Below are 230,686 nucleotides of genomic sequence, written 5' to 3'. Positions count from 1 at the left end.
CCACCCCCACAACAGATTGCTCAACAGCAGGCCCAGCAGGGAACTGGTCACCAGCCACGGCCACAGCCCACTGCCGTAGCAAATCGCAAAACCCTGCCAGCGCCGGCCGGTGCGGCTGGCCCACCAGGCCAGGTACGCACCCGCCAGCAACCCAAGGGAAGCCAGTTCATGCTTGTAGAAGGCTACCTCGCTGATATCCCCCAATACCCAGCGCAGCCAGGCGATTGGCTCGGGTAAGCCTGCCACCATATCGCCGTAGCCGGGCCAGGAACCCTGATGTGTGAGGGCCGTCCAGAGGATCAGCAAGGCACTGATGAACACCAATGCGATGATCGCCTTATCGACTTGAGATCGCGCGGTCCCGGGCTTGATGAATAGATTTTCCATGACCCACCCTCCCTTCAGCGTGGCAGGGCAGGGTGATGGGAATAGCCGAGCATCTGATCGTACAGATCATGGCGCCGGTCACGGTGCAGGTCGTTGAGGCTGTTCCAGATCGGCGCACTGCGGGCGCTGGTCAGGTCGATATCGGCGAACAGGATTTCCTGGCGGTTGGCCGACGCCACCTTGCCGATAGGCCAGCCATTGGTCCCGGCGATCAGCGAACACCCCAGGTAGCGCGCATCGCGCTCCTCACCGATACGGCTGGCAGCGGCGATAAACACGTTATTGACATGGGCGGCGGTCATGGTCAGGTACGACGCCATGCATTTGCCGGCCTCGTCGAACAGCGGCGGCGGCGTCCACACCCAATTGTTGAGGCTGCAAATGATGTCGGCGCCTTGCTGGCTAAGGATCCGTGGCACTTCCGGGAACCAGATATCCCAGCAGATCAACAGGCCAATGCGCCCGATAGGCGTTTCAAATACCGGAAAACCCAGGTTGCCGGGGGTGAACCACAACTTTTCCAGGTTCCACAAATGGGCCTTGCGATACTTACCGATCAACCCATCCGGGCCCAGCAGTACTGCGGTATTGAACAACTGCCGGCCATCGATCTCATTCAGGCCCGCCACCAGATACACCTGATGGGTGGCGGCAAACGCCATCCAGGCCTGCACACTGCTCCCGCCGGGAATGGCCTCGGCATGCTCGAATGCGTCCTGGCGGCTGCGGAAGAAGTAACCGCAGTTCGACAACTCCGGCAGCACGATCAGATTAGCCCCACCACCGACCGCCTCCGCGGCCAAGGCCAGGCTGCGCTGAAGATTGTCTTCGCGGTTGTCCAGACCGACCTGGGGATCGAACTGCACCACAGCGACACGGACGGGGCTTGTTGATTCGTTCATTGGGGGTGACCTCTTATTGTTATGCAACCGGGGTGGTTGGTTTTTTATAAGAGGGGAAAAAATGGACAGGGTTAAGTCAGGCGCTTCTGGCTGGGGTGTAGTCTGGATCCTTTAGAGGGCACTTGCCAAAGACGCTGGATTCTGGGAAAAAGCCCGTCAGTGTGAACCCAACGAGACCCCCATGAGCACCGAAGAACTGCAAATCACCGACATCCGCCAAGGCGACGGCAAAACCGTGGTCAAGGGTGCGCTGATCACCACCCAATACACCGGCACCCTGGAAGACGGCACGGTGTTTGATTCGTCCTGGGAGCGGGGCAAACCGTTTCAGTGTGTGATCGGTAGCGGTCGAGTTATTAAAGGCTGGGACCAGGGCCTTATGGGGATGAAGGTCGGTGGCGTGCGCAAGCTGTTTGTGCCGGCGCATCTGGCTTATGGCGAGCGGACGATGGGCGCGCACATAAAGCCCCATAGCAATCTGCATTTCGAGATTGAGTTGCTGGAAGTGCTGACGCGCGACGATTGACGGCCTGACACCACGCAACCGTAGGAGCCGGCTTGCTTGCTCCTACGGTGATTTGTTCTACCGTTCGCCTGTCTCCCCTTGAATGGCGGGTGCTGCTCCTGATACTGTACAAAAACACAGTATTGGGTGGCCCGCCATGCAGTTGATCGAAAAACTCAGCATCCTCGCCGATGCCGCCAAGTACGACGCGTCCTGCGCCAGCAGCGGGGCGCCCAAGCGCACCTCCGAGGGCAAGGCCGGGCTGGGGTCGAGCGATGGCATGGGCATCTGCCACAGCTACACGCCCGACGGGCGCTGTGTGTCGTTGCTCAAGGTGCTGCTGACCAATTTCTGCCTCTACGACTGCCAATACTGTGTCAACCGCCGCTCCAGCGACGTGCCCCGTGCACGGTTCAGCCCGGAGGAGGTGGTGAGCCTGACCCTGGACTTCTACCGGCGCAATTGCGTCAGCGGGCTGTTTCTCAGCTCGGGGATCATCCGTTCGGCGGACTACACCATGGAGCAATTGGTGCGGGTCGCCAAGTTGCTGCGTGAGGAGCATGACTTTCGCGGTTATATCCACCTCAAGACCATCCCCGAAGCCGATCCTGCGTTGATTGCCGAGGCCGGGCGGTATGCCGATCGCTTGAGCGTGAACATCGAATTGCCCACTGATAAAAGCCTGCAGATCCTCGCGCCGGAGAAGCAGATCGGTTCGATCAAGCAGGCGATGCAGACGATTTTCACCGGTGAGCAAACCGTGCTCAACGAGCCACGGGCACCGCGTTTCGCCCCGGCCGGGCAAAGCACCCAGATGATTGTCGGCGCCGATGACACGGACGACAGCACCATCCTCCACGGGGCCGAGGCGTTGTATGGCAACTTCAAGCTGCGCCGGGTGTATTACTCGGCCTTCAGCCCGATTCCCAATAGCCCGAAAAGCGTGCCTCTGGCGGCGCCGCCATTGATGCGCGAGCACCGGTTGTACCAGGCGGATTTCCTGCTGCGCAGTTATGGGTTTCGCGCCAATGAGTTGTTCGCGGGGCCGGGGGATCTGGCGCTGGACATCGATCCCAAGCTGGCCTGGGCCCTGGAACATCGCGAGGTGTTCCCGCTGGACCTGAACCGCGCCGAGGCGACGTTGATCGCACGTATCCCGGGGATTGGCCTGCGCACCACCGAGCGCCTGGTGGAGCTGCGCCGGCAACGCAAGATCCGTTTTGAAGACCTGGCACGCATGCGCTGTGTGTTGAGCAAGGCCAAGCCGTTTTTCATCACCAGCGACTACCACCCCCAGCAAGCAGAAAGCACCAGCGTGCTGCTGCGCGAGCAACTGCGCGACCGCCCGCAACCGCAACAGATGGGGTTGTGGGGATGATCAGCCTGGAATGCGACAACCTGTTCAGCACCTGGCGCGAGCAGGCGCGCTGGCTGCTCAGTCATCAGATCGACCCCAGCCATGTGTGTTGGGGCGAAGCGGAAGTGGCGGACCTGTTCGCCACCGATGAGCACTACCCCCCGCACAATGGCCCGTTCCAGGCGCGCATTCCCAAGGCCCTGCTGGAGCTGCTGGAAAGCGCCGCCTGTTACCACGGCGAACAGCGCTGGAGCCTGTTGTATGAAGTGCTGTGGCGCGTCAGCCATGGTGACCGCACGGCGATGATGGCGGGGGATCAACTGGGCAGCGAGCTGCAGCGACGGATCAAGCAGGTACGGCGTGAGGCCCATCACCTGCATGCGTTTGTACGTTTTATTGCCCTGCCGCAAGCCGCGGGACCGCAACTGCCGGAGTATGTGGCGTGGCACGAGCCGGCCCACGACATTCTGCACAGTGCCAGCCAGCACTTTGTCGGGCGCATGGGCCGCCATCGCTGGATGATCGCGACGCCCCTGGATGGGGTGTATTACGACGGTGAGCAGTTGATCCATCAACGCCAGTGCCCGGAGCAATGGCAGCAGTTGGCGCAGAATGTCGAAGACCCGCACAGTGCCATGTGGCTGACCTATTACAGCCATATCTTCAACCCGGCGCGGTTGAATCCCAAGGTCATGGAAGGGCACCTGCCGAGCCGGTTCTGGAAAAATTTGCCGGAAGGCAAGTTGATACCGGGGTTGATCAGCGAGGCGCGGACGGGCAAGCAGCGGGATGGGCAGGCGAAGCTGATTGGTGAGCGCCCTGGCAAGCGGATTTCAAGCAGGCAGGGTTAAAACGTGTGGGAAACATATGGGAAGCATATGGCGGGCTGGCTTGTGTGGGAGCTGGCTTGCCTGCGATAGCATCACCTCGGTATAGCTGATAGACCGAGGCGTCTGCATCGCAGGCAAGCCAGCTCCCACACAGGCCAGCTCCCAGGCAAGCCAGCTCCCACACAGGCCAGCTCCCAGGCAAGCCAGCTCCCACACAGGCCAGCTCCCAGGCAAGCCAGCTCCCACACAGGCCAGCTCCCACACAGGCCAGCCCCCACACCAGCCCACCCCCCACATCTGATCTGCATCGTGTGAGGCGATGGGGTTCAGGCCAGCTCAGTCGCGGTGTTTTTCACCACCGCCAGCTCTGGATGGGCCACCAGTTTGTCGATGTGCAGCTCGTCGTTGTTCAACCAGGTTTCCGTCAGCACGCGGTAGTGCTCCATGTCCCGGCAGCGCATGCGCAGGCTGTAGTCGAAGGGGCCGCTGATCAGTTGGCATTCGAACACCTGCGGGCAGGCCTTGACGCAAGCTTCGAAGGCTTTTTGCGCCGAGCGCCCGCTCTGGTTCGACAAGGCCACCAGCACCAGCAACGACAATCCCGGCGAGACCATCTGCACATCGATGATCGCGCCATAGCCGCGGATCACCCCGCGCCGTTCCAGCTTGCGCACCCGTTCCAGGCAGGGCCTGGGCGTCAGGTGCACCAGCGAAGACAGCTTCTCGTAGGTGATTCGCCCCTGATGGCGCAGTACATCGATGATGGCTTCATCGATGCGATCCAGCGCAGGGGAGGAATGGGGTCCGTTGGCCTTGGTATCCATGGTCGATTCTGTGTTCACTTCAAGCGGTTGGAGAGAAATTGCTGCAAGCGTTCGCTGTTGGGATGGTCGAGGATCTCGGCGCTGCCTTGTTCTTCGACGCGGCCCTGATGCAGGAACAGCACCTGGCTGGACACTTGCCGGGCAAAGCCCATTTCGTGGGTGACCATGAGCATGGTACGACCTTCCTCTGCCAACGTCTGTATGACTTTTAGGACTTCCCCTACAAGCTCTGGGTCGAGTGCCGAGGTCGGTTCGTCGAACAGGATAATCTCCGGCTCCATGGCCAGGGCCCGGGCGATGGCCACGCGCTGTTGCTGGCCACCGGAGAGAAATGCCGGGTATTGGTCGGCGACCCGGCCCGGCAGGCCCACTTTATCCAGGTACATCCGCGCGCGTTTTTCTGCCTCGGCGGCACTCACGCCCAACACCCGGCGCGGCGCCATGCAGATGTTTTCCAGCACGGTCATGTGGCTCCACAGGTTGAAGTGCTGGAACACCATGGCCAGGCGCGTGCGCAGGTTCTGCAGTTGCGCCTGGTGCGGCGCCTGCACGCCTGCGCGGCCCGGGCGCATTTCAATGCTGATGCCGTCCAGGGTGATCACCCCGGCGTCGGGTTGTTCGAGGAAGTTGATGCAGCGCAGCATGGTGCTTTTGCCGGAGCCGCTGGCGCCGATCAGGCTGATCACATCGCCCTTGCTGGCGTTGAGCGAAACACCCTTGAGCACTTCATGGTCGCCATAGCTTTTATGCAGGTCTTCGACCTTGAGTTTGACGTTGGCGCCGGCCGCCACCACGCTCGGGCGGGGCGCGGCAACGTGGGTGGGATGAGCGGCCAGGGCCTGTGCGGACTGATTCATGGGTTAGCCTCGGGTCGGGACAAGAAAGCGCATCCAGCGTCGTTCGGCCAGTCGGAACAGGCCCACCAATGCAAAGGACAGCAGCATGTACAGCAGCGCGGCAATGCCGAAGGCCTGGAACGTGAGGAACGTTTCGGCGTTGGCGTCGCGGGCTACCTTGAGGATGTCGGCGATGGTTGCGGTAAACGCCAGGGACGTGGCGTGCAGCATCAGGATCATTTCGTTGCTGTAGGCCGGCAACGCGCGGCGCAGCGCGGCGGGAATCACCACGAACAGGTTCATCCGCCAGCCGTGCAAGCCGTAGGCCCGTGCTGCTTCAATCTCGCCGTGGGGAATATTGCGAATGGCCCCGGCGAAGATCTCCACGGTGTAGGCGCAGGTGTTGAGCACAAATGCCAGCAGGGTGCAGTTCAACGCATTGCGGAAAAACTGGTTGAGCAGGGCGTTGTCCTGCACCACCTCCAGGCTGTACAGGCCGGTGTAGCAAATCAGCAACTGGATATACAACGGCGTGCCGCGAAACAGGTAGGTGTAGACCTCCACCGGCCAGCGTAGCCAGAAGTGCTCGCTGACGCGGGCAATTGCCAACGGGATCGACAGGAAAAACCCGAGGATCACCGACACAATAAACAGCCACAAGGTCATGGCCACCCCGGAAAACCCCGAGCCATCGGTCCACAGATACGCCAGGCCATATTGCTGGATCAGTTCAATCATCGCGCGACCCCCTTGATGCCAACGTTGTAGCGCCGTTCCAGGCGCTTGAAGATGCGGTTGGAAAGGGTGGTGATCACCAGATACACCAGGCCCGCGAGGATCAGGAAGTACAACGGGTCATTGGTGGTCTTGCCGGCGTTCTGCGCGGCCTTGACCAGGTCTGCCAGGCCGATGATCGACACCAGCGCCGTGGACTTGAGCAGCACCAGCCAGTTATTGCCCAGCCCCGGCAACGCAAACCGCATCAACTGCGGGAACATTACCAGCCGAAAGCGCTGCCAGCGGCTCAAGCCGTAGGCGGTTGCCGCCTCCAGTTGGCCCACCGGCACACTGAGCATGGCGCCGCGAAAATTCTCGGTGAAATACGCACCGTAGATAAAGCCCAGGGTGATCACACCGGCGGTGAAGGGATCGATTTCGAAGTAATTCCAGCCGATCATCTCGGTCAGGTCATTGAGCCACAGTTGCAGGCTGTAGAAGATCAGCAGGATCAGCACCAGGTCCGGCACGCTGCGGATCAAGGTGGTGTAGAGCGTGGCCGGGATGCGCAACAGCTTGTGGCTGGACAGCTTGGCACCTGCGGCGATCAAGCCCAGGGTCAGGCTCAGGACCAGCGCGAGGAACGCCAGCTTGATGGTCATCCAGGCACCCTGGGCCAACAGCGGGCCGAAGCCTTGCAGGTTGAGGAGTTCATTCATGAAGGGAGATCTCGATGGGCACGGTTTCCCTTTGTAGGAGCAAGGTTGCTCGCGAAAATCGTCAACGATGACCGGGTAAAACGGGTACCCGGTGGCGATCTTGAGTTTTTCGCGAGCAAGCTCGCTCCTACAGGGGGAGAGGCTATCTGCTGACGTTATTCGTGATAGATATCTTCGTCACCGAAGTATTTCTTCTGGATCAGCGAGTAAGTGCCATCAGCCTGGATGGCCGCGATGCCCTTGTTGATCAGTGCCAGCAACTCCTGGTCGTTCTTGCGCAGGCCCATGGCGATGTCCAGCGGCAAGGTCGGGTCCTTGAAGGCCGGGCCGGACTGGTAGTCGGCGCCTTCAGGCTTGGACAAGAAGTTGAGCTGGGCTTCGAGCTTGTCGGTCAGCGTCGCGTCGAGGCGGCCGTTTTGCAGGTCGGCGTAGTTCTGGTCCTGGGACTGATACGCCTTGACCTGGGCACCGAGCTTGGCCAGGTGAGCACGGGCGTAGGCTTCTTGCAGCGAGCCCTGGAGCACACCCACCTGTTTGCCCTTGAGGGATTCTGGGGTGTCGCCGAAGCCTGCGCCCTTGCGGGTGATCACTGAGGTGGGGCTGAGGAACAGACGGTCACTGAAGTCGATCTGTTTTTGCCGGGCCGGGGTCACGGCCATCGAGGACATAATGGCGTCGAACTTGCGCGCACGCAGTGCCGGGATCATGCCGTCGAATTCGTTGGGGACCCAGGTGCATTTGACTTCAAGCTTGGCGCAGATGGCGTTGCCCAACTCAATGTCGAAACCTTGCAGGCTGCCGTCGGCGGCCACGGATTCAAAGGGTGGGTACTCGGGGAACACGCCGAAACGGATTTCTTTCCATTCCTGGGCCTGGACGGCGGTGGCGCACAAAGGCAGGAGCAGCGCGGCGACGAGTGATCGGAGCGGAGTCATGGTGTTTTCCCTATATTTTGTAATTGATGTCAGGGCAGTAGAAAGGGTGCGGCATGCATTCATTTGCTGACTCTTTGGTCGCGCTCAGAATGCTTCATGATGGTGCGTTTTTTGTGTCGTTTACCTAGGCGTTGGCACGCGGAATACGCTGTTAAAACACCGGTTGCAGCAGAATCGGCTGCAACACCCTGTATATCGGCTTTTCAAATCAGGATTTACGGCCCGCCGCTCGCGCAAAGCGGCAGGCCAGAGCGGTTTCAGGCGCGTTTTTTGTGCTGTGCGACCGGTTGCTGGGCCAGGCGTGCGAACAGGTCCTTGGGGTCGGCCAGGTCCGGCACCAGTTCCAGCTCGCTGCCCACGTCCAGGGCCTTGGCCACATCCAGCACATAACGCAGGGCCGAGTAGTCTTCGAGGGCAAAACCCACCGAGTCGAACAGGGTGACCTGGCGCGCGTTTTCCCGGCCCGGCTTCTGGCCGTTGATCACTTGCCACAGCTCGGTGACCGGCGAGTCCTCGGGCATATGCTGGATTTCGCCTTCGATACGGCTTTGTGGTTCGTACTCGACGATCACCCGCGCGCGCTCGACAATGCGCCGGTCCAGCTCGGTCTTGCCGGGGCAGTCGCCGCCGACGGCATTGAGGTGCATGCCGGGCTCGATCATGCCGTCGGTAAGGATGGTGGCGTAGGCCTTGTCGGCAGTGACGGTGGTGACGATATCGGCACCTTTCACCGCCTCGGCAACGCTTGCGGCCAGGGTCACTTTGATCGCCGGGAAAGCCTTGAGGTTGTTCGCCAGCTTGTGCATGGCCTTGGAATCGATATCGAACAGGCGGATCTCATTGATGCCCAGCAAGGCATGGAACGCCAGGGCCTGGAATTCACTTTGCGAGCCATTGCCGATCAACGCCATGCTGCGGCTGTTGTCCCGTGCCAGGTAGCGCGCGACCAGGGCCGAAGTGGCGGCAGTGCGGATCGCGGTAGTCAGGGTCATCTCGCTGAGCAGCACCGGCTTGCCGGTGTCCACATCTCCCAGGGCGCCGAACGCCATGACCGTGAGCATGCCGCTCTGGGTATTTTTCGGGTGGCCGTTGACGTATTTGAAGGCATACAGCGAAGCATCCGAGACCGGCATCAGCTCGATCACGCCCTCGGGCGAGTGGTTGGCCAGGCGCGCGCATTTTTCGAAGTCATTCCAGCGCAGGTAGTCGGCGCGGATGTACTCGGCCATCTCCGTGATGCAGGTTTGCAGGCCTTTTTGCGATACCAGGTAGCTGAGGTCGTTGACGTCGATATAACGGGTCATGGAAAAACTCCTTATTGGAATGAGGCGCGGGCCGGAAGATGCACTTCGGCCAACATGCAGCGGGCACTGCCGCCGCCGATGCGTTCGATGTTGTCGATGTTCACCACGACTGGGTGGGTGTGGCGCTCCACATGCTGGCGCTGCGCCGGCTTGAGCGAGCGCCAGGCGCTGGCGGACATCACCAGCAGCGGCTGACCGTCGCGGTCGTGGAGTTCCAGCATGTTGCCGGCGAAGGCTTCCAACTGGTCGAAGTCCAGGGCCAGGATGTCTTTGCCGGTGTCGCGCAGGGAGCGTTCCAGGCCTTGGCGTTCGTGGGCTTCGGGCAGTGCGTCCAGGCACGCCACCGACAGGTCGCGGCCGACGCTCATCATCACGTTGCTGTGGTAGATCGGTGCGTGATGGCGGTCGACGGCGTGGAAGGCGCAGACCTGATAGTCCAGGCGCTCGGCGAACTGGCGCAGCGCATCGCGATGGGTGCGCCCGGAGTGACAGGCGTAGCTGATGCGGTGCTGGCGGTCGAGGACCATGCTGCCGGTGCCTTCGAGGAACATGTTCTGTTGTTCCAGGTGGCTGAAATCGATGGTGTGCTTGATCGCGAAGCGCTGCTCCAGTACTTGCAGCACACCTTTGTTGCGTTCCAGGCGACGGTTCTGGCCTTCCATCGGGTACAGCACCAGGCTGCCGTCGGCGTGGCTGCTCCACCAGTTGTTGGGGAAGATCGAATCCGGGGTATGGGGTGCGGGCGTGTCCTGCACCACCAACACTTCCACGCCATGCTCGCGCAGGGTGGCGACGTAACCGTCGAACTCTTGCAGCGCTTTGTGCTGTGCGGCCACCGGGTCGACGGGCGCGCGCTGGAAGCGGTTGTTGATCGCGGTGTCCGGGTTAAAGGCAAAGTGCGCCGGGCGGATCATCAGGACGGTATTGGTGGTTTGCATGGGGGCACGGGTCCATGGGGTTGGGCATTGCGGCTATTTTGTGCGCTCTGGCCGCAGAATCCCGGCTGAAACAGGGGAGCGGCCCAGCCGGGAAAGCTGAAAAGAGGGGTGTGGCAGCCGAATCGGCTGTCAGGGGCGCTCAAACCTGTAGGAGCCGGCTTTTGTGGGAGCTGGCTTGCCTGCGATAGCATCACCGCGGTGTGGCGGACACACCGAGGTGCCTGCATCGCGGGCAAGCCCGGCTCCCACACAAGCCCACACATGGGTATTGTGGTGGCTGTCATAACGCTGCCCGTCAGGAGGAGTCATGTCTACCGCCGTCCGCCTCGCCCAACCCACCGATGCCGAAGGCATCAGCCAAGTCATCCTGGCGGCCCTGCACAGCAGCAACGCCGGCGACTACCCGGCGGACGTGATTGCGCGGGTGGCGAGCAACTTCACGCCACAGGCGGTGCTGCAATTGCTCACGCGGCGTACCGTGCTGGTTGCCCTCCAGGATCAGGCAATCGTCGCTACCGCCGCCTTGGACGCCAATGTGGTGCGTTCGGTGTTCGTCAACCCGGCGCTGCAAGGGCAGGGCATCGGCCGCCAACTGATGGTCGATATCGAACAGCGGGCCCGTGAGGCTGGGGTCACGGTATTGAGCGTACCGTCGTCCCTCACCGCCGAGCCGTTTTATACCAAGCTGGGTTTCCAGACCGTGCGCGATGTGTACCACGGCAACGAGCGCACCCTGGTGATGGAGAAGGTATTGTCGTCCCGCCACCCCATCGGGGTTTACCGCGACCGCCTGCATCGTGCCCAGGTAGCGGCGCTTTGGCAGTTGGCGTTTGGCTACGACACCCCGCATAACCGGCCGGAACTGGCGATTGATAGAAAGCTTGCGGTGGAGGACGGGCTATTTTTTGTCGCCACCCACGGCAAGACCGTGATCGGCACCTTGATGGCAGGCTACGACGGGCATCGTGGTTGGTTGTATTCGGTGGCCGTGCATCCGGACTATCGCCGGCAAGGCCTGGGCGCGTCGCTGGTGCGCCATGGGGAACAGGCGTTGATCGCCCTGGGCTGCCTGAAGATCAACCTGCAGATCAATCTGGGCAACGAGACAGTGGTGGGGTTCTACGAGGCGCTGGGGTATGGCGTGGAGCCGAGGATCAGCATGGGCAAGAAGATTGCGCAGAACCTGCCAAAATCCTGAAACCACCGCAAAACAAATGTGGGAGCTGGCTTGCCTGCGATAGCGATATGTCAGTCACCAATGCGTTGACTGACAGTCCGCTATCGCAGGCAAGCCAGCTCCCACACAAGCCAGCGCCTACAATCAGGGTCGGCTTAGACCTTGACGATCCAGCCGGCCGGCGCTTCAACGTCGCCGGACTGCACGCCAGTCAGCTCTTTGTAGAGCTTCTGGGTCACCGGGCCGACGTCTTTTTCGCTGTAGAACACGTGCAGCTTGTCTTTGTACTCGATCCCGCCGATCGGCGTGATCACCGCTGCGGTACCGCAGGCGCCGGCTTCCTTGAAGTCTGCCAGTTTGTCGATTAGCACGTCGCCTTCGACCACTTCCAGGCCCAGGCGGGTCTTGGCCAGTTCGATCAGCGACAGGCGGGTGATGCCCGGCAGCACCGATGGCGAGTTCGGGGTGACGAACTTGTTGTCGTGGGTGATCCCGAAGAAGTTGGCCGAACCGACTTCTTCGATTTTCGAGTGGGTGGCCGGGTCCAGGTAGATGCAGTCGGCAAAGTTGGCTTTTTTCGCCAGGGAGCCGGGCATCAGGCTGGCCGCGTAGTTGCCACCGACCTTGGCGGCACCGGTGCCGTTCGGCGCGGCGCGGTCATAGCCGGAGATCAGGAAGTTGTGCGGGGTCAGGCCGCCCTTGAAGTAGGCGCCGACCGGGATGCAGAAGATCGAGAAGATGAACTCGGGCGCGGTACGCACGCCGATGTTGTCACCGGTGCCGATCACGAACGGGCGCAGGTACAGCGCGCCGCCGGTGCCGTACGGCGGGATGAAACGCTCGTTGGCGCGGACCACTTCCTTGCACGCCTCGATGAAGGCTTCGGTCGGCACTTGCGGCATCAGCAGGCGGGCGCAGCTGCGTTGCATGCGGGCGGCGTTCTGGTCCGGGCGGAACAGGTTGATCGAACCGTCCTTGCAGCGATAGGCCTTCAGGCCCTCAAAACACTGCTGGCCATAGTGCAGGGCGGTGGAGCCCTCGCTGATGTGCAGCACGTTGTCTTCGGTCAGGGTGCCTTCTTGCCAGGCGCCGTCTTTCCAGGTCTGGAGGAAACGCTTGTCGGTCTTGATGTAGTCAAAACCCAATTTGTCCCAATTGATGCTTTCGTTACCCATGACACCCTCTATCTTTTTTCAACCGCCTGGTCGAAGGCAGGCTTTCGGTTTATTTCTGGATGGGCGCAACAATACTTCATTCTTGGCCTGTGTGGGAGCGGGTGGGGGGACCATTGAGCATCTGTTTTGGCTGATCCACCGCTATCGCCGGCAAGCCGGCTCCTACATTTGGTCGGCGTAACGCGCTCGATTGTAGGAGCCGGCTTGCCGGCGATAGCATCACCACGGTTTTACAGGTGCAGGGCATGCCCCAACGCCCGCAGCGCCGCTTCCTGCACCGCTTCACCCAGGGTCGGATGGGCATGAATGGTGCCCGCCACATCCTCCAGGCGTGCACCCATTTCCAGGCTCAGGCCAAAGGCCGTGGACAGCTCGGACACGCCAACCCCCACCGCCTGCCAGCCGACAATCAGGTGATTGTCGCGACGTGCTACCACCCGCACGAAGCCGGTCTTGGACTCCAGGGTCATGGCCCGGCCATTGGCCGCAAACGGAAAGCTCGAGACGATGCAGTCCAGGCCTGCGGCCTTGGCTTCGTCCGGGGTCTTGCCGACCACCACCAGTTCCGGGTCGGTAAAGCACACCGCCGGGATCGCCGCCGGGTTGAATTCGCGGGATTTACCGCTGATCAGCTCGGCCACCATCTCGCCCTGGGCCATGGCCCGGTGTGCCAGCATCGGCTCGCCGCTCAGGTCGCCGATGGCCCACACATTGCGCATGCTGGTCTGGCAGCGGCTGTCGATCTTGATCGCCGCGCCATTCATCGCCAGGTTCAAGGCTTCCAGGTTCCAGCCCTGGGTGTTAGGTTTGCGACCAACGGCGACCAGTACCTGATCGGTCTCCAGGGCCAGGGTGCCGCCCTCCGGATCGCGTACTTGCAGGCTGCCGCCTTCAAAGCCAGTCACGCTGTGCTTGAGGTACAACTTGACCCCCAATTGCTTGAGGGATTCGGCCACAGGTTGCGTCAGCTCGGCGTCGTAGGCTGGCAGGATGCGGTCCTGGGCTTCGACCACGCTGACCTCGGCACCGAGCTTGCGATAGGCAATCCCCAGTTCCAGGCCGATGTAACCGCCACCGACCACGATCAAGCGTTTTGGCACACGGCTCGGCGCCAAGGCTTCGGTGGACGAGATGATCGGCCCGCCAATCGGCAGCATCGGCAGGTTGACGCTTTTCGAGCCAGTGGCCAGCAGCAGGTGCTCGCACTGGATACGTTGGTCACCCACGTCCACGGTCTTGCCGTCGACGATCTTGGCCCAGCCGTGGATCACCTGCACTTTGTGCTTTTTCAGCAGTGCGGCAACCCCGGTGGTCAGGCGGTCGACGATCCCGTCTTTCCACTCGACGCTCTTGCGGATGTCCAGGGTTGGCACATCCACGTCGATACCCAGGGCCGAACCCTGGCTCAGGTGCACGGTTTGCTGGAACTGTTCGGCGACGTGGATCAGCGCCTTGGACGGAATGCAGCCGATATTCAGGCAGGTGCCGCCCAACGCCTGGCCTTCTACCAGGATGGTCGGGATGCCCAGTTGGCCGGCGCGAATCGCCGCCACATAACCGCCGGGGCCGCCGCCGATAATCAGCAGGGTGGTCTGTAATGTCTGAGTCATGCCCTTACTCCAGGAACAGGCTGGCGGGTTGTTCGAGCAGGCCACGGATGGCCTGGATGAATTGCGCCGCGTCCATGCCATCGACCACCCGGTGATCGAAGGAGCTGGAGAGGTTCATCATCTTGCGGATCACGATCTGCCCCTTGATCACCATTGGCCGCTCGACGATGCGGTTGACACCCACAATCGCCACTTCCGGCAGGTTCAGCACCGGAGTGCTGACAATCCCGCCCAACGCGCCGAGGCTGGTCAGGGTGATGGTCGAGCCCGAGAGCTCGTCACGACTGGCCTTGCCATTGCGCGCGGCAGTGGCCAGGCGAGTGATTTCTTCGGCGGTGCCCCACAGGCTGCGGGCCTCGGCGTGACGCACCACCGGCACCATCAGGCCGATATCGCTCTGGGTGGCAACGCCCACATGCACCGCGCCAAGGCGGGTGATGACTTGGGCTTCGTCGTCATAACGCGCGTTGATCTGCGGGAAATCGCGCAAGGCCACGACCATCGCGCGCACCAGGAACGGCAACAACGTCAGCTTGCCGCGGCTGGCGCCATGTTTTTCATTGAGGTGTACGCGCAAGTCGTCCAGGGCCGTCACGTCGATCTCTTCGACGTAGCTGAAATGCGCAGCGCGGCGCGTGGCATCCTGCATGCGCTGGGCGATCTTGCGGCGCATGCCGATCACCGGGATCTGCTCTTCGTCGTTGCGCTCGGCATACGGGTTGGCGCCGACCGAGGCGCGGGTGTTGCCCTGTTGCAGATAGGCATCGAGGTCTTCATGCAGAATGCGCCCGGCCGGGCCCGAGCCCTGCACCAGACGCAGCTGGATCCCGGCGTCCAGCGCGTGCTTGCGCACGGCGGGGGAGGCCAGCGGGCGCTCATTGGCGTCCCGGGCCACCGGAGCCTGGGCCGCTACCACCGGCTTGGCGGCCGGTTTGCTTTCAGCCACCGGCGCCTTGATTTCGGCTTTCGGGGCCGGCGCGGCTTCTTCAACCACGGCCGACAACGCCGACTTCCGGGTATTGCCCGCGCCTTCGACTTCAATGCTGATCAGGATACTGCCCACCGCCATGACTTCACCCGGCTCACCGCCCAGTGATATCACCTTGCCGTGGACCGGCGAGGGAATATCCACCATCGCCTTGTCGGTCATCACATCCGCCAGCACCTGGTCTTCCACGACCATGTCGCCGACCTTGACGTGCCAGACCGACAATTCCACTTCTGCGATGCCTTCGCCAATGTCCGGCATCTTGATAACGTGCGTGCCCATTCAGACCTCCATGACCCGTTGCAAAGCCGCGCCCACACGGGTCGGGCCAGGGAAATACGCCCACTCTTGTGCGTGGGGGTAGGGGGTGTCCCAACCGGTCACACGCTCGATAGGCGCTTCCAGGTAATGGAAGCAGTGCTCTTGCACCAAAGACACCAACTCGGCACCAAAACCGCAGGTACGGGTGGCTTCATGCACCACCACGCAACGGCCGGTTTTTTTCACCGACTTGACGATGGTTTCCAGGTCCAGCGGCCACAGGCTGCGCAGGTCGATGACTTCGGCATCGATCCCGGTTTCTTCGGCGGCCACTTGTGACACATAAACAGTGGTGCCGTAGGTCAGCACCGTGACGGCCGAGCCTGGGCGCACGATGGCGGCTACATCCAGCGGTACGGTGTAGTAACCGTCCGGCACCTGGGCTTGCGGGTGCTTGGACCACGGGGTCACCGGGCGGTCGTGGTGGCCGTCGAACGGGCCGTTATACAGGCGCTTGGGCTCGAGGAAGATCACCGGGTCATCGTTTTCGATGGAGGCGATCAGCAGGCCCTTGGCGTCATAGGGGTTGGACGGCATCACCGTGCGCAGGCCGCAGACCTGGGTGAACACCGCTTCGATACTCTGGCTGTGAGTCTGCCCACCGTAGATGCCGCCGCCGCAAGGCATGCGCATGGTCAACGGCGCGGTGAACTGGCCAGCCGAGCGGTAACGCAGGCGCGCCGCTTCCGAGATGATCTGGTCGGTGGCCGGGTACACGTAGTCGGCGAACTGAATCTCGGCCACCGGGCGCAGGCCATAGGCGCCCATGCCCACGGCCACGCCGACGATGCCGCTTTCGGAGATCGGTGCGTCAAACACCCGCGAGGTGCCGTACTTGGTCTGCAAGCCTTCGGTGCAACGGAACACGCCGCCGAAGTAACCGACGTCCTGGCCGAACACCACCACATTGTCGTCGCGCTCAAGCATCACATCCATGGCCGAGCGCAGGGCCTGGATCATGGTCATGGTGGTCGTGGTCATGGCGGTTTCCAGCTCGATTTTATTGTTGTGATCGTTCATGTCAGATCCCCAACTCTTGACGCTGGCGCTTCAAGTGCTCCGGCATCTCTTTATAAACGTCTTCGAACATGCTCGCGGCGCTTGGAATCTGGCCACCGGCCAGGGTGCCGTACTGTTCGGCTTCTTTCTGCGCGCTGAGCACTTCGGCCTCCAGCTGTGCACTGACCGTGGCGTGTTCCTCTTCGGACCACTGGCCAATCTTGATCAGGTGCTGCTTGAGGCGGGCAATCGGGTCGCCCAGGGGGAAGTGGCTCCAGTCATCGGCAGGCCGGTATTTGGACGGGTCATCGGAGGTGGAGTGCGGGCCGGCGCGGTAGGTGACCCATTCGATCAGGGTCGGGCCGAGGTTGCGGCGGGCGCGTTCGGCAGCCCAGGCAGAGGCGGCGTACACCGCGATGAAGTCGTTGCCGTCGACCCGCAGGGAGGCGATGCCGCAGCCCACGCCGCGTCCGGCGAAGGTGGTGGCTTCACCACCGGCGATGGCCTGGAAGGTGGAGATCGCCCACTGGTTGTTGACCACGTTGAGGATCACCGGCGCGCGGTACACGTGGGCGAAGGTCAGGGCGGTGTGGAAGTCTGATTCAGCGGTGGCGCCATCGCCAATCCACGCCGAGGCGATCTTGGTATCGCCCTTGATCGCCGAGGCCATGCCCCAGCCCACGCCCTGTACGAATTGGGTGGCGAGGTTGCCGGAAATGGTGAAGAAGCCATAGTCCTTGACCGAATACATGATCGGCAACTGGCGGCCCTTGAGCGGGTCGCGCTCGTTGGACAGCAGTTGGCAGATCAGGTCGACCAGCGGCACTTCGCGGGCCATCAGGATGCTTTGCTGGCGGTAGGTGGGGAAGCACATGTCGTCGATGTTCAAGGCCAGGGCCTGGGCGCTGCCGATGGCTTCTTCGCCAAGGCTTTGCATGTAGAACGACATCTTTTTCTGACGCTGGGCGACCACCATGCGGTTGTCGAAGATCCGCGTCTTGAGCATGGCACGCATGCCACGGCGCAAAATCTCTACCGGCACACCTTCAGCCCACGGGCCCAGGGCCTGGCCCTGGTCGTCGAGCACGCGGATCAGGCCCTTGGCCAGGTCGGCGGTGTCGGCGGGTTCTACGTCTACGGCGGGTTTGCGCACCGTACCGGCGTCGGTCAGGCGCAGGTAGGTAAAGTCGGTCTTGCAACCAGGACGGCCCGAGGGTTCGGGAACGTGCAGGCGCAGCGGTTCGTAATGCTGGGTCATGGCTTTCTACGCTCGATCTTGTGAATTTCTTGTAGTGGGCGCGCTTAGCTGACAGTCATTCCCCGGGTAGGAGAAATCTTGTCCTACAACAATCATAGGCCGGGCCGCGGAGAATATTTATCTCTGTTTGGTTGCGCCTGAGATCATTTGAGGATAAAAAATCTGCATAAACATAATAAACAGGTGGTTTTGTCTCATGCGCAAGCTGGACCGTATCGATATCGGGATTCTCAACAGCCTCCAGGAGAACGCCCGCATCACCAACGCCGACCTCGCACGCTCGGTCAACCTGTCGCCTACGCCGTGTTTCAACCGGGTCAAGGCGATGGAGGAATTGGGCTTGATCCGTGACCAGGTCACGCTGCTGGATGCCGATTTGCTGGGGCTGCACGTCAACGTGTTTATCCACGTCAGCCTCGAGAAACAGAACGAGGAAGCCCTGCAGCAGTTCGAGGGCGCGATTTCCGACCGGCCGGAGGTGATGGAGTGCTACCTGATGGCCGGCGACCCGGACTACCTGATCCGGGTGCTGGTGCCGACCATCCAGTCGCTGGAGCGCTTTATGATGGATTTCCTGACCAAGGTGCCGGGGGTGGCGAACATTCGCTCCAGCTTTGCGCTCAAGCAGGTGCGCTACAAGACCGCGCTGCCTCTGCCGGCCAACGGCATCAACCTGGGCTCCTGACGCAAACCGTTGTAGGAGCCGGCTTGCCGGCGATGACGGTGGATCAGGCAGGCCACCATCGCCGGCAAGCCAGCTCCTGCATCAAAGCTGGTTGAGGGGGATCTTCAGGTAGGTCACGCCATTGTCTTCCGCCGGCGGCATATTGCCCGCCCGCACATTCACCTGGATCGCCGGCAGCAACAGGGTCGGCATTCCAAGCCCGGCGTCTCGCTGGGTGCGCATCTGCACAAACGCCGCCTCGTCCACCCCGTCATGCACATGAATATTGCCCGCGCGCTGTTCGGCCACGGTGGTCAGGCATTTGGCCGCGCGGCCTTCAGGCGGATAGTCGTGGCACACATACAGGCGCGTCTCGCCGGGAAAGGCCAGCAACGTGCGCATCGAGGCATATAACTGGCGTGCATCGCCGCCGGGGAAGTCGCAGCGGGCGGTGCCGACGTCGGGCATGAACAGGGTGTCGCCTACCAGGATCAACTGGTCGTCGATCAGGTAGGCCATGTCTGCCGGGGTGTGGCCGGGCACGTGGAGGGCCTGGGCCTTGAGGTTGCCGATGTGGAACACCTCGTCGGGGGCGAACAGGTGGTCGAACTGTGAACCGTCGGCACGAAACGCCGGCTCCAGGTTGAACAGGTTCTTAAATACCCCCTGCACCTGGCTGATGGACTGGCCGATGGCGATTTTTCCGCCCAGGGTACGGCGCAGGTACGGCGCGGCGGACAGATGGTCGGCGTGGGCGTGGGTCTCCAGCAGCCATTGCACCTGCAGGCGGTGCTCACGGACGAAGGCGATCACCTGGTCGGCCTGGGTCGTGTCGGTACGCCCCGAGGCCGGGTCGTAGTTGAGCACTGAATCGACGATGGCACAGGGGCTGCCGGGCGTTTCATAGACGACGTAGGTGTAGGTTGACGATGCCTCGTCCAGAAAGGATTGAATCAACGCGGGCATGACGGTGTCCTGGGTAGCTGATAGCAGCTTACATTCGAGGTGATTTCCACATAGGCTTGCGAGCTTAGTGAAACAAACGACCCGAAGCAAAGGATCGATTCTGAACGGGGCGTGACGCCAAACGGCAACGACCCTTGTGTGCATTGTTGAAATAAGAAAGGCCAGGACTATGAACGACCAACACTGGGGACCGACCATCAGTGGCGACATCGTGGTCATCGGCGGCGGCTCGGCAGGCATCGGCCTGCTGGCCAGCCTGCTCAAGCGCGACCCGCAACTCAATATCATCCTGATCGAACCCAGCGCCGAACATTACTACCAGCCCGCCTGGACCCTGGTGGGCGGCGGCGCCCATGACATCCGCAAGACCATGCGCCCCATGGCCCGGGTATTGCCCGATGGCGTGACCTGGGTGCAGGCGGCGGTCAGCCAGTTGCTGCCCGACGAACAGGCCCTGGTGCTCGACAGCGGCCAGCGCGTGACGTGGAATAACCTCATCGTCTGCCCCGGCCTGCGCCTGGCCTGGGAGAAAATCGAAGGCCTGGAGCAGACCCTGGGCCAGAACGGCGTCACCTCCAACTACAGCTACCAGCACGCGCCCTACACCTGGCAACTGGTGCAGCAGCTCAAGGGTGGCAAGGCGATCTTTACCCAGCCGGCCATGCCGATCAAATGCGCCGGCGCGCCGCAAAAGGCCATGTACCTGTCTTGCGATCATTGGCTCAAGCAGGGTGATCTGAACAACATCGACGTCGAATTCAACCTGGCCGGTGCCGCGCTGTTTGGTGTGGCGACCTTTGTGCCGCCGTTGATGAACTATGTCGAGAAATACGGCGCGCAGTTGGCCTTCAACTCCAACCTGATCAAGGTTGATGGCCCGGCGCGCAAGGCCTGGTTCGAGGTCAAGGACGCCGAGGGCAATCTCAGCATCGAAGAAAAGTCCTTCGACATGCTGCACGTCGTACCGCCACAAGTGGCCCCGGATTTTATCCGCCACAGCCCACTGGCCGACGCCGCTGGCTGGTGCGAGGTCGACCCCCACAGCCTGCAACAGGTGCGTTACCCGCACATCTTCGCCCTGGGCGACGTGTGCTCCACCAGCAATGCCAAGACGGCCGCCGCGGTGCGCAAGCAAATCGTGGTGGTGGCCGAGAACCTGCTGGCCCTGCGCAAACAGGCGCCGTTGCCGCTCAAGTACGACGGTTATGGCTCCTGCCCACTGACGGTGGAGAAGGGCAAGGTGGTGCTGGCCGAGTTCGGTTATGGCGGCCGATTGCTGCCGACCTTTGCCCTCGACCCGACGGTGGCGCGGCGTTCGGCGTGGTTCTTGAAGGCGACGCTGCTGCCGTGGTTCTACTGGAACGGCATGCTCAAGGGCCGCGAATGGCTGACCCGTCTGGCCAAGGTGGAGTGAGAGGACCCTATGCTGCTGGCAAGTTTTTTGGGTGTGTTGATGGGCCTGGTCATGGGGTTGACCGGGGCCGGGGGCGGGATTCTCGGTGTGCCGGCGTTGGTCCTGGGGCTGGGCTTGACCATGACCGAAGCGGCGCCGGTGTCGTTGTTTGCGGTCGGCGCGGCAGCGGCAGTTGGAGCGCTTGATGGCTTGCGCCATGGCCTGGTGCGTTACCGCGCGGCGCTGTTGATCGCGTTGCTCGGCGCGCTGTTTTCGCCGTTGGGGGTGTTTTTTGCCCATCAGTTGCCGGACAAGATCCTGATGGGCCTGTTCAGCGCGCTGATGGTGCTGGTGGCATGGCGCATGCTGCGGCGCGAGAAAGTCGAGGCCGGCCCCAGCGACCATGGCGCCGCGTCCTGGGGGCAAAAAAACTGCATGCTCGATCAGCAGACCGGGCGTTTTTCCTGGACCGCCAAATGCACCGCGACCCTGGCCGCCCTGGGCGCTGTAACCGGCGCAGTATCGGGCCTGCTGGGCGTAGGCGGCGGTTTTCTGATCGTGCCGGCGTTCAAGCAACTGACCGACGTGCAGATGCGCGGGATTGTCGCCACCTCGTTGATGGTGATCAGCCTGATCTCGCTGATTGGCGTGGTCGGTGCGTTCCATGCCGGGGTGGTGATCGACACCCTCGGCTGGGTATTTATTGGCGCCAGCATCGTCGGCATGCTTGCTGGCCGGCGCCTGGGCTCGCGGGTCCCGGCGCGGGCCCTGCAAATCGGCTTTGCCAGCCTGTGTGTCGTGGTGGCAGGCGGGATGTTGTTCAACGCCCTTTGACCCCAATCCCGCGCCTACTGGTGTAAGCCTTAAGTGGCGGGCCCTCGGCGCCCTCCAAAGCACCGCGCATCCCCCTCCAAGGCAGCGTTTAACCGCGCTGCCCGGCTTTCGATAATCGCCTCCGACACCCAGACCCCCGTCGCCGGAGCGCGCCATGCATAACAATAAGAACTTCCCCCGTCGTTTGTTGCCAGCCTTTATCGCCAGCCTCGGCTTGAGCTCGCTGGCCCAGGCCGAAATCGTGCTGTACGACAAGGACGAGACCACCTTCTCCACCGATGGCTATATCAACGCCTTCTACGTCAACAGCGACGTGGACCGTGCCGGCGAGCAGTACGACCGGCGCCAGTCGCGGGTGAAGATGGGCTTTTTGCCCAATTACCTGGGCTTCAACATGGGCAAGCAGGTCGATGACCTCAAGCTCGGCGCCCGCGCTTCGTTCTGGGTGACCATCAACGACAGTGAAACCAACGGCACCGACACCGCCATCGACGTGCGCCAGTTCTACGGCACCGTGGCCAACCCCGAGTGGGGCGAAGTGCTGATCGGCAAGGACTTCGGTCTGTTCGCCCGCTCCAACATCCTGCTCGACGAACTGCTCGCAGGTTACGGCCAGGTCAGCGATAGCCTGGGCCTGGTGGACGGCGGCGGGGTGTCGTTCGGCAACATCGGTAGCGGCTACCCGTACCCGTTCCCCACCTCGCAGATCACCTACCGCACCCCGGTAATGGAAGGCCTGCGGGTGGCCGTGGGCATCATGGACCCGGTCGACACCAACGACAGCAGCGCGCTGGGCAAGGCCTACCAGAAGAACCCGCGCACCGAGAGCGAGATCACCTACCAGTTCGACGTGGGCGGGGCGAAGATCTACAGCTGGCTCAACGGCAGCTACCAGACCTCGGACAACACCGACTCCAGCGTCGAGTCGGTGACCTCCAAGGGCCTGGGCTATGGCGTGCAGGCGAAGATGGGCGGCTTGTCGCTCACCGGTTCCGGCTTCCAGGCCAAGGGCATCAACCCCTTCTTTACCAACAACGCCGGGGAAGCCACCTTGCGCAATGTCGACAGCAACGGCTACCTGTTGCAGGGCTCCTACAAACTGGGCAAGAACCGCCTTGCGCTGTCCTACGGCAAGACCAAGGACGACGGCAACGGCGTGGTCGGCAGCGGTGCCGACTACCAAACCCGTGGCATTGCCCTGTTCCATGACATCAACGACAACCTGAAGCTGGTGGCCGAGTACAACCAGTTCGAAATCACCGGCCACGACACCAGTGCGCAGAATGAAGACACCGATACCTTTGCGGTGGGGGCGGTGCTGACCTGGTAATGACCTGGAACACGGTCAAACGTGTGGGAGCTGGCTTATGTGGGAGCTGGCTTGCCTGCGATGCTTGCGACTCGGTGGATCAGTTACACCGCGGTGATGCAATCGCAGGCAAGCCAGCTCCCACACAAAGCCTGTTCCCACAGAGATTCATCTGTTGCTCGGTGGCTCTCATCCCATCGAAGCCCCGACCCAGTACCCAAGTAGCATAGGTCGCCACCCCGCGCGTTCGTACACTTGAGCTTCAACGGGGAGATGACCATGCAGCAGGTGCACAGCGAAGGCGTAGTCACAGCCATGTCCCAGGCCAGCGAGGCGCGGCAGGTGGCCGATGAGCTGGCGCGCCAGTTGTTGCACCCGTACCTGGGTTTCGTGCTGTTCTTCTGCTCTGCCACCTACGACCTGCAGGCCCTCGGCCAGGCCCTGCAACACAGTTTCGGTGGTGTTCGTGTGGTGGGTTGCACCAGTGCCGGCGAGATCACACCCCAGGGGTACGGGCGCAATTGCGTGACGGCGGTGGGGTTTGACCACGCGCACTTTTCCATCGCCACCGAGCTGATCGACCAGGTCGAGCACTTCAGCCTGATCGACGCGCAACAAATGGTCGAACGCCTGGTGGGCGGCTGTCGCAGCAACACCCTGGCGCCGATCAAGGGCAACAGCTTTGCCTTGACCCTGCTCGATGGCCTGTCCAGCCGTGAAGAAATGGTCCTCGCCGCCCTGAGCGCGGCGCTTGGTGATATCCCCCATTTCGGCGGTTCGGCCGGCGATGACAACCACCTGACCCACACCCACGTGTATTTCGACGGCGCCTTTCACAGCGGCGCGGCGGTGGTGGTACTGGTCAATACCTGGCTGGATTTCGAGGTGTTCACCACCCACCACATCCTGCCCTTGGCACAGAAGCTGGTGGTGACAGGGGCGGACAGCGCCTCGCGACGGGTCTTTGAATTGAACGCCGAACCTGCCGCCGAGGAATACGCGCGGCATATCGGCGTGGCCGTGGCGCAACTTGATCACCGGATCTTCGCCGCCCACCCGTTGGCGGTGCGCGTCAATGATCAGTACTACGTGCGGGCGATCCAGCAGGTCCACGACGACTTGAGCTTGAGTTTCTACTGCGCGGTGGAAAACGGCATCGTCCTCACCGCCATGACCCCGGGGCCGATCCTGCCCAACCTGCAGACCCTGTTCGACGGCCTGCAAGCGCGCCTTGGCGACTTGCTGCTGACCATTGGCTGCGACTGTTTCCTGCGGCGCCTGGAGCTCGAAGAGCACGGCGCCCTGGAGCCGATCGGCGCCTTTTTGCGCGAGCAACGGGTGATGGGGTTCAACACCTACGGAGAACAGTTCAATGGCATGCACATCAACCAGACCTTTACCGGGGTCGCCATTGCCCGTGGTCGAACCCCTGGACAGCGCTGAACTGCACGCGCAGATCCGCGCCCTGCAGCAGGACAATCGCAAGCTGGCGCGGATCAACGCCGCGCTGATCGAGCGCGTCGAGTCCGGCGCGACCCGTGGCAACGACCCCTATGCGGCGTTCCAGCATTCGGTGGTGCTGGCCGAGCAGGTGCGCGAACGTACCGATGCGCTCAACCAGGCGATGGCCGAACTCAAGGCCAGCAACCATCTGCTGCGCGAGGCGCGGCTGCGGGCGGAAACCGCGCACCAGCATTTGATCGATGCCATCGAGAGCATTTCCGATGCCTTTGTGCTGTTCGACCAACACCAGCACATCGTGTTGTTCAACAGCCGCTTCCAGGGATTTTGGAGCAATAGCCCGGTGCAGATTGTCGCGGGCATGGGCCTGCGCGAGGTCAAGCGGTTGATGACGGTCAACGGCCTGTTCACCGAAGAAGCCCATGGGCATGCCGATGAAACCCTGTTCTACCGCCTGGATAACGGCCGTTGGTTGCAAGTCAGCGAAAGGCCGACCCAGGACGGCGGGCGGGTGATTCTGTTTACCGACATCACCGACGTCAAACTGGCGGAAACCCTGCGCCGTGAACAGGCCGTCGCGCAGAAATCCCAGGAAAGCGAACGCTGGATCCGCCTGATCACCGACCATGTGCCGGCGTTGATTGCCTACCTCAATGCCGACCTGGTCTACGAGTTCACCAACAAGGTCTACGAGCAATGGTATTGCTGGGCGCAGGGCGCGATGCTCGGCAAAAGCCTGCGCCAGGCCCACAGCGAACAGCATTACCAGCGCCTGGAAGCCTACGTGGCGCAGGCGCTGGCGGGGGAGAGCGTGACCTTTGAGTTCGCCGAAACCAACATCAACCACCAGGAGCGCTACATGCTGCGCTCCTATGTGCCCAATCGCCTGGCCAGTGGCGAGGTGGTGGGGATCTTTGTGCTGATCCGCGACATCACCGAACGCCGGCGCACCGCCGAGGCCCTGCACCAGGCGTATCAGAACCTGGAGCTGCGAGTGCGCGAGCGCACGGCCGAACTGACCTCGCTCAACGACCAGCTGTTGCAGGAAATCCACGAGCGCCGCCGCGTGGAGTCGCGCCTGCGTGAAGCCAAGCTGGAGGCCGAGCAGGCCAACCTGTCGAAAACCAAGTTTCTGGCGGCGGTCAGCCATGACCTGCTGCAACCGCTGAATGCCGCCCGCCTGTTTACCGGGGCCTTGCTGGAGCGCCGTGACCCGGTGGCCAACGAAACGTTGGTGCGCAACGTCAGCAATTCCCTGGAAGATGTGGAAAACCTGCTGGGCACCCTGGTGGATATTTCCAAGCTCGATGCCGGGGTGATCAAGGCCGATATCGCGCCATTTGCCTTGAGCGAACTGCTGGACAACCTCGCCGCCGAATACACCCAAGTGGCGCGCAGCGAAGGCTTGCAGCTGCACTTTATTGGCTGCTCGGCCCTGGTGCGCAGCGATATCCAGTTGCTTGCGCGGATCTTGCGCAACCTGTTGAGCAATGCCATTCGCTACACCTACGGTGGGCGCGTGGTGCTGGGTTGCCGGCGCGAGCATCAGCGCTTGTCGATCCAGGTCTGGGATACCGGTATGGGCATCGCCGAGGAGCGTCTGGAGGAGATTTTCCAGGAGTTCAAGCGCGGCGATGTGCAACGTCCCGACCAGGATCGCGGGCTGGGCCTGGGCCTGGCGATTGTGGAGAAAATCGCCAGGATTCTCGGGCACCGGATCAGCGTGCGCTCATGGCCGGGCCGGGGTTCGATGTTCAGTGTGGAGGTGCCGTTGAGCAGCACCGCACCCAGGGTCTTGCCTATGCCGGTGATGAGCGAGCCGATGCTCGAGCGCTTGCAGGGTGCGCGGGTGTGGGTGCTGGATAACGACGCGGCGATCTGCGCCGGCATGCGCACTTTGCTGGAGGGTTGGGGCTGCCAGGTGGTGACGGCCTTGTCCGAGCAGGACCTGGCACGCCAGGTGGACAACTACCATGCCCAGGCGGATCTGCTGATTGCCGACTATCACCTGGATGACGAACAGAACGGCGTGGACGCGGTGGCCAGGATCAATGCGCGGCGGGCCAGTGCGATTCCGGCGATGATGATCACCGCCAACTACAGCAACGAGCTGAAACTGCAGATCCGCGAGCTGGGGCACACCTTGATGCACAAGCCGGTGCGGCCGATGAAACTCAAGACTGCCATGAGCCACCTCTTGGGCCGCCCCTGACACAATCTCGATCAAAAATGTGGGAGCGGGCTTGCCCTAATGTCAGTCAGTTAAGCGCAGATCCCCTGTGGGAGCGGGCTTGCTCGCGAATGCGGTGGGTCAGTCAATACATTCATTACTGACCCACCGCATTCGCGAGCAAGCCCGCTCCCACATTTTGATCGCAGTCGTCAGGAAAATCAGCGCCGCAGGTAGGAGCCGAAGTCGATATCTCCAGCGCTCAAGATCGCCTGCACCCGATTGTGTACATTCAACTTGCGCAGAATCGCCGACACATGGGCCTTCACCGTGGTCTCGGCAATTTCCAGGGTGTAGGCAATCTGCTTGTTCGACTCGCCCTTGGTCATGCGTTCCAGCACCAGCAGTTGTTTGCGCGTGAGGGCCTGGAGCAGTTCCGGGGCGAAGGCCGGGTTGTCGTGCATGCGCCGCTGGCCGGGGTTTTTCTGGGTGCGGATGATGTCCGGCGGCAGGTACACGTTGCCATTGAGGATCTGCTGGATCGCCTCGGTCATCTGCGCCCGTGGCGAGGACTTGGTGATAAAGCCGACCGCCCCGTAGGTAATGGCCTGCAGCACGATCTGCTTGTCCTGCTCGGCCGAGACGATCACCACTGGAATCGTCGGTGCTTCGTTGCGCAGGTTGATCAGGCCGTTGAGGCCGTGCATGCCGGGCATGTTCAGGTCCAGCAGGATCAGGTCGAGGTCGTCATGCTCCTGGGTCAGGGCCAGGGCGCTGTCCAGGTCGGCGGTTTCCATCACTTCGCTACCGGCAAAACCGTCGCTGATGACGTTATGGATCGCTTCGCGAAACAGCGGGTGATCGTCGGCAATCAGAATTTTATACATGGCCGTTCACCTTTTTATTGTGGTTTTTCAGGGGGCAAGCTCAAAGGGCTCAGGGTGTGCTGCGGCGACTGGCAGCTTGGCTGCCTCCCACGCGTCCAGGCCATCGCGATACCAATACACAGCGCTATAGCCCAAGGCATTGGCCCGTTTTACCGCGTTCCAACTCAACCAGCAATCTGAGCGGCAGTAGAACACCAACGGGTGTGCAAGGTTACCGCCGCTGTAGGTATACAGGTGGCGGGCAAAGTAGCTTTGCCATTCTGGCGTCAGCTCCCCATCGCCGGTATTGGCCAGCCAATGGCTGCCGGGCAGGTTGGCGTGGGGCTGGTCTTCGATGAACTGGCCGTGCAGCCATTGTCGGCGGTAGACGTCGATCAGCACCGGGCGCGGTTGTTGCGCCAGCAGCGCTTGCAGGGCAGGGGTGTCGACGATGGTCGCGCCCGGCAGGTGCGCAGGCGTCGGGCTGCGATAGAGGTTGATGCGGTAGCCATCGCTGGAAAACAGCGCAGTGGGCGGCTGGGCAGCCGCCAGCAGCGGGGTCAGCGACAGCACGGCAACCAGGGTCAGTCGGGCGGGCAGCATGGCAGGTACGATCCTTATAGTTATGCGCCCATTACATGCCAGTCGCGCTGCCTTGGGAATGCGACGATAGACAGCAAAACCAGTACCAAAGTAGTAATTCACCGCGTGCCCGGGGGCTCTAGCATGCAAGGCAACGATCATCCCCGGGAGTTGTACGATCATGCGAATCCTCAAGGCGCTGCTCTTGCCGTTTTTGCTGATTGTCAGCCTGATCGGCGTGGACAAGCTCCACGGCCCGCGACCGGCGCCAGTTTTGGTGATGCCGGCGCATGCCTCATGAATGTCCTGTTGGTCGACAAACACGCCGTGGTGCGCCTGGGCTACAGCAGCCTGTTGCGGGCGCTGCTACCGGGCGTGGAAGTGCGCGAGGCGGGCAGTGGCGAAGAGGCGCTGGCGCGGGTGCAGGAGGCGGTGCCGAACCTGGTGATCACCGGTTTTGGCCTGCCGGGCATCAGTGGCCTGGAGACCACCCGCCGCCTGCGCCAGCGCCTGCCGCAATTGCGCGTGCTGTTTTTCAGCCAGCATCAGGAACTGCCCCTGGTACGCCAGGCCCTGGAGGTCGGCGCTGCGGGTTATATCACCAAGGGCGCGACGCCTGCGGTGATGAACGAGGCGGTGCAGCGCATTCTCGACGGCCACACTTACATCGAACAGGCCCTGGCCACCGAGCTGGCCTATCACCCGGTCGATCACCGCCTGCAGGGCATGACCGCCCGCGAGTTGGAGATTTTCCTGATGCTCGCCAAGGGCACGCCCACCCGGGCCATTGCTGATCAACTGAGCATCAGCAGCAAGACCGTGTCCAATCACCTGACCTTGCTCAAGAGCAAATTGCAGGTCAGCTCCCATGCGGAGTTAGTGCATGTGGGGATTGATATGGGCGTGGTGCGGGCGGCGGGATAAATCGCACCTCTGTAGGCGCCGACAAGCCGGCGCCTACAGAGGTTAACGGTCCCAAGTGGTGGGGCAGTCCTTGCAGCCCTCCATATTCGCATCCTGGAAGTTTGCATAGTGCTGGCGGGTGCCGGTGAGGGTGGCCTGTTCCAGATTGCTTTCACCGAACTTGGCTTCTTGCAGGTTGGCATCGCTGAGGTCGGCGCCTTTGAGGTCGGCCTTGCTCAACCAGGTCATTTCCAGGTCCGCGGCACGCAGGTTGGCCTTGTGCAGCTTGGCCCCCGACAGCCGCGCGAATTGCAGGTAGGCGGCGCTGAGGTTGGCGTTTTCGAACTGTGCACCCTGGGCGAACATGCCCCAGCCTTGCACGGCCATCAGGGTGGCACCGCTGAAATCCGCCAGGCGCAGGTTGGCTTGTTGCAGGCTGGCGCGGGTCAGGTTGGCGCCTTGCAGTTGGGCTTTTTCCAGGTTGGCCAGGTCGAGGTTGGCGTGGCGCAGATCGGCCTCGCGCAGGTCGGCACCGGCCAGGTTCATTTTGCTCAAATCCTCGTTACGCAAGTTGGCGCCCTTGAGGTTGGCGCCGGGGCATTGGCTGTGGGGGGCAATGGTGCAGCCGTTGATGACCAGGGGTTGGTCGTCGCCATCGTCGGCGTAGGCCAGGGGGAGGGACAGCAGAAGTAAGAGGGGCAGGTAGTTCATGGCGGGGATCTCGTGGTGGCCGTTGGGGCGCGGAGCACCCTGGGAAGCGTTCCCACGCAGAGCGTGGGAACGATCATCAACGGGGGTTATTTTTGCGCGGTCTTGTTATCCCAGCTCGGGATCTTGAACACCCAGAATGACCCGCCTTGCGCCACCGGCTTGGTCAGCTCGGCCATGTCGCCGCCCCACAACGGCACCGCGCCGCCGTAGCCAACCGTCACGCCGATGTACTGCTCGCCGTCCTGTTCCCAGGTGATCGGCGGGGAGACGATGCCGCTGCCAGTCTGGAACTTCCACAGCTCCTTGCCGGTTTTCGCGTCGAAGGCCTTGAAGAAGCCATCGCCAGTGCCGGTGAACACCAGGTTACCCTTGGTCGCCAGCACGCCGGCCCACAATGGCAGGGCTTCCTTGTGTTCCCATACCACCTTGCCGGTGGTCGGGTTCATCGCGCGCAGGGTGCCGACGTGGTCGTCATACATGCGCTTGATGCGGAAACCCATGCCCAGGTACGCCGAGCCCTTCTTGTAGTTGACCTCTTCGGTCCAGTATTCCTCTTTCCACTGGTTGCCCGGAATGTAGAACAGGCCGGTGTCCTGGCTGTAGGCCATGGGGTTCCAGTTCTTGCCACCGAGGAACGGCGGCGAGACTTCCACCGATTTGCCCTTGGTTTCACCCGGCAGCGGCTTGGCCGGACGCTGGCCTTCGTTTTCCACGGGGCGGCCGGTCTTCAGGTCGATATGGCTGGCCCAGGTGATGTTGTCGACAAACGGGAAGGCGTTCTGCAGCTTGCCGTTGTTGCGGTCGACCACGTAGAAGAAGCCGTTGCGGTCGGCGTGGCCGGTGGCCTTGACCACTTTGCCGTCCTTGTCCTTGTAGTCGAACAGCACCAGCTCGTTGTTGCCGGAGAAGTCCCAGGCATCGTTTGGCGTGTGCTGGTAGAACCACTTCACTTCGCCGGTGCTTGGGTCGACACCCACTTGGCCGGAGGTGTAGAGGCTGTCGAAGTCGTGGGGGTTGCCGTCCTTGGAGGTGCGCGCCCAGGTGTTCCACGGCCCTGGGTTGCCAGCGCCGACGATGATGGTGTTGGTTTCGGCATCGAAACTGGCGCTCTGCCAAGGGGCGCCGCCGCCGTGGCTCCAGGCCTCGACCTTGCCGGTTTCGGTGGTTGGATCGTCCGGCCAGGACGGTGCTTTCACATCGCCGGTGGTGGTGCTGTCCTTGCCATTGAGGCGGCCCATGTGGCCTTCGACAAACGGGCGCATCCACACTTCTTCGCCGGTGTCCGGGTCGCGGGCAAACAGCTGGCCGACCACGCCGAATTCATCACCGGAGCTGCCGTGGATCAGCAGGACCTTGCCGGTGACCTTGTCTTTGATCAGCACCGGGGCGCCGGTCATGGTGTAGCCGGCGGCGTGGTCGCCGAATTTCTTGTTCCACACCACTTTGCCGGTGTTTTTATCGAGGGCGATCAGGCGTGCATCGAGGGTGCCGAAGTAGATCTTGTCGCCAAAGATCGCCGCCCCGCGGTTGACCACGTCACAGCACGGGCGAATGTTGTCGGGCAGGCGGTGGTTGTAGGTCCACAGGCGCTTGCCGGTCTTGGCGTCGAGGGCGAATACCCGGGAGTAGGAGCCGGTGACATACACCACGCCGTCGTTGACGATGGCCTGGGATTCCTGGCCGCGTTGCTTCTCGTCACCGAACGAGTAGGACCAGGCCGGTGTGAGCTTGAAAACGTTCTTGTCGTTGACCTGGGCCAGGGGGCTCCAGCGCTGGGCGTTGGTGCCCATGCCGTATTGCAGCACGTCCTTGGTGGTCAGGTGGTCGTTGGCAATGTCTTCCCAGGTGACGTTGCGCGTCTGCTTGGCAGGTTCGGCAGCGGCGAAGCTCGCCGCACTCAAGGACAGGCTGCCGACCAGCAGGAAAGCCTGCACGGCAAGGCTCAGCGGCGAGAGGGCGGGTAGCGATCTTATTGTCATGGTTGCAGTTCCCAGTGGAGGTTTTGGCCTGCACAGGTTGCTGGCTGGATGGGGCACAGGGATACGGAAAATATCCCGGTGTAGCCGGGACAATTTCCCGAACCGCATCTGATTTAGCAGGGGCCCGCAAGCCTTACTACGAAGGGAGTAGAACCCGGCCACCAAAGCAGCATACGGGCCCTGGCGAGGCGTTCCTATGATGGTTGCCATAGCCTCTGTAGAGAGGTTTTGCGTGCAATCCTGAGGGGACAATAATGACAACAAAACGCAACGCCTTGCTGGTTGCCGGCCTGTTGGCCGGGGTGATCGGCGCAGGCTCCGCCTGGGCCCATGGCAACGTCACACCCACTGCCGTGGAAACCAAGGGACTGACGCCGGTCAAGGATGCCGGCGTGACGCTGGATGCGGACGGCTGGGCGGCGGTGAACCCATATCGCCAGTCGCCGGAACATGACAAGGCCGTGGAAGTCGGCGCCTCGGCCTATAACCAGAACTGCGCCGCGTGCCATGGCCTGGAAGCCAAGTCCGGCGGGATCGCGCCGGACCTGCGCATGCTCGATGAGGGCGATGCCGGGGACGAGTGGTTCGTCGAACGGGTGCGCCACGGTGCCGTGCGCGATGGCCGGGTGTACATGCCTAAAATGGCCGACTACCTGAGCCAGGAAGCCTTATGGGCGGTACGCACTTATCTTGATAGCGTGCACGTCGAGGAGTAAGCCATGGGCTGGCGCGCACGTTGGCTGTTGGCTTGTTGGTTGCCAGTGGCCGCCTACGGGATGGACCCCGGCAAAGACCCGGTGCCATCGGTGATGTGGAGCTATTTTCACCAGCAGTTGCTCGGCAATGCGCCGTTTGTCTTTGATGAGCGGGTCCAACTGCTGGCGCCGCCCTTTGCCGAAGATGCGCGGCAGGTGCCGCTGGAAATCGATGCCCGCGCCTTCAAGGGCGAGGTAGTGAAGATCATCGCCTGGGCCGAACTCAATCCACTGCCGAAAATCGTCGACTTCCAGCCGGGCGAGGGCGTGCTGCCCTGGCTGGCGATTCGTATCCGCATCGAACAGGCCACGCCGTTGCGCGCGGCCGTGTTGACCAAAGATGGCCTGTGGCATGTGGGCTCGACCCTGATCGACGCCGCCGGCGGTGGCTGCACCGCGCCCAGCGTGGTGCGCAGCCAGCCGGGTTGGGAAGAGCACCTGGGAGAAGTGTTGGGCGGTCGCTACCCCCGCGCGGATTTCAGCCGGCTGCGCCTGCAAGTGGCGCACCCGATGGACAATGGCATGGTCAGCGGCATCCCTGAGTTCTACATCAACCACGCCGAGCTGCGCGACGCCCAGGACCGGGTGTTGGCGCGCCTGGAGCTGTTCGCGGCGGTCAGCGAGAACCCCGACCTGGCGTTTGACCTGCAAGGAGCGGGGCCGGTGCGCCTACTGTTGCGCGACACCAGCGGCAGCGAATTTTCCGGAGCCATCCCATGAAGTGGCTATGGCTGCTGTTGTTCGGCCTGAGCCTGCCCGCGCTGGCCGACCTCGACTACGCCCTCAACCCCCGGCAGATCGCTGCCGACACCTGGCTGCTGGAAGGCAGCACCGACAATTTCGCCAGGGCCAACGGCGGCAATATCGTCAATACCGCCTTTATCGTGACCCAGGCCGGGGTAGTGGTTATCGACACCGGGCCGTCCCGGCGCTACGGCGAGGCGATGCGCCAGGCAATTGCCACGGTCACCGACAAACCGGTGATCCAGGTCTTGCTGACCCATCACCACCCCGACCATGTACTGGGCAACCAGGCGTTCAAGGATGTGCCCATCGGCGCGCTGGCAGGCACCACCACGCTGCTGCGCGAGCAGGGCGATGGCATGGCGGAAAATATGTACCGCATGGTCGGCGACTGGATGCGTGGCACTGAAGTGTTGCTGCCCAGCCAGACGCTGAGCCCCGGCGTGCAGACCTTTGGCGGGCACTCCTTGCGCCTGCTGAGCCTGAGCGGCCATACCGGCGCCGACCTGGCGATTTTCGACGAGACCAGCGGCGTCCTGTTTGCCGGCGACCTGGTGTTTTACCAGCGCGCCCTGACCACCCCCAATACCCCCGGCCTTGCAGTATGGCTGGCGGATATCGCCACCCTGCAAGGCCTGCCCTGCAAGCTCATCGTGCCCGGCCACGGCCCCGTGGCCAGCGACGCCCAGCCCTTTGCACAAATGCGCGACTACCTGGGCTGGCTCGACCAGCTCATGGCTACCGGTGCCGCCAACGGCAGTGCCATGGGCGAGATGATCCGCAGCCCCATCCCCGAACGTTTTGCGGCCATCAGCCTGAGCCGCTTCGAACTGATCCGCAGTGTCAGCCACCTGTATCCGCGCTATGAACGCGCCCAGATGCAACGGATAGATCAATAACAACATCCCCCCGAAAGAGGCCTCATCATGATCTACGCACAACCTGGCACCCCCGGCGCCATCGTCACCTTCAAGCCGCGCTACGGCAACTTTATCGGTGGCGAGTTTGTGGCCCCGGTCAACGGTGAATACTTCACCAACACCTCGCCGGTCACCGGTGAAGTGATTGCCCAGTTCCCGCGCTCCAGCGCCGCCGATATCGACAAGGCGCTGGACGCCGCGCATGCCGCCGCCGATGCCTGGGGCAAGACCTCGGCCCAGGATCGTTCCCTGGTGCTGCTGAAAATTGCCGACCGCATCGAGCAGCACCTGGAAGTGTTGGCCGTGACCGAGACCTGGGACAACGGCAAGGCCGTGCGCGAGACCCTGAATGCCGACGTGCCATTGGCCGCCGACCACTTCCGTTACTTCGCCGGCTGTATCCGCGCCCAGGAGGGCGGCGCTGCCGAGATCAACGAACTGACCACCGCTTATCACTTCCACGAACCCCTGGGCGTGGTCGGGCAGATCATCCCGTGGAACTTCCCGTTGTTGATGGCCGCCTGGAAACTCGCACCGGCCCTGGCCGCTGGCAACTGCATCGTGCTCAAGCCGGCCGAGCAGACGCCGCTGTCGATCATGGTGTTTGCCGAGCTGATCGCCGACCTGTTGCCGGCCGGCGTGCTGAACATCGTCCAGGGTTTTGGCCGCGAAGCCGGCGAGGCCCTGGCCACCAGCAAGCGCATCGCCAAGATCGCCTTTACCGGCTCCACCCCGGTGGGCGCGCACATCATGCATGCGGCGGCCGAGAACATTATTCCGTCTACCGTCGAGCTGGGCGGCAAGTCGCCCAATATCTTCTTTGAAGACATCATGCAGGCGGAACCGGCCTTTATCGAGAAAGCCGCCGAGGGCCTGGTGCTGGCGTTCTTCAACCAGGGCGAAGTGTGCACCTGCCCGTCGCGGGCGCTGGTGCAGGAGTCGATCTACGAGCCGTTCATGGCCGAGGTCATGAAAAAGATCGTCAAGATCAAGCGCGGCAACCCGCTGGACACCGAAACCATGGTCGGCGCCCAGGCGTCCGAGCAGCAGTACGACAAGATCCTCTCGTACCTGACCATTGCCCAGGAAGAGGGCGCCGAACTGCTGGCCGGTGGCGCCGCCGAACACCTGGAGGGCGACCTGTCCAGCGGCTATTACATCCAGCCGACCCTGCTCAAGGGCCACAATAAAATGCGCGTGTTCCAGGAAGAAATCTTCGGCCCGGTGGTGGGCGTGACCACCTTCAAGGACGAAGCCGAAGCCCTGGCGATTGCCAACGACAGCGAATTTGGCCTCGGTGCCGGGCTGTGGACCCGCGACATCAACCGCGCCTACCGCATGGGCCGGGCGATCAAGGCCGGGCGCGTGTGGACCAACTGCTACCACCTGTACCCGGCGCATGCCGCGTTTGGCGGCTACAAAAAGTCCGGCGTGGGCCGTGAGAACCACAAGATGATGCTCGACCATTACCAGCAGACCAAGAACCTGCTGGTGAGCTATGACATCAACCCGTTGGGGTTCTTCTGATCGCCTGATTGAACTGCCAGTTTCCACCCTTTGATGGGCAGACATCAGCCTCCCTGCTTGAAATGCAATCAAGTGTGGGAGCTGGCTTGTCGGATCGCTGCGATAGCGGTGTATCAGTCGATAAATGTATTGGCTGATACACCGCTATCGCAGGCAAGCTAGCTCCTACAGGGGAATGCAGCTTCGCGCTCTGGCTTTGCTTTTGATCTGGCTTTTGATCTTAGGCGCCCCGTTAAACCACGCTGGCCGCAGGCAGGTATTGCGCAGTGGGCACCCCGGCATGGATGCCGGGGTAGCCGCGACACGGCCATGGATGGCCGATCGCGGCGGGCCCACGGAGCAATGCCTGACTGCGGGCATGCCGAGCCTAGGCGAGGCACCGAGTGGTGGGGCAGGAGCCCTTTTGGTTACTTTTGGGGCTCTTTTCCAAAAGTGACCCGCCGTAAGGGCGGAACCCTAAGTGGCCGTGACCGCAGCAACGGATATGTACACAAACCTAAGAGCCACGAAAGAGATATGTAGTTACCCATGGCCATCGCAGGCAAGCCAACTCCCCAGTTTGATCGATGTCCATCCGAGACTAACGTCTGCGACCGGTTCGTTCGAAAGTAGCATTCGCCCGCCAGCCCACCCATGCATTAATGCCTGTACCGGACTTTCCCGGCATAACAAGAGGAACGCCCCATGTGGACCAAACCCGCCTACACCGACCTGCGTATCGGCTTTGAAGTGACGATGTATTTCGCCAATCGCTGAAATTTCAACGGGGATGTGGGCCACCCATTGGTCTGATTGCATTCGCCAGCGGATGCGTTAGTGTGGCCCGTATCTTCCAAAAACAATAAAAACAGGCTTACCAATGAGCCAGAGTCTCAGCCAACTGCGTAAATTCGTTTCCCCAGAAATCATCTTCGGCGCCGGTTCCCGGCACAATGTCGGCAATTACGCCAAGACCTTTGGTGCGCGCAAGGTCCTGGTGGTCAGCGACCCCGGCGTAGTGGCTGCCGGTTGGGTCGCAGATGTGGAGGCCAGCCTGCAGGCCCTGGGTATCGAGTACTGCCTGTACACCGCCGTGTCACCCAACCCGCGTGTGGAAGAAGTGATGCAGGGCGCCGAGGTCTACCGCGAGCACCATTGCGATGTGATCGTCGCCGTCGGCGGCGGCAGCCCGATGGATTGCGGCAAGGCCATTGGCATTGTGGTTGCCCATGGGCGCAGCATCCTTGAGTTCGAAGGGGTGGACACCATCCGCGTGCCCAGCCCGCCGCTGATCCTGATCCCGACCACCGCCGGCACCTCCGCCGACGTGTCGCAGTTCGTGATCATTTCCAATCAGCAGGAACGCATGAAGTTTTCCATCGTCAGCAAGGCGGTGGTGCCGGATGTGTCGCTGATCGATCCGGAAACCACCGCCAGCATGGACCCGTTTCTCTCGGCCTGTACCGGGATCGACGCGCTGGTGCATGCCATCGAGGCCTTTGTGTCTACCGGCCACGGCCCGCTGACCGACCCCCATGCGCTGGAGGCTATGCGCCTGATCAATGGCAACCTGGTGCAGATGATCGCCAACCCCAGCGATATCGCCCTGCGCGAGAAAATCATGCTCGGCAGCATGCAGGCGGGCCTGGCGTTTTCCAATGCGATCCTGGGTGCGGTGCATGCCATGTCCCACAGCCTGGGCGGTTTTCTCGATTTGCCCCATGGCCTGTGCAACGCGGTGCTGGTCGAGCATGTGGTGGCGTTCAACTACAACTCGGCGCCGGAGCGTTTCAAGGTGATTGCCGAGACTTTTGGCATCGACTGCCGGGGGCTCAACCACCGGCAGATCTGCGGGCGGTTGGTGGAGCACCTGATTGCGCTCAAGCATGCCATTGGCTTCCATGAAACCCTGGGCCTGCACGGGGTGCGGGTGGCGGATATTCCGTTCTTGTCGCAACACGCCATGCACGACCCGTGCATCCTGACCAACCCGCGCGAGTCGAGCCAGCGTGACGTCGAGGTCGTCTATGGCGAAGCTCTCTGACGATCAACAGCGGGCCCTGGCCGGGCTGCTGGGGCTGGGCGACCATTCGGCACGCAAGAGCCACTATCCCGAGCTGACGGCGCGGTTGGATGAGCTGGAGGCCGAGCGCAAACGCTATATCCGCCTCAACGATGAGCTGGAGCAAAGGGTCGCGGCACGCACCGATGAACTGCTCGACGCCAACCACAACCTGCAACAGCAGATCGCCCGGCGCGAGCGCATCGAACAGGACCTGCGCGACGCCCGCGACGCTGCCCAGGCCGCCAACCGCAGCAAGGACAAATACCTCGCGGCCGCCAGCCACGACCTGTTGCAGCCGCTCAATGCCGCGCGCTTGTTGATCTCTACCTTGCGCGAGCGAGAGCTGCCCAGCGTGGAAAAAGTCCTGGTGGAGCGTACGCACCAGGCGCTGGAAGGGGCGGAAGACCTGCTGGCGGACTTGCTGGATATTTCCCGCCTCGACCAGGCGGCGGTCAAGCCGGACATTGCCCTGTATCGCCTCGACGAACTGCTGGCGCCGCTGGTTTCGGAGTTCCAGTCGGTGGCGGCGGCGGCCGGGTTGAACCTGCGTGTGCACATGGGCCGCTATGCGCTGCGCACCGACCTGCGCCTGTTGACACGCATCCTGCGCAATTTCCTCAGCAATGCCTGCCGCTATACCGAGCAGGGTTGCATCCTGCTGGGGGCGCGGCGGCGCGGTGATCGCCTGCGCCTGGAGGTGTGGGACACCGGCCGTGGGATTGCCGCCGACAGCCTGGAGTCGATTTTCCTCGAGTTCAACCAACTGGACGTCGGCCGGGCGGCGGATCGCAAGGGCGTAGGCCTGGGCCTGGCGATTGTCGAGCGTATCGCGAAGATCCTCGGCTGCCAGGTGAGGGTGCGCTCATGGCCGGGGCGCGGCTCGATGTTCAGTATCGAGGTGCCGCTGTCCGAGGAAATACCGCTGCCCATCAGCCTCGCGCCACCCCAGGCCGGTGCCGGCAACCCATTGCCGGGGCGGCGCCTGCTGGTGCTGGATAACGAAACCAGCATCCTGGAGAGCATGCGCGCGTTGCTTGGGCAGTGGGGCTGCGAAGTGGTGACCGCCACTGATCAGGCGGGCGCGTTGGTGGCGTTGCAGGGTAGGGCGCCGGAGCTGATCCTGGCCGATTACCACCTCGATCATGGTGTGGTCGGCTGCGAGGTGGTCAAGCAGTTGCGCGAGCATTTCGACCGCAGGATCCCTGCGGTGATCATCACGGCCGACCGCACGGACCAGTGCCGGCGTTCGTTGCAGCGCCTGGAGGCGCCGTTGCTCAATAAACCGGTGAAGCCGGGCAAGCTGCGGGCGGTGTTGAGCCAGCTACTGGGTGCCGCGCCTGACACGACGGCCTGAATGTGGGAGCAGGCAAGCTGCTCCCACAGGTTTAAATCGCGTGTGCCTTGATACCTGTCAAAACCCGCCGCGACGCTTTGCCTCATGCTGCAGGCCTTGATTGTCATGGCCGACGGAGATTTCCATGAGTGCCCCCGCAACACCTGCTGTTTCTTTCAAGCTGCCCATGGGCCTGGTGATCGCCGTGCTGGTGATGATCGGCGTGCTGTTGTTGCCGTTGCCCGCCGATTTGCCGGTAGCCGGCCACCGGATGTTGGCGATCCTGGCGTTTGCCGTGGTGGTGTGGATCACCGAGGCGGTGTCCTATGAAGCCAGTGCGATCATGATCACCTCGTTGATGGCCTTTCTGCTGGGCACCGCGCCGTCCCTGCAGGACCCGACGCACCTGATCGGTTCCAGCCCCGCCATCAGCATGGCGCTTACCGGGTTTGCCAACCCGGCCCTGGCCCTGGTGGCCGGTGCGTTGTTTATCGCCGCCGCCATGACCCACACAGGCCTCGACCGGCGTATCGCCCTGGTCACCCTGACCCGGGTTGGCACCAGCACCCGCGGGATTCTGGTGGGGGCGATTGCGGTGACCATCCTGCTCAGCCTGGTAGTGCCCAGCGCCACGGCGCGCAGTGCTTGCGTAGTGCCGATCATGATGGGGGTGATCGCCGCGTTTGGCGTGGACAAACGCTCCAATATCGCCGCCGGGATCATGATCGTCGTCGCCCAGGGCACCAGCATCTGGAACGTCGGGATCCAGACCGCGGCGGCGCAGAACCTGTTGACCGTGGGCTTTATGGACAAGATGCTCGGCCAGCGCGTGTCGTGGATCGACTGGCTGATCGCCGGGGCGCCGTGGGCGTTGATCATGTCGGCGGTATTGCTGTTGCTGGTGCTCAAGTTGCTGCCTCCGGAAACCAACAGCATCCCCGGTGGCAAGGAGGCCGTGGCGCAATCTCTGGCCGATATCGGCCCGATGACCGGGCCGCAGAAGCGCCTGCTGACGGTCTCGCTATTGCTGCTGCTGGCCTGGGCCACGGAAGGGCGCCTGCACAGCTTCGATACCACCTCCACCACCTACGCCGGCCTGGTGTTCCTGCTGCTGCCGGGGATTGGGGTGATGACCTGGAAAGACGTGCAGTCGCGCATCCCCTGGGGCACGGTGATTGTGTTTGGCGTGGGCATCAGCCTCGGTACGGCGCTGCTGACCACCCAGGCCGGGCAATGGCTGGGCGCGCAGGTGGTGGGGCATACCGGCCTGGATCAACTGGGTCCGCTGGGGGTGTTTGCGATCCTTGGGGCATTCCTGATTGTGATCCACCTGGGCTTTGCCAGCGCCACTGCGTTGACCTCGGCCTTGCTGCCGATCCTGATCGCGGTGCTGCAAACCCTGCCGGGGGACTTCAGCCGGCTGGGCATGACCATGTTGCTCGGGTTTGTGGTCAGCTATGGCTTTATCCTGCCGATCAACGCCCCGCAGAACATGGTGTGCCTGGGCACCGGTACCTTTACCGCGAGGCAGTTTGCCAAGGTGGGCTTGTTGGTGACCTTGATTGGCTACCTGTTGATGCTGGTGTTCGCCGCCACCTATTGGAGCTGGCTGGGCTGGATCTAAAAGCCCCAGTGTGAGCCCGCTCCCAAAGGGGGGCTGGGCTGGGCATATAGTTTGTGTCACATCGCAAATCAAATGTGGGAGCTGGCTTGCCTGCGATGGCGGTGTGTCAGCCACTGGAAATAGCGCCTGAACTGCCGCTATCGCGGGCAAGCCCGCTCCCACAGGGGGGCTGGGCTGGGCATATAGTTTGTGCCACATCGCAAATCAAATGTGGGAGCTGGCTTGCCTGCGATGGCGGTGTGTCAGCCACTGGAAATAGCGCCTGAACCGCCGCTATCGCGGGCAAGCCCGCTCCCACAGGGGGGGCTGGGCACATAAGTTGCGTCACATCGCAAATCAAATGTGGGAGCTGGCAAGCCAGCTCCCACAAAGATGACAAGATGAACCCCGCTCAGGTCTACTACGCTCTGAGTCATGGTTTTACCGGCCTCGTGCGTCGGTCATCAAGGTCACGAATGGATAAATACACCCCGCATACCTGGCAACCCCACGAGCGTCCGAGCTTGCCGGGGTCGCCGTCGACGCCCCATCACCCCACGCTCAAACGCTGGGCCTTTGCCCTGGTTGGCGTGCTGGTGGCAATCACCGGCGGCCTGGGCAATGCACTGGTGATCGCCAACCTGCCGTATCTGCAAGGGGCATTGGGCGCGACCACCGCCGAAATGGCCTGGCTGCCCGCGGCCTATGTGATGACCAACGTGTCGATGAACCTGCTGCTGGTGAAGTTCCGCCAGCAGTTCGGCTTGCGCGCGTTTACCGAAGTGTTCCTGGTGCTCTACGCCCTGGTCACCTTTGGCCATCTGTTCGTCAATGATCTCAGCTCGGCGATTGCCGTGCGTGCGGCCCACGGCATGGTGGGTGCGGCCCTCAGTTCCCTGGGTTTGTACTACATGGTCCAGGCGTTTCCCGCAAAGTGGCGGCTCAAGGCCCTGGTCTTGGGCCTGGGCACCGCGCAACTGGCCCTGCCGATGGCACGGCTGTTTTCCGAGGACTTGCTGCAAATTGCCGAGTGGCGCGGCCTCTACCTGTTTGAACTGGGCATGGCGCTGACCTGCCTGGGCTGTGTATTCCTGCTCAAGTTGCCACCGGGCGACCGCTTCAAGACCTTTGAAAAGCTCGACTTCCTGACCTTCGCCTTGCTCGCCTCGGGGGTGGCGTTGCTCTGCGCGGTACTGTCCCTGGGGCGTATCGACTGGTGGCTGGAAGCGCCGTGGATTGGCGTCGCTTCTGCCTGTTCGCTGGTGCTGATCATGGCCGGCCTGGCCATCGAGCATAACCGCGCCAACCCGTTGCTGATGACCCGCTGGCTGGGCGGCGGGGTGATGATTCGCCTGGCCCTGGCGGTGATCCTGATCCGCATGGTGCTGTCCGAGCAGTCCACCGGCGCCGTCGGCTTTTTGCAGGCGCTGAACATGAGCAGCGAGCAGATGCGCACCTTGTACCTGGTGATGCTGCTGGGGGCGATCAGTGGCCTGGTGATCAGCGCGTTGACCATCAACCCGGCACACCTGCTGATGCCGCTGGTGATATCCCTGGCCCTGATGGCCACAGGTTCGGTGATGGACAGCTTCTCCAGCAACCTGACTCGCCCGCACAACATGTACCTGAGCCAGTTTTTGCTGGGGTTTGGCGGTACCTTCTTCCTTGGCCCGACCATGGTGCTGGGCATGCGCAATGTGCTGACCAACCCGCGCAACCTCGTGAGTTTCTCGGTGTTGTTCGGTATTTGCCAGAACCTTGGAGGGCTGATGGGGGCGGCGTTGCTCGGCACCTTCCAGATCGTGCGGGAGAAGTTCCACTCCAGCATGATTGTCGAACACCTGACATTGTTGGACCCGCGCGTAGCCGCCCGGGTGCAGAGCGGTGGCTCGGCCTATGGCTCGGTGATTGCCGACCCGGAACTGCGCAACCTGATGGGCATTCGCAGCCTGGCCACGGCGGCCACCCGTGAAGCCAATGTCATGGCCTATAACGACGTGTTCATGCTGATCGCGATCATCGCGATCCTCACCATGTCGTGGATTTTTACCCGCAGCCTGTGGCTGATGAGCACCACCAAGAAAGCTGCCGCCAGCGCAGCGCCTTCCGTTCAACCTAGCGGCGCACTTCCTTCATGAGCGAACCTACGGCTACCACCACGACCACCAATGCCATTGCTTCCACCCCGGAGGGCACCACGCCGCCCGGTGCCACGGTCACCGAACAGCGTTCGTTGGGGGTGCGTGTCATCTCGTCCCTGGGCTTTGCCGCGATTGCGATCGTCGGCGTGTTGATCGTGTTGTACGCCTGGCAATTGCCGCCTTTCAGCAGTGCCGTCGAAACCACCGAGAACGCCCTGGTGCGCGGCCAGGTAACGATCATCGGCCCGCAATTGAGCGGTTATGTGTTCGAGGTGCCGGTGCAGGATTTCCAGTACGTCAAGGCCGGGGATCTGCTGGTGCGCCTCGACGACCGCATCTACAAGCAGCGCCTGGACCAGGCCCAGGCGCAACTGGCGGTACAGCAGGCGTCCCTGGCCAACGTGGTGCAACAGCGCAACAGTGCCGAGGCGACCATCAAGTTGCGCCAGGCGGCCCTGGCCGACAGCCAGGCCCAGGCGCGCAAAAGCACCGCCGACCTGCGCCGCAACGAAGAACTGATCAGCGACGGCTCGGTATCGCGCCGCGAACTGGACGTGACCCGCGCCGCCAACGCGCAGACCATCGCCGCCGTGGCCCAGGCCCAGGCCAGCCTGGAAATCGCCCGCCAGGATCTGCAGACGGTGATCGTCAATCGCGGCTCCCTGGAAGCCGCCGTCGCCAGCGCCGAGGCCGCCGTGGAGTTGGCGCGGATCGACCTGTCGAACACCCGTGTGCTCGCACCCAGGGACGGCCAGTTGGGGCAGATCGGCGTGCGCCTGGGGGCCTACGTCAACTCCGGCGCGCAGTTGATGGCGCTGGTGCCGAACCAGCTGTGGGTGATCGCCAATATGAAAGAAACCCAGATGGACAACGTGCAGGTGGGCCAGCCGGTGACGTTCACCGTCGATGCCCTGAACCACCGCAAGTTCCACGGCACGGTGCAGCGTATCTCGCCGGCCACGGGAGCCGAGTTCAGCCTGTTGCAGGCCGATAACGCCACCGGCAACTTCGTCAAGATCGCGCAGCGGGTGCCGGTGCGGATCACGGTGGACCCGGATCAGGAACAGAGCGAACGCTTGCGGCCGGGGTTGTCGGTGGTGGTCAGTATCGACACGGCGGGGCGCTTGAAGAACAGCCCGCCCTGACCCCTGGCAGGAGCCGACTTGCCGGCTCCTGCAGAGGTTTTGTTTATGGGGTCATGAGCATCGGTGGCAGGGTGCCCAACAGCGAAACGGCCGCCACGGCCGCCGCGCCCAGCAGCCATTCCAGCAACACGCTGGCCTGCAATTGGCCCGGACGTTGCTGGCAACCCTTGATCCGTAGCCGGTTGAGCAATGCCAGGCCCAGCATGCCCGCCACCAGCAGCACCTTGATCAACAGGATCAAGGCAAACCCGCTGAACAGCGGGGTAGGCCACAATTGCCCGGTAAGCACGCGGACATTGATCAGCCCGCTGACCAGCAAACCCGCTACCAGCCCGTAACCGACACCACTGAAGCGCCGCAGGACCTCTTCCAGGTCGGTGCGCTGCGCTTGGCGCAGGATCAACACCAACAGCAGCAACCCACCGAGCCAGGCCCCGACGCAGAGCAGGTGTACCACCTGATTGAGGATCAGCAATTGGCCGTTCAGGCCACTGAGCATGGCGCCATGGCCCACCGGGGCCAGGGTTGCCAAAAGCAGCACCGTCAGTGGCAGGCGCAGGCGGCTCCAGGGCGTCAGCAAGCCCAGCACCAACAAGCCATTGAGCAGCAGGTGCGCGCTCCAGACCTGGCCGAAGAAGGTCTTGCCCAGCACCAACTGCACGGTGGCCAGGTCCAGCGCCAGCAGTTCGCTGCCGGCCATGCTGGCACTGATCAATAGCAACCACGCCACGCCGCTGCCCAGGGCCAGCCAGGCCAGTAGCGTGGTGATGTGCGCCAGTTGCCGGTCCAGTGTCGACTGGGGTTTGTTGCCCAGGAGCACGGGTCGGAACACACAAGCCCCGAACATCAGCAGCACCGCCAGAAAGTGCAGGAAACGGCACAGCACCAGGAGGGTTGCCATGGGTTATTGGCCGACCTTGAAGCTGTAGCTGCCTTCGCTCTTGTGGGTATCGACCGAGACCGCATGCCACTCCACCTTGTAAGTGCCGGCAGCCAAGGGCGCGGCAGGGGTCACCACCAGGGTTTTCTTGTCGGCGTCCGGGGTTTCCAGGCCTTTGACCGCCACTTCGGTGCCGTCCTTGCTCAGGGAAACCTTGGTGAACGTGGCTTCGACACCTTCAGAGAACACCAGGCGCAGGTCGGCGGGCGCGGCGACGGTGCTGTCGGCCGCCGGCGTGGTGTTTTTCAGGTGGGCATGGGCAAAAGCCGCCGAAGCGCCCAGCAGCGAGGCCAGCAAGGTCACCGTGGTCAGGGTTTTCTTGATCAACATCGTGCACTACCTATCAATGGGAGGAGTGGGCAGTGTACGAAGTTTCCACTCGGGCTGTCGCCCCGATCTAGAGCGGATGGTAGTCTTCAAGACATGTCGTTGTCAGGGAGCCCCTATGGGCAATCACAAGATCGGTATCCGTCGGGTCAACGTCGAAAAAATTCTGCTGGCGGCTGAGAAGGTCTTCGCCGAAAAGGGCTACGGCAGCACCGCCATGGCCGACATTGCCGAACAGGCGCAACTGCCGCGCTCCAACCTGCATTACTACTTCAGCACCAAGAGCGAGTTGTACAGCGCGGTGCTGTTCGACCTGCTGGAAGTGTGGAAGCAGGACGCCCTGTGTTTCGAGATGTTCGATGACCCGAGGGTGGTCCTCAGCAGCTACATCCGGGCGAAGATGCAGCATTCGCGCAGTCGCCCCTATGGCTCCAAAGTCTGGGCCAATGAAATCATCCACGGTGCGCCGACCCTCGGTGAAGCGTTGGATGCAAGTCTGTACGACTGGGCCAAGATGAAGGAAGCGAAAATCCGCCAGTGGGTGGAAGACAAACGCATCCTCGCGGTGGAGCCGTCGAGCCTGCTATATATGATCTGGGCCTCGACCCAGCACTATGCCGACTTTGATCATCAGGTGATGATCCTCAACGACCATCAGGCGTTGTCGGATATGCAGTTCGAACGGGCGGTGCAGACGGTGACCAGTGTGATTTTGCGGGGGATTGGCTTGGAGCCCTGAGTTTGTGGTGCGGTTGAGGGCCTCATCGCAGTCAAGCCAGCTCCCACATTTTGATTGTGTGAACCCGATCAAATGTGGGAGCTGGCTTGCCTGCCATAGCGATTTAAAAGGCTACACCGCCTCTCGGTAGGGGTTGCGTGGGTCCTGCGTCCAATTCAAAAACGGCTTGCCGGTATCCATCGGCACCATCTCGATGCAGTCCGCCACCGGGCAGGTGATCTGGCACAGGTTGCAGCCCACGCATTCGTCGTCGATCACTTGGTACACGTGGGTCCCATCGGCCTGCTTGAGGCTGGCAATGGCCTGGTGCGAGGTGTCTTCACAGGCAATATGGCAACGCCCGCAGCCAATGCAGGCGGCCTGGTCAATTTTGGCGATGACCTGGTAGTTGATGTCCAGGTATTTCCAGTCCGTGGTGTTGCCCACGGCGCGCCCGGAGAAATCCTGCAGGCTGTTGTAGCCCTGGCTGTCCATCCACCGCGACAAGCCATCCTTCATCTCGTCGACAATGCGAAAGCCATGCAGCATCGCCGCCGTGCATACCTGCACCGCGCCGCAGCCCAGGGCAATGAACTCTGCGGCATCGCGCCAGTTGCCGATGCCGCCGATCCCGCAGATCGGCAAGCCCTGGGTCTGGGGGTCACGGGCAATTTCAGCGACCATGTTCAAGGCAATCGGCTTGACCGCCGAGCCGCAGTAGCCGCCGTGGGTACTCTGGGTGCCGACGATCGGCAGGGCGACCATGCGCTCCAGATCGACGCTGGTGATGGAGTTGATGGTGTTGATCAGCGATACCGCATCGGCGCCCCCGCGATACGCGGCACGGGCGGCCACGCGAATGTCGGTGATGTTGGGCGTGAGCTTGACGATCACCGGCAGCGAACAGTAGGTCTTGCACCAGCGTGTCACCTGCTCCACATACTCCGGCACCTGGCCCACGGCCGCGCCCATGCCTCGTTCCGGCATGCCGTGGGGGCAACCGAAGTTCAGCTCGATGCCGTCGCAACCGGTGGCCTCCACCAGCGGCAGGATGTTTTTCCATGACTCTTCGACGCACGGCACCATCAGCGACACGATCAGCGCGCGGTCCGGCCAGTCCTTTTTCACCTGGGTGATTTCCCGCAGGTTGATCTCCAGGGAGCGGTCGGTAATCAGCTCGATATTGTTGATACCCAACACTTCACGGTTGGCGCCAAAGTGCGCCGAATAACGGGACGAGACGTTGACCGCCGCCGGGTCTTCGCCCAGGGTCTTCCAGACCACACCCCCCCAGCCGGCCTCGAAGGCGCGCACCACGTTGTAGGCTTTGTCGGTGGGTGGTGCGGAGGCCAGCCAGAACGGGTTGGGGGCTTTGATACCGGCGAACACAATCGATAGATCGGCCATTTACGCAGCCTCCACATTGAGCATGAGTTGAGCGTGCATGGCCTCGGCGGCCAGCTTGCCGTGTTGCACGGCCTGGACGGTGAGGTCTTGCCCGAGGCTGACGCAATCGCCACCGGCATACACGCCGGGGATGCTGGTTTGCAGCTGCGCATCGACAAAGATCCGTTCGCCCTGGCGTTGCAGTTGCTGGGCCAGTGGGTCGTGCAAGGCCTGGTCGTCGAAGCCTTGGCCGATGGCCTTGAAGATCGCATCTGCCGCCAGCTCGAAAGTTTCGCCGGTGGGGTGCAGGCGGCCGTTTTCCAGGCGCGTGCGGGCAAAGCGCATGCCGCGTACCTGGCCCTGGTCGTCCAGCAGCACAGTGTCGGGTTGGGCCCAGGTCAGCAGGCGCACCTGGTTGGCCTTGGCGATATCTTGCTCATGGCCGGTGGCGCCCATGTCGGCAAGCCCACGGCGGTAGACCAGGTTGACATCGCGCGCGCCCAGGCGGGCCATTTGCACGGCCATGTCGATGGCGGTGTTGCCGGCACCGAGCACGATGCAGCGGTCGGCCAGGGGCAGTTGGCTGAGGTCGTCGGCCTGGCGCAGTTCGCGGATGTAATCGGTGGCGGCGAGCAGGCCGGGGGCGTCCTCATGGGGCAGCCCCAGGTGTTTGCTGGCGGCCAGGCCCAGGCCGAGGAACACCGCGTCGAATTGCTGGTGCAGGTCGCTCAGGCTCAGGTTGTCACCCAGGCGCTGACCGTGGCGGATTTCGATGCCGCCGATCTGCAGGAGGAAATCCAGCTCCTTCTGGGCGAAGTCATCCACCAGTTTGTATTTGGCGATCCCGTATTCGTTGAGGCCACCGGCCTTTTCCCGGGCTTCGAAAATCACCACGTCATGCCCATGCAAGGCACTGCGATGGGCGCAGGACAAACCTGCCGGCCCGGCGCCGACCACCGCGATGCGCTTGCCGGTAGGGGCGGCGCGCTGGAACGGGTGTTGCTCGAAGTGCGCGTGGTCGATGGCATAGCGTTGCAACAGGCCGATCAGCACCGGGGCGCATTCTTCGCTGTGGTTGCGCACACAGGCCTGCTGGCAGAGGATTTCGGTCGGGCACACCCGGGCACAGCTGCCACCGAGGATGTTGGCCGAGAGAATCTTTTGCGCTGCGCCCTGGACGTTGTCGGTGTGGATGTTGCGGATGAAGGACGGAATGTCGATCTCGCTGGGGCACGCGTTGACGCACGGTGCGTCGTAGCAATACAGGCAGCGCGAGGCTTCCAGGTGCGCCTGGCGAGCGTTGAGGGGCGGTGCCAGGTCGGTGAAATGGCTGGCGAGGGTCGCCTTGTCTTCGTCGGGGTGGGGGAGGTGGTTCAGGGTCTGGATCACGGTAGTGTCCTCACGGTTTTTTTTGCCTCTGGCGGGCATTGATTTTTTTGTTGTTTGCACTGGCCTCATCGCGGGCAAGCCCGCTCCCACATTTGAACTGTGTGAACCCGATCAAGTGTGGGAGCTGGCTTGCCTGCGATCGGCGATGTCAGCGTTTCACCGCGGCTGGCTTGGAATGCTCCGCACGCTTGCGCAACTGCTCGAACACCGCCGGATACGCCGGCCGCTCGACATAGCGCCCGGCGCCGCGCTCGGCGCGCAGGTCGCCGTCGACCCAGACCAGCTTGCCCTGGCTGATGGTGTGGCTGGGCACGCCGCGTACGGTCTTGCCTTCAAAGATGTTGAAGTCCACCTGCTGATGGTGGGTCTTGGCCGAGATGGTTCGCGAGCCCTGGGGATCCCACAGCACCAGGTCGGCATCGGCGCCGACCCGGATCGCACCTTTGCGCGGGTAGAGATTGAAGATCTTCGCCGTGTTGGTGGAGGTCAGCGCGACGAACTCCTGCATCGACAGGCGCCCGGTGTTGACCCCTTCGTCCCACAGCAGCGCCATACGGTCCTCGATGCCGGCGGTACCATTGGGAATCTTGCTGAAATCGTCACGCCCGGCGGCCTTTTGTTCGGCGCAGAAGCAGCAGTGGTCGGTGGCGGTGGTGTGCAGGTTGCCCGATTGCAGGCCGCGCCACAGCGCGTCTTGGTGCCCGCGTGGGCGGAAGGGCGGGCTCATCACGTAGCCCGCAGCGGTCTGCCAGTCGGGGTGCTGGTACACGCTGTCGTCCAGCAGCAGGTGCCCGGCCAGGACTTCGCCATAGACCGCCTGTCCCTTGGCGCGGGCGTAGGTGATTTCGTCGAGGGCTTCCTGGGTCGAGACGTGTACCAGGTACAGCGGCGTGCCGATGGTTTCGGCAATGCGGATCGCGCGGCTGGCGGCTTCGCCTTCCACTTGTGAGGGGCGCGACAGCGGATGGGCCTCGGGCCCGGTGATGCCCTGTGCCATCAGCTTGCGTTGCAGGTGATACACCAGCTCGCCGTTCTCCGCATGCACGGTGGGCACCGCGCCCAGTTCCAGGCAGCGCTCGAAGCTGGCGACCAGGGTGTCGTCGGCGGCCATGATCGCGTTCTTGTAGGCCATGAAGTGCTTGAAGCTGTTGATGCCGTGATGGCTCACCAGCTCGGCCATTTCCTCGCGCACCTGTTCGCTCCACCAGGTGATCGCCACATGAAACCCGTAGTCGGCCGCCGACTTCTCGGCCCAGCCACGCCACTGGTGAAAGGCTTCCAGCAACGACTGCTGTGGGTTGGGAATCACAAAATCGATGATCGACGTGGTCCCGCCCGCCAGGCCCGCTGCCGTACCGCTGAAAAAGTCCTCGCTGGCCACGGTGCCCATGAAGGGCAGTTGCATATGGGTATGGGGGTCGATACCGCCGGGCATCAGGTATTGGCCGCTGCCATCGAGTATCTCGGTGCCGGCGGGAATATCCAGATCAGTGCCAATAGCGCGGACTAGACCGTCTGCGCACAAGACATCGGCTTTATAACTTTCATCATGGGTAACAACGGTAGCGCCACGGATCAACAGAGACATGCCGAGTTCCTCAGAAGCTTGACCGGCTTATGCCAGTTCTAAGTGTTGTAGTGCTGCACACCGTGCAAGATTTATTCTTGTCAGTGGTGACAGGAATAGAAACTAGCCCGAGTTTTTCGAATGATCAAGATTATTTTTTATAAACATATATCAAGATTAAGTTGTTGAAATATATAGATAAAAATCTGAAATCACCAAAATGTAGCGTCCATTCACCATTTTGACGCACTTGACAGGTTACCAATATGAGCAACATTTCCTATTGCAAATCAGACGCTTGAGAGTTGCCTCTTGACGGCGGGTAGTAATAAAAATAATTGTGTTGCACCAGATTGAGTCCTGATTGTTCGGACAACTTCTGCGTTATTTGGCCTGAGTAACGTTGAAAGTGCCGTGGGACTTTTCGGTAAATAAAATAAAGCTGATAAACATCAGCCAGTTATATAAGCGGTACGGATGGGGTGACGGCTTGCGGTACGGTAATTGAGTGCGCTGGCGGTTGGCCGGGTCCGTGATGTCATGTTGTCCATGCGGGACTACGGCCATCCAGCGTTGAGCGCCGGATGAGCAACAATAATTTTAAAAAAAACCGTGGAGCGGCCATGCAACAGAACAGATCGCAAGTCATAGAACGCGACGGCCTGTATGAACTCGACGCCGGCAGCGACGTCCTCGACAGCCCCCGCTACAACCACGACATGGCACCGACCAAGGTGCACGAACGAACCTGGAACAAGTGGCACATCACGGCGCTGTGGGTCGGCATGTCGATCTGCGTACCGACCTACACCCTGGGTGGGGTGCTTACCGCGTACTTCGGTTTGTCGGTGGGCGAGGCGCTGATGGCGATCCTGCTGGCCAATATCGTGGTGCTTATCCCCCTGACGCTCAACGCTTTTCCCGGGACCAAGTACGGCATTCCGTTCCCGGTGCTGTTGCGCTCATCCTTCGGCATTCTCGGCTCCAATGTGCCGTGCCTGATCCGTGCGCTGGTGGCGTGTGGCTGGTTCGGTATCCAGACGATGTTCGGCGGGCTGGCGATCCACTTGTTCCTCGGCTCGATTTTCGAGGGCTGGAAGAGCCTGGGCGGCACCGGCGAGGTGATCGGCTTCATGATCTTCTGGGTGCTGAACCTGTGGGTGGTGCTGCGTGGCGCCGAGTCGATCAAATGGCTGGAAACCCTGTCGGCGCCGCTGCTGGTGGCGGTGGGTATCGGCCTGCTGGTGTGGGCGTTGCCCAATGTGTCGCTCAGCGAGCTGATGGCGATTCCGCCCAAGCGGCCCGAAGGCGCGAGCCTGACGGGTTACTTCATGGCCGGGCTGACGGCGATGGTCGGGTTCTGGGCCACGTTGTCGTTGAATATTCCCGACTTCAGCCGCTATGCCAAAAGCCAGAAGGACCAGATCCTGGGGCAGATTTTTGGCCTGCCGCTGACCATGTTCCTGTTCGCCGCATTGGGCGTGATCATGACCGCCGCCTCGGTGAAGCTGGTGGGGATCAGCGTCTCCGACCCGGTGACCCTGATCGGCCACATCCAGAGCCCGGTGTGGGTGGCGGTGGCGATGGCGTTGATCATCATTGCCACGCTGTCGACCAACACGGCAGCGAATATTGTCTCGCCCACCAATGACTTCCAGAACATCGCGCCCAAGCTGATCAACCGCGCCACCGCCGTGGTGCTTACCGGCCTGGTGGGGCTGGCGTTGATGGCCCATGAACTGCTGAAAAAACTCGGCCTGATCGTGTCCGATGTCAGCCTGGAAACCGTGTATTCCAACTGGCTGCTGGGTTATTCGAGCCTGTTGGGGCCGATTGCCGGGATCATGGTGGTGGACTATTTCCTGATCCGCCGCCAGCAACTGGACCTGGCGGGGTTGTACCGCGATGACGTGTACCCGGCGTGGAATGTGGCGGGGTTTATCGCCTTTGGCGTGCCGGTGGTGCTGACCTTGCTGTCGCTGGGTAGCGATGCATTCAGTTGGTTCTACAGCTATGGCTGGTTCACCGGTTCGGCGTTGGGCGGGGTGTTGTATTACGGCCTGTGCAGCAAGCGCAAAACCAGCCCGGTCGCTGCCAAGACATCCCTGTAAGCGATGTGGAATGCAATCAACTGTGGGATCGGGCTTGCTCGCGAAGGCGGTGGGTCAGTGATGGATATATTGACTGATACACCGCCTTCGCGAGCAAGCCCGATCCCACAGTTGGACCGCGTCAATCATAAGAAATATTGCCCGAGGAGATCCCCATGAACGCTGCCATCGACGTTCTACAATCGACCCATCAGCACATCAACCGCGACCGCCTGTGGCAGTCGTTGATGGACCTCGCCAAGCTTGGCGCTACCCCCAAGGGCGGTGTGTGTCGACTGGCCCTGACCGACCTGGATCGCCAGGCTCGCGATCTGTTTGTGCAATGGTGCGAGGATGCGGGTTGCACCGTGACTGTCGATGGCGTGGGCAATATTTTCGCCCGTCGCCCTGGGCGCAACCCGGCGCTGGCGCCGGTGATGACCGGCAGCCATATCGACACCCAGCCGACTGGCGGCAAGTTCGACGGCTGCTTCGGTGTATTGGCGGGAGTGGAGGTGTTGCGCACGCTCAATGACCTGCAGATCGAAACCGAGGCGCCGCTGGAGGTGGTGGTGTGGACCAACGAAGAAGGCTCGCGCTTCCCGCCATGCATGATGGGCTCCGGGGTGTTTGCCGAGAAATTCACCCTGGCAGACACCCTGGCCAAAACCGATGTCGAGGGCGTCACGGTGGGCGATGCGCTGAATGCGATTGGCTATGCGGGCACCCGACCGGTCAGTGGGCACAAGGTAGGGGCTTATTTTGAAGCCCATATCGAGCAAGGCCCGATCCTTGAAGATGAGCGCAAAACCATCGGCGTGGTGCTGGGGGCGCTCGGCCAGAAATGGTTCGACCTGACCCTGCGTGGGGTCGAGGCCCACGCTGGGCCGACGCCGATGCACCTGCGCAAGGACGCCCTGGTCGGTGCTTCGGCAGTGGTGGCTGCGGTAAACGCAGCAGCCCTCGGCCATCAGCCCCATGCCTGTGGCACCGTGGGTTGCCTGCAAGCCTACCCGGGCTCGCGCAATGTGATCCCTGGCGAGGTGCGCATGACCCTGGACTTCCGACACCTGGAGCCGGCACGCCTGGACTCGATGATTGCCCAGGTGCGCCAGGTGATCGACGACACCTGCGCCAAGCACGGCTTGACCTTCGAAATGGTGCCTACCGCCGATTTTCCACCGCTGTATTTCGACAAGGGGTGTGTCGATGCTGTACGTGAGGCGGCCAATGGCCTGGGCCTGTCGAACATGGATATTGTCAGTGGCGCCGGGCACGACGCGATCTTCGTTGCCGAATTGGGGCCGGCGGGGATGATATTCGTGCCGTGTGAGGGCGAGATCAGCCATAACGAGATCGAAAACGCGGCGCCGGATGACCTGGCGGCGGGGTGCGCGGTATTGCTGCGGGCGATGGTGGCGGCTTCGGCGGCCGTGGCCAACAAGCGGGTGGCCTGATAAATAATGTAGGAGCCGGCAAGCCGGCTCCTACATTATTTATCAGGCGTGATGGGCGACAGGCTTATGGGCCTTGGCGCGTGTCGCGGCCTTGGGCTGTGGATGATGATGCCGGCGGGTCACGCGCAATACCCCCCACAACATGGCGCCGGCGACGGCCAGCCAGCCAAGCACCAGCAGGAAAATCGTGGTTGTCAGGCTCATGAGTGCCTCCTTTTGCCCTGTGCAGGGCACACACTGTCTTTGCAATGGACAGTCTAGCTGCCTCCCGGTTGCGTGCTATTGACCAATGGTCGTGTCCGTCCAACTTGTTTGCTCTATCCCGGGCTTTTTACTGCTGCCCAAGGCTATACCGGCGTCCAAGAGCGCCCTATGATCAACGCCCCAGCCCGCAGATGATCAAGAGAGTGAAGAAGTTGCGTTTACGGTCGAGTCTCAAAAAATCCTCGCTGGTGGCTGCCTGCGTCCTCGGATTGGCCGCGTGTGCCGGGCATCCCACCCCCTCGAAAATCCACGGTCTGCCCGAACGTGTAGAGCTCAACGGTGTGCCGGCGTTTCGTGGCGACACCTACCAGGGTGGCCCAGCCGCCTTGGCCAGCATGCTGTCGCAACAAGGCATTGTGATTACACCGGGCTTGCTGGATAAGCCATTGCACCTGCCGGGTGGGGAAGCGGACCTTGAGCGCAATATGCAGATACTGGCGCGTGAGTACGGGATGCTGGTGTATCCGCTGGATGCCAAGCTAACCGCGCTGTTGGCGCAGGTGGCGGCGGGGTATCCGGTGATGGTGCGCATCACCGAGGGCTCGACACTCTGGGCCGAGCCGCGTTATGCGGTACTGGTGGGCTTTAACCAGCAGAACAGTACGGTATTGCTGCGAGTCGCAAGGGACCGGCGACGCCCGGTGGCGTTCAGCGACTTCGAGTCCGCCTGGAACAGCGCCGGGCAGTGGGCGGTGCTGGTCCAGCGCCCAAGCCAGTTGCCGGCCAATCTGGATGCGGGGCGGTGGCAGCAGGCCGCTAACGCAACCGCCCAGGCCGGCCAGGAGCAGGCGGCAGCCCAGGCACTCAAGGTGATGGCCGAAAGACCGAAGCAGCCATAAAGCAAACGGCGCCCGAGGGCGCCGTTTTTTGTACCTGCCAATCGTGTATCAATGGGACTGGGCGACCCCGGTCTGGCGGGCCTTGAGATTCTTGTCGGCCTTGTATTGCAGGGCCACGTCCGGCACCGAGCCACTCTTGCCGGTTTCAATCCACTTGCGGATGCGGCTGGCATCGGCAAAGTGCGTGAACTTGCCGAAAGCATCGAGGATCACCAGCGATACCGGACGATTGCCCATGCTCGTCACCAGCACCAGGCAGTGGCCGGCCTGGTTGGTGAAGCCGGTCTTGGTCAGCTTGATATCCCAGTTGGCCCGGTTGACCAGGTGATCGGTATTGGAAAAGCCCAGGGTGTAGCTGGGCTTGCGGAACGACACGGTTTTTTCCTTGGTGGTGCTCAGTTGCGTGAGCAGCGGGTATTTGTGCGCGGCTTGCACCAGCTTGCTCAAGTCGCGGGCGGTGGACACGTTATGGATCGACAGGCCGGTGGGCTCGACATAGCGCGTGCTGTTCATGCCCAGGGCCTTGGCCTTGGCGTTCATCGCGGCAATAAATGCGGCATAACCGCCCGGATAGTGGTGGGCCAGGCTGGCAGCGGCACGGTTTTCCGAGGACATCAGGGTGATCAGCAACATCTCCTTGCGCGGCATCTCGCTGTTGAGCTTGACCCGTGAGAACACGCCTTTCATTTCCGGGGTGTCGCTGATGTTGATGGAGATGTACTCGTCCATGTTCTGCTTGGCGTCCAGCACCACCATGCCGGTCATCAATTTGGTGACGGAAGCAATCGGCACGACTACGTCGGGGTTGCTGGCGTAGATCACCTTGTTGGTTTGCAAATCCACCAGCATCGCGCTACCCGAAGCGATATGCAGCTGCGAGGTATCCCGTGGGGCCAGGGTGGTTTCACTGGCGTTGGCGACAGTGCCTGCGAATGCGAAGAACAGGCTGACGAGAGAGAGACGAATATTCACGCGGATGGACTCGCTAAAAGATAGAAAAATACCGGGTGCGACCGGCTTTATGAAAAATGATGTTACATATTATTAGTATGGGCCAGAAACTGTCGAATGTTCTTCTAAAACCAGACGAAAGCTCTTAAAAACAAAGAAAAAACGACTTTTTTTGCGGGCAATAAAAAGCCCCGCCATAAGGCAGGGCTTCTTTAGTGCGGCGGGTTATTAGCTGTGCAGCGTTTCGGCCGCGTACAGGGTGTTTTCCAGAAGGCACGCACGGGTCATCGGGCCTACGCCACCCGGCACCGGAGTAATCCAGCCGGCACGGGGCAGGGCGGTTTCATACACCACGTCGCCCACCAGCTTGCCATCTTCCTGGCGGTTGATGCCGACATCGATCACGATGGCGCCTTCCTTGATCCACTCGCCCTTGACCAGGCCCGGCTTGCCGGCGGCGACCACTACCAGGTCGGCACGGCCGACGTGGCCTGCCAGGTCCTTGGTGAAGCGGTGGGTGACGGTCACGGTGCAGCCGGCCAGCAGCAGTTCCATGGCCATCGGGCGGCCAACAATGTTGGAAGCGCCAACGACTACCGCATCCAGCCCATACAGGTCCACGCCGGTGCTTTCCAGCAGGGTCATGATGCCTTTTGGCGTGCACGGGCGTAGCAGGGGGATACGCTGTGCCAGGCGACCGACGTTATAAGGATGGAAACCGTCGACGTCTTTGTCGGGGCGGATGCGCTCCAGCAGCAGGGAGGCATCCAGATGCTCCGGCAGCGGCAATTGCAGCAGGATGCCGTCGATGTTCGGATCGTCGTTGAGGCCGTCGATCAGGTCGGTCAGCGCCTGTTGGGTGGTGTCGGAAGGCAAGTCGTAGGCCTTGGAAACAAAGCCGACCTCTTCACAGTCTTTACGCTTGTGCGAGACATAAACCTGGGAGGCAGGATCGCTGCCGACCAGGATCACCGCGAGCCCCGGCGTGCGCAGGCCAAGCTTACGACGTTCGGCGACACGTTTGGCGATCTGCTGGCGCAGGCTGGCGGCGATTGATTTGCCGTCGATAAGTTGTGCAGTCATTACGCGTGATTAACCATCGAGAGGGGGAGGAAAAGTGCGCGCATTCTCGCACGCCAGGACGTGAGGGCAAAGGCGCTTGGTCTGCAAATTCCCCTAACCCCTTAAATAAAATGAATTTTTTTCAAAAAAGATTTGACGGCCCCTGGGGGCGTCTATACTATTCGTCGCACTTGTCGGGCACAGCCTAGCACTGGTTAAGAAGGTCGAGCGCAATAGTGGTTTTATTGTGTGAGGCTGGAAGCATTTAGTTTGTAGTCCTCCAAGAGTACAGATTAATCAGGCGCCCGTAGCTCAGCTGGATAGAGCATCCGCCTTCTAAGCGGATGGTCGCAGGTTCGAGTCCTGCCGGGTGCGCCATTAGGCAGCTTTGGCACAAGTAGCGCAAGATGGTGGGCGTAGCTCAGTTGGTAGAGCACGGGATTGTGACTCCCGTTGTCGAGGGTTCGATCCCCTTCGTCCACCCCATATTTCAAAAGGCGCCAGATTTAACGGTCTGGCGCCTTTGTTTTAAAAGCTTCAAGCCGCGGATGTGGTGGAATTGGTAGACACACTGGATTTAGGTTCCAGCGCCGCGAGGCGTAAGAGTTCGAGTCTCTTCATCCGCACCAAATACAGCGTCACCCTTGCCATGGGCTGGGTTGGTGCTTAACAGAGAAGGCGATTGGCTTCTTTGTCACGCAATATGGTGGGCGTAGCTCAGTTGGTAGAGCACGGGATTGTGACTCCCGTTGTCGAGGGTTCGATCCCCTTCGTCCACCCCATATTCCGAAAGGCGCCAGATTTAACAGTCTGGCGCCTTTTTTGTTTTAGCGGTTTACGTATTCGGCGACTGCAGGTTCTGGGTCGCAGGGGTGGGCGCTTCGTCGTATTTTTGTTTCTCGATGATGCCGTACTACCCGCCGGCCTTGTGCGCAAGGTTGGCAGCCAGGGAGATGGTTGGCAGCTTCTTCTATATATAGAAGGGTTGGTACAGAGCCCTGGCGTGATTGGCTGTATTTGTCACTGGGGCGAGGAGCATTCGTGCATTCGTACCTGTAAAATGCCTGCTGTTTTTTAACCCGTTTTCAGTAGGGTGACTTCTTGAGTTTGACCCACTAGAATGCATGCCCTTGATTCTTGGGTCGGAAACGGCCGGCTAACGTCTGTGCAACGAGGAATATCCATGCAAGTTTCTGTTGAAAATACTACTGCTATCGAGCGCCGCATGAGCATCACCGTGCCGGCAGAGCGCATCGAGACTGCGGTCAACAAGCGTCTGCAGCAGACTGCCCAGAAGGCCAAGATCGCTGGTTTCCGTCCAGGCAAAGTGCCGATGAGCGAAATCAAGCGCCGCTTTGGTGCTGACGCGCGTCAAGATGCCGTAGGTGACGTGATCCAGGCTTCCTTCTACGAAGCTGTTGTCGAGCAAAAGCTGAACCCGGCTGGTTCGCCTTCCATCGAGCCTAAGTCCTTGGAAGCTGGCAAGGACCTGGAATACGTTGCCGTATTCGAAGTGTTCCCAGAGTTCACCGTCGCTGGCTTCGAAGGTATCGAAATCGAGCGCCTGAGCGCCGAAGTGGCTGATGCCGACCTGGACAACATGCTGGAAATCCTGCGCAAGCAGAACACCCGTTTTGAAGTGGCCGATCGCGCTGCCCAGAACGAAGACCAACTGAACATCGATTTCGTAGGCAAGGTTGACGGCGAAGTCTTCGCTGGCGGCTCGGCCAAAGGCACCCAGTTGGTACTGGGCTCCAATCGCATGATCCCGGGCTTTGAAGACGGTCTGGTTGGCGCTAAAGCCGGTGAAGAGCGTGTTCTGAACCTGACTTTCCCTGCTGACTACCAGAACCTGGATCTGGCTGGCAAAGCCGCCGAGTTCACCGTGACTGTCAACAGTGTTTCCGAGCCTAAGCTGCCAGAACTGAACGAAGAGTTCTTCGCCCAGTTCGGCATCAAGGAAACCGGTATCGAAGGTTTCCGCGCCGAAGTTCGCAAGAACATGGAGCGTGAGCTGCGCCAGGCCATCAAGTCCAAGGTCAAGAACCAGGTCATGGACGGTCTGCTGGCCGCCAACCCGATCGAAGTGCCTAAGGCTCTGCTGTCCAACGAAGTGGACCGCCTGCGCGTACAAGCTGTTCAGCAGTTTGGTGGCAACATCAAGCCTGACCAACTGCCGGCCGAGCTGTTCGAAGAGCAAGCCAAGCGCCGCGTCGTGCTGGGCCTGATCGTGGCTGAAGTGGTCAAGCAGTTCGACCTCAAGCCTGACGAAGACCGCGTTCGCGAAATGATCCAGGAAATGGCTTCGGCCTACCAGGAGCCTGAGCAGGTCGTGGCTTGGTACTACAAGAATGACCAGCAGTTGAACGAAGTCCGTTCGGTTGTGCTGGAAGAACAAGTTGTGGATACTGTTCTGCAGAAGGCTAAGGTGACCGACAAAGCGGTCTCTTACGAAGAAGCAGTCAAGCCGGCAGAAGCAGCACAAGCCGACTGATTGTCCAACTCGTTTGAAAATACACCCATAAGCCAGCCTCGCGCTGGCTTATGCGTATTCAAGACATGACTATTTGGGAGTAACTGCAGAGCATGTTCCGTAATTCGTATATTCAGCAGAACTCTGATATCCAGGCCGCAGGCGGCCTGGTCCCGATGGTTGTCGAGCAATCTGCTCGTGGCGAACGCGCCTACGACATCTACTCGCGCCTGCTCAAGGAGCGAGTGATCTTTCTGGTTGGTCCGGTAGAGGACTACATGGCCAACCTGATCTGTGCGCAACTGCTGTTCCTTGAAGCGGAAAACCCGGACAAGGACATCCATCTCTACATCAACTCCCCAGGCGGTTCGGTGACGGCGGGCATGTCGATCTACGACACCATGCAGTTCATCAAGCCGAACGTATCCACCACGTGCATTGGCCAGGCCTGCAGCATGGGTGCATTCCTGCTGACCGCAGGTGCTGAAGGCAAGCGTTTCTGCCTGCCTAACTCGCGCGTGATGATTCACCAGCCACTGGGCGGTTTCCAGGGCCAGGCGTCGGATATCGAAATCCACGCCAAGGAAATCCTGTTTATCCGTGAGCGTCTCAATACGCTGATGGCCAAGCACAGCGGGCACACCCTGGAAGAAATCGAGCGCGATACCAACCGCGACAACTTCATGAGTGCCGAAGCCGCGCGTGAATACGGGCTGATCGACGCCGTGATCGACAAGCGCCCCGCTTAATATAAGCCGCTCAAAATAGGGCTGGTCGGCATGTCCGACCACCGGCGGGCTTGAAAAAGCCCGCATAAGCCTTCATCTTGTGTTGCAAGCCTATCGGATTTGGATCGAACGAATGACTGACACCCGCAACGGCGAGGACAACGGCAAGCTGCTCTATTGCTCCTTCTGTGGCAAAAGCCAGCATGAAGTGCGCAAATTGATTGCCGGCCCCTCGGTCTTTATCTGCGACGAGTGCGTCGACCTGTGCAATGACATCATCCGTGAGGAGGTGCAGGAGGCACAGGCCGAAAGCAGCGCGCATAAATTGCCTTCGCCTAAAGAAATCAGCGGCATCCTTGATCAGTACGTGATTGGTCAAGAGCGTGCAAAGAAGGTTCTGGCCGTAGCGGTGTACAACCACTACAAGCGCTTGAACCAGCGTGACAAGAAAGGTGACGAGGTCGAACTCGGCAAGAGCAACATCCTGCTGATCGGTCCTACAGGCTCGGGTAAAACCCTGCTTGCAGAAACCCTCGCTCGCCTGCTGAACGTTCCGTTCACCATCGCCGACGCCACCACCCTCACCGAGGCTGGCTACGTGGGTGAAGATGTCGAGAACATCATTCAGAAACTGTTGCAGAAGTGCGATTACGACGTAGAGAAGGCCCAGATGGGTATTGTCTATATCGATGAAATCGACAAGATTTCGCGCAAGTCCGACAACCCGTCGATCACCCGGGATGTTTCCGGTGAAGGCGTGCAGCAAGCCCTGCTGAAGTTGATTGAAGGCACGGTCGCTTCCGTACCGCCCCAAGGCGGCCGCAAGCACCCGCAGCAGGAATTCCTGCAGGTTGATACGCGTAACATCCTGTTTATCTGTGGCGGTGCGTTCTCCGGCCTGGAAAAGGTTATTCAAAACCGCTCCACCCGTGGCGGCATCGGTTTCAGTGCAGAAGTGCGCAGCAAGGAAGAAGGCAAGAAGGTGGGCGAGTCCCTGCGTGAAGTCGAGCCTGACGATCTGGTCAAGTTCGGTCTGATCCCGGAATTCGTTGGCCGTCTGCCGGTCCTGGCTACGCTGGACGAGTTGGACGAGGCTGCTCTGATTCAGATCCTCACCGAGCCGAAAAACGCCCTGACCAAGCAATACGCCAAGCTGTTCGAAATGGAAGGTGTAGACCTCGAGTTCCGTGCCGATGCGCTCAAATCGGTGGCCAAGCGGGCACTGGAGCGCAAAACTGGCGCACGTGGCCTGCGCTCGATTCTCGAAGGCGTACTGCTCGACACCATGTACGAAATCCCCTCGCAGTCCGAGGTGAGTAAAGTGGTGATCGACGAAAGCGTTATAGAAGGTAAGTCCAAGCCACTGTATATCTACGAAAACAGTGAGCCGGCTGCCAAGGCTGCGCCAGACGCGTAAGCGTTTCGCAGTTTCGGTACAAACAAGGGGCCTCTAGGGGCCCCTTTGTTTTTCATAGGGATTTTTACTGTGTGTAACTGCCAGCATTGAGCTTGTTTTTTTTACACGCAGCCCCCATCTTGGTTTCAAGCTTACTTTCATCTGTCATAGAGGCGAAATCATGAAGACAACCATTGAATTGCCTCTCCTGCCATTGCGTGATGTGGTTGTGTATCCGCACATGGTTATCCCGCTGTTCGTGGGGCGCGAGAAGTCTATCGAAGCCCTCGAGGCCGCGATGACGGGCGACAAGCAGATCCTGCTGTTGGCCCAGAGAAATCCGGCTGACGACGATCCAGGCGAAGACGCCCTGTATCGCGTCGGCACCATTGCCACCGTTCTGCAATTGCTCAAGCTGCCGGATGGCACCGTCAAGGTGCTGGTCGAGGGTGAGCAGCGCGGTGCGGTCGAGCGCTTCATGGAGGTGGACGGCCACCTGCGTGCAGAAGTGGCGTTGATCGACGAAGTCGATGCGCCTGAGCGCGAATCCGAAGTGTTTGTACGCAGCCTGCTGTCCCAGTTCGAGCAATACGTGCAACTGGGCAAGAAAGTCCCGGCTGAAGTCCTGTCCTCCCTCAACAGCATTGATGAGCCAAGCCGCCTGGTCGACACCATGGCCGCGCACATGGCGCTGAAGATCGAGCAGAAGCAAGACATCCTCGAAATCATCGACCTGTCGACCCGGGTCGAGCACGTCCTGGCCCTGCTGGATGCCGAGATCGATCTGTTGCAGGTCGAGAAGCGCATTCGCGGTCGCGTCAAGAAACAAATGGAGCGCAGCCAGCGCGAGTACTACCTGAATGAGCAGATGAAGGCCATTCAGAAAGAGCTCGGCGACAGCGAGGAAGGTCACAACGAAATCGAAGAGCTGAAAAAGCGCATCGATGCCGCAGGCCTGCCAAAAGACGCGTTGACCAAAGCCACCGCCGAGTTGAACAAACTCAAGCAAATGTCGCCGATGTCGGCCGAAGCCACCGTGGTTCGTTCCTACATCGACTGGCTGGTGCAGGTGCCGTGGAAAGCCCAGACCAAGGTGCGCCTGGACCTGGCGCGTGCCGAAGATATCCTCGACGCCGATCACTACGGCCTGGAGGAGGTCAAGGAGCGCATCCTCGAATACCTCGCCGTGCAAAAGCGCGTGAAGAAGATTCGTGGCCCGGTGTTGTGCCTGGTCGGTCCTCCGGGCGTGGGTAAAACCTCGCTGGCCGAGTCGATTGCCAACGCCACCAACCGAAAATTCGTACGCATGGCCCTCGGTGGCGTGCGTGATGAAGCGGAAATCCGTGGACATCGCCGGACTTACATCGGTTCGATGCCGGGAAGATTGATTCAAAAGATGACAAAGGTTGGCGTGCGCAATCCGCTGTTCCTGCTCGATGAAATCGACAAAATGGGCAGCGACATGCGGGGCGATCCTGCATCAGCCTTGCTCGAAGTGCTCGACCCCGAGCAGAACCACAATTTCAACGACCATTACCTGGAAGTCGACTACGACCTGTCCGACGTAATGTTCCTGTGCACCTCCAACTCGATGAACATCCCGCCAGCCCTGCTGGACCGGATGGAGGTGATTCGTCTGCCGGGTTACACCGAAGACGAGAAGATCAATATCGCCGTCAAGTACCTCGCGCCCAAGCAGATTGCGGCCAACGGGTTGAAGAAGGGCGAGATCGAATTTGATGTCGAGTCGATCCGCGACATCATTCGCTACTACACCCGCGAGGCCGGCGTACGGGGCCTTGAGCGTCAATTGGCGAAGATCTGCCGTAAGGCAGTCAAAGAACATGCCCTGGAAAAACGCTTCTCCGTGAAGGTTACGGCCGATGCGCTGGAGCACTTCCTGGGTGTGCGCAAATTCCGCTATGGCCTGGCCGAGCAGCAGGATCAGGTCGGGCAGGTGACTGGTCTGGCGTGGACCCAGGTGGGCGGCGAATTGCTGACCATCGAGGCCGCGGTGATCCCGGGCAAGGGGCAACTGATCAAGACCGGTTCCCTGGGTGACGTGATGGTCGAGTCCATCACGGCCGCGCAGACCGTGGTGCGCAGCCGCGCCCGCAGCCTGGGGATCCCCCTGGACTTCCACGAGAAGCACGACACCCACATCCATATGCCGGAAGGGGCGACTCCCAAAGACGGCCCTAGCGCTGGCGTAGGCATGTGCACGGCCCTGGTATCGGCCCTGACCGGCATCCCCGTGCGCGCCGATGTGGCCATGACCGGGGAAATCACCCTGCGTGGTCAGGTACTGGCCATTGGTGGCCTGAAGGAAAAACTGCTGGCTGCACACCGTGGTGGTATCAAGACGGTGATCATTCCTGAAGAGAATGTTCGCGACTTGAAGGAAATTCCTGACAATATTAAGCAGGATCTGCAGATTAAACCGGTTAAATGGATTGACGAGGTCCTGCAAATTGCGCTGCAATACGCGCCGGAGCCCTTGCCGGATGTGGCTCCCGAGATAGTCGCGAAGGACGAAAAACGCGAGACTGACTCTAAGGAAAGAATTAGCACGCATTAATACGTTTAAGCTTGGTGGCTTCCTTGACAGCTTTTTAGAGCCCTTGTTATAAAGCGGCTCTTATAAGTGCCTGTAGGCCATTCAGCACTGGTTTTTGCTTTCACCAAAAAACTTAGAATCATACTCAATAGATATAAGGGGACTTAGAGTGAACAAGTCGGAACTGATTGATGCTATCGCCGCATCTGCTGATATCCCGAAAGCCGCTGCTGGCCGTGCGCTGGACGCAGTAATCGAATCCGTCACTGGCGCTCTCAAGGCCGGCGACTCCGTGGTACTGGTAGGTTTCGGTACTTTCTCTGTGACCGATCGTCCAGCCCGCACTGGCCGTAACCCACAGACTGGCAAAGCACTGCAAATCGCTGCTGCCAAGAAACCAGGTTTCAAAGCCGGTAAAGCCCTGAAAGAAGCCGTCAACTAAGCTTCGTTCAAGCCTTTGCCTATCCGGGCTGGACGCAGGTCTGGCCTGGCAGCGGAGCGGCAACTGACCTGAGTATCCATTGGGTCGCGACGCCGGGGGGCGGGTTCAACACCCGTCCGTTCCGCCAGTTACGAGAAGGCGCATCCTCGGATGCGCCTTTCTTCTATCCGGATTCTACCCACGCTCCACGGTTGCCTAATTTTTGAAGTTCAACCGTTTCTGGGGGACGCATGCTGCAGAATATCAGGGACAATTCACAAGGCTGGATTGCCAAGACCATTATCGGGCTCATCGTTGTATTGATGGCCTTCACCGGTATCGAGGCCATTTTCCAGGCCACGACCAACAGCCAGGACGCGGCCAAGGTCAATGGTGAAGAAATCACTCAAAACGAGCTGAGCCAGGCCGTCGACATGCAACGTCGGCAGCTTATGCAACAACTGGGCAAGGACTTCGACGCGTCCTTGCTGGATGAAAAAATGCTGCGCGAGGCGGCCCTCAAAGGCCTGATCGATCGCAAGCTGCTGCTGCAAGGCGCGGCCGATTCGAAGTTCTCCTTCTCGGAAGCTGCACTGGACCAAGTGATCCTGCAGACCCCGGAGTTTCAGGAAGACGGCAAGTTCAGCGCTGAACGCTTCGACCAGGTGATCCGTCAACTGGGCTACAGCCGTATGCAGTTCCGGCAGATGCTGACCCAGGAAATGCTGATCGGCCAACTGCGCGCAGGCATTGCCGGCAGCGGTTTTGTCACCGACCAGGAAGTGCTGAACTTTGCGCGTCTGGAAAAACAGACCCGTGATTTCGCCACCGTCAGCATCAAGGCCGACCCGGCAGCCGTGAAACTCACCGACGACGAGGTCAAGGCTTACTACGACCAACACGCCAAAGAGTTCATGACTCCGGACCAGGTCGTCATCGACTACCTGGAGCTGAAGAAGTCTTCGTTCTTTGACCAGGTAGCGGTCAAGGACGATGAGCTGCAGGCCCTGTACGAGAAAGAAACCGCCAACCTCGCTGAACAGCGTCGTGCCGCGCACATTCTGATCGAAGTCAACGACAAGGTCACCGAGGCCCAGGCCAAGGCCAAGATCGAGGAAGTCCAGGCGCGCCTGGCCAAGGGCGAAAGCTTCGAGGCCCTGGCCAAGGAGTTCTCCCAGGATCCGGGTTCGGCCAACAGCGGCGGCGACCTGGGTTTTGCAGGCCCTGGCGTCTACGATCCTGAGTTCGAAAGTGCCCTGTACGCCTTGAACAAGGACCAGGTCTCGGCACCGGTACGTTCCAGCTTCGGCTGGCACCTGATCAAGCTGCTGGGTGTTGAAGCGCCAGAAGTGCCTTCGTTCGCCAGCCTGAAAGACAAGCTGACCCGCGAGCTGAAGACCCAGCAAGTAGAACAGCGCTTCGTCGAGGCAACCAAGCAACTGGAAGATGCGGCATTCGAAGCCTCCGACCTGGCCCAGCCAGCTTCGGACCTGAAGCTGACCGTGCACACTTCGGCGCCGTTTGGCCGTGAAGGTGGCGAAGGCATCGCGGCCAACCGTGCTGTGATCCAGGCGGCTTTCAGCCCTGAAGTGCTGGATGAGGGTGCCAACAGCACCGCCATCGAGCTGGATCCGGAAACCATCGTGGTCCTGCGCGCCAAGGAGCACCGCAAGCCGGAGCAACTGCCGCTGGAAAGCGTGGCGACCGCCATCCGTGCCCAGTTGACCAAGGAGCGTGCAAGCGCTGCGGCGAAGACCCATGCTGACGAGCTGATCGCTAACCTGCGCGACGGCAAGCTGGCATTGGACCAGGCGGTTGATGGCCAGGCCTGGAAAGTCACCGAAGCTGCTACCCGTGGCCAGGAAGGCGTCGAGCCTGCCGTGCTGCAAGCGCTGTTCCGCATGGCCAAGCCGGCGGCGAAGGACAAACCGACCTTCACCGACGTGACCCTGCCGGATGGCAGCTTGATGATCCTGCGCTTGAACAACGTCAACGAAGGCGCTGCGCCAACCGATGAAGAGAAGGAGCAATATCGTCGCTTCCTCGCTTCGCGGGTCGGTCAGCAGGACTTCGCCGCGTTCCGCAAGGAGCTGGAAAGCAAGGCTGACATCAAGCGGTTCTGATGTAGTAATACCGTTTCAAAAAACACCCCGGCCTGAAACCGGGGTCTTTTTTTGCCTGTTTGTCAGGTGCGGCGAGGCTGCAGGGTGGTGATCAATGCCAGCGTAGCCAAGGCGGCAACGACCCAGGGAAACCACATGACGCCCCATCCCTGAAGCAGTATGCCGCCCAGCAGCCCACCGCCGGCAATCCCCAGGTTCCACACCGTCACCAGCATCGACTGGGCTGCATCCGCCGAGTCACCGGCCGATTTGGCCAGCGCGGTTTGCAGCAAGGCAGGCAAGCCGCCAAACGCCAGGCCCCAGATGGCGACTGACAGGTAGACGACCTCGGTAGAGGCGATCCACAGACACAGGGCCAATGCTGCAGCGGCAAACAGGGTGCAACTGCTCACCAGTAGGACCTGCAGCAGGCGGTCAATCAACAGGCTGACGATCCAGATCCCCATCAGCGCTGCCAGGCCAAATACCAGCAACACCCGGTCGATGTCGGCGGTAAGCCCGGCGGGCGCCAGGAACGGCGCGATATAGGTGTACAGAATGTTATGCGCCAGCACGTAGGTAAAGGTCACCCACAGCACCGGTCGCACCCCCGGCAAACGCAGGACCTGGCGCAAGCCCAGGCGCTGTTGCGCATGTTGCCCGGCAAAGTCCGGCACCTGCCAGCGTACCCACGCCAGTAGCAGCACTGTCAGCCCGGTCATGATCGCAAAGCTCAAGCGCCAACCCACTGCAGTGCCCAGAAACGTTCCGGCAGGCACTCCAAGGGATAACGCCAGGGGCGCGCCCAGCATTGCCACGGCAATCGCCCGGCCCTGTAGGTGCGGGGCCACCATGCGGCTGGCATATCCTGCCAGCAGTGCCCAGAGCAAACCCGCGAACACCCCGGCCAACAGCCGTGCGACCAGGGTCAGCCAATACACGCTTGATAGTGCCGTGACACTGTTGACTAGCGCGAAGCCACCAATGGCTAGCATCAGCAAGGGGCGGCGGCGCCAGCCACGGGTGGCGATGGTCAGGGGGATGGCGGCCAGCAACGAGCCGAGGGCATACAGCGTGACGAGCTGGCCGACCAGCGCCTCGCTTACCCCGAGGCCGGCGCTCATCTGGGGCAGCAGACCTGCGGGCATCGCCTCGGTGAGGATGGTGATGAAGCCGGCGGTGGCCAGCGCCAGCAAGCCCGCCATGGGCAGGCGTTCGCGCTCGCTGGGCAGGCATTGCGGTGTACTGCAGTCATTCATGTGGCTCGGCTCCGTATTCAAGGCATCAGGACATCGGGGCAGAGTAGGGGGCTGAACCGCTTGGAAAAATGGGCTAAGGTTCCGAACTTATCGGACGTTTATGTCCGTAATTCGCAGGAAGTGACAATGGACAGTCTGGGCAGTATGTCGGTGTTTGTGCAGGTCGCGGAGACCCGCAGCTTTACCCAGGCCGGTCGGCTGCTGGGGGTGTCGTCCTCGGCTGTGGGCAAAAGCATTGCGCGCATGGAGCAGCGTCTGGGGGTGCGGCTGTTCCATCGCAGTACCCGCAGTATCACGCTGACGGCCGAGGGCGCGCTGTTTCTCGAGCGTTCACGGCGGATCCTGGCCGAGGTTGAAGCGGCCGAGCAGGAGTTGACTGAAGCCGCAACCACCCCCCGTGGCAAATTACGCATCAGTTTGCCCCAGGTCAGGGGCCTGTTGATGCCGGTGCTGACCGAGTTTATGCGGTCCTATCCAGAGATTGAGCTGGACGTGGATTTTTCCGACCGCATGGTGGATGTGATCGAGGAAGGCTTCGACGCTGTGGTGCGCACCGGCAAGCCCGAGGACTCGCGGCTGTCGGCGCGGCTGCTGGGGCACTATCGGTTGGTGCTGGTGGGAGCGCCGCAGTACTTCGCCTTACACGGCGTACCGACCTGTCCTACGGATCTCAACCATCATGCCTGCCTACGTCACAAGTTTTGCGCCACCGGCAAGCTGGAGAGCTGGCCCCTGCGCCATTTACCGGGCGAACCCGAGCCGGTGCTGCGTGCACCGTTGGTCAGCACGACCATCGAGTCGCTAAAGCACGTAGTGCACGAAGGCCTTGGGATCGCCTGCCTGCCGGACTTCATGGTCCGCGAATCCGTCGAGCAGGGCCGCCTGCAGCGGGTGCTGGACGATTACCTGGAGCACAGTGGCAGCTTCTGGATGCTCTGGCCGTCGAGCCGACATGCCTCGGCCAAACTGCGGGTGTTTATCGATCATATGAGCGCCAGGCTTTTTCCTGCACCGCGCGTCGAGCCGGCTGGTGACGTTTTACCGACAGGAATCCGCGCGCGCAGCCGGTGATCTGTTGCACAATACCGCCCTGACCGTTTTCCTCAGGATGATCAATGTCAACTTCATTTCACTTGCGTGGCCTCGCGCTCGCGCTGGTGCTGGCAGGCGCCACGGGCTGCTCCTCGCCCAAGACCGCTATTTACGAACATGAGAACTTCGACGACTCCGGTACGTTTTCGCGCAATTACCCGGTCAGCGATATCGCGGCCTGCGAAGCGGCACGCCGGGCGTTGCTCAGCCAGGGCTACATCATCACCAGCAGCGACCCGAAGCTGGTGAGCGGTAACAAAAGTTTCCAGCAGACCGGTGAGACCCATCTACAGATCAGTTTCAACGTGGTGTGTGCCGAAGATGGCAGCGGCGAGCATCATGCCACCATGTTTGCTAACGCCCTGCAGGATCGCTACGCGCTGAAGAAAGTCAACAACTCCGCCAGCCTGGGGGTGGGCGTGCTCGGTTCGGTGTCGATGCCGATCGGCTCCACCGACGACTCGATGGTCAAGGTGGCCAGCGAGACGGTCACCTCGCCCAAGTTCTATGACCGCTACTTTTCCCTGGTGGATGTGTTCCTGCCCCAGGAAGTGAAAGCCGCCGAGCAGATTCCCGAAGCGCCAAAGGCCGATCTCGGCGTACCGGAACCCAAGCCCGCGCCGGCGGTGGATAAGGTAGAAGCGCCGAAAGAAGTGCCGCCGGTACCTGTCGCGCCAGCGGTCTCGGAACCGCTTGCACCGCCGGTAGAGGCCATGCCCATTACCCCGCAAACTCCAGCAGAAGTGCCGACTACGCCTGTGCTGCCGGCACCGACAGAGGTGATTCCACCGCTGCCGGCCACCGGCGAGTAATTACGCGCGGGCCGAGAGGGTCAAGTTTGATGTATTAAATCCGTTGCCCGTCGCTACGTTTAATCCTGGAGCGCAGGAATGTCATGACCCTGTCTTTTTTTCGTCACCACGGCACTTTAGGCTGGTGATGCAGGTCACTTGAACAACCTGCTTTGATGACACAAGGAGTCGACGATGGACGATTATCAAGAAGAGCTGCTGGAATACCAGGCCTTTGAACTGGACCCTTCGCACCCGGCCGACGACGCCACCGAGTTGTAGGCAGGCGTCAGGCGGAATGCCGCTGACTGCGGCGAAATTCCCCTGGGGTCTGGCTGTTCCAGCGCTTGAAGGCCCGTTGAAAGGCCTCCGCTGAGGCAAAACCGAGCAAGTAGGCAATTTCCCCAAACGCCAGTTCCGTGTCGCGAATGTAGGTCATGGCCAGGTCGCGGCGGGTGTCGTTGAGAATCGCGCGAAACTGCGTGCCTTCCTCGGCCAGTTTGCGGCGCAAGGTCCAGGTTGGCAGCTTCAGGCGCGCCGCCACTTCTTCCAGGTCGGGTTCCCGGCCGCCATTGAGCATCGGCCCCAGCAAACGAATGATGCGCTCGCGCAGGCTGCGGGTGCGGGTCAGTTGTTCCAACTCCCGTTCACACAATTGCACCAGCAAGTGCCAGGTACTTGGGCAGTGCTGCGGGTTGCGCAGGCCCAGGCTGTACTGGCTCAGCCGCAGTTGGTTGAGCTCGGCGCCGAACTGCACCGGGCACTCGCCCAGCACGCTGTAGCTGGCGCTGTAGTCCGGTGCGGCGAATTCGATTTCGATGCGCTCGGCCAGCACCGGCTGCTGGCACAAGTTCGCCATCTGATGCAGCCAGCCGGCCAGAATCGAGTCCACCACGAAGCGGTTATAAGCGTTGTACGGGCTGATGGAATAGAAGCGCAGCCAAGCGCCCTGGGCGTCTTCATGAAAGCTCGACTGGCCACGATAGTTGGCGCCGTACAATGCTTCAAAGCGCGTCAGGGTGCGTGCCGCTTCGCGCACGTTGGGCGCCTGGGCGGCGGTGACGCCGGCCAGGCCAAGTTGATTCATACGGCTCAACTGGCCCATGCGCAGGCCCAGGCCGGGGTCGCCGGTCAGTTGGATGGCCGCATGGCCCAGGCGCATATAGCGCGGGATCGACAGGCGCGCGCCGGGTTCACTCAAGCGCGCCGGGTCCAGGCCGTATTGCAACAGCAACGGCTGCGGGTCCAGGCCATGGCTGAGGATGGCGTCGGCCAGGGTGTGCACGATGCCCACCGATAAGTCCCCGAGGCGCATCGGTGCCGGCTTCATGGGTTTATAGCCACACGTTCAGCAGGCGCGCACCACGTGCGTTGCCGTCGGCGAAGACTTGGCCGTTGGCACTGAGAAAGCTCTGGCCGCTGGTGCCCTGGTCCCAGAACTGCCCGCGCATGAATACGCTCATGCCGGCACCGGCCAGGCTGATGGGGGCCTGGCTGATCAGGCTCAGGCGATGCCAGGCTTCGCCTTCACTGAGCTCTTCGGGCTTGAGGCTGACTTCCGGGGGCGTGGACACACTTTTGAAGCCGCGCCATGGCTTGTCCCAGGTGTCTCGGCCAATCACCAGTGCCGGCACGGCCACCAGTTGCGCGCCTTGTTCGTTGAGCTTGCGGTAGTTGTCGGGGTACCAACTGTCGCTGCCGATCAGGATGCCCAGGCGCCCGGCCGGGGTGTCGATCACGCTGACCGCGTTTTCGTCGCCCGGGGCGATAAAACCGCGCTCATCGAAGATCGGGTAGAGCTGGCGCTGGGGTTGGCCCAGCGGCAGGCCATCGCGGTCGAACACCAGGCTGGTGTTGTACAGCGTGCCATGGCCGACCTGCAGTTGACCCTGGCTGATACTGGGGTTGGGCAGGGCGATGGAGCCGGCAACCAGGGTCACCCCGAACTCCTTGGCCAGGCCACCAAACAGCACCTGGTAATCGCGGGCCATGGCCGGCGCCTTCATGCGCAGGTAGGCATCGTCCAGGCGGTTATCGCCCTGGGCGCTGATCAATGCGCGCAGGAACAGCAAAGGGTTGCTCGCCGACAGCCAGTTCATCGCCTCCTTGAAGTTAGTCGCCTGATACAGCTCGTTTTTTTCGCCACTGACCATCAGCCAGGTGCCGACATGTTCGGGCAGGACCACGATGGTTTTATCGTTGAGCAGGCCTAGTTCCTGGGCATTGCGCAGGTAGGCCGAGAGCTTGAGGTGCAAGCGTTCCAGGCTCTGGTAGTCAGCGGGGAACAGCTCCGGCTGGATGCCCAGCAGGTTGCCGTGATCGGCGGGAGTGCCCTCGTTTACAGCCAGGTTGATCCGCAGGTCCGACAGGTAATGCCCCACGGGGCGCTCCTGGGTCCAGACCAGATAGGCGGAAACGGCGGCGACCAGGGCCATGGTGAGGGTCAAAGCAAGTAATTTACGCATGGGGGAACAGACAACAGGCCGTGTGCAGGGTTCGCCCCTAGGGTAGGGCGCGTCGCCACGCTTGCCAAGGGGCGTTGCGCATTTGGATCAATAAGTTGTCAGTTTCAGTCATTGAGCGCTAACGGCGTGGCTCTTAGTCTGTGGAACATAAACCGATGGCCGGCCATTCGAGCCTGTCACGTCCCGTGATGATCCGTTGTGGAGCTGTACCATGACCGCTGCTGCCTACCCGCACCTGCTGGCCCCGTTGGACCTGGGTTTTACCACCTTGCGCAATCGCACCCTGATGGGTTCGATGCACACCGGCCTTGAAGAAAAACCTGGCGGCTTCGAGCGCATGGCGGCGTATTTTGCCGAGCGCGCCCGTGGCGGCGTGGGCCTGATGGTCACCGGCGGTATTGGCCCGAACGATGAAGGCGGGGTGTACTCCGGGGCCGCCAAGCTGACCACCGAAGCCGAGGCGCTCAAGCACAAGATCGTCACCCAGGCCGTGCATGAGGCCGGTGGCAAGATCTGCATGCAGATCCTCCACGCGGGGCGTTATGCCTACAGCCCCAAGCAGGTCGCCCCCAGCGCGATCCAGGCGCCGATCAATCCGTTCAAGCCCAAGGAGCTGGACGAGGAAGGCATCGAGAAGCAGATCAGCGACTTTGTCACCTGCTCGGTATTGGCCCAGGTCGCCGAGTACGACGGCGTCGAAATCATGGGGTCCGAAGGTTATTTCATTAACCAGTTCCTCGCCGCCCACACCAACCACCGCACCGACCGCTGGGGCGGCGCCTACGAGAACCGCATGCGCCTGCCGGTGGAAATCGTGCGCCGGGTGCGCGAAGCCGTGGGGCCGAATTTCATCATCATCTTCCGCCTGTCGATGCTCGACCTGGTGGAGGGCGGCAGCACCTGGGAAGAAATCGTCCAGTTGGCCAAGGCCATCGAACAGGCGGGCGCGACGATTATCAATACCGGTATCGGCTGGCACGAAGCGCGCATCCCGACCATCGCCACCAAGGTGCCGCGCGGTGCGTTCAGTAAAGTCACGGCCAAGCTGCGTGGCGCGGTGCAGATCCCGTTGATCACCACCAACCGTATCAACACCCCGGAAGTGGCCGAGCAGATCCTCGCCGAGGGCGATGCCGACATGGTGTCCATGGCCCGGCCGTTCCTCGCCGACCCGGAGTTCGTCAACAAGGCCGCCGCTGGGCGCGCCGATGAGATCAATACCTGCATCGGCTGCAACCAGGCCTGCCTGGACCACACCTTCGGCGGCAAGTTGACCACCTGCCTGGTCAACCCGCGCGCCTGCTACGAGACCGAGCTCAATTACCTGCCGGTCCAGCAGATCAAGAAAATCGCCGTAGTCGGCGCCGGCCCAGCCGGACTGGCCGCTGCCACCGTGGCGGCGGAGCGCGGGCACCAGGTGACCCTGTTCGATTCGGCCAGCGAGATCGGCGGCCAGTTCAATGTGGCCAAGCGCGTGCCGGGCAAGGAAGAGTTTTTTGAAACCCTGCGGTACTTCAAGCGCAAGCTGCAGACCACCCATGTCGAGCTGTGCCTCAACACCCGGGTCGATGTAGCGCAACTGGTGGCCGGCGGCTATGACGAGATCATCCTCGCCACCGGTATTGCGCCGCGTACCCCGGCGATTCCTGGCGTGGAAAACCCCAAGGTGCTCAGCTACCTGGACGTGCTCCTGCAGCGCAAGCCGGTGGGCAAGCGCGTTGCCGTGATCGGTGCCGGTGGTATCGGCTTTGACGTGTCGGAGTTCCTCGTGCACCAGGGCGTGTCCACCAGCCTGGACCGCGAAGCGTTCTGGAAGGAGTGGGGCATCGACACCCTGTTGCAGGCCCGCGGCGGCGTGGCCGGGATCAAACCCCAGCCCCACGCCCCGGCGCGCGAGGTTTACCTGTTGCAGCGCAAGGCTTCCAAGGTTGGTGACGGCCTGGGCAAGACCACCGGCTGGATCCACCGTACCGGCCTGAAGAACAAGCAGGTGCAGATGCTCAATAGCGTTGAATACCTGAAGATCGACGATGAGGGCCTGCATATCCGTATTGGTGCCGAGGGCGAGCCGCAGGTGCTGGCGGTGGACAACATTGTGATCTGCGCCGGCCAGGACCCGCTGCGCGAACTGCAGGACGGCCTGGTCGCCGCTGGCCAGAACGTGCACCTGATCGGCGGTGCCGACGTGGCCGCCGAGCTGGATGCCAAGCGCGCCATCAACCAGGGCTCGCGCCTGGCCGCCGAGTTGTAAGGGCCGCGCAGGGGCGGTGTTAGACTACCGCCCCTTTTTTCATGCAGACGTGCCCTGATGGGTCCTTTCGATTGGCTTCCCCACGCGCCCCTTGAACCCTTGCAGTTGGATTGGCTGAACGGGGTCGAGGTGGCCGTGCTGCGCCTGGACCGCATCGACCCGCTGATCAGCGGCAACAAGTGGTTCAAGCTCACCGGGCACCTGGCCCAGGCGCAACAGGCGGGTGCCAGCGGCATCATCAGCCTGGGCGGCGCCTACTCCAACCATCTGCATGCCCTGGCGGCGGCCGGCAAACGCTTCGGTTTTGCCACCGTCGGCCTGTTGCGCGGGCACCCGCAAGACACCCCGACGGTCCTCGACCTGCAAGCCTTCGGCATGCAACTGCACTGGCTGGGCTACGGCGGTTACCGTGCGCGTCATGCGCCGGACTTCTGGTTGCCCTGGTGCGAGCGGTATCCGCACCTGCATCCCGTACCCGAGGGCGGCGGCGCCATGACCGGGGCGTTGGGCTGTGGCGTGTTGGTCGAGCAGGTGCGCAGGCAGTTGCCGGCCCTGGGGTGGGCCGACTACGACGCCTGGTGGCTGGCAGCCGGCACCGGTACCACCCTGGCGGGTTTGGTGCTGGCGGAGGCGGGCGCGCATCCTGTGTACGGGGCCATGGCGGTGCCGGATGACCACGGTGTCGTGCAGAACGTGCGGGCCATCGTGCAGGGCGGGTATGAACTGTTGGACGCCAGTCGTGGCGGTTTTGCGAAAGTCGACCCGCCATTGCTGGCCTTCATCGACGCCACGCAGCAGGCCAGTGGCTTGCCCCTGGAGCCGCTCTATACCGGCAAGGCGCTGCTGGCGCTCAAGCAGCAGATCGAGGCCGGGCGCTTTGCCCCCGGCACTCGCCTGGTCTTTGTGCACACCGGCGGCTTGCAGGGCCGCCGGGGTTTTGTGGATTAACGCTTGGGCAACATGCGCAACACGGTGTTATCCCGCATGAAGTAGTGGTGGTACAGACCCGCCGCCGCATGCAGGCCGATCAGCCAGTAGCCGATGGTGCCGCCCAATACGTGCCAGCCTTCGATCTGCTTGGCCAGGTCCTTGTTTTCACCGATCAGCGGTGGCAACTCGATCCCGTAGAACCACACCGAATGCCCTTCGGCACTGACAATCAGCCAGCCAAAGATCGGCATGCCGATCATGAACACATACAGCGCCACGTGCATCAAGGTCGCCAGTAGCGCTTGCCATTGCGGCGGCGCGGGCAAAATCTTCGGCGCCACGCCAAGGCTGCGGGCAAACAGGCGCAGCCAGACCAGTACGAATACGGTCAGGCCGAACATGAAGTGCAGTTCCTTGATTAACGTGCGTCCGCCACTGCCTTTGGGGAAAATCCCGCGAAATTCAATGGTGACGTAGACCGCCACCAGCAGCACTAGCATCAGCCAGTGCAAGGCGATGGACATCGTACTGTAACGGGACTCGCTGTTTTTCCACGGCATCGCGTCTTTCCTCACTCATCAGGGGCAAACCTCCGTTCTTTGGCGACGGAGTCCCTAAAGCCTAAACCTGTTATGCAAGGTTTGCCCGAGTGAGGGGCGATGTATTGATCTCGATCAGGCGCTTTGCGGCATTTCACCACGTGCCAGGCGCTGATTGATGTCGGCGATCACGCCGGGCAGGTCGGTGATCGTGTCGATCAGGTAGTGCGGGCGCGAGCCGGCGAACATCGTTTCGATACGCTTGCGTTCGCTGGCCAGGGTCGCCGGGTCCAGGGCGCGGAACTGCTCGTAGGTCAGGCCCAGGGCGTTGCCCGAGCAGGTCAGCGCCACGGTCCACATCCCGGCGCGGCGGCCTTCGAGGATGCCCGGCACGGTGTCGTCGATCTTCACGCAGGCCGCCACGTCATCGATGCCCAGGGCGATCACGTTGGCCAAGGCCTGGGCCGGCCATGGGCGGCCATTGGGCACTTCGTCGGTGGCCACGACATGGTCGGCGATGTAGCCGTTGGTAGCCGCCAGTTCGACCACCTTGTCCATCACTTGCTTGGGGTAGCCGGAGCAGGAGCCGATCTTGATCCCTTGCGCACGCAGCGCGGCGATGGTCTCCAGGGCGCCGGGAATCAGCGCCGAGTGTTCGGCGATCTTCTCGATCTGCAACGGCATGAAGCGCTCGTAGATGGCGGTCACGTCATCATCGGTCGGCGTGCGGCCGAAGGCCTTGCGATAGCGCTCGGCCACTTGCGGCTGATCACACAGGGTGCGGATGTGGTCCCACTTGCCCATGCCCATCGGGCCACGGGCTTCTTCGATGGAAACCTGCACGTCGAACTCGGCAAACGCCTCGACAAAAATCTGCGTGGGGGCAAACGAGCCAAAGTCGACCACGGTACCGGCCCAATCAAGGATGGCGGCCTGCAGGGTGTTGGGGTTCTGATAGTTCATGGTTCAAATCCTGTAAATAATGTGTAGGAACCGGCTTGCCGGCGATAGCGGCCCTGAAGGCCCCATCGCCGAAGGGAGTCAGATTTCGAGCACTTCCATCTCTTGCAGCGCCTGGGCAATCGCCGCCACCGCCGCTTGCATCTCGGCCTGGTTGACGTGACCGATGCAGCCCACGCGGAAGGTTTCTACCTGGGTCAATTTGCCCGGATACAGAATGAAACCCTTGGCCTTGACCCGCTCGTAGAATTCCTTGAACTGGTAGCGCGGATCGTTTGGCGCGTGGAAGGTAACGATGATCGGCGCCTGGATCGCGGCCGGCAGGAAGCTGCACAGACCCAGGTCGGCCATGCCGTCCAGCAGCGTCTGGCAGTTGGCGGCATAGCGCTGGTGACGGGCTGGCAGGCCGCCTTCTTCGTTGTATTGCAGCAGCGCTTCATGCAGGGCGGCTACCACGTGGGTCGGCGGGGTAAAGCGCCATTGCCCGGTCTTGGCCATGTAGGCGTGCTGGTCGAACAAATCCATGGCCAGGGAATGGCTGTTGCCCTGGGCGGCGGCCAGTGCGTCTTTTTTGGCAAAGACAAAGCCCATGCCGGGCACGCCTTCCAGGCATTTGCCGGAGGCAGCGATCAGGGCGTCAAACGGCACTTGGGCGGCGTCGATGGGCAGCGCGCCAAAGGAGCTCATGGCGTCGATGATCAGGCGCTTGCCATGGCGCTGGATGACCTGGGCGATCTCCGGCAGCGGGTTGAGGATGCCAGTGCTGGTTTCGCAGTGGATCAGCGCGATATGGGTGATGCTGCTGTCAGCCTGCAACAGACGGTCGACATCGGCGGCGGTGGTGGGCTGGTCCTCAGCGGTCTCGAAGGTGCTGAACGGGCGGCCCAGCACTTCGCAGATCTTCGCCAGGCGCTTGCCGTAGGCGCCGTTGATCAGCACCAGCACTTTGCCATCGCGGGGCACCAGGGTGCCGATGGCGGCTTCGACGGCGAACGTGCCGCTGCCCTGCAAGGGCACGCAGTGATGGCTGTCGCCACCGTTGATGATCACCAGCAGTTGCTCGCAGAGGCTGTCGGTCAGTTGGTTGAAGCGGTCATCCCACGAACCCCAGTCAACCATCATCGCCTGGCGGGTGCGGGCAGAGGTGGTCAGGGGCCCAGGTGTGAGCAGGATCGGCGCGGCAGTACTCATTCTCATGTCCTCGCAAAGCAGTGGGATGACGCTACGGGACATAAATTGCAGTTTGGCTTGTCATCAATCAAATTGTTTGTTGTTATGCCAGCCATCAGTGAGGCCGATAGTTATGAATCTATTCCAACTCCGTGCATTTGACGCCGTGGCCCGGGACGGCAGTTTTACCCGTGCCGCCGCGCGCCTGTTTATCAGCCAGCCAGCCGTGACCGGGCATATCAAGGCGCTGGAAGAGCATTACCAGATCACCCTGCTGCGGCGTACCGCGCGGCGCGTGGAGTTGACGGAGGAGGGCATCAAGCTGGCGGCCATCACCCGCAGCATCTTCGGCCTGGTGGATGAAGCGCAGACCCTGCTCGAAGCCAACCGCCAATTGCTCACCGGACGCCTGGAGGTGGCGGCGGATGGCCCGCATATGGTCATGCCGATGTTGGCAAAGCTGCGTGCCCGTTACCCGGGGATCACCGTCAACCTGCGCCTGGGCAATGCCCAGGAAACCCTGGCGGCGCTGCTCTCCGAGCATGCGGATGTGGCGGTGTTGACCGAAGTCGAGCCGCGCAAGGGCGTACACCTGCAGCCGTTGAACGAGTCACGTATTTGCGCGTTGGTACCGGCTGGCCACCCGTGGCTGGCGGACCCGGCGGGTATTCGCCTGGAGCAGTTGGACCAGGTGATCATGGTGCTGCGCGAGCCCAGTTCCATCACCCGCCGCACTTTCGACGAGGCGTGTGCCAAGGCCGGCGTGCAGCCCAAGGTGTTGCTGGAACTCGATAGCCGCGAAGCGGTGGCGGAAGCGGTGGCCGCCGAATTGGGGGTGGGGGTGGTGTCCTCCATGGAAGTCAGCCGGGACCCGCGGGTGCATGCGATTGCGATCCGTGGCGATGGGCTGCTGAACCAGCACATGCTCGGCTGCATGGAACGACGCCGCGAGTTGCGCTTGATTCAGGCGTTTTTCGAGTTGGCCTCAAGCTGATTGGGACGTTGCCCCCCCCCCCCAGTTGAGCAGTCGTTTGCATTCGACTTCGAGTTGGCCCCGTACCCCTCTCGCAGGGCTGTAGGTGTCTAGTGTGCGTTAACGCAACATAACGGAGTGGTTTTTGCGCAGGAAAACCCTCGTCGCTCAAACTGCGCCATGCGCCGCCAGGTTGCGATACTGCCCTTTGAAATACAGCAATGGCTGTGCGGTGTCGGCCTTTTGCAGATCCATGGCTTTCACCTCACCAATCACTATCACGTGATCGCCTGCGACGTGCTCGGCGTGGATTTCACAGTCGAGCCAGTGCAGGCTGTCGGCAATGACGGGGTTACCTAGCGGTGATTCCTGCCATTCGATTCCATGCCACTTATCCGTGCCTCGGCGAGCGAACTGGTTGGAAATCCCAACCTGTTCACCGGACAGAATATTGACTGCGAATCGACCTGCCTCACGAATCTTCGGATAGCTGGCCGAGCTGCACATGACGCTGAACGAGACCAGTGGCGGGTTCATCGATACGCTATAAAACGACTGGCAAGTAAAGCCAATCGGCTCATCACCGGTGTGCGATGTAATCACCGTGATACCGCAAGCGTAGTGCCCGAGCGCCTGACGAAAACTCAGGGGCTCGATGGAAGTAGCAGTGGTAGTGAGTGACATCGCGGTTCCTAGTTCGACAGCTCTTTTCGAATGATCTCTGCGCCTGCGCTCAACGCATTCAACTTGCCCCTTGCCACCTGGCGAGGCAACGGAGCCATACCGCAGTTGGTGCAAGGATAGAGCTTGTCGGCATCTACGAACTGAAGTGCCTTGCGTAGGGTATTGGCGACTTCCTCGGGCGTCTCGATGGCATGGTTTGCCACATCAATGGCGCCCACCATCACTTTTTTACCCCGGATGAGCTCGATCAGATCCATCGGGACGTGAGAGTTGTGACATTCGAGCGAGACGATATCGATGCTGGATTTCTGCAACTTGGGGAACGCTTCTTCATACTGGCGCCACTCCGAACCCAGCGTTTTTTTCCAGTCGGTGTTGGCCTTGATGCCATAGCCATAGCAAATATGCACGGCGGTTTCGCATTTGAGCCCTTCGATTGCTCGCTCCAAGGTGGCCACACCCCAGTCATTCACCTCGTCAAAAAACACGTTGAATGCAGGCTCATCGAACTGGATGATATCTACCCCGGCAGCCTCCAGCTCTCTGGCCTCCTGATTGAGAATCTTCGCGAATTCCCAGGCCAGTTTTTCACGGCTTTTGTAGTGAGCATCGTAGAGGGTGTCAATCATCGTCATGGGGCCGGGCAGGGCCCATTTAATTGGCTGCTTCGTCTGCTGGCGCAAGAATTTGGCGTCTTCCACGAACACCGGCTTTTTCCGAGAAACGGCACCCACAACCGTCGGCACGCTGGCATCGTAGCGATCACGAATCCGGACGGTTTCACGATTCTCGAAATCGACCCCTTCGAGATGCTCGATGAAGGTCGTCACAAAATGCTGACGGGTCTGTTCGCCATCACTGACGATATCAATGCCGGCCAACTGCTGCTCCTGCAAGGCGAGGCGCAAAGCGTCCTGTTTACCTTCAACCAGTTCTTCATCCTGCAATTTCCAGGGCGACCAAAGCGTTTCAGGTTGTGCAAGCCAGGAAGGTTTAGGCAAGCTCCCAGCGGTCGAAGTAGGCAACAGCTTTTTCATTAAAGAAGACCTTGATTTTAAATTAATTAAAGCGCGCAGTTAACAGACCATTGATCAAGAATGACCTTGTAGGGCTTGATGAATTGCTCTTCGGCAAACTTTCCCTGTTCAGTAGCCAGTCGGCTTCGCTCTTCTCGATCATAAATAATTCGAGTCAATGAATAGTCCTGATGCTTCAAACTAGGCTGGTAGGACTTTCCAGCCACGGAGTTTGCATTGTAAATCTCAGGGCGGTAGATTTTCTGGAACGTATCCATGGTGCTAATGGTGCCAATCAACTCAAGATCGGTGTAATCACCGAGCAAATTCCCAGAAAAGTAGAAAGCCAGTGGTGCGGCACTGTTCGGCGGCATGAAATAACGAACCTTCAAGCCCATTTTCCTGAAGTACTCATCTGTCAAAGAGTAGGCATCTTGTTGGTACTCAAAGCCCAACACAGGGTGCTGGTTTTCGGTTCGCAGGTATGTCCGGGTACTGGATACGCTCAGGCAGATGACTGGTGGCTTGTCGAAGTGCTCTTTGTAAGCGCTGGAGTTGACGAAGCACTTGAATAGTTTGCCGTGCAAATCGCCAAAGTCATGTGGGGTGCTGAATTGTGACTGGTTCTTGTTGTGCTCCAGCAGCCGCACACTGAAGTCATAGTCTCGTACGTAGGATGAGAAGTTATTTCCCACTATGCCACTGATGCGTTGATTGGTTTCTCGATCAACAATCGTGGTCTTCAAAATCTCAATCAAAGGAATAGCGTGGCCGCGACCTTCAGTATCAATTTTCATTTCAGCGGAAATAATATCCAACTCGACCGTGTAACGATCACCCGTAGGATTGTCCCAGTGCGCCAACGCATTAAAGCGATTATCAATCATCTTCAACGTGTTGCGCAGATTCTCCTGACGACTCTCCCCCCTCGCTAGATTGGCAAAGTTGGTCGTGATGCGCGTAGTGTCTGAAGGAAAGTAATTCTCATCAAAACAAATGCTCTTGATAACAAATGTGAATTCGTTGTTCATCGTGACCTGCACCCGTATTTTGGACAAACCTGAAATGGCGCCTGGCCTCTTTCAGCTTTGATCATCATGCTGTTTCTTCACTCGACGGCTTGTAGATCGGCCAGCGTGAAGAGCTGCACGTATTTTAAGCAAGGAGGCTACATGAACAAAAACGAATTGATTTCAAAAGAGTATTAGTCACGCTCATGATGACGTGCAGGCTCAGGAACGAGGTTGGGTCGAGTCTGGCCAGTCATCGAGAGCCTGTGCACGGGTCAACTCAATGCAATTACTCAGCTAATCGTCGCGCAGGCTTTCCCGGACAATCTCCAGGAAAGTCGCCACTACCCGCCGCGAACTCTGCTCCTTGAGGCACACCAGCGTTTCCTTCATACGCTGGGTGCAGTCGCGGATGGGCATGGCATATACCCGTGAATCCGCGCCGAACTCCGACGCCGAGACCACCCCCACGCCAATCCCCACCACCACCGCCTCACGCGCGGCTTCGCGGCCTTCCACCTGGATCGCCGGGCGGATGCGCAGCCCGGCCTGGTGCATCTCGCGCTCCAGGGTCTGACGGGTCACCGAGCCGATTTCCCGCAGCACCAGGGGCGTGTCGTCCAGGTCCGCCAGGTCGATGGACTCGCGCCCGGCCCATGGGTGGTTACGTGCGACAAACGCCAGCATCGGGTCATCGCGCAGGGGGATCGAGAGCAGGCGCTCATCGTCGACATCGCGCCCCACCAGCGCCAGGTCAGCCTGATAGTTGTGCAGGCGATACAGCGCATCATCGGTGTTGCCGGTCTCGATCCTTACGGTGATCCCCGGATAGCGTTCGCAAAACCGCGCGATCTGCGGCAGCACATGCACCGGCGCGTCCACGGCCAGGGTCAGGCTGCCGGTCTGCAGGGCCTTGGAGTCTTGCAGCAGTTCCTCGGCTTCGGCGGCAATCACGAACAGGCGCTGGGTGATACTCAGCAGGCGCTCCCCCAGGTCGGTCAGGCGTACCGAACGCTTGTTGCGATGGAACAGCAGCACGCCAAAACGCTCTTCAAGCTTGCGCACCTGATCGGAAATGGCCGGCTGGGTGAGGAACAGCCGCTGCGCCGCCGCGGTAAAGCTGCCGTGGACGGCCACGGCATGGAAGGCTTTGAGTTGGGCATGGGAAACCGACATGGCACGACCTCTTACAAGCTGAGCTTATATTTGAAATACGATAAATCGATTTTACCTATTAGTCAGCCATTGCTTTGATAGCGCTCAGTCGCCGTAGGTTGAGTCCTACAACTTCGGCGATCATGGGCCCTTGCGTGCACCCTTGCAGGACTCATCTGACCAGTACCCAGCGCCCTGCGCCCCGGTACTGCAGTGCAAAACAATAAAAACACAGGCAATTGCTTCTCGATTCTGCCGGCACACTCACACCTGAGGTCAGAACCACCATGAATATCCCTATGGGTAGCATCAAGCGTTGGCGCATGCAGATTTTCGCCATCACCTGGCTGGCATATGCCGCCTTCTATTTCACCCGCAAAGCGTTTTCCGTGGCCAAGTTGGGGCTCGTCGACGACCCCAGTTTCCCGCTGGACAAGATGATGATGGCCAACCTGGATGGCCTGTACCTGGCGGCCTATGCCGTTGGCCAGTTCACCTGGGGCATGCTTGCCGACCGTTTCGGCCCACGGGTGGTGGTGTTGGGCGGGCTGGTGATTTCGGCGGCCGCCGCCCTGGTCATGGGTACGTTTGCCACTTTGCCGATCTTTGTCACCTGCATGTTGATCCAGGGGCTGGCGCAGTCCACCGGCTGGTCGGGGCTGTGCAAGAACCTTGGCAGTTTCTTCCCGGCGCAGCAGCGCGGGCGGGTGTTGGGGCTGTGGAGCTCGTGTTACGCGTTTGGCGGGCTGGTGGCATCGCCATTTGCCGGCTGGTGGGCCTACACCCTGATTGGCAGCTGGCACGCGGCATTTATCTCCAGTGCCGCGGTGGTGGCGGTGGTGGCGGTGCTGTTCTTTATCTTCCAGCGCAACACGCCACAGGACGTCGGCCTGCCGCAAGTGGAACCCGAGCCGGCAATGAGCGCTGAAGAGCAGGCAGCGGCGAAAAAAATCAGCATCCTTGAGCCGTTGCGCGAGATCTTGCGCAACCGCACGGTGCTGACCCTGGGCCTGGCGTACTTCCTGTTGAAACCGGCGCGCTACGCGATCCTGTTGTGGGGCCCGGTGATTGTCTATGAGCAGATGCCCTCGGTGGGCAAGGTCGGCGCGGCGATTGTGCCGACGGCGTTCGAGCTGGCGGGGTTGTTGGGGCCGATCATGATTGGCCTGGCGTCCGACAAACTGTTCGGCGCCCGGCGCATGCCGGCCTGTGTCCTCAGCCTGCTGGCGCTGACGGTGTCGCTGGCGCTGTTCATGGGGGCCTTGCATACCGGTAGCGTGCTGTTGGTGATGGCCTTGCTGTTTGTGATGGGCCTGACCCTGTACGGGCCGGACTCGATGATCAGCAGCACGGCGGCGATTGACTTCGGTACGGCCAAGGCAGGCGCCACGGCGGCGGGCTTCGTCAACGGCTGCGGTTCGGTGGGGGCGATCCTCGGTGGCCTGCTGCCGGGCTACTTCGACACGGTGACGGTGTTTATCGTGTTCGCTGGCGCCGCGTTGTTTTCGGCGCTGGTGCTGGTGCCCTATTGGAACGCGCGGCCTGCGGTTCTGGCGCAAGTGGGCGACTTTGTGCCGGATCGTTCCGTCGCGATCAAACCCCTGCGCACCTGAGGCCCCTGCAACGCTGGCCGGTTTTTTGGTGGAACGATGGGTTCTTGCCCTATAAACTCTGCGGCCAAAGCGCCGGCCAGTAGACGTCTCGGCGCCACGGATATCAAGAGAGTGAGTCATGGGCGCACAGTGGAAGGTTAAACATAAAGAAGCGGCATCCAATGCCAAGGGCAAGATTTTCGGCAAGCTGGTGAAGGAAATCACCATTGCCGCCCGTAACGGTGCGGACACCGCGACCAACGCCCACCTGCGTCTGGTGGTCGAGCAGGCCAAGAAGGCCTCGATGCCCAAGGAAACCCTGGAGCGCGCGATCAAGAAAGGCGCGGGCCTGCTGGGCGAGACCGTGCAGTACCATCGCGTGACCTACGAAGGGTTTGCCCCGCACCAGGTGCCGTTGATCGTTGAGTGCGTGACCGACAACATCAACCGCACCGTAGCGGAAATCCGCGTGGCGTTCCGCAAGGGGCAACTGGGGGCTTCGGGCTCCGTGGCCTGGGACTTCAACCACGTGGGGCTGATCGAAGCCTCGCCGGATACCCCGGACGCCGACCCGGAAATGGCCGCCATCGAAGCCGGCGCCCAGGACTTTGAAGAAGGTGAAGAAGAGGGCACGACCCTGTTCATCACCGAGACCACAGACCTGGACGCGGTGCAGAAGGCTTTGCCGGAGCAGGGTTTTACCGTGTTGTCGGCCAAGTTGGGCTACCTTGCGAAAAACCCGGTCAGCGGCTTGAGCGATGAGCAGATGGCTGAAGTCGAAGCCTTCCTCGAAGGCCTGGACAACCATGACGACGTGCAGGATATGTTCGTCGGCCTGGCGGGCTAAACCCGGCCTGGAATTATGGGCGCAGACTTGTGTGGGAGCGGGCTTGCCCGCGATAGCGGTGTATCAGATGGCACATCAGCTGGCTGACCCACTGCTATCGCGGGCAAGCCCGCTCCCACATTTACAGGGCGTTTCAGAGTGAGGACAGCAGTGCCTCGATCTCTTCGAACGCCGGACGCGCCAGCACCTGCGGCTGGCAGCAACTGTCACCCAGTGTCTCCAGCACCTGGCGCTGTTCAGCGCTCAAACCCGCGTCAATCCGCTCCAGCAACTCCCCCAGCAACACCCCGAACGCCCGCACTTCAATGCGCTGCAATGCCCTGGTCTCCAGGGTGTCGGCCGTGGCATGGAACGACGCGGCGCCAAAGTCCCCAAGCAAACAATCACCCTGGGCATTGCACAAAATATTGTGGCCATACAGGTCGCCATGGGTGATGCCGTGCCGGTGCAGGTGCGCGGCCACGGAGGCGATGCCGCGCGCCATGCGCAACGCTACCTCCACGCTGAAGCGGGTGGCGGGGTCGTAGATGTCCCGGGTGCAGGACGCCAGGCTGGGCAGGCCGGCGAGGTTGCGGTAGCTCGGGTCGATCAAGTCCATCACCAGCGTGGCCTGGTCATCGGGGTGGCCGACCACGCGGCCTTGCACTTTGATCAGGTTGGGATGCAACCCGGCGGCAATGCAGGCCTGCATTTCGTGCAGCGGCGAGCCGTCGCTGGTGATGGTGCCCTTGTAGAGTTTGACCGCGACTGGCTCGTTCGACGGTTTGCGCAGGGCCTTGCGAATCACGCCCGAGGCGCCTTCGCCCAGCACCTGGCCCAGTTCCAGTTCGGCCCAGGGAATGTTCGGCGTCGCGTCATCAGTTGCCACGTCCACCGCGCTTTCCACCGGGTTGCCGGCATAGGCCAGCCAGGTCAGGCGCGGCAGTGTCAGCAGCCAGTGGGGTAACTGAGTCAGGCGGTTGGAAGCGATGCGCAGCAGTTCGAGGTTATGGCACTGGGCCAGGCTCGCGGGCAGTTGCTCCAGACGGTTGCCGGCCAGCATGAGTTTTTGCAGCAGTGGCCGCTCACCGAGGGCGTCCGGCAACTGGCGGATGCGGTTATCGGTGAGGATCAGCCAGCGTAACTGCGGTGGTAGCGCGGCGGCGGGCACCTGCTCGATCTGGTTGGCCTTGAAGCCGACCATGCTCAACTGCGGGCACAGGCCCAGGCACGAGGGCAGCTCGGTAAAGGCGTTATCCGAGCAAAACAGCACGCGCAGGTGGGGCAGGCGGTGCAGGTCGTCCGGCAGGCTGCGCAGGGCATTGCCGCTCAGGTTGAGGATTTCCAGGGAGTCGGCCAGGTCGAAGATTTCCCGGGGGAACTGCGTCAGGCCGCAGGACAGGTCCAGGCGCTTGATGCCAGCCAGTTGGCCGGCCTTGAGTTGGGCAAGGGTATCCATGAACAGCTTAGGTCACTCGACAAGGTCAAAGGCGCTCATGATAGCGACTTGAGCGCCAGCGGGCTGACTTGTTGCAACTGCCCCAGGCGGCTGCGGGTACGCGCCAGGTCAATTGCCTGGCCTTGCAGGGCAGTATCCAGGGGTTGTTGGCCCAGCAGGGTCAGGTGCTTGTCCTGGTCGTACAGCACGTCGATCAGGTTGATAAAGCGCTGTTGCACGGCAATCGGGCATTCGCCGAGCAGCGGCAGATCGTCGATGATCCAGTGGTCGAAATCCTCGCACAGCAACAGGTAGTCCATCACAGCGGTGGGCTGTTCGCACAGGTCGTTGAAGGTCAAGGCCAGGCTGCGCGCCTGGTGCCAGCGCACTTGCAGTTGCCGCGAGCCGACCGCCAGCGCCAGGGGCGGGCCAGCGGTGGGGGGCAGCGCCAGTTCGCGGCGCTGGGCCGGGGTGCCGGGCCACACGTATTGGCCGTGGGTGAAACGCTGCTGCTGGTGGTTCTGCGCCAGGCCCCGGTAGTCCTGGGGCGCGCTGACTTGCATGACGTCCATGTGCGCGCCGATCAAGTCGATCACCGGCTTGAAACGCTGGTGATACAGCGGGTTGGGCAGCAAGCCCTGGGGCGGGTAATTGGAGGTGACCAGCACCAGGATGCCCCGTTGGAACAGGGCCTTGAACAGACGAGTGATCAACATCGCATCGCCAATGTCATGCACATGGAATTCGTCGAAACACAGCACCCGGCAGCCGTCGAGCAACTGGTCCAGGGTGGCGCCCAGGGCATCGGCCTGTTGGCGGTGGGCAAACATGCCACGGTGCAGGTGGGCGAAAAAGTCGTGGAAATGCACCCGCTGCTTGTCAGGCAATGGCAGGGCCTGGAAAAAACCGTCCAGCAGCCAGCTTTTGCCCCGGCCGACGGCGCCGTGCAGGTACAGGCTGCGGGTCGGGCGCCGGTCCAGCAGGTACGAGGACTGCCGGGCCATGGCGTCGATCACCTGTAATTGGCTGGGGCTGAGGGTGTAGCCCTGTTGCCGGGCCTTGTCCGCGAAGAACCGCTGAATGGCTGGCGCGCTGTCACTGGCGGTTGTTTTGCCGAACAGGCGTCTGAGCAAGGGCAGGCGACGCGGGCGGCTATCTCGAAAAGGCATGGCGGTGGCGTCCTAGAACCGAGTGGTTTGCTTGAGCAATGGGGTGGTCGGCTCGTCCTCTTGGCTGACCATCGCATAGTTGTAGCCGGGGCTGGACCAGTACTCGGCCTGGAGCCCCTCGGCGCTGCGGCTGCCCCTTGGCAGCAGGGTGTTTTGCGGGCCCGGCGGGCGAATGTAGAAACTGATGCGCCGGCCTTGTGGGTTCTCGTAGAGCACCATCGCCGCCGCACCCTGGTCGGTGCTGAGCAGCCGCGCGCTGACTGGGTTGAAGCCGGCCTGGCTGAGGTCTGGCAGGCGATGGGCCTGGGCGAAGTAGCGGTCGAGCCAGGCTTGCATATCGCCATTGCCCTGCACCTGGTAGTCGGCGGGCATGATCGGGTTCTGGGCAAACAGGCGATAGGCCTGCATGGCGTCGGTCATCGGCAGGCTGCTGGCGAGCAGGGTGGCCTGCCGCGCTTGCCAGCCACCCAGGCCGCCCAGGCCGATGGCGACCAGCAACATGGCGGCAGTGGCCAGGTGGCGGCGCGACTGGCGCTTGAGGCGCTGGCGAATCAGCGCCGGATCCAGCTCGGGGTTGACCGCTGGCGGCGCACCGATGGCCGCGCGCAGGTGCTGGGCATCCTGTTGCCAGGCGTGGACCTGGGCCGCGACCTCGGGGTGGGCGGCGAGCCAGATCTGCAATTGGCGGCGATCCGGCTCGCTGAGCTGGTGATCGACGTACGCGTGCAGGTCGCGTTCATTGGGGGGCAGGCTGATCATTTGAGTATCCGCAGGGTAGGGCGGGTGATATCGCCGTCGCTGAGCTGGCGCAAGGCCTGGCGGGCGCGGGACAGGCGTGACATCACGGTGCCAATGGGCACGTCGAGGATATGGGCGACTTCCTTGTAGCTCAAGCCTTCCACCGAGACCCATAGCAGCAGGGCGCGTTGCTCGCTGCTCAACTGGTCGAAGGCCTGCAGGGTCGATTGCGCGATCACCGTGCGTTCGACTGACGGTTGCGCGTCATCGCGGCCGGTAAAGAACTCCAGCATCCGCGCATAGCGCCGCGAACGCCGGTGCGCGTCGAGGAACTGCCGGTAGAGGATCGAAAACAGCCAGGCGCGCAAATCCCCGTCGACGCGCTTGTGGCGCCAGCTGACGATGGCGCGCTCCAGGCTGGCCTGCACCAGGTCGTCGGCGCTGCTGGGGTTGCGCGTCAGGGACAGGGCAAAGCGCCGCAGCCTGGGGAGGAGTTCACGCAACTGGTCGTCGAGCTCGTGCATGGAGGGCCTGCGTGTCGTGGGCGGTGTTGAGGAAGACGCCTAGGGGCAAAGGTTATTCCATCTGTGGGAAAAATAAGCGCTGTAGATAGCCTTGGTCTCTGTCTTTTGTGGGCTCTCGCAGCCCTGTAATGCCGTGAATGGTCCTCAGTCAAGGCCCCTGCCTGCCCGAACAGTGTGAGGCAGGGGCCAGTTGAGGAGTTGACCCATGATATCGACGACAGCAGCGGATAGCGGTTTTGCTTGCACCAAGGCACTGGGCCATTTGCCCATCATCCAACGTCATACCCTTCAAACCTGGGGCTGCGGGCCGGCGCGGGCGCTGCCGTACGCGTGTATCCACCAGGCATTCGAGGCGCACGCCGCGGCAACCCCCCATGGGATCGCCGCGCTCTGCTCGGGCCAGAGCATCAGCTATGAGCAGTTGAACCGCCAGGCCGATCGGCTGGCCCGGCACCTGCTCGCGCAGGGGGTGATGGCGGGCGATACGGTGGCGTTGTTTGTCGAGCGGTCGATCCCCATGCTGGTGGGGATGCTCGCGGTGTTGAAGATCGGCGCGGCCTATGTGCCGCAGGATGCCAGGATCACTCCGCCGGCGCAGTTGGCGATGATCCTTGAGGCGCTGTCGAGTGCAGTGGTGCTGACCTTGTCGGGGTTCAAGGACCAATTGCCGCTGGCAGCGGGGCATTTGTGCGTGTGCCTGGACGAGTTCCTGGCGCAACAGCCGTGGGTGGCGCAGGCCTGCGAGCTGAATGTCGCCGCGCCAGACCCCGCCAGCCTGTGTTTTGTGCTGTTCACCTCCGGCACCACAGGGCGGCCCAATGGGGTGCGGGTGACGCACCGCAATGTGTGCAACATCGTGCTGACGGCACCGGGCAACCTGGGCATCAAGCCGGGCATGAGGGTTGGGCAAATCCTCAATATCGCGTTTGACATGGCCGCCTGGGAAATCCTCGGCTGCCTGGCCCACGGGGCGACGTTGTATATCCGTCAGCAAGATATCGGCGAAACGGCCCGCCATTGCCAAGTGCTGATCGCCACCCCGTCGATTCTCGCCACCCTGGACCCACGACAGTGCGCCACGCTTGAGGTGGTCGCAGTGGCGGGCGAGCCATGCCCGCAGGCCCTGGCGGATCGCTGGGCGGCCCATTGCACCTTCTATAACGGTTGCGGACCCACGGAAACCACCATCGTCAACACCTTGCACCGGCACGTACCGGGGGCGCCGTTGACCATCGGCCAACCGACGCCCAACAACACCGTGTATGTGCTGGATGAACACGGCCAGGCCTGCGCGCCGGGGGAAGTGGGCGAGATGTGGGCCGGGGGCGACGGGGTGACGGCGGGCTATCTGCATGACCCGTTGTTGACTGCGCAGCGTTATCGGCCTGATCCGTTCCTGGGGGCGGGGCGGATGATGTTCCGTACCCGCGACCTGGGGCGCTGGACGCACGATGGGGCCCTAGAGCATCTGGGGCGGGTCGACGATCAGGTCAAGGTGCGCGGTTTTCGCGTGGAATTGGACGCGCTGGCCAGCACGCTGGAGGCCAGTGGCGCCTGTAGCCGGGCGGTGGCGTTGAAGTTCGACAGTCAGCACCTGGTGGCATTCGTCACACCGGCCACGGCGGACATTGCGGCAGCCAGGCAGTTCTGCGCGCAGCGGCTGGCCTACTACTGTGTGCCGGCGGTGATTTTTGCCCTGGAGCACTTGCCCCTGACGGCACGCGGCAAGATCGACAAGACCCTGCTGCGGCAATGGGCCTGTGACAGCGAGGAGGGTCGCCAACTCGCCCTCAAAGCAGGGGGCCGAGCATGATTGAGCGGTGGATGGCGACGGTAGTGCCCGCCTTGCCTGGCGGGTGGCGGCGGTGGCGTGGCTTGCCGATATTTTCCCATTACAACCGGCTGGTGGCGTTGGTGCTGCTGGGCAACGGGTGGTTTGCACTGTCTGGCTTGAAGCTGCCCGTGATCGACGCGCAGCAAGTGTCGATGCTGGTGATGATCAACCTGTCCCTGGCGATCCTGGTGCGCCAGCAGTACGTGATCAACGGGCTGTTTTGGCTGGCCACGCGCATCCCGCTGAGCTGGCCGCTGTACCTGCGTCGCCATGCTGCCAAGGTCTATCACCTGGGCGGGCTGCACAGCGGCGGTGCGCTGGCGGCGACGCTGTGGTTCGCGCTGCTGGTCGCCAGCCAGGGCTGGCGTTACCTGCAACAGCCGCAGAGTGTTTCTGCGCCGTGGTTGTTGGTCAGTGCGGCACTGTTGGGGGTGTTGCTGTTGATGGTGGTCATGGCGCAGCCGGGGATTCGCAGGCGTTTTCATAATGGCTTTGAGCGCGTGCACCGCTTTGCGGGGTGGGCGGCCTTGCTGTTGTTCTGGGTGCAGGCACTGCTGGCCGAGGCTCATCCGGTTGCATTCGGGATGCTGTTGGTGCTGACCTTGAGCATTGCCCTGCCTTGGTTGCGCTTGCGCAAAGTGGCAGTCAGTCATCAGCGGCCTTGCGCTCATGCGGTGATCACCACATTGCGCCACACCACGCCCTTTGCCGGCTCGTCGACGGCGATCAGCCTGCAGCCCCTGCTGGAGTGGCATTCGTTTGCCAATATCCCGACCCCGGGCCAGCCGGGCTTTCGCCTGATTATTTCCAGGGCCGGGGACTGGACGGGGCGTTTTATCGAGCACATGCCAGCCCATGTCTGGGTCAAGGGCATTACCACGGCAGGCGTGGCGAATATCGAGACGTTGTTCAAGTCGGTGGTGTATATCGCCACCGGCAGCGGGATTGGCCCGGTGATGCCGCACTTGCTGGCCGGGCAGGTGCCGATCCAGTTGGTGTGGTCCACCCGCAGCCCGGCAAAGACCTATGGTGAAGAGCTGGTCGCCGAAATCCTGCGGGCGCAACCGCACGCAGTGATTTGGGACACCGACGTGCGCGGCAAGCCTGACCTGGTGCAGTTGGCGTACGCTGCGGTGCAGGATTTTGGTGCCGAAGCGGTGATCTGTATCGCCAACCAGGCGTTGACGCTCCGGGTGGTGGCGCAAATGGAGGCGCGGGGGATCCCGGCCTATGGCGCGATCTGGGACTCCTGAATCACCCGCTGCGAAAAAGCCTACGGCCTTGGTGGAATAAGCCTGCGTGAGCGGCGTCTCATTGCACCTTCCACCTGTGGCCGTTGGCCTCGGAGCACTTCATGCCAGATCATCCATCGCCACCCCGCACGCCGTTGGGGCGCGCCAGCCTGGTGCTGCGCCTGGCCGCTATCGGCGTGGTCGTCGGCGTCGTTGCCGGGGCCTTTGCCTACGTTAACGGTACCCTCGACCCACAGCGGTTGCGCCCCAAGACCCTGGTCAATGCCCTGGAAACCAACAACGGCCTGCACCCTGGCTACCGGCGCAACCATGCCAAGGGCGTATGCGTGGCGGGTTATTTCGAAAGCAGCCCTGCGGCGCGTGCCTATTCCAGCGCGCAGGTATTCAGTGAAGCGCGCACCCCGGTGATCGGGCGTTTCGCCCTACCCAGCGGCAACCCCTATGCCCCGGACAGCAGCGTGCCGATCCGCAGCCTGGCCGTGCAGTTCAACCAGGCCAACGGCCAGCAATGGCGCAGCGGGATGAACAGCATGCCGGTGTTCCCGGTGGGCACCCCCGAGGCCTTCTACCAGATGCTCAAGGCGGGGGCTGCGGACCCTGCGACCGGCAAGCCCAACCCGGCCAGTCTGCCGGCGTTTTTTGCCAGTCATCCCGAGACCGCGCCGTTCCTGGCCTGGGTCAAGACCGCCAGGCCTTCGGCCAGCTATGCCAGCGAAACTTACAACGGCATCAATGCGTTTTACCTGATTAGCGCCAACGGGCAACGCCAGGCCGTGCGCTGGGGCGTGGTGCCGATGAGCCAGGACGCCAGTGGCGCCGTTGCGCCAGGAGGGGCGGATTTTCTCCAGGCCGACCTGGAGCAGCGGTTGGCGGCCGGACCCTTGCGCTGGCAATTGCAGATCACCCTGGCCAACCCCGCGGACCCGGTGGATGACGCCAGCAAGGCCTGGGCCGGCGCGCACACGGTGCTGAACGCCGGCACCCTGGTGCTCGAACGTAGCCAGCCGCAGTTGGATGGCGATTGCCGCGATATCAACTTTGACCCGCTGATCCTGCCCAGCGGTATCGAAGCGTCCAATGACCCGCTGCTGGCGGCACGTTCCGCTGCCTATGCCAGTTCATACCTGCGCCGTACCGGTGAAGTCAGCCAGTTGCCCAGCCCCTCTCAGGAGTCCCGGCCATGAATACTCAACCGCAGTTTTTTGCCCCGCTGGCACGCCTGCTGCACTGGCTGATGGCGCTGATGGTCATCGCCATGCTGTTTATCGGTGCTGGCATGGTGGCTTCGGTGTCCCAGCGCCATGAATGGTTGTTGCACCTGCACAAGCCGTTGGGTATTGCGATTCTGCTGTTGGTGATCGTGCGCCTGGCGGTGCGTTTTTCTACCCGTCAGCCAGCGTTGCCTGCCGATTTACCGGCGTGGCAGGTGTTGGCGGCCAAGGCGTCGCATCTGCTGCTGTACGGCTTGATGCTGGTGCTGCCGCTACTGGGCTGGGCGATGATTTCGGCGGCGGGTGACCCGGTGATGCTGTCCAGCGCGCTGCAGTTGCCTTCGTGGGTGCCGGCCAACGCGCAGTTGTTCGCGGTGCTGCGCACGGCCCATGGGTATCTCGCTTATTTGCTGTTCCTCACGGTGCTGCTGCATTTGGCGGCGGCGTTGTTCCATGGCTGGGTTCGCCGGGATGGCGTGCTGCAAAGCATGCTCGGCAAGGACTGAGGCCCCAGGGTCGCCCGCCAGTACACCAGCGCCAGCAGGTTGATGGCGGCGCCCAAGGCACACACGCCGAGCCAGCCGGCCCAGGCGTACATCAGGGTCGCGCCGAGCGAGCCCAGGGCGCTGCCCGCCGAGTAGAACAGCATGTAGCCGGCTGCCAGGCGGCTTTGGGCTTCGGGGCGTACGCTGTAGATCAGGCTTTGGCTGGTGACATGCACGGCTTGCAGGCCGAGGTCGAAGGTAATTACCCCAAGCAGCAGCGCCCACAACGAAGACTGGGTCAAGGCGATGGCCAGCCATGACAGCAGCATCAGCACCAGGGCCGCGCCGCTGGTCCACTGGGCGAGGCCGCGGTCTGCCAGGCGCCCGGCATGGGCCGCGCCCAATGCGCCGGCGGCACCGGCGAGGCCGAACAGGCCGATCTGGGTGTGGGACAACAACAGGGGCGGGGCGCTCAAGGGCAGCACCAGCGGGGTCCAGAGCACGGTACCCGCGGCAAAAATCAGAAACGCCAGCACTGCGCGGTCGCGTAGTACTTTTTCCTCACGTAACAGGCTGAACACTGAAACCAGCAACTGGCGATAGGAGCCTGACGCCCGAGGCTGCTCGGTGGTGGGCAAGACACGCCAGAGCAGCAGTGCCATCAACAGGGTCAAGCCCGCCGACAGCAGATACACCGAACGCCAGCCGGCCAGGTCCGCCATGATCCCGGACACCGTGCGCGCCAGCAGCAGGCCAACCACGATGCCACTGGTCACCAGGCCCACCACATGCCCCCGTTGCTCGGGCCGCGCCAGGTTGGCGGCGTAGGCCACCAACACCTGGGCCACCACGGCGAGCAGGCCCGTCAGCAGCAGGCCGGCCAGAAACCCGACGAGGCTGTTGGAGAGGCCGACCAGCAACACCGCACCGGTGGACAGCAGTAACTGCCCGACGATCAAATGCCGGCGATTGAGCAGATCGCCCAGCGGCACCAGCAGTAACAGGCCAACGCCATAGCCAACCTGGGTCAGGCTGATCACGATGCCGACGGTGGCGGGGTCCATGGCGAACGTCATGGCCATGGCATCGAGCAGGGGTTGGGCGTAATAGACATTCGCCACCGACAGGCCACAGGCAATGGCAAACAGCAGCACCACGGCGGCGCTTAACGATGATGGGGGCATGCTCAATTCTCAATGTGGTTGCTAAATGAAACTGGTTGTACGGTAGGTATTGCGGTTTTATATTGCAACTACATTTTTTGTCAGGCAGGCGTTACCCATGGTCAGACTCACCCGCTTTGAAACTGCCGAATGCCCGGTGGCGCGCTCACTGGAGGCGATTGGCGATGGTTGGGCGCTGCTGATCATTCGCGATGCATTCGATGGCATCCGCCGCTTTGGCGAGTTCCAGCGCAGCCTGGGCATGGCCAAGAACATACTGGCCACGCGCTTGCGCAGCCTGGTCGGCCACGGAATTTTTGAGATTGTCCCGGCCTCGGATGGCAGCGCTTATCAGGAGTACGTGTTGACGGAAAAGGGCAGGGGGCTGTTTGCGGTGATCATTGGGTTGCGGCAATGGGGCGAGGGGTTTTTCTACGCCGAAGGCGAGGCCCATTCGGTGCTGTTGGACCGTGAGCACGGTCAGCCGCTGCAGGCTTTGCAGGTGCATGCGGCGGATGGCCGGGTGCTCGGACCTCAGGACTGCCTGCGGGTGGCGGCGCAGTCCGAGGCTTAGGGTTAGCGATACTTATTGGGGCAGGGTCAGCGCAGTACGTTGACTATGTCCGCCACGGTGCTCAACACGTCCTTGCCCAGTTGCCGGGAGCGTTTGCCAGACCAGCCGGTACGCGGATCGGGCGCATCGTCGTTGTCCTTGAAGGGCATTTCGAGGGTCAGGGACAGGCAGTCGAATTTCTCGCCCACGCTGTTGCAAGCCAGGGTCATATTGGCCTGGCCAGGCAGGTCGCGGGTGTAGCCATGGGTGGTCTGGAAGTCGCGGGTCAGCTCGCTCAAGTGGCTGCGAAAGTGTTTTTCCAGGCCTTCGATACGCGGGGTGTAGCCGGGGTTGCCTTCGCACGCTGCGGCGAACACGTAGGGGATTTCCTCGTCGCCATGGATATCCAGGAACAGGTCTACGCCGTACTTCTCCATCTGCTGCTGGACGAACAGCACTTCCGGGCTCAGTTCCTGGCTTGCGCTCTGCCAGGCGCGGTTGAGGTCCTGGCCCATGGCGTTGGTGCGCAGATGGCCATGGAACGCGCCATCCGGGTTCATGTTCGGTACCAGGTACAGGTCGGCGGTGGCCAGGAGTTTTTTCAGCTCATCATCACCGTCCTGTTGCAGGCGTTCGATGATGCCTTCCATAAACCACTCGGCCATGTGCTCGCCGGGGTGCTGCTGGGCAATGATCCACACTTTGCGCTGCCCCGCGTCCCCCTTGCCACGGCGGAGCAGGGGGATATCACGGCCCTCGACACTCTTGCCGGTGGCCAGCAGTTGCGTACCGGCGCGGTTCAGCGCCTGGTCGATCAACCAGGCGTGGCGCGCGCGGCTGTAGGGCTCGAAGTAGGCGAGCCAGGCGTGTTTTTGCTCGGTTTGCAATTCGATGTGCAAGGTTTCGCCATCAAAGCGCGTCGGCACCCGGAACCAGTTGATATGGTCATAGGACGCCACGGCGTTGTAGCCGCTCCAGGCATGTTTGTAGGAAGACTGGCCAGCGTTGCTCAGGCGGAAGGTATGGGTATGACCAATGTGCATCCCTTCGGCCTTGAAGTGGAACCATTGGAAGTGCTGGCTGCGGGTATCCGGCTTGATTGCCAGCAGCAACTGATGGGCATCGCTGGTGTCGAGCACCTGGATATTGCCGCTGTCGAAGTCGCTGCTGATTTTGATGGAGGTCAAGGCCACGGTCATAGTCTGCTTGCCTGAATTTAAATGGTGTGGCGGGCAGTTTACACAGGCGCGGGGTAAAATCTGGACGCAAATTAATGCGAAAAAGAAGGGGGCGTCATCCTTGACGCTGCAGCAGCTTAGAGTCTATGAGATTGATTCTCAAGTGCTAATTTGGAAAGATCCGGGCTAGAGCGCTTTATCGGCTTTCTTTCGGCGATGGTCTTTTGCTACCATGCGCGCCATCAAGCAACACACAGTCTTCATTAGCCTGAAGCCACGCCAGAATAACTGGCAAAAAAAAGACCCGGCCAAAGAGCCGGGTCAAAAACCGTGATTAGCCTGATGAGGAGATATTCCAAGAGTCCGACCTAAGGTCCCTTGGTCTATCGACTGATCTCGCGACCAGTTGCATGCAATAATAATCATTATCATTTGCAAGTCAAATGTTTTTATCTGCCAGATAGAAATATTTTTCCTTCTGTTCCTGCACGCCTACCGGGTCAAGGGGTTTTCCCGCCGACCAGTTGCAGTGGACGCTCCAGCATGGCCTTGGCCATATCAATCAGATACACCACCGAAAACGCCAGGTCCCGGGTGCCCCCCAGCTTGTTGTTCGCCAGCTCATACGCGATGGCGGCGGCGCTGCGTAGCAGGTCCGAAGCGTGGACCAGGGCTTCTTCATGGCTGACAGTGGGGCTGGCCTCGAACCAGGCCACATCGTCCGATGTGGGCTCGGCGTCTTCTTTGAAGTAGTAGTCCAAGGCGCGCCGGGCTGCGTCGCTGCCCTGCAAGCACTTAATTTCATCGTCATCAGGTGTACCAGGCAGGTGATCCGGGGTTGTGGTCATGTGGTCGGTGCTCTGGGTGGGAAGGTGAACAGGTGGAGCTGATAATAATACGATCTGTATTTATGTCATTTGATTGATTACTACAAACTGTTTATTGTCGCCGCGAATACACCCGGTATTGTCATGCCCCATGGATAAATGGATAGCGTTGGTCAAAGCCAACATGAAGGCCCGCCAGGTCACGCAAAACCAACTGGCCACGCGCCTGGGCATGTCCCAGGGCGGTGTTGCCCATTGGCTGGGCAAGCGCCGGGTACCGAGCCTCGACGACATGAACCGGGTGCTCGAGGAACTGGGCCTGGGTTACCTGGAAGCGGCACTGGTAATCCGCGAGAAGGGCGAGGCCCCGGCCGACGAAGCCGCGCCGGCCGTTCAATACAACCCGTATTTTCGCTACCCCGTGAGGGACTGGAAGCAGCCCGGCCGGGTCCATGAATCGCGGCCGGCCTACGGCCCTGCGCGTTTTGAGGCGAGCGACTACGACGCCGATGGCGAGGCGTTCTGGCTGCAGGTGAGCGGTGATGCGATGACGGCACCGAGCGGGCCGAGCATCGCCGAAGGGATGATGATCCTGGTGGACCCGGCTCTCGCCGCCGAGCCCGGCAAATTGGTGGTAGCCCAATGGGCCGGCAGCAGCCAGGCGACCTTTCGCAAGTTGATCGAGGAAAGCGGCCAGCGTTACCTGATGCCGCTCAACCCGACCTACCCCAAGGCCCTGCTCACCGATGACTGTCAGATCATCGGCGTCGTGGTACAGGCCACGGTGAAGTTCTAGGCCAGGGCCTCCAGCTCCACCAAGGCGCTGCCTTCGCCGACCATTTCGCCTTCCTGGCAATACAGCGCCTTGACCACCCCCCCATGGGGCGCGCGGATGCTGTGCTCCATCTTCATGGCTTCGAGCACCACCAGTTGTGTGCCAGCCTCGACCGTCTGCCCGACTTCCACCAGCACCCGCACGATGCTGCCGTTCATCGGCGCAGTGAGGCCGCCCTGATGGGCCTGTCCGGCATCGACGGCGGCGATCGGATCAAACAGCGTCACGCCGCGCATCTCACCCTGCCAGCGCAGGAACAGCGTCTGCCCATGGCGCACGGCCAGGTGCGAGCGGCGGATTCCGGCATCCGCGATCACCAAGTGTTCGTCGCGCAGTTGCGGCACAGCGTGCGTTTGCAGCGTTACCAAGCGGTCCTGGCCGTCGCAGCTCAGGTGCAGTGAAGTCTCGGCGGGCAGGCCCGCACGAAAGCCCTGCGTCGCAGCCCACGGCGAGGCGGGGTCGTCGTCCCGCAGCCGAGGCAGTTGGCTTTGCATAAACGCGTGCCCAGCCGCGTGCCAGAACTCATCGCTCAAGGCGCTGGCGCCTGGCAGCAATTGCTCCTGATAGCGCGGGATGAAGCCGGTATCCAACTGCGCCGCAGCGAATGCCGGGTGGCCGATGATGCGCCGCAAAAAGCCCAGGTTGGTCTTCAAACCGCCGACCGCAAACTCGTCGAGCATGCTCAACAGGCGCAGGCGCGCCTGTTCGCGGTCCTCGCCCCAGGCAATCAGCTTGCCGAGCATCGGGTCGTAGAAGGGCGAAACGTCGTCGCCCTGCTCGACGCCACTGTCCACCCGGCGTCCCGGGCCTGGCGCTGATTCACGGTACAGCGCCAGATGCCCGGTGGCCGGCAAAAAGTCATTGGCCGGGTCTTCGGCATACAGCCGCACTTCAATGGCATGGCCGCGCAACGGCACCTGCTCCTGGGTGATTGGCAACGGCTCGCCTTGCGCCACGCGAATCTGCCAGGCCACCAGGTCCAGGCCGGTGATGGCCTCGGTCACCGGGTGTTCCACCTGCAAGCGGGTGTTCATCTCCATGAAGAAGAATTCACCGCGCGCATCCAGCAGAAACTCCACGGTGCCGGCGCCCACATAGCCAATCGCTTGGGCGGCACGCACCGCTGCCTCGCCCATGGCCTGGCGCAGGGCAGGGCTGAGGCCGGGGGCCGGTGCTTCTTCGACGACCTTTTGATGGCGACGCTGGATCGAGCAGTCGCGTTCATTGAGGTACAGGCAATGGCCGTGCTGGTCGGCGAATACCTGGATCTCCACGTGGCGCGGCTTGATCAGGTATTTCTCCACCAGCATCTGCGCGTTGCCAAACGACGACAGCGCCTCGCGCTGGGCCGAGGCCAGAGCTTCGGCCAGTTGGCTTTCGTCCTCGACCACTTTCATGCCCTTGCCGCCGCCGCCGGCCGTGGCCTTGAGCAGCACCGGGTAGCCAATGCGCGCGGCAGCCTGGCGGAAGGTTTCCAGGTCCTGGCCGGCCCCGTGGTAACCCGGCACCAGCGGCACGCCGGCGGTTTCCATCAATGCCTTGGCCGCCGACTTGCTGCCCATGGCATCAATGGCCGAGGCAGGTGGGCCGAGGAAAATCAGCCCAGCCTCTTCAATCGCCCGCGCAAAACCCGGGTTTTCGGAAAGAAAGCCATAGCCGGGATGAATCGCCTGGGCGCCGCTGGCCTTGGCCGCGGCGATCAGTTTGTCGATCTGCAGGTAACTGTCGGCGGCCTTGCTGCCGCCCAGGTCCACCCGGATATCGGCTTCGCGGCTGTGGCGCGCATCGCGGTCCGTAGCGCTGTGTACGGCAACGGTGGTCATGCCCAACGCCTTGGCCGTGCGCATGACCCGGCAGGCGATTTCGCCACGGTTGGCCACCAGTACGCAGGTAATCAACGGTGCACTCATGAGCGCGGCTCCTGGGACTGCCAACTGGGCGCACGCTTGTGCAAAAACGCGCGCAGGCCTTCCTGGCCTTCGGCGCTGACGCGGATGCGTGAGATGGCATTTTCGCAGTAACGGCGCAACGCCGGGGTGAGTGCGCCGTTACCCACTTCGCGCAGTAGATCCTTGCTGGCGCGCATGGCGGCCGGGCTGTTGAGCAACAGGTTGGCGGTCCATAGTTCGACTTGCTGATTCAGCGCCTCAAGCGGGTAGCTTTGCGCCAACAGCCCGATGGCTTGCGCCTGTTGGCCGTCGAAGCGTTCTGCGGTCAAGGCATAGCGGCGTGCCGCACGCTCGCCAATCGCCTGCACCACAAACGGGCTGATGACAGCCGGTGCGAGGCCGATGCGTACTTCTGACAGGCAGAACTGCGCATCATCGGCGCCAATGGCCATGTCGCAGCAACTGATCAGGCCCAGGGCGCCGCCATAGGCCGCGCCCTGGACCACCGCCAGTGTCGGGATCTTCAGCTTGGCCAGGTTGTACATCAACTCCGCCAGCTCGCGGGCGTCGTCGAGGTTGGTGTGGTAGTCCAGCTCGGCCGACTGCTGCATCCAGGCCAGGTCCGCGCCGGCGCTGAAATGCTTGCCGCGCCCGCGTACCAGCAGAAAGCGCAGGGAGGCATCGGCCTGCACCTGGTCCAGGGCAATGATCAGCTCGCGGATCATTTCGGCGTTGAACGCGTTGTTCTTGTGTTCCCGGCTCAACCACAGCGTGGCAAAGCCACGGGGGTCGTTGACCAGTTCAACGGTGTTGAAATCGCTCATGGGTGCAGCTCCAATTACATGCGGAACACGCCGAAGCGGCTCGGCTCGATGGGGGCATTCAGCGCGGCGGACAAGGCCAGGGCCAGCACGTCACGGGTCTGCAAGGGGTCGATGACGCCGTCATCCCACAGGCGGGCGCTGGAGTAGTAGGGGTGGCCCTGGGTTTCGTACTGGTCGAGGATCGGCTGCTTGATCTGCGCTTCGTCCTCGGCGCTGAACGCCTGGCCACCGCGTTCGGCCTGCTCGCGCTTGACCTGCACCAGCACGCCGGCGGCCTGTTCGGCGCCCATCACGCCAATGCGGGCGTTGGGCCACATCCACAAAAAGCGCGGGTCATAGGCGCGTCCGCACATCCCGTAGTTACCGGCACCAAAGCTGCCGCCGATGATCACCGTGAATTTCGGCACCTTGGCGCAGGCCACCGCCGTGACCAGCTTGGCGCCGTGCTTGGCGATGCCACCGGCTTCGTACTTCTGCCCGACCATAAAGCCGGTGATGTTCTGCAAGAACAACAGGGGAATCCCGCGCTGGCAGGCCAGTTCGATAAAGTGCGCGCCTTTTTGCGCAGCTTCAGCGAAGAGGATCCCGTTGTTGGCGAGGATCGCGATGGGGTAGCCATGCAAATGGGCAAAGCCGCAGACCAGCGTGGTGCCGAACAGCGCCTTGAACTCATCGAAGACCGAGCCGTCCACCAGTCGCGCAATCACTTCGCGCACATCAAAAGGTTGCTTGGCGTCGGCCGGGATCACCCCGTACAACTCGTCGCTGGCGTACAGCGGCGCGACCGGCGTGCGCTGTTGCAACTGCCCCTGCTTGCGCCAGTTGAGGTTGGCAACGCTGCGCCGGGCCAGGGCCAGGGCGTGTTCGTCGCTGTCGGCGTAGTGGTCGGCCACCCCGGAAATCTTGCAGTGCACGTCGGCCCCGCCAAGGTCTTCGGCGCTGACCACTTCGCCGGTGGCGGCCTTCACCAGTGGCGGGCCGGCGAGGAAGATAGTCGCCTGCTGGCGCACCATGATCGCTTCATCGGCCATCGCCGGTACATAGGCGCCGCCAGCGGTGCAGGAACCCATGACCACGGCGATCTGCGGGATGCCTTGCGCGCTCATGTTGGCCTGGTTGAAGAAGATCCGCCCAAAGTGCTCGCGGTCGGGAAACACCTCATCCTGGCGCGGCAGGTTGGCGCCGCCGGAATCCACCAGGTAGATGCACGGCAGGCGGTTCTGTTCGGCGATGGTCTGTGCGCGCAGGTGTTTTTTTACGGTCAGCGGGTAGTAGGAGCCGCCTTTTACCGTGGCATCGTTGGCGACGATCATGCATTCCACGCCTTCAACGCGGCCGATCCCGGCGATCACGCCAGCAGCCGGTACGTCTTCACCGTAGACCTGATATGCCGCCAGTTGGCTGAGCTCAAGGAACGCCGAGCCCGGGTCGAGCAGGCGGTTGATGCGCTCGCGCGGCAGCAGCTTGCCACGGGAGGTATGACGCTCCTGGGCCTTGCTGCCGCCGCCTTGCTGGACCTGGGCGAGCAGGGTGTGCAAGGCATCGACCTGTTTGAGCATCGCCGCGCTGTTGGCGGCGAATTCTGCCGAACGCGGGTTGAGTTGGGTGTGCAGGGTGGCCATGGTGCACTCCCTCAGCGGGTTTCGTTGAACAGTTCGCGACCAATCAGCATGCGCCGGATCTCACTGGTGCCCGCGCCGATTTCATACAGCTTGGCATCGCGCAGCAGGCGGCCAGCGGGGAATTCATTGATGTAGCCATTGCCGCCGAGAATCTGGATTGCATCAAGGGCCATCTGCGTTGCGCGTTCGGCGCTGTACAGGATCACCCCGGCGGCGTCCTTGCGCGTGGTTTCACCACGCTCGCAGGCCTGGGCCACCGCATAGAGGTAGGCGCGGCTGGCGTTGAGCTGGGTGTACATGTCGGCGACCTTGCCCTGGATCAGCTGGAACTCACCGATGCTCTGGCCGAACTGCTTGCGGTCGTGGATGTACGGCACGATCAGGTCCATGCAGGCCTGCATGATCCCGGTAGGGCCACCGGAGAGCACCACGCGTTCGTAGTCCAGGCCGCTCATCAGCACTTTGACCCCGCCATTGAGCGCGCCGAGGATGTTTTCTTCGGGCACTTCGACGTCATCGAAAAACAGCTCGCAGGTGTTGGAGCCGCGCATGCCCAGCTTGTCGAACTTGTTGCTGCGGCTGAACCCTTTGGCGTCGCGCTCGACGATAAACGCGGTAATGCCGTGGGCGCCTTTTTCCAGGTCGGTCTTGGCGTAGATCACATAGGTGTGGGCATCGGGGCCGTTGGTGATCCAGGTCTTGCTGCCGTTGAGCACATATACGCTGCCACGCTTGTCGGCGCGCAGCTTCATCGACACCACATCGGAACCGGCATTCGGCTCGCTCATGGCCAGGGCGCCAATGTGCTCGCCGCTGATCAGCTTGGGCAAGTACTTGAGTTTTTGCTCGTGGTTGCCGTTGCGGTTGATCTGGTTGACGCACAGGTTGGAGTGCGCGCCGTAGGACAGCGCCACCGAGGCCGAGCCACGGCTGATTTCTTCCATGGCCACCACGTGGGCCAGGTAACCCAGGCCGGCACCGCCGTATTCTTCCGGCACGGTGATGCCCAATAGGCCCATGTCACCGAACTTGCGCCACATATCCACGGGGAACAGGTTGTCGATATCAATCTGCGCTGCCCGTGGCGCCAGCTCCTTGGCCACGAAGGCCTGCACCTGGTCGCGCAGCATGTCGATGGTTTCACCGAGGGCGAAGTTCAGGGTCGGGTAACTCATGGGAGGGCACCTATAAACATTATTGTTGTGGGGCTGGCGACGCCATTGGGCGATCACCTTTACGTTAACGTAAACTTGCGTTGCATGACTGTCAATCGTAGCTTACGTTAACGTCAAGCTCGCGCCTGACCGGCGCACCGTCCACCTACAAAAAAGACAATAGGGGTCGTCATGGATCAACCGAATCAGAGCTACAGTCGTGGCCCACAGGACAAGGCCCTGTTGGCCATGACCATCGGCCAGGCATTTGACCGCACCGTGGCGCAGCACCCGGAGGGCGAGGCCCTGGTGGTGCGCCATCAGCAACTGCGCTACACCTGGCGGCAACTGGCCGAAGCCGTGGACCTGCATGCACGCGGGCTGCAGGCCCTGGGGTTACAGGCCGGGGATCGCCTGGGCATCTGGGCGCCGAACTGCGCCGAGTGGTGCATCAGCCAGGTGGCCAGCGCCAAGCTCGGGGTGATCCTGGTCAACATCAACCCGGCCTACCGCAGCAGCGAACTGGAATACGTGCTCAAGCAGTCGGGTTGCCAGTGGTTGATCTGTGCCGGCGCGTTCAAGTCCTCCGACTACCACGGGATGCTGCAGGCGCTGGTGCCGGAACTGGCGGAGCAGGGCATCGGCCAGTTGCGCTGTGACCTGTTGCCGCAACTGCGCGGGGTGATCAGCCTGGAGGCGCGACCGCCCTCGGGGTTCCTGCCCTGGTCGCAATTGTCGGCTCTGGGGACGGGTACACCCCAGGAACAATTGCACCACCGCGAGGCCAGCCTGCACTTCGATCAAGCCGTCAACATCCAGTACACCTCCGGTACCACGGGCTTCCCCAAGGGCGCCACCCTCAGTCACCACAACATCCTCAACAACGGCTACATGGTCGGCGAAAGCCTGGGCCTGACCGCGCAGGATCGCCTGGTGATCCCGGTGCCGCTCTATCATTGCTTTGGCATGGTCATGGGTAACCTGGGCTGCATCACCCATGGCACCACCATGATCTATCCCAATGATGGCTTCGACCCGCTACTGACTCTGGCCGCCGTGGCCGAAGAACGCGCTACCGGCCTGTACGGCGTACCGACGATGTTTATCGCGGTGCTCGATCATCCGCAACGCAGCACGTTCGACCTGTCGACCCTGCGCACCGGGATCATGGCCGGCTCCACCTGCCCGATCGAGGTGATGCGCCGGGTGATCAGCGACCTGCACATGAGAGAAGTGCAGATTGCCTACGGCATGACCGAGACCAGCCCGGTGTCGTTGCAGACCGGTGCGGATGATGACCTGGAGCGGCGCGTGACCACGGTCGGGCGCACCCAGCCCCAGTTGGAAAGCAAGATCATCGACGAAGCCGGCAACACCTTGCCGCGTGGGCAGATCGGTGAGTTGTGCACCCGAGGCTACAGCGTGATGCTCGGCTACTGGAACAACCCCGAGGGCACCCGCGAAGCGATCGACGACGCCGGCTGGATGCACACCGGCGACCTGGCGACCATGGATGAGCAGGGTTACGTGTGCATCGCCGGGCGTAACAAAGACATGATCATTCGCGGTGGCGAAAACGTGTACCCACGGGAGCTGGAGGAGTTCTTCTTCACCCACCCGGCGGTGGCGGATGTGCAGATCATCGGCATTCCCGACGAGCGTTACGGTGAAGAGATCGTGGCCTGGATCAAATTCCACCCGGGGCAGGTGGCCAACGAGCTGGAACTGCAGACCTGGTGCAAGGGGCGCATTGCACACTTCAAGACGCCGAAGCATTTCCGGTTTGTCGAAGAGTTTCCGATGACGGTGACGGGGAAGATCCAGAAGTTTCGCATGCGTGAGATCACGATCGAGCAACTGCGAACGCTGAAACCCTGATCGCCCCGATCTAAAGGGTGGGAGCTGGCTTGCCTGCGATTGCGGTTTATCAGTCAACAATTGAGTCGCTGACACACCGCTATCGCAGGCAAGCCAGCTCCCACATTAACGGTGGCGTGTCAGTCGGTATTGTTTTCATCCAGACAGCACAAAGGGGAGCCGAAGCTCCCCTTTAATTTGTTGTTACGTGCTCTTTTTTTATTATTGAGGGGCGGTCTGTTGTTGTTTTTGGCAACCGTGGCCCTTTACCGCTGTTTTTGGCGACCCCCATCCGGGGTCAAGAGCAAACGTATTTTTTTGAGCGCTGATCTGCTTCTTCGCACGCGATCCAACCAGTGGGTAGCTACCTTGAGGTAGTTTTATTGTTCTCTGCCCGGTTGCGAGTGGCGGCTTGCGCCGTACCCTGCGAAGCACATCTTCTCCAAAAAAATCTGTTAGCTGCGTCTCTGCCGTGTTGTTTTTGTTATGTCAGAGTCGTTACGTCTTATTTTTATTAGGTTTGGTGCTTTTTATTCTTGTTATGCCATAGAGATAGCAGGAGCCGTGCCAACTTTTAAAAGTCCTTTAAAATCAATGGCTTGATTTTTATGAGGGAAATTTACTTCAGAAAATGCGACAAGATATGTTCCCGTGTTACCCGATGTGTAGCCGCGAGGTAACACAAGCGCTACTCAACGGGCATTGCGGGCCCTGGCCACGCGTGAGCCGGTAGGGCGGCCCAGGACCGTACAGATCTGCTGGCCCGCCACAATCAACTGGTCCATGTCGATACCGGTCTCGATGCCCAGGCCATCGAGCAGGTACAGCACGTCCTCGGTGGCCACGTTACCGCTGGCGCCCTTGGCATAGGGGCAGCCGCCAAGGCCGGCGATAGAGCTGTCGAACACCTGTATACCTTCCAGCAGGCTGGCATAGACATTGGCGATGGCCTGGCCGTAGGTGTCATGGAAATGCCCGGCGAGCTTTGCCCGTGGCACGTCCTTGCCCACCACCTCGAACATGCGCCGCGTAGCCCCTGCGGTGCCGGTGCCGATGGTGTCGCCCAACGACACCTCGTAACAGCCCATGGCATACAGCTCACGGGCCACGGCGGCCACTTGCTCCGGCGCAACCCGGCCTTCGTAAGGGCAACCCAGCACACAGGACACATAGCCGCGCACACTCACACCATGCTGCTGCGCCGCCGCCATGATCGGCGCAAAGCGCTCCAGGCTCTCGCTGATGGAGCAGTTGATATTGCGCTGGGAAAACGCCTCGGACGCCGCCGCAAACACCGCGACTTCCTTGACCCCGGCCGCCAGCGCGTCCTCGAACCCACGCAGGTTCGGCGCCAGCGCGCCGTAGATCACGCCGGGCTTGCGCTGGATCTGTGCAAACACTTCGGCGGAGCCGGCCATTTGCGGCACCCACTTGGGCGAGACAAAACTGCCGACTTCGATGTAACCCAGGCCTGCCGCACTGAGGGCATCGACCAGTTGCACCTTGTCGGCCACGCTGATCGGCTGTGCTTCGTTTTGCAGGCCGTCGCGCGGGCCGACCTCGACCAGGCGCACATGAGAGGGGAGAGACATGGGATCTACCTTTTTATTGGGGTTGGCCGACCTGGCTCTGGATCGTCTGTTCCAGGGCCTGGGTGCAACGTTCTTCGGCGGTGTCCAGTTCCAGCTTCATCTGTTCGATGTCCAGCAACTGTTGTTCCAACTGCTCGCGGCGTTCGCTGATCTTCGCCAGCATGCTGTGCAATTGCTTTTGATTGCCGCTGCTGGGGTCGTAGAGCTCGATCAGTTCGCGGCATTCGGCCAGGGAAAAACCGATGCGCTTGCCACGCAGGATCAGCTTGAGGCTGACTTTGTCCCGGGGCGAATAGATACGCTCCTGGCCTCGGCGTTCAGGGCTCAAGAGGCCTTGTTCTTCATAGAAGCGAATGGCCCGGGTGGTGATGTCCAACTCGCGGGCCAGGTCGGAGATGCTGTAGGTCGTGCTCATGGTCGCGCTCAAGGAGGGTCTTGACGCTACGCTAATGGCTGCTTGACGTAAACGTCAAGCAAATCACCACCTACGCGTTATCCAACTTCTTCTCGCGCGCCGTGACCTGCTGGCACAACTCGATCATCTGCTCGCGCATCCAGCGGTTGGCCGGGTCCTGGTCGGTACTTTCATGCCAGTACAGGTGGGTTTCCACCGGCGGCACATCATTGACCGGCAGGTTGAATGAGTGCAGATCGTTACGCCGTGCAAAGCGCTCGGGCACGGTCATCACCATATCGGTCTGCTGCAGGACCTGGGAGGCCATCAGGTAATGCTGGGAACGCAGGGCGATCTTGCGCTGGATCCCCATTTTGCCCAGGGCCAGGTCGACGTGGCCCAGGCCATTGCGCCGGCTGGAAATATGGATATGGGTCAGCGCCAGGTAGTCATCGAGGCTGAATTTTTCCTTGCCCGCCATCGGGTGGCCCTTGCGCATGGCACACACGTAGCGGTCTTCCATCAGCTTGACGTGGCGCACTTGCGGGTCGGTGTTGAGCGGCGCGTCCACCGCAAAATCCAGGCGGCCGGCGGCCAGTTCCTTGGTGGTTTCCCGACGTTTGGACAAAAAGCTCTCGATGATCACCGTGGGCGCCAGGCGGCGCAGGCGCTGGAACAGCGGCGGCAGGATCACCGCTTCAGTGAGGTCGGTCATGCTGATGCGGTAGGTCTTGGCCGCCTGTAACGGGTTGAAGATCCGGCTTTCCTGCACCGACACCCGCAGCAACGACAAGGCGTTGCGCACCGGGCCAATGATGTTCTGGGCCATGGGAGTCGGCACCATGCCCTGGGCGGTGCGCACGAACAACGGGTCGTTGAAGGTCTCGCGCAGGCGTGCCAGGGCGTTGGAAACCGCCGGCTGGGTGATGCCGACGATCTGCCCGGCGCGGGTCAGGTTGGCTTCGGTGTAGATCGCGTCAAACACGATGAAAAGATTGAGGTCGACCTTGCTCAGATTCATTTCGTTGCGCTCTTCTTGTTAGGTTTTCATGCGCCGATCATATATCGGTGATGAATGTTAATACACGCCGAGAATAGGCTAGGTAAATTATCAACGCTGTTCTAGCATCGATTGCATGACCTAAACAACCTCTCCAAGAAGGGAGCTGCTCATGGATTTTGCCTATTCGCCCAAGGTTCAGGAACTGCGTGAACGCGTTACCGCGTTTATGGATGCTTACGTGTACCCCGCCGAGCCGGTGTTCGAGCGCCAGGTCAGCGAAGGTGATCGCTGGCAGCCCACCGCCATCATGGAAGAGCTCAAGGCCAAGGCCAAGGCCGAAGGCCTGTGGAACCTGTTCCTGCCGGAGTCCGAACTGGGCGCCGGCCTGACCAACCTGGAATACGCGCCGCTCGCCGAAATCATGGGCCGCTCCCTGCTGGGGCCGGAGCCGTTCAACTGCTCGGCGCCCGACACCGGCAACATGGAAGTGCTGGTGCGCTATGCCAACGAAGAGCAGAAGCAACGTTGGCTGGAGCCGCTGCTGCGCGGCGAGATCCGCTCGGCATTCGCCATGACCGAACCGGATGTGGCGTCTTCCGACGCCACCAACATGGCCGCCCGCGCCGAGCGCCAGGGTGACGAGTGGGTGATCAACGGGAAGAAGTGGTGGACCTCCGGCGCGTGCGACCCGCGTTGCAAGATCCTGATCTTCATGGGCCTGAGCAACCCGGATGCGCCGCGCCACCAGCAGCACTCGATGATCCTGGTGCCGGTGGATGCACCGGGGGTGAAAATCGTCCGGCCGCTGCCGGTGTTCGGCTACGACGACGCGCCTCACGGGCATGCCGAAGTGCTGTTCGACAACGTGCGTGTGCCGTACGAAAACGTCCTGTTGGGTGAAGGTCGCGGCTTTGAAATTGCCCAGGGGCGCCTTGGCCCGGGCCGTATCCACCACTGCATGCGCTCCATCGGCATGGCTGAGCGCGCCCTGGAATTGATGTGCAAACGCTCGGTCAGCCGCACCGCCTTCGGCAAGCCGTTGGCACGCCTGGGTGGCAATATCGACAAAATCGCCGACTCGCGGATGGAAATCGACATGGCGCGCCTGCTGACGTTGAAGGCGGCCTACATGATGGATACGGTCGGCAACAAAGTGGCGAAAAGTGAAATCGCCCAGATCAAGGTGGTGGCGCCGAATGTGGCCTTGAAGGTGATTGACCGGGCGATCCAGATCCACGGCGGTGCCGGGGTCTCCAATGACTTCCCGCTGGCCTATATGTACGCCATGCAGCGCACCCTGCGCCTGGCCGACGGCCCAGATGAAGTGCACCGGGCGGCGATTGGCAAGTTCGAGATTGGCAAGTATGTGCCTAAAGAGCTGATGCGCAGCGGCCAGTAGGACCGCGTCGCCTGCATCGCGGGCAAGCCCGCTCCCACACTGACCTCTGTGGGAGCGGGCTTGCCCGCGATTGCGGTGGGCCAATCAACACCCGTCTGCAGGCTTCAGTAAACCCAGACCTCCACCCGGCGATTCTTGATCCGCCCCTCATCCACGGTGTTGGCCGCTACCGGCATCTCGGCGCCAAAGCCGCGAATATCGCGCAACACCACGCCACTCTTGACCAACTCCCGGCGCACTGCCATCGCCCGCAGCTTGGACAGCAGGTCGGCGCGCTGCGGGTCATCCTTGGCATCACCAAACCCCACCAGTGTGACCCGCTTGTCCCGTTTGTCGTGGCTGCCTATATAAGCCACCACCCGCGCCAGATCCTGGCGTGCCTTGTTGTCCAGGCTGGCACTGCCTTCTTCGAAGCGAAAGTTCACGCTCAGGCGCTGCGCCTCGCGGGCGATGGCCTGGTAGGCCTCGGGCATCGGTGCCCGAGGCTGCACGGTGATGGCCTGGACCTGTTGGGCGATAAAACCATTGGCGGCCACGATGGCCTGGCCCTGGGCGCTTTGGGCAAAGTCCACCAGGGCCTCGGCCCAGGGGTTGCTGTTATTGGGCGGCAGGTAGAAAAACAAGCGGCGCGACAGCGGATAGTCCTCGGTGGCGATCAGGCTGCTCTGCGGCAACATGGCTTGGGAGTCACCGTCAATGATGGCTGCGGCCTTGGCCTGGCGCACGTAGGGCAGGCCGATAAAGCCGATGCCTTGCGGGTCGTGGCTGACCGCATCGGACAATTGTTCGCTGGACTCAAAGCGCTTGGCGGTGCTGTCGAGGGTTTTGCCGCGACGGCTGAGCACCAGTTCCTTGAAGGTGTCGAAGGTGCCGGATTGATCATCGCGGGCATACAGCCGGATCTTCCCGCCGCTGCCGCCCAAGGCTTCCCAGGTGCTGATTTCGCCGCTGAAAATCCTCGCCAGTTGGTCGGTGGTCAGCATCTGCAGTGGGTTGCTTGGATGCAGGATGATCGCCAGGCCATCGATGGCAATCACCTGTTCGGCGCCGGGGCTTTTCAGGTCGCCCAGGGGTTCAAGCTCGACCAGCTCGCGGTCCTTGATCGGGCGCGACGCGGCGGCCAGGTCGGCCTCGGCATTTTTCAGCGCGGCGAAGCCGGTGCTGGTGCCGTGGGCGGCGATTTCCACCAGCACTCGCTTGCCCTGGGGGCTGGTGCCGACGAGGCGCTGTTCGTTGGGACGGCTGGCCGGTTCACGGTGCACGGCCTTCAGGCCCTGTTGCTCCATCAGGCCCTTGACCAACGCCGGTCCCAGCGCCGCGCCAATGGTATTGGAACCCTGGATGCGCAAGGCCGGGCCATGTTCGGGAAAGGGTAGGGGCGTTGCAAGCGCCGCAAGAGGAAAAGCGCCGCAGAGGGCCAGCAGGTACAGAACGCGCAGCATCATGCCGCCACCTTCTCAAGCCAAAGGAAGTGCGGGCAGATTAAGTCAGTAAGGTTGCCAAAATATGACTGAGACCCAGCCTATCCAAATGTGGGAGCTGGCAAGCCAGCTCCCACATTTTATGGTGTCGGCGCAAAGATCAGCTCAGTTCCAGCCAGATCGGCGCATGGTCCGATGGTTTTTCCAGGCCGCGCAGCTCGTAGTCCACACCCGCGTCCTTGACCCGTGGCAGCAGGCCATTGGAGGCCATGATCAGGTCGATGCGCAGGCCCCGCTTGGGTTCATCTTCAAAACCGCGGCTGCGGTAATCGAACCAACTGAAGCGATCGGCCACATCCGGGTTCAGGTGCCGGAAGCTGTCCGTCAGGCCCCAGTTCTTCAGGCGTGCCATCCACTCGCGCTCTTCCGGCAGGAAGCTGCATTTGCCGGTCTTCAGCCAGCGCTTGGCGTTGTCGGCACCGATGCCGATGTCGCAATCCTCGGGGGAGATGTTCACGTCGCCCATCACCACCAGCGCCTGGTCATTGCTGAACTGGGTTTGCAGCAGGTTTTGCAGGTCTTCGTAGAAGCGCTGCTTGGCCGGGAACTTGGTTGGGTGGTCGCGGCTTTCACCCTGTGGGAAATAGCCGTTCATGATGGTGATCGGGTTGCCGTGTTCATCAGCAAAGGTGCCCCAGATAAAGCGGCGCTGGGCATCTTCTTCGTCGCTGGCAAAACCCTTGTGCAGGGCCAGTGGTTCCTGGCGCGAGAGCAGGGCGACACCGTAGTGGCCTTTCTGCCCGTGGTAGTACACGTGGTAGCCCAGGGCCTGGACTTCGGCCAGCGGGAACTGGTCGTCGTGGACCTTGGTTTCCTGCAGGCCGATCACGTCCGGTTGATGTTTGTCGATCAGGGCCGCCAGCTGATGAGGCCGGGCGCGCAGCCCGTTGATATTGAAGGAGACGATTTTCATGGTCGGCAGTCCAGTCTGGCAAAAGGGCGATGCTAGCCGACAAGTCGGACGGGGGCCAGCGTGGCGGTAGGACAGATGCACTGCTAATGTCTCTCAAGGAGCCGATGGCAGGGAACGACTCAGTTGCCCCGGGCTCGTAACAATAAGAGCGCGGCCTTTTGAGTTGCGCCCAGGGGAGATACACCGGATGCCTGATACCTCGACCGCCATTGCCCAGGTTCATATGCTCGACCGCGGCTATTCGCGCGAAGCGCGTTCGCTGCTGTACCACGCCTATCGCCATGAGCCGACCTTCGCCTATCTGTTCGAAGCCGAACGCTCCGGTTATGAGCAGCGGGTCAGGGCCACCGTGCGCGAGCTGGTCAAGCAGCATTTTCTCCAGGAACTGCCGGCGATCGGCCTGCTGGTCAATGACCGGCTGATCGGCATCGCCCTGATTGCCCCGCCACAACGGCGCCTGGGCATCACGGAAAGCTGGGCCTGGCAATTGCGTATGTGGCTGAGCACCGGTGTGCGCTGCACCCGGCGTTACCTCGAATATCATCAGGCGGTGTTGGCTTGCCTGCCGTCCGAGTCGGTGCATGTGTTGCCGCTGCTGGGGATCCACCCGCAATTCCAGGGCAAGCACTACGGTGAACAACTGCTGGAAGCCGTGCATAACTGGTGCGCGCAGGACCCGCATTCACAAGGGGTGGTGCTGGACACTGGCAATCCGCTCTACCTGGAGTTCTACAAGCGCCAGGGCTATGACGAAGTCGGAGAGGTGGCTGTAGGACCCATCTTGGAGCATGTGTTTTTTCACCCGAATCCCCAGGTGTTACAACCTGCAACGCCTTAACACAGAATTATTCAGACAATTCCCGGTTCTAAGGTGCTCCCCAGCTCGTGTAGCATCCGCGCCTATGAAGTTTTCAAATAGATTTACCAGCGGCTTGATTCTGCTGTTCACAAGCTGCGGCGCCCTGGCGCAAAGCGAGTTGGACGTGCGGGTCAAACCTTCAAACGATGCGCTGAAGGCCAATATCGAAGGCTATATCGGCGGGGTTGGCGAGCGTGACGAGGAGGCCTTGCTGCGCTTTAGCCGCGGTGCCGAGGAGCAGGCGCGCAAGGCCGCCCAGGCACTGGGCTATTATCAGCCGCAGATTGCCAGCGAGGTGAAGCCCGGCAAGAACCCGCGCCTGATCCTCAGCATCGACCCCGGCGAGCCCGTGCATTTGCGTAATGTCACGATTCGGGTGGACGGCCCGGCGGCCGAGCTCAAATCCTTTCGCGTACCTGACAGCCAAGACCTCAAGTCCGGCGCCGTGCTCAACCATGGCCATTACGAAGACGCCAAGCGCCTGATCCAGAACCAGGCCTCGCGCTTCGGCTATTTCAGTGGCCGCTTCACGCGTCAGACCCTGTCCGTCGACCCCCAGGCGGGCGTGGCCGATATCGAACTGGTCTACGACAGCGGCCCGCGCTACACCCTCGGCAAGGTCAACTTTGCTGGCGATACCCCGTTTGATGAAGAACTGTTGCAGCGCATGGTGCCGTTCCAAAGTGGCACCCCCTACGATTCCGAATTGATTGCCGAGCTGAACCAGGCCCTGCAATCGAGTGGCTATTTCGAGGGTGTGCGGGTGGATGCCGCCCCGGCCGCGGCGGCCAATGATGTGATCCCGGTGGCGGTCCAGCTGGAAACCCGCAAACCGCGAACCATGGGCCTGGGCCTGGGTTTTTCCACCGACGTCGGCCCGCGTGGCAAGGCCAATTGGACGCGGCACTGGGTCAACCCCCAGGGACACAGCTATGGCTGGGAGGCCGAGTTGTCGGCGCCCCGGCAGAACGTCGGCCTGTGGTACGACATTCCCCTCGATCCGCCGCTGACTGACAAGCTGCGTTTTGCCGGTGGCTACCAGAACGAAGAAATGGCCAACACCGACACCCTCAGCAAGTTGCTCACCCTCGGCCCGGAATGGCACAGCAAGTTGCCCAGCGGTTGGACACGGGTGATCTCGCTCAAATGGCAGCGCGAAGAATATCGCCTGGGGGACGACTCCGGCTTGAGCAATCTGCTGATGCCCGGAATCAGCTATTCCTACCTGCGCAGCGACAACCGCATCGACCCCCATAACGGCTATCGCCTGCAGTTCGATACCAAGGTGGCCAAGGAAGGGCTGGGTTCGGACACCAACTTGCTGTACGGCACGGCGATGATCAAGGGTTTGACCACGGTGTGGGACAAGCACCGCTTCCTCGGCCGTGCGCAGTTTGGCGGCAGCGCCACCAATGGCTACAAGTCGGTGCCGCCGTCCCTGCGCTTTTTTGCCGGTGGCGACCAGAGCGTGCGCGGCTACGAGTACCAGACCCTGTCCCCGGAAAACAACAAGGGCGACCGCATCGGTGGCCGCTACATGGTGGCCTTGAGCGCCGAGTATCAATATTCCATCGCCGAAAAATGGCGGATCGCGACCTTTGTCGACCAGGGCAACTCCTTTAACAGCCTGGAATTGCCGAGCCTGAAAACCGGGGTCGGGGTCGGCGTGCGCTGGGTGTCGCCGGTCGGCCCGATTCGCCTTGACCTGGCCCATGCCCTGGAAGATCCGGGCGGCATTCGTTTGCACTTTTCCATGGGGCCTGAGCTGTGAAGCGTGGTTTGAAAATAGCGGGTCTGAGTGTGGTGGCGGTTGCAGCCCTGGTGCCGCTGGCTGTCTGGAGCGTACTGGGTACGCAAGTCGGCAGTCGCTGGGCCCTCGGCCAAGTCCCGGGGTTGACCGTGGATAACTTCCAGGGCCGCCTGGGCGGGCAATGGAGCGCCGACCAGGTGCTGTGGCAACAAGACAGCAGCCGCGTGGAGCTCAACGCGCCGAAGTTCGATTGGTCACCGGCGTGCCTGTTGCGAATGACCTTGTGCATCCGGCAACTGGATGTGGAGCAGGTCAGCCTGCAATTGCCACCCAGTACCGAAGACAGCAGCGCCCCGATTACCCTGCCGGAGTTGAACCTGCCCGTGGCCATCGAACTGGGCGACGTGCGCGTCGGCAGTCTGTTGTTCAACGGCAGCGAAGAACTCCAGGGCCTGCAACTGGCCGCGCACTGGACGGCCGCGGGGATGCAGATCGACGCGGTGCACCTGCAACGCGACGGCCTGGTGCTGGACCTCAACGGCGTGCTGCAACCCACCGGTGACTGGCCGCTGACGGCGAGCGGTAACCTGAGCCTGCCCTACGCCCCGGGCGGCGCGCCGTGGGCGGTGGCGCTGAACGTCACAGGTGATTTGCTCAAGACCCTCAAGCTCGACGCCGACAGCACGGGCTACCTGCCCGGCAAACTCAGCGGCGAACTGCAACCCCTGGTCGAGAACCTGCCCGCGCAGTTGCGCATCACCGCCGATGGTTTCAAACCCGCCGCCGACCTGCCGGACACCTTGCAACTCAACCAACTGGACCTGACTGCCAAGGGCGACCTGGGCACGGGCTATCAGCTGCTGGGCAAGGCTGTATTACCCGCAGAAAAAGGCCCGGTTGACCTGTTGCTGCAAGGCCGGGTCGATGCCAAGGGCGCGCAGATCGCCGGCCTGGACCTGAACGCCGGGGACAAGCAAAGCCTCAAGCTCAGTGCCCAACTGGATTGGCAGCAGGGTTTAAGCGCAGACGCAAAAATCGACTGGCTGGACTTCCCCTGGCATCGCCTGTATCCGCTGATTGACGAGCCGCAAGTGGTGTTGCGCACCTTCAACGGCGAAGTCTCCTACAAGGACGGCAACTACCTGGGCAATCTCAAGGCCGACCTCGACGGCCCGGCCGGCAAGTTCAGCCTGGTCACGCCGTTCAGCGGCGACCTCAAGCAAGTGTTCCTGCCCGAGCTGAAATTGACCGCTGGCCAGGGCAAGGCCGAAGGCCACCTGAACCTGCAATTTGCCGAGGGCATCGCCTGGGACACGGCGCTGGACCTGTCGGCGCTGAACCCGGCGTACTGGGTCGCAGAGCTGCCGGGCACCCTGGCTGGGCCGCTGCGCAGCAAAGGTGAGTTGAAGAACGAACAACTCAAGCTCAACGCCGACCTCGACCTCAAGGGCCGCCTGCGCGGCCAGCCTGCGGTGCTGGCGGCCAAGGCCGAAGGCGCGGGGGAGCAATGGACCCTGGCCAACCTGGATATCCGCCTGGGTGACAACCGCATCAATGGCAGTGGCAGCCTGCAACAGCGCCTGGCCGGGCAGATCGACATCAAGCTCGCACGCCTGGCCCAGCTGTGGCCGCAGTTGCGTGGGCAGGTCAACGGTCGGCTCGATGTGGCCGGTACGTTGAACGCGCCCCAGGGCAAGCTCGACCTCAAGGGCCAGCAACTGGTATTTGAAGAAAACCGCCTGCAAGCCCTCAGCCTGGACGCGACGCTCGATAGCGCACAGCGGGCGAAGATCGACCTCAAGGGCAGCGGCATCCAGGCCGGGGACTCCCAGCTCGGTACCCTGACCGCCAGTGCCCAGGGCGATATCAAAAGCCAGAAAGTCCAACTGGAGCTGATGGGCCCCCTGGTCAAGCTGGCCCTGGCCCTGGACGGCAATCTTGACAAGGGTAACTGGCGCGGGCGCCTGGCCAGTGGCGATGTGCAGGCCGGTGGCCAGGACTGGAAACTGCAGGCCCCGGCAAAAATCGAGCGCATGGCCGACGGCAAGCTGACGTTCGCCGCCCACTGCTGGGTCTCCGGGCCCGCCAGCCTGTGTGGCGAAGACCAGCGGCTGATGCCTGATCCCAAGCTGCGTTACCACCTCAAGCAGTTCCCCATCGACAGCCTGGCGCAATGGCTGCCCAAGGATTTTGCCTGGCAGGGCAAGCTCAACGCCGATATCCAACTCGACCTGCCGGCCAGCGGCCCCAAAGGCCTGATCGCGGTGGATGCCAGTGGCGGCACGCTGCGGGTCAAGGACAAGGACCAATGGCTGGATTTCCCCTACGACACCCTCAAGCTGGAAACCACGCTCAACCCCACGCGCATCGATACCCAGCTGAATTTTCGCGGTGGCAAGCTGGGTGAGTTGCTGTTGCAGGCGCAGATCAACCCGGTGGCGAAAAACAAGCCGATCTCCGGCAACTTCAGCCTCACCGGCCTGGACCTGGCGGTCGCGCGGCCGTTTGTGCCGATGGTGGAAAAACTCAATGGCAAGCTCAATGGCAGCGGGCGCATCTCCGGCGGGTTGTTGGCGCCGCAGGTCAACGGCAGCATCAACCTGATCGCCGGCGAGATTTCCGGGCCCGAACTGCCCATCAGCCTTGAAGGCCTGAACGTGCAGGCCCTGATCGCCGGCGAAAGCGTGCAGCTCAACGGCGGCTGGCGCAGTGGCAAGGCCGGGCAGGGCAGCCTCAAGGGGCAGATCGACTGGGGGCGGGCGCTGGTCGTTGACCTCAGCCTGCAAGGTTCCCAGTTGCCGGTGACCGTCGAACCCTACGCCAAGCTGGAAGTGGCGCCCGACCTGAAGATCACCCTCAAGGACGACAAGTTGGCAATTGCCGGCAATGTGCACATCCCGCGCGGCGATATCACCGTGCGCGAACTGCCGCCGTCCACGGTCAAGGTTTCGGATGACACAGTGATCGTTGGCAGCCAGACCGAAGAGGGCAAGCCGCCGATGGCCATGGCCATGGATATCAACGTGGTGGTGGGCGAGGACCAGCTCAACTTTGCCGGCTTCGGCCTGACCGCCAAGGTCCAGGGCCGGGTGCACATCGGCGACAACCTGGACACCCGTGGCGAACTCTGGCTCAACGACGGCCGTTACCGCGCCTACGGCCAGAGGCTGGATGTACGGCGTGCGCGCCTGCTGTTCGCCGGGCCGCTCGACCAGCCGTACCTGGATATCGAAGCCATCCGCAAGACAGACGACGTAATCGCCGGTATCCGCCTGAGCGGCAGTGCCGAGCAACCGACCACGCAAATCTTTTCGGAACCGGCCATGAGCCAGGAGCAGGCGTTGTCTTACCTGGTGCTCGGCCGCCCGTTGAGCACTACTGGCGAAGATAACAACATGCTGGCGCAAGCGGCGCTGGGCCTGGGGTTGATGGGCAGTGCCGGGGTGACCTCGGACATTGCCAAGAACCTGGGGATCCAGGACTTTGAACTGGACACCCAGGGCAGTGGCAATAACACCGCCGTGGTGGCCAGCGGCAAGATCACCGAGAAACTCAGCCTGCGTTACGGGGTCGGGGTATTCGAACCGGCCAGTACCATCGCCTTGCGTTACCTGCTGAGCAAGCGGGTGTACCTGGAAGTGGCCAGCGGCGTAGCCAGCTCCCTGGATATCTTCTACAAACGCGATTTCTGACGTTTAGCCCACACCAACCTGTAGGAGCTGGCTTGCCAGCGATATCGGTCTGTCAGGCACTGGAAATAGTGACTGAACTACCGCTATCGCTGGCAAGCCAGCTCCTACAGTTGTGTCGTGGGGTATACCAAGCAACCTAACTATTTGTTTGACATTCGCTGCCTAGGCAGTAATATTTGGTCACATATTCACTGCCTAGGCAGTAATAAGGTGACTTTCGATGAAACACTTCACCCCGGAAAACTTCCACAACTGCCATCTCGGCCTGTTGCTGGGGCGCGCCGCGATTCTCAAAGACCGCATCATCGACACCCATATGGAACCCCACGGCATCACTGCCGCGCAGTTCAAGGTGTTGATCATCATGGCCCAGTTCGGCGTCGATACCCCGGCGGAGCTATGCCGCAACCTGTCCCTGGACAGCGGCTCGATGACCCGCATGCTCGACCGCCTGGAGCAAAAAGACCTGCTGGCGCGCAAGCGTTCCGAACAGGACCGGCGCCAGGTGCAACTGGTGCTGACCGCAGAAGGCCAGCGCCTGGCGGACATGTTGCCGCAGATCGGCGCCCAGGCCCTCAACCAGCTGGCTGGGGTGCTGGAGCCGGGGGAGTTGCAGACGCTGGAATACATCCTGAAGAAAATCCTGATCGCCGCCGGTGACCCCATCACGCTGCAGCGGGTCGGGACTCAATGAACACGCCAGTCACGCGCGCTGAATAACGCAAGGTACTTGTCATGGCTACTGCCCAAGCAAACAACACCGCTCAAACCCAACCCGACGACAGCAACCCGCGCAAACGCAAAATCATGTTGCTGGGCCTGGCGCTGGTCGTCGTGCTCTGCGTCGTGGGCGTCTGGGGCTGGTACGAACTGTATGGCCGCTGGAGCGAAAGCACCGACGATGCCTACGTCAACGGCAACGTGGTGGAAATCACCCCGTTGGTCACCGGCACTGTGGTCAGCATTGGCGCCGACGATGGCGACCTGGTCCACGAAGGCCAGGTGCTGATCAACTTCGACCCCAACGACGCAGCCGTCGGCCTGCAAAGTGCCCAGGCCAACCTGGCGCGCACGGTACGCCAGGTGCGCGGCCTGTACAGCAATGTGGATGGCATGAAAGCCCAGGTACAGGCGCAAAAAGCCCAAGTGCAGACCGCCCAGGACAACTTCAACCGCCGCCGAATCCTCGCACAGGGTGGCGCGATTTCCCTGGAAGAACTGTCCCATGCCCGCGACGCCCTGAGCGCGGCGAGCAACTCATTGGCCAACCTGCAACAGCAACTCAATACCTCCACCGCGTTGGTGGATGACACGGTGATTTCCTCCCATCCGGATGTACAGGCCGCTGCCGCGCAATTGCGCCAGGCCTACCTGGCCAATGCGCGCAGCACCCTGATCGCACCGGTTACCGGCTACGTCGCCAAGCGCACCGTGCAACTGGGGCAGCGGGTCGAGCCGGGTACCGCATTGATGGCGGTGATTCCCCTGGACCAACTGTGGATCGACGCCAACTTCAAGGAAACCCAACTGCGCCAGATGCGCATTGGCCAGCCGGTGGACATCGAGGCCGATCTCTACGGCAGCGACGTGAAGTACAGCGGCACCGTCGACAGCCTCGGCGCCGGTACCGGCAGCGCCTTTGCCTTGCTGCCGGCGCAGAACGCCACCGGCAACTGGATCAAGATCGTGCAGCGGGTGCCGGTGCGCATTCACATCAATGCCCAGGAGTTGGCCGAGCACCCATTGCGGGTGGGGCTGTCGACTCAGGTGCAAGTCAACCTGCATGACCAGAGCGGCCCGGTGCTGGCGCAACAACCGCCGCAAAAAGCTTCGTTCAGCACCACTGTGTATGACCGCCAGTTGGCCGAGGCCGACGCGATGATCACCCAGTTGATCCATGACAACAGTGTGGCCGCGCCGAAGGCTGCGCAACGCTGATGAGCAATAACGCCTCCTTCACGCCGCCCAGCTTGCTGATGGCCACCATTGGCCTGTCCCTGGCGACCTTTATGCAGGTGCTCGACACCACCATCGCCAACGTGGCGCTGCCGACCATCTCCGGCAACCTGGGGGTGAGTTCGGAGCAGGGCACCTGGGTCATCACCTCATTTGCCGTGAGCAATGCTATTGCGCTGCCGTTGACCGGCTGGTTGAGCCGGCGCTTTGGCGAGGTGAAGCTGTTTTTGTGGGCCACCATTTTGTTTGTGCTGGCCTCGTTCCTGTGTGGTATCTCCACCTCGATGCCCGAGCTGATCGGCTTCCGGGTCCTGCAGGGCTTGGTCGCGGGGCCGTTGTACCCGATGACCCAGACCCTGTTGATCGCGGTCTATCCGCCTGCCAGGCGGGGCATGGCCCTGGCATTGCTGGCGATGGTCACGGTGGTCGCGCCGATTGCCGGGCCGATTCTTGGCGGTTGGATCACCGACAGCTACAGCTGGCCGTGGATCTTCTTTATCAACGTGCCCATCGGGATTTTTGCGGTGATGGTGGTGCGTGCGCAGCTCAAGAAGCGGCCGGTGGTCACCAGCCATCAGCCGATGGATTATGTTGGCCTGTTGAGCCTGATCGTCGGGGTCGGTGCCTTGCAGATCATCCTCGACAAGGGCAATGACCTGGACTGGTTCGAGTCCAATTTCATCATCATCGGCGCGGCCATCTCGGTGATCGCCCTGGCGGTGTTCGTGATCTGGGAAATGACCGACAAACACCCGGTGGTCAACCTGCGCCTGTTTGCCCACCGCAACTTCCGCATCGGCACCATCGTGCTGGTGCTGGGCTACGCCGGGTTCTTTGGTATCAACCTGATCCTGCCGCAATGGCTACAGACGCAGATGGGCTACACCGCCACCTGGGCCGGGCTGGCCGTGGCGCCGATCGGTATCCTGCCGGTGCTGATGTCGCCCTTTGTCGGCAAGTACGCACACAAGTTCGACTTGCGGCTACTGGCCGGCCTGGCGTTCCTGGCGATTGGCCTGAGCTGCTTTATGCGCGCCGGCTTCACCAATGAAGTGGACTTCCAGCACATCGCCCTGGTGCAACTGTTCATGGGCATCGGCGTGGCGCTGTTCTTCATGCCGACCTTGAGCATCCTGATGTCCGACCTGCCGCCGCACCAGATCGCCGACGGCGCAGGCCTGGCGACCTTCCTGCGGACCCTGGGTGGCAGCTTTGCGGCATCGTTGACCACCTGGATCTGGATTCGCCGGGCTGACCAGCATCATGCCTACATGAGCGAGAGCATGAGTGTGTACGACTCGGCCACCCGCGATGCCCTGAACACCCTGGGCGGTGCGGGCCACAAGGCCTATGCGCAACTGGACCAGGTCCTCACCAGCCAGGCATACATGATGTCTACCGTGGACTACTTCACCTTGCTGGGGTGGATGTTCATGGGCTTGATCCTGCTGGTGTGGCTGGCCAAGCCGCCGTTTACCGCAAAGGCGGGGCCGGCGGCGTCGGGTCACTGATCTTGAATTGCAATGCAGTAACTGTAGGAGCTGGCTTGCCTGCGATGGCATCACCTCGGTGTGACTGATGTACCGAGGTGCCTGCGTCGCAGGCAAGCCAGCTCCTACATATTGATCGGTGTTGTGTCTGGGTTATGCGCCAGGCAACGCCAACTGCGGATTGACGAAGTCGAATGCCGCCAGCTGGAAACCTTGCTCATCCACCTGCAACGCCCAACCCTGCTTGTCCCAATCCCCCAGCACAATGCGTTTGGCCGCCTGCTCGCCAATCTGCAATTTGTGAATGGCCGGGCGGTGGGTGTGGCCGTGGACCAGGGTGCGCACGCCATGGGCCTGCATTACCCGTGGCACTTCCTCGGGCGTTACATCGACAATATCGTTGGCCTTCATGCGCGTCTGCGCGCGGCTTTCACTGCGCAGCTTGCGCGCCAGCTTATGGCGGGTGCGCAAGGGCAGCTGGCGCAGGATAAACAGCACAAGGGGGTTACGCAGGATGCGCCGCAGCTTCATATAGCCGAGGTCGCGGGTACACAGGCTGTCGCCGTGCATCAACAGCACGGGCTCGCCATACATCTGCACGACGCTGGGGTCCTTGAGCAAGGTCGCGCCTGCTGCTTTGCAGAACGCCTTGCCGATCAGGAAATCGCGGTTGCCGTGCATCAGGAATATTTGGGTGCCGCTGTCGCTCAGCTCACGTAGAGCCGCGCATATCGAACGCTGGAACGGGGTCATGCCATCGTCGCCAATCCAGGCTTCGAAAAAGTCCCCCAGGATGTACAACGCGTGCGCGCCACGGGCGCGGCCGTGGAGTAAATCCAGAAACGCCCGGGTAATGTCCGGGCGCTCCTCTTCCAGATGCAAATCTGAAATCAGCAATATCACGCAATGATCTCGGCTTTCTCGATGATCACGTCTTCTGCTGGTACGTCCTGGTGGCCGGACTTCATGGTGGTGGAAACACCCTTGATCTTGTCCACGACGTCGGTGCCTTCGGTGACTTTACCGAATACCGCGTAACCCCAACCCTGTACGGTCTTGGCGCTGTGGTTCAGGAAGCTGTTGTCGGCCACGTTGATGAAGAATTGCGCGGAGGCCGAATGCGGCTCCATGGTGCGGGCCATGGCGACGGTGTACTTGTCGTTGGAAAGACCGTTGTCCGCTTCGTTCTGGATGCTTGGACGCTTGTCTTTCTTTTCTTTCATGCCTGGCTCGAAACCGCCGCCCTGGATCATGAAGTTGCCGATGACACGGTGGAAAACAGTGTTTTCGTAGTGGCCGGCTTTAACGTATTCGATGAAGTTGGCGACGGTGGTCGGCGCTTTCTCTGCGTTCAGCTCGATGACGATGTCACCGTGGTTGGTGGTCAGTTTGACTTGAGTCATGTTCATTACTCTTTTCAGGGAATTCGTGGGTTCGGCCGCCTGGGCACCTTACCGGGTTGGCTAAATTGCGGCCAAGGCGCGCAGTTTAGCGTGCCCTGCAGGAATTTCGAGGTGGTTTTTCACCGCCCATGCAATAAATGCAGCAGTTTTTGGCCATGCCCTGTCAGGTGCTTGACAGCATCGGCTATGATAAGCCCTTTGTTTGTCTGGCCCGACCCGGCCACGTACCTGTCTGTTCAAGGATCCTATGAGCAAGCCCACTGTCGACCCTACCTCGAATTCCAAGGCCGGACCTGCCGTCCCGGTCAATTTCCTGCGCCCGATCATCCAGGCGGACCTGGATTCGGGCAAGCACACGCAGATCGTCACCCGTTTCCCGCCTGAGCCCAACGGTTACCTGCACATCGGCCACGCCAAGTCGATCTGTGTGAACTTCGGCCTGGCCCAGGAGTTCGGTGGCGTCACGCACCTGCGTTTCGACGACACCAACCCGGCCAAGGAAGACCAGGAATACATCGACGCCATCGAAAGCGACATCAAGTGGCTGGGCTTTGAATGGTCCGGTGAAGTGCGCTACGCCTCCAAGTATTTCGACCAGTTGTTCGACTGGGCCGTGGAGCTGATCAAGGCCGGCAAGGCCTACGTCGACGACCTGACCCCGGAGCAGGCCAAGGAATACCGTGGCAGCCTGACCGAGCCTGGCAAGAACAGCCCGTTTCGCGATCGTTCGGTAGAAGAGAACCTGGACTGGTTCACCCGCATGCGCGACGGCGAGTTCCCGGACGGCGCCCGTGTACTGCGGGCCAAGATCGACATGGCCTCGCCGAACATGAACCTGCGCGACCCGATCATGTACCGCATCCGTCATGCCCATCACCACCAGACTGGTGACAAGTGGTGCATCTACCCCAACTACGACTTCACCCACGGTCAGTCGGACGCCATCGAAGGCATCACCCACTCCATCTGCACTCTGGAGTTCGAAAGCCATCGCCCGCTGTACGAATGGTTCCTCGACAGCCTGCCGGTACCGGCGCACCCGCGTCAGTACGAATTCAGCCGCCTGAACCTGAACTACACCATCACCAGCAAGCGCAAGCTCAAGCAACTGGTCGATGAAAAACACGTGTTCGGCTGGGACGACCCACGCATGTCGACGCTGTCGGGTTTCCGTCGTCGCGGCTACACCCCGGCATCGATCCGCAACTTCTGCGAGATGGTCGGCACTAACCGCTCCGACGGCGTGGTTGACTACGGCATGCTTGAGTTCAGCATCCGCCAGGACCTCGACGCAAACGCCCCGCGCGCCATGTGCGTGCTGCGTCCGTTGAAAGTGGTGATCACCAACTACCCGCAAGACCAGGTCGAGAACCTCGAACTGCCGCGTCACCCGCAAAAAGAAGAACTGGGCGTGCGCAAGCTGCCGTTTGCCCGTGAAATCTACATCGACCGCGATGACTTCATGGAAGAGCCGCCCAAGGGCTACAAGCGCCTGGAGCCGAACGGTGAAGTGCGTCTGCGCGGCAGCTACGTGATTCGTGCCGATGAAGCGATCAAGGATGCCGAGGGCAACATCGTCGAACTGCGTTGCTCCTACGATCCTGAAACCCTGGGCAAGAACCCTGAAGGCCGCAAGGTCAAGGGCGTGGTGCACTGGGTGCCGGCGGCTGCCAGCGTCGAGTGCGAAGTGCGCCTGTACGATCGCCTGTTCCGCTCGCCGAACCCTGAAAAGGCCGAAGACAGCGCGAGTTTCCTCGACAACATCAACCCTGACTCCCTGCAAGTGCTTACGGGTTGTCGTGCCGAGCCATCGCTTGGCGACGCACAGCCGGAAGACCGTTTCCAGTTCGAGCGCGAAGGCTACTTCTGCGCGGATATCAAGGACTCCAAACCTGGTCATCCGGTATTCAACCGTACCGTGACCTTGCGTGATTCGTGGGGCCAGTGATGCAGCCGTGAGCGGCTTGCATAGAGAGAAAAGGAAGCATCGTGCTAACGATCTACAACACGCTGAGCAAAACCAAAGAAGTCTTCAAGCCGCTGGATGGCAACAAGGTGCGCATGTACGTGTGCGGCATGACCGTGTACGACTACTGCCACATCGGCCACGGCCGCAGCATGGTTGCCTTCGACCTGGTGACCCGCTGGTTGCGTTTCAGCGGCTACGACTTGACCTATGTGCGCAACATCACCGATATCGACGACAAGATCATCAATCGCGCCAATGAAAACGGCGAGTCGTTCGACGCGCTGACCGAGCGCATGATCGCCGCGATGCACGAGGACGAGGCGCGCCTCAACATCCTCAAGCCGGACATGGAACCGCGCGCCACGGACCATATCCCGGGCATGCACGCGATGATCCAGACCTTGATCGACAAGGGCTATGCCTACGCCCCGGGTAATGGCGACGTGTACTACCGCGTCGCCAAGTTCATGGGCTACGGCAAGCTGTCGCGCAAGAAAATCGAAGACCTGCGCATCGGCGCCCGCATCGAAGTCGACGAAGCCAAGCAAGACCCGCTGGACTTCGTGCTGTGGAAAGGCACCAAGCCCGGCGAGCCGAGCTGGGAATCGCCATGGGGCGCCGGGCGTCCGGGCTGGCACATCGAATGCTCGGTGATGTCCACCTGCTGCCTGGGCGAGACGTTCGACATTCATGGCGGCGGCAGCGATCTTGAGTTCCCGCACCACGAAAACGAAATCGCCCAAAGCGAAGCGGCCACCGGCAAGACCTACGCCAACGCGTGGATGCATTGCGGCATGATTCGCATCAATGGCGAGAAGATGTCCAAGTCCTTGAACAACTTCTTCACCATCCGCGACGTGCTGGAAAAGTACCACCCAGAGGTTGTGCGTTACCTGCTGGTATCAAGCCATTACCGCAGCGCCATCAACTACTCGGAAGACAACCTCAAGGACGCCAAGGGCGCCCTGGAGCGGTTCTACCACGCGTTGAAAGGCCTGCCGGTTGTAGCGCCGGCCGGTGGCGAGGCGTTTGTCGAGCGCTTCACCACGGTGATGAACGATGACTTCGGCACCCCCGAAGCCTGCGCCGTGCTGTTCGAGATGGTCCGCGAGATCAACCGCCTGCGTGAGAGCGATCTCAGCGCTGCGGCCGGCCTGGCGGCCCGTCTCAAGGAGCTGGCGAGCGTGCTGGGCGTGCTGCAAATGGAAGCCGACGACTTTCTGCAAGCCGGCGCCGAAGGGCGTGTGGATGCAGCCGAAGTCGACGCACTGATCCAGGCCCGCCTGAATGCCCGTGCCAACAAGGACTGGGCAGAATCCGACCGCATCCGCGACCAACTCACCGCCATGGGCGTGGTGTTGGAAGACGGCAAGGGCGGGACGACGTGGCGCTTGGCTGACTGACGGCTGATGGCTGCACGCTGAATAAAAACGCCCCGACTGGTTCGGGGCGTTTTTGTGTGTGCTGGTTTATCAGTCAACGGTGCTCAACTGCATACCGGCTCTGGACAAAGCCATTGTCCGAGGCGCAGGTATCGATGTGGCGAAGGTCATATTCACGACCGTCTTGACTGAACAAGGGAACCCCCTGGCCCAGCAGGATCGGGATGCGAGTGATGATCAACTCATTGAGCAGGCCTGCTTCAAGAAATGCCTGGATGGTCTGGCCACCATCGATATACAGATGCTTCATACCGCGCTCGGCAAGCTGTTCGACGAGTGTGCTCACATCGACGGCCAGCACTTCTACCTTGCCCTGGAGGTGCACAGGAATCTCCAAGGTCTTGTGAGAAAGCGCAATGACCGGCGTGCCCTCATAGGGCCACTCGGGAAAGGACAGTACTTTCTCCAGGGTTTTGCGTCCCATGACCAACGCGTCAACCGTTGCGATGAAGCTGTCATAGGTGATGCCGTTCAAGCCCGAGCTTTCATATTTCGGTCGGTGCAACCACTCAATATCACCGTCCGGGCGGGCAATAAAACCGTCGATACTTGCCGCGATAAAGACGGAACATTTGATCTTCATGGGTGGTAACACTCCTTTTTTACCAAGTGGAATCAGGAAGGTATCACTTTGACGCCTACAAACGGCGGCGGATGGCGCAACGACAGGGCGGTTGGCCGACTGATGGCTCACACTGAATAAAAACGCCCCGCCTGGTTCGGAGCGTTTTTGTGCGTGCTGGTTTGCAAATCAGCACCGCTCAACTGTAGGAGCTGGCTTGCCAGCGATGGCGGACCGGCGATCGCAGACTAATCTGGATGGTGAGTCGGCCTTCCTCTTTCTTGCTCTGTTCCATATTGAACGACGGCGTTGTTTACCAATAGCTCAACGCCTTCGAGCATCCGACAAATTCCTAGTGCCACACGCCGTGCAGTGCCGTCTACTTCAAAAGCCAAATGGGTTGCTAATACTTGAAGCGATGCAAGGTCTTCCGAAGCGTTAATCAACAACACCTCTGCATCTAACCCTTCGCGCACGGTGAAAAGGCGGTGATCTTCAGCAGGCCGCTTGGTTTCGGCAGGAGGGTTCAGGTAGTAGTCAATCGCTCGTTGAGCAGCCCCCTGAAGCGAGGTTGAGTCAAACGGCGGGTTTGGACTGTGTTTGATCATGGTAAAGCTCCCAGAGTTATGGAGCCGCTACCCATCGCTGCGAAACGATACCCGGGTGGCAGCTGTACGCAGGTTCGCAGACCGGGACTCTAGGAACCCGGCATACCCAAAGGTATCCCGCGCACAGCCGCCATAACATCAGGCATAAAAAAGCGCCCGTTATCTTATGGTGGACGCTGTGCGTCTAGAGTTTAACCGGGCTGCGAAACCCGGTCGCTGAATTTGCAGCGACTACCGAAGATTATTGGGGCATCTTCCGAGCAGCAACCCTAAAACGCTGTCGGATAAATCTGAGGGTAGATGCATGTTGGGGCGGTTACCGTTACGTAGCGGCGCGCAACCGCTTGTATAGCGTATTGCGGCTAACCCCCAGCTCCCGCGCCAGATGGGAGATATTGCCGCCGACCGCTGCCAGTCTTTGCTGAAGGTTTTGCCTATCGTCCAGATCGCCCATCACCACCGGCTTGCTGGGTGAGGCGTGCCCCAGGTCGACAAAAAAATCATCCGGTAGATGCTCCAGGCGGATCGGTTGGTCTTCGGCCATGGCCAGTGCCACCTGCATCACGCTGCTGACCTGGCGCAGGTTGCCCGGCCAGGGATGTTGCTCGAACAATTCCAGCACTTCGGCGCTGAGCCCGGCCCACTGCGTAGGTTCGCGGTGCTGTTGCCACAGTTGCTTGAACAGCGCCTGCTTGTCACTGCGCTCGCGCAGGGGCGGCAGCTCCAGGGTCAGGCCGCCGATGCGGTAGTACAAATCCTCACGGAAGCGTCCGATCTGCACCTGTTCGCGTAGCGAACGGTTGGTGGCCGAGATAATTCGCAGGTCCACGGGGAACAATTCGCTGCTGCCCACCGGTTGCACGCAACGCTCCTGTAAGACCCGCAGCAACCGGGCCTGGGTAGGCAGGGGCATGTCGCCGATTTCATCGAGAAACAGTGTGCCTTTGTCCGCCTTGCGGATCAGGCCGATGCTGCCTTTTTGATTGGCGCCGGTGAACGCGCCTTTTTCGTAGCCAAACAGTTCCGATTCCACCAGCTCCGCCGGAATTGCCGCACAGTTGACCGCGATAAATGCCTGCTGGCTGCGGGAACTGGCCTGGTGCAGGGCTTTGACGAAGACTTCCTTGCCTACGCCGGTTTCGCCGTGGATCAGCAGCGGGATGTCTTTTTCCAGTAGGCGCTCGGCCTGGCGCACGGCTTTTTCCACGCGGCTGTCGCCAAAGTGCAGGGTCTTGAGGCCGATGACGGTGGGGGCCGGCTCGGTAAAGACCCTGGCCTGCACCGGCACCTGCCTGGGGCGTTTGAGCAGGCATTGGAAACGGTTGCGCCCGGCGGCTTGCAGGGCAAAGGGTAGGCCTTCGGGCTGGTTGAGCAGCTCCAGCAGCGAGACTTTGAACAGGCTGTCGATCATCACCCGTGACAGGCTGATGCCCAGCAGATTGTCGGCGCGGCGGTTGGCCGACAGCACCTGGCCACTTTCATCGAAAATCAGCAGGCCGGCCCACTGGCTGTCGAGGTTGTTCAGGCCGGTATTGAACGTCAGTTGGAAGTGTTCGCCGCCAAACAGGTTGAGGATCAGGCGGTTTTCCACGGTCTGGCTCATCATCTTGACCATGCCCAGGGTGTGGGAGGGCGGCAGGTAGCTGTCGCTGGACACATCCAGTACCGCAATGATTTCGCGGTTGGCATCAAAGATCGGCGCGGCCGAACCGGTCATGAACCGGTTGGCCTTGAGGAAATGCTCGTCATGCTCGATATGCACTGCCTGGGCGCAGGCCAGCGCGGTGCCGATGGCGTTGGTGCCGGTGGCGCGCTCCATCCAACTGGCCCCGGCGCTGAAGCCACGGGCGAGCTTGGGTTCGATAAAACGCTGGGTGCCCCAGGAGGTCAGGACCTGGCCCTGATTGTCGGCGAGCATGATCAGGCAGTTGGAATTGCTGAGGATGTTCTCGTAATAGGGCAGCACTTCCTGGTGAGTAGTCTGGACTAGCGCGTGCTGGCTCTCCAGCAACTGGCTGATGCCCTCGGCGGGCAGTTGGTCGAAACTGGGGGTGCTCTGGTGATCCAGGCCAAAGGCGCGGCAGCGGCGCCAGGAGTCCTGGATGATGGTGTCGTGGGGCAAAAGCGGGGCAGGTGCGGCCATGGTGGTGACCTTCTTTTTATTGTTGTTATGAACCGTGCACCGCTCACCTTGTGGGAGCTGGCTTGCCTGCGATGGCGTCCGTGAGATCGCTATCGCAGGCAAGCCAGCTCCCACAGGTTGAACGGTTTTACTGGGCTTACTCAGTGTTGTTCAGAACTGTTCATTGTCAACCCGCTGGTTGTTCAATTGTTCAGTTGTGAATGTTCATTTCTGTTCAGCACTGAGCACTGGTTTTGCTCAAGTCGCTGGTAAATCAACACTTTTTATTATTGGCACGAAACTGGCTCTGTCCCTGGAAGAACAATTCCAATAAGAAAAAGGGCGTGTCATGTCATTGACCCTGGAACATGTGACCCGTGTCGTCGAAGGCCAGACCTGGATCGACGACGCCAACCTGCGCTTTGAAGCTGGCTCTTTCAATGTGTTGCTGGGCCGTACGCTGTCCGGCAAGACCAGCCTGATGCGCCTGATGGCCGGCCTGGACAAGCCTGATGCCGGGCGCATCCTGATGAACGGCGTCGACGTCACCCATAAGCCGGTGCGCTTGCGCAATGTGTCGATGGTGTACCAGCAGTTCATCAACTACCCGACCATGACCGTGTTCGAGAACATCGCCTCGCCGCTGCGCCAGGCCGGGGTGAGCAGCGAGCTGATCCACAGCAAAGTGCTGGAAACCGCGAAGATGCTGCGCATCGACAAGTTCCTGCAACGTCATCCCCTGGAGCTGTCCGGTGGCCAGCAACAACGCACGGCCATGGCTCGGGCGCTGGTCAAGGATGCCGAACTGATTTTGTTCGACGAGCCCCTGGTGAACCTGGACTACAAACTGCGCGAAGAGCTGCGTCAGGAAATGCGTGAGTTGTTCAAGGCCCGCAACACCATTGCCATCTATGCCACCACCGAACCCAACGAGGCACTGGCGCTGGGTGGCACCACCACCATCCTCCACGAAGGCCGGGTGATCCAGAGCGGCAAGGCCGCCGAGGTCTATCACCAACCGCAGACCGTGCTGGCCGCCGAGCTGTTTTCCGAGCCGCCGATCAACCTGATGCCGGGGCGCATCAGCGGCAACGAAGTGAGTTTCGCCAACGATGTGCACTTCCCATTGAACGTAGACCTGCGGCCGGTTGGCGAGGGCGAGTTCCGTTTTGGCGTGCGTCCCAGCCATATCAGCCTGGTGCCCAGCAACGACGATGACCTGGAACTGGCGGTCACCGTGGAAGTTGCGGAGATCAGCGGCTCGGAAACCTTCCTGCATGTGCGCAGCGAGCATTTTTTGCTGGTGTTGCACCTACCGGGGGTACACGAGTACGACGTGGATGCGCCGATCCGCATCTACATACCGACCCATAAACTGTTTGTGTTCGATGGCCAGGGTCGTTTGGTCCAGGCTCCCGGGCGCCGTGTCGCGAGGGTTGCCTGATGGCCGAGATCCATTTGCAGAACCTGGCGCATAGCTACAGCCCTACACCCACAGGGCCTGAAGACTACGCCATTCGCGAAATGAACCACGTCTGGGAGCAGGGCGGTGCCTACGCATTGCTCGGTCCTTCGGGGTGTGGCAAATCAACCCTGCTCAACATCATCTCCGGCCTGCTCAGCCCTTCGGAAGGCCAGGTGCTGTTCGACAGCAAGGTGGTGAATGACCTGACCCCGGAAAAGCGCAATATCGCCCAGGTGTTCCAGTTCCCGGTGGTCTACGACACCATGACGGTGTTCGATAACCTGGCATTCCCCCTGCGCAACCAGGGCATGGCCGAGGCGAAAGTGCACAGCAAGGTGCAGGAAATTGCCGAGGTGCTCGACCTGCAGAACCTGCTGGGTAAAAAAGCCCGCAACCTCAGTGCCGATGAAAAGCAAAAGGTCTCAATGGGCCGTGGCCTGGTGCGCGATGACGTGTCGGCGATCCTGTTCGACGAACCGCTGACGGTGATCGACCCGCACCTGAAGTGGAAACTGCGGCGCAAGCTCAAGCAGATCCATGAGCAGTTCAATATCACCATGGTCTACGTCACCCACGATCAGTTGGAGGCCTCGACCTTTGCCGACAAGATCGCGGTGATGTACGGCGGGCAGATTGTGCAGTTCGGCACCCCACGGGAGTTGTTCGAGCGTCCCAGCCATACCTTTGTCGGCTATTTCATCGGCAGCCCTGGAATGAATCTGATTGAGGTGCAGGCCGATGCCGGTGGGGTGCGGTTTGCCGGGACACATCTGGCGTTGTCCGAAGTGCAGCAACGGCAGATATCGGAAAAGGACTACAAGAAACTCCAGGTCGGCATACGTCCCGAGTTCATTCATGTGTGGGATGAGCCCAATCCCGACGCGTTGCAGGCCGAGGTCATGCATGTCGAAGACCTGGGCACCTACAAGATCCTGACCCTCAACCTCGACGGCGCGCCCTTGAAGGTGCGCCTGGCCGAAGACAAACCGGTGCCCGAAGGGCGGGCGTCGATCAGCTTCCCGGCGCAGTGGTTGATGGTGTATGCCGATGATTACCTGCTGGAGGCGCGCCCATGAACAAGGTGCAGAACAACAAGGCCTGGTGGCTGGTGTTACCGGTGTTCCTGCTGGTGGCGTTCAGTGCGGTGATCCCGATGATGACTGTGGTCAACTACTCGGTGCAGGACATTTTCGACCAGTCCAGCCGCTATTTCGTCGGGGCCGATTGGTACAAGCAGGTATTGCTGGACCCGCGCCTGCATGACTCGCTGTTGCGCCAGTTCATCTATTCCGCGTGTGTGCTGCTGATCGAGATCCCGCTGGGCATCGCCATCGCCCTGACCATGCCCACCAAGGGCCGCTGGTCGTCCCTGGTACTGATTGTGATGGCCATCCCGCTGCTGATCCCGTGGAACGTGGTCGGCACCATCTGGCAGATCTTTGGCCGTGCCGATATCGGCCTGCTGGGGTCGAGCCTGAATGCCATGGGCATCAACTACAACTATGCCGCCAACACCATGGACGCCTGGGTCACGGTGCTGGTGATGGATGTATGGCACTGGACCTCTTTGGTGGCGCTGCTGTGCTACTCGGGGCTGCGGGCCATACCGGATGTGTACTACCAGGCTGCGCGGATTGATCGGGCATCGGCCTGGGCGGTTTTCCGACATATCCAGTTGCCGAAGATGAAGAGCGTGCTGTTGATCGCGGTGATGCTGCGCTTCATGGACAGTTTCATGATCTATACCGAGCCGTTTGTCCTGACGGGAGGCGGGCCGGGTAACGCAACGACCTTCCTAAGTCAGACCCTGACCCAGATGGCGGTAGGGCAATTCGACCTGGGGCCTGCAGCCGCGTTTTCCCTGGTGTATTTCCTGATCATCCTGTTGGTGTCCTGGCTGTTCTACACCGCCATGACCCACTCCGACGCCAACCGCTGAGGCCGCCAACATGAGCAAGCGCAAGGTCATCCCGCTGCTGATCTACATCCTGTTCCTGCTGGTGCCGATCTACTGGCTGCTGAACATGTCCTTCAAGAGCAACACCGAAATCCTCGGCGGCCTGACGCTGTTTCCGCAGGACTTCACCCTGGCCAACTACAAGGTGATCTTCACCGACCCCAGTTGGTACACCGGGTATCTGAACTCGCTGTACTACGTGAGCCTGAACACCGTGATTTCCCTGACGGTGGCACTGCCGGCGGCCTACGCGTTTTCGCGTTACCGCTTCCTGGGCGACAAGCACCTGTTCTTCTGGTTGCTGACCAACCGCATGGCGCCGCCGGCGGTGTTCCTACTGCCGTTTTTCCAGCTGTATTCGTCCATCGGCCTGTTCGATACCCATATCGCCGTGGCCCTGGCCCACTGCCTGTTCAACGTGCCGCTGGCGGTGTGGATCCTGGAAGGCTTTATGTCCGGGGTGCCCAAGGAGATCGACGAAACGGCTTACATCGATGGCTATAGCTTTCCGAAGTTTTTCGTGAAGATCTTTATCCCGCTGATTGGCTCGGGGATCGGTGTCACGGCGTTTTTCTGCTTTATGTTTTCCTGGGTCGAGCTGCTGCTGGCGCGCACCCTGACGTCCGTGAATGCCAAGCCGATTGCCGCCGTGATGACCCGCACCGTGTCCGCTTCGGGGATTGACTGGGGTGTGCTGGCGGCCGCCGGGGTGCTGACCATCCTGCCGGGCATGCTGGTGATCTGGTTTGTGCGCAACCATGTGGCCAAGGGCTTTGCCCTCGGCCGGGTCTGAGGAAACGATGATGGAATGGATGGCCTGGACCACCCCGACTGCGCTGTTTTTTGCGGCGATTGCCCTGTTGCTGGCGGGCATGACCACGTGGGAATTGCGCTCGCCGAGCATCCCTCGGCGCGGTTTGTTACCGATCAGCACCACCCGTGGTGATCGCCTGTTTATCGGTCTTCTCGGGAGCGCCTACCTGCATCTGCTGGTGATTGGCGTAACCGGCTGGAGCATCTGGGTGGCGTCCGCGCTGTCTGTGGTGTGGCTGTTGTCTGTGATGCGTTGGGGATAGCCACAGGCATCCCTTTTGATCCCAACCAGGAGGTCTCTATGTTCGATAAAAACAATAAGCTGCGACATAGCATTTCATTGGCCGCAGTCTTGGCACTCAGCGGCCTGAGTGCTGCAGCCTGGGCCGATGCCTATGAAGATGCCGCGAAAAAGTGGATCGGCAGCGAGTTCAAACCGTCCACCCTCAGCGAAGCCCAGCAACTTGAAGAGTTGAAGTGGTTTATCAAGGCCGCCGAGCCGTTTCGTGGGATGAAGATCAATGTGGTGTCGGAAACCCTCACCACCCACGAGTACGAATCCAAGGTACTGGCTAAGGCCTTCAGTGAAATCACCGGGATCAAGCTGACCCACGACCTGCTGCAGGAAGGTGACGTGGTGGAAAAACTGCAGACCCAGATGCAGTCGGACAAGAACATCTATGACGGCTGGGTCAACGATTCCGACCTGATTGGTACGCACTTTCGCTATGGCAAGACCGAATCCATCACCGACCTGATGGCCAATGAAGGCAAGGACTTCACCTCGCCGACCCTGGACCTCAAGGACTTTATCGGCATCTCGTTTACCACTGCGCCGGACGGCAAGATCTACCAGTTGCCCGACCAGCAGTTCGCCAACCTGTACTGGTTTCGCGCCGACTGGTTCGAGCGGGCCGACCTCAAGGCCAAGTTCAAGGAGAAATACGGCTATGAACTGGGCGTGCCGGTGAACTGGTCGGCCTATGAAGATATCGCCAAGTTCTTCAGCGAAGACGTCAAGGAAATCGACGGCAAGCGCGTGTACGGCCATATGGACTACGGCAAGAAGGATCCGTCCCTGGGCTGGCGCTTTACCGATGCCTGGTTCTCCATGGCTGGAGGCGGCGACAAGGGCTTGCCCAATGGCTTGCCGGTGGACGAGTGGGGGATTCGGGTCGAGGACTGCCACCCGGTGGGTTCCAGCGTGACCCGTGGCGGCGACACCAACGGCCCGGCCGCGGTGTTTGCCACGCAGAAGTATGTCGACTGGATGCGCGCCTATGCGCCACCGGAAGCGGCGGGCATGACCTTCTCCGAATCCGGGCCGGTGCCGTCCCAAGGCAACATCGCCCAGCAGATCTTCTGGTACACCGCCTTTACCGCTGACATGACCAAACCCGGCCTGCCAGTGATGAACGCCGATGGCACGCCGAAGTGGCGCATGGCACCGTCGCCCCGCGGTCCGTATTGGGAGGAGGGCATGAAGCTGGGGTATCAGGACGTGGGCTCCTGGACCTTCCTCAAGTCCACGCCTGAGAAGCAAAAACTGGCAGCTTGGCTGTATGCGCAGTTCGTTACGTCGAAAACCGTGTCCTTGAAGAAAACCATCGTCGGCCTGACGCCGATCCGCGAATCGGACATCAACTCCCAGGCCATGACCGACCTGGCACCGAAACTTGGCGGCCTGGTGGAGTTCTATCGCAGCCCGGCGCGGGTGCAATGGACGCCGACCGGCACCAACGTGCCGGACTATCCACGCTTGGCCCAACTGTGGTGGAGCCACATCTCGGAAGCCGCCAGCGGCGAGAAAACCCCGCAACAGGCGCTGGATGGCCTGGCCAAGGACCAGGACGCCATCATGACGCGCCTGGAACGCTCCAAGGTGCAGCCGATCTGTGGGCCGAAGATGAACCCCGAGCGTGATGCCCAGTACTGGTTCGATCAGCCGGGCGCGCCCAAGCCGAAACTGGCGAACGAAAAGCCCAAGGGTGAAACCGTCAACTATGCCGACTTGCTCAAGTCCTGGGAGGCGGCACGTAAGTGAGGTAGGGCAGATAGCACAACGGCACCGTGAGGTGCCGTTTTTTGTGGTGTCGCTGCTGCCGCCATCGCGGGCAAGCCCGCTCCCACACTTGACCGTATTCTCATGATGAAACCGGATCAATGTGGGAGCGGGCTTGCCCGCGAAGGCGACGCCAGTGGCACCGCATATCTGCCCCCAGAAACGCAAAACGGCACCCAAGGGTGCCGTTCTGTTTACTGCTTGAGCCTAAGCGATCAACCCGCCATCACCGCATGCTGCACCAGGGTGAGCAACGGTTGTGGGTAGACACCCAGGAAAAACGCCAGCAGGGCAATGGCCAGCAGCATCACGCCACCGGCTTTCTGTTCCCAGTGCAGTTCGGCGTCCACACGGCGCAGGTTTGGCTCGATCAGGTACAGGGTGACCATCACGCGCAGGTAGTAGAACACGCCGATGGCGCTACCCAGTACCAGGGATGCCACCAGCCACCATTCGTGGGCTTCGACACCGGTCGCGACGATGTAGAACTTGCCGATAAAGCCTGCGGTCAGCGGGATACCAGCCAGGGACAGCATCATCACGGTCAGTACGGCGGTCAGGTACGGACGGCGCCAGAACAGGCCGCGGTATTCGTACAGGGCGTCGGCGTCACGGCCTTTGTAAGGCGAGGACATCAGGGTGATCACGCCGAACGCGCCGAGGCTGGTGATCACGTAGGTGACCAGGTACACGCCGATGGCTTCCACCGCCAGGCCCTTGCTCGCCACCAGAGCGATCAGCAGGTAGCCGAAGTGCGCGATGGACGAGTAACCCAGCAGACGCTTGAGGTTGTTCTGGGTCAGGGCCAGCAGGTTACCGAACAGGATCGACGCAATGGCGATCACGGTCAGTACGTCGCTCAGCACACCGGTGTTGGCGGCGGGGGAGATCTGGAACAGACGCACCATCACCGCAAACACTGCAACCTTCGACGCGGTAGCCAGGAACGCGGCTACCGGCGCCGGGGCGCCTTCGTACACGTCCGGGGTCCACAGGTGGAAGGGTACCAGCGACAGCTTGAACGCCAGGCCGATCAGCATCATGGCCAGGCCCAGTTGGGCGATTGGCGCAGGCATGCTGGTGGTGGCCAGGGCGTGACCGATACCGCTGAAGCTCAGGCTGCCGGCTTCGGCGTAGAGCAAGGCCATACCGAACAACAGGAACGCGGAACCTGCGGCCGACAGCACCATGTACTTGATGCCGGCTTCCAGGGAGCGCTTGTTGAAGAAGGCGTAGGCCACCAGGCCGTAGGTCGGGATCGACAGCAGTTCCAGGCCGATGAACAAGCCGGCCAGGTGCTGCGCGCTGACCAGCACGATACCGCCGGCCGCAGCCAGCAGGATCAGCAGGTACAGCTCTTCGCGGTTGCCCGGGTAGCCGGTGCCGCCCTCGCCGAGGTAGGCGTGGGCGAGGGTGACGCAGGCCAGTGTCGCAACCAGGATCAACGCGGTGTACAGCAGCGCGAAGTCATCGATCATGACCAGCGGGGTCACCGCCAGCGGGGCTACCTTGAGTGCCGGGATAATCGACAGCAAGGCCAGGTTCAGGCCTGCGGTGGACAGCAGGAACGTCTGTGAGTGATTGCGGCGCCAGGCGATTGCCAGCATCACCACCACAATGGTGAGGCTGGTAATCAGCAGCGGCGCAAGCGCGATAAAGTGTTGGATCGTGAATTCCATAGCGCTCTTACCGGGCCGAAGCGAGTTGAGTGAAGGCGGTGCTCAACCACTGCTGCACGCCATGCATCGTGGCGGCAGAGGTGTCGAGGAACGGTTGCGGATACACGCCGATATACACCAGCAATACCGCAAGGCCGAGCACCATGATCAGTTCGCGAGCATCCATCCCTTTGAGGACGGCGTCCGACTTGGTCGGGCCGAAGTAGGCACGGTGGATCATGATCAGCGAGTACACCGAACCGAACACCAGGCCGGAGGTGGCGATCGCGGTGATCCATGGCGCACTGACGAAGCTGCCCATCAGGATCAGGAACTCGCCGACGAAGTTACCGGTACCCGGCAAGCCCAGGGACGCAGCGGCAAAGAACAGGCTGATCGCCGGCAAGTAGGCGATACGCGACCAGATGCCGCCCATTTCACGCATGTCACGGGTGTGCAGGCGCTCGTACAGTTGGCCACTGAGGATAAACAGTGCGGCTGCCGAAACACCGTGGGCCAGCATCTGGATCACCGCGCCTTGCAACGCCAGCTGGCTGCCGGAGTAGATGCCGATCAGTACGAAACCCATGTGGGAAACGGACGAGAAGGCAATCAGGCGCTTGATGTCGGTTTGGGCGAAGGCGAGGAACGCACCGTAGAAGATCCCGATCAGGCCCAGGGTCATGGCAATCGGCGCGAACTCGGCCGAAGCATTCGGGAACAGCGGCAGGGCGAAACGCAGCAGGCCGTAGGCCGCCGTCTTCAACAGGATACCGGCCAGGTCCACGGAACCTGCGGTGGGCGCCTGGGCGTGAGCGTCAGGCAACCAGGAGTGGAACGGCACCACCGGCAGTTTCACCGCGAAGGCGATGAAGAAACCGAGCATGAGGATGTACTCGGTGGTCATCGACATCTTGGTTTTCAACAGGTCGGCGTAGTTGAAGGTAATCACGCCGGTGTTGTTGAAGTTGACCAGGACCAGGCCCAGGATCGCCACCAACATGATCAGGCCGGAAGCCTGGGTGAAGATGAAGAACTTGGTCGCCGCGTAGATCCGGGTTTTCTTGCCGTCCGAAGAACTGTGACCCCAGAGCGCGATGAGGAAGTACATCGGCACCAGCATCATTTCCCAGAAGAAGAAGAACATGAACAGGTCCAGCGCAAGGAACACGCCGACAACGCCGCCCAGGATCCACATCAGGTTCAGGTGGAAGAAGCCCACGTGACGCTCGATTTCTTTCCAGGAGCAGAGTACCGAGAGGATACCCAGCAGGCCGGTCAGCAGGATCATCAGCAGCGACAGGCCATCGAGGGCCAGGTGCACGTTGATGCCGAAGCGTTCGATCCAGACGTGCTTGAATTCAAGCGCGAAGGTTGGATCGACACCCGGTGCCGGAGCAAATGAATAGTCGCCATGGGCCCACAGCCAGAGGCCGAGTGCGAGTTCCAGGGACATGGTCAGCAACGCAATCCAGCGGGGCAGGGTAGCGCCGAAGCGCTCGCCCATCCAGCAGAGCAGGCCGCCGATAAAGGGGATCAGGATTAGCCAGGGCAGAATCATGACGGGCTCGTTTCCTTTCGCAAGTTCGCAAAGTTCATATCAGACCGCTACCACTACGATGGCGCCGATCACCAACACGGCACCGGCCGCCATGGAAGCTGCATACCAACGCAATTGGCCGGTCTCGGTGCGGCTCAGGGCGGTGTGGCCGGCCTTGGCGGCACGCGGGATCAAACCGATGGTCTGGTCGAGCGGGTCTTTGCGCAGTACATGGCTGATCGCAAGGTAAGGCTTGACGAACAGTTTGTCGTAGATCCAGTCGAAGCCCCAGGCGGCGAACCACCAGGCCGAAAGGAAGCGGCCAATGCCACTGTTGGCCACGGCGGTCACGAAGCGACGCTTGCCGAGGAACAACATGGCCGCCAGCAGGATACCGGCGATGGCGATGGCGCCCGAGGCGATTTCCAGGCTGTGCTTGGCGTCGCCGCCGGCATGCCCGACGCTTTGTGGCAGTACGCCAGCCAGTGGCGGAGTGATCATGGCGCCGACGAAGGTCGACAGGATGATCAGCACCGACAGCGGCAGCCAGTGGGAAATGCCGTGGCCTGCGTGGGCTTCGGTCTTGGCTTCACCGTGGAACGTGATGAAGATCAGGCGGAAGGTGTACAGCGAGGTCATGAACGCGCCAACCAGACCGGCGTACAGCAGGCCCTGGTTACCGCTGGCAAAGGCTTCCCAGAGGATTTCGTCTTTGGAGTAGAAACCTGCGGTCACCAGTGGCAGGGCTGCCAGCGCGGCACCACCGACGATGAAGCTGGCGTAGGCCAACGGCAGTTTCTTCCACAGGCCGCCCATCTTGAAGATGTTCTGCTCGTGGTGGCAGGCAACGATCACCGCACCGGACGCCAGGAACAGCAGGGCCTTGAAGAAGGCGTGGGTCATCAGGTGGAAGATTGCGCCGTCCCAGGCGCCGACGCCCAGGGCCAGGAACATGTAGCCGATCTGGCTCATGGTCGAGTAGGCGAGGATCCGCTTGATGTCGGTCTGCACCAGCGCGGCGAAGCCGGCCAGCACCAGGGTCACGCCGCCCACCAGGCCCACCAGGTGCAGGATTTCCGGCGCCAGGGTGAACAGGCCGTGGGTACGGGCGATCAGGTACACACCGGCGGTCACCATGGTGGCGGCGTGGATCAGTGCCGACACCGGGGTAGGACCGGCCATGGCGTCTGCCAGCCAGGTTTGCAGTGGCAGTTGCGCCGATTTACCGACAGCGCCGCCCAGCAGCATCAGGGTCGCCAGGGTGATCCAGAAGTCGCCGACCTGGAATTTCTGCGGTGCCAGCACCAGCAGTTCCTGGATATTCAGCGTGCCCACCTGTTGGAACAGGATGAACAGGCCGATGGCCATGAACACGTCGCCGATCCGGGTCACGACAAAGGCCTTGAGGGCCGCGTTCCCGTTGTTGCGGTTGCTGTAGTAGAAACCGATCAACAGGTACGAGCACAGGCCCACGCCTTCCCAGCCGAAGTACAGGAACAACAGGTTATCGCCCAGCACCAGGAACAGCATGCTGGCGATAAACAGGTTGGTGTAGGCGAAGAAGCGCGAATAACCGGCCTCACCGCGCATGTACCAGGACGCGAACAGGTGGATCAGGAAACCCACGCCCACCACCACGCCGAGCATGGTGATCGACAGGCCGTCGACGTAGAGGGCGAAGTCAGGCTTGAAGCCCTCGACCGCCATCCATTGCCACAGCACCAGGGTGTAGTGACCGGCTTCGGGCGGCGCCACGTTGAACTGCCAGATGACGTAGGCGGCGACAATCGCCGACAGGCCAATGGAACCCACGCCGACCAGGGCCGAGAGGTTTTCCGACCAGCGTCCACGGGAGAACGACAGCAGCAGGAAACCGATCAGGGGAAATACGAAAGTCAGAAAGATCATGTTCATCCGCGCATCTCACTGGCAGCGTCGATATCAAGCGTGTGGAAGCGACGATACAGCTGCAACAGGATCGCCAGGCCAATACTGGCCTCGGCGGCTGCCAGGCTGATCACCAGGATGAACATCACTTGCCCATCCGGCTGGCCCCAACGGCTGCCCGCCACGATGAAGGCCAGTGCGGCAGCGTTCATCATGATTTCCAGGCTCATCAACACGAACAGAATGTTGCGGCGAACCATCAGGCCGACCAGGCCAAGGCAGAACAGGATGCCGGCGACCGCCAGACCATGCTCCAAAGGGATAGCAGGCATCGTCATTGCTCCTTGGCTTCGTTGCGGCCCAAGTGGAAGGCGGTGATGGCTGCCGCGAGCAGCAGCATCGAAGCCAGTTCGACCACCAGCAGGTACGGGCCAAACAGGCTGATGCCCACGGCCTTGGCGTCTACGGTGGTGTGGCCGATGGCCTGGCCGCTCTGGTGAGCGAACAGCACATACAGCAGTTCAGCCAGCAGCAGCGCTGCCAGGATCACCGGGCCAAGCCAGATGCCGGGCTTGAGCCAGACGCGTTCCTGGGCGACCGAAGCCGGCCCCAGGTTGAGCATCATCACCACAAACACGAACAGCACCATGATGGCGCCAGCGTAGGCGATCACTTCCAGCACACCGGCGAACGGTGCGCCGAGGCTGAAAAAGGTCATGGCCACGGCGATCAGCGAAATGATCAGGTAGAGCAGGGCGTGCACGGGGTTGGTGTTGGTGATCACGCGAAGCGTGGACACCACTGCAATACCCGATGCGAAATAGAAAGCGAATTCCATCTTTCTTCCTTAAGGCAGCAAGCTCTTCACGTTGATCGGCTCGGCTTCGTTTTGTGCGGCGCCTTTCGGCTTACCGGCAACGGCCATACCTGCAACACGATAGAAGTTGTAATCAGGGTTTTTACCGGGACCAGAGATCAGCAGATCTTCTTTCTCGTACACCAGGTCCTGACGTTTGAACTCGGCCATCTCGAAATCCGGTGTCAGCTGGATCGCGGTGGTCGGGCAAGCTTCCTCGCAGAGGCCGCAGAAAATGCAGCGCGAGAAGTTGATGCGGAAGAAGTCCGGGTACCAGCGACCGTCTTCGGTTTCAGCTTTCTGCAGGGAGATACAGCCAACCGGGCACGCCACGGCGCACAGGTTGCAGGCTACGCAACGCTCTTCGCCATCGGGGTCGCGGGTCAGTACGATCCGGCCGCGATAGCGCGGCGGCAGGTACACCGCTTCTTCCGGGTATTGCAGGGTGTCGCGTTTGCGAAAGCCGTGACCGAACACCATCACCAGGCTTCGCAACTGGGTACCGGTACCCTTAACGATGTCGCCAATATATTTGAACATGGGTCAAATCCTCACTGAACCGCGCCCGCTGGCGTGTTCAACAACACAACGGCAGCAGTCACCAGCAAATTGATCAGGGTCAGCGGCAGGCAGAAGCGCCAGCTGAAATCCATCACCTGGTCGTATCGTGGGCGCGGAATGGAAGCGCGCAGCAGGATAAACAACATGATGAAGAACGCGGTCTTCAGGAAGAACCAGAAGAACGCCAACTGCGGCAGGATGCCGAACGGACCGTGCCAGCCGCCGAAGAACAGCGTGACCAGCAGGGCCGAGATCAAGATGATGCCGATGTACTCACCGACGAAGAACATGCCCCATTTCATGCCGGCGTATTCGATGTGGTAGCCGTCGGCCAGTTCCTGTTCCGCTTCCGGCTGGTCGAAGGGGTGACGGTGAGTCACGGCCACGCCAGCGATGAAGAAGGTACAGAAGCCGAAGAACTGCGGAATGATGAACCACAGGTTCTGAGCCTGGTAGTCGACGATGTCGCGCATGTTGAACGAGCCCACCTGCACCACGATGCCCATCAGCGCCAGGCCCATGAACACTTCGTAGGACACAGTCTGGGCCGAGGCCCGCAAGCTGCCCAGCAGGGCGAACTTGTTGTTACTGGCCCAGCCGGCGAACAGCACCGCATAGACCGACAAACCGGCCATGGCGAAGAAGAACAGCAAGCCGATGTTCAGGTCCGCCACGCCCCAGGTCGGGGTGATCGGGATGATCGCGAAGGCGATCAGCAAGGCGCTCATGGCCACGACCGGTGCCAGGGTGAAGATCACCTTATCGGCAAACGGCGGGGTCCAGTCTTCCTTGAAGAACATTTTCAGCATGTCGGCGGCGATCTGGAACATACCAAATGGGCCAACGCGGTTCGGACCGTAACGGTCCTGCCACCAGCCCAGCAGGCGACGTTCGACGAAGCTGAGCAGGGCGCCCGCGACGACCACGGCCAACAGGATCACGATAGCCTTGACGACCGAGATGATCACGTCGATCACTTCAGGGGTGAACCAGGTCATTGCGCTGCCTCCTGCAGACCGTCAACGGTTTGGCCAAAGATCGCAGGAGGAATCCCGGCGAGGCCTTTTGGCAGTGCAACCAGGCCAGCACCCAGCTCGTCGTTGATGCGCAGCGGCAGACGCAGGGTCTGGCCGGCTACGTTCAAGCTCAGCAGGGCACCGTCGTTGACGCCCAGGCGATCGGCTTCGGACTTGGCCACGGATACGTAGGCGGCGGGAATGCGCTGTTGCACCGGCGCGGCCTTGGAAGAGGTCTCTTCGCTGCCGAACAGGTGGAAGAACGGCACAACCTGCCAGGTGCCCTGGGCCGGGTTGAACGGACGCGGTACTGCAGCGAACCAGTTCAGCGAATCACCAGTGCTTTCGATCAGGCGGGTGCCCGGGTCGCCAGCGCGGATATGACCACCGACTTCGTCCTGGAACTTGTTCCAGGCCTGCGGCGAGTTCCAGCCCGGCGACCAGGCAAACGGCACCTGCTGACGGGGCTCGACCGAACCCGAGTAACCTTCCATGGAGAAGGCGAACGCGGTGTCGTTGTCTTGTGGGGTACGCGGTTCGTGCACGCTGATATCAGCACGCATGGCGGTACGCCCGGAATAACGCAGCGGTTCACGGGCCAGCTTCATGCCCTTGATACGGAACGCGGCGGACGGTGCGGCGTCGACGATACGCGCCAGTTGCGGTGCGCTCGCGGCGACGGCTGCGGTGACGTGGTCGAGCTGGGTCCAGTCGATCGGCTGGTTCAGCAGGGTCGCGCGCAGGGCGTGCAGCCAGCGCCAGCCTTCGTGAACCAGGATGCTGGCGTCCATGTACTTCGGATCGAACACTTGGAAGAAGCGCTGGGCGCGGCCTTCCTGGCTGACCAGGGTCCCGTCGCCTTCGGCGAAGCTTGCGGCTGGCAAGACCAGATGGGCACGGTCGCTTGTCGCGGTCTTCTGGTGATCGGCGACGATCAGCACTTTGGCAGCACTCAGCGCGGCATCGACCTTGCCCGCATCGGTGCGGGTGTACAGGTCGTTTTCCAGCACCACGATGGCGTCGGCACTGCCGTCGATCACGGCTTGCAGGGCGCTGTCCAGGGACTCGCCACCGAGCATGGCCAGGCCAAGGCTGTTGGCTTCCGGCACGATCAGGCTGATGGAGCCGTTCTTCTCGCGCAGCTTGAGGGCCTTGGCGATGTTGGCGGCGGCTTCGATCAGCGCCTTGGAACCCAACGAGGTACCGGCAATGATCAAAGGACGCTTGGCCGCGAGCAGGGCGTCGGCAATACGCTGGGCCAGGGCCACGGCTTCTGCGTCCAGGCCTTCGACGGCAGGGGCGCTGGCGTCGAGGGCGTGGGCCACGGCGAAACCGATACGGGCCAGGTCGTCAGGTGCTGCGTGCACGCATTCTTCAGCGATATCGTCGAGCTTGGTTTCGGCAAGGCTTGCGATAAACAGCGGGTTCAGCGCGTGCTGGCCGATGTTTTTCACCGCAGCGTCGAGCCAAGGCTGTACGCGCATGGCGTCGGCCATTTCTTCGGCCTTGCCTTTGACCGACTGGCGCAGGGACAGCGCGATACGCGCGGCGGTCTGGGTCAGGTCTTCACCGAGCACGAAGATTGCGTCGTGGTCTTCGATGTCGCGCATGTTCGGTACTGGCAGCGGGCTGTCATTGAGCACCTGCAGGACCAGGCGGATACGCTCCAGCTCGCCGGCTTCGATACCGCTGTAGAAGTGCTCGGCACCCACCAGTTCACGCAGCGCGTAGTTGCTTTCGAGGCTGGCGCGTGGCGAACCGATACCGACGATGTTGCGCCCGCGCAGCAGGTCGGCGGCTTTGTCCAGCGCCTCGTCCAGGCTTAGCTTGGCGCCATCGGCCAGCAATGGCTGGCGAGGACGGTCTTCGCGGTTGACGTAGCCATAGCCGAAGCGGCCACGGTCGCACAGGAAGTACTGGTTGACCGAACCGTTGAAGCGGTTTTCGATGCGACGCAGTTCGCCGTAGCGCTCGCCCGGGGAGATGTTGCAACCGCTGGAGCAGCCATGGCAGATGCTCGGCGAGAACTGCATGTCCCACTTGCGGTTGTAGCGCTCGGAGTGAGTCTTGTCGGTGAACACACCGGTCGGGCAGACCTCGGTGAGGTTGCCGGAGAACTCGCTTTCCAGGACGCCATCTTCAACGCGCCCGAAGTACACGTTGTCATGGGCGCCGAATACGCCCAGGTCGGTGCCGCCGGCGTAGTCTTTATAGAAGCGTACGCAGCGGTAGCAGGCGATGCAGCGGTTCATTTCGTGGGAAATGAACGGGCCGAGGTCCTGGTTCTGGTGGGTACGCTTGGTGAAGCGATAACGGCGCTCGTTGTGGCCGGTCATCACCGTCATGTCTTGCAGGTGGCAGTGACCGCCTTCCTCACAGACCGGGCAGTCGTGGGGGTGGTTGGTCATCAGCCATTCGACAACGCTGGCGCGAAACGCCTTGGACTCATCATCGTCGATGGAAATCCAGGTGTTGTCGGTGGCCGGCGTCATGCAGGACATGACGATACGACCACGGGTGTCGTTTTCATCGGTGTACTGCTTGACCGCACACTGGCGACAGGCACCGACGCTACCAAGCGCGGGGTGCCAGCAGAAATAAGGGATGTCGAGGCCTAGTGACAGACACGCCTGTAACAGGTTGTCCGCCCCATCGACTTCGAGCGCTTTGCCGTCTACGTGGATAGTGGCCATGGTTCAAAGTTCTTCGTTGGCCCGTTGTCAGCGGGCGTGGCTAATGGAATCTTGTTATTCATGTGCATCAACACAGCCTTCACGGCGTCAGCACATGACAAGGCGAAGGGCACGGACCCTTCGCCTATTGAAGCGTTACGCGCCGACTACGATCGGCTTTGCCAGAGGCGGGACGGCGGCGCTTTTGGGCGCGATGCCGGCTTCGAACTCCGAGCGGAAGTACTTGATTGCACTGCCCAGTGGCTCCACGGCGCCCGGTGCGTGAGCACAGAAGGTCTTGCCAGGGCCGAGGAAACCGACCAGGCCCAGCAGGGTTTCGATATCCCCCGGCTGGCCTTCGCCTTTCTCGATCGCCATCAGGAGCTTGACGCTCCATGGCAAGCCATCGCGGCACGGGGTGCAGAAACCACAGGATTCGCGAGCGAAGAACTGCTCCATGTTGCGCAGCAGCGAGACCATGTTCACGGTGTTGTCCACCGCCATCGCCAGGCCGGTACCCATCCGGGTGCCCACCTTGCCGATGCCGCCGGCATACATCTGTGCGTCGAGGTGCTCGGGCAACAGGAAACCGGTGCCGGCGCCGCCTGGCTGCCAGGCCTTGAGGGTGTAGCCGTCGCGCATGCCGCCGGCGTAGTCCTCGAACAGCTCGCGGGCGGTCACGCCGAATGGCAGTTCCCACAGGCCAGGGTTCTTGACCTTGCCGGAGAAGCCCATGAGCTTGGTGCCCATGTCTTCGCTGCCTTCGCGGGCCAGGGATTTGTACCAGTCCACGCCGTCGGCGATGATCGCCGGCACGTTGCACAGGGTCTCGACGTTGTTCACGCACGTAGGCTTGCCCCACACGCCAACGGCGGCGGGGAAGGGCGGCTTGGAGCGCGGGTTGGCGCGGCGGCCTTCGAGGGAGTTGATCAGTGCGGTTTCTTCACCGCAGATGTAACGCCCGGCGCCGGTGTGCACGAACAACTCGAAGTCAAAACCCGAACCGAGGATGTTCTTGCCCAACAGGCCTGCGGCCTTGGCTTCGGCCACGGCACGGTTCAGGTGTTTGGCGGCGGTGGTGTATTCGCCCCGCAGGAAGATGTAGCCCCGGTAGGTTTTCAGCGCGCGGGCGCTGATCAGCATGCCTTCGATCAGCAGATGGGGCAGTTGCTCCATCAGCATGCGGTCTTTCCAGGTGTTGGGCTCCATTTCATCGGCGTTACACAACAGGTAACGGATGTTGATGGATTCATCTTTTGGCATCAGGCCCCACTTCACGCCCGTGGGGAAGCCTGCGCCGCCGCGACCTTTGAGGCCAGCGTCCTTCACGGTCTGGACGATATCGTCCTGAGCCATGTCGGCAAAGGCTTTGCGCGCAGCGGCGTAACCGTTCTTGGCCTGGTACTCGTCAAGCCATACAGGCTCGCCGTCGTCACGCAGGCGCCAGGTCAGCGGGTGGGTTTCGGCCGAACGCTTGATCAGGTTGGCCGGGCCAAAGGAAGTCAGGGTCATGGGTAGCCCTCGAGCAATTGGGTGACGCCAGAGGCCTGCACGTCGCCGAATGTGTCGTCGTCGATCATCAACGCCGGCGCTTTGTCGCAGTTGCCCAGGCAGCATACCGGCAGCAGCGTGAAGCGCCCGTCTGCAGTGGTCTGGCCCAGGCCGATGCCCAGCTTGCTCTGGATCGCGTCGACCACTGACTCGTGGCCACCGATGTAGCAGACCATGCTGTCGCACACGCGAATGATGTGGCGGCCGACCGGCTGGCGGAAGATCTGGCTGTAGAACGTCGCCACGCCTTCCACATCGCTGGCCGGGATGCCGAGGATCTCGCCGATGGCGTAGAGGGCGCCGTCGGGCACCCAGCCACGTTCCTTCTGGACGATCTTCAAGGCTTCGATCGACGCCGCGCGCGGGTCTTCGTAGTGATGCAGCTCGTGCTCGATGGCCGAGCGCTCGGTTTCACTCAAGGTGAAGCGGTCTGTCTGGATAAGCGTGCTGTTCATGCTTAGCGGTCCACGTCGGCCATAACGAAATCGATACTACCCAGGTACGCAATCAAGTCCGCGACCATCTCGCCTTTGATCACCGAAGGGATCTGCTGCAAGTGGGCGAAGCTTGGGGTACGAATCCGGGTGCGGTAGCTCATGGTGCCGCCATCGCTCGTCAGGTAATAACTGTTGATACCCTTGGTCGCTTCGATCATCTGGAAGGACTCGTTGGCCGGCATCACCGGGCCCCACGAGACTTGCAGGAAGTGCGTGATCAGGGTTTCGATGTGCTGCAGGGTGCGCTCTTTTGGCGGCGGCGTGGTCAGCGGGTGATCCGCTTTGTACGGGCCTGCCGGCATGTTGCGCATGCACTGCTCGATGATTTTCAGGCTCTGGCGCATTTCTTCGACGCGCACGATGCAACGGTCGTAGGCATCACCATTGGCTGCCAGCGGAACTTCGAACTCGAAGTTCTCATAGCCGGAGTACGGGCGCGCCTTGCGCAGGTCGAAGTCGCAACCGGTGGATCGCAGGCCAGCACCGGTGACGCCCCATTCCAGGGCCTCTTTGGTGTTGTAGGCAGCGACGCCGATGGTCCGGCCCTTGAGAATACTGTTGTCCAGCGCAGCCTTTTGGTACTCGTCCAGACGCTTGGGCATCCAGTCGATGAATTCCTTGACCAGGCGCTCCCAGCCGTTCGGCAGGTCGTGGGCCACACCGCCGATGCGGTACCAGGCCGGGTGCAGGCGAAAGCCCGTGATGGCTTCGATGACCTTGTACGCACGCTGACGGTCGGTGAAGGTGAAGAACACCGGGGTCATGGCGCCGACGTCCTGGATATAGGTACCCAGGAACAGCAGGTGGCTGGTGATCCGGAAGAACTCGGCCATCATGATGCGGATGGTGTCGACGCGGTCTGGCACCTTGATGCCCGCCAGCTTCTCGACCGAGAGCACGTACGGCAGGTTGTTCATCACGCCGCCGAGGTAGTCGATACGGTCGGTGTACGGGATGAAGCTGTGCCAGGACTGGCGCTCGGCCATTTTCTCGGCACCACGGTGGTGGTAGCCGATGTCCGGCACGCAGTCGACGATTTCTTCGCCGTCCAGTTGCAGGATGATACGGAAGGCTCCGTGGGCCGAAGGGTGGTTCGGGCCCAGGTTGAGGAACATGTAGTCCTCGTTGGTGCCGGAACGCTTCATGCCCCAGTCTTCCGGACGGAAGCGCGCGGCTTCTTCTTCAAGCTGCTGTTTGGCCAGGTTGAGGCTGAACGGATCGAATTCGGTGGCGCGGGCAGGGAAGTCCTTGCGCAGCGGGTGACCTTCCCAGGTCGGCGGCATCATGATGCGCGTCAGGTGCGGGTGGCCCGGGAAATCGATCCCGAACATGTCCCAGACTTCACGCTCGTACCAGCTGGCGTTCGGCCAGATACCGGTCACGGTCGGGATGCTCAGGTCGCTTTCCGAGAGGGCGACCTTGATCATCACGTCGCTGTTACGTTCCAGCGACATCAGGTGATAGAACACGGTGAAGTCGGCGCCGCTCGGCAGCCCCTGGCGCTTGGTGCGCAGACGCTCGTCCACGCCATGCAGGTCATAGAGCATGACGTACGGCTTGGGCAGGTTGCGCAGGAAGGTCAGGACTTCGACGAGCTTGGCGCGCGCCACCCACAGCACCGGCATACCGGTGCGTGTGGCCTGGGCGGTGAAGGCGTCAGGGCCAAAACGGTTATTGAGTTCGACGACCACATCCTGGTCGTCTGCCTTATAAGGCGGGATATACAGAGCACTGCCTGTAGTCATGGTTTTTTATCGCTTTCGGTCAACGTAAAGAATGAGGCCAGGTTTTCGTTCTATAAAAGAAGCGGGCTGGATCAGACTTCGTCGGGGCTGCGCAGGTTGGTGACTGCGATTCGCTGTTCGCGGCGCTGTTCCTTTTGCGAAGGCATCTCGGCGCGGTACACGCCTTGATCGCCGACGACCCAGGACAGTGGGCGACGCTCCTTGCCAATCGATTCCTGCAACAGCATCAGGCCTTGCAGGAAAGCTTCAGGGCGGGGCGGGCAGCCAGGCACGTAAACGTCCACAGGCAGGAACTTGTCCACCCCCTGAACTACGGAATAGATGTCGTACATGCCACCGGAGTTGGCGCACGAACCCATGGAGATAACCCACTTCGGCTCGAGCATTTGCTCGTAGAGACGCTGGATGATCGGCGCCATCTTGATAAAGCAGGTGCCGGCGATAACCATGAAATCCGCCTGGCGCGGTGATGCCCGGATAACTTCGGCGCCAAAGCGCGCGATGTCGTGGGGCGCCGTGAAGGCGGTGGTCATTTCCACGTAGCAGCACGAAAGGCCGAAGTTGTACGGCCACAGGGAATTCTTGCGCCCCCAGTTGACCGCGCCACTCAGCACGTCTTCCAGCTTGCCCATGTAGATGTTTTTGTGGACTTGGTCTTCTAACGGATCGGAGACGGTTTCCCGTTCGCCGATGGGGTACTGATCGTTAGGAGCATCCGGGTCGATCCTGGTGAGATTGTATTGCATCGCCAAAGCCTCATTGTTTCAGCTTCGCTTGCCGCTTGCGACGAGCTTCCGGAGCCCAGTCAAGGGCGCCCACTCGAAATAGGTAGACAAGGCCTGCCAACAGAATTGCTATGAAAACGAGGGCTTCGACGAATCCGGTCCAGCCGCTTTCGCGGACGGACACAGACCAGGCAAAGAGAAAGAGGGCTTCGATATCGAAGATCACGAACAACATCGCGACCAGATAGAATTTGGCTGAGAGCCGCAAGCGGGCGCCACCTGTAGGTAGCATGCCGGACTCGAACGGTTCGTTTTTGCTGCGGCCCCAGGCTTTTGACCCGAGAAGGCTGGAGACACCGAGCATGAAGGCGCAGAGGCCGACAACACCGAGGAGGAAAATGGCAAAGCCCCAGTTGTGGGCCATGAGTCCTGTCGCTTCGGTCATGCTGGAAATCCTTAACAGAGAGCAAAGGTCTCTGAGCTCGAAAAAGTAACGACGCAGTGACGATATGTCGCAGCGCAATCAATCGCGGTGATTTTATGGCTAAACACCTAGCAAGTAAAATTCCTGTAGCTAAATTATTCGCTGAAATAAGGACATAGTGCACCTTTATGGGGCTGTAGCCCAGACGCTGCGGGCATTAGCTTGATTTTAATCAATTGTGTTTTGTTTAGGGTGTAACGAAGTTTTATTGCTCTAAATGATAATGAATATTGTTTGCAAGAGTTTTAAGCGGATAATGAGCGGGGCGCAGGGAAAGTTGTTGTTACTTGCCCGTTTGGCGCAAGTTGCCAGCGCGCAACTTTTAACTGATTTTTTCTGGGCGAATACCGCTCTGGATCAAGGTTTTGCGCAAAAAACACCAGGCTGAGCGCATTTTCATTGTGGGAGCGGGCTTGCTCGCGATAGCGGTGTGTCAGCCAGCACTTTCTTGACTGACATATCGCTATCGCGAGCAAGCCCGCTTCCACATTTTGATCTTCACTGGGTCCGGAGCGATTTTTCAGGCAAAAAAACGCCCCGAACCAGTCGGGGCGTCAGATCGTGCGGCACTGCGGTTAGCTTTCTATCGGGCCCGCAATGGCCGTGTACTCAGTTTACTCAGTGGAACTGTTCTTCTTCGGTCGAACCGGTCAGCGCGGTCACGGACGAGGTGCCGCCCTGGATTACGGTGGTCATGTCGTCGAAGTAGCCAGTGCCCACTTCCTGCTGGTGCGCCACGAAGGTGTAGCCTTTGGCGGCGTCAGCGAACTCCTGCTCCTGCAGCTTCACGTAGGCAGTCATGTCGTTGCGGGCGTAGTCGTGCGCCAGGTTGAACATGCTGTGCCACATGTTGTGAATGCCGGCCAGGGTGATGAACTGGTGCTTGTAGCCCATGGCGGACAGTTCGCGCTGGAACTTGGCGATGGTCGCGTCGTCCAGGTTCTTCTTCCAGTTGAAGGAAGGCGAGCAGTTGTAGGACAGCAGTTGGTCCGGGTATTCCTTCTTGATCGCCTCGGCGAAGCGACGGGCTTCGTCCAGGTCTGGCTTGGCGGTTTCGCACCAGATCAGGTCGGCGTACGGCGCGTAGGCCAGGCCACGGGCAATGGCTTGATCCAGGCCTGCGCGCACCTTGTAGAAACCTTCCTGGGTGCGCTCGCCAGTCACGAACGGCTGGTCGTACGGGTCGCAGTCCGAAGTCAGCAGGTCAGCGGCGTTGGCGTCGGTACGGGCCAGGATGATGGTCGGCGTGCCGGCTACGTCAGCTGCCAGGCGGGCAGCGGTCAGCTTCTGTACGGCTTCCTGGGTCGGAACCAGAACCTTGCCGCCCATGTGGCCGCATTTTTTCACGGAAGCCAGTTGGTCTTCGAAGTGCACGCCGGCGGCGCCTGCCTCGATCATGCTTTTCATCAGCTCGTAGGCGTTCAGTACGCCACCGAAACCGGCTTCGGCGTCCGCCACGATTGGCGCGAAGTAGTCGATGTAGCCTTCGTCGCCCGGACCTTTACCGGCTTTCCACTGGATCTGGTCGGCGCGGCGGAACGAGTTGTTGATGCGCTTGACCACGGTTGGCACGGAGTCCACCGGGTACAGCGATTGGTCAGGGTACATGGACTCGGCGGAGTTGTTGTCCGCAGCCACTTGCCAGCCGGACAGGTAGATCGCCTGGATACCGGCCTTGACTTGTTGCACAGCCTGGCCGCCGGTCAGGGCGCCCATGCAGTTGACGAAATCTTTCTCGGGGCGGAAGGACGGCTTGGCGCCCTGGGTAACCAGCTTCCACAGCTTCTCGGCGCCCAGTTTTGCAAAGGTGTGCTCAGGTTGAACCGAGCCGCGCAGGCGGACGACGTCAGCAGCGGAGTAAGCGCGAGTCACGCCTTTCCAGCGTGGGTTTTCAGCCCAGTCTTTTTCAAGGGCTGCAATTTGCTGTTCGCGTGTCAGTGCCATGGGGAAAAACCTCGTCGCGTCTTTTGTGGAAAAACTACTGGGTTGAAAATTCCGTTTGCCAGCCACGTATTCAGTGCGTGGTTATGGCTGCTCGCTGACCAGAAGCTTAGGCGGTCAAGTTGGGCTTGGCGGAGAAGGCGACGGGATGAACGATAGGCTCAAGGGAGAAAGTGAGCAGGTAGAGGCGAACCGAGAACAGTCTTCGGGCGTCGTGGGCCTTGGTACGATCCATCAGTGTGTTGCCGGGTTACCTGGTTAGCTTCCGTCCCTCGGGACAACTTCGTTCCAGTCGCAACCTCGTCAAACACGCCTTGTGGGCGGTACAGACACGAATCGGCTCAGGTGGGTAACTTGGAGCGACGATCCGAAGGCCCTTGCCAGGGCCCCTGATTAGCGGGAGCGAGGCCATCATGCCCATGCTTTTTTGGATCGTCAAATGTTTTGTAGTGCTTTTTTTATGGCACTACATCTTTGGTCTAATACGACTAATCAGTCAGTTTTTGGTGCTTCAGTTCAAGGCCTCGACTTTGACCCGCACTGTCAGGTCATCCCGGCCCTGGGTCGAGTAGGTGCGGGTTGTGCCCTGTTTGTCGGCCTGGGTCTGGCGATTGATGCCGGCCAGGGTGATCCACTCGCCCAGGCGCCCGCTGACGGTTGTGTCGGTACTTTGCACGTTCACTACATCGGGACGTTCCTGGCTCATGCGGTCACGATTGGTGCTGATGCTCAGGTGCACGGTCTCGCCGGTGACGCTGGCGGTCACGTAGAAGCCCTGGGTGACGTTACGGTACTGAGTCTGGTTTTGCGGGCGGCCGTAGGCGTCGGGCTGGGTGGTGGTCAGGGGGACGCTCTGGCCGACCTGGATCAGCGCGGGCACACCTTCGCTGGCCTGGATCTGCTGGACCCCGCCCTCTCGGCTTTCGGTGCTGTAGGTAATGACCTGGCGGTTGGCCTGCTGATTGTTCTCATTAGTGTCGACGGTGATCAACAGGCGCTTGGACGGGGTGTCCAGCTGTGTGAGCAGGGCGCGCAGGCCCTGGATCTTGTCGGGTTCGGCATTCACGATCAGTTGATTGCCGTAGGCGCTGACCGTGCCGTCCTTGCCAATGAAATTCTGCGCCACGGGTAACAGGTCGGCGCTGGTGCGGTTGTTCAGGGGTACGACTTCAGTGGCTGCCATTGCTGAAAAGCTGGCGGCCATGAGCAGGCTGGCGACTAGGGTGCGTAGGGACATGTCCGTTATCTCTGCAAGTCATTTGGGCTTGATGGTGCCAGTTTATCGGCCCGGTGGGGCGCGAGTTGAATCGTAGACGGCAAAAGGCCCTGGCATCGGGGGATGGCAGGGCCTTTTTGGGGGGCTGCTAATGACGCCTTCGCGAGCAAGCCCGCTCCCACTTTTGACCACATTTCAGAGGTCGAGCTCGATCAGGTGTGGGAGCGGGCTTGCTCGCGAAGGGCGCGACTGGGTCTAAAGTCAGCCTTCGCGCTCCATATCAACATGGGGAATCCCGACTTCCAGGAATTCCCCGCTGACGATCTTGAACCCCAGCCGCTCATAGAACGGCGCGGCATACACCTGTGCGCTGAGGAACTGCCGGGTCTGGCCGCGTTTTTCGGCCTGGCCGATCACTGCTTCCATCAGCTTGTCGCCGACTTTCAGCCCGCGCCAGTCCTTGAGGACCGACACGCGACCGATCTCGCCGCTGGGTAGCAGGCGCGCAGTGCCAATCGGAAAGTCGCCTTCGAATGCGAGGAAATGCATGGCCCCGGCGTCGTCTGCGTCCCATTCCAGCTCAGGTGGAACCGATTGCTCAGCGATAAATACCGCTTCACGAATGCGCCGGATCTCGGCGATATCCTTTTGCCAGTCTGCGACACTTACGTGAATTTTATTCATCGGCAAACCCCAGGCTTCCTTGCTTGACCAGTTCGCACAGCAGGTCGCGGCCATCTTCATCGGCCAGCCACGGACCCAGGTTGTCGACGTGCAGGGCGTCGGCCGCGCAGATCAGCTTCAGCAGCTCGCGCAGTTTGCCCGGCAGGTAACGGCTCTGGCCACTGGCGAACAGCAGTACATCGTCGTCCACTTCCGACCAGGCCAGACGTGCGCTCGGATTGCGGATCAGGACTGCACCGTCTTCCAGGCTGCTGATGACTTCATCCTGCGCCAGCTCTTCAGGGCCGGCGACCAGTTCCGGGTAGCGTGGCTCGGTCATGAATTGGCCGAACCAGGTCAGCAGCATGCGTTCGTCGGTCATGTGCTCGGCCAGCAGGCTTTTCAGGCGGTCGAGGGCGTCGCTCTGGATCTGGTGCGGGTCGCTGACAGGCTGGGCGTCGGCGTCGGTGTAGCGCTCCTCATCTGTCAGGTACTGGCTGAGGAAGTCGGTGAAATGGGTCAGCACTTCAGCGGCGCTCGGTGCGCGGAAGCCTACCGAGTAGGTCATGCAGTCATCTTCAGCGATGCCGAAGTGCGCCAGGCGCGGCGGCAGGTAGAGCATGTCGCCCGGCTCCAGCACCCATTCGGCGCTCTCTTCGAATTCGGCGAGGATGCGCAGGTCGGCGTGTTGCAGCAGCGGGCTTTCCGAGCTGCACATCTGGCCGATCTTCCAGTTGCGCTTGCCCTGGGCTTGCAGCAGGAACACATCGTAGTTATCGAAGTGTGGGCCTACGCTGCCACCGGGGGCGGCAAAGCTGATCATCACGTCGTCGATGCGCCAGCTTGGCAGGAAGCGGAACTGCTCCAGCAACTCGGCCACTTCCGGTACGAACTGGTCGACCGCCTGCACCAGCAGGGTCCACTCGCGCTCTGGCAGGGTGCTGAAGGCGTCTTCGGCAAACGGGCCGCGGCGCAGTTCCCATGGGCGCTCGCCGTGCTCGATCACCAGGCGTGACTCGACTTCTTCTTCCAGCGCCAGGCCGGCCAGTTCGTCGGCGTCGATCGGGCTTTCGAAATCAGGGATGGCCTGGCGGATCAGCAGCGGTTTTTTCTGCCAGTAGTCGCGCAGGAATTCCCGTGCCGTGATGCCGCCCAGAAGTTGAAGAGGAATATCAGGATTCATGTGTAACCTATTGAAAAAAAGCACTTTTCAGACGGGAATAAAAACGCCCGGCGCTGCCGGGCGTCTCAAGGGATCAAGCCGCAATCAGATGCGTTTGGCTTGGTCTACAGCGTTGCCGATGTAGTTGGCCGGGGTCAGCAGTTTCAGCTCGGCCTTGGCCGCGGCTGGCATGTCCAGGCCGTCGATGAAAGTTTGCAGCGCCTCGGGGCTGATGCCCTTGCCGCGTGTCAACTCTTTCAGCTTTTCGTAGGGGTTTTCGATGTTGTAGCGGCGCATTACGGTCTGGATCGGCTCGGCCAGGACTTCCCAGCAAGCGTCCAGGTCAGCGGCGATTTTCTGCGCGTTGAGTTCCAGTTTGCTGATGCCTTTGAGGCTGGCTTCGTAGGCGATCACGCTATGGGCAAAGCCCACGCCGAGGTTGCGCAGTACGGTGGAGTCGGTCAGGTCGCGCTGCCAGCGGGAGATCGGCAACTTGCTGGCCAGGTGCTGGAACAAGGCGTTGGCGATGCCCAGGTTGCCTTCGGAGTTTTCGAAGTCGATCGGGTTGACCTTGTGCGGCATGGTCGAGGAGCCGATTTCGCCAGCGATGGTGCGCTGCTTGAAGTAGCCCAGGGAGATGTAGCCCCAGATATCGCGATCGAAGTCGATCAGGATGGTGTTGAAGCGCGCAATGGCGTCGAACAGCTCGGCGATGTAGTCGTGGGGTTCGATCTGCGTGGTGTACGGGTTGAAGCCCAGGCCCAGCTCGTCTTCGATGAAGGCGCGGGCGTTGGCTTCCCAGTCGATCTCAGGGTATGCCGACAGGTGCGCGTTGTAGTTGCCCACGGCGCCGTTGATCTTGCCCAGCAGTGGCACGGCAGCCACTTGCGCGATCTGGCGCTCCAGGCGGTACACCACGTTGGCCAGTTCTTTGCCCAGGGTGGTCGGCGAGGCCGGCTGGCCGTGGGTGCGCGACAGCATAGGCACATCGGCGAAGCGGATGGCCAGTTCGCGGATGGCGTTGGCGGTCTGGCGCATCAGTGGCAGCATCACGTCATCACGGCCTTCGCGCAGCATCAGGGCGTGGGACAGGTTGTTGATGTCCTCGCTGGTGCAGGCAAAGTGGATGAACTCGCTGACCTGGGCCAGTTCCGGCAGCTTGGCCGCTTGCTCTTTGAGCAGGTACTCGATGGCTTTGACGTCGTGGTTGGTGGTGCGCTCGATCTCTTTCACACGCTCGGCGTGCTCCAGGGAGAAGTTTTCCGCCAGGGTGTTCAGTACAGCGTTAGCCTCGGCGGAGAACGCCGGCACTTCGCTGATGGCAGGGTGAGCGGCCAGGCGCTGGAGCCAGCGCACTTCAACCAGTACGCGAGCACGGATCAGGCCGTATTCGCTGAAAATAGGGCGCAGGGCCTGGGTCTTGCCGGCGTAGCGGCCGTCAACAGGGGAAACCGCAGTGAGCGAAGAGAGCTGCATGGGGTGTTCTCGGACAGTCGGGCAACGAAATGGGGCGCGTATCATACATGAAAAAATCCGCCGGTCCGTTGCCAACTGACCGGCGTATTACGCGTAACGGCTTGAAAATAGCCCGCGGCTGCGACTTATTCGTTGCGCATCAACGGGTAAAGCTCTTTGAGCAATTTGCGTCGGCTGATGACCAACTGCCAACGATGACCGCCCAACTGTCGCCACAACCGCGCTGAACGGATACCGGCCAAGAGCAGGGCGCGGATTTTCGAGGCGTTGTTGGGTTGTTGCAGGTTGCGCATGTCGCCGTGGACCTGGATCCGCTGGCGCAAGGTGCTCAAGGTGTCCTGGTACAAGGCGCCACAGGCCGCGATCACGTTCTCGTGGGCCGGGCCGAAGTGCTCTACCTGGGACTGGATCTGCGGCAGGCGCTTGCCGATGGTTTCCAGCAGGTCGTCGCGCTTGGCCAGTTGCCGCTCAAGGCCGAGCATCGACAGCGCATAGCGCAGCGGCTCGCGCTGCAGGGTGCTGGGGTCGCGCTCGAGGGCGCCGATCAGCGCGCGATAACCTTCGCGCAGGCTCAGGTCATCGCCACCGTACACATCCAGGGTGTCCTTCGGGTCGACCACCAGCAGACTGCCGAGCATGCAGGTCAGGCCCGCCTCGGTCACCTGGCCGGTCTTGGCGATCTTGTCCACCAGTACTGCGGCGAGAAACACCCCGCCCAGTGCTGTCAATTGCTCCTGGGTCGGGCTCATGCCGGGGTGCTCCAGGGTTCGGCGACTTCAATCACGCCGCCCCCCAGGCAGATCTCACCGTCGTAGAACACCACGGATTGGCCGGGCGTGACCGCGCGTTGCGGGTCATCGAACGTGGCACGGTAGCCATTGGCGGTTTTTTCCAGGGTGCAGGGCTGGTCGCTCTGGCGATAGCGCACCTTGGCGGTCAAGCGGCGTGGGCTGCTCAGGTCGATCGGGTTGACCCAATAAATCTCCGAAGCCAGCAGCGCGCCGGAGAACAGCAGGGGATGCTCGTTGCCCTGGCCGACGATCAGCACGTTGTGCTCCAGATCCTTGACCAGCACGTACCACGGCTCTTCACCTGCGTCTTTCAAGCCGCCGATACCCAGGCCCTGGCGCTGGCCGATGGTGTGGTACATCAGGCCGTGGTGACGGCCGATGACTTCGCCTTCAGTGGTCTTGATCTCGCCCGGCTGGGCTGGCAGGTATTGCTTGAGGAAGTCGCTGAAGCGGCGCTCGCCAATAAAGCAGATCCCGGTGGAATCCTTTTTCTTGGCGGTGGCCAGGCCATGTTTCTCGGCGATCTTGCGCACTTCGGGCTTTTCCAGTTCGCCCACCGGGAACAGGGTCTTGGCGATCTGTTCACCGCCCACGGCGTGCAGGAAGTAACTCTGGTCCTTGTTCGGGTCCAGGCCCTTGAGCAATTCGGTGCGGCCATCGATATCGCGACGGCGCACGTAGTGGCCAGTGGCAATCAGGTCGGCGCCGAGGATCATGGCGTAATCGAGGAACGCCTTGAACTTGATTTCGCGGTTGCACAGGATGTCCGGGTTCGGCGTACGACCGGCCTTGTATTCGGCCAGGAAATGTTCGAACACGTTGTCCCAGTACTCGGCGGCAAAGTTGGCGGTGTGCAGCTTGATGCCAATCTTGTCGCACACGGCCTGGGCGTCCGCCAGGTCGTCCATGGCGGTGCAGTATTCCGTTCCATCGTCTTCTTCCCAGTTCTTCATGAACAGGCCTTCCACCTCATAACCCTGCTCCATGAGCAGAACGGCGGAAACGGAAGAATCCACGCCGCCGGACATGCCGACGATGACGCGCTTCTTTTGTGTGTCAGAAGGGGCTGGATCACGCATAGGATTTCAACGGGTGTCTTGAAAAAGGACGCGATTCTAGCAGGCCCGAGCCCGCAAGGCTAAAGAGAAGGGCGGATCAGCTCGAGACTATGGCGCTGACCGGCCAAATAGTCGTCGATACAGCGAATGATCAACTCGCTGCGCCAGTCGTCGCGCAAGGCTATCAGCTCGTCACGGCTCAGCCAGCGGGCGCGCACGATACCTTCGTCCAGTTGATAGTCCGGGTGGTGTCGCAGGGCCTTGGCGATGAAGCACACCCGTTGGTAGGTCACGCCATTGCTGGGGGCGGTGTACAGGTAGATGCCGACGATGCCGGTGGCTTCGACGTCCCAGCCGGTTTCTTCGAGGGTTTCGCGCACGGCGGCTTCGGTCAGGGTTTCGTGCGGGTCGAGATGGCCGGCAGGCTGGTTGAGCACGGCGCGGCCGCCCTTGAGCTCTTCGACCATGAGGAAGCGGCCATTGTCTTCGATGATGGTGGCGACGGTGATGTGGGGTTGCCAGGTCATGGAGTGCCTCGGTTCAAGGGATGGCGCTGTTTTTGGACAGGGTTGCTATCAATGGGGGAGCGGCAAGCCAGCTCCCGCATTCTGATTCGGTTTGCGCAGTGGGCAGGTGGTGCATAAGCAAAATGCATGCTGCGCCGCACATTATATGATTTTACCGCTGGCAAGCCGGGGCGCAGTTTACCTCTCCAGAACAGTCGTTATTGGAGAGTGTCATGAAGCCGATTGCCCACAAAAGCTACGAAGTGCGTCTTACCTCCCCGCTGCCCATTGCCTTCATCCTGCTGTGGAGCTCTGGTTATATCGGTGGCGCTTTTGGTGTGCGTTATGGCGAGCCTTTCACCATGACGTTCTACCGTTTTGCTCTGGCGGCCTTGGTTTTCCTGGGGGTTGCGCTCGCCATCAAGGCTGAGTGGCCCAGGCGGCTTACACCTTACCTTCACGCGGCAGCCGTGGGCTTGCTCTTGCAGGCTCTGCAATTTGGCGGCCTATACACCGGGATAAGTCAGGGCGTCCCGGCTGGGCAAGCTGCGCTGATTGTCGGGTTGATGCCAGTGTTCGTGGTAATCGGTGCCTATTTCTGCCTGGGTGAACAATTAAGTTGGCGTGATCTGCCGGGCTCGATCCTGGGCGTGGGCGGTGTCGCCATCGTTGTGGCCAACAGTTTTTTTGGCTCCGGGGCGTCAATGGGCGGTTACGGCGCAGTATGTCTAGCGCTGGTCGGGATTACGCTTGGCACGCTCTATCAAAAGCGCTTTCTGGGTGGGGTCAACCTGTGGGTGGGCTGCTTCATTCAGATGGTCACCGCGTCGTTGGTAATGCTGGCGCTGGCCTACACCACAGAAACCATGCACGTCACAGAATGGGTGCCCTTCGCCGCTTCGGTGGCCTGGATCACCCTGATGAACTCGGTAGGCGCACTGACGTTGCTGTACCTCATGATTCGGCGAGGCGAGGCGAGCAAGGCCACCAATCTGTTTCATGTGATTCCAGCGGTCACTCAGATCATGGCCTCGGTGACGTTGGGGGAGGCTCCAGGTGCGCTGGCGATTGCAGGTTTTGTGGTGTCCGGAGTGGGTGTTTACCTGATGAACCATGCGCACACCCGTTAGGGAGGTTGGCGTTCTTGACAGATCGGGGTGCCACCTTGCACTAATGCTCGGGCGCATTTACTCATTCGCTTCGGTGTGCCATGAGAGTCAATCTTGATGTTCAGTCCCTGCGCAGCTTCCTCAAGGTTGCGCAGTTGGGCAGTTTTACCCGGGCTGCCCAGGCGCTGAGTCTGATGCAGCCTGCGATTAGTCAGCAGGTCCGGCGTCTGGAGGAATTACTCGGCGTCGGGCTTTTTGTCCGCGATAACCGCCAAGTGTTGCTGACTCTCGAAGGTGAGCGACTGATCGGTTATGCCCAGCAGATCCTGGAGCTCAACGACAAGGTCGGTGGGCTGTTCGATGTCAGCCGTAGCCAGGAGTCCGTGACGCTCGGCATCCCCGAATATTTTTCCGAGCAGATCCTGCAGCGCGTTATCGCAGCGGTGGCCGTTGAATTGCCGTCAGTCCGGATCGGGGTCAAAGTGGCGCGTTCCCTGGTGCTTGCGCAGGCGTTCAACGAGGGCGGGATTGATATTGGCCTGATGATTGACGAGCTGCCCAAGGTCAGCGGGGAGCCTTTGCATGCGCTTTCACTGAGGTGGCTGGGTGGCGAGCATGCTGGCGTGCCTGCCGAGGGGCAGGAGCTCTTGTTGGCGTTGTTCAAGGCGCCTTGCATATTCAGGAGTCTGGCGATCCGGCGCTTAGAGGAGAGTGGGATCAGATGGCGCTGTGTGTATGAGTCCGAGGACTTGGTGTCGTTGCGTTCAGCAGTCCAGGCCGGGGTTGGCGTGACGCTGCTGCCCTGGTTCGCCCAGGTGCAGGGCCTCAAAAGCCTGGAGGCGCTTGCCCATCTGCCGCAGCTACCCCGGTTTGGCGTCGAGCTTAGGCCGCGGGCGGGTTGGGAGCCGTGGTACAGGTCGCAGTTGCTGGCGATTATCGAGAGCGCCTGGCGTGCGGAGTACGGCGCGGTTTTAAAAGGCTGAAAACACAAACCCCGGCACATGGCCGGGGTTTGTGATGTCGCCCTACAGCATTACTTCAGTGCAGCGATGGCCGCATTGAGGGTAGCGCTCGGACGCATGGCCTTGCTGGTCAGCTCAGGATTCGGCGCGTAGTAGCCGCCGATGTCCACTGGCTTGCCCTGTACGGCGTTGAGTTCGGCAACGATGGTTGCCTCGTTCTCGGCCAGGGTTTTTGCCAGTTGAGCGAACTGCGCCTGCAGCGCGGTATCTTCAGTCTGGGCGGCCAGGGCTTGTGCCCAGTACAGCGCCAGGTAGAAGTGGCTGCCGCGGTTGTCGATGTTGCCGACTTTGCGCGATGGCGATTTGTTGTTGTCGAGGAACTGGCCGGTAGCCTGGTCGAGGGTTTTGGACAGTACCAGGGCTTTCGGGTTGTTGTAGTTCACACCCAAATGCTCAAGGGAGGCTGCCAGGGCCAGGAATTCGCCCAGGGAGTCCCAACGCAGGAAGTTTTCTTCCAGCAGTTGCTGCACGTGTTTTGGCGCCGAACCGCCAGCGCCGGTTTCGAACAGGCCGCCACCGTTCATCAGCGGCACGATCGACAGCATCTTGGCGCTGGTGCCCAGTTCCATGATCGGGAACAGGTCAGTCAGGTAGTCGCGCAGTACGTTGCCGGTCACCGAGATGGTGTCCAGGCCCTTGCGGGTGCGTTCCAGGGTGAACTTCATCGCGTCGACCGGCGACATGATGCGGATGTCCAGGCCTTCGGTGTTGTGGTCTTTCAGGTAGGCCTGGACTTTCTCGACCACTACGCCGTCGTGGGCGCGCAGCGGGTCCAGCCAGAAAATGGCCGGGGTGTTGCTGGCGCGGGCGCGGTTGACGGCCAGTTTGACCCAGTCCTGGATCGGCGCGTCTTTGGTCTGGCACATGCGGAAGATGTCGCCGGCTTCAACCGACTGTTCCATCAGCAGCTTGCCCTGGCTGTCGGTGACGCGGACTACGCCGTCGGCCTTGATCTGGAAGGTCTTGTCATGGGAGCCGTACTCTTCGGCTTTCTTCGCCATCAGGCCAACGTTTGGCACGCTGCCCATGGTGGTTGGATCGAAGGCGCCATTGGCCTTGCAGTCTTCGATGACCGCCTGGTAGATGGTGGCGTAGCAGCGATCCGGGATCACGGCCTTGGTGTCGTGCAACTGACCGTCAGTGCCCCACATCTTGCCGGAGTCACGGATCATGGCCGGCATCGAGGCGTCGACGATTACGTCGCTCGGCACGTGCAGGTTGGTGATGCCTTTGTCGGAATTGACCATCGCCAGGGAAGGGCGAGCGGCGTAGACCGCCTGGATGTCAGCTTCGATCTGCGCTTGCTGGTCGGCCGGCAGGGCCTTGATGCGGGCGTACAGGTCGCCGATGCCGTTGTTCAGGTTGAAGCCGATCTGCTCCAGCACGGTAGCGTGCTTGGCCAGGGCGTCTTTATAGAACTCGGCAACGATCTGGCCGAACATGATCGGGTCGGAGACCTTCATCATGGTGGCTTTGAGGTGGACCGACAGCAGCACGCCTTGTTTCTTGGCGTCTTCGATTTCGGCGGCAATGAACGCGCGCAGGGCGTTCTTGCTCAGCACGGCGCTGTCGAGGATCTCGCCGGCCAGTGCGGAGGTTTTTTCTTTCAGGATGGTGGTGCTGCCATCCTTGCCGACCAGCTCGATTTTGACAGCATCGGCGGCTTCGATCTGTACGGCTTTTTCGCTGCCGTAGAAGTCGCCGTTGCTCATGTGAGCCACGTGGGACTTGGAGTCAGCGGCCCAGGCGCCCATTTTGTGCGGGTGCTTGCGTGCGTAGTTCTTGACCGACAGTGGCGCGCGGCGATCGGAGTTGCCTTCGCGCAGGACCGGGTTTACGGCGCTGCCCTTGACCTTGTCGTAACGTGCACGGGTTTCTTTTTCCGCGTCGGTGGTTACGGTTTCCGGGTAGTCCGGCAGGGCGTAGCCCTGGGCCTGCAGTTCCTTGATCGCGGCTTGCAGCTGCGGGGTCGAGGCGCTGATGTTAGGCAGCTTGATGATATTGGCTTCAGGGGTAACGGCCAGGGCGCCCAGTTCGGCGAGGTGGTCCGCAACGGCCTTGGTGCCCAGTTGCTCGGGGAAGCTTGCGAGGATGCGCCCTGCGAGGGAGATGTCGCGGGTTTCCACTTCAATATCAGCGGAAGCGGTGAAGGCCTCTACGATAGGCAGCAGTGAATAGGTGGCGAGGGCTGGGGCTTCGTCGGTGAAGGTATAGATGATCTTCGAGCGGGTGGGCATATTCGGATTAACTCTCTTCTTTGCTAAAAGCGTGCGCGGAAACTCGAGATGCGCCGGGTAAAGCGCGTTCGTTCAAAGTCATCCATGAGCCGAATGTCGATGTTTCTTCGCGGTGATGTTGGGTTGCATCAGTCGAGCGTCAAGCGGGTGGGCTACGGTGGCAGCCCGGCTTTTTCAGGCGCAGGTGCTCGATATAGAGCGGTCGGCCGTCGTGACTCTTTGGTCAGCGGCGGCATTATACATAGGTCGCTATGCTTACGCCGAGCCTTCATACAAAAGGTGGGTCGTCCATTGGTCTAAAGGTCGCAGGGACCGGATTGCGCCTAAAGTCGCACACAGTGCTCAAGTTTGGCGTTTTTCCCTTTTGTTTCAAGGTTGTAGGCGACTAAATCTACGGTTTTCGCAGCAAATGTGCCGGGTGCAAGGTTCCAGTCCACATACAACTGGAGTAGGCTCGGGCACAGCCAGATGTTCAATCCACAAACGGAGTTCAGCATGGGATACAAGAAGATTCAGGTTCCGGCAGTCGGCGACAAAATCACCGTCAACGCAGACCATTCTCTCAATGTTCCTGACAACCCGATCATTCCCTTCATCGAAGGTGACGGTATTGGCGTCGACATCAGCCCGGTGATGATCAAGGTGGTCGATGCAGCTGTTAACAAGGCTTACGGCGGCAAGCGCAAAATCTCCTGGATGGAGGTGTATGCCGGCGAGAAGGCGACTCAAGTTTACGACCAGGACACCTGGCTGCCCCAGGAAACCCTGGACGCGGTCAAGGACTACGTAGTTTCCATCAAGGGCCCGCTGACCACGCCGGTCGGTGGTGGTATCCGCTCGCTGAACGTGGCCCTGCGCCAGCAACTGGACCTGTATGTATGCCTGCGTCCGGTGCGTTGGTTCGAAGGTGTGCCAAGCCCGGTCAAGAAGCCTGGCGATGTGGACATGACCATCTTCCGTGAGAACTCCGAGGATATTTACGCCGGCATCGAGTGGAAGGCCGGTTCGCCTGAGGCCATCAAGGTCATCAAGTTCCTCAAGGAAGAGATGGGTGTTACCAAGATTCGTTTCGACCAGGATTGCGGGATTGGCATCAAGCCGGTTTCCAAAGAGGGCACCAAGCGCCTGGCGCGCAAGGCCCTGCAATATGTAGTGGATAACGACCGTGAGTCGCTGACCATCGTGCACAAAGGCAACATTATGAAGTTCACCGAAGGTGCCTTCAAGGAATGGGCCTACGAAGTGGCGGCCGAAGAGTTCGGCGCAACCCTGCTTGATGGCGGGCCGTGGATGCAGTTCAAGAACCCGCGCACTGGCCGCAATGTAGTGGTCAAGGATGCGATTGCCGACGCCATGCTCCAGCAGATCCTGCTGCGCCCGGCCGAATACGACGTGATCGCCACCCTCAACCTCAACGGTGACTATCTCTCCGACGCCCTGGCGGCAGAAGTGGGCGGCATCGGTATTGCGCCGGGCGCCAACCTGTCCGACACCGTGGCAATGTTCGAAGCCACCCACGGTACTGCGCCAAAATACGCCGGCAAGGACCAGGTCAACCCGGGTTCGCTGATTCTGTCGGCGGAAATGATGCTGCGCCACATGGGCTGGACCGAGGCGGCCGACCTGATCATCAAGGGCACCAACGGGGCGATTTCGGCCAAGACCGTGACCTATGACTTCGAGCGTCTGATGGACGGCGCCAAGTTGGTGTCGTCGTCGGGTTTCGGTGATGCGCTGATTTCACATATGTAAGTCGAAGGCTATAAAAAACGGCCATCCTGATAGCTCAGGGTGGCCGTTTTTTAATGCGCAGTGGCTGATCAGGCCGTTTGCTGCTCTTTGGAATGAGCGGGTTTACCTTTATTGTTGTGCTTGTCTTCGTGCTGTTTCCCGGGTGCGGTCGCGCCTGCTGCACTGATAGCTACAGCATGCAGGCCCTTGGGCCCCTGGATGATTTCAAAGGACACCAATTGACCTGCTTTCAGCGTTTTATAGCCCTCCATGGCAATTGCCGAATAATGCGCAAAAAGGTCTTCTTCCTTGCCGTCTTCATTAATGAAGCCGTACCCCTTGGCATTGTTGAACCATTTGACCTTGCCACTGATCTTGACGCCAGACATACCCATATCCCTCTGCACCAGACTCCATCACTGGAGTATCATCCAGTTTATCCGTCCTAACCCGAATAAATAAGGTTGACTGCGCGGACCTTTTTTACCCACTGTGGGTTCTATTGGTTGTAACACCGTTTTGCCGATAGTCAAGGTGACCAGTCGGTCGGAGTTGAATTTCTGACAGGTCGCCCCCATCACTGTAAATGCACAACAGACGAACCTTTCTTTCCATGCATGCATTCAGCCAGATTCGACTAACATTCAATCAGGATCGCCCGGATCATCTAGAAGACGATGACGGTTCTGCAGGCATCGCTGTTCAGGAGGCCAAGCCTGCTTTACAGGCGCCGCCGATGTACAAGGTGGTTTTGTTCAATGATGACTACACGCCGATGGATTTCGTCGTCGAAGTGCTCGAGGTGTTTTTTAATCTGAACCGCGAGTTGGCGACCAAGGTAATGCTGGCCGTTCACACAGAAGGACGGGCAGTATGTGGAGTGTTTACCCGCGACATCGCCGAGACCAAGGCCATGCAGGTCAACCAGTACGCCAGGGAAAGCCAGCATCCGCTACTCTGTGAAATCGAGAAGGACGGTTAACTCCGACCACTTGGGTATGAGGTGAAGCTATGTTAAACCGCGAGCTCGAAGTCACCCTCAATCTTGCCTTCAAGGAGGCCCGTTCGAAGCGTCATGAATTCATGACCGTCGAACACCTGCTGCTGGCACTTTTGGATAACGAAGCTGCCGCCACGGTCCTGCGTGCGTGCGGCGCCAACCTCGACAAGCTCAAGCATGATCTGCAGGAGTTTATCGACTCCACCACGCCACTGATCCCCGTGCATGACGAGGACCGCGAGACCCAGCCAACCCTGGGCTTCCAGCGGGTGTTGCAGCGTGCTGTCTTCCACGTGCAGAGCTCCGGCAAGCGCGAAGTGACGGGCGCCAATGTATTGGTTGCCATCTTCAGCGAGCAGGAAAGCCAGGCGGTATTCCTGCTCAAGCAGCAGAGCGTGGCGCGTATCGATGTCGTCAACTACATCGCCCATGGCATCTCGAAAGTGCCAGGGCATGGCGATCACTCCGAGGGGGAGCAGGATATGCAGGACGACGAGGGCGGTGAGTCTTCTTCTTCAAGCAACCCGCTGGATGCCTACGCCAGCAATCTCAACGAACTGGCGCGCCAGGGGCGGATCGATCCGCTGGTGGGGCGCGAGATGGAAGTTGAGCGTGTTGCGCAGATCCTCGCGCGTCGTCGCAAGAACAACCCTTTGCTGGTGGGCGAGGCGGGCGTGGGCAAGACCGCGATTGCCGAAGGCCTGGCCAAGCGCATTGTTGATAACCAGGTGCCTGACCTGCTGGCCAATAGTGTCGTCTACTCCCTGGACCTGGGGGCGCTGCTCGCCGGGACCAAGTACCGTGGCGACTTTGAAAAGCGTTTCAAGGCTTTGCTTGGCGAGCTGAAAAAGCGTCCGCAGGCGATCCTGTTCATTGATGAGATCCACACCATCATTGGCGCCGGTGCGGCTTCCGGTGGGGTGATGGATGCGTCCAACCTGCTCAAGCCGCTGCTGTCTTCGGGTGATATCCGCTGCATCGGCTCGACCACGTTCCAGGAATTTCGCGGGATCTTCGAAAAAGACCGTGCCCTGGCACGGCGCTTCCAGAAAGTCGACGTGTCCGAGCCTTCGGTTGAAGACACTATTGGCATCCTGCGCGGCCTGAAAGGACGCTTCGAAGCACACCACGGCATCGAATACAGTGATGAGGCGCTGCGTGCAGCCGCCGAGCTGGCTTCGCGCTACATCAATGACCGGCACATGCCGGACAAAGCCATCGATGTGATTGACGAAGCGGGTGCCTACCAGCGCCTGCAGCCGGTAGAGAAGCGCGTGAAGCGCATCGAGGTGGCCCAGGTCGAGGATATCGTGGCGAAAATCGCGCGTATTCCGCCAAAGCACGTCACCAGTTCCGACAAGGAGCTGCTGCGTAACCTGGAGCGCGATCTCAAGCTGACGGTATTTGGCCAGGATGCGGCGATTGATTCGCTGTCGACGGCGATCAAGCTGTCCCGGGCCGGCCTCAAGTCGCCGGACAAGCCGGTGGGTTCGTTCCTGTTCGCCGGCCCTACCGGCGTCGGCAAGACCGAAGCCGCGCGGCAGTTGGCCAAGGCCATGGGCATTGAGCTGGTGCGGTTCGACATGTCCGAATACATGGAGCGCCACACTGTGTCGCGCCTGATCGGTGCGCCTCCGGGCTATGTCGGCTTCGACCAGGGCGGCCTGTTGACCGAGGCGATCACCAAGCAGCCGCATTGCGTACTGTTGCTCGATGAAATCGAAAAGGCTCACCCGGAAGTCTTCAACCTGCTGCTGCAGGTGATGGACCACGGGACCCTGACCGACAACAACGGGCGCAAGGCGGATTTCCGCAACGTGATCGTGATCATGACCACTAACGCCGGTGCCGAGACGGCCGCGCGGGCTTCCATTGGCTTTACTCATCAGGATCACTCTTCCGACGCCATGGAAGTGATCAAGAAGAGCTTCACGCCGGAATTCCGCAACCGCCTGGACACCATTATCCAGTTTGGTCGCCTCAGCCATGAGGTTATCAAGAGCGTGGTGGACAAGTTCCTTACCGAGCTTCAGGCGCAGTTGGAAGACAAGCGCGTACAGCTGGAGGTGACGGAAGCGGCACGCAGTTGGATCGCCGAGGGTGGTTACGACGCGGCAATGGGCGCTCGTCCAATGGCGCGTCTGATCCAGGACAAGATCAAGCGGCCGTTGGCCGAAGAGATCCTGTTTGGCGAGCTCTCCGACCACGGCGGCGTGGTGCATATCGATTTGAAGGACGGCGAGCTGACCTTCGAGTTCGAGACCACTGCTGAAATGGCCTGATGCTTCGCAGCAGTAGAAAAGGCGCCGAAAGGCGCCTTTTTGCTGTCCGCCAAATCCCAGGCAAGCCAGCTCCCACACTCATTCTGCGGTGCTGGTTAAATCCCACACACACAAAAACGCCCGGCATAACCGGGCGTCTTGTATTGACTTGTTTAGCGGGCGCGGTAAGTGATGCGCCCTTTGCTCAAGTCATAGGGCGTCAGCTCGACGCGCACTTTGTCACCGGTAAGAATACGAATGTAGTTCTTGCGCATCTTGCCGGAGATATGCGCGGTTACGACGTGCCCATTTTCCAACTCCACACGAAACATGGTGTTGGGCAGGGTGTCGACGACAGTGCCTTCCATTTCGAAGCTGTCTTCTTTCGACATGCAGTAAAGCCCTCGGTATCCAGTGAATGGCCCGGTGCAACTGCGCCAGGCAAAAGCGGCGTGCATTGTGCCCGAAAAAGGGTGTTTAAGCCAAGGGGTTCTAGTTAAGCGTGACCCATCTTTGATTAATTAGTAGCTCAATGGGCCGATATTGGGTCTTGTAGTTCATCTTTTTGCAGTTTTTGATCCAGTATCCCAGGTACACCGCTTCCAGATTTTGCCTGGATGCTTCACCGATCTGCCACAAAATGGCAAAACGCCCCAGGCTGCGACGCTCCTCGGCGGGTTCATAAAAGGTATAGACCGCCGACAATCCATTGGGCAGCAGGTCGGTGACCGCGACCGCCAGCAGCCTTCCCTCAAGGCGGAACTCGTAGAAGCGCGAGAACGGCAGGTCGCGCACCAGGAACGTGGAAAACTGGTCGCGACTGGGTGGGAACATATCGCCGTCGGCGTGGCGTTGTTCGATATAGCGCTGGTAAAGATCGAAGTACTCTTCGCTGAAGCCGGGCTTGGCGGGGGTCACGATCAGGTCGGCATTGCGCTTGAGGATGCGTTTTTGATTACGATCCGGCAAAAATTGCGCTACGGGGATGCGCGCCGGCACACAAGCGTTGCAGTTCTGGCAGTGCGGCCGGTACAGGTGGTCGCCGCTGCGCCGAAACCCCATCTCTGACAGATCGGCATACACATGCACGTCCATCGGCTGGCTGGGGTCGAGGAACAGCGTGGTGGCCTGTTCTTCGGGCAGGTAGCTGCAAGAGTGGGGTTGAGTGGCATAAAACTTCAAGCGCGCCAACTCGGTCATGATCAACCCTCGGATAAGCTTTGAAATAAGTGTAAGCCAGGTGCGCGCAAGTCGCCTAAGAAACCCATTGCCCACTGCTGGCTTGATCAAGATGGTCGCGCAGGTAACCGGCAAAGTCGCTGCGGGGAATGGCGCGGGCACCGAGGCTGTGCAGGTGATCGGTGGGCATCTGGCAGTCGATCAGCACAAAGCCCCAGGCCTGCAATTGCCTGACGAGCGTGGCAAAGCCGTATTTCGAGGCGTTGTCTGCTCGACTGAACATCGATTCGCCAAAAAACAGCTGGCCCATGGCCAGGCCATACAGGCCGCCGACCAGTTCGCCCTGGTCCCATACCTCGACGGAATGGGCATAGCCCCGTTGGTGAAGTTGCAGGTAGGCATTCTGCATGGCCTCGGTGATCCAGGTGCCGTCTGCATAGCTGCGAGGCGCAGCGCAGGCCTGGATGACGGCGGCGAAGTCCTGGTCAAAGGTCACCTCGTAGCGTTGCTGGCGCAGCAGCTTGGCGAGGCTGCGGGACACGTGCAGCTCTGTGGGGAACAGTACCGTGCGCGGGTCTGGCGACCACCACAGGATGGGCTGGCCTTCGGAGAACCAGGGGAAGCAGCCATGGCGATAGGCCTGGACCAGGCGGTCGGCAGACAGGTCGCCACCGGCAGCCAGCAGGCCGTTGGGTTCACGCATGGCTTTGGCCAGCGGTGGAAACGTCAGGGTGTTGCGTTGCAGCCAGGTGAGCATGGGTAGTCAGGCTTACGGAAGGGGAGGGCGGTGACAGGCCAGGGACCGTCGTGTAAGCAGTGATTATTGTCGACCCGGCGCCACTCGGCCAGCCCGATCATGTAATCAATGCCTTGATGCATGAGCGCGTGTTTCTGCAACTCTATAGCGGTGGTGCGGTCGTAATCGCGTCATGTCGCCATCCGTTGGGCGGGAATGCTGGGTAAAGCTTGTCCAGTCTGATAAAAACAGCTCATAAGCCTTTGTCAGTAAAGACAATGCATGCTCAAATTGAAGCGTATGAACAATGCGCTTGTCTATGCTCCATGAGCGAGGCCGGCAGCGTGGCAACGGGCACACAAACCCGTACAATGGCGGCACTATGTCCTTGTGGGCCGGCATTAACGCCCGTTCATGAATGAGTCACGAAGTGTTAAAGGACGTTTGACGACGCTCGTTCACTTTTCATCTGCCCGGATTGGGCAGTATTTTTATAGTCATTCAATTGTTGGACGCGCTTAAGGCGCAGGAAAAGACCCGTTTTGAAGAAATCCGCCGCAGCACCCAAAACAGCAGTGGTACCGGCCTGGCGCCAGCACCTGCACTATCGGCTCAAGGAAGGCGCGCTGATTGCCATCGGTGCTTTATGCCTGTTCCTGATGATGGCCTTGCTGACCTATGGCAAGGATGATCCAGGCTGGAGCCATAACAGCAAGATCGACGATGTGCAGAACTTCGGCGGGCCCGTGGGCTCCTACAGCGCCGATATCCTGTTTATGATCCTCGGCTATTTCGCTTATATCTTCCCGCTGCTGCTGGCGATCAAGACCTGGCAGATCTTCCGCCAGCGCCATGAACCGTGGCAGTGGAGCGGCTGGCTGTTCTCCTGGCGCCTGATCGGCCTGGTGTTCCTGGTGTTGTCGGGCGCGGCGCTGGCACATATTCATTTCCATGCGCCGACTGGCCTGCCGGCGGGTGCGGGTGGTGCCCTGGGCGAAAGCCTGGGTGACCTGGCGCGCAAGACCTTGAATATCCAGGGCAGCACACTGATGTTCATCGCCCTGTTCCTATTCGGCCTGACGGTATTTACCGACTTGTCGTGGTTCAAGGTCATGGATGTGACCGGCAAGATCACCCTCGACCTGTTCGAGCTGTTCCAGGGCGCCGCCAACCGCTGGTGGGCCGCCCGTGTGGACCGCAAGCGCATGGTTGCGCAATTGCGTGAAGTCGATACCCGGGTCAACGAAGTAGTGGCCCCGAGCACGCCGGACCGCCGTGAACAGGCCAAGGTCAAGGAGCGCCTGATCGAACGCGAGCAGGCCCTGACCAAGCACATGTCCGACCGCGAGAAGCAAGTGCCGCCGGTTATCGCCCCGGTGCCGGTCAAGGCGCCCGAGCCAAGCCATCGCGTGCAAAAGGAAAAGCAGGCGCCGCTGTTTATCGACAGCGCCGTCGAAGGCACCTTGCCGCCGATCTCGATCCTCGATCCGGCGGAAAAGAAACAGCTCAACTATTCCCCGGAATCCCTGGCGGCGGTCGGCCATCTGCTGGAAATCAAACTCAAGGAGTTTGGCGTCGAGGTGTCGGTGGACTCGATCCACCCGGGCCCTGTGATCACCCGTTACGAAATTCAGCCGGCCGCTGGGGTCAAGGTCAGCCGTATTGCAAACCTGGCCAAAGACCTGGCGCGCTCCCTGGCCGTGACCAGCGTGCGCGTGGTGGAAGTAATTCCCGGCAAAACCACCGTGGGTATCGAGATTCCCAACGAAGACCGGCAGATCGTGCGCTTCTCCGAAGTGCTGTCGACCCCGGAATACGACAACTTCAAATCGCCGGTCACCCTGGCTCTCGGGCATGACATTGGCGGTAAGCCGGTGATCACGGACCTGGCGAAAATGCCTCACCTGCTGGTTGCTGGTACCACCGGTTCCGGTAAATCGGTGGGTGTGAACGCAATGATCCTGTCGATCCTGTTCAAGTCCGGCCCGGAAGACGCCAAGCTGATCATGATCGACCCGAAGATGCTTGAACTGTCGATCTACGAAGGCATCCCGCACCTGCTGTGCCCGGTGGTGACCGACATGAAGGACGCCGCCAACGCCCTGCGCTGGAGCGTGGCCGAGATGGAGCGGCGCTACAAGCTGATGGCGAAGATGGGCGTGCGTAACCTGTCTGGCTTCAACGCCAAGGTCAAGGAAGCCCAGGACGCCGGTACGCCATTGACCGACCCGCTGTACAAGCGCGAAAGCATTCACGATGAAGCGCCGCTACTGACCAAGCTGCCGACCATTGTCGTGGTGGTCGACGAATTCGCCGACATGATGATGATCGTCGGCAAGAAGGTCGAAGAATTGATCGCGCGTATCGCGCAGAAGGCCCGTGCGGCCGGGATCCACTTGATCCTCGCGACCCAGCGGCCGTCGGTGGATGTGATTACCGGCCTGATCAAGGCCAACATCCCGACCCGTATGGCGTTCCAGGTATCGAGCAAGATCGACTCACGGACCATCATCGACCAAGGCGGCGCCGAGCAACTGCTGGGCCATGGTGACATGCTCTACATGCCGCCCGGCACCAGCCTGCCGATCCGTGTTCACGGCGCCTTCGTTTCCGATGACGAAGTGCACCGTGTGGTCGAGGCTTGGAAACTGCGCGGCGCGCCGGAATACAACGACGATATCCTGGCGGGTGTCGAGGAGGCCGGCAGCGGCTTCGACGGTGGCAGCGGCGGCGACGATGATGCCGAGACCGACGCGCTGTACGACGAAGCGGTGGCGTTCGTGCTGGAAAGCCGTCGCGCCTCGATCTCGGCGGTGCAACGTAAACTGAAGATCGGCTACAACCGCGCCGCGCGTATGATCGAATCCATGGAAATGGCCGGCGTCGTCACGGCCATGAACACCAACGGCTCGCGCGAAGTGATCGCGCCAGGGCCGATGCGCGACTGACCTCGTGCCGCGTGGCAGCATGCGGCGCGCCTTTCACATTATTCTATGAGGACTCCCATGCGTCTTATCCGCATGCTGTTGTTGCCGGCATTGGCCCTGACCGCGTTTTCGGCCCACGCAGACCAGGCATCCGTCGCGAGCCTGACCAACCTGCTGGACAAATCCAAGACCCTGACTGCGCGCTTCTCCCAGTTGACCCTGGACGGTGGCGGCACCCAGTTGCAGGAAACAGCCGGTGAAATGGCCGTGCAACGCCCAGGCCTGTTCTTCTGGAAGACCGACGCGCCCAACGAGCAGACCATCGTCTCCGATGGCAAGAAAGTCACGCTGTGGGACCCGGACCTGGAGCAGGCGACCATCAAGACCCTCGACCCACGCCTGAGCCAGACCCCGGCCTTGCTGCTGTCGGGTGATGTGTCGCAGATCAGCGAGAGTTTCGAGATTACCTCCAAGCAACAAAGCAACGTGATCGACTTCACCCTCAAGCCCAAGTCCAAGGACACGTTGTTCGACAGCCTGCGCCTGTCGTTTCGCAATGGCGTGATCAACGATATGCAACTGGTCGACAGCGTCGGCCAACGCACCAATATCTTGTTCACCGGGGTCAAGGCCAATGAGCCGGTCCCGGCCTCCACGTTCAAGTTCGACATCCCCAAGGGTGCCGATGTGATCCAGGAGTAAATCGCTGCCAATGGACCTGTTTCGCAGTGACCCGATTGCCCAGCCCCTGGCCGCGCGCTTGCGCTCGACCAACCTGGATGAGTATGTCGGGCAAGAGCACTTGCTGGCCCGCGGCAAGCCCCTGCGTGAGGCCCTGGAGCAGGGTGCCCTGCACTCGATGATCTTCTGGGGGCCGCCGGGCGTGGGCAAGACCACCCTGGCGCGACTGCTGGCGAAAGTCTCGGATGCGCACTTTGAAACGGTCTCGGCGGTATTGGCCGGGGTCAAGGAGATCCGCCAGGCGGTGGAAGTCGCCAAGCAGCAGGCGGGGCAGTATGGCCGGCGCACTATCCTGTTCGTCGACGAAGTGCATCGTTTCAACAAGTCGCAGCAGGATGCATTCCTGCCTTACGTGGAAGATGGCACGTTGATTTTTATCGGCGCCACCACGGAAAACCCCTCGTTTGAACTGAACAACGCCTTGCTCTCGCGGGCACGGGTGTATGTGCTCAAGAGCCTCGACGAAGCCGCGATGCAGAGGTTGCTGCAGCGGGCGCTGGGCGAGGACAAGGGGTTGGGCAAGCGCCACCTGAGCCTGGGTGACGAGGGTTTCAAGATCCTGCTGGCGGCGGCTGACGGCGATGGCCGACGTTTCCTCAACCTGCTGGAAAACGCCTCTGACCTGGCTGAAGACAATAGCGAGATTGGCGTCGACCTGCTGCAAAGCCTGCTGGGCGATACCCGGCGGCGTTTCGACAAGGGTGGTGAGGCCTTCTACGACCAGATTTCCGCGCTGCACAAATCCGTGCGCGGTTCCAACCCGGACGGCGCGCTGTACTGGTTTGCGCGCATGATCGACGGTGGCTGCGATCCGTTGTACCTGGCCCGGCGTGTGGTGCGCATGGCCAGCGAAGACATTGGCAACGCCGACCCGCGGGCCCTGAGCCTGTGCCTGGCGGCGTGGGAGGTCCAGGAGCGTCTGGGCAGCCCGGAAGGCGAGTTGGCGGTGGCGCAGGCCATCACCTACCTGGCCTGCGCGCCGAAAAGTAATGCGGTTTACATGGGCTTCAAGTCGGCGCTGCGTGTGGCGTCCGAGCATGGCTCGCTGGAAGTGCCGCTGCACCTGCGCAACGCGCCGACCAAGCTGATGAAACAACTGGGTTACGGCGACGAATACCGTTACGCCCACGATGAACCAGATGCCTATGCCGCCGGTGAAGACTACTTTCCCGACGACCTTGAGCCACAACCGTTCTACCAGCCGGTGCCTCGTGGCCTGGAGTTGAAGATCGGGGAAAAGCTCAACCACCTGGCGCAACTTGACCGCTTGAGTCCCAAACAGCGGAGAAAACCATGATTCCCTTGGTGATTGCCGTTTCCGTAGGCGGTGTGGCCGGCACCCTATTGCGCTTTGCCACCGGCAATTGGATCAACGCCAATTGGCCGAAACACTTCTATACCGCGACGCTGGCCGTTAATATCGTGGGCTGCCTGCTGATCGGGGTGTTATACGGCCTGTTCCTGTTACGCCCGGAGGTGCCTGTTGAAGTGCGCGCCGGGTTGATGGTGGGCTTCCTTGGCGGCCTGACGACTTTTTCATCCTTTTCACTGGATACCGTGCGCCTGCTGGAAAGCGGGCAAGTGCCGCTGGCTTTAAGCTATGTGGCCATCAGTGTATTCGGCGGGCTGCTTGCCACCTGGGCTGGCCTGTCCTTGACCAAACTTTGATAAACGAGAGACCGACATGCTCGATTCCAAACTGTTACGTAGCAACCTTCAGGACGTAGCGGACCGCCTTGCATCCCGTGGCTTTGCCTTGGATGTTGCGCGCATCGAAGCGCTGGAAGAACAGCGCAAGACCGTCCAGACCCGCACCGAAGCACTGCAGGCTGAGCGCAATGCACGTTCCAAATCCATCGGTCAGGCCAAGCAGCGTGGTGAAGACATCGCGCCGTTGATGGCGGACGTCGAGCGCATGGGCAGCGAGCTGTCCGACGGTAAAGTCGAGCTGGACAAGATTCAGTCCGAGTTGGATTCGATCCTGCTGGGTATTCCCAACCTGCCGCACGAGTCGGTACCGGTTGGCGAAGATGAAGACGGCAACGTCGAAGTACGCCGCTGGGGCACGCCAAAAACCTTTGATTTCGAGATCAAGGACCACGTCGCCCTGGGCGAATTGACCGGCGGCCTGGATTTTGAAACCGCGGCCAAAATGTCCGGCGCGCGCTTTGCCTTGCTGCGCGGCCCGATCGCGCGCATGCACCGTGCCCTGGCGCAGTTCATGCTTAACCTGCACACCGGCGAGCATGGTTACGAAGAGGCTTACACCCCGTACCTGGTGCAGGCGCCGGCGCTGATGGGCACCAGTCAACTGCCGAAATTCGAAGAAGACCTGTTCAAGATCAGCCGCGACGGCGAAGCCGATCTGTACCTGATCCCGACCGCCGAAGTGTCGCTGACCAACATCGTGGCCGGCGAGATCCTCGACGCCAAGCAATTGCCGATCAAGTTCGTCGCCCACAGCCCGTGCTTTCGCAGCGAAGCCGGTGCCTCGGGGCGTGACACTCGCGGCATGATCCGCCAGCACCAGTTCGACAAGGTCGAGATGGTGCAGGTCGTCGAGCCATCGACCTCCATGGAAGCCCTGGAAGGCCTGACCGCCAACGCCGAGCGCGTCCTGCAACTGCTGGAGCTGCCGTACCGCGTATTGGCGCTGTGCACCGGCGACATGGGTTTCAGCGCGGTGAAGACCTACGACCTCGAAGTCTGGGTGCCGAGCCAGGACAAATACCGCGAGATTTCCTCGTGCTCCAACTGCGGTGATTTCCAGGCCCGACGTATGCAGGCGCGTTTCCGCAACCCGGAAACCGGCAAGCCGGAGCTGGTCCACACCCTCAACGGCTCGGGCCTGGCGGTAGGGCGGACCCTGGTCGCGGTGCTGGAAAACTACCAGCAGGCCGACGGTTCGATCCGCGTACCTGAAGTGCTCAAGCCGTACATGGCGGGCGTTGAGGTCATTGGCTAAATGGAATTTCTGCCACTGTTTCATAACCTGCGCGGCAGTCGTGTGTTGGTCGTCGGTGGCGGGGAGATTGCCTTGCGCAAATCCCGGCTGCTGGCCGATGCCGGCGCGTTGTTGCGGGTGGTTGCTCCCCTGATCGAAGACCAGTTGCGTGAACTGGTGCAGGGCAGTGGCGGTGAGCTGATTGTGCGTGGTTACCAGGAGGCGGATCTTGATGGCTGCACCCTGATCATCGCTGCAACCGACGACGAGCCGCTGAACGCGCAAGTGTCCAGCGATGCCCGGCGCCGGTGCGTACCGGTCAATGTCGTCGATGCGCCGGCACTGTGCAGCGTGATCTTCCCGGCGATTGTCGACCGTTCGCCCTTGGTGATTGCAGTGTCCAGCGGCGGCGATGCGCCGGTGCTGGCGCGCTTGATTCGCGCCAAGCTGGAAACATGGATTCCGTCCACCTACGGCCAATTGGCCGGGCTGGCCGCGCGCTTTCGCGCCCAGGTCAAGGGTTTGTATCCTGATGTGCAGCAACGCCGGGCTTTCTGGGAAGAGGTTTTCCAGGGCCCGATTGCTGATCGGCAACTGGCTGGGCAAGGCGATGAAGCCGAGCGTTTGCTGGTGGAAAAAGTCAACGGCAAGCCGCCCCATGCACCAGGTGAGGTGTATCTGGTGGGCGCAGGCCCTGGTGACCCGGACCTCCTGACCTTTCGCGCGCTGCGTTTGATGCAGCAAGCCGATGTGGTGCTGTATGACCGCCTGGTGGCGCCAGCGATTCTTGAACTGTGCCGGCGCGACGCCGAGCGCGTGTATGTCGGCAAGCGCCGCGCCGATCACGCGGTGCCGCAGGACCAGATCAACCAGCAACTGGTAAACCTGGCCAAGCAAGGCAAGCGTGTGCTGCGCCTCAAGGGCGGCGATCCGTTTATTTTTGGGCGTGGCGGTGAAGAGATCGAGGAGCTGGCGGCCAATGGCATTCCGTTCCAGGTGGTGCCGGGGATTACCGCGGCCAGTGGTTGCGCGGCTTACGCTGGCATCCCTTTGACCCATCGCGACTATGCGCAATCGGTACGCTTCATCACCGGCCACCTGAAAGATGGCACCTCGGATTTGCCCTGGAATGACCTGGTGGGACCGTCGCAGACCCTGGTGTTCTACATGGGCCTGATCGGTTTGCCGGTCATCTGCGAGCAATTGATTCGCCATGGTCGTTCGGCGGACACCCCGGCTGCGCTGATCCAGCAAGGCACCACGTCCAACCAGCGTGTGTTTACCGGCACCCTGGCCGACTTGCCGCGCCTGGTGGCGGAGCATGAAGTGCATGCGCCGACGCTGGTGATCGTAGGCGAAGTGGTGGTGTTGCGTGAGAAGCTGAAGTGGTTTGAAGGCGTCCAGTCCCAGGTATAACCTGTTCGCCCGGCTGCACACAGACCCACTGTGGGAGCCGGGCTTGCCCGCGATGAGGCTGGCGCATCAGCGCCAGATCTCTTTACCGCTCAATCCTTCTCGATCATGTTTGCTATCAAACACCTGCAACGGCCCCTTCGGCACAATCCCTGTCGGATTGATCGTCCGGTGGCTGGCATAGTAATGCCCCTTGATATGCGCAAAATCCACGGTCTCGGCCACCCCCGGCCATTGATACAGCTCCCGCAGCCAATTCGACAGATTCGGATAATCCGCAATCCGCCGTAGGTTGCATTTGAAGTGGCTGTAATACACCGCATCAAAACGAATCAGCGTGGTAAACAGTCGTACATCGGCCTCGGTCAGGTATTCACCGGCCAGGTAACGATGCTTGCCCAGGTGTTGTTCCAGGTGATCCAGTTCGGCAAACACCTCATCAAATGCGCTTTCATACGCCTGCTGCGACGTGGCAAAGCCTGCGCGATACACGCCATTGTTCACGGCGGGATAGATCCGCTCGTTCAGCGCATCGATGGTGGGGTGCAGTGGTTCGGGGTAGAAGTCCAGGTTATTGCCAGTTAGCCCGTTGAACGCGCTATTGAGCATGCGGATGATCTCCGCCGATTCATTGCTGACGATGCGCTTGAGCTTCTTGTCCCACAGCACCGGCACCGTGACACGCCCGGTGTAGTCGGCGGTATCGGCGGTATAGCGCTGGTGCATGTAGGCAAAGTCGTCGAGTCTGTCACCGGTTGAGCCATGGGCCTTGTCGAAGGTCCAGCCATTTTCCAGCATCAACCAACTGACCACCGACACGTCGATCAGGCTTTCCAGGCCCTTGAGCTTGCGCAGGATCAGGGTGCGGTGCGCCCACGGGCAGGCTAGTGAAACATAGAGATGGTAGCGGCCGGCTTCGGCCTTGAAGCCACCATCACCGCTCGGGCCAGGTTGGCCGTCGACGGTGACCCAGTTGCGGCGTTGCGCCTGTTCCCGTTGGAAGGCGCCATCTGCGCTACTTTCGTACCACTGGTCGTGCCAGCGTCCTTCTATTAGCAAACCCATGACTGACTCCTTGGCTATTAAGCGTTGGAGTGCAGTCTAATCGTCTGGGTTCGAACAAATAGCGCAAAGGGTCGGGGTTAATGATCGATTAAATCGATCTGTCCCGCGCGTCCCAATACTGTTGTGCCAGTGCGAAGGCCTGTTCCCGTGGTTGCCCAAGACCGCGCAAGGCCAGGGCCATAGTGGCAATCAGCGCCAATTGCGGGTAGCTGTCCTGCACCTCGCCGCGCCACATCGCCTTCAAATGCTCGGGGTCGAGGCTGGCCGGCTTGACGTGGCGCTGGGCGGAGAGGGCTGGCCACTCCTCATCCCAGCTTGCGCCGCCGGTGGTGCCGTACAAGTGGCTGGTGGTGTCGGGATTGATCTCGATCTCGCCGCCATCACCCTTGATCACAATGGTGTTGTCACCTAGCAAACCACTGGCATCGCGGTGTACGCCCTGGTAACCGGGATGGAAGATACTTTGCAGGCCGCAGCGTGCGCCCAGCGGGTTGAGGATGCGGGCCAGGGAGTGGATGGGCGAGCGCAGGCCGAGGATATTGCGCAGGTCAATCATGCGTTGCAGCTGTGGGGCCCAGTCGCCCAGCGGCATAAACGCCAGGCTGCCTTGCTCCAGAGCGGTCTCGACCTGTTGCCAATTGCGGCACAGTGGAATCTGCAGTTCACCCAGCAACTGTTCGGTGTACAGCCGGCCGGCCGTGTGTGCGCCGCCGCCGTGCATGAAAATCCGCACGCCGCTCTGCGCCAGGCACTTGGCGGCCAGCAGGTACCACGGCAGGTGGCGCTTTTTCCCGGCGTAGGTGGGCCAATCGACATCCACTCTCAGAGATGGCGGGTTGAGGCGCTCGCGCAGGGCCTCGGTGAAGCCTGCGAGTTCCTCCGGGCTTTCTTCCTTGTGGCGCAGCAGCATCAGGAACGCACCGAGCTGGGAGTCCTCGACTTTCTCGTCGAGCAGCATGCCCATGGCTTGCCGGGCTTCTTCGCGCGTCAGGCTGCGGGCGCCACGCTTGCCTTTGCCGAGGATCCGCACAAACGGCGCAAAGGGGTGTTCGGCGGGAGTTTCGGTGATCAACGGGGCAAAGTCGGTCATAAGCAATTCGTCGGCCTGGGCAGGCCCGCCAGCTTGGCGGCAAGTTTGGCGGGAGTGCCTTTGAACAGTCGGTTGAGGTGCAGGCTGTTGCCCTTTTCCGGGCCCAGCTTCAGGGCGGTGTACTTGATCAGTGGGCGGGTGGCCGGGGACAACTGGAACTCCTGGTAAAAACCCCTGAGCAGCTCAAGGATTTCCCAGTGTTCGTCAGTCAGCTCCAGCGCTTCGGCGCTCGCCAGGGCGTTGGCCACTTCGGTCGACCAGGCATCCAGGTCAACCAGGTAACCATCCTTGTCCAGCTCAAGGGTGTGTGTGCCTACGGTCAGGGTGTTCATAGCCAGGTGTTGACCTTGTCATGCTCGATCGACAGCTGCACAAACCCCGGGTAGTCGACACTCTTGGCCCACTGCGGCAACACCAGGCCGCGGGCCTGGGCATCTTCGGCCAGTACAAAGATGCCCAGGGCCTTGGCTTGCAGGGCCTGGAAGGGCGCGCTGCCGGCTTGCAGGGCATAGGTTGCATCGCCGCACAGCAAGATCACATCTTGCGCGCCACACAGGCGTAGGCAACTGTCCAGGCGGGTGTCGGAAAAAGGGGAGTGGGACAACACATGCAAGGTCGACATCAGAGGGTCATCACCTGGTCGTAACGGTCAATCATCTGGGAAATCTGTGCGCTGCTTAGTGGCTGCGCGCTATCAGGGGCGGTCAATCCACGCTCCGCCAGGCTGCAGCTGCAGGCGAACACGTCGTCGATGCCAAACAGCGAGAGTGCCTGCAGGTTGGCCGTCACGTCCTTTTGCTGCAAGGCCTTGGCATCTTGGGCGGTTGCCAGTTGAAACACCCCGTCATCAAGAAACAGCAGGCCAATCGGCAAGTCGAATGCGCCGCCGGCCAGCACCACATCCAGCGCTTCTCGCGCACTGGGTCCGGACCACGGCGCCTGACGGCTGATTACCAACAAGGATCTGGACATTTCATGGCCCTCCAAAGCAGATCAGGCGGTCGGCATCCTGGATGGCATCATGCAACTGCCCAAGGCCTGACAGCGCCCACGGCGCATCCAGATTCACCGCACTGCGCTGGTAGCGCGCAGCTTCTTCAGCATTCAACACCCCACGGCGCAGCGCCGCAGCGATACAGACCACGCCATCAAGCTGATGCTTGCTGACGAAGGCGCTCCATTGTTGAGCGATATCCTGCTCATCCTGGGGCGTGACCACCGAATTGGCGGCGCTGTAGACGCCATCCTGATAGAAAAACAGCCGCACAATCTCATGCCCACCGGCCAGCACAGCCTGGGCAAACTGCAGGGCGCGGCGCGAGGAGGGCGCATGGGCGGCGGAAAAAAGCGCAATCGCGAACTTCATGGAACACTCTGTAGGCAAACCTTTGCCAATGATAAAGCCGCAGGCAACAAAAAGCCCGCCGAAGCGGGCTTTTTGATAAGGCAGGGATCAGTCGTCGCGGCTCATGATGCCGAAGATCTGCAACAGGCTGACAAACAGGTTGTAGATCGATACATACAGGCTGATGGTCGCCATGATGTAGTTACGCTCGCCGCCATGGATGATAGCGCTGGTCTGGAACAGAATGCAGACCGAGGAAAACAGCACGAAACCTGCGCTGATTGCCAATTGCAGGCCGCTGATCTGGAAGAACATGCTCGCCAGCACAGCCGCCAGCAACACGAAGAAACCTGCAGTGATGAAGCCGCCGAGGAAGCTCATGTCCTTACGGGTAATCAGCACATACGCCGACAGGCCACCAAACACCAAGGCCGTCATGGCAAATGCCGAGCTGACCACTTCCGCGCCGCCCTGCATGCCCAGGTAACGGTTAAGGATCGGGCCGAGCAGGAACCCCATGAAACCGGTCAGGGCAAACGCCGACACCAGGCCCCAGGCCGAGTCGCGCAGCTTGTTGGTGAGGAAAAACAGGCCGTAGAAACCGATCAGTACCACGAAGATATTCGGGTAGCCGACACGCATCTGTTGCGCCACATACGCCATCACGCCGCTAAATGCGAGGGTGAGGGCGAGCAGGCCGTATGTATTGCGCAGGACGCGGCTAACCTCTAGCTGCTCAGCCTGCACGTTGCTATTAACTGCGTAATCCTGTTCGCGCATGGCGACACTCCTTCAGTTTTGAAACGTTCAGTCGCAAAGATCATAACAGACGCTCTGTAACAAGCTATGCAGAGAGTTTGACAGTGTGTTTCATTCGGGTATTATGGCGCCCGCTGAGACAGGATGGGCTACTATAATCCTGTGTTGCACAAGGGAAATTGGCAGAGTGGTTGAATGCACCGGTCTTGAAAACCGGCGAACGTTAATAGCGTTCCCAGGGTTCGAATCCCTGGTTTCCCGCCAAGATTCATACGAAAGCCCCGCTTATGCGGGGCTTTCGTGTTTCTGGGGTTCGGCTGTGGCTGGCTTGTATTTGCTCGGTGTTCCATAACTATTATGGAACCGTTCCATAACTTTTCTATTTTGACGGCTTCGTAGTGGCGCCGGGCCTTCTGTCAACGCGCTTTGTGATTTCCTGATTGCTCTGCCCCAGCAGCAGGCTTGCGTTGCCGATATCCACGATTTCCGACGCCGCCTTGGGTCGAATATCTTGCAACTGAAACCCGCCGATCTTCGCGGCGAGCGTCGAATCTCCTTGTTCGATAGTTTTCTCGCAAGCCATCTCTCGTGCCTTGTCCCAGCGCAAGCGCAACATCCCCTTCGTCATCCTTTTTCCATACTTTTTGATCAGCAGATCCTTGGAAGGGTGGGCGGCATTCCTCTCTGAAATTTCCCGAACTAGCCTGCCTCTTCTATTCCGCTGGCCGGCAGTGCGAGCCAGGACTGTCGGTGATTACGGCGCTGGCAGTAAGATCCACCTCAGCCAGCGCGCAATGGATCGTTAGGCAGTAGGTCTGACCCGGAAGGCCAGCAACCCTCCTGATGATAATGAGCTTCTCGCAGCGCTGCGCTCGAAAGAGTCCCACCTTTCTGACCGGGGAGTGGGGGCGTTAAGAGCTAACGGTCTCTGTTGATTAGTCAGGCGTCATAAGGACCGCCAGGGTCAGCTTGTTGAACTCTTCGTTGCGGTCGATGGTATCCAGTGCACCACGCACGTTGTCGGCCATTTCGGTGCCGCCTTGCTGCTCAACCCAGTTCGTAAGCTCCATGATGGCTGCTTCAAGGGCGAGTTAGTTTTCGTTGATTTTGGACAGCAGGGAAGGGAGTAAGTCAGCGTTCGGCATCGGTGTTCCTCCTTTGAGTGAACAGCGTAGGCTGATGATGGCGCAGATGTGCTTTTCGTGGAAGTCGATGGATTTCAGCGAGGGTTGGTTAACATAGAAAAACTCTAGTTCACGCATACGGATTTTGGTGTTTACGCGATCAGTAGTGGAAGCAGGATAGCCTCCTGCTTCCACGAGTGGATTGCTAGTTAATTGGTTTGCTGATCAATCCCGGCCTGTAACGCCTGGCGATCACTGTGCCCGCCGACTCTCAGCGGTCCAAGGTTGAAGGCTTGATCCTTACGTATGGCGTCGTCCTGTTTCTGGGTCAATTCGTCCTTGGCGCCCAGCACCAGGTTGACCGGTGACTTCGACAGGTTCAGCCCGACATCCGCTCGGTAATCGCTGCCGGCCAACGTCGTTGCCGTCACCTTGGAACCACCCAGGTCGACCTTGCCCTGGTCCGCGCTGATCCGGGCGCCAGTCAGGTGGGTTTCGCCACTCACCTGCAGGTTGACGCCTTGCGTGCGGATGCCCGACGCTTGAGTGACGCTGTCTTTCACCACATGGCTGACGTCCAGATTCAACGTCGGGGTGTAGGACGTGTTGCCGCTCTTGTCGCCGAACAGCACGTTTGCGGTGGTATTGGCCACCGAACTGCCGGTGGTGTTTTTGCCGCTGACGGCGTAGCTGTCAGTGGTTTTTGGCCAGGCCTTTTCCTTGAGGTCGGACAGGCGAGTACCCACGGCATCCTTCTTGTCCGCCAGGTAAGCCTTGGCCTTGTCCACGCTCGTACCGAAGGCGCCGCGGGGCTCGGGGTTCACGTCGTAGCTACCGCTGCGGGTGAGTTTTTCGCCCAGGCGTTCCTTGGCGTTACCAACGCTGTTGACCACGCTGTCCTTGGCCGAGGCCAGGTGCCCGGTGCCCTTGTCCACGGCGTTCTCGAGCTTTTCGCGGTGCTTGTCAAACGCGCCCTCGGCCTTGGCTTGCACCTTGTCCTTGAGCGGGCCGCTGGCCTTGGCCAGTTTGTTGACCACGCCGGGCTGGTTTTTCTCGACATCAAGCTTGGCGTCGACGTTGACTTGGGTGCTGCTGACTTGATCCTTGCGGCTCTCAATGACGAGGTCGCCGCCGACATTGCCACTGACCTGCTCGGCCTCAATCCGCGCGCCGGCCAGGTGGGTGTCACCGGCACTGTTGATCACCACCTTATTCGCCTTGATCAGGCTGTCGTGCTGGGTGGTGCCTTGCAGGTGATCCACGTCGACCTTGGCCCGCGCATTGATGCCGTGCTGGGTCTTGGGGGTGTCGTGTTCACCGGCGTCGGCCAGGGTGGTTTTGCCGCCGCTGCCGCCTGCGCCCAGGGTCACGCCCCAGCTGTTATGCGCCTGGGTCGATTGCGCCGACTCTTGCAGGATGCCGCCGTTTTGCGCATCCAGATTGACGCTGTCAGCCACCACCTGAGTCCCCTGCAGGTGGATCGCATCCGCCGCGTTGGCGCCGCTGGTGAGGCTCACCTTGCCGTTGCTGTGCAACTGCCCGACGCTAACGCCTTGGTCGTTTTCGGCGACTTTGCCGATGTTGAAGTTGGCGCTCAGGCTGCCGGTGGTGCCGCTACTTTCAGCGCTGCTGGTCTTGCCGGCACCGACCGTCAGGCCGCCGCCCAGGTTGCTGCCGCTGCTCACGTGAGTATCGGTGGCTGCTTGCAGGTTCAGCTTGCCGCCAGCGTTGAGGCTGATGTCACCGGTCTTCGCGGTGCTGCTGCCGACCTTGGTGCCTTGCAGGGTCATGTCGCCACCGCTGCTGAGCTGGATCGGGCCGTTGCCCTGCAGCGTCGCGACACGCGCCTGGCTGTCCTGGGTGTTAAGGCGCTTGTCGTCCAGTTGCACACCGGCACCGAGGTTGACGTTCGTACCGTTGCTGCCCGGCGCCGTGCCCACGGTCAATGAACCGCTGCCACGCAGGCTGTTATTGGTGCTGCTCTGGGTATCGCTGGCCTGGTTCAGCGCCAATTCGCCACCGGCTTTGAGGTTGACGCCCGCCTGGCCGCCGTTGAACTGGCTGCCTTCATAACGCGCGTCGCCTTGGGTCTCGATGTTCACACCCTGGGTCCCGGCGTAGCTGCCGACCACCGCCGTGCTGCTGGATTCGCGCACATCGCTGCTGCCGCCTGCGCCATTGCCGCGCACGTTCAAGTCTTCACCGGTGGTGGTGTAGACGCGCACGCCCACTTTGGCGTCAACGCTTTGCTCGCTGCTGGTGTGGGTGTTGGCGGCCGCCGTGGCGAGGTGCTCGCCGGCATTGATCTTCAGCCCGCCCTCACTGGCGCGGTACTGGGTGCCTTCATCTTTCACGGTGTTGGCGACATTGACCTGCACCGTGCCACCGCTGAACTGGCTGACCACGGCGGTACTGTCCTGCTGTGTGCGGGTCTTGTTGGTATGGCCGACTTCCACATCGAGCCCGACATTCGGTTGCTCGAAGGCATCCAGCAGGCCGGGCTGATGGAATTTGGCCTGGGCCACGCCGTTGACGGCTTTTTCGATCGGCCGGGTGATGCCTTTGTATTCAACATTGGCGCCGACGTCGGCGGTCCAACCGTTCTCTTTGTGGGTGCCGGTCTCGGTGTTATGCGCCGCCTGGTTATCGACCTGCGCCGCGTTGACCTGCAACTCAGAACCGGCCTTCACCTGCGCGCCCTGGCTGGTCAGGGTGTTGCCGGCGTTGATCGTCAGCGTGCCGGCCGACGCCACGCTGCTGGTTTGCGCGGTGGTTTTGTGGCTGGTGTCATTGCTGCTCTGGTGGCTGAACTGCGCACCATTGCCGGCTCGGTCCAGGCCGCCGGTGTAATACACGCCGCCAGCGGTGGTGGTGGTGTCGGTTTGGCTCCGGGTGCTGTCATCGGTCGCCAATAGCTCGACGTTTTTGCCGCTCACGGTCGCATCGCCCTGGGTCGCCTTCAGCTCGGAACCCTTGATGCTAACGTCGCCACCGGCCGTGACGGCCAGGCTGCCGCCGCTGAGGCTGGAAGCTTGCTGCTGGGTGGTGTCGGTCTTGCTGGCGTGCTGCTGGTCTGCATAGTTCACACCCGCGCGGTACTGACGCGTGCCGTCGGCGGTCTCCTTGGCGTAGCCATCGAAACCCCGCGTGTGAGTGCTGGTAGTGGTGTGAGAGGTGTTTTCAGCCGACGCGACTTTGATGTCACCCTTGGCATTCGCTTGCAGTTCGCCTGCCGCAGAGACCTTGGAGCCGCTGACGCTGATGTCTTTGGCACTTTGCAGTTTGAGGTTGCTGTCCGAGCGCAGGTTGCTGGCGACGACGGTGCTGTCCTTGAGGTTCTTGCGGCTTTCATCCTTGGTGATACCAAAGAACTTGCTGTCGTTGCTGTAGCTATTGTCGTGGGAGGTGTTTTGCACGCCGTCGATCACCAGCGAGCCTTTGTCGCTGATGACGCTGGCCTGTCGGCCACCACGCGCCTGGCTGCCGTTGATGCGCACGTCGTCCGCCTTGACGATCAGCTTGCCATCGGCGTTGACCTTGCTGCCGGTGTTCAGGGTCTTGCCCTTATCGCCATCGCCGTTCTTGCCGAAGAAACTGCCGCCAGTCAGGTCGCCGGAGTAAGCGTTGTCACTGCTGCGCTGGGTACGGCTGGCGCTGGTGATGTCGACTTGCCGAGCGGCCAATTGAATGTCGCCCGCAGATTTCAGTTCGGCGCCTTGCAGTTGCAGTTTTTGCTGGCTGGTCAGCTCCAGGGCTTTGCCGGCCTTGAGGCTGCTGGTGACGCTGCGCTGTTCGCTGCTGGAATTGTCCCAGTTGGCTTTCCACAGGTGCTTGCGGTGTTTGCCCTGGTCGCGGGTTTCGTGGGTTTCGGTGGCGGCGCTCAGTTGCAGGTCGGCGCCGCTGTTGACGCGCAATGCGTCGCCCGCTTCGACCTTGCTGGCCTTGATCTGGGTGTTGGCGCCGGACAACAGCGTGGCCTGTTGTTGTGCAACGACGTTGTTGCCGTGCTGACGCGAGTCCTTGTCGGTGGTGGTGCGGTCATAGGTTTCGTAGGTGAACAGGAAGTTGCTGTTGTTCCACTGCTCACGTTTTTCCTGAAGTTTTTTGCTTTCCAGGCTGCTGAGGGTGAGGTTGCGGCCGGCGTCGAGCTTGACGTTGCGCCCGCCGACGTCGGTGGCGGCGAGGTTCAAGTCTTTGGCACTGTGCAAGTCGACATCGCCCTGGCGGCTCTGCACACCGGCGCGGGTGGCGTCGAGGCTGTTGGCGTAGACCTGGCCGCTGATATCGAGGTTGCCGGCCGAGCTGATCTTCACCCCATCACGGCCCGCGACTTGCACCGCACCCACGCGCACCCCGGCACCTTCGGCGGTGCTGATGATGTTGATACGGCCGGCCTGCATTGCCCCGAACAGGCGGGCGTCGATACGCTGGTCCTGGGTTTTGCTCGCCGGGTCGACCTGGCGCACCTGGCCGCTGGCGTAGTCGACCTGATTGCGGCCGACCGTGAGGTTCAATTGGTCACGCGCACTGAGGCGCCCATCGCTGTCGATACGCGGCGCGATCAGGTTGATCGAACCCGCACCGTTTTGCAGGCCCTGGCCTTGCACCGTCAGTTGGCCGCTTGCATCGCGAGTGTTCAAGCCTTGCAGCTTGCCGTCGTTGAGTTCAGGGCGGCCCACTACCAGGTTGGCATTTGGGGTGTTGATGAAACTGCCGCCGTTGACGGAAATGCCATTGGGGTTGGCCAGCACATAATCGGCAGCCCGGCCAAAAATCTCCTGAGCGCCGTTGATGGCCGAGGCGTTGCGGCTCACCACTTCGTTGAGGATCACGCTCGCCGCCTGGCCCTGGAACTGCGGGTTGGCCGCCAGCTGCCCGGCGAGTTGCGATTGACCAGCCTGCAAGGCGTTGTTCAACACCACGCCCTGGCGGTCGACGTTGTAGTCCAGGAACTGGTTATGGGACAGGCCGCCGGCATTCGGCGCGACGATGTTGACGATGGGCACGCCGCCCTGGTTTTGCAGCTGCGGCGTACCGCCAGGCCCTTCGACGACGGTTAAGCCACCGGCCAGTACCAGCTGCGGCAGCAGGAACAGGCTGGCGATGGCCCAGCGCAGTTTGCCCTGGGGTGAAAGGTGAAACGTATGGGTGTCAGTCGGCATAAATAAATTCGCTCTGTGTTGGCTGATCCGCGACGTGCGTTGTTCGTTGCAACGCTGCTGTGGTGGTCAGGTACGGCGGTAAACTCAGGCTAAACAGGTGTTGCTCAAATCTGCACGCTAAGGCGCGTCAGCCAGACCTCCCGCTCCTGGCCAAACCCTGTGGGCGTGTTGAGGTTGCGTTGGTAATCGAGGTCCAGTTGCACGTTTTTCCAGCTCAGGTTGAGTCCTGCACTGGCACCGCTCAGGCGCTGGCTTTGAGCGCCGTGTTCGCGCTTAATCCAGCCGTTGTCCAGGCCCAGGCGCGGGGTGATTTTTACCGGCAGGTCGCTGGTGAGCGGCAGGCGCAAGGTGTTGCGCCATACCGCGCCGATGGCCCCGGACGCGATGTTTTCGCGGTAGCCACGCACCGCCGAATCGTCGGTGCCCAGCAGTTGTTCGATGGCAGGCAACGCATCCGGGCTGTATTGCGCCGACAGCTGGCTCTGCCACTGCCACGGTTGCCCCAGCCATTGGCCGTTGCGCCATTGGGTGAGGTTGGCGCGGTACTTATGGAATTGCGCCTGGGGCAGGTTTTTTTGCGTGTGGTCAGCATCACGGTCGGCGCCGAACCATGTCAGGCCTTGGGCGTAATTGACGTCGAGGTTCCACACTGCGCTGTTGAGCCAGAACAGATTCAGGCCAGCCTCGGCCACTGTCAGCGTCGGGCTCTGGATGCCTAAGCGAACCTTTTGCAGGTAGCTGTCGACGTCCTTGTAGGCCAGCTGCAGGTTGGCGCTGAGTTGATGGCCCTGGTCGCGCCACAGCACGCGGTCGGTGCGCAAACTGACCTGGTCGGTACGGCCGCTGTTGTAAAACGTGGCGCGGCTGAGCTTGTACGGCGAGCGGTATTCGTTGTGGCTGGCGAACAGGCTGTAGGTCCAGTACCCGTAAGGGATGGAATAAAACAGGCTGTTGCTGCGGCTGTAGCGCGGCCCGTGATTGAGCGTGTCGCTGAAGCTCAGGTTGAGCGAATCGTTGAGCGTGAGCGGGCTGTCCAGGCTCAGGTTGATGGCATTGCGATCACGCCCCGTGCCGGCGCTGCCGAGGTTATCCACTCCAAGCCCCAGCCCCCAGCGTGACGCCGTGCTGCGCGAGCGCAGGATGATGCGCGAGGCGCCAGCTTCACTGCCAGGGGCGATGTCGGCGGTGAGGTCCACCGAACGCAGGCGGTTGAGCTGGTCCAGGCCTTGTTCCAAATCGCGCAGGTTCAGCGGCTTGCCGAGCATCCCGGGGAACGCGCCGCCTAACGACACCGGCAGGCTCTGGTCGGCCAGTTCGATGGCTTCGAGGTAGCCCTCTTCGACGTGAATATCCAGCGACTGCCCGGCCGCTGGCGAGCTGATCAGGTACGGGCGGCTGGCGATATAGCCGGCTTGCACATACAGCTGGGTGATCTCGGCCAGCAGGCGGTTGATCTGGGTGACGCCCATGCACGGCGCCACGTAGGGTTCGATGCGTTGGTTCAGCTCAGCCTTGCTGAACAGCGTGACCCCGGCCAGGCGCGTGCCACTTAGCGGCCAGCAGCGTTCATCCTTGGCTATGTCTGTTGGCAAGGCCGGCGTGGCCGCTTGCGTACTGAAACTACCGCGTTGCATCTGCCGTTGGCGCTGCTCCAGGTGTAATTGCTGCAAGTCGCGCTGCTGTTGCTGCTGCAAGCGCAGCGCTTCCTGGCCCGCTTGCCGCCCATCGGCGGCGGCCGGCAGCGCGCACAGGCAGAGCAGGGCGACGCCCAGGCTCTGGATACAACACAGGCGTTGGGTTGAGGGCTGATTCGGCACTCGACATCCTTAACGTAGAAATACACACAATCCATACCCCTAGCCAAACGGTAAACTCAGGGATCTTGCACAGTTGAGCCATCATTAAACTGTCTGCTACATCAGTTGTAGGATTTTTTACGTAAAACGTGGGGAATGCAGCGTTATTCACAAAATAAATGCATAGAGGTGGTGCGGGAGGGCCAGGCGATAACTCCTTGGGCGTTTCATGAGGCGATTTTTACCCTCATTCTGCTGACTCACCGATCAATCCTACCTTTCAGACGTATTTACCCCTTTGCCTTTTACAAATGCCGCTGGGGGGCCATAGGACAAACGCCACGAATCGTGGGCAATTTGGTAGTTTGTGTGCTGGTCGGCAGGACGTTGGGGCGGGGAGTAAATCATTTCCGCAATCTGATGTGCACCCCTTGAGTTGTGGAGCTTTCAGCGTATCGAAATATGGAGGGATGCGGAAGCGCTAAAAAGGTTAACTTGCTGAATTTAAAGAAAAAATCACCAGTTTTGAAAACCGACGAACGTTAATAGCGCTCCTAGGGTTCGAGTCCCTGGTTTCCCGCCAAGATTCAGACAAAAGCCCGGCTTATGCGGGGCTTTTGTGTTTCTGGGGGGCGGCTGTGGCTGGCTTGTATTTTTATGGAACCGTTCCATAACTTTTCTATTTTGACGGCTTCGTAGTGGCGCCGAGCCTTCTGTCAACGCACTTTGTGATTTCCTGATTGCTCTGCCCCAGCAGCAGGCTTGCGTTGCCGATATCCACGATTTCCGACGCCGCCTTGGGTCGAATATCTCGCAACTGAAACCCGCCGATCTTCGCGGCGAGCGTCGGATCTCCTTGTTCGATAGCTTTCTCGCAAGCCATCTCTCGTGCCTTGTCCCAGCGCAAGCGCAGCATCCCCTTCGTCATCCTTTTTCCATACTTTTTGATCAGCAGATACTTGGAAGGGTGGGCGGCATTGCTCTCTGAAATTTCCCGAACTAGCCTGCCTCTTCTATTCCGCTGGCCGGCAGTGCGAGCCAGGACTGTCGGTGATTACGGCGCTGGCAGTAAGACCCACCTCTGCCAGCGCGCAATGGATCGTTAGGCAGTAGGTCTGACCCGGAAGGCCAGGAACACCGGGCCGAATGGGAAGGTACTGACTTCCAGCTCATCCAGTGGGTTGAGCGTGCGTGTGCGACTCCCAGCATTGCTGTAGATCACATGGCTGCTCGATACGGCGATGTTGACCTTGCCGGCGGCTGCCTGGATCAGATTCACCTTGAACCCTTCAGTCACGTCATCACCAATGGTGAGCGTGACGTCAGTATCACTAATGACCAGGATCGACTTACCGGAATCAGCCATGGTCAGGGCCCTGCTGCTGCTGATAGAGACGTTGGTGTGTACGTGGCCCCCAGCGTGGTAGCTGACCATTCGCGGGTCTGCGAAGACGCGGGCGAAGGCGCCGACATAATTGACACTGGCGCGCATGTCATCGAATTGCTCGACCACGTAGGTGCCGATGCTGCCTGATACTTCAGCGTTGGGATCCAGAACCCATTTGCGTCCTACCATCAGCCCGATCTGGGTGTTGGCACGTACGCCGGCACGCATCTCTTCAAGGAACAGCTGACTGATCTGGCCGCCACCCTTACCTTGGACATAGGTAAACCGCGCAATGGAGTGGCTGTCTCCAGTAGGGCTGCCCTGGGAGGTGTCGACCTTGTAGTCGACAAAGTCCGCCGAGACGGTGGTGGTCGTTGTGTTGGCGTTTGGCGCCCAGGTGAAATCCAAGACCCTGCCGGTTTTAACCTGCTCTAACGAGGTGGTGGTTTGCGAGGTGGTAGTAGAGCCTGACTGCTTCAAATCATCGTTCATGTTACTCATCCTTAAGTGAAGTGCGTATGAGTGCAGGCCGAGCTGGCCCGAAGTGTATGATCGCCGTCATAACGCCACTTTTGCTACAAAACCCTGTTGTCTTACTTGATCCGTATGGAACTGTCACCGCGCTCGAGGTGCGCCCAGATCGGCTCTTCGAGTAGTTCGTGTTCTGCATCTTCACCGGCGGCCATGCGTTTTCGTACGGCTACGTTGTGCTCCCGGATTTCCTTGAGGTTGGCCGTGATGGTGCGCTTGTCGGGAGAGAACACGGTTTTGGTGTCGATGACGTCGTCCGGGATATCGTCCTCTTTATCGACGATGACCTTTTCGGGCGCTAGAGCCAAAGTGATCGTGAACAAGGGCCGCCTGATCGTTTTTGTATCGGTGGCCTCTATGTTTTTGCGCAGGTACTCGACGAGCTTGCCGACGGTGTTCTTCCTGGTGTCGGCCATCGCTTGGAGTTCGGCGAGTTTGCCGGTGACCTAATGATCTTGGACACTTCAATCGGGCACTATGATAGCGCCCAAATCGGAGGTGTCTGGATATGCGTCAATCGTATTCGAGTGAGTTCAAGCTCAAGGCTGCCAGCATGGTGCTTGATGAGGGGCAGCCGGTTACCGAGGTCTGTGCCAGCCTGGATATCGGCCCCACTGTTCAACCCAGTTCGTAAGCTCCATGATGGCTGCTTCAAGGGCGAGTTGGTTTTCGTTGATTTTGGACAGCGGGGAAGGGAGCAGGTCTGAGCTCGGCATCGGTGTTCCTCCTTGGAGTGAACAGCGTAGCAGTTGGTGTTTGGTACGCCTGCTTTAGGGGTTTCTCCTTTCGATCAATGGCAGCCTCTCACCGACACTCCGTTTTAGGCGGTTCGACGCCCTTTCCAGTAATCGCTTACCATGGCTCACGGACTTTAATTTTCAATCATTAAATGGTTCTGAGTAATGAAAGGGTTTATATCCAATGCCCTCGTATTGACATTGCTCTATGCACTTTCAAATGGAGTGTCCGCTGAAACACCGAGCACAGCGAGGCGGAGGGTATCAGGTAAGGCCAAGGTGATTTCCTTTTCGAGTGATGGCATTTAGCCAAGATCCTAGCTCAGTAATTTGAGATATCAAATCTCGGCCCTGCATTTCAGCTGCCAGAATCGCTCCTGTTTTTGGAGACTCTCGATGACCGCTTTTGGCCGATTTCTGCCGGTGACAACCGACTGAAAACGGCCAATAGCTGACACTCCGTTTGTCTACAAATCCAGGAGCGCTTCACTGCGTAGCCGATGAAACGACTACTTTTTAAAAACTGCTAATCTTTCACTTCCGTTGATTAAAAGATCGCTTAAAACTCTGATTGATTGACATACTAAATATGGCTCGGTCAACTGTGAAATCTAATGTGTCGGATACGGCGATTAGTGACCTTAATTCTTCAGGGAAGTCTTCGATGCTAGCGCATACCGTTGGAATCAAATATCGAAAGTAGTCTCCAATTTCCGCGTCTCCCTCATAACCAATCGGATTGTCTTCGCTGGACACGTAATCTTCTAGCGCGTGATAAACATAGAAGCCTTTTATTGATGGAAGTGAATACTCCGTGAGCTCTTGATAAAAGTTCGAACTCTCTAAGATTATGCGTTCCATTTCGTCGCGCGACGAGGGTTTGAGGTGCCTGCGAAAACTATATATATCTAAAAGAGTTCGACCTTCCTTGTTTTTTGGATAACTTTGAAACTCACGCGACTCTTCCCACATAAACTCATTTATACTGTCGAGTTTTTCCTCTAGCTCTGGAATAGCCAACAAGCTCGAAGGGATAGGACCGAAACAGTTATTCACCATTACAGCTATACGCCCATGTCGATCCATGGCGAACCACGTGAAGATAGTCCCAAAACCTGGCTGCCAATCTTTATCTAACGGCATTACTTCACCTCTGGTAAAACGTGTATATCGCCTGAGATTATTATCGCCAGTGCTGGATTGGCCCTGTTACAGAAACTTTACTGATCCAGGATCCTACCCTGTGAACTATTACCAGCGCTAGATATTTACTGACGGGATGGGGCAGTGGCATAGGCCTCTGGGTCAATTCGACGTCAGTTTCAACAGGCTCGTGCCTAACGTCCACTTTTTCCTGCTTTTGCACGGTATGATCAACGTCAGCTTGCGGCCAATAGGAGCCGCTGGACAGCTTGGGCAGGTGTTGTCGTTCAGCGTTTGCCTTCAACGTTCGCGGGTTCGCACTGGGTTGGGGCAAAGAGAGCATAGCGGCGGCCTTTTCTCTCTCCCGAAGTGCGCGTGTACAGTCTGTCCTGTTCTGCTGATTCAGCCGTCCGGCGTGTAGATAAGATGCGATACGGCAGTAAGTGACAGGTATGTTGGCTAATTGATAATTAGGGAAAACTGAGTATGCGTCGTTTAATAGCCAACGGGTTTGTGTTTGTCAGCATTGCTATACTCTGTTGCAGCTGCACATCTTATTCGTCCCAGCCGACAATCAACGAACCCGTTGAACCCGAAACACAAGAAATTATCTCCAGCTTCAGTTACGCAATAAATTCTCCATGGAAAGACAGTCGCTTCGGCAAGGACGCATACGCAGCGACACTCAACGTTATTCCCGGTGCGCAGGATAAGAACTCCAGCCTTGCCGCCCCGAGCCTGCCAGCATTAGAAATAAAGATCTCGGAGTTCTCATCTGGCGGCGCTTGCGGACAAGATTACTTGACGGGTCTGAGTCTGGGTTTGATCCCCAGTTGGTGTACGCGGACAAACCTTTTCAAGTTTGATTTTATATTGAATAAGGACCAGCGCTTTTGCAGGCAGAAAACCTACTCGATAAACTCCACGTCGTTTTCACATCTGACGATGATTCCGTTTGCACTTCTCAATACGGGCAATCAGCCATTGACGCTCTATCAGGCGGCGCTTAAAGATTTTCTTCGCAGAGGTCAATGTGCGACGCGTTGAGAGGCTGCTTTTGGCCGTTTGCTGCCTATCATGAGGTCCGCAATCGGCCAAACGCGTACGTTTATATCAGTAGGGGTCATGTAGCAACGTAGACAAGAACCGGCTGGAGGCAAGTGAGCGGCGGTGCCGAATCAAGTATTTCGGTAGGTTCACACCATGGATAGCTGCGCCCTTGAAGCCAGTCCATTATTTTTCGCATATGCTGGGAAGGACACTCCAACATGTGTTCGATGGTAATGGACAGCTGAGTGACCAAGCCGCTTTGCGGTGAAAAGATCCAATGATATTCCCCGCAGCCTACACGTAACTCCCCAGTCGCTTTTGTTGACATGCCAACCAGCCATTTGCACTTATGAACATTGGCGTCGGGCTTTGGCGCGTCACCGAGGCAGAATGTATAAACGTTCTCATATTGCAGGCTAAAGCTGCGTACTAGTACTTCAGCAATATCTTCGCGCCCCTGGACGTTGGGAGGAAAAAGGACGTTGCCTCTCTGCACTAGCACGTTAAGAGCTGCGTCTAGACTGAAAGCATGTTGCAATAAGTCGGGCCGATTTCCGTCCTTACCGAAAATGTAGCTCTCAATCGCTCTGGTGGCATTTTTCATGGACAAATCCTAATGCTGCTACAGATTGGCGGAATCTGGATTCCGCGTGAATTATGGGTTAACCGAAACTTCCCCCTTCGCGGAATTTGGTACATCGAACATCCTATCGAAGACCCACTGAAACGCCAGCGCGTAAAAGAAGAAGAAAACGAACAGCCCCAGATCGGTGACCAGTGCAGCCCACCAAGAAATCTCCAGCCACCATGCCACCAGTGGTACCAACATTAGAACTAGCCCACCCTCAAAGCCCAGTGAGTGCAGCAAGCGTCTGCCCAACGTGCGAGCACGCTGTGGCTGACGCGCTTCCCAGAGTTCAAAAGCGTAGTTAAACAGCACGTTCCACAGCAGCGCGCATACAGATAACATCACCGACAGCGCACCCGCATGGGCCAAACCTTCGTCGTATATCAACGAGATGCTAGGCGATAGCACCGCAACAGCGATTGATTCATAGAGGATGGCTTGAAGAATTTTTCGCGAAGGTCCTTGCATGGTTTTTTCCCAAGGGTGGGGAGATCGAATACCTGCGACGGTATCGCTGCGTACACACCAAGAAAAATGAGATAAATTAAATATTCATCAATTCAATTCATCTAGGGAACGATGCGTGTTTTCGACTCTTCCGCTGAACGCGCTGCGCACCTTCGAGGCGGCTGCGCGACTGGGTAGCTTTAAAGCGGCAGCTGAGGAACTCTCAGTCACCCCCGCGGCCATTTCCCACCAGGTCAGGATGTTGGAAGCCCGCCTCGGAGCGATGCTGTTCAAGCGAGCTGGACAAGGCGTCGCATTGACCGAAGAGGGCGAGTTGCTATATCGCCAGACTCACCGCGCCTTGTTAGACATTCGCCGCAGCCTGGAGGCTTTTTATCCGGACACCGTTCCCCAAACCCTAACCATTTCCACTACGCCGGGCTTGGCCGCTGCCTGGCTAATTCCACGACTGGGTGGTTTCTATCGAAGCTTTCCACAAGTCAAGGTGCGGGTCGATACAGGTAACGAACTAGTCGATCTACTGCGTGATTCCAGTATCGATGTCGCTATTCGTTCAGTCAGCCGCGACGACCCGAAGTTGTTCTGTCAGGAGCTAATGAAAGAGCAATTCTCTGTTTACGGCGCCCCAGGCCTGGTGGCCTCGTTGAATGTAAATCAGATCGAACTGATCAACTTACACTGGAAAATTCCGGGAGCATTCTCAATCAACTGGGAAAGCTGGTGCGCGGCCGCAGAATGCCAGACCTGGCTTGAAACGGCGCAGATGCGTGAGTTCGACGATGAGTATTTTGCCTTGAGCGCTGCGATTGCTGGTCATGGGCTGGTGCTGGCAAGCAATGTACTGGTCGCCGACAGCCTCAGGCATGGAGAATTAGTGGCCTATAGACCAGAAGTAAGCCTGCTTGGTCCGCGTTACGTTGCGGTGTGCGTGCCAGGACGGGAGCGGCAGGTGCCTGTGAGTGCGTTCCTTATGTGGCTGGCAGGAGCCGCTCTGCAGGACGGCTGACGATACTCGGCCTACACCTTTTTGAGCGCGGGCATACGATAAGTCTCAGGACTCGTGTGCTATTCGGGAGCTTGTGTTCTGTCGGCAGGACGCCGGGAAGGGGGTCAAAACAGTTGAGTAGGTAGCACGTTGAACCGCAAGGGTATCAGCTAAACAATCGGCGCAATCACTACTTGTTTTACAACGGGGCAATGAGCCATTAGCACATCTGTGCTAATTCCCCAGTAAGGGCATCAATGCTAACTTTTTTACTTTGTTTTTATTGTGAAAGAGGTTTTATGTTTAATCGCATCTCGAAGGTGTTGCTGGTTGCCACAATAATTCCGGTTATCTTGCTTGTTAATGGTTGCCGGGTGATTGCTCAGGAGCGATGGGTGGGAAGGTCAGATCAGGAAGCCTTGAACCTATTTGGTAAACCAGCAGCAGTCAAGAAGGTAAAGGGCGCGAATGGAGAGGAACTTATTGTCCTGACATGGGAGAAGTCTTCAAGCTGGACCAATACCGAAGCTGCAGGAACCTCGATGAATCATACCGGTAACGGCATGGTGTACACGGAGTATTATGAAACTGTAGGGCACAGTTCTGATTGTACGATTGAGGCCACCGTCAACCCGTTTGGCAAGATTGTGGATTTCAAGATTGATAATGGCCGTATAGTCAGTAATAAGTGTAAAAATATTCCTTACGTCCCTGGTTACATTCCGCCGGGGTTCTAGAGTATCTGCTACATCTTTACGGGGTCGAGCATCCCGCGCCCTGTTACAGAGCAACAACTAAGGATGGTGATCATGAATTACAAATGCCTGTTGCCCATGCTCCTGCTGGCTGGTTGTGTTTCCCAACCTAATCACCAAGGTATCAACTGGGGGGAGGGAGCCTGCCCAAAACCCGCTCCAGAAAGCATCTCCGCCACCCATCATCTGGTGATTGAAGACGGTAAGACGCTGAAGTGCCAAATCCGTCCTTATGTCTGGAACATGGCTTGCCAAGGGATTGTTGACGGGGAAACTGAAGGTGTGGTTTGCCAGGATAATGGGGGGAACCAGATGATTTTCCTGTTTGACGACAAAGGCGTGCTTACTACGCATCGCAGCTTGAAGGCAGGTTAGGGGGGGGCCAGCTGTTCCAGCCAGTCATCTCAAACCTGGAAAAACCGTCAATAAAATGCGGCGCCTGTTATGACGATGCCTTTCGTATTGCTGGTTTTATAAATCTTGACTAAACCCTTATTGCTGTCGCCACTGAAGTGACATATTTTTATTTCCTTGTTTAGCTCTGGCTCAAAAATCTCAATGCCGCGGCAGCTATTTCTACCGCCAGGGGATTGTGTATATGCCGTTGTGTAAGTGCTTTGAGTTCCGTCGGATAAATAAATTAAAAGTGAGAGCGGAATTTGTAGGGTTAGCAGGCACACTAAAAATAATGCCAGTGGAAGTGCTGTAATCTTTTTTAGGGTGTTTATGAGGTTTCCAGACAATATGTCTTTTTTAAAGATGATAAAGCCTAACGAGCTTATAGCTGCCAAGATTAATGAGCTGGTGATATAGATTTTTTGAAAGTTCGGCTTGAAAAAAATCACTGAGTAAATATGGCTACGCCATGCGAAAAGCAATGAAATAGTCAGCATCGTTCCAAAAATCATAGGCACCAAATAGAGGTACGAGTTCTTTTTCAATTTTTGCTGCTCTCTATCCTCGGTGCCAGAATTATAGGCATCTTGTGCATTCAGTTTCCTCCCGCAGATCGCTCGCCACGAGTCCTGAACCAGTATCCCGCGATCTTAACAGCGTTGATTTCCTGAAACAGAATGCCGCCCATCATACGGGGGAGACGTTTTATCAAAGTAGTTCAGGCAGCTATGGTTGCGGCGCGCACCTGCGGGTTCCGGAATCCAAGCCTGAGTAACCTCTACCGAAAGCGGCCGGATTTCGGGCTCACATGCCCAGCGTAGGAATGGTCACCTCGCCACACTCTATGAGTTGGCCAGCGGTCAGTTGAAGCACATCATTGGGTTTTGCGGCGTACCCGGCAATAAAGCCGATGGACACCAAGGCGATACAGAGCAGGGATCTTCTGAAAATCATTGGGAATTCGCTGAGTTGTTGGTGTGAAAACATGCAGCACTGATTCCCGATTGTGCAAAAGGTTCCTGGCGCGCTGGCTCTGCAAGGCGCCTCTTACGACAGCAGCACCACACGAGCACTCTCGAAAAGCACGGGCCGTACAAGGATTTTGTAGCTGTCAGCATCGAACGACTGCGATGGAAAGGCCGGCGCCAATCGGGCCTCGGCCTCGCAGGCGTAAGTCCCGATGTACCGCCAGTTATCCACGACGTGGTATTGCTCCAACTGGCCATGGCGTTCGTGCAGTGCAATGGCGGCGGGGTATGGCCAGCGATGGACGGCCCAGTGGGCCAACGCCTGCAGCAAACGCTCGGTGTGGGCTGCATGGGTTTCATCGCCCCGGCATGCCCCGGCGCATTTACGGATCTGCGCACGGAAACAGCCCTTCGCGCTGGGTGGTTCTATACCCAGCAGGCTATGGCAGAGGCGGTGCTCGTCGGCGAGCAGGATCAACGCTTCGATTGCCATGCGTCGGCTGCGAAACAGCCCGTACAACTGCGGCCCCTCGGCCAGCGCGGTGGTGTCGATGATCTGCAGTTTGCCCCCGTGCAGGCGTAGCGAGCACAGGCGGCGCTGCCGGCGCAGGCGCTTGTTCTTCAAAGGCTGCATCTCTTTGATCAGGCGCGACTCCAGCAACAGCGCACCGATTTCTCCCGCGGTTTGCTGATATTCGATCCGCTGTGCCTGGCGCAACATGCGCGCTTCTTCGGGGGTACGCAGGTGCGCCAGCAGGCGGCTGCGGATATCGACACTTTTACCGATGTACAGCGGCATCGATTCACCTTGCGCGTAGAAAAAATACACGCCGGGCGCACGCGGTGCCGCCTCGGCCTGGGCGCGAAGGTGGGCAGGGTATTCAAAGGGTGGGGCGGGGAGAGTCGGGCGTAGAGGCATGCCGGATATAGTGCGGCATCAACTGGCTGAAAGGGTTGCCGCCGGTCGGTCCAGTCTCGCGGCAGTCGATAGTGATCAGGCTTGCGGGGCCGATTTTAATGCGCTGATCGCCGTGGGAGAGGGGGCATGATACCTTTGCGCGCAATGTGGCTAATTGGCATCAGGGAGTGATGGAATGGAATACAACACGGCACTGCTGGTCGCTGCCGGGCTTAACCTGCTGGTGGCGCTGATGCATATCGGGGTCATCATCAAAGGGCCGTCCTGGTATCACCTGTTTGGTGCGGGCGAGCGCTTTGTACGTGCAGCCAAGGCCGGTCGCCGCTTCCCGGCGGTGGTGACGGCGGGGATTGCCCTGGTGCTCGCCGCGTGGTCGGCCTATGCGCTGTCCGGCGCCGGAGTGATCGACCCCTTGCCCCTGCTGCGCCCTGCGTTGTGCGTAATCACCCTGGTGTATCTGTTGCGTGGTCTGCTGGGCCCGTTCGTGTTGGCCGGCACGGGCCGTAGTACGCGCTTTATCATGATCAGCTCGGGGATTTGCGTGGTGTACGGGCTGGTGCACCTGGTGGGGTTGGCGCAGGTGTGGAATACCCTGGCCTAGGGCTGGCAACGCGTGCGCTATCGCAGCCTCGGCCAGTTTTGCTGTACGGGCAACCAGGGCATCTCGGTGGTTGATTCTCGTCAACTCCATGCAGCACTATTCTTGCGCTTTTCAGGGCCGACGGGCGCAACTGTGTAGAGGCCGTCACCATTTCCAGGGGAAAACCAATGAAGTACCTGCGCACCTTGAATGTCGCAATGGAACGCTTTGTGAGGCGGTTTACCCGCACGCAGTTCCTGTGCGCTGCCATTGCGTTCACCGCGCTCAACTTCTTATTGGACTACACCGTTGCTTCATATACCTCCATCTACCTGTCCATGCTCAGCGGTTGGCTGTTTGCCATGGGCTTTGTGAAGTTCCCGCCTCAGCCATGATGTGTCTATTTGATCAATACCTGGAACGATGGGACCTGACCGTCGATGGCGATGCATTCGCCTCGCGCAACGGCAATCTATTGCCTGTTCGCCAGGACGGTGTGCCGGCCATGCTCAAGGTCTCCCAAGTGGCCGAGGAGCAAGCCGGCAGCGTGCTGATGGCCTGGTGGGACGGTGACGGTGCAGCGCCGGTGCTGGCCTATGACGGGGAGGCCTTGCTGATGGTGCGTGCGCTGGGCTCGGCTTCGCTTGTACAGATGGCCAACGGCGGTCGCGATGAAGAGGCCACGCGCATCCTTTGTGGCGTGGCCGCGCGCCTGCATGCGCCACGGGCCAAGCCGATTCCCGCGCTGGTTCCCCTGGCGCGGTGGTTCGAAGCGCTATGGCCGGGGGCGGCGAGGCACGGCGGGATCCTTGCGCAGTGCGCCAGCACCGCCCGCGATCTGCTGGCGGCGCCCCAGGATGTCGCGGTACTGCATGGCGACATCCACCATGGCAATGTCCTGGATTTTGCCGCGGCCGGCTGGCTGGCTATCGACCCCAAGGGCCTCTACGGCGAGCGCGGCTTTGATTACGCCAACCTCTTCTGCAACCCCGATCAAAGCGCCCTGGCTCCCGAGTGCTTTGCGCGGCGGATCGAAGTGGTCGCCAAAGCCTCTGGAATCGAGCGGCGTAGGCTCCTGCAATGGGTGCTCGCCTGGGCAGGTTTGTCGTCGACCTGGATGCTCGAAGACGGTGAAGAGCCGGGAATCACCCTCGGGGTGGCGCACCTGGCGGCGGCGGCACTGGGCGGTGATTATCGTCAGGCTTAGTTGCACATAACAGAAAGGTAATCTTTAAGCTACCTTGGTGAAAGGGTCGGTTAGTTAATCTCAAGTCTGGAAAAATGACTTGAGAGATAAATCTGATGAACCTGTTGAAACTAAGTATTGCTGCATTGGCGTTGTCATTATCCACGGTCGCGTTCGCCACAAACGGCGGTGATCGTGGGTATGAGAAGTTGATGAGCGATAACCAGCAAGCCATGGCTGCTTATGCGCTAAAACAAGGTAAGGAACAACCCCAGGTCCAGGACTATCGCTATGGCATGAAACTGGACATCGCCAAGGTGGTCAACGTGACCCCTAAGATCAGCTCCTGCGACATCGTCCCGTCGCGCATGACTTACGAGGACTCGAGCGGCAAGCTCAACACTATCGAATATCAAGTCATGGGGCAGTGCCGTAATAATGGCCGCTGAAAGGTTGCCCTATGACTGCGCAGGCACCGTTGATTGACCGCGAGCTGGCGCAGCGTTTTCTGACATGCGCACGCTGTGCCAGCTTTCGCCAGGCTGCCCGTAGCCTGAATATCCGTACTGCAGAACTGCGCAAGCAACTGGCCCAGTTGGAGGGGCGGCTGGGTAGCCCGCTGTTTGTATTACGAGAAAATGCCCTACGCCTGACCCTCAAGGGGCAGCGCCTGCAAGCGCTGCTGATAGCGCGGTTTGGCGATGTTCAACCACAAGTGGGCGCCGTGCCTCAACCGCTGTTGCGTCTGGCCGTGGAAGACTCCCTCATGCACGACCTGCTGGCGCGTGAGGTGCTGGATTTTATGCGCAAGCACCCGGCAATGCAGTTGGAAGTCATCCCGCTGACGGGCGAGCCAACACGCCAGGCGGATGTCATGGTGTGGTTGGCGGATGCTGACCGTCCTCGTCCAGCGCCGGGGTTTGCCATGACCACGCCGCAACGTCTGGCGCGCATTGACTTCAGCCCGCATATGGCCAAGCGTTACTGTCGCGGCAACCGTTTGCCGACGCAAATTGCGCACTTGTCCGACTTTATGCTGGTGCAAGGCCGTACGAATGCGCCGGTTGCGGCGTTTGCACCCTGGAACCGCCTGGTCAAACAGCGCCAGCGCGCAGTGGCCCAGGTGCATTCCCAGGCGTGGGTGCAGGAGTGGGTCAGGCACAGTGCCTGTGTCGGTTTGTTACCGGACTACATCGGCCATTTGGATAAAAACCTGCTGGCCCTGACCCCCTTGTTTGGTGAGCCTATGGAACGGCTGGCATGGCTGTCCACGGCGCCCTTGACCGCTGAGCAACCCCATGTGCAAGCGCTGGTGGCGTTGATTCACAAAGTGTTCGAAGAACGGCGTGACTGGTTTGAAAGAGTCATCTAAGTTGGTATTGGTTTTAACCATTCTGAAATATTCGATGTGAATGCCTGTGTAACTTGTAATTCCCTTGTTTATAAGGTCCTTGTCGCGGTTAAAGGGCAAGAAATATCCATGGTCACAAAACTGTCTTGTGAATAAATCCAAAATGTCATTTGGTCTTTGGAAACTCCCCGTCGCCAAGTAATACTTAACGATAGTGAGGGGAAGTTGATGTCGATTAGTTATTCAAAGTGCGTTCGGTTAACTCAATTCAGCCTGGCGGTGGCGGGCAGCGTATTGGCCATTTCGGCGCAGGCAGGCACGGTAACCACCGATGGCGCCGATATTGTGCTCAAAACCAAGGGCGGCCTGGAAGTGGCCACTGCCGATAAAGAGTTCAGCTTCAAGCTGGGCGGGCGTATCCAGGCCGATTACGCCCGGTTTGATGATTACTACACCCGTAACGGCAACACGGCGGACGCCGCGTATTTTCGGCGTGCCTATCTGGAGTTTGGCGGCACGGTCTACAAGGACTGGAAATACCAGATCAACTACGACCTGTCCCGTAACGTGGGCAATGACAGCGCAGGTTACTTCGACGAAGGCAGCGTGACCTACACCGGGTTCAATCCGTTGAATGTAAAAGTAGGGCGTTTCTACACCGATTTTGGCTTGGAGAAAGCCACCAGTTCCAAATGGGTCACGACCCTGGAGCGTAACCTTTCCTACGATGTGGCCGAGTGGGTCAACGACAACGTCGGCATGGGCGTACAGGCCAACGGCGTGGTGGGACAGATGGCCTATTTGTCCGGCAGTGTGTTCAGCGAAAACAACAACGACACTGACGGCGACAGCGTCAAGCGCTACAACCTGCGCGGCGTGTTTGCGCCACTGCACGAATCCGGCAATGTGTTGCACGTAGGGCTGCAATACGCCTACCGAGACCTCAAGGACGCCGCCATCGACACGCGCATCCGCTCACGCATGGGCATGCGTGGCGTCGAGACCAACGGTGGCAACAGTGCCGGCACCAATGGCACCCGCTCGGTATTTGGCGGGAGTGCGGCCCAGCAAGGCTTATGGCAGGACGACTCGGTGTGGGGCCTGGAAGGTGCTTGGGCGCTGGACGCGTTCTCGGTGCAGGGTGAGTACCTGCGACGGACCCTCAAGGCCGATGCAGCACAGAGTGACATCAAAGCCAGCGGCTACTACGCACAACTGGCCTATACCCTGACCGGCGAGCCTCGCATCTACAAACTCGATGGCGCCAAGTTCGACTCCATCAAACCGCAAAACAAACAAATCGGCGCCTGGGAGGTGTTCTACCGCTACGACGCGTTTACCGTCGAAGACGATAATGTCGTGGTCAGCACCAATGTGCGCCAGGTAGGTGACAGCCAGGGCAAGGCGCATACCCTGGGCGTCAACTGGTACGCCAATGAGGCGGTCAAGGTCAGCGCCAACTACGTCAAGGCCCGCACGGACAACGTCAGCAACACCCTGGGTGATGACACCGGTGATGGGGTGGTGATGCGCCTGCAATACGCTTTCTAAGCCACAGGTTCCGAAATCAGATGAGCCAGGGCGAGTCGGCGATACTGTCGATTGGTCCGCCGTCATCCCCTGTAGGAGCGGGCTTGCTCGAGAGGGCGGTGGTTCAGTCACCATTGTCGGTGGCTGACCCAACGCTATCGTTGGCAAGCCAGCTCCTACATTTGTTGTGTAGCGCAATCAGTCAATCCGCGGATGCTGTTGCGCCAGGTTCTGGCGCTTGGCTTCCAGCTCGGCGATCTGTTCGTCGAGGTCTTCGATCTTCTGTTCGATATTGTCGTGATGCTCCTGCAACAGCTCCCGTGCCTCTTCCATGTCCGACGCTGCCGGGGCCGCGCCGCGCAGGGGTTTGTTGGCGGTTTCCTTCATGGTCAGGCCGGTGACCAGGCCCACCACGGCAATGACCATCAGGTAGTACGCAGGCATGTACAGGTCGTTGGTACTTTCCACCAGCCAGGCCACGGCGGTCGGGGTCAGGCCGGCGATCAGTACCGAGATGTTGAACGCACTGGCCAGGGCGCTGTAGCGGATGTGGGTAGGAAACATCGCGGGCAGGGTGGACGCCATCACGCCGATAAAAAAGTTCAGCACCACCGCCAGCATCAGCAAGCCTGCGAAGATCAGCCCGAGCTTGCCGCTGTTGATCAGCATAAAGGCCGGAATAGCCAGGGCCAGCAGGCCGATACTGCCGGCGATGATAAAGGGCCGGCGCCCGACCTTGTCGCTGATAAAGCCGATCATGGGTTGCACGAACAGCATGCCGACCATGATCGCGATGATGATCAGCACCCCGTGGTTTTCGCTGTAGTGCAAGTTGTGCGTCAGGTAGCTGGGCATGTAGGTGAGCAGCATGTAATAGGTGACGTTGGTCACGGCCACCACGCCGACACAGGTCAGCAGGCTGCGCCAATGCTGAGTGGCGACCTCCTTGAACGATACGCGCGGGCCACGTGCCAGGCCTTCGCGGTCGCCCTGTTCAAGCTTTTCGACATGCTGTTGGAAGGCTGGGGTTTCTTCCAGGGCGTGGCGCAGGTACAAGCCGATCATGCCCAGGGGCAGGGCGAGGAAGAACGGCAGGCGCCAGCCCCACTCCTGGAACTGTTCTTCACCCAGCACGCTGGAGATCGCCACCACTACGCCCGCACCGAGCACAAAGCCTGCGATGGAGCCGAAGTCCAGCCAACTGCCGAGGAAGCCGCGCTTGCGGTCGGGGGCGTATTCGGCGACGAAGATCGAGGCCCCGGTGTATTCACCACCCACCGAGAAGCCCTGGGCCATCTTGGCCAACAGCAACAGGATCGGGGCCCAGATGCCAATCGAGGCATAGGACGGAATCAGGCCGATGGCAAAGGTGCTGATGGACATGATCACGATGGTGGCCGCGAGGACTTTCTGCCGCCCGTACTTATCCCCCAGCGCACCAAAGAACAGGCCACCCAGTGGGCGGATCAGGAACGGCACGGAAAAGGTCGCCAGCGCTGCGATCATCTGCACGCCAGGGTCGGCGCCGGGGAAGAACACCTTGCCCAGCACATAGGCCACGAAGCCATACACCCCGAAGTCGAACCACTCCATGGCATTGCCCAGTGCTGCGGCGGTGATCGCCTTGCGCATCTTGGCGTCGTCGACAATGGTGATGTCTTTCAACCCGATTGGGCTGACACTTTTCTTGCGTGATTTCATACAGGTCACTCTGTCACTGAACGGTGTCGATGCCATTGTTTTAATGGCATGGTCTACTCGGTCAGATACATGAGGACACGAAATAATTCACCGCTTAATGTTTTTTTTCCTGTAGGAGCCGGCTTGCCGGCGATATTCGTCAACGCTGACGCAGCACAACTGCCCTGATACCCACCGCACAGCGCTCCGTTATGGGTCGCCCACCCGCAGACAAGGGTGCTTTTAGTCCCAATCCTATTTGCTTCTTTTTTGCCACTGATAAGCTTTTTTCCTGGAAAAGTATCGGGAAATTCTTGTCATGATCGTAAATGCCGCCGTACCCAACGAGTTCAACGCCCTACGCGTTATCACGTTGGCAACCGACGCCACCTGTGCCAATTGGCTGTCCGGCGCGTTGAGCAGTATGGGCGTTACAGCGCTGGCCAACGCTAAATCCTTGAGCGACGTAGAGGCCTGGCTGGTCGACCAGCCGGTGGACGTCATCTGCTGCGAAATTCGTCCGGGGTCTGATGATGGGCTGATGCTGCCAAGCCTGCTCAAGGGGCTGCACGAAGCCGGCGCCGTGGCGCAGTTGCCGAGCATCTTCTGGACCGGTGAAGCCACCTTGAATGCGCAGGTGCGTGCTGTGGAAGAGGGCGGCGTGGCTTCCCTGCATGGCGGCACCCCGCAGCGCTGGATCAAGCACATGGGCGGGGTCGCCATCAGTGCGTTGGAGTCCCATGCCCGATTGGCCCGCGCCGCCGGGATTCTGGTGGAGATCCTGCGCGAAGGCGCAACCCTGGAACTGGGCGATGCCTTGCGAGCCGTGATGCTGACCCGCGCGAAACCGGACCCGCAGTTGCACATGACCACATTCGACGCCTTGGCCGAGGATGAAGTGATCAATGCGCTGACCACGGGGGAGGGCTTGCGCTTTGTGTTCCAGCCACAATTCGAGCTGTTGAGCCGGCGTGTAGTGGGAGCCGAGGCATTGGTGCGCTGGAAGCACCCGCGCTTTGGTGAAATCCCGCCGTCGGTGCTGATGCCGTTGGTTAACCGACTGGGCCTGGACCTGTTGCTGTTCAGCCTGGTGGAAATGTGGAGCATCCGGGCGATGCTGGCCCTCAAGCGTGAAAACATTCTGATCCCCATCGCGGTGAATGCCTCGGCAAAAACCATTTGCACCCCATATTTTGCCGACCGCCTCGCCACACGGATGCAGCAGGCCGAATTGCCAAACCACTTGCTGAAAATCGAGCTTACCGAGGACGTACCCGAACCGGACGAACTGCATCTTTCCGCATCGCTGACGGCAATCCGCGCCAAGGGTTTCCAGGTGTCCCTGGATGATTTTGGTACCGGCGCGGCCACGTTGAACCTGTTGGCGAACCTGTCGTTCGATGAGATGAAAATCGACGGCTCATTCGTGCGTGCCGTAGAGCAGCACTCGTCATCACGCAAGGTGATTGCGGGTATCGTCAGTTGGGCCGGCCTGCTGAATCTGAACCTGGTGGCCGAGGGCATTGAGGATGAGTCCACGATCCCTCTGCTGCATCGCCTGGGCTGCCGCGTCGGGCAGGGTTATGCGCTGGCGCGGCCGATGGAAATCGAGGCCTTTTTGAGCTTCCTGATTGAGCGGGGGAAACACCCGTAAACATACTTCTGTCTGTGTGGCTCTGGGAGGAGGCGGTTTTTAGGAGTGCTCTTATTTCAATTGTTTCGTCATGGCTTTAAATTTCCATCATCGATTTTTTTAAATTGTATGCCGCTGGAGTTAACTGCTCTGCCCATTCGATAACCACTGCTGGATGTCTTGAATCTCAAAAAGTCGACTACTTGCCTGGCAACTTAAAGTTTGCCGGTGGGTGTTGTATTGCCTGATCGAAAGTTCGCCTGTTTGTTTTTAATGTGCGATGGCTCAGTTGCACGGATGGAATTGATGTTGTAGGTCCGTCTTCCCTGACGGCAACTTACCAATGATGAGATAGCGTTATTTTTCATCTTTTTGCTCGTTATACAGAGTGTCCTGTGATCTATGAAACGCTTACAAATTGCTTTGCTGGATGATCATGCAATCGTGCGACATGGCCTGGTCAATCGATTGCTGCAGGAACCTGATTTTGAAGTGGTCGGTGTCTACGCCCGTACGCGTGAACTATTGGCAGGGCTGGCCAAGGACCCGGCGCAGGTGCTGTTACTGGACTATGTCCTGGGGCCCAGCGAGTTGGATGGCGTGTTACTGATTCGAGCGTTACGGGTGAAGTTTCCACAATGCCGCATCCTGGTGTTCTCTACGCACCATGACGCCGCCACCGTGATCCTGGCCTTGCGTGCCGGTGCCCGGGGATTTCTCGGCAAGGGTGAAGATATGGGTCAGTTGGTCGACGCCGTCCGGTTGGTGGCGTCGGGGGCGGTTTACCTGAGCCCGGACATGGCCTACAGGGTTGCCGAAGCCACTGCGGTCAACTATGACGGCGAGGCGCGCAATCGCGAGGACGCGTTGCGCTTTGTCAGTCTGTCTGCCCGTGAGCAAGAAGTGATTCGCTGTTATCTGACGGGCATGACCATCACCGAAATTGCTGAGAAATTCAGCCGTAGCATCAAGACCATCAGCTCCCAAAAGGCTTCGGCTTTTCGCAAGTTGGGTGTGATATCGAACAACGAGCTATTCAAGATCAAGCACCTCATTGAAGGTATCTGAACCTGGCGGGTTGGCGCCGTGTCATTTGCCGCTTGTTGCATATACTGTTCTATCGTTGGGTATCCCTGTTTTCGGCAGCGCGGCTTGCGCTGGGTTGAGTGGGCTCGATCATAATGAAATCTATACGTATTGCTTTGTTGGATGATCACGCGGTTGTTCGACATGGTCTGGCCAATACCCTGGCGGCCGAGGCGAACTTTGAAGTGGTAGGCATTTATGAGCGCAGCCGCGACCTGATCGCCGGTCTCGCCACGGCGCCTGCAGACTTGTTGCTACTGGATTTCTCCCTGAGTCCCGAGGAGTTGGACGGCGTCTCATTGATCCGTGCCTTGCGAGTCAAGTTTCCCGCTAGCCACATCCTTGTGTTGTCCGCCCATCACGACCCGGCGACCGTGGGCCTGGCCATGCGTGTCGGAGCCCGCGGGTTTGTCGGCAAGGGTGAGGACATGGACCAGTTGGTCAAGGCCATCCGCAAAGTGGCATCGGGGGCGGTGTACCTGAGTCCCGACATGACCTATCGCCTGGCCGAAACCGTCACCAGTGATACCCGCAAAGGCTCTGACGAAGTGCCGGACGCCCTGATCCTGGCGGAGTTGACCAGTCGCGAGCAGGAGGTCATTCGTTGTTACCTGGCGGGCATGACCATCACTGAAATTGCCGAGAAGTTCAATCGCAGCATCAAGACCATCAGCACCCAGAAAACCTCGGCGTTTCGCAAGCTGGGGGTTACGTCGAACAACGAACTGTTCAAGCTCAACAAAATCATTGGCTCGCCATGAGGCGGTGGTGGTTGGGGGGCTTGTTGTTGTGGTCGCTGGGAGGGGCCGTCTTCGCTGCTGGCCCGGTTCAACTGAGCGAGCAGGAGCAGCGCTGGATACAGCAGCATCCGGTGTTGCGGGTGGGCGTGGTCGAAGACCTGATACCTTTTGAGTACATGCGTGATGGCACCCTGCAGGGACGCTCAGTGCATTACCTGCAATTGGTGACCGATGCCACCGGCCTTGAATTCACCTATGTTCCGGGAAGGACCATTGAGATACGCGAGCAAATGCTCCTCGATGGCCAGGTGGATCTGCTGTCCTCTTACTTGCGTTTCAGGTCTGAGCCGGCCACCAAGGGCCTTGCCTTGCTGACCTACCAGACCACCTCGCCGATCATCGTGACGCGTTTCGAAGGCCCGGATATTTTCGACCTCGACCAACTGCATGGCAAAACCGTGATGGTTCCTGACGTGGATCATTACGAAGAGATCGTCGGAGCATCAGGAATCGAGGTCACGCTGATCAAAAGCAAATCGGCCCTGGAGATGCTGACCCGCGTCCAGGACGGCAGTGCTGACGCGGCCGTTGCCACGGAAACCTTCCTGATGCCTTATCTGTACCGCCAGTTCCAGGGCATCCTGGAGGCTTCAGGTGTGGTCGGCAGCCAGATGCTGGATGTCAGCATGGCGGTTCGCTCGGACCAGGCACTGCTGCATTCGATCCTCGAAAAAGTCCTGGGCTCGATCACTGCCGAGCAACGCAATGACATGTACGACCACTGGTATCACGAGCTGGATCTGGATGTTCCAACCCTGCTTGCCATCTCCAGCCACTACTGGCATGTCCTGATCATGGGGGCGTTGGTGCTGGCCAGCCTGTGTGTGCTGGTCTATCGCGGCCATCGCAGGCGGCGTCAGGCTGTGCGCAACGAGCAGGAAAAAACCATGTTCCTGGCGGTCATGGGCCATGAAATTCGTTCGCCTATGAATGCCGTGCTGGCGGCCATGGAGTTATTGGGGCACACCCGGCTCAATGAGCAGCAGCGCCACTTTGTGCACCTTGCCAATGGCGGCGCCAATGCGTTGGTGCGTTTGCTGGATAACGTGCTGGACACGCCAGGCTCGGGTGCGCGGGCGTTGCGCCTGAGCATTGAACCGACCGATGTGACGGCGCTGGTGCAGGGCGTAGTGGGCTTGCACCGCCTGCGCGCCCGGGAAAAGCACCTGAGCCTGAATGTGAGCATCCACACCGCGCTGCCCTTGCTGTTACTCGACAGCTCCCGCCTGACGCAGATTCTTCATAACCTGCTTTCCAATGCCATCAAGTTCACCGATGCCGGCGGTGTCGACATCAAGCTGTGCCTGTTGGACCTACCGGCCGGTGGTCAACAGTTGCAAGTCAAGGTGCGCGATACCGGGATCGGTATCAGCGAAGCGGTACAGGCGTCGTTGTTCCGGCCATATGCCCAGGCCAGTCAATCCTACAAGCGCTCCGGTGGTACCGGGCTGGGCCTGGTGATCTGCCAGCAACTGGCGAACTTGATGCAGGGGTCGTTCACACTCAGCAGTGAGCCGGGGGTTGGCACGACCTTCATCCTCTGCGTGCCGGTAACGGTTGCCCCCCAGACTGCTGAACCACCGCAGATTCAGCAGTCCGCGCCAGAGGCCGAGACGGGCGGCCTGCAAATCCTGGTCGTGGAAGACACTCTGGCCAACCAGGAAGTGCTGCGGGCGCAGATCGGCGGCTTTGGCTGCGAGGCGGTGATCGCCGCCGATGCCGCCCAGGCCCACAGCTTGTTCGCGCAGCAGGCCTACCAATTGATCCTGATGGACTGTGACCTGCCGGACCAGGACGGTTACAGCCTGGTTCGCGAACTGCGTGAGTTCGAGCGCGGCTTGGGGCGTCCACGCTGCCCAATCATTGCCATTTCTGCCCTGACCGGTGAACAGCACCTCAAACGTTGCATGGATGCTGGGATGGACGCCGCATTGAGCAAGCCGATACGCCTTGGGCAACTGCGCGAAGTGATCGAGCGTTGGTGCGACGTCACCCTGGCTGCACCCCGTGCGAGCCTGATGGCCCCACAGCTGGATCAGGCGGCGATCAATCGGGAGATGGCCAGTGACCTGGGGAGCCTGATCAAGGCCATAGCGCTCTGTGACCGCCCCAGCGCCGTCCACGTTGCCCATCGTCTGCACGGTGCTGCGCTGATTATGGAGTGGCTGGCCCTGGGGCAGAGTGCCGAGTATCTGGAGCGCCTGCTGCGTGCGCAGGAGGGCTGGGATAGCCCGGCCTACGCCCAGGCCCTGCGGGCGTTGGTTGAGCATTGGCGGGCCTTGGGCGGGGATGCTCCCCTGGAAGTGCTGCCGCCCGCGCGTGCCACGCGGGTGACCCAGCGATGAACGCCAAATTGCTACGCCTGCTGCTGATAGCGTTCGTGCTGGGAAACCTGGGCGTCGGGGTGCAGGCCGGCCCGACGCCGCTGGAGTTGACCCAGCAGGAGCGTGATTGGATTGCTGCCCATCCGGTGCTGCGTGTTGGCGTATTCGATAACTTGCTGCCTTTTGAATACATCAGCAATGGCCAACTCAGAGGGTTGTCAGCCAAATACCTGGGGTTGATTGCATCGCGCACGGGCCTGTATTTCGAACCCGTCACCACCACTACGCGCAGCGCCCGCAAGGACATGCTGATCAGCGGCGAAGTCGATATCTTGTCCACCCGGCGCCGGGACGATGACCCGGCAAAGGATCTCGGGCTGCGTTACACCACGCCCTACAACACCAGCTCGACCGTTATCGTCAGCCGTTTTGGCGATCAACCGTTTGCCGACTTGGAGCAACTCGCCGGCAAGCGGGTGGTGATGCTGGGGCGCGAGGAGGATTACGTCGCTTTTTTGAAGCGTAAGGCCCCGGGGATAACCATTGTTTCTGCCCTGAATGCGCTGGACATGATGGCGATGGTCAAGGACGGCCGCACGGACGCGGCGATTGCTTCGGAATGGCTGCTGATTCCCTACCTGTCCCGCCAATATCATGGGGTACTGCAGATTTCTGGGGTGCTGCCGTTGCTGCATACCGGTGTGAGCATGGCAGTACGTGACAGCGATGTGCTCCTGCTGTCTATTTTGGACAAGGTGCTGGCGTCCATCAGCGGCGAAGAGCGCAAGGCGATCTATGACGCCTGGTTTGCGGATATGGACCTGGACATTCCTACCGTCAAGGCCATTGCCGAGCACTACCAAGGTGAGCTGTGGTTGCTGCTGGCCGTGGTGGCAGTGCTCGTCGGACTGGTCGTGCAAAGTCGCCTGCAACGGCGCCAGGCCATGAACAGCGAACGGGAGAAGGCGATGTTCCTGGCGGTCATCAGCCATGAAGTGCGTTCGCCGATGAACGCAGTGCTGGCCGCCGTGGAACTGCTGGAGCACACCCCGCTCGATGAGCAGCAGCGACATTTCACCGGCTTGGCCAATAGGGGCGCCAATACCTTGCTGCGGCTGGTGGATGATGTGTTGGATATCTCCAAGATGGAAGCCGGGCAACTGGCCCTCAATCTTGAACCGGTGGACCCATGGGCGCTGGTCTTGCGGGTAGTCGACGAGCATCGAACGCAAGCGCAGGAAAAGGGCATTGAGCTGCTCGTCACCGGCGAGCGTCCCGGCGCCCCATTGTTGCTGGACGAACTGCGTCTGGCGCAGGTGCTGCGCAACCTGATCTGCAACGCCGTCAAGTTCACCGATGTGGGTCGGGTAGAGGTGCAGTTGCTACAGCTGGAAAAGCCTGCGGTCGAGGTGCGACAACTGGTGATCCGGGTCATCGATACGGGCATAGGCTTGTCCAAGCAGGCGCAAGCCTCGCTGTTCCGGCCGTATGCCCAGGCCACGCAATCCTATCGGCGCACTGGCGGTACCGGCCTGGGCCTGGTGATCTGCCGGCGCCTGGTCAGGTTGATGCGTGGCAGGTTGGTGCTCAGCAGCTTGCAGGGGGTCGGTACCCAGGTCGAGGTACGGTTGCCAGTTGAACGGGCTGTTTCCCCGCAACTGCCGGCACCTGAGCCTGCGCCGAGCGCGGAATCGGCTAACGGTTTGCAGGTGTTGGTGGTGGACGACTCGCTACCCAGTCGGCAAGTGTTGCAGGCACAACTCGACAGCCTTGGTTGCGCGGTGCTGCTGGCGGCTGATGCCGACCAGGCGGTGGCGTTGTTCAGTGCGCACCGGGTCGATATGGTGCTGATCGACTGTGACTCGCCAGAGGGCGACGCCGAGCGCATGGTCAGCGCGTTTCGTGAGTCGCAGCTCCAACAGGAACGCTCATATTGCCCGATCATCGCGCTCTCGCAATTTAGCGGGAATGAATACCTGCAACGTTGTTTCGATGCCGGTATGGATGGTGTACTGAGCAAACCGCTCCAACAGGTCATGTTGCAGCAGATGATTGAACTCTGGTGCGAAGTAACCCCGGCGCCGCAAGTTGCAGAGTACCTGGAAACTCCAGGGTCGCCGGAGGCCGTGCGCCAGGAACTTAACAGCCTCATAGAACTACTTGCCCTGCGCGATCGCGGCATGGCGCTGGAGGCGCTACACAGGCTGCGCACTGCCGCGTTGGACGTCGGTTGGGAGGACTTCGCGGCCACGACGCAGCGTATCGAAGTGCTGTTGCAGGACGAAGTGAACTGGCCAGCAGAAGCGGTTGCGGGTCATGCCCGTAGCCTGCTTGAGCACAGGGCCGGGCTTCCCTGCGGAGCCTAGGCAGAGTAGGGGCTTCACAGCAGGACAGGTTGCTCTGGGAATGATGCAATCGCCGCGAATTGCATGCCCTGCCGCAACATATGCCTCACCGCCTCGATAAAGCTCGATGGCGGCCACCGGTTGTTCGCAGCTTCTCTATTGATAAACATTGCAGCGCCTGTTTTTAGGAGTGCTCCTATAGACGGGCTATTAATGTTTTTCCATTAAACAGTGCAGTGCAACAGTAAGTTTTATAGTGGTTTTAATTGTTGGGGATTTACCGTGCTCAATTGTTTTTCAGAGCACTCCTATATTGAGTTCGATGTGGGCTCCCTAAACTTAGCCCCGCAACAGCACAGAAGCTCTCCGATAAACGGAGGCTTTACAACTTACTGTAGAACATCGCTCTCTCGGAGTTACTCATGAATTACAAAGCCCGCGCCCTCGCTGTACTGGTCGCTGCCACCGCCTCTACCGTTGCTCTGGCTTCAGACGGCAAAATCGATTTCAACGGCGAACTGAAAGCCGAAACCTGCAAGGTTGCGGTTAACGGCGCGGCTGGTGCGAGCCCGTCGACTGTCACGCTGCCAACCATCTCTACCGCTGCCCTGGGAGCAAAAGGCCAAGTGGCAGGCCAGACCGGTTTCAATATCGAGCTGAGCGATTGCTCTGCCGCGCTGAAAACAGCGGCTGCATTCTTTGAGTCGAGCGGCAGCGTTGATGCAACCAGCGGCAACCTGAAGAACGTGAGCGGTACTGCCACCCAGGTTCAGCTGCAATTGGTTGACGCAACCAATGGCAACGCGATCAAGGCCGGCAACACTGCGCAGGTCACTTCCACCAGCCGTATTGCCATCAATGCAACCTCCAAGGCCGCCATCCTGCCATACGCTGTCCAGTACTACGCTCAAGCCCCGACCACTCCGGGTACCGTAGTTGGCTCCGTGACTTACTCCATCAATTATCAGTAAGTCGCCGCTCATGGATACACGCCCTGTTCAGCAACAAAAGGGCGTGCTTCCAGGCAGCAACGGGATTACGTAATGCCTTGCACATCTGCCCTCAGACAATTGCTCCTGGCAAGCCTTGTGACACTGACGTGTTCCCAGGCTATCGGGGGTGTAGTGATTACCGGAACCCGCCTGCTCTACCCGGCGGACCAGAAAGAAATCACGGTAAAACTCAACAACAATGGCACGCAGCCAGCGCTGATCCAGTCGTGGATCGACACCGGCAGCGTCGAGTCGACTCCGACCAGCTCCAAGGCGCCGTTCCTGCTTTCACCGCCGGTGGCGCGCATCGATCCGACCAAGGGCCAAAGCCTGCGGGTGTTGTTTACCGGGGCTCCAATGGCCCAGGACAAAGAGTCGGTGTTCTGGCTCAACGTATTGGAAATTCCACCCAAGCCCGAGGCGGGTGCAGATATCAATACGCTGCAAATGGCATTCCGTTCGCGGATCAAATTGTTTTATCGCCCGACCGGCTTGCCAGGCACTGCCAGCGAGGCGATCGAGCAGGTGCAGTGGCAATTGGTGCCCGCACGCGATGGGCAAGGCTTGGCCTTGCAGGCCTTCAATCCGTCGGCGTTCCATGTTTCGCTGATCGAGTTGGAACTGGTGGCTGGCGCCCAGCGTGAGCGCAGTGAAGACGGCATGATCGCTCCGGGTGAAACCCGCCAATTTGTGCTCCCAGCGCTCAAGGTCCGACCGGCTGCGGGTGCTCAGGTGGAGTTCAGCGCCATCAACGATTACGGCGCACTGATCCCGACCCGTAAAGCACTCAAGCCCTGATTAAACCTCAAGTTTTTTAGTCGCGAGTCATTTATGTCGACCTCTTCCAGCTGCAGGCTTTCTCTGCGGGCGCGGCCTTGCTTCGCCTTGAATCCGCTCTCTGCCTTGATCCTCAGGGTATTGGCCATCGCCCCAGGTGCATGGGGTATACAGGGTGCGCTGGCGCAAGAGGTGCAGTTCAACGATGCGTTCCTGCCTGAAGACTCGCGCAATCTCGACTTGGGCGCCTACCAGACCGGCAACCCGGTGATGCCCGGGCAATACCGTGCAGACGTAGTGCTTAACGGCCAGTTGAACAGCCGCCAGGACATTCGCATCGACGCCCAGGCCGACGGCAGCAAGCCGGTGGTCTGCATGACGCGTAGCTTGCTTGAGCGTCAGGGCGTGGAGATGAGCAAGCTGTCGCCTGAAAGCACTTTGGCGCTGGACAGCCAGGGCTGTGCCGCCGTGGGCAGTCTGATCCCGGGTGCAACCGCGAATTTTTCCCCGGAAAACCAGGCCCTCGACCTGAGCATTCCCCAGGCGGCGCTGCGGCGCAATGTCCGGGGATACGTCAGCCCGGAACTGTGGGATCGCGGCGTGACCGCAGGCATGCTCAGCTACAGCTTCAATGGCAGCCGTAACCGTACCCGCAGTGGCAACTCTGACTCGGCATTCCTGGGCCTGCACACCGGCCTCAACCTGGGTGACTGGCGCCTGCGCCACAACGCGTCGATGAGCTGGCAGTCACGTCAGGGCAATAATTACCAAGCCCTGGACTCCTATGCGCAACGCGACATCACCGTGTTGAAAAGCCAACTGACGGTGGGCGAGTCCAACACCACCGGCGAGATCTTCGACACCCTGGCCTACCGTGGTGTGCAACTGGCCAGTGACGACCGCATGCTGCCCGACTCCATGCGCGGCTATGCCCCGGTGATCCGCGGGATTGCCCGCACCAACGCCCGTGTGACCATTCGCCAGGCCGGCAATATCCTGCTGGAAACCACCGTGGCGCCCGGGGCATTTGTGATTGATGACCTGTATTCAACCGGCTATGGCGGCGACCTCAGTGTCAGCGTGGCGGAAGCCGACGGCACCGAGCAGAACTTCATCGTGCCCTATGCCTCGGTCAGCCAGTTGCTGCGCCCCGGTACCTCGCGTTTCAGCCTGACCGCAGGCGAGACCCGCAACAACTACGTCGACAAGCAATCGCGTCTGCTACAAGGCACTGTGCAATATGGCCTGAACAATACGTTCACCGGATTTGCCGGGATGCAGTCCAGCGATGACTACACCGCCGTGCTCACCGGCCTGGCGTTTGGCACGCCGATCGGTGCCATGGCCATCGACTTGACTCACGCCCAGACCGACCTGGCCACTGGTGCCGCCAAAGGGCAGAGCATGCGGGTGTCCTACAGCAAAAATGTACTCAGCACGGGCAGTAACTTCACCGTTGCGGCTTATCGTTTTTCTACCAGCGAATACCTGGACTTCAGTAACGCCATGCAACTGCTCGATGCCGAGAAAACGGGGTGGGACACCAGCATGTTCGGGCGCCCGCGCAGTCGCTTTTCGGTCACCGCCGACCAGAGCCTGGGGGAGTGGGGGCAAGTGGCAATCAGCGGCTATGCGCAGAACTACTGGAACCTGCCGGGCAGTGATTTGCAGTACCAGTTCAGCTACAGCAAGCAGTTCAATCGCATCAGCTTCAGTGTGAACGCCAACCGCAGCCGCATGGGCCTGGGGGACATGGAAAACAGCTTTTTGCTGACCATGAGCATGCCTCTGGAATTTGGCGGTCCAGGCTTCAGCCCGCAAATGACCGCACAGGTAGGACGTGACTCCCAAGGCAACTACAGCGAGCAGGCCGGCATCAGCGGCACCGCTGGCGAGGACCGTCAATATGGCTACGGCGCGACAGTCGGCCATGACGGTGCCAGTAACAGCAAGAGCGCGGCCCTCAATGGCCAATACACCGGCGCGCGCGCCATGCTCAGCGCTGCCCTGGGACGCGGTGATGGCTACACCAGCGCCTCGGTGGGCGCGAGCGGCAGCGTGGTGGCGCATGCCGATGGGGTGACCATGACTCCTTATCGCGGTGAAACCATGGCGGTGGTCAGTGCCCCGGGTGCGCAGGGGGCCAAGGTGTCCGGCTACCCTGGCCTCAAGCTCGACAGCCGCGGCAATGCCGTGGTGCCGTACCTGCGGCCATATGAGTTGAACGAAGTGGCAATCGACCCTATTGGTAGCTCGCTGGACGTCGAGCTCAGCGAAACCAGCCAACAGGTGGCCCCGCGTGCCGGTGCGGTGGTGCACCTCAAGTACACCACCAACCAGGGCCGCGCAGTGTTGCTCAACGTACGCCTCGACGATGGCAGCAGCCTGCCCTTTGGTGCTGGCGTGACAGATATCGACGGCACCTCGGTCGGTGTGGTCGGGCAGGGTGGCCAGCTCTACGCACGGATCAAGCCACAAACCCGTCAGTTACTGATCAACTGGGGAAGCAAGACCCATCAACAGTGCGCACTGGTCATCCCGGCGGGCCCCGGCGAAGGGCAGCAATTGCAACAGGTAGACGCGGTTTGTGCGGCCGGTAAGCAAGTCGCTGGCAGCGTGCAGCCCAACACTCTTCAAAAGGTACAGTTATGAATATTGGCGCTTTGATCAAGGCGGGCCTGGCCGTCGCGGCATTGTGGGCGGCGGCGGGGACGGCCATGGCGGTCACCTGTACCTACATGGAGGGTATCCAGCCGGCCGTGGGCTCCATGCCATTGCAGATTTCGGCGATCACTATCGGGCGCGATCTGCCGGTGGGTACCGAGGTATATCGTCAGCGCTTCAGCATGGCTGCGGGCCAGGCGCCCAAGCTTGAATGCCTCTATGCCCCGTATCAGCAGTGGACTGAGATGACAGTCGACTCCAGTTATGCCATGGCCAATGTGTCCAGCGGGACCTACGCCAACAAGGTCTATAGAACCAGCATTCCGGGGCTGGGGGTTGCCTTCAACAGCTCGGGCGGCCTGCTGCCAAGGCAATCTGGCAAGGCATGGACCACATGCACATCTGGCTACAGGTGTTTGGTCCCATTTGACGGGCCTTCGAACTTTGAGCTGATCTTGATCAAACTGGGCGATGTAACGCCTGGTGTATTGGTGGGCAGTACGTTGCCGGTCGTCAGTCTGTTCGGCAACTTCGGCGATGCGAGAATGCGCGGCTTCAGTATGGGGATCTCCGGCAATATCCAGATTGTCTCGAGTACCTGCCGTACACCGGATGTCTCGGTGCCCATGGGCTCTCATCTGACCTCCAAGTTCACCGGGCTCAACAGCAGCACGGGCTGGACGGATTTTTCCATCGCTTTGAATGACTGCCCGGCGTTCAACGGGATCTATACGACAACGGGGCCGGCCTGGTCATCGCAAAGTGGCACGTCGCCTCTTGGTACGAACGTCGATAGTGGCTCTCTGGTGCGTAACACCCTGCAGTACCGCATCGACCCCGCGCGTACGGCGATCAACACGAATAACGGTGTACTGAGCCTCGACCCTGGCGCCACGGGCAGTGCGCCCGCCGCCACAGGGGTTGGCGTGCAGGTGCAGAACCGCAACGGCAACTCGGTCATCCTTGGGGCCAACCAAAGCAGCGGCCTCACCCTGCGCCCCAACGAGGGGAGTTATACGATCCCCTTGCGCGCCCGTTACCTGCAGACGGCGAGCACGGTAACCCCCGGCCCGGCGAATGCCTCGGCGACGTTTACGATTATTTACCAGTGATTGCTCCTGCAAGGCCTGCGTCAGAACCGATCCAGCCGATAGGCCGCCAATGCCGGCAATCCCTGGGGCTGGGGCAGGGAGATCGGCGATACCAACTGGGCGACCAGCTCGGCAGTGACGGCCGCTTGCGTCAACCCCAAATGTTGATGCCCGAAAGCGAGCAACACCTTGCCGTCGCACACCCTGTCGATGATCGGCAGCGAGTCCGGCAACGAGGGCCGAAAGCCCATCCACGGCGTGGCGTCCTCAGCGCTCAGTTCGTCACGCAACAGGCCGTGGCTGAGCCGGTGCAACTGCCAGGCGCGCCGCATGTTCGGAGGGCGGTCGAGGCCGGCGAATTCCACGGTGCCGGCCAGCCGTAGCCCACCGCTCATGGGCGTCATGATGAACTTGCGTTCCAACGAGGTGACGGCGAAGGGCAAGCGGTCTTGCTCGTGGGGCAGCATCAGGTGATAACCGCGCTCGGTGTCCAGGGGCACCTTTTTGCCGGTCAGCGCCTGGGTGAGCCTGGCCGAGTGGGCGCCGCAGGCGATCACCACCTGGCGTGCGGCCAAGCGGCCCTGGTCAGTGATCAGTGCAACGCCCTGGGCCTGAAGCTGGCCGTCCTGGACCTGGCGCTTGAGAAAGGTCACGCCGCTGGCCTTGGCGGCCTTGACCAGTTCGCACACCACGCGATACGGATCGAGGAAATGCCCGGTGCGGGGAAAGAACAAGCCCCCCTGGATCCGCTCGCTTAATTGCGGTGCCGCCTGTTGCACGGCGCTGGCCGACCAGCAATCCACCGGCACGTTTTGCTGGGTCATGCGTGCTTGCAAACCTTCAATCGCTTGTCGCGACTCGGCACGCTCGAACACCAGCAGCGAGCCGTCCTCGCGCATCAACTGGGGCCGGTCGATGTTCGCCAACAAGCGCTGCCAGGCGCCCAGGCTGCTTTCGTTGAGGGCACGGATACCGGCGACCGTGCGCTGGTAAGCGGCCGGGCGCAGGTTTAACAAGAGGCGAGCAAACCAGGGCAGCGCACGGGGCAGGTATTTCCAGTCCAGGCGCAGCGGGCCCATGGGGTCCATGAGCATCGCGGGCAGGCGCATCAGGATCGACAGGTCGGCGATGGGGAACACCTGTTCGGTGGCCAAATGCCCGGCATTGCCGAACGAGGCGCCCATCCCCGGTTCCTGCTGGTCGATGACCACCACGCGCCGGCCCTGGCGTGCCAGTTGCAGCGCGCAGGCGACGCCGATGATGCCGGCGCCGACCACCGCGATGTCGATCTCGGGTTGACGGTTGTCTTGCATGTTCAGGCTTCTCTCTGGCCGTCGAGCAAGCGTCGCAACGCCAGCGGGTTGTCTTGTTTCAGGGCTGCGGGCAGCAGGCTGTCGGGGAAATCCTGGTAGCACACCGGTCGCAGGAAGCGCCGGATCGCGGCGGTGCCGACCGAGGTCGAGCGCGAATCCGAGGTCGCGGGGAAGGGCCCGCCATGCACCATGGCATCACACACCTCGACCCCGGTCGGCCAGCCATTGACCAACAGCCGGCCAGCCTTGCGCTCAAGGGCCGGCAGCAATGCCCGTGCCTGCTCAAGATCGTCCTGATCCAGGTGCAAGGTGGCGGTCAACTGGCCTTCGAGGTGCTCGGTCACTTGGCGCATTTGCGCGTTGTCGGCGCACTGCACCAGGAGCGAGGCGGCGCCGAAGACTTCGGCCTGCAAATGCGGGTTGGCAAGGAAGTCTTGCGCGTGGGTGGTAAACAGCTGCGCCTGGCATTGGTTCGGCCCTTGCGCCGGCAACCCGCTGGCTACGCAATGGGCATGCTCGGCCAGTGCGCCGACGCCCGCTTCATAGGCCTGGAAGATGCCCGGGGTGAGCATGGTCTGCGCCGGGCTACGTTGCAGCAAGTCGCTGGCGAGGCTGACAAACTGCTGCAGTTGCGGACCTTGAACCGCAATCACCAGCCCGGGATTGGTGCAAAACTGCCCGGCGCCCTGGGTCAACGAGGCGACAAACCCTTGCGCCAGCGCTTCGCCGCGCGCCTTGAGGGCGGCCGGGAACAGGTACACCGGGTTGATCGAACTCATTTCCGCATACACCGGGATCGGCTCCGGCCGCGCCTGGGCCGCCTGGCACAAAGCGATGCCGCCACTTTGCGAGCCGGTAAAGCCCACCGCCTTGATCCGTGGGTCGCTGACCAGGGCAATCCCCACTTCGCGGCCAGCGCCGTACAGCAGCGAGAACACACCTTCGGGCAGGCCACACTGCTTCACGGCACGGGCCAGCGCACGGCCCACCAGTTCGCTGGTGCCGGGGTGGGCGCCGTGGGCCTTGACGATCACCGGGCAACCGGCGGCGAGGGCTGAAGCGGTATCACCGCCGGCCACCGAGAACGCCAGCGGGAAGTTGCTGGCGCCGAATACGGCCACCGGCCCCAGCGGCACCTGGCGTTGGCGCAGGTCGGCACGGGGCAGGGGCTGGCGGCCTGGTTGGGCGCTATCGACGCGCACGTCCAGCCATTCGCCGGCGCGTACGGTGCGGGTGAAGGTGCGCAGTTGCTGGCAGGTGCGGCCCCGTTCGCCCTGGATCCGCGCGAGGGGCAAGCCGGTTTCGGCCACGGCACGCTCGATCAACTCATCGCCGAGGGCTTCGATTTCATTGGCGATGGTTTCGAGAAACTCAGCACGCGCCGCCAGGGATGTCTCGCGGTAGCTGTCGAAGGCTGACCACGCCAGCGCGCAAGCCTGGGCCACCTGCTCGGTGGAACCGCCGGGATAGGCCGGCTCCAGCGCAGCATCGGTGGCCGGGTTGATCGCGCGGATGGCTGCGCGGGTGCCGGGAATGGAGTGCTGACCGATCAGCATAGTGCCTGTCAGAGTCATGGCCTGTTCCTGAAATAAGAAGGAACGCCGCTGTGCAACAGCGGCGTGCGAGCAGTCAGTCGACGTTCTGTTCTGCCGACCAGTTGGCGTACCACTGGCGGAACAGCGCGTACTGATGCTCGGCATACCGGCGTTGGGCATCGCTCAGTACATCGCTTTGGTTGAAGTGCAGGCTGTATTCCAGGTCGCCATTGAGCACCATCAGGTGCTTGTAATAGAGCACCAGGTCGCAGCCTTCATCGAAGGACGACAGCACCGCCAGCGCCGCTTCCAGCTCGCGGGCCTGGCGCCGGGCCTTGGCATCGCCCTTGGCGGCCTGCTTGCTCAGGGCCACCAGTTGCAGGACTTCCCGTGGCAGGGCGTTGCCGATGCCGGTGATCGCGCCGGTGGCGTTGCAGTTGACGAAACCGTGCACCACCTGGGTATCGACACCGACCATCAGGGTCACGGCATCGTCCTTGGAGGTGATGTGTTCGGCGGCGTAGCGCAGGTCGGCGCCGCCGCCGAACTCCTTGAAGCCGATCAGGTTCGGGTACTCGCGGCGCAGTTCAAAGAACAGCTCGGCGCGGGTGGCAAAGCCGTAGTAGGGGCTGTTGTAGATCACTGACGGCAGGTTCGGCGCGGCGCTGAGGATCGCCGCGAAGTGGGCTTTTTGCGCGCTGGCTGAAGCGCCACGGGACAGCACCCGTGGGATGACCATCAAGCCATGGGCGCCGACCTTGGCCGCGTGGGCCGCATGGGAGACCGCCTCTCGGCTGTTGACCGCGCCGGTGCCGACGATGGTCGGGATGCCCGCCGCCACCAGGCGCGCCACGCCTTCCTGGCGCTGGGCTTCGGTGAGCAACGGCCAGTCGCCCATGGAGCCGCAGTACACCACGGCGCTCATGCCGATATCGATCAGCTCGCGGCCCTTGGCGACCAGGGCGTCGAAGTCCGGCTGGCGCTCGGCGGTGCACGGGGTCATCAGGGCAGGGATGCAGCCGGTGAAGATGTTATCGCTCATGGTTCTAGCTCCTTGGAAGGGTCTGTTTAAAAGCTGCCGGGTGCTCAAATGCCCCAGGCGAAAGGGTCCTGTTCGTCGATCAGCAAGGTGCTGTCGGCGGTCATATAGGCGCGGCCGGTGATGAAGGGGCGGATGTGTTCGCCCTCCCATTCAAAACGGCCTTCGAATTGGCTGGCGGTGATGCTGGCTTGCACCCAGGGCTCACCGGCCTGAAGTTTTCCGTCGGCGGCCAGGCACGCCAGCTTGGCGCTGGTGCCGGTGCCGCAGGGCGAACGGTCGTAGGCTTTGCCGGGGCACATGACGAAGTTGCGGCTGTCGGCCTGCTCGTCATCGGCGAATAGTTCGATGTGGTCGATCAACGCGCCGTCTGCGCCATGGATGCCTTGGGCTTCGAGGGCCTTGAGCATGGCCCAGGTGAAGTCGGTGAGGGCCTCGACATTGGCCATGTGCACACCCTGGCCGTGCTCGGACACCAGGAAAAACCAGTTGCCACCCCAGGCAATATCGCCGTAGATCCGGCCATGCCCCGGTACATCCACGGGCACCTGCTGGCGATAGCGATAGGCGGGCACGTTGCGCAGGGTGACCGCGCCGTCCTCATGCAGGGTGGCGCTGACCTGGCCCACCGGCGTGTCGATGCTGTGCACCCCTGGTTTGATGCGGCCCAGGTAGTGCAACGAGGCGACCAGGCCGATGGTGCCGTGGCCACACATGCCGAGGTAGCCGGCATTGTTGAAGAAAATCACCCCGCAGGTGGCCCCCGGCGAGACCGGCTCGCAGTACAGCGCGCCGACCAGTACATCGTTGCCACGGGGCTCCAGCAGGCAGGCGCGGCGCCATTGGTCGTGTGTGGTGCGCAGGCTGTCTAGCTGCTCGGCGATGGTCTGGCCGGCCAGCTGCGGGAAGCCATTGATGATCAGGCGCGTCGGTTCGCCGCCGGTGTGGGAGTCAATCACATGCAGTCGTTTCATCCAGCTATTCCTTGGTGATTGGCCAGTTATGCGTTCGCCGGGTGCATGCCGCTCGCGGGCAGCACGGCTTCGCTTTCGTCGTCTTCGTGTTCCAGTTCCACCAGGTGCGCCGGCACGCCGGTGGCGGCGCCCCAGTAGTAGATGCCCAGGGCGCAGGCGGCGACGACCAGGGTGTCGAAGGGATGGCTGAGCACACCCAGGCCGCCAAAACTGCCGAGTTTTGATAGCACCATGGTTACGGCGTAGAAGCCGATCAGCCACGCGCTGGAACGCACTTGCTGGGCGATGTTCAGGTGCTGGGTCGGCACCAGGCGACGGCACAGCAGGTACACCACAAACATCACGATTTGCAGGCCCAGCAGCCAGGACACGGTGCTCCAGCCCGACCAGTAGACGATCAGCGCGGCGATGATGAATGACAGCGGGCCCAGCACACTCATCCACTTGACCCGGAACGGGCGCGGCATGTCCGGCGCATTGCGTCGCAGCGCCGCCACGCACACCGGGGCCACGGCGTAGCTCAACACCAGGGCGGCGGACACCACATTGATTAGCGCCTCCCAGGACGGGAACGGCAGGGTCCAGAACACCGACAAGCCAAAGGTCAGCCACAGCGCCGGGCGCGGGATGCCGGATTTCTCATCGATGCGCGTGAAAATCTTGAAGAAGGTGCCTGTCTGCGCCCAGCCATAGATCACCCGTGGCGTGGCGTTCATGTAGATGTTGCCGCAGCCGCTGGGGGAGATCACCGCGTCGGCCACCACCAGGTAGGCCAGCCAGCCCACGCCCAGAGCCAGGGCGATATCGCGATAGGGCAGGGCCAGTTCCTTGCTGATGCCGGCCCAGCCATTGGCGAGCATTTCGGTGGGCACGCCGCCGAGGAAGGCCACTTGCAGCAGCACATAAATTGCCGTGGACAGCAGCACCGAAAGGATCAGGGCAATGGGAATGGTGCGTTGCGGGTTTTTCACTTCGCTGGCCACCGAGATGATCGGCGTCAGCCCCAGATAGGCAAAAATCACCCCACCGGCGGACACTGCCATTTCAATCCCCGACAGGCCGAACGGGGCGAACCCCTGGGAGTGGAAGTTGGCCGGCTTGAAGAAGGTGAACAGCACGCCGATCACCAGCAGCGGCACGATGAACTTGAAAATGCTGACCAGGTTATTGGCGATGGCGAAGGTCTTGACGCTGCGGTAGTTGAGCACGAAAAACAGGCAGAGCAGGCCGAACTGCACCAGCCAGCCGAGGGTGGTGGGGTCGCTGGAGCCGGCCTTGGTCAACTCGGGAAACCAGGCGGCGGCGTATTGCCTTGAGGCGACCACTTCAATCGCCACCAGGCTGGAAAACGCGATCAGTGTGATAAAGCCCATCAGGTAGCCCAGCAACGGGCCGTGGGAATACACCGGGTAGCGCACCACGCCCCCGGCACGGGGCAGGGCCGCGCCCAATTCGCAATACACAATGCCCAGCAACAGCACCGCAAAACCGCCGAGCAACCAGGAAAAAATCCCTGCCGGGCCTGCGATGGACGACACGTGACTGGCGGCAAACAACCAACCGGAACCGAAGATGGCTCCCAGTCCGATAAAAGTGAGGTCGATCAGAGACAGCTGTTTCTTGAACTTGCCTTGGGCTGACATAGCGGCGCCTTCTTGTGGGTTATTGGATAGGCATGCAGTGGCGCTACAGTGAACCCATCAGCCCGCTGGCGATTGATGTTTTGCGCGGTCATCAATGACGAATTCAGCACAATTGCCGGATGCGCAGCGGTGCTCGACAGGGCCATGGCCATCGGGCAATCTGCTGGCCCGGCGAGGCGATAAACGAGGCGGTGAGCGGCATGATGCACAACGCGTTTGCAACCCTGTGCCAAGGTGGCGAGCAGCGGCCACACAGCCTCGAACAGCTGCTGGCGGGCGTGGCCATGCTGTTGCCGATGCTCGACGTGATTCCCAATGCGACGATGTTTATCAAGGATGTGCAGGCGCGCTATGTCATGGCCAACCACACCCTGGTACAGCGTTGTGGCTTGAAAGACCGGCGCCCGCTACTGGGCAAGACCAGCGCCGAGGTGTTCCCCGCGCAGTTGGGGCCGGGCTACACCGAGCAGGACCGGCGCGTGCTCGAACAGGGCCTGGTGCTGGAGGATCAACTGGAGTTGCACCTGTACGGCAGCCGCGAACCCGGTTGGTGCCTGACCCACAAGTGGCCGTTATACAACCGCGAGGGCGCGATCATTGGCTTGGCGGGGATCTCGGTCGACCTGCAATCCGCCAGCGAGACCCACCCGGCCTATCAGCGATTGGCGGCGGTGGACGAGCACATCCGGGCCCATTTCAACCGGCGCGTGACCTTGGGTGAACTGACGCGCATCGCCGGCACGTCGGTGGCTCAGCTGGAGCGCTACTGCAAGCGCGTGTTCCACCTGACTCCCCGGCAAATGATCCAGAAAGTACGCCTGGAACATGCCCATCGCCTGTTGCATACCGAGTTGCCGATCACCGAAGTGGCCTTGCAATGCGGCTACACCGACCACAGTGCATTCACCCGCCAGTTCAAGGCGTTGACCGGCTTTACGCCACGCCAGTATCGCCAGGCCACCCGCTAATGAGTGGGCGCAAGTCCCTGTAGGAGCTGGCTTGCCAGCGATAGCGTCGGGTCAGCCAACATCAACTCCAGCAATGCCGCCGCCATCGCAGCCTCGCCAAGGCTCGACAGCTCCTACATTGGTCCTCAGGGTTTGGAGGATTGCATTTCACTGCCACCGCAGGATGCATACGGTACTCAATGTACTGAAGATCCAATGTAGGAGCTGGCTTGCCAGCGATAGCGGCGGGTCAGCCAACATCAACTCCAGCAATGCCGCCGCCATCGCAGCCTCGCCGGGGCTCGACAGCTCCTACATTGATCTTCAGGGGTTGGAAGATTGCATTTCACTGCCACCGCAGGATGCATACGGCACTCAATGTACTGAAGATCCAATGTAGGAGCTGGCTTGCCAGCGATAGCGTCGGGTCAGCCAACTTCCATTCCAGCAATGCCGCCGCTATCGCAGCCTCGCCAAGGCTCGACAGCTCCCACCTTGATCCTCAGGGTTTGGAAGATTGCATTTCACTGCCACCGCAGGATGCACACGGTACTCAATGTACGACGATCCAATGTAGGAGCTGGCTTGCCAGCGATAGCGGTGGGTCAGCCAACTTCCATCCCAGCAATGCCGCCGCCATCGCAGCCTCGCCGGGGCTCGACAGCTCCTACATTGATCCTCAGGGTTTGGAGGATTGCATTTCAGCTGCCAGTGCAGGATGCATACGGTACTCAATGTACGACGATCCAATGTAGGAGCTGGCTTGCCAGCGATAGCGGCGGGTCAGCCAACATCAATCCCAGCAATGCCGCCGCCATCGCAGCCTCGCCAAGGCTCGACAGCTCCCACCTCGATCTTCAGGGTCTGGAGGATTGCATTTCACTG

At 60.8% G+C, this 230,686-nt stretch carries 201 protein-coding genes, 5 tRNA genes and 1 pseudogene (1 of these 207 cut by a window edge); 97 read left to right on the top strand and 110 right to left on the bottom strand.

Features of this window, described 5'->3' with window-relative positions:
- On the bottom strand, window positions 1-387 hold the beginning of the coding sequence (locus HBO12_RS21560; protein WP_170043163.1) for a hypothetical protein. The gene continues 783 nt to the left of window position 1, outside the view; only the first 387 of its 1,170 coding nucleotides appear in the window; its start codon is at window positions 385-387; the stop codon falls past the left edge of the window.
- Between the two features lie 14 nt (window positions 388-401).
- Window positions 402-1,289, bottom strand: a complete 888-nt coding sequence (locus HBO12_RS21555) for a nitrilase family protein (protein ID WP_170043162.1) — start codon at window positions 1,287-1,289, stop codon at window positions 402-404.
- A gap of 181 nt (window positions 1,290-1,470) precedes the next feature.
- Between HBO12_RS21555 and HBO12_RS21550 the strand changes: the two genes are divergently transcribed.
- From HBO12_RS21550 to HBO12_RS21540, 3 genes are all read left to right on the top strand, one after another.
- Complete coding sequence (locus HBO12_RS21550; RefSeq protein ID WP_169956153.1) at window positions 1,471-1,815, top strand: FKBP-type peptidyl-prolyl cis-trans isomerase; 345 nt, start codon at window positions 1,471-1,473, stop codon at window positions 1,813-1,815.
- A gap of 136 nt (window positions 1,816-1,951) precedes the next feature.
- A complete protein-coding gene (locus HBO12_RS21545; RefSeq protein ID WP_169956151.1) occupies window positions 1,952-3,172 on the top strand; it encodes a putative DNA modification/repair radical SAM protein in 1,221 nt (406 codons plus the stop codon).
- On the top strand, window positions 3,169-4,002 hold the full coding sequence (locus HBO12_RS21540; RefSeq protein WP_170043161.1) for a TIGR03915 family putative DNA repair protein: 834 nt from the start codon (window positions 3,169-3,171) through the stop codon (window positions 4,000-4,002). Before HBO12_RS21545 ends, HBO12_RS21540 begins: the two co-directional genes overlap by 4 nt.
- 305 nt (window positions 4,003-4,307) lie before the next feature.
- Here the strand turns inward: HBO12_RS21540 and HBO12_RS21535 are convergent, their stop codons facing one another.
- The 7 genes from HBO12_RS21535 to ctlX all read right to left on the bottom strand — a co-directional run bounded on the left by HBO12_RS21535 (window position 4,308) and on the right by ctlX (window position 10,254).
- Window positions 4,308-4,805 (bottom strand): Lrp/AsnC family transcriptional regulator, encoded by a 498-nt coding sequence (locus tag HBO12_RS21535; protein WP_029296543.1) that lies wholly within the window; start codon window positions 4,803-4,805, stop codon window positions 4,308-4,310.
- 14 nt (window positions 4,806-4,819) lie between these two features.
- Complete coding sequence (locus tag HBO12_RS21530; RefSeq protein ID WP_262377052.1) at window positions 4,820-5,662, bottom strand: ABC transporter ATP-binding protein; 843 nt, start codon at window positions 5,660-5,662, stop codon at window positions 4,820-4,822.
- A 3-nt stretch (window positions 5,663-5,665) separates the two neighbouring features.
- A complete protein-coding gene (locus HBO12_RS21525) occupies window positions 5,666-6,379 on the bottom strand; it encodes an ABC transporter permease (protein ID WP_057439424.1) in 714 nt (237 codons plus the stop codon).
- Window positions 6,376-7,077, bottom strand: coding sequence for an ABC transporter permease (locus HBO12_RS21520; protein ID WP_170043160.1), 702 nt, complete (start codon window positions 7,075-7,077; stop codon window positions 6,376-6,378). The genes HBO12_RS21525 and HBO12_RS21520 overlap by 4 nt, the downstream gene beginning before the upstream one ends.
- 155 nt (window positions 7,078-7,232) lie before the next feature.
- Window positions 7,233-8,012 (bottom strand): ABC transporter substrate-binding protein, encoded by a 780-nt coding sequence (locus HBO12_RS21515; RefSeq protein ID WP_170043159.1) that lies wholly within the window; start codon window positions 8,010-8,012, stop codon window positions 7,233-7,235.
- A gap of 257 nt (window positions 8,013-8,269) precedes the next feature.
- Window positions 8,270-9,316: an ornithine cyclodeaminase gene (locus tag HBO12_RS21510; protein ID WP_170043158.1), complete on the bottom strand. Its 1,047-nt coding sequence runs from the start codon at window positions 9,314-9,316 to the stop codon at window positions 8,270-8,272.
- An 11-nt stretch (window positions 9,317-9,327) separates the two neighbouring features.
- The gene (gene ctlX / locus HBO12_RS21505) at window positions 9,328-10,254 is read right to left on the bottom strand and encodes a citrulline utilization hydrolase CtlX (protein ID WP_170043157.1); all 927 of its coding nucleotides are present in this window, start codon (window positions 10,252-10,254) and stop codon (window positions 9,328-9,330) included.
- Between the two features lie 307 nt (window positions 10,255-10,561).
- Between ctlX and HBO12_RS21500 the strand changes: the two genes are divergently transcribed.
- Window positions 10,562-11,452 carry a GNAT family acetyltransferase gene (locus HBO12_RS21500; RefSeq protein ID WP_170043156.1) on the top strand — a complete coding sequence of 297 codons (891 nt, stop codon included), beginning with the start codon at window positions 10,562-10,564 and terminating at the stop codon, window positions 11,450-11,452.
- A gap of 134 nt (window positions 11,453-11,586) precedes the next feature.
- Here the strand turns inward: HBO12_RS21500 and HBO12_RS21495 are convergent, their stop codons facing one another.
- The 5 genes from HBO12_RS21495 to HBO12_RS21475 all read right to left on the bottom strand — a co-directional run bounded on the left by HBO12_RS21495 (window position 11,587) and on the right by HBO12_RS21475 (window position 17,782).
- Window positions 11,587-12,606, bottom strand: a complete 1,020-nt coding sequence (locus tag HBO12_RS21495; RefSeq protein WP_169956137.1) for a branched-chain amino acid aminotransferase — start codon at window positions 12,604-12,606, stop codon at window positions 11,587-11,589.
- A 230-nt stretch (window positions 12,607-12,836) separates the two neighbouring features.
- Entirely contained in the window at window positions 12,837-14,216 is a 1,380-nt protein-coding gene (lpdA, locus tag HBO12_RS21490; RefSeq protein ID WP_170043155.1) for a dihydrolipoyl dehydrogenase, read from the bottom strand.
- Window positions 14,217-14,220: 4 nt separating this feature from the next.
- Window positions 14,221-15,486 (bottom strand): dihydrolipoamide acetyltransferase family protein, encoded by a 1,266-nt coding sequence (locus tag HBO12_RS21485; RefSeq protein WP_170043154.1) that lies wholly within the window; start codon window positions 15,484-15,486, stop codon window positions 14,221-14,223.
- Window positions 15,487-16,545, bottom strand: coding sequence for an alpha-ketoacid dehydrogenase subunit beta (locus HBO12_RS21480; protein WP_029296529.1), 1,059 nt, complete (start codon window positions 16,543-16,545; stop codon window positions 15,487-15,489).
- A 1-nt stretch (window position 16,546) separates the two neighbouring features.
- Window positions 16,547-17,782: a 3-methyl-2-oxobutanoate dehydrogenase (2-methylpropanoyl-transferring) subunit alpha gene (locus tag HBO12_RS21475; protein ID WP_169956131.1), complete on the bottom strand. Its 1,236-nt coding sequence runs from the start codon at window positions 17,780-17,782 to the stop codon at window positions 16,547-16,549.
- 196 nt (window positions 17,783-17,978) lie between these two features.
- On the opposite strand from HBO12_RS21475, the gene bkdR reads away from it, so the two are divergent.
- Entirely contained in the window at window positions 17,979-18,467 is a 489-nt protein-coding gene (bkdR, locus tag HBO12_RS21470; protein ID WP_169956129.1) for a Bkd operon transcriptional regulator BkdR, read from the top strand.
- 81 nt (window positions 18,468-18,548) lie between these two features.
- Here bkdR and HBO12_RS21465 read toward each other — a convergent pair whose 3' ends face one another.
- Window positions 18,549-19,412 (bottom strand): MBL fold metallo-hydrolase, encoded by an 864-nt coding sequence (locus HBO12_RS21465; protein ID WP_170043153.1) that lies wholly within the window; start codon window positions 19,410-19,412, stop codon window positions 18,549-18,551.
- Window positions 19,413-19,581: 169 nt separating this feature from the next.
- On the opposite strand from HBO12_RS21465, the gene HBO12_RS21460 reads away from it, so the two are divergent.
- From HBO12_RS21460 to HBO12_RS21440, 5 genes are all read left to right on the top strand, one after another.
- Complete coding sequence (locus HBO12_RS21460) at window positions 19,582-20,826, top strand: NAD(P)/FAD-dependent oxidoreductase (RefSeq protein WP_170043152.1); 1,245 nt, start codon at window positions 19,582-19,584, stop codon at window positions 20,824-20,826.
- Window positions 20,827-20,835: 9 nt separating this feature from the next.
- Window positions 20,836-21,639, top strand: a complete 804-nt coding sequence (locus HBO12_RS21455) for a sulfite exporter TauE/SafE family protein (protein ID WP_170043151.1) — start codon at window positions 20,836-20,838, stop codon at window positions 21,637-21,639.
- Between the two features lie 154 nt (window positions 21,640-21,793).
- Window positions 21,794-22,969, top strand: a complete 1,176-nt coding sequence (locus HBO12_RS21450) for a porin (protein ID WP_169956121.1) — start codon at window positions 21,794-21,796, stop codon at window positions 22,967-22,969.
- Between the two features lie 258 nt (window positions 22,970-23,227).
- Window positions 23,228-24,391: a nitric oxide-sensing protein NosP gene (nosP, locus tag HBO12_RS21445; RefSeq protein ID WP_170043150.1), complete on the top strand. Its 1,164-nt coding sequence runs from the start codon at window positions 23,228-23,230 to the stop codon at window positions 24,389-24,391.
- The gene (locus tag HBO12_RS21440) at window positions 24,360-26,621 is read left to right on the top strand and encodes a hybrid sensor histidine kinase/response regulator (protein ID WP_170043231.1); all 2,262 of its coding nucleotides are present in this window, start codon (window positions 24,360-24,362) and stop codon (window positions 26,619-26,621) included. Before nosP ends, HBO12_RS21440 begins: the two co-directional genes overlap by 32 nt.
- 179 nt (window positions 26,622-26,800) lie before the next feature.
- On the opposite strand, the gene HBO12_RS21435 is transcribed toward HBO12_RS21440, so the two are convergent.
- Window positions 26,801-27,466 (bottom strand): response regulator transcription factor, encoded by a 666-nt coding sequence (locus HBO12_RS21435; RefSeq protein ID WP_029296512.1) that lies wholly within the window; start codon window positions 27,464-27,466, stop codon window positions 26,801-26,803.
- A 27-nt stretch (window positions 27,467-27,493) separates the two neighbouring features.
- A complete protein-coding gene (locus HBO12_RS21430) occupies window positions 27,494-28,048 on the bottom strand; it encodes a PQQ-dependent catabolism-associated CXXCW motif protein (protein WP_169954425.1) in 555 nt (184 codons plus the stop codon).
- A gap of 276 nt (window positions 28,049-28,324) precedes the next feature.
- On the opposite strand from HBO12_RS21430, the gene HBO12_RS21425 reads away from it, so the two are divergent.
- Window positions 28,325-28,951, top strand: coding sequence for a response regulator (locus HBO12_RS21425; protein WP_170043149.1), 627 nt, complete (start codon window positions 28,325-28,327; stop codon window positions 28,949-28,951).
- 42 nt (window positions 28,952-28,993) lie between these two features.
- Here the strand turns inward: HBO12_RS21425 and HBO12_RS21420 are convergent, their stop codons facing one another.
- Window positions 28,994-29,641, bottom strand: a complete 648-nt coding sequence (locus HBO12_RS21420) for a pentapeptide repeat-containing protein (RefSeq protein WP_170043148.1) — start codon at window positions 29,639-29,641, stop codon at window positions 28,994-28,996.
- 86 nt (window positions 29,642-29,727) lie between these two features.
- Window positions 29,728-31,620 carry a quinoprotein ethanol dehydrogenase gene (gene exaA / locus HBO12_RS21415; RefSeq protein ID WP_169954422.1) on the bottom strand — a complete coding sequence of 631 codons (1,893 nt, stop codon included), beginning with the start codon at window positions 31,618-31,620 and terminating at the stop codon, window positions 29,728-29,730.
- Between the two features lie 254 nt (window positions 31,621-31,874).
- On the opposite strand from exaA, the gene pedF reads away from it, so the two are divergent.
- The 10 genes from pedF to HBO12_RS21365 all read left to right on the top strand — a co-directional run bounded on the left by pedF (window position 31,875) and on the right by HBO12_RS21365 (window position 43,832).
- Window positions 31,875-32,336: a cytochrome c-550 PedF gene (pedF, locus tag HBO12_RS21410; protein ID WP_169954421.1), complete on the top strand. Its 462-nt coding sequence runs from the start codon at window positions 31,875-31,877 to the stop codon at window positions 32,334-32,336.
- A gap of 3 nt (window positions 32,337-32,339) precedes the next feature.
- Window positions 32,340-33,095 carry a quinoprotein dehydrogenase-associated SoxYZ-like carrier gene (locus tag HBO12_RS21405; protein WP_169954420.1) on the top strand — a complete coding sequence of 252 codons (756 nt, stop codon included), beginning with the start codon at window positions 32,340-32,342 and terminating at the stop codon, window positions 33,093-33,095.
- The gene (locus tag HBO12_RS21400) at window positions 33,092-34,018 is read left to right on the top strand and encodes a quinoprotein relay system zinc metallohydrolase 1 (RefSeq protein ID WP_170043147.1); all 927 of its coding nucleotides are present in this window, start codon (window positions 33,092-33,094) and stop codon (window positions 34,016-34,018) included. Before HBO12_RS21405 ends, HBO12_RS21400 begins: the two co-directional genes overlap by 4 nt.
- 27 nt (window positions 34,019-34,045) lie before the next feature.
- The gene (gene exaC, locus HBO12_RS21395) at window positions 34,046-35,566 is read left to right on the top strand and encodes an acetaldehyde dehydrogenase ExaC (protein WP_169954418.1); all 1,521 of its coding nucleotides are present in this window, start codon (window positions 34,046-34,048) and stop codon (window positions 35,564-35,566) included.
- Window positions 35,567-36,250: 684 nt separating this feature from the next.
- On the top strand, window positions 36,251-36,322 hold the full coding sequence (pqqA, locus tag HBO12_RS21390) for a pyrroloquinoline quinone precursor peptide PqqA (RefSeq protein WP_003243383.1): 72 nt from the start codon (window positions 36,251-36,253) through the stop codon (window positions 36,320-36,322).
- A gap of 103 nt (window positions 36,323-36,425) precedes the next feature.
- Window positions 36,426-37,589 carry an alcohol dehydrogenase-like regulatory protein ErcA gene (gene ercA / locus HBO12_RS21385; RefSeq protein ID WP_169954417.1) on the top strand — a complete coding sequence of 388 codons (1,164 nt, stop codon included), beginning with the start codon at window positions 36,426-36,428 and terminating at the stop codon, window positions 37,587-37,589.
- A complete protein-coding gene (locus HBO12_RS21380) occupies window positions 37,573-38,964 on the top strand; it encodes an ATP-binding response regulator (protein WP_169954416.1) in 1,392 nt (463 codons plus the stop codon). The genes ercA and HBO12_RS21380 overlap by 17 nt, the downstream gene beginning before the upstream one ends.
- Before the next feature lie 124 nt (window positions 38,965-39,088).
- Entirely contained in the window at window positions 39,089-40,567 is a 1,479-nt protein-coding gene (locus HBO12_RS21375) for a DASS family sodium-coupled anion symporter (RefSeq protein ID WP_169954415.1), read from the top strand.
- 455 nt (window positions 40,568-41,022) lie between these two features.
- Window positions 41,023-42,684, top strand: coding sequence for an MFS transporter (locus HBO12_RS21370; protein WP_170043146.1), 1,662 nt, complete (start codon window positions 41,023-41,025; stop codon window positions 42,682-42,684).
- Window positions 42,681-43,832: an HlyD family secretion protein gene (locus tag HBO12_RS21365; protein WP_170043145.1), complete on the top strand. Its 1,152-nt coding sequence runs from the start codon at window positions 42,681-42,683 to the stop codon at window positions 43,830-43,832. Before HBO12_RS21370 ends, HBO12_RS21365 begins: the two co-directional genes overlap by 4 nt.
- 43 nt (window positions 43,833-43,875) lie before the next feature.
- On the opposite strand, the gene copD is transcribed toward HBO12_RS21365, so the two are convergent.
- A complete protein-coding gene (copD, locus tag HBO12_RS21360; protein ID WP_170043144.1) occupies window positions 43,876-44,733 on the bottom strand; it encodes a copper homeostasis membrane protein CopD in 858 nt (285 codons plus the stop codon).
- Between the two features lie 3 nt (window positions 44,734-44,736).
- Window positions 44,737-45,102, bottom strand: a complete 366-nt coding sequence (gene copC / locus HBO12_RS21355; protein ID WP_169954411.1) for a copper homeostasis periplasmic binding protein CopC — start codon at window positions 45,100-45,102, stop codon at window positions 44,737-44,739.
- Between the two features lie 115 nt (window positions 45,103-45,217).
- On the opposite strand from copC, the gene HBO12_RS21350 reads away from it, so the two are divergent.
- Window positions 45,218-45,838, top strand: a complete 621-nt coding sequence (locus tag HBO12_RS21350) for a TetR/AcrR family transcriptional regulator (RefSeq protein ID WP_029298440.1) — start codon at window positions 45,218-45,220, stop codon at window positions 45,836-45,838.
- A 111-nt stretch (window positions 45,839-45,949) separates the two neighbouring features.
- Here HBO12_RS21350 and preA read toward each other — a convergent pair whose 3' ends face one another.
- The 3 genes from preA to hydA form a co-directional block, all read right to left on the bottom strand.
- Window positions 45,950-47,224: an NAD-dependent dihydropyrimidine dehydrogenase subunit PreA gene (gene preA, locus HBO12_RS21345; RefSeq protein WP_169954410.1), complete on the bottom strand. Its 1,275-nt coding sequence runs from the start codon at window positions 47,222-47,224 to the stop codon at window positions 45,950-45,952.
- Complete coding sequence (locus HBO12_RS21340) at window positions 47,225-48,592, bottom strand: FAD-dependent oxidoreductase (protein ID WP_170043143.1); 1,368 nt, start codon at window positions 48,590-48,592, stop codon at window positions 47,225-47,227.
- 148 nt (window positions 48,593-48,740) lie between these two features.
- Window positions 48,741-50,180 (bottom strand): dihydropyrimidinase, encoded by a 1,440-nt coding sequence (gene hydA / locus HBO12_RS21335; protein ID WP_170043142.1) that lies wholly within the window; start codon window positions 50,178-50,180, stop codon window positions 48,741-48,743.
- Window positions 50,181-50,782: 602 nt separating this feature from the next.
- Between hydA and HBO12_RS21330 the strand changes: the two genes are divergently transcribed.
- Complete coding sequence (locus HBO12_RS21330; RefSeq protein ID WP_170043141.1) at window positions 50,783-52,270, top strand: NCS1 family nucleobase:cation symporter-1; 1,488 nt, start codon at window positions 50,783-50,785, stop codon at window positions 52,268-52,270.
- Between the two features lie 155 nt (window positions 52,271-52,425).
- Window positions 52,426-53,706 carry a Zn-dependent hydrolase gene (locus HBO12_RS21325; protein WP_170043140.1) on the top strand — a complete coding sequence of 427 codons (1,281 nt, stop codon included), beginning with the start codon at window positions 52,426-52,428 and terminating at the stop codon, window positions 53,704-53,706.
- 42 nt (window positions 53,707-53,748) lie between these two features.
- On the opposite strand, the gene HBO12_RS21320 is transcribed toward HBO12_RS21325, so the two are convergent.
- Entirely contained in the window at window positions 53,749-53,910 is a 162-nt protein-coding gene (locus tag HBO12_RS21320) for a hypothetical protein (protein ID WP_169954405.1), read from the bottom strand.
- Between the two features lie 212 nt (window positions 53,911-54,122).
- Here HBO12_RS21320 and HBO12_RS21315 point away from each other — a divergent pair, with 212 nt between their 5' ends.
- Window positions 54,123-54,809, top strand: a complete 687-nt coding sequence (locus HBO12_RS21315; RefSeq protein WP_169954430.1) for a peptidase C39 family protein — start codon at window positions 54,123-54,125, stop codon at window positions 54,807-54,809.
- 48 nt (window positions 54,810-54,857) lie between these two features.
- Here HBO12_RS21315 and pbpG read toward each other — a convergent pair whose 3' ends face one another.
- Both pbpG and folD read right to left on the bottom strand, forming a co-directional pair.
- Window positions 54,858-55,781 (bottom strand): D-alanyl-D-alanine endopeptidase, encoded by a 924-nt coding sequence (gene pbpG / locus HBO12_RS21310; RefSeq protein WP_169954404.1) that lies wholly within the window; start codon window positions 55,779-55,781, stop codon window positions 54,858-54,860.
- Window positions 55,782-55,988: 207 nt separating this feature from the next.
- The gene (gene folD / locus HBO12_RS21305) at window positions 55,989-56,843 is read right to left on the bottom strand and encodes a bifunctional methylenetetrahydrofolate dehydrogenase/methenyltetrahydrofolate cyclohydrolase FolD (protein WP_169954403.1); all 855 of its coding nucleotides are present in this window, start codon (window positions 56,841-56,843) and stop codon (window positions 55,989-55,991) included.
- Between the two features lie 280 nt (window positions 56,844-57,123).
- Here folD and HBO12_RS21300 point away from each other — a divergent pair.
- The 10 genes from HBO12_RS21300 to HBO12_RS21255 all read left to right on the top strand — a co-directional run bounded on the left by HBO12_RS21300 (window position 57,124) and on the right by HBO12_RS21255 (window position 66,520).
- Window positions 57,124-57,200, top strand: a tRNA-Arg gene (locus HBO12_RS21300).
- 32 nt (window positions 57,201-57,232) lie between these two features.
- Window positions 57,233-57,308 (top strand) — tRNA-His (locus HBO12_RS21295).
- 58 nt (window positions 57,309-57,366) lie between these two features.
- A tRNA-Leu gene (locus HBO12_RS21290) sits at window positions 57,367-57,451 on the top strand.
- A 77-nt stretch (window positions 57,452-57,528) separates the two neighbouring features.
- Window positions 57,529-57,604, top strand: a tRNA-His gene (locus HBO12_RS21285).
- A gap of 401 nt (window positions 57,605-58,005) precedes the next feature.
- Entirely contained in the window at window positions 58,006-59,316 is a 1,311-nt protein-coding gene (gene tig, locus HBO12_RS21280; protein WP_029298423.1) for a trigger factor, read from the top strand.
- A gap of 92 nt (window positions 59,317-59,408) precedes the next feature.
- Window positions 59,409-60,044, top strand: a complete 636-nt coding sequence (gene clpP / locus HBO12_RS21275; RefSeq protein ID WP_029298421.1) for an ATP-dependent Clp endopeptidase proteolytic subunit ClpP — start codon at window positions 59,409-59,411, stop codon at window positions 60,042-60,044.
- Between the two features lie 112 nt (window positions 60,045-60,156).
- A complete protein-coding gene (gene clpX, locus HBO12_RS21270; RefSeq protein ID WP_029298419.1) occupies window positions 60,157-61,440 on the top strand; it encodes an ATP-dependent Clp protease ATP-binding subunit ClpX in 1,284 nt (427 codons plus the stop codon).
- Window positions 61,441-61,600: 160 nt separating this feature from the next.
- Window positions 61,601-63,997 (top strand): endopeptidase La, encoded by a 2,397-nt coding sequence (lon, locus tag HBO12_RS21265; RefSeq protein ID WP_169954402.1) that lies wholly within the window; start codon window positions 61,601-61,603, stop codon window positions 63,995-63,997.
- 148 nt (window positions 63,998-64,145) lie between these two features.
- Window positions 64,146-64,418 (top strand): HU family DNA-binding protein, encoded by a 273-nt coding sequence (locus HBO12_RS21260; protein WP_003174819.1) that lies wholly within the window; start codon window positions 64,146-64,148, stop codon window positions 64,416-64,418.
- A gap of 230 nt (window positions 64,419-64,648) precedes the next feature.
- On the top strand, window positions 64,649-66,520 hold the full coding sequence (locus tag HBO12_RS21255) for a SurA N-terminal domain-containing protein (RefSeq protein ID WP_170043139.1): 1,872 nt from the start codon (window positions 64,649-64,651) through the stop codon (window positions 66,518-66,520).
- Between the two features lie 62 nt (window positions 66,521-66,582).
- Here HBO12_RS21255 and HBO12_RS21250 read toward each other — a convergent pair whose 3' ends face one another.
- Window positions 66,583-67,758 (bottom strand): MFS transporter, encoded by a 1,176-nt coding sequence (locus HBO12_RS21250; RefSeq protein WP_170043138.1) that lies wholly within the window; start codon window positions 67,756-67,758, stop codon window positions 66,583-66,585.
- A 126-nt stretch (window positions 67,759-67,884) separates the two neighbouring features.
- Here HBO12_RS21250 and HBO12_RS21245 point away from each other — a divergent pair, with 126 nt between their 5' ends.
- Window positions 67,885-68,829: a LysR family transcriptional regulator gene (locus tag HBO12_RS21245; RefSeq protein WP_170043137.1), complete on the top strand. Its 945-nt coding sequence runs from the start codon at window positions 67,885-67,887 to the stop codon at window positions 68,827-68,829.
- Between the two features lie 44 nt (window positions 68,830-68,873).
- On the top strand, window positions 68,874-69,662 hold the full coding sequence (locus HBO12_RS21240) for a DUF2242 domain-containing protein (RefSeq protein WP_170043136.1): 789 nt from the start codon (window positions 68,874-68,876) through the stop codon (window positions 69,660-69,662).
- Window positions 69,663-69,930: 268 nt separating this feature from the next.
- Here HBO12_RS21240 and HBO12_RS21235 read toward each other — a convergent pair whose 3' ends face one another.
- Together HBO12_RS21235 and HBO12_RS21230 are read right to left on the bottom strand one after the other, a co-directional pair.
- Window positions 69,931-70,971 carry an AraC family transcriptional regulator gene (locus HBO12_RS21235; protein WP_169954397.1) on the bottom strand — a complete coding sequence of 347 codons (1,041 nt, stop codon included), beginning with the start codon at window positions 70,969-70,971 and terminating at the stop codon, window positions 69,931-69,933.
- A gap of 4 nt (window positions 70,972-70,975) precedes the next feature.
- Window positions 70,976-72,106 (bottom strand): carbon-nitrogen hydrolase family protein, encoded by a 1,131-nt coding sequence (locus HBO12_RS21230; protein ID WP_170043135.1) that lies wholly within the window; start codon window positions 72,104-72,106, stop codon window positions 70,976-70,978.
- 211 nt (window positions 72,107-72,317) lie between these two features.
- Between HBO12_RS21230 and HBO12_RS21225 the strand changes: the two genes are divergently transcribed.
- Together HBO12_RS21225 and HBO12_RS21220 are read left to right on the top strand one after the other, a co-directional pair.
- A complete protein-coding gene (locus tag HBO12_RS21225) occupies window positions 72,318-74,357 on the top strand; it encodes an NADPH-dependent 2,4-dienoyl-CoA reductase (RefSeq protein WP_169954395.1) in 2,040 nt (679 codons plus the stop codon).
- Window positions 74,358-74,414: 57 nt separating this feature from the next.
- Window positions 74,415-75,305: a 1-aminocyclopropane-1-carboxylate deaminase/D-cysteine desulfhydrase gene (locus HBO12_RS21220; RefSeq protein WP_170043134.1), complete on the top strand. Its 891-nt coding sequence runs from the start codon at window positions 74,415-74,417 to the stop codon at window positions 75,303-75,305.
- On the opposite strand, the gene HBO12_RS21215 is transcribed toward HBO12_RS21220, so the two are convergent.
- From HBO12_RS21215 to HBO12_RS21205, 3 genes are all read right to left on the bottom strand, one after another.
- A complete protein-coding gene (locus HBO12_RS21215; protein WP_099169023.1) occupies window positions 75,302-75,847 on the bottom strand; it encodes a cytochrome b in 546 nt (181 codons plus the stop codon). The genes HBO12_RS21220 and HBO12_RS21215 overlap by 4 nt on opposite strands.
- A gap of 114 nt (window positions 75,848-75,961) precedes the next feature.
- On the bottom strand, window positions 75,962-76,789 hold the full coding sequence (gene phnX, locus HBO12_RS21210) for a phosphonoacetaldehyde hydrolase (RefSeq protein WP_169954393.1): 828 nt from the start codon (window positions 76,787-76,789) through the stop codon (window positions 75,962-75,964).
- Between the two features lie 78 nt (window positions 76,790-76,867).
- Complete coding sequence (locus HBO12_RS21205) at window positions 76,868-77,977, bottom strand: 2-aminoethylphosphonate--pyruvate transaminase (RefSeq protein ID WP_170043133.1); 1,110 nt, start codon at window positions 77,975-77,977, stop codon at window positions 76,868-76,870.
- A 112-nt stretch (window positions 77,978-78,089) separates the two neighbouring features.
- On the opposite strand from HBO12_RS21205, the gene HBO12_RS21200 reads away from it, so the two are divergent.
- Complete coding sequence (locus tag HBO12_RS21200) at window positions 78,090-78,950, top strand: LysR substrate-binding domain-containing protein (RefSeq protein ID WP_170043132.1); 861 nt, start codon at window positions 78,090-78,092, stop codon at window positions 78,948-78,950.
- Window positions 78,951-79,097: 147 nt separating this feature from the next.
- On the opposite strand, the gene HBO12_RS21195 is transcribed toward HBO12_RS21200, so the two are convergent.
- From HBO12_RS21195 to HBO12_RS21180, 4 genes are all read right to left on the bottom strand, one after another.
- On the bottom strand, window positions 79,098-79,613 hold the full coding sequence (locus HBO12_RS21195; protein ID WP_170043131.1) for a flavin reductase family protein: 516 nt from the start codon (window positions 79,611-79,613) through the stop codon (window positions 79,098-79,100).
- 8 nt (window positions 79,614-79,621) lie between these two features.
- The gene (locus HBO12_RS21190) at window positions 79,622-80,650 is read right to left on the bottom strand and encodes a methionine synthase (protein WP_076962641.1); all 1,029 of its coding nucleotides are present in this window, start codon (window positions 80,648-80,650) and stop codon (window positions 79,622-79,624) included.
- Between the two features lie 26 nt (window positions 80,651-80,676).
- Window positions 80,677-81,660, bottom strand: coding sequence for a DUF1852 domain-containing protein (locus tag HBO12_RS21185; RefSeq protein ID WP_170043130.1), 984 nt, complete (start codon window positions 81,658-81,660; stop codon window positions 80,677-80,679).
- A gap of 276 nt (window positions 81,661-81,936) precedes the next feature.
- Entirely contained in the window at window positions 81,937-82,815 is an 879-nt protein-coding gene (locus HBO12_RS21180) for a LysR substrate-binding domain-containing protein (RefSeq protein ID WP_169954389.1), read from the bottom strand.
- 266 nt (window positions 82,816-83,081) lie between these two features.
- Here HBO12_RS21180 and HBO12_RS21175 point away from each other — a divergent pair, with 266 nt between their 5' ends.
- Window positions 83,082-84,407, top strand: coding sequence for an MFS transporter (locus tag HBO12_RS21175; RefSeq protein ID WP_170043129.1), 1,326 nt, complete (start codon window positions 83,082-83,084; stop codon window positions 84,405-84,407).
- A 118-nt stretch (window positions 84,408-84,525) separates the two neighbouring features.
- Entirely contained in the window at window positions 84,526-85,233 is a 708-nt protein-coding gene (locus HBO12_RS21170; RefSeq protein ID WP_057441529.1) for a YebC/PmpR family DNA-binding transcriptional regulator, read from the top strand.
- Between the two features lie 133 nt (window positions 85,234-85,366).
- On the opposite strand, the gene HBO12_RS21165 is transcribed toward HBO12_RS21170, so the two are convergent.
- Genes HBO12_RS21165 through HBO12_RS21150 form a run of 4 tightly spaced genes read right to left on the bottom strand, consistent with a single transcriptional unit; the run spans window position 85,367 to window position 89,081 of the window.
- Window positions 85,367-86,671 (bottom strand): protein kinase, encoded by a 1,305-nt coding sequence (locus HBO12_RS21165; protein WP_170043128.1) that lies wholly within the window; start codon window positions 86,669-86,671, stop codon window positions 85,367-85,369.
- Window positions 86,672-86,706: 35 nt separating this feature from the next.
- The gene (gene zapE, locus HBO12_RS21160) at window positions 86,707-87,819 is read right to left on the bottom strand and encodes a cell division protein ZapE (protein ID WP_170043127.1); all 1,113 of its coding nucleotides are present in this window, start codon (window positions 87,817-87,819) and stop codon (window positions 86,707-86,709) included.
- Between the two features lie 12 nt (window positions 87,820-87,831).
- Window positions 87,832-88,578 carry an anti-sigma factor family protein gene (locus tag HBO12_RS21155; protein WP_170043126.1) on the bottom strand — a complete coding sequence of 249 codons (747 nt, stop codon included), beginning with the start codon at window positions 88,576-88,578 and terminating at the stop codon, window positions 87,832-87,834.
- Window positions 88,575-89,081, bottom strand: coding sequence for a sigma-70 family RNA polymerase sigma factor (locus HBO12_RS21150; protein WP_169954384.1), 507 nt, complete (start codon window positions 89,079-89,081; stop codon window positions 88,575-88,577). The genes HBO12_RS21155 and HBO12_RS21150 overlap by 4 nt, the downstream gene beginning before the upstream one ends.
- A gap of 205 nt (window positions 89,082-89,286) precedes the next feature.
- Between HBO12_RS21150 and HBO12_RS21145 the strand changes: the two genes are divergently transcribed.
- The 4 genes from HBO12_RS21145 to HBO12_RS21130 all read left to right on the top strand — a co-directional run bounded on the left by HBO12_RS21145 (window position 89,287) and on the right by HBO12_RS21130 (window position 93,885).
- Window positions 89,287-90,894, top strand: a complete 1,608-nt coding sequence (locus HBO12_RS21145; RefSeq protein ID WP_170043125.1) for an amino acid adenylation domain-containing protein — start codon at window positions 89,287-89,289, stop codon at window positions 90,892-90,894.
- A complete protein-coding gene (locus HBO12_RS21140; RefSeq protein ID WP_170043124.1) occupies window positions 90,891-92,168 on the top strand; it encodes a hypothetical protein in 1,278 nt (425 codons plus the stop codon). The genes HBO12_RS21145 and HBO12_RS21140 overlap by 4 nt, the downstream gene beginning before the upstream one ends.
- A gap of 101 nt (window positions 92,169-92,269) precedes the next feature.
- The gene (locus HBO12_RS21135; protein ID WP_170043123.1) at window positions 92,270-93,352 is read left to right on the top strand and encodes a catalase family peroxidase; all 1,083 of its coding nucleotides are present in this window, start codon (window positions 92,270-92,272) and stop codon (window positions 93,350-93,352) included.
- Window positions 93,349-93,885 (top strand): cytochrome b, encoded by a 537-nt coding sequence (locus tag HBO12_RS21130; protein WP_170043122.1) that lies wholly within the window; start codon window positions 93,349-93,351, stop codon window positions 93,883-93,885. Before HBO12_RS21135 ends, HBO12_RS21130 begins: the two co-directional genes overlap by 4 nt.
- Here HBO12_RS21130 and HBO12_RS21125 read toward each other — a convergent pair.
- The gene (locus tag HBO12_RS21125) at window positions 93,783-95,048 is read right to left on the bottom strand and encodes an MFS transporter (RefSeq protein ID WP_170043121.1); all 1,266 of its coding nucleotides are present in this window, start codon (window positions 95,046-95,048) and stop codon (window positions 93,783-93,785) included. The genes HBO12_RS21130 and HBO12_RS21125 overlap by 103 nt on opposite strands.
- Before the next feature lie 97 nt (window positions 95,049-95,145).
- Here HBO12_RS21125 and HBO12_RS21120 point away from each other — a divergent pair, with 97 nt between their 5' ends.
- A complete protein-coding gene (locus HBO12_RS21120) occupies window positions 95,146-95,601 on the top strand; it encodes a winged helix-turn-helix transcriptional regulator (RefSeq protein WP_170043120.1) in 456 nt (151 codons plus the stop codon).
- A 26-nt stretch (window positions 95,602-95,627) separates the two neighbouring features.
- Here HBO12_RS21120 and HBO12_RS21115 read toward each other — a convergent pair whose 3' ends face one another.
- Entirely contained in the window at window positions 95,628-96,779 is a 1,152-nt protein-coding gene (locus tag HBO12_RS21115; RefSeq protein WP_170043119.1) for a M14 family metallopeptidase, read from the bottom strand.
- 479 nt (window positions 96,780-97,258) lie between these two features.
- Entirely contained in the window at window positions 97,259-97,606 is a 348-nt protein-coding gene (locus tag HBO12_RS21110; protein ID WP_169954376.1) for a DUF6124 family protein, read from the bottom strand.
- Between the two features lie 130 nt (window positions 97,607-97,736).
- Here HBO12_RS21110 and HBO12_RS21105 point away from each other — a divergent pair, with 130 nt between their 5' ends.
- A complete protein-coding gene (locus tag HBO12_RS21105; protein WP_169954375.1) occupies window positions 97,737-98,381 on the top strand; it encodes a LexA family protein in 645 nt (214 codons plus the stop codon).
- On the opposite strand, the gene HBO12_RS21100 is transcribed toward HBO12_RS21105, so the two are convergent.
- From HBO12_RS21100 to HBO12_RS21085, 4 genes are read right to left on the bottom strand one after another with little or no spacing between them, the layout of a single operon-like run.
- On the bottom strand, window positions 98,378-100,330 hold the full coding sequence (locus HBO12_RS21100; protein ID WP_169954374.1) for an acetyl/propionyl/methylcrotonyl-CoA carboxylase subunit alpha: 1,953 nt from the start codon (window positions 100,328-100,330) through the stop codon (window positions 98,378-98,380). The two genes, HBO12_RS21105 and HBO12_RS21100, sit on opposite strands and share 4 nt — an antisense overlap.
- The gene (locus HBO12_RS21095) at window positions 100,327-101,133 is read right to left on the bottom strand and encodes a gamma-carboxygeranoyl-CoA hydratase (RefSeq protein ID WP_170043118.1); all 807 of its coding nucleotides are present in this window, start codon (window positions 101,131-101,133) and stop codon (window positions 100,327-100,329) included. The genes HBO12_RS21100 and HBO12_RS21095 overlap by 4 nt, the downstream gene beginning before the upstream one ends.
- A 14-nt stretch (window positions 101,134-101,147) precedes the next feature.
- Window positions 101,148-102,755, bottom strand: a complete 1,608-nt coding sequence (locus HBO12_RS21090) for a carboxyl transferase domain-containing protein (RefSeq protein WP_170043117.1) — start codon at window positions 102,753-102,755, stop codon at window positions 101,148-101,150.
- Window positions 102,756-102,766: 11 nt separating this feature from the next.
- Window positions 102,767-103,930 (bottom strand): isovaleryl-CoA dehydrogenase, encoded by a 1,164-nt coding sequence (locus tag HBO12_RS21085; RefSeq protein WP_038441790.1) that lies wholly within the window; start codon window positions 103,928-103,930, stop codon window positions 102,767-102,769.
- Between the two features lie 171 nt (window positions 103,931-104,101).
- On the opposite strand from HBO12_RS21085, the gene HBO12_RS21080 reads away from it, so the two are divergent.
- Complete coding sequence (locus HBO12_RS21080) at window positions 104,102-105,787, top strand: AMP-binding protein (RefSeq protein ID WP_170043116.1); 1,686 nt, start codon at window positions 104,102-104,104, stop codon at window positions 105,785-105,787.
- A gap of 671 nt (window positions 105,788-106,458) precedes the next feature.
- Here HBO12_RS21080 and HBO12_RS21075 read toward each other — a convergent pair.
- The 3 genes from HBO12_RS21075 to HBO12_RS21065 form a co-directional block, all read right to left on the bottom strand.
- Window positions 106,459-107,358: a hydroxymethylglutaryl-CoA lyase gene (locus HBO12_RS21075; RefSeq protein WP_170043115.1), complete on the bottom strand. Its 900-nt coding sequence runs from the start codon at window positions 107,356-107,358 to the stop codon at window positions 106,459-106,461.
- Window positions 107,359-107,371: 13 nt separating this feature from the next.
- Window positions 107,372-107,773 carry a MerR family transcriptional regulator gene (locus tag HBO12_RS21070; protein WP_154220670.1) on the bottom strand — a complete coding sequence of 134 codons (402 nt, stop codon included), beginning with the start codon at window positions 107,771-107,773 and terminating at the stop codon, window positions 107,372-107,374.
- A gap of 70 nt (window positions 107,774-107,843) precedes the next feature.
- A complete protein-coding gene (locus tag HBO12_RS21065) occupies window positions 107,844-108,773 on the bottom strand; it encodes a LysR family transcriptional regulator (protein ID WP_169954368.1) in 930 nt (309 codons plus the stop codon).
- A 151-nt stretch (window positions 108,774-108,924) separates the two neighbouring features.
- Here HBO12_RS21065 and HBO12_RS21060 point away from each other — a divergent pair, with 151 nt between their 5' ends.
- Complete coding sequence (locus tag HBO12_RS21060; protein WP_029298342.1) at window positions 108,925-110,154, top strand: acyl-CoA dehydrogenase; 1,230 nt, start codon at window positions 108,925-108,927, stop codon at window positions 110,152-110,154.
- Between the two features lie 104 nt (window positions 110,155-110,258).
- Here the strand turns inward: HBO12_RS21060 and HBO12_RS21055 are convergent, their stop codons facing one another.
- The gene (locus tag HBO12_RS21055; protein WP_170043114.1) at window positions 110,259-111,599 is read right to left on the bottom strand and encodes a substrate-binding domain-containing protein; all 1,341 of its coding nucleotides are present in this window, start codon (window positions 111,597-111,599) and stop codon (window positions 110,259-110,261) included.
- A 136-nt stretch (window positions 111,600-111,735) separates the two neighbouring features.
- Window positions 111,736-112,548: an exodeoxyribonuclease III gene (gene xthA / locus HBO12_RS21050; RefSeq protein ID WP_169954366.1), complete on the bottom strand. Its 813-nt coding sequence runs from the start codon at window positions 112,546-112,548 to the stop codon at window positions 111,736-111,738.
- 187 nt (window positions 112,549-112,735) lie between these two features.
- Here xthA and HBO12_RS21045 point away from each other — a divergent pair, with 187 nt between their 5' ends.
- From HBO12_RS21045 to HBO12_RS21020, 6 genes are all read left to right on the top strand, one after another.
- The gene (locus HBO12_RS21045) at window positions 112,736-113,386 is read left to right on the top strand and encodes a GNAT family N-acetyltransferase (protein ID WP_169954365.1); all 651 of its coding nucleotides are present in this window, start codon (window positions 112,736-112,738) and stop codon (window positions 113,384-113,386) included.
- A 64-nt stretch (window positions 113,387-113,450) separates the two neighbouring features.
- A complete protein-coding gene (locus HBO12_RS21040; RefSeq protein WP_169954364.1) occupies window positions 113,451-115,178 on the top strand; it encodes an autotransporter assembly complex protein TamA in 1,728 nt (575 codons plus the stop codon).
- A complete protein-coding gene (locus tag HBO12_RS21035; RefSeq protein WP_170043113.1) occupies window positions 115,175-118,849 on the top strand; it encodes a translocation/assembly module TamB domain-containing protein in 3,675 nt (1,224 codons plus the stop codon). Before HBO12_RS21040 ends, HBO12_RS21035 begins: the two co-directional genes overlap by 4 nt.
- 220 nt (window positions 118,850-119,069) lie before the next feature.
- Complete coding sequence (locus HBO12_RS21030; protein WP_169954362.1) at window positions 119,070-119,543, top strand: MarR family winged helix-turn-helix transcriptional regulator; 474 nt, start codon at window positions 119,070-119,072, stop codon at window positions 119,541-119,543.
- A 41-nt stretch (window positions 119,544-119,584) separates the two neighbouring features.
- Window positions 119,585-120,787 (top strand): efflux RND transporter periplasmic adaptor subunit, encoded by a 1,203-nt coding sequence (locus tag HBO12_RS21025; RefSeq protein ID WP_170043112.1) that lies wholly within the window; start codon window positions 119,585-119,587, stop codon window positions 120,785-120,787.
- Window positions 120,787-122,316 carry a DHA2 family efflux MFS transporter permease subunit gene (locus tag HBO12_RS21020; protein ID WP_169954360.1) on the top strand — a complete coding sequence of 510 codons (1,530 nt, stop codon included), beginning with the start codon at window positions 120,787-120,789 and terminating at the stop codon, window positions 122,314-122,316. Before HBO12_RS21025 ends, HBO12_RS21020 begins: the two co-directional genes overlap by 1 nt.
- 132 nt (window positions 122,317-122,448) lie before the next feature.
- Here HBO12_RS21020 and lpxH read toward each other — a convergent pair whose 3' ends face one another.
- A complete protein-coding gene (lpxH, locus tag HBO12_RS21015; protein WP_170043111.1) occupies window positions 122,449-123,198 on the bottom strand; it encodes a UDP-2,3-diacylglucosamine diphosphatase in 750 nt (249 codons plus the stop codon).
- Window positions 123,195-123,698: a peptidylprolyl isomerase gene (locus HBO12_RS21010; protein ID WP_169954358.1), complete on the bottom strand. Its 504-nt coding sequence runs from the start codon at window positions 123,696-123,698 to the stop codon at window positions 123,195-123,197. Before HBO12_RS21010 ends, lpxH begins: the two co-directional genes overlap by 4 nt.
- Before the next feature lie 247 nt (window positions 123,699-123,945).
- On the opposite strand from HBO12_RS21010, the gene HBO12_RS21005 reads away from it, so the two are divergent.
- Together HBO12_RS21005 and cysS are read left to right on the top strand one after the other, a co-directional pair.
- Complete coding sequence (locus HBO12_RS21005) at window positions 123,946-125,646, top strand: glutamine--tRNA ligase/YqeY domain fusion protein (RefSeq protein ID WP_169954357.1); 1,701 nt, start codon at window positions 123,946-123,948, stop codon at window positions 125,644-125,646.
- Window positions 125,647-125,687: 41 nt separating this feature from the next.
- Window positions 125,688-127,070, top strand: a complete 1,383-nt coding sequence (cysS, locus tag HBO12_RS21000; protein WP_170043110.1) for a cysteine--tRNA ligase — start codon at window positions 125,688-125,690, stop codon at window positions 127,068-127,070.
- A 73-nt stretch (window positions 127,071-127,143) separates the two neighbouring features.
- On the opposite strand, the gene HBO12_RS20995 is transcribed toward cysS, so the two are convergent.
- From HBO12_RS20995 to HBO12_RS20985, 3 genes are all read right to left on the bottom strand, one after another.
- Window positions 127,144-127,692, bottom strand: a complete 549-nt coding sequence (locus tag HBO12_RS20995; protein ID WP_170043109.1) for a dihydrofolate reductase family protein — start codon at window positions 127,690-127,692, stop codon at window positions 127,144-127,146.
- A gap of 227 nt (window positions 127,693-127,919) precedes the next feature.
- Window positions 127,920-128,279, bottom strand: a complete 360-nt coding sequence (locus HBO12_RS20990) for a DUF6124 family protein (RefSeq protein ID WP_170043108.1) — start codon at window positions 128,277-128,279, stop codon at window positions 127,920-127,922.
- Window positions 128,280-128,601: 322 nt separating this feature from the next.
- Window positions 128,602-130,422, bottom strand: coding sequence for a sigma-54-dependent Fis family transcriptional regulator (locus HBO12_RS20985; RefSeq protein WP_170043107.1), 1,821 nt, complete (start codon window positions 130,420-130,422; stop codon window positions 128,602-128,604).
- A 328-nt stretch (window positions 130,423-130,750) separates the two neighbouring features.
- Between HBO12_RS20985 and HBO12_RS20980 the strand changes: the two genes are divergently transcribed.
- The 6 genes from HBO12_RS20980 to HBO12_RS20955 are packed head-to-tail and all read left to right on the top strand — an operon-like array spanning window position 130,751 to window position 136,680.
- The gene (locus tag HBO12_RS20980) at window positions 130,751-131,845 is read left to right on the top strand and encodes an ABC transporter ATP-binding protein (RefSeq protein WP_169954354.1); all 1,095 of its coding nucleotides are present in this window, start codon (window positions 130,751-130,753) and stop codon (window positions 131,843-131,845) included.
- Entirely contained in the window at window positions 131,845-132,942 is a 1,098-nt protein-coding gene (locus HBO12_RS20975; RefSeq protein WP_170043106.1) for an ABC transporter ATP-binding protein, read from the top strand. Before HBO12_RS20980 ends, HBO12_RS20975 begins: the two co-directional genes overlap by 1 nt.
- On the top strand, window positions 132,939-133,805 hold the full coding sequence (locus tag HBO12_RS20970) for a carbohydrate ABC transporter permease (protein ID WP_029293322.1): 867 nt from the start codon (window positions 132,939-132,941) through the stop codon (window positions 133,803-133,805). Before HBO12_RS20975 ends, HBO12_RS20970 begins: the two co-directional genes overlap by 4 nt.
- 10 nt (window positions 133,806-133,815) lie before the next feature.
- Complete coding sequence (locus HBO12_RS20965) at window positions 133,816-134,616, top strand: carbohydrate ABC transporter permease (RefSeq protein WP_017735079.1); 801 nt, start codon at window positions 133,816-133,818, stop codon at window positions 134,614-134,616.
- A 10-nt stretch (window positions 134,617-134,626) separates the two neighbouring features.
- Window positions 134,627-134,899, top strand: a complete 273-nt coding sequence (locus tag HBO12_RS20960) for a DUF2160 domain-containing protein (protein WP_029293327.1) — start codon at window positions 134,627-134,629, stop codon at window positions 134,897-134,899.
- A 38-nt stretch (window positions 134,900-134,937) separates the two neighbouring features.
- Window positions 134,938-136,680 (top strand): ABC transporter substrate-binding protein, encoded by a 1,743-nt coding sequence (locus HBO12_RS20955; RefSeq protein WP_169954352.1) that lies wholly within the window; start codon window positions 134,938-134,940, stop codon window positions 136,678-136,680.
- A 233-nt stretch (window positions 136,681-136,913) separates the two neighbouring features.
- Here the strand turns inward: HBO12_RS20955 and nuoN are convergent, their stop codons facing one another.
- The 21 genes from nuoN to HBO12_RS20850 all read right to left on the bottom strand — a co-directional run bounded on the left by nuoN (window position 136,914) and on the right by HBO12_RS20850 (window position 160,724).
- Window positions 136,914-138,377, bottom strand: coding sequence for an NADH-quinone oxidoreductase subunit NuoN (gene nuoN / locus HBO12_RS20950; RefSeq protein ID WP_029293335.1), 1,464 nt, complete (start codon window positions 138,375-138,377; stop codon window positions 136,914-136,916).
- A gap of 7 nt (window positions 138,378-138,384) precedes the next feature.
- Window positions 138,385-139,917 (bottom strand): NADH-quinone oxidoreductase subunit M, encoded by a 1,533-nt coding sequence (gene nuoM / locus HBO12_RS20945; RefSeq protein ID WP_029293337.1) that lies wholly within the window; start codon window positions 139,915-139,917, stop codon window positions 138,385-138,387.
- Window positions 139,918-139,956: 39 nt separating this feature from the next.
- On the bottom strand, window positions 139,957-141,810 hold the full coding sequence (gene nuoL, locus HBO12_RS20940; protein ID WP_029293339.1) for an NADH-quinone oxidoreductase subunit L: 1,854 nt from the start codon (window positions 141,808-141,810) through the stop codon (window positions 139,957-139,959).
- Complete coding sequence (gene nuoK, locus HBO12_RS20935; RefSeq protein ID WP_003219560.1) at window positions 141,807-142,115, bottom strand: NADH-quinone oxidoreductase subunit NuoK; 309 nt, start codon at window positions 142,113-142,115, stop codon at window positions 141,807-141,809. Before nuoK ends, nuoL begins: the two co-directional genes overlap by 4 nt.
- A gap of 2 nt (window positions 142,116-142,117) precedes the next feature.
- On the bottom strand, window positions 142,118-142,621 hold the full coding sequence (gene nuoJ / locus HBO12_RS20930) for an NADH-quinone oxidoreductase subunit J (RefSeq protein ID WP_017476146.1): 504 nt from the start codon (window positions 142,619-142,621) through the stop codon (window positions 142,118-142,120).
- Window positions 142,622-142,630: 9 nt separating this feature from the next.
- The gene (gene nuoI, locus HBO12_RS20925) at window positions 142,631-143,179 is read right to left on the bottom strand and encodes an NADH-quinone oxidoreductase subunit NuoI (protein ID WP_003174725.1); all 549 of its coding nucleotides are present in this window, start codon (window positions 143,177-143,179) and stop codon (window positions 142,631-142,633) included.
- Window positions 143,180-143,190: 11 nt separating this feature from the next.
- Window positions 143,191-144,198 (bottom strand): NADH-quinone oxidoreductase subunit NuoH, encoded by a 1,008-nt coding sequence (gene nuoH, locus HBO12_RS20920; RefSeq protein WP_170043105.1) that lies wholly within the window; start codon window positions 144,196-144,198, stop codon window positions 143,191-143,193.
- Window positions 144,195-146,909, bottom strand: coding sequence for an NADH-quinone oxidoreductase subunit NuoG (gene nuoG / locus HBO12_RS20915; protein WP_170043104.1), 2,715 nt, complete (start codon window positions 146,907-146,909; stop codon window positions 144,195-144,197). The genes nuoH and nuoG overlap by 4 nt, the downstream gene beginning before the upstream one ends.
- A 135-nt stretch (window positions 146,910-147,044) precedes the next feature.
- Window positions 147,045-148,400, bottom strand: a complete 1,356-nt coding sequence (gene nuoF / locus HBO12_RS20910; protein ID WP_169954350.1) for an NADH-quinone oxidoreductase subunit NuoF — start codon at window positions 148,398-148,400, stop codon at window positions 147,045-147,047.
- On the bottom strand, window positions 148,397-148,894 hold the full coding sequence (gene nuoE, locus HBO12_RS20905) for an NADH-quinone oxidoreductase subunit NuoE (protein ID WP_029293358.1): 498 nt from the start codon (window positions 148,892-148,894) through the stop codon (window positions 148,397-148,399). Before nuoE ends, nuoF begins: the two co-directional genes overlap by 4 nt.
- 2 nt (window positions 148,895-148,896) lie before the next feature.
- Window positions 148,897-150,681 carry an NADH-quinone oxidoreductase subunit C/D gene (nuoC, locus tag HBO12_RS20900; protein ID WP_090402815.1) on the bottom strand — a complete coding sequence of 595 codons (1,785 nt, stop codon included), beginning with the start codon at window positions 150,679-150,681 and terminating at the stop codon, window positions 148,897-148,899.
- 71 nt (window positions 150,682-150,752) lie between these two features.
- Window positions 150,753-151,427, bottom strand: a complete 675-nt coding sequence (locus HBO12_RS20895) for a NuoB/complex I 20 kDa subunit family protein (RefSeq protein WP_012724951.1) — start codon at window positions 151,425-151,427, stop codon at window positions 150,753-150,755.
- 10 nt (window positions 151,428-151,437) lie between these two features.
- Complete coding sequence (locus HBO12_RS20890; RefSeq protein ID WP_003219575.1) at window positions 151,438-151,851, bottom strand: NADH-quinone oxidoreductase subunit A; 414 nt, start codon at window positions 151,849-151,851, stop codon at window positions 151,438-151,440.
- A gap of 657 nt (window positions 151,852-152,508) precedes the next feature.
- Window positions 152,509-153,834 carry an isocitrate lyase gene (gene aceA, locus HBO12_RS20885; RefSeq protein WP_003219577.1) on the bottom strand — a complete coding sequence of 442 codons (1,326 nt, stop codon included), beginning with the start codon at window positions 153,832-153,834 and terminating at the stop codon, window positions 152,509-152,511.
- Window positions 153,835-154,342: 508 nt separating this feature from the next.
- On the bottom strand, window positions 154,343-155,068 hold the full coding sequence (locus HBO12_RS20880) for a secretin N-terminal domain-containing protein (protein WP_169954349.1): 726 nt from the start codon (window positions 155,066-155,068) through the stop codon (window positions 154,343-154,345).
- 240 nt (window positions 155,069-155,308) lie between these two features.
- On the bottom strand, window positions 155,309-155,731 hold the full coding sequence (locus HBO12_RS20875) for a GNAT family N-acetyltransferase (RefSeq protein ID WP_169954348.1): 423 nt from the start codon (window positions 155,729-155,731) through the stop codon (window positions 155,309-155,311).
- Window positions 155,724-156,893 carry a ribosomal protein uL16 3-hydroxylase gene (locus HBO12_RS20870; RefSeq protein WP_170043103.1) on the bottom strand — a complete coding sequence of 390 codons (1,170 nt, stop codon included), beginning with the start codon at window positions 156,891-156,893 and terminating at the stop codon, window positions 155,724-155,726. The genes HBO12_RS20875 and HBO12_RS20870 overlap by 8 nt, the downstream gene beginning before the upstream one ends.
- Before the next feature lie 84 nt (window positions 156,894-156,977).
- A complete protein-coding gene (gene purB / locus HBO12_RS20865; RefSeq protein WP_029293372.1) occupies window positions 156,978-158,348 on the bottom strand; it encodes an adenylosuccinate lyase in 1,371 nt (456 codons plus the stop codon).
- Between the two features lie 125 nt (window positions 158,349-158,473).
- Window positions 158,474-159,097 (bottom strand): high frequency lysogenization protein HflD, encoded by a 624-nt coding sequence (gene hflD, locus HBO12_RS20860; protein ID WP_005789104.1) that lies wholly within the window; start codon window positions 159,095-159,097, stop codon window positions 158,474-158,476.
- Window positions 159,094-160,218 carry a tRNA 2-thiouridine(34) synthase MnmA gene (gene mnmA, locus HBO12_RS20855; protein ID WP_169954347.1) on the bottom strand — a complete coding sequence of 375 codons (1,125 nt, stop codon included), beginning with the start codon at window positions 160,216-160,218 and terminating at the stop codon, window positions 159,094-159,096. Before mnmA ends, hflD begins: the two co-directional genes overlap by 4 nt.
- Window positions 160,219-160,277: 59 nt before the next feature.
- Window positions 160,278-160,724 (bottom strand): NUDIX hydrolase, encoded by a 447-nt coding sequence (locus HBO12_RS20850; RefSeq protein WP_170043102.1) that lies wholly within the window; start codon window positions 160,722-160,724, stop codon window positions 160,278-160,280.
- Window positions 160,725-160,936: 212 nt separating this feature from the next.
- On the opposite strand from HBO12_RS20850, the gene HBO12_RS20845 reads away from it, so the two are divergent.
- Both HBO12_RS20845 and HBO12_RS20840 read left to right on the top strand, forming a co-directional pair.
- Window positions 160,937-161,833: a DMT family transporter gene (locus tag HBO12_RS20845; RefSeq protein WP_170043101.1), complete on the top strand. Its 897-nt coding sequence runs from the start codon at window positions 160,937-160,939 to the stop codon at window positions 161,831-161,833.
- Window positions 161,834-161,913: 80 nt separating this feature from the next.
- Complete coding sequence (locus tag HBO12_RS20840; protein ID WP_170043100.1) at window positions 161,914-162,795, top strand: LysR family transcriptional regulator; 882 nt, start codon at window positions 161,914-161,916, stop codon at window positions 162,793-162,795.
- Window positions 162,796-162,845: 50 nt separating this feature from the next.
- Here HBO12_RS20840 and HBO12_RS20835 read toward each other — a convergent pair whose 3' ends face one another.
- Window positions 162,846-165,071: an NADP-dependent isocitrate dehydrogenase gene (locus HBO12_RS20835; protein WP_170043099.1), complete on the bottom strand. Its 2,226-nt coding sequence runs from the start codon at window positions 165,069-165,071 to the stop codon at window positions 162,846-162,848.
- Between the two features lie 495 nt (window positions 165,072-165,566).
- Between HBO12_RS20835 and icd the strand changes: the two genes are divergently transcribed.
- Window positions 165,567-166,823, top strand: coding sequence for an NADP-dependent isocitrate dehydrogenase (gene icd, locus HBO12_RS20830; RefSeq protein WP_169954344.1), 1,257 nt, complete (start codon window positions 165,567-165,569; stop codon window positions 166,821-166,823).
- Between the two features lie 68 nt (window positions 166,824-166,891).
- Here the strand turns inward: icd and cspD are convergent, their stop codons facing one another.
- Window positions 166,892-167,191: a cold shock domain-containing protein CspD gene (cspD, locus tag HBO12_RS20825; protein ID WP_169954343.1), complete on the bottom strand. Its 300-nt coding sequence runs from the start codon at window positions 167,189-167,191 to the stop codon at window positions 166,892-166,894.
- A 224-nt stretch (window positions 167,192-167,415) separates the two neighbouring features.
- On the opposite strand from cspD, the gene clpS reads away from it, so the two are divergent.
- The gene (gene clpS, locus HBO12_RS20820) at window positions 167,416-167,784 is read left to right on the top strand and encodes an ATP-dependent Clp protease adapter ClpS (RefSeq protein WP_029293391.1); all 369 of its coding nucleotides are present in this window, start codon (window positions 167,416-167,418) and stop codon (window positions 167,782-167,784) included.
- Window positions 167,785-167,813: 29 nt separating this feature from the next.
- The gene (gene clpA, locus HBO12_RS20815) at window positions 167,814-170,084 is read left to right on the top strand and encodes an ATP-dependent Clp protease ATP-binding subunit ClpA (protein ID WP_070995983.1); all 2,271 of its coding nucleotides are present in this window, start codon (window positions 167,814-167,816) and stop codon (window positions 170,082-170,084) included.
- A 152-nt stretch (window positions 170,085-170,236) separates the two neighbouring features.
- Here the strand turns inward: clpA and infA are convergent, their stop codons facing one another.
- From infA to aat, 3 genes are all read right to left on the bottom strand, one after another.
- Window positions 170,237-170,455, bottom strand: coding sequence for a translation initiation factor IF-1 (infA, locus tag HBO12_RS20810; protein ID WP_002553999.1), 219 nt, complete (start codon window positions 170,453-170,455; stop codon window positions 170,237-170,239).
- A 100-nt stretch (window positions 170,456-170,555) separates the two neighbouring features.
- Complete coding sequence (locus tag HBO12_RS20805) at window positions 170,556-171,263, bottom strand: arginyltransferase (protein ID WP_169954342.1); 708 nt, start codon at window positions 171,261-171,263, stop codon at window positions 170,556-170,558.
- A gap of 55 nt (window positions 171,264-171,318) precedes the next feature.
- A complete protein-coding gene (gene aat / locus HBO12_RS20800; protein WP_170043098.1) occupies window positions 171,319-171,999 on the bottom strand; it encodes a leucyl/phenylalanyl-tRNA--protein transferase in 681 nt (226 codons plus the stop codon).
- A gap of 521 nt (window positions 172,000-172,520) precedes the next feature.
- Between aat and HBO12_RS20795 the strand changes: the two genes are divergently transcribed.
- From HBO12_RS20795 to cysG, 6 genes are read left to right on the top strand one after another with little or no spacing between them, the layout of a single operon-like run.
- Window positions 172,521-174,926, top strand: a complete 2,406-nt coding sequence (locus tag HBO12_RS20795) for a DNA translocase FtsK (RefSeq protein ID WP_170043097.1) — start codon at window positions 172,521-172,523, stop codon at window positions 174,924-174,926.
- A gap of 57 nt (window positions 174,927-174,983) precedes the next feature.
- Window positions 174,984-175,607: an outer membrane lipoprotein periplasmic chaperone LolA gene (lolA, locus tag HBO12_RS20790; protein WP_029293564.1), complete on the top strand. Its 624-nt coding sequence runs from the start codon at window positions 174,984-174,986 to the stop codon at window positions 175,605-175,607.
- 10 nt (window positions 175,608-175,617) lie between these two features.
- On the top strand, window positions 175,618-176,943 hold the full coding sequence (locus HBO12_RS20785) for a replication-associated recombination protein A (protein WP_170043096.1): 1,326 nt from the start codon (window positions 175,618-175,620) through the stop codon (window positions 176,941-176,943).
- Window positions 176,940-177,314: a fluoride efflux transporter CrcB gene (crcB, locus tag HBO12_RS20780; protein ID WP_169954338.1), complete on the top strand. Its 375-nt coding sequence runs from the start codon at window positions 176,940-176,942 to the stop codon at window positions 177,312-177,314. The genes HBO12_RS20785 and crcB overlap by 4 nt, the downstream gene beginning before the upstream one ends.
- A gap of 16 nt (window positions 177,315-177,330) precedes the next feature.
- Window positions 177,331-178,611, top strand: a complete 1,281-nt coding sequence (serS, locus tag HBO12_RS20775; protein WP_076963826.1) for a serine--tRNA ligase — start codon at window positions 177,331-177,333, stop codon at window positions 178,609-178,611.
- On the top strand, window positions 178,612-180,006 hold the full coding sequence (gene cysG, locus HBO12_RS20770) for a siroheme synthase CysG (RefSeq protein WP_170043095.1): 1,395 nt from the start codon (window positions 178,612-178,614) through the stop codon (window positions 180,004-180,006).
- Window positions 180,007-180,072: 66 nt separating this feature from the next.
- On the opposite strand, the gene HBO12_RS20765 is transcribed toward cysG, so the two are convergent.
- The 7 genes from HBO12_RS20765 to HBO12_RS20735 all read right to left on the bottom strand — a co-directional run bounded on the left by HBO12_RS20765 (window position 180,073) and on the right by HBO12_RS20735 (window position 184,283).
- Window positions 180,073-181,068 carry a glutathione S-transferase family protein gene (locus HBO12_RS20765; RefSeq protein WP_170043094.1) on the bottom strand — a complete coding sequence of 332 codons (996 nt, stop codon included), beginning with the start codon at window positions 181,066-181,068 and terminating at the stop codon, window positions 180,073-180,075.
- Between the two features lie 88 nt (window positions 181,069-181,156).
- Window positions 181,157-182,158, bottom strand: a complete 1,002-nt coding sequence (locus tag HBO12_RS20760; protein ID WP_170043093.1) for a glycosyl transferase family protein — start codon at window positions 182,156-182,158, stop codon at window positions 181,157-181,159.
- The gene (locus HBO12_RS20755; protein ID WP_170043092.1) at window positions 182,155-182,490 is read right to left on the bottom strand and encodes a TusE/DsrC/DsvC family sulfur relay protein; all 336 of its coding nucleotides are present in this window, start codon (window positions 182,488-182,490) and stop codon (window positions 182,155-182,157) included. The genes HBO12_RS20760 and HBO12_RS20755 overlap by 4 nt, the downstream gene beginning before the upstream one ends.
- The gene (gene tusB / locus HBO12_RS20750; RefSeq protein WP_169954334.1) at window positions 182,487-182,780 is read right to left on the bottom strand and encodes a sulfurtransferase complex subunit TusB; all 294 of its coding nucleotides are present in this window, start codon (window positions 182,778-182,780) and stop codon (window positions 182,487-182,489) included. Before tusB ends, HBO12_RS20755 begins: the two co-directional genes overlap by 4 nt.
- A complete protein-coding gene (gene tusC / locus HBO12_RS20745) occupies window positions 182,780-183,130 on the bottom strand; it encodes a sulfurtransferase complex subunit TusC (RefSeq protein ID WP_170043091.1) in 351 nt (116 codons plus the stop codon). Before tusC ends, tusB begins: the two co-directional genes overlap by 1 nt.
- 1 nt (window position 183,131) lies before the next feature.
- Complete coding sequence (tusD, locus tag HBO12_RS20740; protein WP_170043090.1) at window positions 183,132-183,524, bottom strand: sulfurtransferase complex subunit TusD; 393 nt, start codon at window positions 183,522-183,524, stop codon at window positions 183,132-183,134.
- Window positions 183,525-183,611: 87 nt separating this feature from the next.
- Entirely contained in the window at window positions 183,612-184,283 is a 672-nt protein-coding gene (locus HBO12_RS20735) for a Bax inhibitor-1/YccA family protein (RefSeq protein WP_029293588.1), read from the bottom strand.
- A 152-nt stretch (window positions 184,284-184,435) separates the two neighbouring features.
- On the opposite strand from HBO12_RS20735, the gene HBO12_RS20730 reads away from it, so the two are divergent.
- Window positions 184,436-184,526 (top strand) — tRNA-Ser (locus tag HBO12_RS20730).
- Between the two features lie 115 nt (window positions 184,527-184,641).
- On the opposite strand, the gene HBO12_RS20725 is transcribed toward HBO12_RS20730, so the two are convergent.
- The 7 genes and pseudogenes from HBO12_RS20725 to HBO12_RS20695 form a co-directional block, all read right to left on the bottom strand.
- A complete protein-coding gene (locus HBO12_RS20725) occupies window positions 184,642-184,890 on the bottom strand; it encodes a site-specific integrase (RefSeq protein ID WP_178123784.1) in 249 nt (82 codons plus the stop codon).
- 307 nt (window positions 184,891-185,197) lie between these two features.
- Window positions 185,198-185,407, bottom strand: a pseudogene (locus HBO12_RS20720) (hypothetical protein).
- Between the two features lie 188 nt (window positions 185,408-185,595).
- Window positions 185,596-190,548 (bottom strand): hemagglutinin repeat-containing protein, encoded by a 4,953-nt coding sequence (locus HBO12_RS20715; RefSeq protein ID WP_170043089.1) that lies wholly within the window; start codon window positions 190,546-190,548, stop codon window positions 185,596-185,598.
- 104 nt (window positions 190,549-190,652) lie between these two features.
- Window positions 190,653-192,338 (bottom strand): ShlB/FhaC/HecB family hemolysin secretion/activation protein, encoded by a 1,686-nt coding sequence (locus HBO12_RS20710; RefSeq protein ID WP_178123788.1) that lies wholly within the window; start codon window positions 192,336-192,338, stop codon window positions 190,653-190,655.
- Window positions 192,339-193,023: 685 nt separating this feature from the next.
- Window positions 193,024-193,272, bottom strand: a complete 249-nt coding sequence (locus tag HBO12_RS20705; protein ID WP_178123783.1) for a site-specific integrase — start codon at window positions 193,270-193,272, stop codon at window positions 193,024-193,026.
- 174 nt (window positions 193,273-193,446) lie between these two features.
- Entirely contained in the window at window positions 193,447-194,223 is a 777-nt protein-coding gene (locus tag HBO12_RS20700) for a hypothetical protein (RefSeq protein ID WP_170043087.1), read from the bottom strand.
- Window positions 194,224-194,324: 101 nt separating this feature from the next.
- Window positions 194,325-194,678, bottom strand: a complete 354-nt coding sequence (locus HBO12_RS20695) for a siphovirus Gp157 family protein (protein WP_170043086.1) — start codon at window positions 194,676-194,678, stop codon at window positions 194,325-194,327.
- A gap of 92 nt (window positions 194,679-194,770) precedes the next feature.
- Between HBO12_RS20695 and HBO12_RS28625 the strand changes: the two genes are divergently transcribed.
- Window positions 194,771-194,896, top strand: a complete 126-nt coding sequence (locus tag HBO12_RS28625; protein ID WP_346343190.1) for a transposase — start codon at window positions 194,771-194,773, stop codon at window positions 194,894-194,896.
- A gap of 637 nt (window positions 194,897-195,533) precedes the next feature.
- On the opposite strand, the gene HBO12_RS20685 is transcribed toward HBO12_RS28625, so the two are convergent.
- Window positions 195,534-196,142, bottom strand: coding sequence for a hypothetical protein (locus tag HBO12_RS20685; protein WP_170043085.1), 609 nt, complete (start codon window positions 196,140-196,142; stop codon window positions 195,534-195,536).
- Window positions 196,143-196,628: 486 nt separating this feature from the next.
- Here HBO12_RS20685 and HBO12_RS20680 point away from each other — a divergent pair, with 486 nt between their 5' ends.
- Window positions 196,629-197,189 carry a hypothetical protein gene (locus HBO12_RS20680; protein ID WP_170043084.1) on the top strand — a complete coding sequence of 187 codons (561 nt, stop codon included), beginning with the start codon at window positions 196,629-196,631 and terminating at the stop codon, window positions 197,187-197,189.
- A gap of 76 nt (window positions 197,190-197,265) precedes the next feature.
- Here the strand turns inward: HBO12_RS20680 and HBO12_RS20675 are convergent, their stop codons facing one another.
- Both HBO12_RS20675 and HBO12_RS20670 read right to left on the bottom strand, forming a co-directional pair.
- On the bottom strand, window positions 197,266-197,796 hold the full coding sequence (locus tag HBO12_RS20675; RefSeq protein WP_170043083.1) for a hypothetical protein: 531 nt from the start codon (window positions 197,794-197,796) through the stop codon (window positions 197,266-197,268).
- A 51-nt stretch (window positions 197,797-197,847) separates the two neighbouring features.
- The gene (locus HBO12_RS20670) at window positions 197,848-198,288 is read right to left on the bottom strand and encodes a PACE efflux transporter (RefSeq protein ID WP_169954325.1); all 441 of its coding nucleotides are present in this window, start codon (window positions 198,286-198,288) and stop codon (window positions 197,848-197,850) included.
- A gap of 115 nt (window positions 198,289-198,403) precedes the next feature.
- On the opposite strand from HBO12_RS20670, the gene HBO12_RS20665 reads away from it, so the two are divergent.
- The 3 genes from HBO12_RS20665 to HBO12_RS20655 all read left to right on the top strand — a co-directional run bounded on the left by HBO12_RS20665 (window position 198,404) and on the right by HBO12_RS20655 (window position 200,403).
- Window positions 198,404-199,294 (top strand): LysR substrate-binding domain-containing protein, encoded by an 891-nt coding sequence (locus HBO12_RS20665; RefSeq protein ID WP_169954324.1) that lies wholly within the window; start codon window positions 198,404-198,406, stop codon window positions 199,292-199,294.
- A gap of 278 nt (window positions 199,295-199,572) precedes the next feature.
- Window positions 199,573-200,010 carry a hypothetical protein gene (locus HBO12_RS20660; RefSeq protein WP_169954323.1) on the top strand — a complete coding sequence of 146 codons (438 nt, stop codon included), beginning with the start codon at window positions 199,573-199,575 and terminating at the stop codon, window positions 200,008-200,010.
- 72 nt (window positions 200,011-200,082) lie between these two features.
- Entirely contained in the window at window positions 200,083-200,403 is a 321-nt protein-coding gene (locus tag HBO12_RS20655; protein WP_169954322.1) for a hypothetical protein, read from the top strand.
- A 47-nt stretch (window positions 200,404-200,450) separates the two neighbouring features.
- Here HBO12_RS20655 and HBO12_RS20650 read toward each other — a convergent pair whose 3' ends face one another.
- From HBO12_RS20650 to HBO12_RS20640, 3 genes are all read right to left on the bottom strand, one after another.
- On the bottom strand, window positions 200,451-200,969 hold the full coding sequence (locus HBO12_RS20650) for a hypothetical protein (protein ID WP_170043082.1): 519 nt from the start codon (window positions 200,967-200,969) through the stop codon (window positions 200,451-200,453).
- A gap of 259 nt (window positions 200,970-201,228) precedes the next feature.
- The gene (locus HBO12_RS20645; RefSeq protein WP_170043068.1) at window positions 201,229-201,411 is read right to left on the bottom strand and encodes a hypothetical protein; all 183 of its coding nucleotides are present in this window, start codon (window positions 201,409-201,411) and stop codon (window positions 201,229-201,231) included.
- Window positions 201,412-201,471: 60 nt separating this feature from the next.
- Entirely contained in the window at window positions 201,472-202,191 is a 720-nt protein-coding gene (locus HBO12_RS20640) for an endonuclease (RefSeq protein WP_262377050.1), read from the bottom strand.
- Between the two features lie 295 nt (window positions 202,192-202,486).
- On the opposite strand from HBO12_RS20640, the gene HBO12_RS20635 reads away from it, so the two are divergent.
- From HBO12_RS20635 to HBO12_RS20610, 6 genes are all read left to right on the top strand, one after another.
- On the top strand, window positions 202,487-202,912 hold the full coding sequence (locus tag HBO12_RS20635; RefSeq protein WP_170043080.1) for a hypothetical protein: 426 nt from the start codon (window positions 202,487-202,489) through the stop codon (window positions 202,910-202,912).
- A 167-nt stretch (window positions 202,913-203,079) separates the two neighbouring features.
- Window positions 203,080-203,286 (top strand): hypothetical protein, encoded by a 207-nt coding sequence (locus HBO12_RS20630; RefSeq protein WP_170043079.1) that lies wholly within the window; start codon window positions 203,080-203,082, stop codon window positions 203,284-203,286.
- Window positions 203,283-204,098 (top strand): aminoglycoside phosphotransferase family protein, encoded by an 816-nt coding sequence (locus HBO12_RS20625; protein ID WP_222931752.1) that lies wholly within the window; start codon window positions 203,283-203,285, stop codon window positions 204,096-204,098. Before HBO12_RS20630 ends, HBO12_RS20625 begins: the two co-directional genes overlap by 4 nt.
- A 95-nt stretch (window positions 204,099-204,193) precedes the next feature.
- On the top strand, window positions 204,194-204,526 hold the full coding sequence (locus tag HBO12_RS20620; RefSeq protein WP_169954317.1) for a DUF2790 domain-containing protein: 333 nt from the start codon (window positions 204,194-204,196) through the stop codon (window positions 204,524-204,526).
- An 11-nt stretch (window positions 204,527-204,537) separates the two neighbouring features.
- Window positions 204,538-205,449 carry a LysR family transcriptional regulator gene (locus tag HBO12_RS20615; RefSeq protein WP_169954316.1) on the top strand — a complete coding sequence of 304 codons (912 nt, stop codon included), beginning with the start codon at window positions 204,538-204,540 and terminating at the stop codon, window positions 205,447-205,449.
- 207 nt (window positions 205,450-205,656) lie between these two features.
- Window positions 205,657-206,979, top strand: coding sequence for an OprO/OprP family phosphate-selective porin (locus tag HBO12_RS20610; protein WP_170043078.1), 1,323 nt, complete (start codon window positions 205,657-205,659; stop codon window positions 206,977-206,979).
- A 177-nt stretch (window positions 206,980-207,156) separates the two neighbouring features.
- Here the strand turns inward: HBO12_RS20610 and proP are convergent, their stop codons facing one another.
- Window positions 207,157-208,659: a glycine betaine/L-proline transporter ProP gene (gene proP / locus HBO12_RS20605; protein ID WP_169954314.1), complete on the bottom strand. Its 1,503-nt coding sequence runs from the start codon at window positions 208,657-208,659 to the stop codon at window positions 207,157-207,159.
- Window positions 208,660-208,957: 298 nt separating this feature from the next.
- Here proP and HBO12_RS20600 point away from each other — a divergent pair, with 298 nt between their 5' ends.
- From HBO12_RS20600 to HBO12_RS20560, 9 genes are all read left to right on the top strand, one after another.
- Window positions 208,958-210,292: an EAL domain-containing protein gene (locus HBO12_RS20600; protein ID WP_169954313.1), complete on the top strand. Its 1,335-nt coding sequence runs from the start codon at window positions 208,958-208,960 to the stop codon at window positions 210,290-210,292.
- Window positions 210,293-210,673: 381 nt separating this feature from the next.
- On the top strand, window positions 210,674-211,339 hold the full coding sequence (locus HBO12_RS20595) for a response regulator transcription factor (protein ID WP_169954312.1): 666 nt from the start codon (window positions 210,674-210,676) through the stop codon (window positions 211,337-211,339).
- A 113-nt stretch (window positions 211,340-211,452) separates the two neighbouring features.
- Window positions 211,453-212,118, top strand: coding sequence for a response regulator transcription factor (locus HBO12_RS20590; protein ID WP_170043077.1), 666 nt, complete (start codon window positions 211,453-211,455; stop codon window positions 212,116-212,118).
- A gap of 20 nt (window positions 212,119-212,138) precedes the next feature.
- A complete protein-coding gene (locus HBO12_RS20585) occupies window positions 212,139-214,502 on the top strand; it encodes an ATP-binding protein (RefSeq protein ID WP_262377049.1) in 2,364 nt (787 codons plus the stop codon).
- The gene (locus HBO12_RS20580) at window positions 214,499-216,847 is read left to right on the top strand and encodes an ATP-binding protein (RefSeq protein WP_170043075.1); all 2,349 of its coding nucleotides are present in this window, start codon (window positions 214,499-214,501) and stop codon (window positions 216,845-216,847) included. Before HBO12_RS20585 ends, HBO12_RS20580 begins: the two co-directional genes overlap by 4 nt.
- Before the next feature lie 401 nt (window positions 216,848-217,248).
- Window positions 217,249-217,797, top strand: coding sequence for a fimbrial protein (locus HBO12_RS20575; protein WP_169954308.1), 549 nt, complete (start codon window positions 217,249-217,251; stop codon window positions 217,795-217,797).
- Between the two features lie 153 nt (window positions 217,798-217,950).
- Window positions 217,951-218,616: a fimbria/pilus periplasmic chaperone gene (locus HBO12_RS20570; RefSeq protein ID WP_346343189.1), complete on the top strand. Its 666-nt coding sequence runs from the start codon at window positions 217,951-217,953 to the stop codon at window positions 218,614-218,616.
- A gap of 87 nt (window positions 218,617-218,703) precedes the next feature.
- Window positions 218,704-221,247, top strand: a complete 2,544-nt coding sequence (locus HBO12_RS20565) for a fimbria/pilus outer membrane usher protein (protein WP_346343188.1) — start codon at window positions 218,704-218,706, stop codon at window positions 221,245-221,247.
- The gene (locus HBO12_RS20560) at window positions 221,244-222,371 is read left to right on the top strand and encodes a fimbrial protein (protein ID WP_170043073.1); all 1,128 of its coding nucleotides are present in this window, start codon (window positions 221,244-221,246) and stop codon (window positions 222,369-222,371) included. The genes HBO12_RS20565 and HBO12_RS20560 overlap by 4 nt, the downstream gene beginning before the upstream one ends.
- 20 nt (window positions 222,372-222,391) lie before the next feature.
- On the opposite strand, the gene HBO12_RS20555 is transcribed toward HBO12_RS20560, so the two are convergent.
- The 5 genes from HBO12_RS20555 to HBO12_RS20535 are packed head-to-tail and all read right to left on the bottom strand — an operon-like array spanning window position 222,392 to window position 228,854.
- Entirely contained in the window at window positions 222,392-223,663 is a 1,272-nt protein-coding gene (locus tag HBO12_RS20555; protein WP_170043072.1) for an NAD(P)/FAD-dependent oxidoreductase, read from the bottom strand.
- 2 nt (window positions 223,664-223,665) lie between these two features.
- Window positions 223,666-225,237 carry an aldehyde dehydrogenase (NADP(+)) gene (locus HBO12_RS20550; protein WP_170043071.1) on the bottom strand — a complete coding sequence of 524 codons (1,572 nt, stop codon included), beginning with the start codon at window positions 225,235-225,237 and terminating at the stop codon, window positions 223,666-223,668.
- A 55-nt stretch (window positions 225,238-225,292) separates the two neighbouring features.
- The gene (locus tag HBO12_RS20545; protein WP_169954303.1) at window positions 225,293-226,240 is read right to left on the bottom strand and encodes a dihydrodipicolinate synthase family protein; all 948 of its coding nucleotides are present in this window, start codon (window positions 226,238-226,240) and stop codon (window positions 225,293-225,295) included.
- A gap of 44 nt (window positions 226,241-226,284) precedes the next feature.
- Window positions 226,285-227,211, bottom strand: coding sequence for a 4-hydroxyproline epimerase (locus HBO12_RS20540; RefSeq protein ID WP_170043070.1), 927 nt, complete (start codon window positions 227,209-227,211; stop codon window positions 226,285-226,287).
- Window positions 227,212-227,237: 26 nt separating this feature from the next.
- Window positions 227,238-228,854: an APC family permease gene (locus tag HBO12_RS20535; RefSeq protein WP_170043069.1), complete on the bottom strand. Its 1,617-nt coding sequence runs from the start codon at window positions 228,852-228,854 to the stop codon at window positions 227,238-227,240.
- A gap of 200 nt (window positions 228,855-229,054) precedes the next feature.
- Between HBO12_RS20535 and HBO12_RS20530 the strand changes: the two genes are divergently transcribed.
- Window positions 229,055-229,822 (top strand): AraC family transcriptional regulator, encoded by a 768-nt coding sequence (locus HBO12_RS20530; RefSeq protein ID WP_169956941.1) that lies wholly within the window; start codon window positions 229,055-229,057, stop codon window positions 229,820-229,822.
- The last annotated feature ends 864 nt before the right edge of the window (window positions 229,823-230,686 follow it).

It is taken from the genome of Pseudomonas sp. WS 5059 (genome assembly GCF_012985525.1).
In the GTDB taxonomy this organism is placed as follows: Bacteria; Pseudomonadota; Gammaproteobacteria; order Pseudomonadales; family Pseudomonadaceae; genus Aquipseudomonas.
Note: the sequence above shows the minus strand (reverse complement) of the source record. Positions and strands in the feature narration are given on the sequence as shown.

Coding starts and splice junctions, on each gene's coding strand:
- HBO12_RS21555 (WP_170043162.1), bottom strand. CDS start 1,289: ATGAACGAATCAACAAGCCCCGTCCGTGTCGCTGTGGTGCAGTTCGAT.
- HBO12_RS21550 (WP_169956153.1), top strand. CDS start 1,471: ATGAGCACCGAAGAACTGCAAATCACCGACATCCGCCAAGGCGACGGC.
- HBO12_RS21545 (WP_169956151.1), top strand. CDS start 1,952: ATGCAGTTGATCGAAAAACTCAGCATCCTCGCCGATGCCGCCAAGTAC.
- HBO12_RS21540 (WP_170043161.1), top strand. CDS start 3,169: ATGATCAGCCTGGAATGCGACAACCTGTTCAGCACCTGGCGCGAGCAG.
- HBO12_RS21535 (WP_029296543.1), bottom strand. CDS start 4,805: ATGGATACCAAGGCCAACGGACCCCATTCCTCCCCTGCGCTGGATCGC.
- HBO12_RS21530 (WP_262377052.1), bottom strand. CDS start 5,662: ATGAATCAGTCCGCACAGGCCCTGGCCGCTCATCCCACCCACGTTGCC.
- HBO12_RS21525 (WP_057439424.1), bottom strand. CDS start 6,379: ATGATTGAACTGATCCAGCAATATGGCCTGGCGTATCTGTGGACCGAT.
- HBO12_RS21520 (WP_170043160.1), bottom strand. CDS start 7,077: ATGAATGAACTCCTCAACCTGCAAGGCTTCGGCCCGCTGTTGGCCCAG.
- HBO12_RS21515 (WP_170043159.1), bottom strand. CDS start 8,012: ATGACTCCGCTCCGATCACTCGTCGCCGCGCTGCTCCTGCCTTTGTGC.
- HBO12_RS21510 (WP_170043158.1), bottom strand. CDS start 9,316: ATGACCCGTTATATCGACGTCAACGACCTCAGCTACCTGGTATCGCAA.
- ctlX (WP_170043157.1), bottom strand. CDS start 10,254: ATGCAAACCACCAATACCGTCCTGATGATCCGCCCGGCGCACTTTGCC.
- HBO12_RS21500 (WP_170043156.1), top strand. CDS start 10,562: ATGTCTACCGCCGTCCGCCTCGCCCAACCCACCGATGCCGAAGGCATC.
- HBO12_RS21495 (WP_169956137.1), bottom strand. CDS start 12,606: ATGGGTAACGAAAGCATCAATTGGGACAAATTGGGTTTTGACTACATC.
- lpdA (WP_170043155.1), bottom strand. CDS start 14,216: ATGACTCAGACATTACAGACCACCCTGCTGATTATCGGCGGCGGCCCC.
- HBO12_RS21485 (WP_170043154.1), bottom strand. CDS start 15,486: ATGGGCACGCACGTTATCAAGATGCCGGACATTGGCGAAGGCATCGCA.
- HBO12_RS21480 (WP_029296529.1), bottom strand. CDS start 16,545: ATGAACGATCACAACAATAAAATCGAGCTGGAAACCGCCATGACCACG.
- HBO12_RS21475 (WP_169956131.1), bottom strand. CDS start 17,782: ATGACCCAGCATTACGAACCGCTGCGCCTGCACGTTCCCGAACCCTCG.
- bkdR (WP_169956129.1), top strand. CDS start 17,979: ATGCGCAAGCTGGACCGTATCGATATCGGGATTCTCAACAGCCTCCAG.
- HBO12_RS21465 (WP_170043153.1), bottom strand. CDS start 19,412: ATGCCCGCGTTGATTCAATCCTTTCTGGACGAGGCATCGTCAACCTAC.
- HBO12_RS21460 (WP_170043152.1), top strand. CDS start 19,582: ATGAACGACCAACACTGGGGACCGACCATCAGTGGCGACATCGTGGTC.
- HBO12_RS21455 (WP_170043151.1), top strand. CDS start 20,836: ATGCTGCTGGCAAGTTTTTTGGGTGTGTTGATGGGCCTGGTCATGGGG.
- HBO12_RS21450 (WP_169956121.1), top strand. CDS start 21,794: ATGCATAACAATAAGAACTTCCCCCGTCGTTTGTTGCCAGCCTTTATC.
- nosP (WP_170043150.1), top strand. CDS start 23,228: ATGCAGCAGGTGCACAGCGAAGGCGTAGTCACAGCCATGTCCCAGGCC.
- HBO12_RS21435 (WP_029296512.1), bottom strand. CDS start 27,466: ATGTATAAAATTCTGATTGCCGACGATCACCCGCTGTTTCGCGAAGCG.
- HBO12_RS21430 (WP_169954425.1), bottom strand. CDS start 28,048: ATGCTGCCCGCCCGACTGACCCTGGTTGCCGTGCTGTCGCTGACCCCG.
- HBO12_RS21425 (WP_170043149.1), top strand. CDS start 28,325: ATGAATGTCCTGTTGGTCGACAAACACGCCGTGGTGCGCCTGGGCTAC.
- HBO12_RS21420 (WP_170043148.1), bottom strand. CDS start 29,641: ATGAACTACCTGCCCCTCTTACTTCTGCTGTCCCTCCCCCTGGCCTAC.
- exaA (WP_169954422.1), bottom strand. CDS start 31,620: ATGACAATAAGATCGCTACCCGCCCTCTCGCCGCTGAGCCTTGCCGTG.
- pedF (WP_169954421.1), top strand. CDS start 31,875: ATGACAACAAAACGCAACGCCTTGCTGGTTGCCGGCCTGTTGGCCGGG.
- HBO12_RS21405 (WP_169954420.1), top strand. CDS start 32,340: ATGGGCTGGCGCGCACGTTGGCTGTTGGCTTGTTGGTTGCCAGTGGCC.
- HBO12_RS21400 (WP_170043147.1), top strand. CDS start 33,092: ATGAAGTGGCTATGGCTGCTGTTGTTCGGCCTGAGCCTGCCCGCGCTG.
- exaC (WP_169954418.1), top strand. CDS start 34,046: ATGATCTACGCACAACCTGGCACCCCCGGCGCCATCGTCACCTTCAAG.
- ercA (WP_169954417.1), top strand. CDS start 36,426: ATGAGCCAGAGTCTCAGCCAACTGCGTAAATTCGTTTCCCCAGAAATC.
- HBO12_RS21380 (WP_169954416.1), top strand. CDS start 37,573: ATGGCGAAGCTCTCTGACGATCAACAGCGGGCCCTGGCCGGGCTGCTG.
- HBO12_RS21375 (WP_169954415.1), top strand. CDS start 39,089: ATGAGTGCCCCCGCAACACCTGCTGTTTCTTTCAAGCTGCCCATGGGC.
- HBO12_RS21370 (WP_170043146.1), top strand. CDS start 41,023: ATGGATAAATACACCCCGCATACCTGGCAACCCCACGAGCGTCCGAGC.
- HBO12_RS21365 (WP_170043145.1), top strand. CDS start 42,681: ATGAGCGAACCTACGGCTACCACCACGACCACCAATGCCATTGCTTCC.
- copD (WP_170043144.1), bottom strand. CDS start 44,733: ATGGCAACCCTCCTGGTGCTGTGCCGTTTCCTGCACTTTCTGGCGGTG.
- copC (WP_169954411.1), bottom strand. CDS start 45,102: ATGTTGATCAAGAAAACCCTGACCACGGTGACCTTGCTGGCCTCGCTG.
- HBO12_RS21350 (WP_029298440.1), top strand. CDS start 45,218: ATGGGCAATCACAAGATCGGTATCCGTCGGGTCAACGTCGAAAAAATT.
- preA (WP_169954410.1), bottom strand. CDS start 47,224: ATGGCCGATCTATCGATTGTGTTCGCCGGTATCAAAGCCCCCAACCCG.
- hydA (WP_170043142.1), bottom strand. CDS start 50,180: ATGTCTCTGTTGATCCGTGGCGCTACCGTTGTTACCCATGATGAAAGT.
- HBO12_RS21330 (WP_170043141.1), top strand. CDS start 50,783: ATGCAACAGAACAGATCGCAAGTCATAGAACGCGACGGCCTGTATGAA.
- HBO12_RS21325 (WP_170043140.1), top strand. CDS start 52,426: ATGAACGCTGCCATCGACGTTCTACAATCGACCCATCAGCACATCAAC.
- HBO12_RS21320 (WP_169954405.1), bottom strand. CDS start 53,910: ATGAGCCTGACAACCACGATTTTCCTGCTGGTGCTTGGCTGGCTGGCC.
- folD (WP_169954403.1), bottom strand. CDS start 56,843: ATGACTGCACAACTTATCGACGGCAAATCAATCGCCGCCAGCCTGCGC.
- tig (WP_029298423.1), top strand. CDS start 58,006: ATGCAAGTTTCTGTTGAAAATACTACTGCTATCGAGCGCCGCATGAGC.
- clpP (WP_029298421.1), top strand. CDS start 59,409: ATGTTCCGTAATTCGTATATTCAGCAGAACTCTGATATCCAGGCCGCA.
- clpX (WP_029298419.1), top strand. CDS start 60,157: ATGACTGACACCCGCAACGGCGAGGACAACGGCAAGCTGCTCTATTGC.
- lon (WP_169954402.1), top strand. CDS start 61,601: ATGAAGACAACCATTGAATTGCCTCTCCTGCCATTGCGTGATGTGGTT.
- HBO12_RS21255 (WP_170043139.1), top strand. CDS start 64,649: ATGCTGCAGAATATCAGGGACAATTCACAAGGCTGGATTGCCAAGACC.
- HBO12_RS21250 (WP_170043138.1), bottom strand. CDS start 67,758: ATGAATGACTGCAGTACACCGCAATGCCTGCCCAGCGAGCGCGAACGC.
- HBO12_RS21245 (WP_170043137.1), top strand. CDS start 67,885: ATGGACAGTCTGGGCAGTATGTCGGTGTTTGTGCAGGTCGCGGAGACC.
- HBO12_RS21240 (WP_170043136.1), top strand. CDS start 68,874: ATGTCAACTTCATTTCACTTGCGTGGCCTCGCGCTCGCGCTGGTGCTG.
- HBO12_RS21235 (WP_169954397.1), bottom strand. CDS start 70,971: ATGAAGCCGGCACCGATGCGCCTCGGGGACTTATCGGTGGGCATCGTG.
- HBO12_RS21230 (WP_170043135.1), bottom strand. CDS start 72,106: ATGCGTAAATTACTTGCTTTGACCCTCACCATGGCCCTGGTCGCCGCC.
- HBO12_RS21225 (WP_169954395.1), top strand. CDS start 72,318: ATGACCGCTGCTGCCTACCCGCACCTGCTGGCCCCGTTGGACCTGGGT.
- HBO12_RS21220 (WP_170043134.1), top strand. CDS start 74,415: ATGGGTCCTTTCGATTGGCTTCCCCACGCGCCCCTTGAACCCTTGCAG.
- HBO12_RS21215 (WP_099169023.1), bottom strand. CDS start 75,847: ATGCCGTGGAAAAACAGCGAGTCCCGTTACAGTACGATGTCCATCGCC.
- phnX (WP_169954393.1), bottom strand. CDS start 76,789: ATGAACTATCAGAACCCCAACACCCTGCAGGCCGCCATCCTTGATTGG.
- HBO12_RS21205 (WP_170043133.1), bottom strand. CDS start 77,977: ATGAGTACTGCCGCGCCGATCCTGCTCACACCTGGGCCCCTGACCACC.
- HBO12_RS21200 (WP_170043132.1), top strand. CDS start 78,090: ATGAATCTATTCCAACTCCGTGCATTTGACGCCGTGGCCCGGGACGGC.
- HBO12_RS21195 (WP_170043131.1), bottom strand. CDS start 79,613: ATGTCACTCACTACCACTGCTACTTCCATCGAGCCCCTGAGTTTTCGT.
- HBO12_RS21190 (WP_076962641.1), bottom strand. CDS start 80,650: ATGAAAAAGCTGTTGCCTACTTCGACCGCTGGGAGCTTGCCTAAACCT.
- HBO12_RS21185 (WP_170043130.1), bottom strand. CDS start 81,660: ATGAACAACGAATTCACATTTGTTATCAAGAGCATTTGTTTTGATGAG.
- HBO12_RS21180 (WP_169954389.1), bottom strand. CDS start 82,815: ATGTCGGTTTCCCATGCCCAACTCAAAGCCTTCCATGCCGTGGCCGTC.
- HBO12_RS21175 (WP_170043129.1), top strand. CDS start 83,082: ATGAATATCCCTATGGGTAGCATCAAGCGTTGGCGCATGCAGATTTTC.
- HBO12_RS21170 (WP_057441529.1), top strand. CDS start 84,526: ATGGGCGCACAGTGGAAGGTTAAACATAAAGAAGCGGCATCCAATGCC.
- HBO12_RS21165 (WP_170043128.1), bottom strand. CDS start 86,671: ATGGATACCCTTGCCCAACTCAAGGCCGGCCAACTGGCTGGCATCAAG.
- zapE (WP_170043127.1), bottom strand. CDS start 87,819: ATGCCTTTTCGAGATAGCCGCCCGCGTCGCCTGCCCTTGCTCAGACGC.
- HBO12_RS21155 (WP_170043126.1), bottom strand. CDS start 88,578: ATGATCAGCCTGCCCCCCAATGAACGCGACCTGCACGCGTACGTCGAT.
- HBO12_RS21150 (WP_169954384.1), bottom strand. CDS start 89,081: ATGCACGAGCTCGACGACCAGTTGCGTGAACTCCTCCCCAGGCTGCGG.
- HBO12_RS21145 (WP_170043125.1), top strand. CDS start 89,287: ATGATATCGACGACAGCAGCGGATAGCGGTTTTGCTTGCACCAAGGCA.
- HBO12_RS21140 (WP_170043124.1), top strand. CDS start 90,891: ATGATTGAGCGGTGGATGGCGACGGTAGTGCCCGCCTTGCCTGGCGGG.
- HBO12_RS21135 (WP_170043123.1), top strand. CDS start 92,270: ATGCCAGATCATCCATCGCCACCCCGCACGCCGTTGGGGCGCGCCAGC.
- HBO12_RS21130 (WP_170043122.1), top strand. CDS start 93,349: ATGAATACTCAACCGCAGTTTTTTGCCCCGCTGGCACGCCTGCTGCAC.
- HBO12_RS21125 (WP_170043121.1), bottom strand. CDS start 95,048: ATGCCCCCATCATCGTTAAGCGCCGCCGTGGTGCTGCTGTTTGCCATT.
- HBO12_RS21120 (WP_170043120.1), top strand. CDS start 95,146: ATGGTCAGACTCACCCGCTTTGAAACTGCCGAATGCCCGGTGGCGCGC.
- HBO12_RS21115 (WP_170043119.1), bottom strand. CDS start 96,779: ATGACCGTGGCCTTGACCTCCATCAAAATCAGCAGCGACTTCGACAGC.
- HBO12_RS21110 (WP_169954376.1), bottom strand. CDS start 97,606: ATGACCACAACCCCGGATCACCTGCCTGGTACACCTGATGACGATGAA.
- HBO12_RS21105 (WP_169954375.1), top strand. CDS start 97,737: ATGGATAAATGGATAGCGTTGGTCAAAGCCAACATGAAGGCCCGCCAG.
- HBO12_RS21100 (WP_169954374.1), bottom strand. CDS start 100,330: ATGAGTGCACCGTTGATTACCTGCGTACTGGTGGCCAACCGTGGCGAA.
- HBO12_RS21095 (WP_170043118.1), bottom strand. CDS start 101,133: ATGAGCGATTTCAACACCGTTGAACTGGTCAACGACCCCCGTGGCTTT.
- HBO12_RS21090 (WP_170043117.1), bottom strand. CDS start 102,755: ATGGCCACCCTGCACACCCAACTCAACCCGCGTTCGGCAGAATTCGCC.
- HBO12_RS21085 (WP_038441790.1), bottom strand. CDS start 103,930: ATGAGTTACCCGACCCTGAACTTCGCCCTCGGTGAAACCATCGACATG.
- HBO12_RS21080 (WP_170043116.1), top strand. CDS start 104,102: ATGGATCAACCGAATCAGAGCTACAGTCGTGGCCCACAGGACAAGGCC.
- HBO12_RS21075 (WP_170043115.1), bottom strand. CDS start 107,358: ATGTCTCTCCCCTCTCATGTGCGCCTGGTCGAGGTCGGCCCGCGCGAC.
- HBO12_RS21070 (WP_154220670.1), bottom strand. CDS start 107,773: ATGAGCACGACCTACAGCATCTCCGACCTGGCCCGCGAGTTGGACATC.
- HBO12_RS21065 (WP_169954368.1), bottom strand. CDS start 108,773: ATGAATCTGAGCAAGGTCGACCTCAATCTTTTCATCGTGTTTGACGCG.
- HBO12_RS21060 (WP_029298342.1), top strand. CDS start 108,925: ATGGATTTTGCCTATTCGCCCAAGGTTCAGGAACTGCGTGAACGCGTT.
- HBO12_RS21055 (WP_170043114.1), bottom strand. CDS start 111,599: ATGATGCTGCGCGTTCTGTACCTGCTGGCCCTCTGCGGCGCTTTTCCT.
- xthA (WP_169954366.1), bottom strand. CDS start 112,548: ATGAAAATCGTCTCCTTCAATATCAACGGGCTGCGCGCCCGGCCTCAT.
- HBO12_RS21045 (WP_169954365.1), top strand. CDS start 112,736: ATGCCTGATACCTCGACCGCCATTGCCCAGGTTCATATGCTCGACCGC.
- HBO12_RS21040 (WP_169954364.1), top strand. CDS start 113,451: ATGAAGTTTTCAAATAGATTTACCAGCGGCTTGATTCTGCTGTTCACA.
- HBO12_RS21030 (WP_169954362.1), top strand. CDS start 119,070: ATGAAACACTTCACCCCGGAAAACTTCCACAACTGCCATCTCGGCCTG.
- HBO12_RS21025 (WP_170043112.1), top strand. CDS start 119,585: ATGGCTACTGCCCAAGCAAACAACACCGCTCAAACCCAACCCGACGAC.
- HBO12_RS21020 (WP_169954360.1), top strand. CDS start 120,787: ATGAGCAATAACGCCTCCTTCACGCCGCCCAGCTTGCTGATGGCCACC.
- HBO12_RS21010 (WP_169954358.1), bottom strand. CDS start 123,698: ATGACTCAAGTCAAACTGACCACCAACCACGGTGACATCGTCATCGAG.
- HBO12_RS21005 (WP_169954357.1), top strand. CDS start 123,946: ATGAGCAAGCCCACTGTCGACCCTACCTCGAATTCCAAGGCCGGACCT.
- HBO12_RS20995 (WP_170043109.1), bottom strand. CDS start 127,692: ATGAAGATCAAATGTTCCGTCTTTATCGCGGCAAGTATCGACGGTTTT.
- HBO12_RS20990 (WP_170043108.1), bottom strand. CDS start 128,279: ATGATCAAACACAGTCCAAACCCGCCGTTTGACTCAACCTCGCTTCAG.
- HBO12_RS20985 (WP_170043107.1), bottom strand. CDS start 130,422: ATGGCCGCACCTGCCCCGCTTTTGCCCCACGACACCATCATCCAGGAC.
- HBO12_RS20980 (WP_169954354.1), top strand. CDS start 130,751: ATGTCATTGACCCTGGAACATGTGACCCGTGTCGTCGAAGGCCAGACC.
- HBO12_RS20975 (WP_170043106.1), top strand. CDS start 131,845: ATGGCCGAGATCCATTTGCAGAACCTGGCGCATAGCTACAGCCCTACA.
- HBO12_RS20970 (WP_029293322.1), top strand. CDS start 132,939: ATGAACAAGGTGCAGAACAACAAGGCCTGGTGGCTGGTGTTACCGGTG.
- HBO12_RS20965 (WP_017735079.1), top strand. CDS start 133,816: ATGAGCAAGCGCAAGGTCATCCCGCTGCTGATCTACATCCTGTTCCTG.
- HBO12_RS20960 (WP_029293327.1), top strand. CDS start 134,627: ATGGAATGGATGGCCTGGACCACCCCGACTGCGCTGTTTTTTGCGGCG.
- HBO12_RS20955 (WP_169954352.1), top strand. CDS start 134,938: ATGTTCGATAAAAACAATAAGCTGCGACATAGCATTTCATTGGCCGCA.
- nuoN (WP_029293335.1), bottom strand. CDS start 138,377: ATGGAATTCACGATCCAACACTTTATCGCGCTTGCGCCGCTGCTGATT.
- nuoM (WP_029293337.1), bottom strand. CDS start 139,917: ATGATTCTGCCCTGGCTAATCCTGATCCCCTTTATCGGCGGCCTGCTC.
- nuoL (WP_029293339.1), bottom strand. CDS start 141,810: ATGAACATGATCTTTCTGACTTTCGTATTTCCCCTGATCGGTTTCCTG.
- nuoK (WP_003219560.1), bottom strand. CDS start 142,115: ATGCCTGCTATCCCTTTGGAGCATGGTCTGGCGGTCGCCGGCATCCTG.
- nuoJ (WP_017476146.1), bottom strand. CDS start 142,621: ATGGAATTCGCTTTCTATTTCGCATCGGGTATTGCAGTGGTGTCCACG.
- nuoI (WP_003174725.1), bottom strand. CDS start 143,179: ATGTTCAAATATATTGGCGACATCGTTAAGGGTACCGGTACCCAGTTG.
- nuoH (WP_170043105.1), bottom strand. CDS start 144,198: ATGACCTGGTTCACCCCTGAAGTGATCGACGTGATCATCTCGGTCGTC.
- nuoG (WP_170043104.1), bottom strand. CDS start 146,909: ATGGCCACTATCCACGTAGACGGCAAAGCGCTCGAAGTCGATGGGGCG.
- nuoF (WP_169954350.1), bottom strand. CDS start 148,400: ATGACCCTGACTTCCTTTGGCCCGGCCAACCTGATCAAGCGTTCGGCC.
- nuoE (WP_029293358.1), bottom strand. CDS start 148,894: ATGAACAGCACGCTTATCCAGACAGACCGCTTCACCTTGAGTGAAACC.
- nuoC (WP_090402815.1), bottom strand. CDS start 150,681: ATGACTACAGGCAGTGCTCTGTATATCCCGCCTTATAAGGCAGACGAC.
- HBO12_RS20895 (WP_012724951.1), bottom strand. CDS start 151,427: ATGCAATACAATCTCACCAGGATCGACCCGGATGCTCCTAACGATCAG.
- HBO12_RS20890 (WP_003219575.1), bottom strand. CDS start 151,851: ATGACCGAAGCGACAGGACTCATGGCCCACAACTGGGGCTTTGCCATT.
- aceA (WP_003219577.1), bottom strand. CDS start 153,834: ATGGCACTGACACGCGAACAGCAAATTGCAGCCCTTGAAAAAGACTGG.
- HBO12_RS20880 (WP_169954349.1), bottom strand. CDS start 155,068: ATGTCCCTACGCACCCTAGTCGCCAGCCTGCTCATGGCCGCCAGCTTT.
- HBO12_RS20875 (WP_169954348.1), bottom strand. CDS start 155,731: ATGAATAAAATTCACGTAAGTGTCGCAGACTGGCAAAAGGATATCGCC.
- HBO12_RS20870 (WP_170043103.1), bottom strand. CDS start 156,893: ATGAATCCTGATATTCCTCTTCAACTTCTGGGCGGCATCACGGCACGG.
- purB (WP_029293372.1), bottom strand. CDS start 158,348: ATGCAGCTCTCTTCGCTCACTGCGGTTTCCCCTGTTGACGGCCGCTAC.
- hflD (WP_005789104.1), bottom strand. CDS start 159,097: ATGAGCCCGACCCAGGAGCAATTGACAGCACTGGGCGGGGTGTTTCTC.
- mnmA (WP_169954347.1), bottom strand. CDS start 160,218: ATGCGTGATCCAGCCCCTTCTGACACACAAAAGAAGCGCGTCATCGTC.
- HBO12_RS20850 (WP_170043102.1), bottom strand. CDS start 160,724: ATGACCTGGCAACCCCACATCACCGTCGCCACCATCATCGAAGACAAT.
- HBO12_RS20845 (WP_170043101.1), top strand. CDS start 160,937: ATGAAGCCGATTGCCCACAAAAGCTACGAAGTGCGTCTTACCTCCCCG.
- HBO12_RS20840 (WP_170043100.1), top strand. CDS start 161,914: ATGAGAGTCAATCTTGATGTTCAGTCCCTGCGCAGCTTCCTCAAGGTT.
- HBO12_RS20835 (WP_170043099.1), bottom strand. CDS start 165,071: ATGCCCACCCGCTCGAAGATCATCTATACCTTCACCGACGAAGCCCCA.
- icd (WP_169954344.1), top strand. CDS start 165,567: ATGGGATACAAGAAGATTCAGGTTCCGGCAGTCGGCGACAAAATCACC.
- cspD (WP_169954343.1), bottom strand. CDS start 167,191: ATGTCTGGCGTCAAGATCAGTGGCAAGGTCAAATGGTTCAACAATGCC.
- clpS (WP_029293391.1), top strand. CDS start 167,416: ATGCATGCATTCAGCCAGATTCGACTAACATTCAATCAGGATCGCCCG.
- clpA (WP_070995983.1), top strand. CDS start 167,814: ATGTTAAACCGCGAGCTCGAAGTCACCCTCAATCTTGCCTTCAAGGAG.
- infA (WP_002553999.1), bottom strand. CDS start 170,455: ATGTCGAAAGAAGACAGCTTCGAAATGGAAGGCACTGTCGTCGACACC.
- HBO12_RS20805 (WP_169954342.1), bottom strand. CDS start 171,263: ATGACCGAGTTGGCGCGCTTGAAGTTTTATGCCACTCAACCCCACTCT.
- aat (WP_170043098.1), bottom strand. CDS start 171,999: ATGCTCACCTGGCTGCAACGCAACACCCTGACGTTTCCACCGCTGGCC.
- lolA (WP_029293564.1), top strand. CDS start 174,984: ATGCGTCTTATCCGCATGCTGTTGTTGCCGGCATTGGCCCTGACCGCG.
- HBO12_RS20785 (WP_170043096.1), top strand. CDS start 175,618: ATGGACCTGTTTCGCAGTGACCCGATTGCCCAGCCCCTGGCCGCGCGC.
- crcB (WP_169954338.1), top strand. CDS start 176,940: ATGATTCCCTTGGTGATTGCCGTTTCCGTAGGCGGTGTGGCCGGCACC.
- serS (WP_076963826.1), top strand. CDS start 177,331: ATGCTCGATTCCAAACTGTTACGTAGCAACCTTCAGGACGTAGCGGAC.
- cysG (WP_170043095.1), top strand. CDS start 178,612: ATGGAATTTCTGCCACTGTTTCATAACCTGCGCGGCAGTCGTGTGTTG.
- HBO12_RS20765 (WP_170043094.1), bottom strand. CDS start 181,068: ATGGGTTTGCTAATAGAAGGACGCTGGCACGACCAGTGGTACGAAAGT.
- HBO12_RS20760 (WP_170043093.1), bottom strand. CDS start 182,158: ATGACCGACTTTGCCCCGTTGATCACCGAAACTCCCGCCGAACACCCC.
- HBO12_RS20755 (WP_170043092.1), bottom strand. CDS start 182,490: ATGAACACCCTGACCGTAGGCACACACACCCTTGAGCTGGACAAGGAT.
- tusB (WP_169954334.1), bottom strand. CDS start 182,780: ATGTCGACCTTGCATGTGTTGTCCCACTCCCCTTTTTCCGACACCCGC.
- tusC (WP_170043091.1), bottom strand. CDS start 183,130: ATGTCCAGATCCTTGTTGGTAATCAGCCGTCAGGCGCCGTGGTCCGGA.
- tusD (WP_170043090.1), bottom strand. CDS start 183,524: ATGAAGTTCGCGATTGCGCTTTTTTCCGCCGCCCATGCGCCCTCCTCG.
- HBO12_RS20735 (WP_029293588.1), bottom strand. CDS start 184,283: ATGCGCGAACAGGATTACGCAGTTAATAGCAACGTGCAGGCTGAGCAG.
- HBO12_RS20725 (WP_178123784.1), bottom strand. CDS start 184,890: ATGACGAAGGGGATGTTGCGCTTGCGCTGGGACAAGGCACGAGAGATG.
- HBO12_RS20715 (WP_170043089.1), bottom strand. CDS start 190,548: ATGCCGACTGACACCCATACGTTTCACCTTTCACCCCAGGGCAAACTG.
- HBO12_RS20705 (WP_178123783.1), bottom strand. CDS start 193,272: ATGACGAAGGGGATGCTGCGCTTGCGCTGGGACAAGGCACGAGAGATG.
- HBO12_RS20700 (WP_170043087.1), bottom strand. CDS start 194,223: ATGAACGATGATTTGAAGCAGTCAGGCTCTACTACCACCTCGCAAACC.
- HBO12_RS20695 (WP_170043086.1), bottom strand. CDS start 194,678: ATGGCCGACACCAGGAAGAACACCGTCGGCAAGCTCGTCGAGTACCTG.
- HBO12_RS28625 (WP_346343190.1), top strand. CDS start 194,771: ATGCGTCAATCGTATTCGAGTGAGTTCAAGCTCAAGGCTGCCAGCATG.
- HBO12_RS20685 (WP_170043085.1), bottom strand. CDS start 196,142: ATGCCGTTAGATAAAGATTGGCAGCCAGGTTTTGGGACTATCTTCACG.
- HBO12_RS20680 (WP_170043084.1), top strand. CDS start 196,629: ATGCGTCGTTTAATAGCCAACGGGTTTGTGTTTGTCAGCATTGCTATA.
- HBO12_RS20675 (WP_170043083.1), bottom strand. CDS start 197,796: ATGAAAAATGCCACCAGAGCGATTGAGAGCTACATTTTCGGTAAGGAC.
- HBO12_RS20670 (WP_169954325.1), bottom strand. CDS start 198,288: ATGCAAGGACCTTCGCGAAAAATTCTTCAAGCCATCCTCTATGAATCA.
- HBO12_RS20660 (WP_169954323.1), top strand. CDS start 199,573: ATGTTTAATCGCATCTCGAAGGTGTTGCTGGTTGCCACAATAATTCCG.
- HBO12_RS20655 (WP_169954322.1), top strand. CDS start 200,083: ATGAATTACAAATGCCTGTTGCCCATGCTCCTGCTGGCTGGTTGTGTT.
- HBO12_RS20645 (WP_170043068.1), bottom strand. CDS start 201,411: ATGTTTTCACACCAACAACTCAGCGAATTCCCAATGATTTTCAGAAGA.
- HBO12_RS20640 (WP_262377050.1), bottom strand. CDS start 202,191: ATGCCGCTGTACATCGGTAAAAGTGTCGATATCCGCAGCCGCCTGCTG.
- HBO12_RS20635 (WP_170043080.1), top strand. CDS start 202,487: ATGGAATACAACACGGCACTGCTGGTCGCTGCCGGGCTTAACCTGCTG.
- HBO12_RS20630 (WP_170043079.1), top strand. CDS start 203,080: ATGAAGTACCTGCGCACCTTGAATGTCGCAATGGAACGCTTTGTGAGG.
- HBO12_RS20625 (WP_222931752.1), top strand. CDS start 203,283: ATGATGTGTCTATTTGATCAATACCTGGAACGATGGGACCTGACCGTC.
- HBO12_RS20620 (WP_169954317.1), top strand. CDS start 204,194: ATGAACCTGTTGAAACTAAGTATTGCTGCATTGGCGTTGTCATTATCC.
- HBO12_RS20615 (WP_169954316.1), top strand. CDS start 204,538: ATGACTGCGCAGGCACCGTTGATTGACCGCGAGCTGGCGCAGCGTTTT.
- HBO12_RS20610 (WP_170043078.1), top strand. CDS start 205,657: ATGTCGATTAGTTATTCAAAGTGCGTTCGGTTAACTCAATTCAGCCTG.
- proP (WP_169954314.1), bottom strand. CDS start 208,659: ATGAAATCACGCAAGAAAAGTGTCAGCCCAATCGGGTTGAAAGACATC.
- HBO12_RS20600 (WP_169954313.1), top strand. CDS start 208,958: ATGATCGTAAATGCCGCCGTACCCAACGAGTTCAACGCCCTACGCGTT.
- HBO12_RS20595 (WP_169954312.1), top strand. CDS start 210,674: ATGAAACGCTTACAAATTGCTTTGCTGGATGATCATGCAATCGTGCGA.
- HBO12_RS20590 (WP_170043077.1), top strand. CDS start 211,453: ATGAAATCTATACGTATTGCTTTGTTGGATGATCACGCGGTTGTTCGA.
- HBO12_RS20580 (WP_170043075.1), top strand. CDS start 214,499: ATGAACGCCAAATTGCTACGCCTGCTGCTGATAGCGTTCGTGCTGGGA.
- HBO12_RS20575 (WP_169954308.1), top strand. CDS start 217,249: ATGAATTACAAAGCCCGCGCCCTCGCTGTACTGGTCGCTGCCACCGCC.
- HBO12_RS20560 (WP_170043073.1), top strand. CDS start 221,244: ATGAATATTGGCGCTTTGATCAAGGCGGGCCTGGCCGTCGCGGCATTG.
- HBO12_RS20555 (WP_170043072.1), bottom strand. CDS start 223,663: ATGCAAGACAACCGTCAACCCGAGATCGACATCGCGGTGGTCGGCGCC.
- HBO12_RS20550 (WP_170043071.1), bottom strand. CDS start 225,237: ATGACTCTGACAGGCACTATGCTGATCGGTCAGCACTCCATTCCCGGC.
- HBO12_RS20545 (WP_169954303.1), bottom strand. CDS start 226,240: ATGAGCGATAACATCTTCACCGGCTGCATCCCTGCCCTGATGACCCCG.
- HBO12_RS20540 (WP_170043070.1), bottom strand. CDS start 227,211: ATGAAACGACTGCATGTGATTGACTCCCACACCGGCGGCGAACCGACG.
- HBO12_RS20535 (WP_170043069.1), bottom strand. CDS start 228,854: ATGTCAGCCCAAGGCAAGTTCAAGAAACAGCTGTCTCTGATCGACCTC.
- HBO12_RS20530 (WP_169956941.1), top strand. CDS start 229,055: ATGATGCACAACGCGTTTGCAACCCTGTGCCAAGGTGGCGAGCAGCGG.